This window comes from Haloarchaeobius marinus (assembly GCF_051207415.1).
Taxonomy (GTDB): domain Archaea; phylum Halobacteriota; class Halobacteria; order Halobacteriales; family Natrialbaceae; genus Haloarchaeobius.
The window spans coordinates 112376-337237 of record NZ_JBPKGD010000005.1 but is presented as its reverse complement, the minus strand read 5'-3'; the positions used below and the strand labels follow the sequence as shown (position 1 = coordinate 337237).

At 65.3% G+C, this 224862-nt stretch carries 219 protein-coding genes, 1 tRNA gene, 2 rRNA genes, 1 other RNA gene and 1 pseudogene (2 of these 224 only partly in view); 126 read left to right on the top strand and 98 right to left on the bottom strand.

Annotated features, from left to right (window positions below; genetic code table 11):
• Both ACSC1W_RS18220 and ACSC1W_RS18215 read left to right on the top strand, forming a co-directional pair.
• Nucleotides 1-103, top strand: partial view of a hypothetical protein gene (locus tag ACSC1W_RS18220; protein ID WP_435349073.1) — the end only. The gene continues 269 nt to the left of window position 1, outside the view; 103 of the gene's 372 nt are visible here — the last part of the coding sequence; the start codon falls outside the window, past its left edge; its stop codon occupies nt 101-103.
• A 61-nt stretch (nt 104-164) separates the two neighbouring features.
• The gene (locus ACSC1W_RS18215) at nt 165-416 is read left to right on the top strand and encodes a hypothetical protein (RefSeq protein ID WP_435349072.1); all 252 of its coding nucleotides are present in this window, start codon (nt 165-167) and stop codon (nt 414-416) included.
• Here ACSC1W_RS18215 and ACSC1W_RS18210 read toward each other — a convergent pair.
• Nucleotides 398-1498, bottom strand: coding sequence for a glycosyltransferase (locus ACSC1W_RS18210; RefSeq protein WP_435349071.1), 1101 nt, complete (start codon nt 1496-1498; stop codon nt 398-400). The two genes, ACSC1W_RS18215 and ACSC1W_RS18210, sit on opposite strands and share 19 nt — an antisense overlap.
• A 25-nt stretch (nt 1499-1523) precedes the next feature.
• On the bottom strand, nt 1524-2603 hold the full coding sequence (locus tag ACSC1W_RS18205) for a glycosyltransferase family 4 protein (protein WP_435349070.1): 1080 nt from the start codon (nt 2601-2603) through the stop codon (nt 1524-1526).
• A 94-nt stretch (nt 2604-2697) separates the two neighbouring features.
• On the opposite strand from ACSC1W_RS18205, the gene ACSC1W_RS18200 reads away from it, so the two are divergent.
• From ACSC1W_RS18200 to ACSC1W_RS18190, 3 genes are all read left to right on the top strand, one after another.
• Nucleotides 2698-2973 carry a ribonuclease P protein component 4 gene (locus ACSC1W_RS18200; RefSeq protein WP_435349069.1) on the top strand — a complete coding sequence of 92 codons (276 nt, stop codon included), beginning with the start codon at nt 2698-2700 and terminating at the stop codon, nt 2971-2973.
• Between the two features lie 82 nt (nt 2974-3055).
• The gene (locus ACSC1W_RS18195; protein WP_435349067.1) at nt 3056-3301 is read left to right on the top strand and encodes a YhbY family RNA-binding protein; all 246 of its coding nucleotides are present in this window, start codon (nt 3056-3058) and stop codon (nt 3299-3301) included.
• Nucleotides 3301-4209: a mechanosensitive ion channel family protein gene (locus ACSC1W_RS18190; RefSeq protein WP_435349066.1), complete on the top strand. Its 909-nt coding sequence runs from the start codon at nt 3301-3303 to the stop codon at nt 4207-4209. The genes ACSC1W_RS18195 and ACSC1W_RS18190 overlap by 1 nt, the downstream gene beginning before the upstream one ends.
• 69 nt (nt 4210-4278) lie before the next feature.
• Here the strand turns inward: ACSC1W_RS18190 and ffs are convergent.
• Nucleotides 4279-4589, bottom strand: an RNA gene (ffs, locus tag ACSC1W_RS18185) — signal recognition particle sRNA.
• A gap of 61 nt (nt 4590-4650) precedes the next feature.
• The gene (locus tag ACSC1W_RS18180; protein WP_435349064.1) at nt 4651-5076 is read right to left on the bottom strand and encodes a DUF7548 family protein; all 426 of its coding nucleotides are present in this window, start codon (nt 5074-5076) and stop codon (nt 4651-4653) included.
• Nucleotides 5077-5161: 85 nt separating this feature from the next.
• On the opposite strand from ACSC1W_RS18180, the gene ACSC1W_RS18175 reads away from it, so the two are divergent.
• Entirely contained in the window at nt 5162-5536 is a 375-nt protein-coding gene (locus tag ACSC1W_RS18175) for a DUF5798 family protein (RefSeq protein ID WP_435349062.1), read from the top strand.
• A 73-nt stretch (nt 5537-5609) separates the two neighbouring features.
• A complete protein-coding gene (locus ACSC1W_RS18170) occupies nt 5610-6590 on the top strand; it encodes a PLP-dependent cysteine synthase family protein (RefSeq protein ID WP_435349061.1) in 981 nt (326 codons plus the stop codon).
• A gap of 1 nt (nt 6591) precedes the next feature.
• Here ACSC1W_RS18170 and ACSC1W_RS18165 read toward each other — a convergent pair whose 3' ends face one another.
• The 6 genes from ACSC1W_RS18165 to ACSC1W_RS18140 form a co-directional block, all read right to left on the bottom strand.
• A complete protein-coding gene (locus tag ACSC1W_RS18165; protein ID WP_435349060.1) occupies nt 6592-7002 on the bottom strand; it encodes a CoA-binding protein in 411 nt (136 codons plus the stop codon).
• An 80-nt stretch (nt 7003-7082) separates the two neighbouring features.
• Nucleotides 7083-7715 (bottom strand): RAD55 family ATPase, encoded by a 633-nt coding sequence (locus ACSC1W_RS18160; RefSeq protein WP_435349059.1) that lies wholly within the window; start codon nt 7713-7715, stop codon nt 7083-7085.
• 137 nt (nt 7716-7852) lie between these two features.
• Entirely contained in the window at nt 7853-8713 is an 861-nt protein-coding gene (locus ACSC1W_RS18155) for a geranylgeranylglycerol-phosphate geranylgeranyltransferase (protein WP_435349058.1), read from the bottom strand.
• Nucleotides 8714-8776: 63 nt separating this feature from the next.
• Nucleotides 8777-12322, bottom strand: coding sequence for a vWA domain-containing protein (locus ACSC1W_RS18150; RefSeq protein WP_435349057.1), 3546 nt, complete (start codon nt 12320-12322; stop codon nt 8777-8779).
• 310 nt (nt 12323-12632) lie between these two features.
• The gene (locus tag ACSC1W_RS18145; protein WP_435349056.1) at nt 12633-13628 is read right to left on the bottom strand and encodes a glutathione S-transferase family protein; all 996 of its coding nucleotides are present in this window, start codon (nt 13626-13628) and stop codon (nt 12633-12635) included.
• Nucleotides 13629-13716: 88 nt separating this feature from the next.
• Complete coding sequence (locus ACSC1W_RS18140; protein WP_435349055.1) at nt 13717-14841, bottom strand: hypothetical protein; 1125 nt, start codon at nt 14839-14841, stop codon at nt 13717-13719.
• Nucleotides 14842-15095: 254 nt separating this feature from the next.
• On the opposite strand from ACSC1W_RS18140, the gene ACSC1W_RS18135 reads away from it, so the two are divergent.
• The gene (locus tag ACSC1W_RS18135) at nt 15096-18188 is read left to right on the top strand and encodes a methyl-accepting chemotaxis protein (protein ID WP_435349054.1); all 3093 of its coding nucleotides are present in this window, start codon (nt 15096-15098) and stop codon (nt 18186-18188) included.
• 90 nt (nt 18189-18278) lie between these two features.
• Here ACSC1W_RS18135 and ACSC1W_RS18130 read toward each other — a convergent pair whose 3' ends face one another.
• The 8 genes from ACSC1W_RS18130 to ACSC1W_RS18095 form a co-directional block, all read right to left on the bottom strand.
• Complete coding sequence (locus tag ACSC1W_RS18130; protein ID WP_435349053.1) at nt 18279-19082, bottom strand: CheR family methyltransferase; 804 nt, start codon at nt 19080-19082, stop codon at nt 18279-18281.
• Complete coding sequence (locus tag ACSC1W_RS18125; RefSeq protein WP_435349052.1) at nt 19079-19600, bottom strand: chemotaxis protein CheD; 522 nt, start codon at nt 19598-19600, stop codon at nt 19079-19081. The genes ACSC1W_RS18130 and ACSC1W_RS18125 overlap by 4 nt, the downstream gene beginning before the upstream one ends.
• A complete protein-coding gene (locus ACSC1W_RS18120) occupies nt 19597-20841 on the bottom strand; it encodes a chemotaxis protein CheC (RefSeq protein WP_435349051.1) in 1245 nt (414 codons plus the stop codon). Before ACSC1W_RS18120 ends, ACSC1W_RS18125 begins: the two co-directional genes overlap by 4 nt.
• Nucleotides 20838-21443, bottom strand: a complete 606-nt coding sequence (locus tag ACSC1W_RS18115; protein ID WP_435349050.1) for a chemotaxis protein CheC — start codon at nt 21441-21443, stop codon at nt 20838-20840. The genes ACSC1W_RS18120 and ACSC1W_RS18115 overlap by 4 nt, the downstream gene beginning before the upstream one ends.
• 25 nt (nt 21444-21468) lie before the next feature.
• On the bottom strand, nt 21469-24678 hold the full coding sequence (locus ACSC1W_RS18110; protein WP_435349049.1) for an ATP-binding protein: 3210 nt from the start codon (nt 24676-24678) through the stop codon (nt 21469-21471).
• Entirely contained in the window at nt 24671-25741 is a 1071-nt protein-coding gene (gene cheB / locus ACSC1W_RS18105) for a chemotaxis-specific protein-glutamate methyltransferase CheB (RefSeq protein ID WP_435349048.1), read from the bottom strand. The genes ACSC1W_RS18110 and cheB overlap by 8 nt, the downstream gene beginning before the upstream one ends.
• Nucleotides 25738-26100 (bottom strand): chemotaxis protein CheY, encoded by a 363-nt coding sequence (cheY, locus tag ACSC1W_RS18100; protein WP_435349047.1) that lies wholly within the window; start codon nt 26098-26100, stop codon nt 25738-25740. The genes cheB and cheY overlap by 4 nt, the downstream gene beginning before the upstream one ends.
• 126 nt (nt 26101-26226) lie before the next feature.
• Nucleotides 26227-26805 (bottom strand): chemotaxis protein CheW, encoded by a 579-nt coding sequence (locus tag ACSC1W_RS18095; RefSeq protein ID WP_435349046.1) that lies wholly within the window; start codon nt 26803-26805, stop codon nt 26227-26229.
• A gap of 217 nt (nt 26806-27022) precedes the next feature.
• On the opposite strand from ACSC1W_RS18095, the gene ACSC1W_RS18090 reads away from it, so the two are divergent.
• The 4 genes from ACSC1W_RS18090 (at nt 27023) to queC (ending at nt 29467) form a co-directional block, all read left to right on the top strand.
• The gene (locus ACSC1W_RS18090; RefSeq protein WP_435349045.1) at nt 27023-27385 is read left to right on the top strand and encodes a helix-turn-helix domain-containing protein; all 363 of its coding nucleotides are present in this window, start codon (nt 27023-27025) and stop codon (nt 27383-27385) included.
• A gap of 86 nt (nt 27386-27471) precedes the next feature.
• Nucleotides 27472-27939 carry a 6-pyruvoyl trahydropterin synthase family protein gene (locus ACSC1W_RS18085; protein WP_435349044.1) on the top strand — a complete coding sequence of 156 codons (468 nt, stop codon included), beginning with the start codon at nt 27472-27474 and terminating at the stop codon, nt 27937-27939.
• 1 nt (nt 27940) lies between these two features.
• On the top strand, nt 27941-28714 hold the full coding sequence (locus tag ACSC1W_RS18080; RefSeq protein WP_435349043.1) for a 7-carboxy-7-deazaguanine synthase QueE: 774 nt from the start codon (nt 27941-27943) through the stop codon (nt 28712-28714).
• Between the two features lie 3 nt (nt 28715-28717).
• Nucleotides 28718-29467 carry a 7-cyano-7-deazaguanine synthase QueC gene (gene queC / locus ACSC1W_RS18075; protein ID WP_435349042.1) on the top strand — a complete coding sequence of 250 codons (750 nt, stop codon included), beginning with the start codon at nt 28718-28720 and terminating at the stop codon, nt 29465-29467.
• Here the strand turns inward: queC and ACSC1W_RS18070 are convergent.
• From ACSC1W_RS18070 to ACSC1W_RS18045, 6 genes are all read right to left on the bottom strand, one after another.
• Nucleotides 29443-30369: a DMT family transporter gene (locus tag ACSC1W_RS18070; protein ID WP_435349041.1), complete on the bottom strand. Its 927-nt coding sequence runs from the start codon at nt 30367-30369 to the stop codon at nt 29443-29445. The genes queC and ACSC1W_RS18070 overlap by 25 nt on opposite strands.
• Before the next feature lie 141 nt (nt 30370-30510).
• Complete coding sequence (locus ACSC1W_RS18065; protein ID WP_435349040.1) at nt 30511-31068, bottom strand: FAD-dependent oxidoreductase; 558 nt, start codon at nt 31066-31068, stop codon at nt 30511-30513.
• Between the two features lie 52 nt (nt 31069-31120).
• Nucleotides 31121-31603 (bottom strand): SRPBCC family protein, encoded by a 483-nt coding sequence (locus ACSC1W_RS18060; protein WP_435349039.1) that lies wholly within the window; start codon nt 31601-31603, stop codon nt 31121-31123.
• A gap of 81 nt (nt 31604-31684) precedes the next feature.
• A complete protein-coding gene (gene lrpA1, locus ACSC1W_RS18055; protein WP_435349038.1) occupies nt 31685-32113 on the bottom strand; it encodes an HTH-type transcriptional regulator LrpA1 in 429 nt (142 codons plus the stop codon).
• 118 nt (nt 32114-32231) lie between these two features.
• Entirely contained in the window at nt 32232-33167 is a 936-nt protein-coding gene (locus ACSC1W_RS18050; RefSeq protein ID WP_435349037.1) for a thiamine pyrophosphate-dependent enzyme, read from the bottom strand.
• 3 nt (nt 33168-33170) lie between these two features.
• Nucleotides 33171-35081, bottom strand: a complete 1911-nt coding sequence (locus ACSC1W_RS18045; RefSeq protein ID WP_435349036.1) for a 2-oxoacid:acceptor oxidoreductase subunit alpha — start codon at nt 35079-35081, stop codon at nt 33171-33173.
• Between the two features lie 272 nt (nt 35082-35353).
• Here ACSC1W_RS18045 and ACSC1W_RS18040 point away from each other — a divergent pair, with 272 nt between their 5' ends.
• Nucleotides 35354-35560: a DUF8149 family protein gene (locus ACSC1W_RS18040; protein ID WP_435349035.1), complete on the top strand. Its 207-nt coding sequence runs from the start codon at nt 35354-35356 to the stop codon at nt 35558-35560.
• A 6-nt stretch (nt 35561-35566) separates the two neighbouring features.
• Here the strand turns inward: ACSC1W_RS18040 and aroC are convergent, their stop codons facing one another.
• The 3 genes from aroC to aroA form a co-directional block, all read right to left on the bottom strand.
• A complete protein-coding gene (gene aroC, locus ACSC1W_RS18035; RefSeq protein WP_435349034.1) occupies nt 35567-36712 on the bottom strand; it encodes a chorismate synthase in 1146 nt (381 codons plus the stop codon).
• 207 nt (nt 36713-36919) lie between these two features.
• Nucleotides 36920-38155: an alkaline phosphatase family protein gene (locus ACSC1W_RS18030; protein ID WP_435349033.1), complete on the bottom strand. Its 1236-nt coding sequence runs from the start codon at nt 38153-38155 to the stop codon at nt 36920-36922.
• 30 nt (nt 38156-38185) lie between these two features.
• On the bottom strand, nt 38186-39487 hold the full coding sequence (gene aroA / locus ACSC1W_RS18025; RefSeq protein ID WP_435349032.1) for a 3-phosphoshikimate 1-carboxyvinyltransferase: 1302 nt from the start codon (nt 39485-39487) through the stop codon (nt 38186-38188).
• A gap of 116 nt (nt 39488-39603) precedes the next feature.
• Between aroA and ACSC1W_RS18020 the strand changes: the two genes are divergently transcribed.
• From ACSC1W_RS18020 to ACSC1W_RS17995, 6 genes are all read left to right on the top strand, one after another.
• Entirely contained in the window at nt 39604-40044 is a 441-nt protein-coding gene (locus ACSC1W_RS18020) for a DUF8009 family protein (RefSeq protein ID WP_435349031.1), read from the top strand.
• A gap of 60 nt (nt 40045-40104) precedes the next feature.
• Nucleotides 40105-41286, top strand: coding sequence for a M24 family metallopeptidase (locus ACSC1W_RS18015; RefSeq protein WP_435349030.1), 1182 nt, complete (start codon nt 40105-40107; stop codon nt 41284-41286).
• Nucleotides 41287-41502: 216 nt separating this feature from the next.
• Nucleotides 41503-42258, top strand: a complete 756-nt coding sequence (locus tag ACSC1W_RS18010) for a prephenate dehydrogenase (RefSeq protein WP_435349029.1) — start codon at nt 41503-41505, stop codon at nt 42256-42258.
• 6 nt (nt 42259-42264) lie between these two features.
• A complete protein-coding gene (locus ACSC1W_RS18005; protein ID WP_435349028.1) occupies nt 42265-43746 on the top strand; it encodes a small ribosomal subunit Rsm22 family protein in 1482 nt (493 codons plus the stop codon).
• 80 nt (nt 43747-43826) lie between these two features.
• On the top strand, nt 43827-44630 hold the full coding sequence (gene surE, locus ACSC1W_RS18000; protein ID WP_435349027.1) for a 5'/3'-nucleotidase SurE: 804 nt from the start codon (nt 43827-43829) through the stop codon (nt 44628-44630).
• A 57-nt stretch (nt 44631-44687) separates the two neighbouring features.
• The gene (locus tag ACSC1W_RS17995; RefSeq protein ID WP_435349026.1) at nt 44688-44918 is read left to right on the top strand and encodes an Rdx family protein; all 231 of its coding nucleotides are present in this window, start codon (nt 44688-44690) and stop codon (nt 44916-44918) included.
• A gap of 3 nt (nt 44919-44921) precedes the next feature.
• Here the strand turns inward: ACSC1W_RS17995 and ACSC1W_RS17990 are convergent, their stop codons facing one another.
• The 10 genes from ACSC1W_RS17990 to ACSC1W_RS17945 all read right to left on the bottom strand — a co-directional run bounded on the left by ACSC1W_RS17990 (nt 44922) and on the right by ACSC1W_RS17945 (nt 56490).
• On the bottom strand, nt 44922-45281 hold the full coding sequence (locus ACSC1W_RS17990) for a hypothetical protein (RefSeq protein WP_435349025.1): 360 nt from the start codon (nt 45279-45281) through the stop codon (nt 44922-44924).
• 589 nt (nt 45282-45870) lie between these two features.
• Nucleotides 45871-49146: a PKD domain-containing protein gene (locus ACSC1W_RS17985; RefSeq protein ID WP_435349024.1), complete on the bottom strand. Its 3276-nt coding sequence runs from the start codon at nt 49144-49146 to the stop codon at nt 45871-45873.
• Nucleotides 49147-49357: 211 nt separating this feature from the next.
• The gene (locus tag ACSC1W_RS17980; protein WP_435349023.1) at nt 49358-50119 is read right to left on the bottom strand and encodes a PHP domain-containing protein; all 762 of its coding nucleotides are present in this window, start codon (nt 50117-50119) and stop codon (nt 49358-49360) included.
• 584 nt (nt 50120-50703) lie between these two features.
• Nucleotides 50704-51108, bottom strand: coding sequence for a hypothetical protein (locus tag ACSC1W_RS17975; RefSeq protein WP_435349022.1), 405 nt, complete (start codon nt 51106-51108; stop codon nt 50704-50706).
• 381 nt (nt 51109-51489) lie between these two features.
• Nucleotides 51490-52410, bottom strand: a complete 921-nt coding sequence (locus tag ACSC1W_RS17970; protein WP_435349021.1) for a glycosyltransferase family 2 protein — start codon at nt 52408-52410, stop codon at nt 51490-51492.
• Between the two features lie 128 nt (nt 52411-52538).
• Nucleotides 52539-53522 (bottom strand): alpha/beta fold hydrolase, encoded by a 984-nt coding sequence (locus tag ACSC1W_RS17965; protein WP_435349020.1) that lies wholly within the window; start codon nt 53520-53522, stop codon nt 52539-52541.
• 843 nt (nt 53523-54365) lie between these two features.
• The gene (locus ACSC1W_RS17960; RefSeq protein ID WP_435349019.1) at nt 54366-55379 is read right to left on the bottom strand and encodes a tyrosine-type recombinase/integrase; all 1014 of its coding nucleotides are present in this window, start codon (nt 55377-55379) and stop codon (nt 54366-54368) included.
• A gap of 16 nt (nt 55380-55395) precedes the next feature.
• A complete protein-coding gene (locus ACSC1W_RS17955; protein ID WP_435349018.1) occupies nt 55396-56049 on the bottom strand; it encodes a DUF7389 domain-containing protein in 654 nt (217 codons plus the stop codon).
• Nucleotides 56046-56291 (bottom strand): hypothetical protein, encoded by a 246-nt coding sequence (locus ACSC1W_RS17950; RefSeq protein ID WP_435349017.1) that lies wholly within the window; start codon nt 56289-56291, stop codon nt 56046-56048. Before ACSC1W_RS17950 ends, ACSC1W_RS17955 begins: the two co-directional genes overlap by 4 nt.
• A 1-nt stretch (nt 56292) precedes the next feature.
• Nucleotides 56293-56490 (bottom strand): ribbon-helix-helix domain-containing protein, encoded by a 198-nt coding sequence (locus ACSC1W_RS17945; protein ID WP_435349016.1) that lies wholly within the window; start codon nt 56488-56490, stop codon nt 56293-56295.
• Between the two features lie 245 nt (nt 56491-56735).
• Between ACSC1W_RS17945 and ACSC1W_RS17940 the strand changes: the two genes are divergently transcribed.
• The gene (locus ACSC1W_RS17940) at nt 56736-56903 is read left to right on the top strand and encodes a hypothetical protein (protein WP_435349015.1); all 168 of its coding nucleotides are present in this window, start codon (nt 56736-56738) and stop codon (nt 56901-56903) included.
• Between the two features lie 411 nt (nt 56904-57314).
• Nucleotides 57315-57782 (top strand): hypothetical protein, encoded by a 468-nt coding sequence (locus tag ACSC1W_RS17935; protein ID WP_435349014.1) that lies wholly within the window; start codon nt 57315-57317, stop codon nt 57780-57782.
• Nucleotides 57783-57823: 41 nt separating this feature from the next.
• On the opposite strand, the gene ACSC1W_RS17930 is transcribed toward ACSC1W_RS17935, so the two are convergent.
• Complete coding sequence (locus ACSC1W_RS17930; protein WP_435349013.1) at nt 57824-58414, bottom strand: tyrosine-type recombinase/integrase; 591 nt, start codon at nt 58412-58414, stop codon at nt 57824-57826.
• Between the two features lie 206 nt (nt 58415-58620).
• Between ACSC1W_RS17930 and ACSC1W_RS17925 the strand changes: the two genes are divergently transcribed.
• On the top strand, nt 58621-59448 hold the full coding sequence (locus ACSC1W_RS17925; RefSeq protein WP_435349012.1) for a hypothetical protein: 828 nt from the start codon (nt 58621-58623) through the stop codon (nt 59446-59448).
• Nucleotides 59449-59473: 25 nt separating this feature from the next.
• Here ACSC1W_RS17925 and ACSC1W_RS17920 read toward each other — a convergent pair whose 3' ends face one another.
• Complete coding sequence (locus ACSC1W_RS17920) at nt 59474-60166, bottom strand: hypothetical protein (RefSeq protein ID WP_435349011.1); 693 nt, start codon at nt 60164-60166, stop codon at nt 59474-59476.
• A 608-nt stretch (nt 60167-60774) separates the two neighbouring features.
• Here ACSC1W_RS17920 and ACSC1W_RS17915 point away from each other — a divergent pair.
• The 7 genes from ACSC1W_RS17915 to ACSC1W_RS17885 are packed head-to-tail and all read left to right on the top strand — an operon-like array spanning nt 60775 to nt 64907.
• Nucleotides 60775-61911, top strand: coding sequence for a hypothetical protein (locus ACSC1W_RS17915; RefSeq protein WP_435349010.1), 1137 nt, complete (start codon nt 60775-60777; stop codon nt 61909-61911).
• Nucleotides 61908-62519: a hypothetical protein gene (locus tag ACSC1W_RS17910; protein ID WP_435349009.1), complete on the top strand. Its 612-nt coding sequence runs from the start codon at nt 61908-61910 to the stop codon at nt 62517-62519. The genes ACSC1W_RS17915 and ACSC1W_RS17910 overlap by 4 nt, the downstream gene beginning before the upstream one ends.
• Nucleotides 62512-63018, top strand: a complete 507-nt coding sequence (locus tag ACSC1W_RS17905; protein WP_435349008.1) for a hypothetical protein — start codon at nt 62512-62514, stop codon at nt 63016-63018. Before ACSC1W_RS17910 ends, ACSC1W_RS17905 begins: the two co-directional genes overlap by 8 nt.
• Nucleotides 63015-63611 carry a hypothetical protein gene (locus tag ACSC1W_RS17900; RefSeq protein WP_435349007.1) on the top strand — a complete coding sequence of 199 codons (597 nt, stop codon included), beginning with the start codon at nt 63015-63017 and terminating at the stop codon, nt 63609-63611. Before ACSC1W_RS17905 ends, ACSC1W_RS17900 begins: the two co-directional genes overlap by 4 nt.
• Nucleotides 63601-63966 (top strand): WDGH domain-containing protein, encoded by a 366-nt coding sequence (locus ACSC1W_RS17895; RefSeq protein ID WP_435349006.1) that lies wholly within the window; start codon nt 63601-63603, stop codon nt 63964-63966. Before ACSC1W_RS17900 ends, ACSC1W_RS17895 begins: the two co-directional genes overlap by 11 nt.
• The gene (locus ACSC1W_RS17890) at nt 63963-64739 is read left to right on the top strand and encodes a P-loop NTPase family protein (RefSeq protein WP_435349005.1); all 777 of its coding nucleotides are present in this window, start codon (nt 63963-63965) and stop codon (nt 64737-64739) included. The genes ACSC1W_RS17895 and ACSC1W_RS17890 overlap by 4 nt, the downstream gene beginning before the upstream one ends.
• A gap of 3 nt (nt 64740-64742) precedes the next feature.
• The gene (locus ACSC1W_RS17885; RefSeq protein ID WP_435349004.1) at nt 64743-64907 is read left to right on the top strand and encodes a hypothetical protein; all 165 of its coding nucleotides are present in this window, start codon (nt 64743-64745) and stop codon (nt 64905-64907) included.
• A gap of 114 nt (nt 64908-65021) precedes the next feature.
• On the opposite strand, the gene ACSC1W_RS17880 is transcribed toward ACSC1W_RS17885, so the two are convergent.
• Nucleotides 65022-65408: a nuclear transport factor 2 family protein gene (locus ACSC1W_RS17880; protein ID WP_435349003.1), complete on the bottom strand. Its 387-nt coding sequence runs from the start codon at nt 65406-65408 to the stop codon at nt 65022-65024.
• A gap of 454 nt (nt 65409-65862) precedes the next feature.
• Between ACSC1W_RS17880 and ACSC1W_RS17875 the strand changes: the two genes are divergently transcribed.
• The 14 genes from ACSC1W_RS17875 to ddfA all read left to right on the top strand — a co-directional run bounded on the left by ACSC1W_RS17875 (nt 65863) and on the right by ddfA (nt 72152).
• Entirely contained in the window at nt 65863-66237 is a 375-nt protein-coding gene (locus tag ACSC1W_RS17875; RefSeq protein WP_435349090.1) for a carboxymuconolactone decarboxylase family protein, read from the top strand.
• Nucleotides 66238-66525: 288 nt separating this feature from the next.
• A complete protein-coding gene (locus tag ACSC1W_RS17870; protein ID WP_435349002.1) occupies nt 66526-66819 on the top strand; it encodes a hypothetical protein in 294 nt (97 codons plus the stop codon).
• A gap of 3 nt (nt 66820-66822) precedes the next feature.
• On the top strand, nt 66823-67299 hold the full coding sequence (locus tag ACSC1W_RS17865; protein WP_435349001.1) for a hypothetical protein: 477 nt from the start codon (nt 66823-66825) through the stop codon (nt 67297-67299).
• A 2-nt stretch (nt 67300-67301) separates the two neighbouring features.
• A complete protein-coding gene (locus ACSC1W_RS17860) occupies nt 67302-68036 on the top strand; it encodes a hypothetical protein (protein WP_435349000.1) in 735 nt (244 codons plus the stop codon).
• A gap of 3 nt (nt 68037-68039) precedes the next feature.
• Nucleotides 68040-68240: a hypothetical protein gene (locus ACSC1W_RS17855; protein ID WP_435348999.1), complete on the top strand. Its 201-nt coding sequence runs from the start codon at nt 68040-68042 to the stop codon at nt 68238-68240.
• Nucleotides 68237-69124 (top strand): hypothetical protein, encoded by an 888-nt coding sequence (locus ACSC1W_RS17850; protein ID WP_435348998.1) that lies wholly within the window; start codon nt 68237-68239, stop codon nt 69122-69124. Before ACSC1W_RS17855 ends, ACSC1W_RS17850 begins: the two co-directional genes overlap by 4 nt.
• Nucleotide 69125: 1 nt before the next feature.
• The gene (locus tag ACSC1W_RS17845) at nt 69126-69569 is read left to right on the top strand and encodes a hypothetical protein (RefSeq protein ID WP_435348997.1); all 444 of its coding nucleotides are present in this window, start codon (nt 69126-69128) and stop codon (nt 69567-69569) included.
• Complete coding sequence (locus ACSC1W_RS17840) at nt 69569-70093, top strand: hypothetical protein (protein ID WP_435348996.1); 525 nt, start codon at nt 69569-69571, stop codon at nt 70091-70093. Before ACSC1W_RS17845 ends, ACSC1W_RS17840 begins: the two co-directional genes overlap by 1 nt.
• Nucleotides 70090-70308: a hypothetical protein gene (locus tag ACSC1W_RS17835; RefSeq protein ID WP_435348995.1), complete on the top strand. Its 219-nt coding sequence runs from the start codon at nt 70090-70092 to the stop codon at nt 70306-70308. The genes ACSC1W_RS17840 and ACSC1W_RS17835 overlap by 4 nt, the downstream gene beginning before the upstream one ends.
• Nucleotides 70308-70556 carry a hypothetical protein gene (locus tag ACSC1W_RS17830; RefSeq protein WP_435348994.1) on the top strand — a complete coding sequence of 83 codons (249 nt, stop codon included), beginning with the start codon at nt 70308-70310 and terminating at the stop codon, nt 70554-70556. The genes ACSC1W_RS17835 and ACSC1W_RS17830 overlap by 1 nt, the downstream gene beginning before the upstream one ends.
• Complete coding sequence (locus ACSC1W_RS17825) at nt 70534-70866, top strand: hypothetical protein (RefSeq protein ID WP_435348993.1); 333 nt, start codon at nt 70534-70536, stop codon at nt 70864-70866. The genes ACSC1W_RS17830 and ACSC1W_RS17825 overlap by 23 nt, the downstream gene beginning before the upstream one ends.
• On the top strand, nt 70863-71192 hold the full coding sequence (locus ACSC1W_RS17820; RefSeq protein WP_435348992.1) for a hypothetical protein: 330 nt from the start codon (nt 70863-70865) through the stop codon (nt 71190-71192). Before ACSC1W_RS17825 ends, ACSC1W_RS17820 begins: the two co-directional genes overlap by 4 nt.
• Complete coding sequence (locus ACSC1W_RS17815) at nt 71189-71644, top strand: hypothetical protein (protein ID WP_435348991.1); 456 nt, start codon at nt 71189-71191, stop codon at nt 71642-71644. The genes ACSC1W_RS17820 and ACSC1W_RS17815 overlap by 4 nt, the downstream gene beginning before the upstream one ends.
• A 148-nt stretch (nt 71645-71792) precedes the next feature.
• A complete protein-coding gene (gene ddfA, locus ACSC1W_RS17810; RefSeq protein WP_435348990.1) occupies nt 71793-72152 on the top strand; it encodes a DdfA family disk-determining factor in 360 nt (119 codons plus the stop codon).
• Nucleotides 72153-72833: 681 nt separating this feature from the next.
• On the opposite strand, the gene ACSC1W_RS17805 is transcribed toward ddfA, so the two are convergent.
• The 5 genes from ACSC1W_RS17805 to ACSC1W_RS17785 form a co-directional block, all read right to left on the bottom strand.
• Complete coding sequence (locus ACSC1W_RS17805) at nt 72834-73631, bottom strand: class I SAM-dependent methyltransferase (protein ID WP_435348989.1); 798 nt, start codon at nt 73629-73631, stop codon at nt 72834-72836.
• Nucleotides 73632-73778: 147 nt separating this feature from the next.
• Nucleotides 73779-74462, bottom strand: a complete 684-nt coding sequence (locus ACSC1W_RS17800) for a ribbon-helix-helix protein, CopG family (RefSeq protein ID WP_435348988.1) — start codon at nt 74460-74462, stop codon at nt 73779-73781.
• A gap of 184 nt (nt 74463-74646) precedes the next feature.
• Nucleotides 74647-75114 carry a hypothetical protein gene (locus ACSC1W_RS17795; RefSeq protein WP_435348987.1) on the bottom strand — a complete coding sequence of 156 codons (468 nt, stop codon included), beginning with the start codon at nt 75112-75114 and terminating at the stop codon, nt 74647-74649.
• Nucleotides 75111-75263: a hypothetical protein gene (locus tag ACSC1W_RS17790; protein WP_435348986.1), complete on the bottom strand. Its 153-nt coding sequence runs from the start codon at nt 75261-75263 to the stop codon at nt 75111-75113. Before ACSC1W_RS17790 ends, ACSC1W_RS17795 begins: the two co-directional genes overlap by 4 nt.
• A gap of 253 nt (nt 75264-75516) precedes the next feature.
• Nucleotides 75517-75588 (bottom strand) — tRNA-Ala (locus tag ACSC1W_RS17785).
• Nucleotides 75589-75882: 294 nt separating this feature from the next.
• Between ACSC1W_RS17785 and ACSC1W_RS17780 the strand changes: the two genes are divergently transcribed.
• Genes ACSC1W_RS17780 through ACSC1W_RS17765 form a run of 4 tightly spaced genes read left to right on the top strand, consistent with a single transcriptional unit; the run spans nt 75883 to nt 78467 of the window.
• Entirely contained in the window at nt 75883-76347 is a 465-nt protein-coding gene (locus tag ACSC1W_RS17780; protein WP_435348985.1) for a 30S ribosomal protein S15, read from the top strand.
• Between the two features lie 4 nt (nt 76348-76351).
• A complete protein-coding gene (locus ACSC1W_RS17775) occupies nt 76352-77557 on the top strand; it encodes an exonuclease RecJ (protein ID WP_435348984.1) in 1206 nt (401 codons plus the stop codon).
• Nucleotides 77554-77790: a KEOPS complex subunit Pcc1 gene (locus ACSC1W_RS17770; protein ID WP_435348983.1), complete on the top strand. Its 237-nt coding sequence runs from the start codon at nt 77554-77556 to the stop codon at nt 77788-77790. Before ACSC1W_RS17775 ends, ACSC1W_RS17770 begins: the two co-directional genes overlap by 4 nt.
• Nucleotides 77787-78467 carry a 30S ribosomal protein S3ae gene (locus ACSC1W_RS17765; RefSeq protein ID WP_435348982.1) on the top strand — a complete coding sequence of 227 codons (681 nt, stop codon included), beginning with the start codon at nt 77787-77789 and terminating at the stop codon, nt 78465-78467. The genes ACSC1W_RS17770 and ACSC1W_RS17765 overlap by 4 nt, the downstream gene beginning before the upstream one ends.
• Before the next feature lie 4 nt (nt 78468-78471).
• Here the strand turns inward: ACSC1W_RS17765 and ACSC1W_RS17760 are convergent, their stop codons facing one another.
• Nucleotides 78472-78894: a plastocyanin/azurin family copper-binding protein gene (locus ACSC1W_RS17760; protein ID WP_435348981.1), complete on the bottom strand. Its 423-nt coding sequence runs from the start codon at nt 78892-78894 to the stop codon at nt 78472-78474.
• A gap of 99 nt (nt 78895-78993) precedes the next feature.
• Here ACSC1W_RS17760 and ACSC1W_RS17755 point away from each other — a divergent pair, with 99 nt between their 5' ends.
• The 3 genes from ACSC1W_RS17755 to ACSC1W_RS17745 are packed head-to-tail and all read left to right on the top strand — an operon-like array spanning nt 78994 to nt 82764.
• Nucleotides 78994-79713 (top strand): protein sorting system archaetidylserine synthase, encoded by a 720-nt coding sequence (locus tag ACSC1W_RS17755; RefSeq protein WP_435348980.1) that lies wholly within the window; start codon nt 78994-78996, stop codon nt 79711-79713.
• 54 nt (nt 79714-79767) lie between these two features.
• Nucleotides 79768-81012, top strand: coding sequence for a HEAT repeat domain-containing protein (locus ACSC1W_RS17750; RefSeq protein WP_435348979.1), 1245 nt, complete (start codon nt 79768-79770; stop codon nt 81010-81012).
• A 42-nt stretch (nt 81013-81054) separates the two neighbouring features.
• Nucleotides 81055-82764, top strand: a complete 1710-nt coding sequence (locus tag ACSC1W_RS17745; RefSeq protein WP_435348978.1) for a phospholipase D-like domain-containing protein — start codon at nt 81055-81057, stop codon at nt 82762-82764.
• Nucleotides 82765-82835: 71 nt separating this feature from the next.
• On the opposite strand, the gene han is transcribed toward ACSC1W_RS17745, so the two are convergent.
• Nucleotides 82836-84740 (bottom strand): Hef-associated nuclease, encoded by a 1905-nt coding sequence (han, locus tag ACSC1W_RS17740; RefSeq protein WP_435348977.1) that lies wholly within the window; start codon nt 84738-84740, stop codon nt 82836-82838.
• Between the two features lie 94 nt (nt 84741-84834).
• Here han and ACSC1W_RS17735 point away from each other — a divergent pair, with 94 nt between their 5' ends.
• Together ACSC1W_RS17735 and ACSC1W_RS17730 are read left to right on the top strand one after the other, a co-directional pair.
• A complete protein-coding gene (locus ACSC1W_RS17735; RefSeq protein ID WP_435348976.1) occupies nt 84835-85341 on the top strand; it encodes a JAB/MPN domain protein-containing protein in 507 nt (168 codons plus the stop codon).
• Nucleotides 85334-85774: an FAD synthase family protein gene (locus ACSC1W_RS17730; RefSeq protein WP_435348975.1), complete on the top strand. Its 441-nt coding sequence runs from the start codon at nt 85334-85336 to the stop codon at nt 85772-85774. Before ACSC1W_RS17735 ends, ACSC1W_RS17730 begins: the two co-directional genes overlap by 8 nt.
• Nucleotides 85775-85838: 64 nt before the next feature.
• Here the strand turns inward: ACSC1W_RS17730 and ACSC1W_RS17725 are convergent, their stop codons facing one another.
• A complete protein-coding gene (locus ACSC1W_RS17725) occupies nt 85839-86984 on the bottom strand; it encodes a pyridoxal phosphate-dependent aminotransferase (RefSeq protein ID WP_435348974.1) in 1146 nt (381 codons plus the stop codon).
• Nucleotides 86981-87382: a 6,7-dimethyl-8-ribityllumazine synthase gene (gene ribH / locus ACSC1W_RS17720; RefSeq protein ID WP_435348973.1), complete on the bottom strand. Its 402-nt coding sequence runs from the start codon at nt 87380-87382 to the stop codon at nt 86981-86983. The genes ACSC1W_RS17725 and ribH overlap by 4 nt, the downstream gene beginning before the upstream one ends.
• Before the next feature lie 157 nt (nt 87383-87539).
• Here ribH and ACSC1W_RS17715 point away from each other — a divergent pair, with 157 nt between their 5' ends.
• From ACSC1W_RS17715 to acs (ACSC1W_RS17580), 28 genes are all read left to right on the top strand, one after another.
• On the top strand, nt 87540-89633 hold the full coding sequence (locus tag ACSC1W_RS17715; protein ID WP_435348972.1) for a flippase activity-associated protein Agl23: 2094 nt from the start codon (nt 87540-87542) through the stop codon (nt 89631-89633).
• A 27-nt stretch (nt 89634-89660) separates the two neighbouring features.
• Entirely contained in the window at nt 89661-90815 is a 1155-nt protein-coding gene (locus ACSC1W_RS17710; protein WP_435348971.1) for a 5-(carboxyamino)imidazole ribonucleotide synthase, read from the top strand.
• A gap of 7 nt (nt 90816-90822) precedes the next feature.
• Entirely contained in the window at nt 90823-91464 is a 642-nt protein-coding gene (locus tag ACSC1W_RS17705; RefSeq protein ID WP_435348970.1) for an AIR carboxylase family protein, read from the top strand.
• Between the two features lie 151 nt (nt 91465-91615).
• Entirely contained in the window at nt 91616-92026 is a 411-nt protein-coding gene (locus ACSC1W_RS17700; RefSeq protein WP_435348969.1) for an NADH-quinone oxidoreductase subunit A, read from the top strand.
• Nucleotides 92023-92727: an NADH-quinone oxidoreductase subunit B gene (locus ACSC1W_RS17695; RefSeq protein ID WP_435348968.1), complete on the top strand. Its 705-nt coding sequence runs from the start codon at nt 92023-92025 to the stop codon at nt 92725-92727. Before ACSC1W_RS17700 ends, ACSC1W_RS17695 begins: the two co-directional genes overlap by 4 nt.
• Nucleotides 92724-94391: an NADH-quinone oxidoreductase subunit D gene (locus ACSC1W_RS17690; protein ID WP_435348967.1), complete on the top strand. Its 1668-nt coding sequence runs from the start codon at nt 92724-92726 to the stop codon at nt 94389-94391. The genes ACSC1W_RS17695 and ACSC1W_RS17690 overlap by 4 nt, the downstream gene beginning before the upstream one ends.
• Nucleotides 94391-95455, top strand: a complete 1065-nt coding sequence (locus ACSC1W_RS17685) for a complex I subunit 1/NuoH family protein (protein WP_435348966.1) — start codon at nt 94391-94393, stop codon at nt 95453-95455. Before ACSC1W_RS17690 ends, ACSC1W_RS17685 begins: the two co-directional genes overlap by 1 nt.
• Nucleotides 95452-95913: a NuoI/complex I 23 kDa subunit family protein gene (locus ACSC1W_RS17680; protein ID WP_435348965.1), complete on the top strand. Its 462-nt coding sequence runs from the start codon at nt 95452-95454 to the stop codon at nt 95911-95913. Before ACSC1W_RS17685 ends, ACSC1W_RS17680 begins: the two co-directional genes overlap by 4 nt.
• Nucleotides 95914-95967: 54 nt before the next feature.
• Nucleotides 95968-96237, top strand: coding sequence for an NADH-quinone oxidoreductase subunit J (locus ACSC1W_RS17675; protein ID WP_435348964.1), 270 nt, complete (start codon nt 95968-95970; stop codon nt 96235-96237).
• Entirely contained in the window at nt 96234-96836 is a 603-nt protein-coding gene (locus ACSC1W_RS17670) for a hypothetical protein (RefSeq protein ID WP_435348963.1), read from the top strand. The genes ACSC1W_RS17675 and ACSC1W_RS17670 overlap by 4 nt, the downstream gene beginning before the upstream one ends.
• Complete coding sequence (gene nuoK / locus ACSC1W_RS17665) at nt 96836-97141, top strand: NADH-quinone oxidoreductase subunit NuoK (protein WP_435348962.1); 306 nt, start codon at nt 96836-96838, stop codon at nt 97139-97141. Before ACSC1W_RS17670 ends, nuoK begins: the two co-directional genes overlap by 1 nt.
• A 2-nt stretch (nt 97142-97143) precedes the next feature.
• Nucleotides 97144-99207, top strand: a complete 2064-nt coding sequence (gene nuoL / locus ACSC1W_RS17660) for an NADH-quinone oxidoreductase subunit L (RefSeq protein WP_435348961.1) — start codon at nt 97144-97146, stop codon at nt 99205-99207.
• Nucleotides 99204-100769, top strand: a complete 1566-nt coding sequence (locus ACSC1W_RS17655; protein WP_435348960.1) for a complex I subunit 4 family protein — start codon at nt 99204-99206, stop codon at nt 100767-100769. Before nuoL ends, ACSC1W_RS17655 begins: the two co-directional genes overlap by 4 nt.
• Nucleotides 100769-102448, top strand: coding sequence for an NADH-quinone oxidoreductase subunit N (locus ACSC1W_RS17650; RefSeq protein WP_435348959.1), 1680 nt, complete (start codon nt 100769-100771; stop codon nt 102446-102448). Before ACSC1W_RS17655 ends, ACSC1W_RS17650 begins: the two co-directional genes overlap by 1 nt.
• Before the next feature lie 68 nt (nt 102449-102516).
• Entirely contained in the window at nt 102517-104007 is a 1491-nt protein-coding gene (locus tag ACSC1W_RS17645) for a DHH family phosphoesterase (protein ID WP_435348958.1), read from the top strand.
• Nucleotides 104008-104079: 72 nt separating this feature from the next.
• Nucleotides 104080-104880, top strand: a complete 801-nt coding sequence (locus tag ACSC1W_RS17640) for a CBS pair associated ParBc domain-containing protein (protein WP_435348957.1) — start codon at nt 104080-104082, stop codon at nt 104878-104880.
• An 84-nt stretch (nt 104881-104964) separates the two neighbouring features.
• A complete protein-coding gene (locus ACSC1W_RS17635) occupies nt 104965-105993 on the top strand; it encodes an ABC transporter ATP-binding protein (RefSeq protein ID WP_435348956.1) in 1029 nt (342 codons plus the stop codon).
• Nucleotides 105990-106790 carry an ABC transporter permease gene (locus ACSC1W_RS17630; protein WP_435348955.1) on the top strand — a complete coding sequence of 267 codons (801 nt, stop codon included), beginning with the start codon at nt 105990-105992 and terminating at the stop codon, nt 106788-106790. The genes ACSC1W_RS17635 and ACSC1W_RS17630 overlap by 4 nt, the downstream gene beginning before the upstream one ends.
• Nucleotides 106791-106844: 54 nt before the next feature.
• Complete coding sequence (locus ACSC1W_RS17625) at nt 106845-108545, top strand: acyl-CoA mutase large subunit family protein (protein WP_435348954.1); 1701 nt, start codon at nt 106845-106847, stop codon at nt 108543-108545.
• Between the two features lie 96 nt (nt 108546-108641).
• Nucleotides 108642-110543, top strand: a complete 1902-nt coding sequence (locus tag ACSC1W_RS17620) for an acetate--CoA ligase (RefSeq protein ID WP_435349089.1) — start codon at nt 108642-108644, stop codon at nt 110541-110543.
• Nucleotides 110544-110700: 157 nt separating this feature from the next.
• On the top strand, nt 110701-112815 hold the full coding sequence (locus tag ACSC1W_RS17615) for a bacterio-opsin activator domain-containing protein (protein ID WP_435348953.1): 2115 nt from the start codon (nt 110701-110703) through the stop codon (nt 112813-112815).
• Nucleotides 112816-113017: 202 nt separating this feature from the next.
• A complete protein-coding gene (gene acs, locus ACSC1W_RS17610; protein ID WP_435348952.1) occupies nt 113018-115003 on the top strand; it encodes an acetate--CoA ligase in 1986 nt (661 codons plus the stop codon).
• Nucleotides 115004-115123: 120 nt separating this feature from the next.
• Entirely contained in the window at nt 115124-116485 is a 1362-nt protein-coding gene (locus tag ACSC1W_RS17605) for a substrate-binding protein (protein ID WP_435348951.1), read from the top strand.
• 72 nt (nt 116486-116557) lie between these two features.
• Nucleotides 116558-117502, top strand: a complete 945-nt coding sequence (locus tag ACSC1W_RS17600; protein WP_435348950.1) for a branched-chain amino acid ABC transporter permease — start codon at nt 116558-116560, stop codon at nt 117500-117502.
• The gene (locus ACSC1W_RS17595) at nt 117499-118644 is read left to right on the top strand and encodes a branched-chain amino acid ABC transporter permease (RefSeq protein WP_435348949.1); all 1146 of its coding nucleotides are present in this window, start codon (nt 117499-117501) and stop codon (nt 118642-118644) included. Before ACSC1W_RS17600 ends, ACSC1W_RS17595 begins: the two co-directional genes overlap by 4 nt.
• Nucleotides 118644-119402, top strand: coding sequence for an ABC transporter ATP-binding protein (locus ACSC1W_RS17590; RefSeq protein WP_435348948.1), 759 nt, complete (start codon nt 118644-118646; stop codon nt 119400-119402). Before ACSC1W_RS17595 ends, ACSC1W_RS17590 begins: the two co-directional genes overlap by 1 nt.
• Nucleotides 119399-120139, top strand: coding sequence for an ABC transporter ATP-binding protein (locus ACSC1W_RS17585; protein ID WP_435348947.1), 741 nt, complete (start codon nt 119399-119401; stop codon nt 120137-120139). Before ACSC1W_RS17590 ends, ACSC1W_RS17585 begins: the two co-directional genes overlap by 4 nt.
• A 61-nt stretch (nt 120140-120200) precedes the next feature.
• Nucleotides 120201-122189, top strand: coding sequence for an acetate--CoA ligase (gene acs / locus ACSC1W_RS17580; protein ID WP_435348946.1), 1989 nt, complete (start codon nt 120201-120203; stop codon nt 122187-122189).
• A 16-nt stretch (nt 122190-122205) separates the two neighbouring features.
• Here the strand turns inward: acs (ACSC1W_RS17580) and ACSC1W_RS17575 are convergent, their stop codons facing one another.
• The 5 genes from ACSC1W_RS17575 to ACSC1W_RS17555 all read right to left on the bottom strand — a co-directional run bounded on the left by ACSC1W_RS17575 (nt 122206) and on the right by ACSC1W_RS17555 (nt 126404).
• Nucleotides 122206-122493 carry a DUF7520 family protein gene (locus ACSC1W_RS17575; RefSeq protein ID WP_435348945.1) on the bottom strand — a complete coding sequence of 96 codons (288 nt, stop codon included), beginning with the start codon at nt 122491-122493 and terminating at the stop codon, nt 122206-122208.
• A gap of 184 nt (nt 122494-122677) precedes the next feature.
• Nucleotides 122678-124519: a cbb3-type cytochrome c oxidase subunit I gene (locus ACSC1W_RS17570; protein ID WP_435348944.1), complete on the bottom strand. Its 1842-nt coding sequence runs from the start codon at nt 124517-124519 to the stop codon at nt 122678-122680.
• A gap of 90 nt (nt 124520-124609) precedes the next feature.
• Entirely contained in the window at nt 124610-124957 is a 348-nt protein-coding gene (locus tag ACSC1W_RS17565; RefSeq protein ID WP_435348943.1) for a DUF6684 family protein, read from the bottom strand.
• Between the two features lie 88 nt (nt 124958-125045).
• A complete protein-coding gene (locus tag ACSC1W_RS17560; RefSeq protein ID WP_435348942.1) occupies nt 125046-125462 on the bottom strand; it encodes a DUF7541 family protein in 417 nt (138 codons plus the stop codon).
• A gap of 63 nt (nt 125463-125525) precedes the next feature.
• The gene (locus ACSC1W_RS17555; protein WP_435348941.1) at nt 125526-126404 is read right to left on the bottom strand and encodes a class I SAM-dependent methyltransferase; all 879 of its coding nucleotides are present in this window, start codon (nt 126402-126404) and stop codon (nt 125526-125528) included.
• 195 nt (nt 126405-126599) lie between these two features.
• Between ACSC1W_RS17555 and ACSC1W_RS17550 the strand changes: the two genes are divergently transcribed.
• Nucleotides 126600-127760 carry a methionine adenosyltransferase gene (locus ACSC1W_RS17550; RefSeq protein ID WP_435348940.1) on the top strand — a complete coding sequence of 387 codons (1161 nt, stop codon included), beginning with the start codon at nt 126600-126602 and terminating at the stop codon, nt 127758-127760.
• A 162-nt stretch (nt 127761-127922) separates the two neighbouring features.
• Here the strand turns inward: ACSC1W_RS17550 and ACSC1W_RS17545 are convergent, their stop codons facing one another.
• From ACSC1W_RS17545 to ACSC1W_RS17525, 5 genes are all read right to left on the bottom strand, one after another.
• Entirely contained in the window at nt 127923-128720 is a 798-nt protein-coding gene (locus ACSC1W_RS17545) for a hypothetical protein (protein ID WP_435348939.1), read from the bottom strand.
• A 123-nt stretch (nt 128721-128843) separates the two neighbouring features.
• The gene (locus ACSC1W_RS17540) at nt 128844-130055 is read right to left on the bottom strand and encodes a GNAT family N-acetyltransferase (RefSeq protein ID WP_435348938.1); all 1212 of its coding nucleotides are present in this window, start codon (nt 130053-130055) and stop codon (nt 128844-128846) included.
• A 194-nt stretch (nt 130056-130249) separates the two neighbouring features.
• Entirely contained in the window at nt 130250-130849 is a 600-nt protein-coding gene (locus ACSC1W_RS17535) for a TetR/AcrR family transcriptional regulator (RefSeq protein ID WP_435348937.1), read from the bottom strand.
• 66 nt (nt 130850-130915) lie between these two features.
• Complete coding sequence (locus ACSC1W_RS17530) at nt 130916-131758, bottom strand: beta-keto acid cleavage family enzyme (protein WP_435348936.1); 843 nt, start codon at nt 131756-131758, stop codon at nt 130916-130918.
• Nucleotides 131755-131952 (bottom strand): hypothetical protein, encoded by a 198-nt coding sequence (locus tag ACSC1W_RS17525; RefSeq protein WP_435348935.1) that lies wholly within the window; start codon nt 131950-131952, stop codon nt 131755-131757. The genes ACSC1W_RS17530 and ACSC1W_RS17525 overlap by 4 nt, the downstream gene beginning before the upstream one ends.
• Nucleotides 131953-132245: 293 nt before the next feature.
• On the opposite strand from ACSC1W_RS17525, the gene ACSC1W_RS17520 reads away from it, so the two are divergent.
• The gene (locus ACSC1W_RS17520) at nt 132246-133448 is read left to right on the top strand and encodes an iron-containing alcohol dehydrogenase family protein (protein ID WP_435348934.1); all 1203 of its coding nucleotides are present in this window, start codon (nt 132246-132248) and stop codon (nt 133446-133448) included.
• Nucleotides 133449-133455: 7 nt separating this feature from the next.
• Here ACSC1W_RS17520 and ACSC1W_RS17515 read toward each other — a convergent pair whose 3' ends face one another.
• A complete protein-coding gene (locus tag ACSC1W_RS17515) occupies nt 133456-134271 on the bottom strand; it encodes an alpha/beta hydrolase (protein ID WP_435348933.1) in 816 nt (271 codons plus the stop codon).
• 114 nt (nt 134272-134385) lie between these two features.
• Between ACSC1W_RS17515 and ACSC1W_RS17510 the strand changes: the two genes are divergently transcribed.
• Nucleotides 134386-135777: a phenylacetate--CoA ligase family protein gene (locus ACSC1W_RS17510; protein ID WP_435348932.1), complete on the top strand. Its 1392-nt coding sequence runs from the start codon at nt 134386-134388 to the stop codon at nt 135775-135777.
• A gap of 18 nt (nt 135778-135795) precedes the next feature.
• On the opposite strand, the gene ACSC1W_RS17505 is transcribed toward ACSC1W_RS17510, so the two are convergent.
• On the bottom strand, nt 135796-137130 hold the full coding sequence (locus ACSC1W_RS17505) for a RimK family alpha-L-glutamate ligase (RefSeq protein ID WP_435348931.1): 1335 nt from the start codon (nt 137128-137130) through the stop codon (nt 135796-135798).
• 213 nt (nt 137131-137343) lie between these two features.
• Complete coding sequence (locus tag ACSC1W_RS17500) at nt 137344-137781, bottom strand: universal stress protein (RefSeq protein ID WP_435348930.1); 438 nt, start codon at nt 137779-137781, stop codon at nt 137344-137346.
• A 163-nt stretch (nt 137782-137944) separates the two neighbouring features.
• Here ACSC1W_RS17500 and ACSC1W_RS17495 point away from each other — a divergent pair, with 163 nt between their 5' ends.
• The gene (locus ACSC1W_RS17495) at nt 137945-138205 is read left to right on the top strand and encodes a hypothetical protein (protein ID WP_435348929.1); all 261 of its coding nucleotides are present in this window, start codon (nt 137945-137947) and stop codon (nt 138203-138205) included.
• A gap of 56 nt (nt 138206-138261) precedes the next feature.
• Here ACSC1W_RS17495 and ACSC1W_RS17490 read toward each other — a convergent pair whose 3' ends face one another.
• The 3 genes from ACSC1W_RS17490 to ACSC1W_RS17480 all read right to left on the bottom strand — a co-directional run bounded on the left by ACSC1W_RS17490 (nt 138262) and on the right by ACSC1W_RS17480 (nt 140911).
• On the bottom strand, nt 138262-138708 hold the full coding sequence (locus ACSC1W_RS17490) for a pyridoxamine 5'-phosphate oxidase family protein (protein ID WP_435348928.1): 447 nt from the start codon (nt 138706-138708) through the stop codon (nt 138262-138264).
• A 113-nt stretch (nt 138709-138821) separates the two neighbouring features.
• Nucleotides 138822-139853: a patatin-like phospholipase family protein gene (locus tag ACSC1W_RS17485; protein ID WP_435348927.1), complete on the bottom strand. Its 1032-nt coding sequence runs from the start codon at nt 139851-139853 to the stop codon at nt 138822-138824.
• Between the two features lie 230 nt (nt 139854-140083).
• Nucleotides 140084-140911 (bottom strand): hypothetical protein, encoded by an 828-nt coding sequence (locus tag ACSC1W_RS17480; RefSeq protein ID WP_435348926.1) that lies wholly within the window; start codon nt 140909-140911, stop codon nt 140084-140086.
• A 237-nt stretch (nt 140912-141148) separates the two neighbouring features.
• On the opposite strand from ACSC1W_RS17480, the gene ACSC1W_RS17475 reads away from it, so the two are divergent.
• A complete protein-coding gene (locus ACSC1W_RS17475; protein ID WP_435348925.1) occupies nt 141149-141694 on the top strand; it encodes a YbhB/YbcL family Raf kinase inhibitor-like protein in 546 nt (181 codons plus the stop codon).
• Between the two features lie 24 nt (nt 141695-141718).
• On the opposite strand, the gene ACSC1W_RS17470 is transcribed toward ACSC1W_RS17475, so the two are convergent.
• Entirely contained in the window at nt 141719-142843 is a 1125-nt protein-coding gene (locus ACSC1W_RS17470) for an MBL fold metallo-hydrolase (RefSeq protein ID WP_435348924.1), read from the bottom strand.
• A 199-nt stretch (nt 142844-143042) separates the two neighbouring features.
• On the opposite strand from ACSC1W_RS17470, the gene ACSC1W_RS17465 reads away from it, so the two are divergent.
• The 4 genes from ACSC1W_RS17465 (at nt 143043) to ACSC1W_RS17450 (ending at nt 145417) form a co-directional block, all read left to right on the top strand.
• A complete protein-coding gene (locus ACSC1W_RS17465; protein WP_435348923.1) occupies nt 143043-143255 on the top strand; it encodes a hypothetical protein in 213 nt (70 codons plus the stop codon).
• Entirely contained in the window at nt 143252-143620 is a 369-nt protein-coding gene (locus ACSC1W_RS17460; protein ID WP_435348922.1) for a rhodanese-like domain-containing protein, read from the top strand. Before ACSC1W_RS17465 ends, ACSC1W_RS17460 begins: the two co-directional genes overlap by 4 nt.
• An 83-nt stretch (nt 143621-143703) precedes the next feature.
• The gene (locus tag ACSC1W_RS17455; RefSeq protein ID WP_435348921.1) at nt 143704-144957 is read left to right on the top strand and encodes a sulfite oxidase; all 1254 of its coding nucleotides are present in this window, start codon (nt 143704-143706) and stop codon (nt 144955-144957) included.
• Nucleotides 144958-144997: 40 nt separating this feature from the next.
• Nucleotides 144998-145417 (top strand): universal stress protein, encoded by a 420-nt coding sequence (locus ACSC1W_RS17450; protein WP_435348920.1) that lies wholly within the window; start codon nt 144998-145000, stop codon nt 145415-145417.
• A gap of 32 nt (nt 145418-145449) precedes the next feature.
• Here ACSC1W_RS17450 and ACSC1W_RS17445 read toward each other — a convergent pair whose 3' ends face one another.
• The gene (locus ACSC1W_RS17445; RefSeq protein ID WP_435348919.1) at nt 145450-146355 is read right to left on the bottom strand and encodes a ZIP family metal transporter; all 906 of its coding nucleotides are present in this window, start codon (nt 146353-146355) and stop codon (nt 145450-145452) included.
• A gap of 565 nt (nt 146356-146920) precedes the next feature.
• Here ACSC1W_RS17445 and ACSC1W_RS17440 point away from each other — a divergent pair.
• Complete coding sequence (locus ACSC1W_RS17440; RefSeq protein ID WP_435348918.1) at nt 146921-148774, top strand: 2-oxo acid dehydrogenase subunit E2; 1854 nt, start codon at nt 146921-146923, stop codon at nt 148772-148774.
• Between the two features lie 5 nt (nt 148775-148779).
• Here ACSC1W_RS17440 and ACSC1W_RS17435 read toward each other — a convergent pair whose 3' ends face one another.
• From ACSC1W_RS17435 to ACSC1W_RS17425, 3 genes are read right to left on the bottom strand one after another with little or no spacing between them, the layout of a single operon-like run.
• A complete protein-coding gene (locus tag ACSC1W_RS17435; RefSeq protein ID WP_435348917.1) occupies nt 148780-149781 on the bottom strand; it encodes an NAD(+)/NADH kinase in 1002 nt (333 codons plus the stop codon).
• Nucleotides 149782-149787: 6 nt separating this feature from the next.
• Nucleotides 149788-150798 (bottom strand): alpha-ketoacid dehydrogenase subunit beta, encoded by a 1011-nt coding sequence (locus ACSC1W_RS17430; RefSeq protein WP_435348916.1) that lies wholly within the window; start codon nt 150796-150798, stop codon nt 149788-149790.
• Between the two features lie 5 nt (nt 150799-150803).
• Nucleotides 150804-151841 carry a thiamine pyrophosphate-dependent dehydrogenase E1 component subunit alpha gene (locus ACSC1W_RS17425; RefSeq protein ID WP_435348915.1) on the bottom strand — a complete coding sequence of 346 codons (1038 nt, stop codon included), beginning with the start codon at nt 151839-151841 and terminating at the stop codon, nt 150804-150806.
• Nucleotides 151842-152177: 336 nt separating this feature from the next.
• Here ACSC1W_RS17425 and ACSC1W_RS17420 point away from each other — a divergent pair, with 336 nt between their 5' ends.
• Nucleotides 152178-155195, top strand: coding sequence for an FAD-binding and (Fe-S)-binding domain-containing protein (locus tag ACSC1W_RS17420; RefSeq protein ID WP_435348914.1), 3018 nt, complete (start codon nt 152178-152180; stop codon nt 155193-155195).
• A gap of 1 nt (nt 155196) precedes the next feature.
• Here the strand turns inward: ACSC1W_RS17420 and ACSC1W_RS17415 are convergent, their stop codons facing one another.
• The 4 genes from ACSC1W_RS17415 to ACSC1W_RS17400 form a co-directional block, all read right to left on the bottom strand.
• Nucleotides 155197-155694 carry a hypothetical protein gene (locus ACSC1W_RS17415; RefSeq protein WP_435348913.1) on the bottom strand — a complete coding sequence of 166 codons (498 nt, stop codon included), beginning with the start codon at nt 155692-155694 and terminating at the stop codon, nt 155197-155199.
• On the bottom strand, nt 155691-156029 hold the full coding sequence (locus ACSC1W_RS17410; RefSeq protein ID WP_435348912.1) for a hypothetical protein: 339 nt from the start codon (nt 156027-156029) through the stop codon (nt 155691-155693). The genes ACSC1W_RS17415 and ACSC1W_RS17410 overlap by 4 nt, the downstream gene beginning before the upstream one ends.
• Nucleotide 156030: 1 nt before the next feature.
• The gene (locus ACSC1W_RS17405; protein WP_435349087.1) at nt 156031-157722 is read right to left on the bottom strand and encodes an Nramp family divalent metal transporter; all 1692 of its coding nucleotides are present in this window, start codon (nt 157720-157722) and stop codon (nt 156031-156033) included.
• 117 nt (nt 157723-157839) lie between these two features.
• Entirely contained in the window at nt 157840-158391 is a 552-nt protein-coding gene (locus ACSC1W_RS17400; RefSeq protein ID WP_435348911.1) for an ArsR family transcriptional regulator, read from the bottom strand.
• A 428-nt stretch (nt 158392-158819) separates the two neighbouring features.
• Between ACSC1W_RS17400 and ACSC1W_RS17395 the strand changes: the two genes are divergently transcribed.
• The 6 genes from ACSC1W_RS17395 to ACSC1W_RS17370 all read left to right on the top strand — a co-directional run bounded on the left by ACSC1W_RS17395 (nt 158820) and on the right by ACSC1W_RS17370 (nt 165006).
• Nucleotides 158820-160118 carry an ABC transporter substrate-binding protein gene (locus ACSC1W_RS17395; protein ID WP_435348910.1) on the top strand — a complete coding sequence of 433 codons (1299 nt, stop codon included), beginning with the start codon at nt 158820-158822 and terminating at the stop codon, nt 160116-160118.
• 146 nt (nt 160119-160264) lie between these two features.
• Nucleotides 160265-161236: a branched-chain amino acid ABC transporter permease gene (locus tag ACSC1W_RS17390; protein ID WP_435348909.1), complete on the top strand. Its 972-nt coding sequence runs from the start codon at nt 160265-160267 to the stop codon at nt 161234-161236.
• Nucleotides 161236-162099, top strand: coding sequence for a branched-chain amino acid ABC transporter permease (locus tag ACSC1W_RS17385; protein ID WP_435348908.1), 864 nt, complete (start codon nt 161236-161238; stop codon nt 162097-162099). The genes ACSC1W_RS17390 and ACSC1W_RS17385 overlap by 1 nt, the downstream gene beginning before the upstream one ends.
• A complete protein-coding gene (locus ACSC1W_RS17380) occupies nt 162096-162860 on the top strand; it encodes an ABC transporter ATP-binding protein (RefSeq protein ID WP_435348907.1) in 765 nt (254 codons plus the stop codon). The genes ACSC1W_RS17385 and ACSC1W_RS17380 overlap by 4 nt, the downstream gene beginning before the upstream one ends.
• Nucleotides 162857-163567, top strand: a complete 711-nt coding sequence (locus tag ACSC1W_RS17375; protein WP_435349085.1) for an ABC transporter ATP-binding protein — start codon at nt 162857-162859, stop codon at nt 163565-163567. The genes ACSC1W_RS17380 and ACSC1W_RS17375 overlap by 4 nt, the downstream gene beginning before the upstream one ends.
• 344 nt (nt 163568-163911) lie before the next feature.
• A complete protein-coding gene (locus ACSC1W_RS17370; RefSeq protein WP_435348906.1) occupies nt 163912-165006 on the top strand; it encodes a DegT/DnrJ/EryC1/StrS family aminotransferase in 1095 nt (364 codons plus the stop codon).
• Between the two features lie 231 nt (nt 165007-165237).
• Here the strand turns inward: ACSC1W_RS17370 and ACSC1W_RS17365 are convergent, their stop codons facing one another.
• Nucleotides 165238-165729, bottom strand: a complete 492-nt coding sequence (locus tag ACSC1W_RS17365) for a class I SAM-dependent methyltransferase (RefSeq protein WP_435348905.1) — start codon at nt 165727-165729, stop codon at nt 165238-165240.
• A gap of 90 nt (nt 165730-165819) precedes the next feature.
• Complete coding sequence (locus ACSC1W_RS17360; protein ID WP_435348904.1) at nt 165820-166938, bottom strand: GNAT family N-acetyltransferase; 1119 nt, start codon at nt 166936-166938, stop codon at nt 165820-165822.
• A 303-nt stretch (nt 166939-167241) separates the two neighbouring features.
• On the opposite strand from ACSC1W_RS17360, the gene ACSC1W_RS17355 reads away from it, so the two are divergent.
• Nucleotides 167242-168711, top strand: coding sequence for a flippase (locus tag ACSC1W_RS17355; RefSeq protein ID WP_435348903.1), 1470 nt, complete (start codon nt 167242-167244; stop codon nt 168709-168711).
• Nucleotides 168712-168762: 51 nt separating this feature from the next.
• Here ACSC1W_RS17355 and ACSC1W_RS17350 read toward each other — a convergent pair whose 3' ends face one another.
• Nucleotides 168763-169791, bottom strand: a complete 1029-nt coding sequence (locus ACSC1W_RS17350; protein ID WP_435348902.1) for an LLM class flavin-dependent oxidoreductase — start codon at nt 169789-169791, stop codon at nt 168763-168765.
• Between the two features lie 550 nt (nt 169792-170341).
• Here ACSC1W_RS17350 and ACSC1W_RS17345 point away from each other — a divergent pair.
• A complete protein-coding gene (locus tag ACSC1W_RS17345) occupies nt 170342-171256 on the top strand; it encodes a phosphoenolpyruvate carboxykinase (ATP) (RefSeq protein WP_435348901.1) in 915 nt (304 codons plus the stop codon).
• A 135-nt stretch (nt 171257-171391) separates the two neighbouring features.
• On the opposite strand, the gene ACSC1W_RS17340 is transcribed toward ACSC1W_RS17345, so the two are convergent.
• Nucleotides 171392-171613: a DUF6199 family natural product biosynthesis protein gene (locus ACSC1W_RS17340; protein WP_435348900.1), complete on the bottom strand. Its 222-nt coding sequence runs from the start codon at nt 171611-171613 to the stop codon at nt 171392-171394.
• A 327-nt stretch (nt 171614-171940) separates the two neighbouring features.
• Here ACSC1W_RS17340 and ACSC1W_RS17335 point away from each other — a divergent pair, with 327 nt between their 5' ends.
• Nucleotides 171941-172885 carry a hypothetical protein gene (locus tag ACSC1W_RS17335; RefSeq protein WP_435348899.1) on the top strand — a complete coding sequence of 315 codons (945 nt, stop codon included), beginning with the start codon at nt 171941-171943 and terminating at the stop codon, nt 172883-172885.
• Nucleotides 172886-172891: 6 nt separating this feature from the next.
• Nucleotides 172892-173653 (top strand): hypothetical protein, encoded by a 762-nt coding sequence (locus ACSC1W_RS17330; RefSeq protein WP_435348898.1) that lies wholly within the window; start codon nt 172892-172894, stop codon nt 173651-173653.
• Nucleotides 173654-173691: 38 nt separating this feature from the next.
• Here ACSC1W_RS17330 and ACSC1W_RS20935 read toward each other — a convergent pair.
• Nucleotides 173692-173802 (bottom strand): annotated as a pseudogene (locus ACSC1W_RS20935) (DUF8121 family protein); the annotation flags it as partial.
• 373 nt (nt 173803-174175) lie between these two features.
• Here ACSC1W_RS20935 and ACSC1W_RS17325 point away from each other — a divergent pair.
• Nucleotides 174176-174877, top strand: a complete 702-nt coding sequence (locus tag ACSC1W_RS17325) for an SDR family NAD(P)-dependent oxidoreductase (protein ID WP_435348897.1) — start codon at nt 174176-174178, stop codon at nt 174875-174877.
• Between the two features lie 264 nt (nt 174878-175141).
• Nucleotides 175142-176623: a S8 family peptidase gene (locus ACSC1W_RS17320; protein WP_435348896.1), complete on the top strand. Its 1482-nt coding sequence runs from the start codon at nt 175142-175144 to the stop codon at nt 176621-176623.
• A gap of 58 nt (nt 176624-176681) precedes the next feature.
• Here ACSC1W_RS17320 and ACSC1W_RS17315 read toward each other — a convergent pair whose 3' ends face one another.
• Nucleotides 176682-176804, bottom strand: a complete 123-nt coding sequence (locus tag ACSC1W_RS17315) for a hypothetical protein (RefSeq protein WP_435348895.1) — start codon at nt 176802-176804, stop codon at nt 176682-176684.
• Between the two features lie 82 nt (nt 176805-176886).
• On the opposite strand from ACSC1W_RS17315, the gene ACSC1W_RS17310 reads away from it, so the two are divergent.
• Entirely contained in the window at nt 176887-177954 is a 1068-nt protein-coding gene (locus ACSC1W_RS17310; protein WP_435348894.1) for an alpha/beta fold hydrolase, read from the top strand.
• Between the two features lie 122 nt (nt 177955-178076).
• Here ACSC1W_RS17310 and ACSC1W_RS17305 read toward each other — a convergent pair whose 3' ends face one another.
• From ACSC1W_RS17305 to ACSC1W_RS17285, 5 genes are all read right to left on the bottom strand, one after another.
• Entirely contained in the window at nt 178077-178499 is a 423-nt protein-coding gene (locus ACSC1W_RS17305) for a CBS domain-containing protein (protein ID WP_435348893.1), read from the bottom strand.
• 156 nt (nt 178500-178655) lie between these two features.
• Entirely contained in the window at nt 178656-179291 is a 636-nt protein-coding gene (locus ACSC1W_RS17300; protein WP_435348892.1) for a hypothetical protein, read from the bottom strand.
• A gap of 93 nt (nt 179292-179384) precedes the next feature.
• Nucleotides 179385-182315: ribosomal RNA gene (locus ACSC1W_RS17295) — 23S ribosomal RNA — on the bottom strand.
• 404 nt (nt 182316-182719) lie between these two features.
• A 16S ribosomal RNA gene (locus tag ACSC1W_RS17290) occupies nt 182720-184216 on the bottom strand.
• Together the 16S and 23S rRNA genes form the textbook arrangement of a ribosomal RNA operon.
• 274 nt (nt 184217-184490) lie before the next feature.
• Nucleotides 184491-184874 (bottom strand): VanZ family protein, encoded by a 384-nt coding sequence (locus ACSC1W_RS17285; protein ID WP_435348891.1) that lies wholly within the window; start codon nt 184872-184874, stop codon nt 184491-184493.
• Between the two features lie 94 nt (nt 184875-184968).
• Here ACSC1W_RS17285 and ACSC1W_RS17280 point away from each other — a divergent pair, with 94 nt between their 5' ends.
• Complete coding sequence (locus tag ACSC1W_RS17280; protein ID WP_435349083.1) at nt 184969-185502, top strand: CDP-2,3-bis-(O-geranylgeranyl)-sn-glycerol synthase; 534 nt, start codon at nt 184969-184971, stop codon at nt 185500-185502.
• Between the two features lie 47 nt (nt 185503-185549).
• Here ACSC1W_RS17280 and ACSC1W_RS17275 read toward each other — a convergent pair whose 3' ends face one another.
• Nucleotides 185550-185867 carry an MTH1187 family thiamine-binding protein gene (locus ACSC1W_RS17275; protein ID WP_435348890.1) on the bottom strand — a complete coding sequence of 106 codons (318 nt, stop codon included), beginning with the start codon at nt 185865-185867 and terminating at the stop codon, nt 185550-185552.
• A gap of 487 nt (nt 185868-186354) precedes the next feature.
• On the opposite strand from ACSC1W_RS17275, the gene ACSC1W_RS17270 reads away from it, so the two are divergent.
• Nucleotides 186355-186804, top strand: a complete 450-nt coding sequence (locus tag ACSC1W_RS17270) for an Hsp20/alpha crystallin family protein (protein WP_435348889.1) — start codon at nt 186355-186357, stop codon at nt 186802-186804.
• Nucleotides 186805-186847: 43 nt separating this feature from the next.
• Here the strand turns inward: ACSC1W_RS17270 and ACSC1W_RS17265 are convergent, their stop codons facing one another.
• Together ACSC1W_RS17265 and ACSC1W_RS17260 are read right to left on the bottom strand one after the other, a co-directional pair.
• Complete coding sequence (locus ACSC1W_RS17265) at nt 186848-187132, bottom strand: hypothetical protein (protein WP_435348888.1); 285 nt, start codon at nt 187130-187132, stop codon at nt 186848-186850.
• 65 nt (nt 187133-187197) lie between these two features.
• Nucleotides 187198-187839: a dienelactone hydrolase family protein gene (locus ACSC1W_RS17260; protein ID WP_435348887.1), complete on the bottom strand. Its 642-nt coding sequence runs from the start codon at nt 187837-187839 to the stop codon at nt 187198-187200.
• Nucleotides 187840-187967: 128 nt separating this feature from the next.
• On the opposite strand from ACSC1W_RS17260, the gene ACSC1W_RS17255 reads away from it, so the two are divergent.
• The 4 genes from ACSC1W_RS17255 to ACSC1W_RS17240 all read left to right on the top strand — a co-directional run bounded on the left by ACSC1W_RS17255 (nt 187968) and on the right by ACSC1W_RS17240 (nt 193928).
• Entirely contained in the window at nt 187968-190208 is a 2241-nt protein-coding gene (locus tag ACSC1W_RS17255; protein WP_435348886.1) for a CDC48 family AAA ATPase, read from the top strand.
• 123 nt (nt 190209-190331) lie between these two features.
• Nucleotides 190332-192488, top strand: a complete 2157-nt coding sequence (locus ACSC1W_RS17250) for an adenosylcobalamin-dependent ribonucleoside-diphosphate reductase (protein ID WP_435348885.1) — start codon at nt 190332-190334, stop codon at nt 192486-192488.
• 489 nt (nt 192489-192977) lie between these two features.
• A complete protein-coding gene (locus tag ACSC1W_RS17245; RefSeq protein ID WP_435348884.1) occupies nt 192978-193448 on the top strand; it encodes a cupin domain-containing protein in 471 nt (156 codons plus the stop codon).
• Nucleotides 193449-193472: 24 nt separating this feature from the next.
• Complete coding sequence (locus ACSC1W_RS17240) at nt 193473-193928, top strand: ester cyclase (RefSeq protein ID WP_435348883.1); 456 nt, start codon at nt 193473-193475, stop codon at nt 193926-193928.
• On the opposite strand, the gene ACSC1W_RS17235 is transcribed toward ACSC1W_RS17240, so the two are convergent.
• On the bottom strand, nt 193859-195007 hold the full coding sequence (locus tag ACSC1W_RS17235) for an aminotransferase class I/II-fold pyridoxal phosphate-dependent enzyme (protein ID WP_435348882.1): 1149 nt from the start codon (nt 195005-195007) through the stop codon (nt 193859-193861). The two genes, ACSC1W_RS17240 and ACSC1W_RS17235, sit on opposite strands and share 70 nt — an antisense overlap.
• A 91-nt stretch (nt 195008-195098) precedes the next feature.
• On the opposite strand from ACSC1W_RS17235, the gene ACSC1W_RS17230 reads away from it, so the two are divergent.
• Nucleotides 195099-195731 (top strand): class I SAM-dependent methyltransferase, encoded by a 633-nt coding sequence (locus ACSC1W_RS17230; RefSeq protein ID WP_435348881.1) that lies wholly within the window; start codon nt 195099-195101, stop codon nt 195729-195731.
• A gap of 25 nt (nt 195732-195756) precedes the next feature.
• Here ACSC1W_RS17230 and ACSC1W_RS17225 read toward each other — a convergent pair whose 3' ends face one another.
• The 4 genes from ACSC1W_RS17225 to ACSC1W_RS17210 form a co-directional block, all read right to left on the bottom strand.
• Nucleotides 195757-196968, bottom strand: coding sequence for a ZIP family metal transporter (locus ACSC1W_RS17225; protein ID WP_435348880.1), 1212 nt, complete (start codon nt 196966-196968; stop codon nt 195757-195759).
• Nucleotide 196969: 1 nt separating this feature from the next.
• On the bottom strand, nt 196970-198319 hold the full coding sequence (locus tag ACSC1W_RS17220; protein ID WP_435348879.1) for a multicopper oxidase domain-containing protein: 1350 nt from the start codon (nt 198317-198319) through the stop codon (nt 196970-196972).
• 192 nt (nt 198320-198511) lie between these two features.
• Nucleotides 198512-200281: a DNA polymerase/3'-5' exonuclease PolX gene (locus ACSC1W_RS17215; protein WP_435348878.1), complete on the bottom strand. Its 1770-nt coding sequence runs from the start codon at nt 200279-200281 to the stop codon at nt 198512-198514.
• An 82-nt stretch (nt 200282-200363) separates the two neighbouring features.
• On the bottom strand, nt 200364-200813 hold the full coding sequence (locus ACSC1W_RS17210) for a universal stress protein (protein ID WP_435348877.1): 450 nt from the start codon (nt 200811-200813) through the stop codon (nt 200364-200366).
• A 133-nt stretch (nt 200814-200946) separates the two neighbouring features.
• Here ACSC1W_RS17210 and ACSC1W_RS17205 point away from each other — a divergent pair, with 133 nt between their 5' ends.
• Nucleotides 200947-201912, top strand: coding sequence for an AIR synthase family protein (locus ACSC1W_RS17205; protein WP_435349082.1), 966 nt, complete (start codon nt 200947-200949; stop codon nt 201910-201912).
• 6 nt (nt 201913-201918) lie between these two features.
• On the opposite strand, the gene ACSC1W_RS17200 is transcribed toward ACSC1W_RS17205, so the two are convergent.
• A complete protein-coding gene (locus ACSC1W_RS17200; RefSeq protein WP_435348876.1) occupies nt 201919-202386 on the bottom strand; it encodes a DUF7992 family protein in 468 nt (155 codons plus the stop codon).
• A gap of 140 nt (nt 202387-202526) precedes the next feature.
• On the opposite strand from ACSC1W_RS17200, the gene ACSC1W_RS17195 reads away from it, so the two are divergent.
• From ACSC1W_RS17195 to phaC, 3 genes are all read left to right on the top strand, one after another.
• Nucleotides 202527-203171: a phosphoribosyltransferase gene (locus ACSC1W_RS17195; protein WP_435348875.1), complete on the top strand. Its 645-nt coding sequence runs from the start codon at nt 202527-202529 to the stop codon at nt 203169-203171.
• A gap of 193 nt (nt 203172-203364) precedes the next feature.
• Nucleotides 203365-204582, top strand: a complete 1218-nt coding sequence (locus ACSC1W_RS17190; protein WP_435348874.1) for a CBS domain-containing protein — start codon at nt 203365-203367, stop codon at nt 204580-204582.
• Between the two features lie 154 nt (nt 204583-204736).
• Nucleotides 204737-206404 carry a class III poly(R)-hydroxyalkanoic acid synthase subunit PhaC gene (gene phaC / locus ACSC1W_RS17185; protein WP_435348873.1) on the top strand — a complete coding sequence of 556 codons (1668 nt, stop codon included), beginning with the start codon at nt 204737-204739 and terminating at the stop codon, nt 206402-206404.
• 69 nt (nt 206405-206473) lie between these two features.
• Here phaC and ACSC1W_RS17180 read toward each other — a convergent pair whose 3' ends face one another.
• Nucleotides 206474-207463: an NAD-dependent epimerase/dehydratase family protein gene (locus tag ACSC1W_RS17180; RefSeq protein ID WP_435348872.1), complete on the bottom strand. Its 990-nt coding sequence runs from the start codon at nt 207461-207463 to the stop codon at nt 206474-206476.
• A gap of 178 nt (nt 207464-207641) precedes the next feature.
• Between ACSC1W_RS17180 and ACSC1W_RS17175 the strand changes: the two genes are divergently transcribed.
• On the top strand, nt 207642-208808 hold the full coding sequence (locus tag ACSC1W_RS17175) for a glycoside hydrolase family 26 protein (protein ID WP_435348871.1): 1167 nt from the start codon (nt 207642-207644) through the stop codon (nt 208806-208808).
• 37 nt (nt 208809-208845) lie between these two features.
• Here the strand turns inward: ACSC1W_RS17175 and ACSC1W_RS17170 are convergent, their stop codons facing one another.
• Complete coding sequence (locus ACSC1W_RS17170) at nt 208846-210330, bottom strand: O-antigen ligase family protein (RefSeq protein ID WP_435348870.1); 1485 nt, start codon at nt 210328-210330, stop codon at nt 208846-208848.
• 306 nt (nt 210331-210636) lie between these two features.
• On the opposite strand from ACSC1W_RS17170, the gene ACSC1W_RS17165 reads away from it, so the two are divergent.
• The 4 genes from ACSC1W_RS17165 (at nt 210637) to ACSC1W_RS17150 (ending at nt 216222) form a co-directional block, all read left to right on the top strand.
• Nucleotides 210637-212049, top strand: a complete 1413-nt coding sequence (locus ACSC1W_RS17165) for a sugar transferase (protein WP_435348869.1) — start codon at nt 210637-210639, stop codon at nt 212047-212049.
• Nucleotides 212050-212068: 19 nt separating this feature from the next.
• Nucleotides 212069-213190, top strand: a complete 1122-nt coding sequence (locus ACSC1W_RS17160) for a glycosyltransferase family 4 protein (RefSeq protein WP_435349080.1) — start codon at nt 212069-212071, stop codon at nt 213188-213190.
• Nucleotides 213187-214680, top strand: a complete 1494-nt coding sequence (locus ACSC1W_RS17155; RefSeq protein WP_435348868.1) for a sulfatase-like hydrolase/transferase — start codon at nt 213187-213189, stop codon at nt 214678-214680. The genes ACSC1W_RS17160 and ACSC1W_RS17155 overlap by 4 nt, the downstream gene beginning before the upstream one ends.
• A 99-nt stretch (nt 214681-214779) precedes the next feature.
• Nucleotides 214780-216222: a sulfatase gene (locus tag ACSC1W_RS17150; RefSeq protein ID WP_435348867.1), complete on the top strand. Its 1443-nt coding sequence runs from the start codon at nt 214780-214782 to the stop codon at nt 216220-216222.
• A 76-nt stretch (nt 216223-216298) separates the two neighbouring features.
• On the opposite strand, the gene ACSC1W_RS17145 is transcribed toward ACSC1W_RS17150, so the two are convergent.
• The gene (locus ACSC1W_RS17145; RefSeq protein ID WP_435348866.1) at nt 216299-217603 is read right to left on the bottom strand and encodes an O-antigen ligase family protein; all 1305 of its coding nucleotides are present in this window, start codon (nt 217601-217603) and stop codon (nt 216299-216301) included.
• Between the two features lie 560 nt (nt 217604-218163).
• Here ACSC1W_RS17145 and ACSC1W_RS17140 point away from each other — a divergent pair.
• From ACSC1W_RS17140 to ACSC1W_RS17125, 4 genes are all read left to right on the top strand, one after another.
• The gene (locus ACSC1W_RS17140) at nt 218164-219621 is read left to right on the top strand and encodes a lipopolysaccharide biosynthesis protein (RefSeq protein WP_435348865.1); all 1458 of its coding nucleotides are present in this window, start codon (nt 218164-218166) and stop codon (nt 219619-219621) included.
• A gap of 136 nt (nt 219622-219757) precedes the next feature.
• Nucleotides 219758-220582, top strand: coding sequence for an undecaprenyl-diphosphate phosphatase (locus ACSC1W_RS17135; RefSeq protein ID WP_435348864.1), 825 nt, complete (start codon nt 219758-219760; stop codon nt 220580-220582).
• 53 nt (nt 220583-220635) lie between these two features.
• Nucleotides 220636-221370, top strand: coding sequence for a glycosyltransferase family 2 protein (locus ACSC1W_RS17130; protein ID WP_435348863.1), 735 nt, complete (start codon nt 220636-220638; stop codon nt 221368-221370).
• 73 nt (nt 221371-221443) lie between these two features.
• On the top strand, nt 221444-222448 hold the full coding sequence (locus ACSC1W_RS17125; RefSeq protein ID WP_435348862.1) for a glycosyltransferase family 2 protein: 1005 nt from the start codon (nt 221444-221446) through the stop codon (nt 222446-222448).
• 67 nt (nt 222449-222515) lie between these two features.
• Here ACSC1W_RS17125 and ACSC1W_RS17120 read toward each other — a convergent pair whose 3' ends face one another.
• Complete coding sequence (locus tag ACSC1W_RS17120; RefSeq protein WP_435348861.1) at nt 222516-224009, bottom strand: lipopolysaccharide biosynthesis protein; 1494 nt, start codon at nt 224007-224009, stop codon at nt 222516-222518.
• 326 nt (nt 224010-224335) lie between these two features.
• Between ACSC1W_RS17120 and ACSC1W_RS17115 the strand changes: the two genes are divergently transcribed.
• Both ACSC1W_RS17115 and ACSC1W_RS17110 read left to right on the top strand, forming a co-directional pair.
• Nucleotides 224336-224830, top strand: a complete 495-nt coding sequence (locus ACSC1W_RS17115) for a hypothetical protein (RefSeq protein ID WP_435348860.1) — start codon at nt 224336-224338, stop codon at nt 224828-224830.
• A 3-nt stretch (nt 224831-224833) separates the two neighbouring features.
• Nucleotides 224834-224862, top strand: partial view of a glycosyltransferase family 2 protein gene (locus tag ACSC1W_RS17110; RefSeq protein WP_435348859.1) — the 5' portion only. 1609 nt of this gene lie beyond the right edge of the window; the window shows 29 of its 1638 coding nt (coding positions 1-29); the start codon lies at nt 224834-224836; its stop codon lies off the right edge, out of view.

Here is a 224862-nt window from a genome sequence, read left to right as displayed (position 1 = left end):
CGACAACGAGGAACTCGTCCGCGAGGTCCGCCAGCTGCGCGACGAGATGCGCGACCAGACGCGTGCGCTGAAGCGTATCGCGGACGCCCTGGAAGACGACTGACGGTCCCCGGACGTTCGAACCCGACACTTTTTTGATGGGTGAGTCTACTACCGAGAGACGAATGTCGCTCTCTGCCGTCGCACTGTACGTGCTGGCGAGAGAACTCCCGGAGTCACACACGAAGGCGTTGCTCTCGTTCGTCCCGGTCTTCCTGGCCGGAGTGGTGCTCCGTGTGGTGGCGACCGACCCGGCAGTAGAGACCACCGGCCTCGTCGTCGCGTCGCTGGCCGTCCTCGGCGTGGTGGCTGTCGTCTCCGACGGCCTCAGGAAGCGCTACTCGTTCGACCCGACGAGTTACGATACATCGTCGTAGACCGACTCGAGGCGGTCGATGGCGTGGTCGATGCTGACCCTGTCGCGCCGGTCGAGACAGTTCTCGGAGAGTCGGTCACGTTCCTCGAGTGCGCGCTCTATCGATGCCCGGAACCCGTCCACGTCGCCCCGGTCGAAGTGATATCCCGTGACGCCATCGTCCACGGTCTCGGCGAGGGCACCGGCGTCGACGCCGACGACTGGCGTGCCACAGGCGTTGGCCTCCAGCGCGACGAGTCCCTGCGTCTCGACGGGTGACGGGAAGGCGAACACGTCGAGCGCGGAGTAGAAGGCGGGCAGTTCCTCGCGGTCGAGGAACCCGAGGAAGCGCACGTCGGCGTCCGACGCCCGGGCGTGGTCCGCCAGGTCGTCCCGGGCAGGACCGTCGCCGCCGAAGACGACGGTGACGTCCAGTCCCTCGGCGGCGTCCACGACGTCTCGCAGTCGCTTCTCGTAGCCGTGGCGTCCGGTGTAGCCGACGAGGGTCCCGTGGAGGTCGTGGCGCTCGCGGAACGCCGACGCGTCCACCGGCCTGAACTGCTCGACGTCGATGCCGTTCGAGACGACGCGGACGGGCGTGCTCACGCCGACCTCGTCGACCAGGTGCTGTCTGGTCGGTTCCGACGGCGTGATTACCACGTCGGCCTGGTTGTAGAACCAGCGCTCGTAGTGCTTGCTGAGGCGCTGGATACCGAAGGCGAGTCGCTTCGATGGGGAGACGTACTCCGCGTACTCGGCCGAGGGCGTGTGGTACGAGGCGACCAGCGGCGTGTCCCGTGACCGGGCGAGGCGGAGGCTGGCGAGGCCGAGGCCGAACGCGGTGTGTGCGTGGATGATGTCGGCCGACTGGACCTCGCGGGGAATCTGTGGCGCGCCGATGCGAAAGCCCTCGTAGAACGGGAACGCGACGGACCGGACCGGGTGCTCGCTGGCCTCGGGGGCGTGCTCGTCCGACGCCGGGTACACCACGTCCATCCACCCGCCGTTGCGGTTCCAGCGGTCGCGCCAGGATTTGATGGTGTAGGTTACGCCGTTTACCGTCGGAAGATAGGTGTCGGTAAACGCGGCAACCTGTCGATTCATTATCGGTCGATTGCTCGTTACGGACTTAAAATGAGTGACTTCCGTCGCCGTCGACCAGCGCCCGGTAGGTCGCCGCCAGTTCGGCACCGATGGCGTCGAGACTGTGTTCCTCGGCCGTCTCGCGGGCGTTCTCGCCGAGGCGTTCGCGCAGGTCGGGGTCGGACGCGAGGCGTTCGATGGCGTCCTCGAACTCGTCGAAGGAGTCACAGATGAGGCAGTCGTGGCCGTCTTCGAAGTACTCCCGGAAGACGGGGATGTCACGGAGGACGCAGGCCTTCCCGCAGGCCATGGCCTCCAGCACGACGAGGCCCTGGTTCTCGACCTTCGCAGGGAAGCAGAAGACGTCGCCGGCACCGTAGGCCATCCGCTTGTCGTCGACCCACCCGGTGAAGGTGACGTTCTCCGGCGGGTTCCGGGTCCACCGCCGAACGGTCTTCGAGGCGGTCGGTCCCTCCTCGTACGTCCCGAACCAGGCGAAGTCGTAGTCGGTGGCCTGTGCGAGTTCGCAGAACGTCGTGAGTCCCTTGCGCTCGAACACGTTGCCGACTGCGAACACGACCGTCCCGTCGAGGTCGTACTCTTCGCGAGCGTCGTCGCGGAACCGTTCGAACCCCTCGAGCGGCGTCAGGTCGAGTCCGTTCGAGATGGGCTTGATGGGTGCGTCGACCGGGTACGACTCGAGGACGCCCCTGGTGTACTCCGAGGGACAGAGCACGAGGTCGGCCTGCGAGTAGAAGTGCTTGAGGTAGACGCCGAGGGCGGGCGCGACGGCGTTCGAGAACCGGAAGGAGTCGCGGAAGTCCTCCCTCGTGACGTGGGTGTGGAGCACCAGCGGCACGTCGTTGCGCTTCGCGTGGCGGGCGACGGCGAGCGACACCGGCCCGGCCATGTTCAGGTGCGCGAGGTCGTAGTCGGCGAACAGGCTCGCTCCGGACGTCAGCGAGGCGAACGCGGCGTCGGGAAACGACCCGTCGGTCCACGGCGACGTGAGCACGTCCACGTCGGGGGCAGCCCGGGCCAGTGCCTCGCGTTGCTGGTCGGCCGCCGTCCCCATTCCGCTTCGCTCCAGCTGGGATTCCAGTTCGAGGTGGTTCAGGACTCGCACTGTCCCGTCGGAGACGCGACGACAGAAAATAGGTTTCGACTCTGTGCGGCGACGAACGGTAGCCCTTTGCCGGTCCGCCGGTAACTCCCGCCAGATGAGCGTCGCGGCTGAACGCATCGACCGACTCGACGAACTCGCCCGCGAGGCGGCCAGGGCCGGCGACGACGACCGCGCCCGGCACTACGTCCGGCTCGCGAGACGCATCGCCGAGCGAAACCGGCTCCCGCTCCCCCGTCGGTTCAAGCGGTTCACCTGCGACGCCTGCGACGCCTACCTCGTCCCCGGGAAGAACGCCCGCGTCCGGTTGCAGGACGGCCACGTCGTCGTCACGTGCGACTGCGGCGCGCAGGCACGGTACCCGTACCGGTAACGAGTCTTGGGTGCCGAAGCCCCCGGTTTCGCCGTCGTTTGGAGGAACATTGAAACGACTGCGGTGACAATCGCGGGTACGTATGAACCGAGAGGACCTTCGAAAGCAGGCACACGACCTGGACGTGACCGTATGGGTCGGGAAAGGCGGCGTCGAAGCCGTCGCGTCGGAACTCGCCGACCAGCTGGGGTCGAACGAACTCGTGAAGGTGAAGTTCCTCCGTGCGGCCCGTGGCGGCACCTCGACGGAGGTCCTCGCCGAAGAACTCGCCGACCGCGTCGACGCAGAACTGGTCGAGACGCGGGGGAACACCGCAGTCTATCACTGATGTACGGGCCACTGGTCGTCCTCCAGGGTGAACCATCGGGCATCGAGGAGTGGCTCATCGACCTCGGTATCCCCCCGGACTTTACGGGTCTGGTTTCGCAGGTGGCGAAGTTCGTCGTCGCGCTGCTGGTCGTCTACTTCCTCGGTCGAATCGTCGTCATCCCGCTCGCCGACCGCGTGATGGACCGACGGGGGCTCGACCGCCACGCGAAGCTTCCCATCCGGAAGCTGTTGCACTTCATCGTCTTCTTCGTCGCCGTCGGCGTCGCCTTCGGCTTCGCCGAGTTCGGCAACTTCCTGACGGCGCTCGCGACCATCGGCGCGGCCGCGACGCTCGCCATCGGGTTCGCCATGCAGGACGTAATCGGCAACTTCGTGGCCGGCGTGTTCATCTTCACCGACAGGCCCTTCCGGATCGGCGACTGGATCGAGTGGGACGGTCACGCGGGTATCGTCGAGGACATCAGCCTCCGCGTGACGCGGGTACGTACGTTCGACAACGAACTGCTGACGGTCCCGAACTCCCAGTTGGCCAATAGCGTCATCAAGAACCCGGTCGCCAAGGACACCCTGCGACTGCAGTTCCTCTTCGGCATCGGCTACGACGACGACATCGACGAGGCGACCGACATCATCGTCGAGGAGGCCCAGCGCCACCCGGACGTCCTCGACGACCCGGAACCGACGGTCCGGTTGACCGAACTCGGTGACTCCTCGGTCGGGTTGACCTCGCGCATCTGGATCGCTGACCCGGCGCGCTCTGACTTCGTGAAGACCCGCGCCGAGTACGTCCAGGCGGTCAAGGAACGGTTCGACGAGGCGGGAATCGACATCCCCTATCCGAACCGCACCATCGGAGGTGCACTCGACGTCGGTCAACTCTCGGCGGTCGCCGAGGCCGACGACTGAGTCGCCGACCGGATTCCCTCGCTGCCGACTCGACCGTACCAGCGGCTCTCTGGTTCTGATGCGATATGAATGTGGACCCCGAGATTGCCCGGCGTTCGCGGCCGGGGAATCCCGGTGGCCTCCTCCACCCCGCGACCCATCGAGCGACGGGTGTCCGACGGTGGGCTGCTCACTTCCGTGCCTGACCCGATGCCGTCGATTGACGACAGGCGGCCGCCCCTGCGGGCGACGCCCGTCGACCGCCGTCCCCGACGGACGAGGCTTCTCTGTCGGCTCCCGGGGCCCGGTCGCGTCTGACCGGACGCCCTCGGGCTTCGGTCCCCGCTGAAGACCATACTGCGGGTTGTGAGCAGGGCCTAACTGCCCGACCTAGTCCACTCCTTCGTACCCGCTTGGCTCTTAAGGACTTTTCGACTCGGAAACCGAAAGGCGGCGTCGGTCTCAGGCGCGGAGAACGCCGAGTACGTCCGCGTACCAGACGCTCGCACCCACGAGCACCAGCGCGACGGCGGTCACGACCCAGCGATGATAGGCCAGCCAGGACTCCGTCCCCATGCTCGAGACGACCCCACCGTCGACGGCCGTGGCCCAGAGCAACGTGAGCAACGCGAGGACCGCCCCCAGTACGACTGCGACGCCGGCGGCGAGGTCCGGTTCGGTGCGCCCCGCCCGCCCGGCCGCGAGGACGATCACCGCGACGAGGGCGAACAGGGTCAGGTAGGGCGGCCCAACCAGCCCGAATCCGTAGTACGTCGCGAGCGCCTGTACGGCCGCCGACGACAGCGCGACGTACGGCACGAGCACGGCGGCGACGAACGCGAGCGCGGCGGCGATACCGACTGTGGGCGGCGTTCGGACGTCGACCATACCCCTACTCTTCGACGCTGTCGCTTAAGCCCGACGAAGGGCGCGAGGCGGAACGCACAACACCACGGGGCCCACATGGGCGCACATGGGACTCGGTTCGACAGCGAAGACGATACAGACGCTCGCCGACCGCGCGGAACAGCTGTACGCACAACTGATGGACGTCCGCGAACGACTCTCCAGAATCGAGGACGACATCGAGGCGACGAGCGACCGCGTCATCGACGTGGAACGCGAACTGGAGGAACAGCGGGTCGTCCTCGAAGCGCTCGCCGAGGACGCGGGCCTCGACCCCGACAGGCTCATCGCCGAGAGCACCATCGTCGACGCGGAAGACGCCGCCGACTCGGCCGCCGACGCGGGCGAGACCCACGACGCGAGCGAGACCGACGTCGAGGACGTCGACTCGACGACGGACGCCGACGAAGAGGACGACACTCCGGCGGCGACGAACGAGTGACCGTCCGACCCCCCGGCCGTCTGGCGACGACGAGTGGCAACACCTATCGGGAGGCGGCAACAATTGCCCGGCAATGACGACGCACGAACGGCCGCTGGAGTCGGTCCTCGACACCGTCGGACGGACGCCACTGGTCGAGGTACAGGCGGCTCCCGACGAGGTGCCGGTGTACGCGAAACTGGAGTCGTTCAACCCCGGTGCGAGCGTGAAAGACCGCATCGGGAAGTACATGCTCGAAGTGATGCTCGACCGGGGCGACCTCTCGCCCGGCGGCACCGTCATCGAACCGACGGCGGGTAACACGGGCATCGGGTTCGCGGTCGCCGCCGGGCAACTCGGCGTCGAGGCCGTGTTCGTGGTCCCCGAACGGTTCTCCGTCGAGAAACAGCAGTTGATGCGAGCGCTGGGCGCGGAGGTCATCAACACGCCGACGGAGGACGGGATGGGCGGAGCCATCGAACGGGCGCACGAACTGGCGGACGAACTCGACGACGCCGTCGTCCCACAGCAGTTCTCGAACCCGCTCAACACCGAGGCGCACTACGAGACGACCGCCCCGGAGATATACGACGCCCTCGACGGCCAGGTCGGTGGCGTCGTCGCCGGCTGTGGCACCGCCGGGACGCTCATGGGCATCGCGAAGTACCTCCGCGAGCGCGACCCCGACACCTACGTCGCCGCCGTCGAACCCGAGGGGTCGCTCTACAGCGAGTTCACGGGCGCACACCCGGTCGAGGCCGAGTACAAGATAGAGGGCATCGGCACCCACGACATCGACACCAACGAGTTGTTCGACCCCTCGCTCGTCGACGACGTCGTCCAGGTCGCCGACAGGGCCGCCCACGCCGAGGTGAGCAGGCTCGCGGCCGAGGAGAGCCAACTGGTCGCCTCGTCTGCCGCCGCGGCCAGCATCGCGGCCTGTGGCGTCGCGGAACGGATCGCGACCGGCGAGATAGACGCACCGTACGACTCCGTCGTCACCGTGTTCCCCGACTCCTCCGAGCGCTACCTCTCGAAGGGCATCTATCGCTCGTTCGAGGAGTGGGAGGGCTGAGTCAGCCGAAGAGGCGGGCGTGTTCGACTTTGATGCACTTGTTCTGGACGACCCGTAGCCCCGCGGCCTCGGCTCTCGCCGCCGCCTCGTCGTCGCGGATGCCGAGTTGCGTCCAGACCACCTTCACGTCGTCGCGTTCCATGGCGGCGTCGACGATTCCGTCGACCTCGTCGGAGGGTCTGAACACGTTGACGACGTCGACCTCCACGTCGACGTCCCCGAGCGTGTCGTAGGACGGGGCGCCGAGTACCTCGTCCGCGAACGGGTTGACGGGGACGACCTCGTACCCGTGGTTCTGGAGGTACTTCGGGATCTCGTGGGCCGCCTTCCCGGGCGTGGTCGAGCAACCGACGACTGCGATGGTGTCGAAGTCGAGGATCTCGCGGAGTTCGTCGTCAGTTTCGACTGGCATATCTGGACGCACGGAAGCCAGCGCGAAAAGGCTACCCCGTCGATGTGGCACGCGTACAGTCCCCGATGGACGTGTGGGCGTCACCGGGTCGAGATTCCGGTCGTGTCCAGTTTCGGTCCGTCGCCCTCCGTCTCGGTGACCTCGACGACGGCGTCGAACAACTGTCGCAGCGTGTTCAGCGTCTGTTCGTCGTGTGCCGTCGAGTCGATGACGTAGACGCCGAGGCCGTCTGCCGACTGCACGCGGCCGGTGAACACGTGCAGGAACCGGAACACTGTCTGGAGGTCGGAGTACAGGAGGAGCGTCGACACCGAGTGGAGCAGGACCCGGTTCCTCTCGTGTCCGCGACCCTCGGAGAACTCCTCGAGGAACTCCGAGAGCGTGACGCCGATGTCGGTCACGTCGACCGGCGACGAGGCGTACTTGACGTGAGCGTCGTCAGTGACCTCGCCGACGCCGCGGTTGCTGCTGACGCAGTCGACGACGCCGACGTCGACCGGGTCCACGCCGTCGAGTCGCGTAGAGAACTCGTCGAGCATCTTCTCGGCGCTGTCCTCGGCCGTCACCACTATCGACCCCTCGCCCCGTTCGGCGCCGCTGGCCAGGAAGTCGAGTGCGACCCGTCGGTTCGCCGACAGCGAGCCCCCGGCTATCAGCACGTTCGTCCCGGGGGCGAGTTCCGCGTCCGGAAGCACGTCAGTGAGTTCGTACATCTGGTGGCCTCGTCACCGAAACTCCGAACGGGAATCTGGTACTGTCGCCACTCATTCGCTCGTGTGGTAGAACGATGCGGCAACCCGGGTATATCACTTTTGATTACTGCGACCCCCGCGATTCTTGCGGTTGGCGCTCAGACGCCGAGGACGATGGCAGCACGCCCGACGATGAACGCCGCCGCCGCCAGGAACATCCCGTACTTCAGGGTCGACTGGCTCGCCGTCGCGTCCTCGAACCCCACGTAGGCCGCGTGGAGCATGACCACGTCGGCGGGAACGACGGCGACGAGGTAGACGACGCCGAACGTCCCGACGAAGTAGGGGACCGGGCTGGCGAGGACGGCGAGCACGAGCGCACCCGCGGCGACGGCGAGCGCGCGTCGGTCGCCGATGACCACCGGGAGCGTCCGGAGTCCCTCCTCCCGGTCGCCGTCGACGTCCTCTACGTCCTTGATTATCTCCCTGCTGACGGTCGAGAGCGCCGCGAGCGCGAACAGCGTCACCGACGCCTCGACGTTGCCCACGGCGGCCCCGCCGAACAGGAACGTGCTCCCGCCGAGGTAGGCCACGAGGAGGTTCCCAAACCCCGGCGTCCCCTTGAAGAACTGCGTGTAGACGAGGAGTGCGAGCAGGTTGAACAGGGCGATGCCGAGGGCGAGGGCTGGAAGCACGAGCGCCGTCGCACCCGCGGCGAGGAAGAGGACGATGCTGAACGCGAGCGCACCCCGGGGACTCACCGCCCCTCGTGGAATCGCCCGGTCGGGGTCGTTGATGCGGTCGACGTCGCGGTCGAAGTAGTCGTTGATGGCGTTCCCACCGCCCGCCGCGAACACCGTGGCGGCGACCGCCGCCCCCGCCTGGAGACCGGGGTCGGCGTCGAAGACGGCCACCCCGACGGCGACGAACGCCCCGATGAACGTCAACACGCCAGCGACGAGCGCGTTGACCGGGCGCGTGAGTTCCAGCAGTCCGCTCACGCGGTCGCTGAGAGTCATACTTCCTCCTGCCTCGGGGGCAGGTAAAAAGGAGTTGGTTGCTCGTCGATGTCGTCCGGACGGTCAGACCGAGGGTCGAGCGCGAACCGTTCCCCGAGCCCAGGGTTCCGTCGCGATTGCCTGGCCCCCGGACCCAGAGTCGACCGGCGTGACGAGCGACGCCGACACGACCTGCGGGTCACCGCCGACCGGGACCAGGCGTGCCGACTCGTTGCCCACCTCGACATCGCTCTGGTCGATGTCTATCACGTAGCTGTTGTCCTCTGTTACGTCCGGGTCGTAGGAGCCGTCGCCGACGACCTGACCGCCGCCGTCGCTGTCGTTCACCTCCCACGGCCCACTGTTCCAGGCCTGGAAGTGAACCACGACGTAGTCGGTGTCACCGTTCGAACTGTTCGTCCTGACCACGATGACCGCGTCGTTCTCCCCGAGCGTGAACTCGTCGCCGGCGTCGTCGACGAGTTCTCTCCCGGTGTCGCTTTCGTAGTCCTCGAGGACGCCCAGGAAGGTCTCGTCCTTGAACCAGCCTGCCTCGAACTCGGACGCACCGGGTACGGACTCGCCGTCGACGAATATCTCGTGACTGGACGCGCTGTCGTTGGTCACGTCGTCGAACTCGCCGGCGGTCCCGTTACAGGTCACCGCCTCGTACTCGGTTCCGTCGTTCGTCATCGTCTCGCCGGTCGCCTGGACGCCGTCGCACGCGTACGTCGTCGCCCGGGCCGACAGCAGGGTGCCGACGTACTGGTCGACCTGCTCCTCGTCGACGCCGTTGAGGTCCGCGATGTCGACGACCTGCGACGGACGCGACGTCCGGTCGGGGTCGTTCGCGTTGCCCGACAGCGTCACCGGCACGTCGTTGACGCTGACCTCGACGACCGTGTCCTTGTACTCGACGACGTTGTACTGCTGCTCGGTCACGTTCCCCGCGATCTGGCGGAACGTCTCGTCGAGCTGGTCCGAATCGTCGACCTGCGTGTAGTTGCCGCCGGTGGCGGCTGCGACGTCCTCCAGCAGGCCGACGTCGGTCCCGCCGCCGAGACCGACGGTCTGTATCGTGACGCCGTCGTCGACGTTCCTCGCAGCGTCCACCACCTGGTGGTCGTTCGAGTAACTCGGCTGCCCGTCGGTCAGGAGCACCATCACCTTCTCGTCGTTGTCACCGTCCTGTAACTCCTCTGCACCACTTTGAATCGCCTCTCGAAGCGGCGTCCCGCCGTTCGAGTGCATGTCGAGGCTGCCGTTGGCGGCGTCGAAGCGCTGGCCGTTCTCGATTCCGTGTTCGACCTGCGCGTCGTCGTCGGCGAACTCGACGACACCGACCCGGTCGCCGTTCGAGGCGTTCAGGAAGCCGACGAACTGCTGCATGGCGAGTTCGCGCTGCCCGTCGGGGTCGTTGCCCGGAGAGAATCGGTAAAAGTAGTCCCACTTCCCTCTGTCGAACTCCTCTCCAGCAGTGAACCACTGCTGTTCGCCGGTCTCCTCGTCGTGCATTTCCCAGACTTCGCCGTTCCAGACCTCGTCGCCTCCGATCCATGCGGTTTCCTGGTAGCCCAGGTAGTCGTCGTACGCCATCGACCCGGAGTCGTCGATGACGAACACCACGTCAAGCGGTGCCCGTTCGCCGACCTGCTGAGTTCGGGTCCGAACGTCGGCGACCATCGAACCGACGACCGTCAGGCGGGCGTGGGACTGGTTCACCACGAGCGCGTTCCTGTCCTCGTCCTCGGTGACGGGGAGACAGCCGTTGACGCCGGTCGCATCGCTCTCCGGACAGTCGTCGTACTCCGGGGGCACACCACCGTCGGTGTCGTCCTCCTCTTCGTCCGGAACACCGTCGCCGTCCCGGTCGTACTGGGCGTTCTGGACGCTGGTGTCGAAGTGGAGTTCGGCGAGCGTGTTCCCGACGCCGTTGTTCCCGGCGGTCGTGTCGATCCGGTCGACCGCGAGTGCGCCGAACACCTCAGCGTCCCGTCCGATACCGAACTCGCCGCCGCCGTCGCCCGGGCCGTAGACGACGCCGGTGAACTCGCTGCCGTCGAGGATGGACCCGTCACAGCCGGACTTGCAGTAGAACCAGAAGCCGTTCGACCGGTTCGTGTACTGGCTGCCGTTCCAGACGCCGACGTTCGCGTCGTCGAGGGACAACTGCTGTCCGGACTCGCCACCGACGACGGTCCTGACCTGGCCGTCGCCCTCGACCCTTATCTCGCCACCCTGCTGGACGGCGACGTTGCCTTCGACCGCGAGGACGACGTCCCCGTCCTCCCCACCGCTCGTCTCGAGAACGAGGGTGCTATCCTCGGGGACGTCCAGCGAGTCGAGGTGGTAGACACCGCTTTCCAGGGTCCCCGTCTCGCCGGTCGAGAGGCCGAGTTCGTCGTTCTGAATCAGGTTCGTCCCGTTGTTGTGATTCGCACCCGCGGTGGTATCGAGGATGGCTTCGACCTGGGCGTCGACGGAGGGCAGTGCAGGGATGTAGGTCCCGTCGTCAGTCTCGCCCCGTATCTCCCCGCCTCCGTCCTGGTCCAATCCCGGCCCGGCGGTGTCGTTGAAGTACACGTCGCCGGTCACCAGGTAGTTCCCGTTGAGGTCGACGCCACTCCCCGAGTAGACCGTTCCGTTGACCGTACTCGTCGTGACGTTCACCTCGCCGTTCGTGAAGAGGTCCCCCTCGCCCCAGTTCTCGGGCTGGGTGTCGTACGGGCCCTCGCTTCCGTCGTAGCTGTCGACGAGGCCGTTCTGCTTGAGGTGTACCTCGCCAGAGGACGAACCGGCGTAGAAGCCACCGAGTAGCTGTGCGTTCTGGATGGTGAACTCGTCCGGCGAGAGCCCCTGTCCGAGGGGGACCGTGTACGAGAGCGTGTCGGCCGAGTCGTCGACGCGCTTTGCGATGACGGCCTCTCCGAACTCGTCGTCGAGGTACCGTTCCCACGCCTCGTAGTAGGTGCTGTTCTCGACCGTGATAGTCATCGTCCGGACGCGGTCGATTGTATCGTTCTCCGAGACCGGGAGGCAGAGGTCCCGCTCGAAGGACTCGCCGTCGCCTACGCGCCGGGCGGTCACCTCGTTCGACCCCGAATCGATGGACCCTCGAACGTTGACGACAGGGAAGTCGATGGTCCTGATCGTCCGGTCGTCGATGGTGGTAGTCCGATAGGTGAGGTCGGGCGAGGAGACGACGGTGGTGCCGGACTCGCTCTCTCGCCAGACGCCGCCGGCCTGATAGGCGACCGACTCGCCGTCGTCGTTCCGATAGACGATGGACCCGAGCGGCATCGTCGCCCGACACGCCGAGTGCCCGTTCAGCTCGAACCGTAACCGCCCGTTCTGTTCGATGCTGACGTCGTCCTTCCCGGTCAGGCCGAACGAGGTGACGTCGTCCGTCTCTCGGAGGGACAGGGTCCGAAGCTCGACGCTCGCCTCTTCGAGGGACAACTCTGCGCTGTTCATCTGACTCTGCTGCTGGACCGAATCCGTGACAGCCATGCTCGCCACGAGAATCAGTCCGGCCCCGACGATCACCATCCCGAACAGCAGCACCAGTCCGACGATGGCCGAGGCTCCGCGTTGCTCCGGGTGACCAAACCCGGGGGGTATCGAGAACATGATATCGTACCAGTTGACCGGTCGATACCAGTTACGCACGTCGCATAAATGTACCGGAGGGTGAACTATTAAATTCATAGTCGTTAGCTGGTTGTTTCCAAGCCGTTACTCGGACAATCGCAGGACGTAACGGGGTACCAAGCACCCCGGCCAGTAGGTATAAATGTGGTTCCGGTTCGGCCCGGGCCCGTGATACGTACCCTGCTCGATAGCCCGCCGGTTCCGAACCGCGAGAGTCCGCCCGTCGCTGTCGCCTGCCGGATCGAAGCACGGCCGTCGGCCGACTACGGAACCGTCGGCGGCCGTGGAGTCATCTCCGGGTCAGTTCTGCCGGTGGGCCGCCAGGGAGTTCGTCCCGGTCGTGGGGGGCCTCGAAGTCCGGGGCGGGTCCGGTCGGGACCAGGCGTTTCGGGTTGAGGTCCGTGTGGGTGGTGTAGTAGTGCTCCTTGATGTGGTCCACGTTCACCGTCTCGGCGACGCCGGGTAGCTGGTACAGTTCCCGGGTGTGGCCCCAGAGGTTGGGATAGTCGGTGACCCGCCGGACGTTGCACTTGAAGTGGGTGTGGTACACCTCGTCGAACCGGACGAGCGTCGTGAACAGGCAGACGTCCGCCAGCGTCAGTTCCTCCCCGACGAGGAACCGCTGTTCGGCCAGCACGTCGTCCCAGTGGTCGAGGGCGTCGAAGAGTTCGGCCACGGCCGACTCGTGGGCCGACTGGGCGTCGGCGAACCCGGCCCGATAGACCCCGTCGTTGATCGGGTCGTAGATGGCGTCGATGACCTCGTCTACCTCGTCGCGGCGTCCATCGGGATAGAGATCCACACCGTCGGTGGCGAACTCGCCGAAGGCGTCGGCGAACATCTTGACGATCTCCTCCGACTCGTTGTTCACTATCGTCTCCCGTTCGCGGTCCCAGAGTACCGGGACGGTCACGCGACCGGTGAAGGAGTCGTCCGCCGCCGTGTACACCTCCCGAAGGTAGTCGCTGCCGTTGACCGTGTCGGCCGTGCAGTCGTCCTTCTCCGGCGTGAACTGCCAGCCTTCCTCGTCGCGATAGGGGTCGACAGTGTCCATGCTGATTACGTCTTCGAGGCCGAGCAACCGGCGGACGACGACGGTCCGGTGGGCCCACGGGCAGGCACGGGACTGGTAGAGGTGGTACCGACCGGACTCGGGCCGGAACGTCGCCTCCGGGTCGTCCCGTATCCAGTTCCGGAACGCCGTCTCCTGTCTCTCGAACTCGCCTTCGTCGTTCGTGGCCCGGTACGCGTCCGGACGCCACTCCCCCGCTACGAGCATGTTCATACCCGTCGTTGCGGTGCGAGTGGGATAACCTCGGTGACGACCACCCTCGTCTACCGGTACTGACGACCGCGGGAACGACCGGTCGGGGCTACTCCCGCGCCCAGTCGGCCTGGAACATCACGCGAAGGCCGACCCGTTCCGCGAGCGCCTCGATGCGTTCGCGACGTTCCTCCAGGTCACCGGCGGTCCAGAGGAACGGGCCGCTGTCGAGTCGGACGTACTCGTCCATCGGGTCCCCGTTCGGGTGCTCCGGTTCCCGGTTAATGACCGCGTGGTCGTCGTCCCCTGGCCCGTACGGTAACGACAGGCCAGCGTGGAGGTGGTGCTGGTCGACGAGGTAGTCGACCACCTCCTTCATCGTCCCGGCGACGGACGACCCGCCGACGGCCCCGACCGTCGACGACCCGTCGAACAGTCGGGCCACGTACTCGCCGTCGCCGTCCAGTGCCGGATGGCCCGCCCCGTCCGACTCGATCGGGGTCTCCACCTCCCCGGTCTGCGCCCCATCGCCCGGGCTTGCAGCCGCTGTTTCCGGGTCCGGATCGGAGATTCGTGCAGCCGACTCTGCGGCGTCCTTCGTCGCGAGCGTCTCCGTCAGTTCCCCGACGAACGACGACGTGATGGCGTACAACTCCTCCCGCGGGACTGCCTCGGGTTCGTCGGCGAGCTTCTCCAGTTCGTCGACGATGGCCTGTTCGAGCGATTTGCGGTGCTCGAGGATGCGACGTGCAGCCGCCCGACGGCGGTCGGGCTGACGGACGTACTCGCTCGCCCCGTCGGGCGTGAACCGCTGGAGTGCCGACGCCCGGTCGGGGAGGGAGTCGAGTTCGCAGGTGAACCCGTCCTCGCCATCTGCCCGCCGTGCGACGAACGCGAACGTTCGTCCGTTGGTGAGGATACCCCACTCGACGTCCGCCGCCGCCATGAGCGAGACGAGTTCCTCGCCGGCAGTGGGGTTCAGCGACTCCTCGCACGCGAGTACGTCGACGAATATCGCCGGCTCTGCGTCGACCAGCAGCGCGTAGTCGATGACCGCCTTCTCGTCTGCGACCCGGTAGGCCGCCTCGACGGCCGACGACCGGACGTCCCACCCGAGGCATTCGAGGAACGGTTCGACGAGCCTCAGTTCCGTGTTCCTGCGACCGAGTTCGACAGACTCGGCTATCGTCGCTCGTGCGTCGTCGACGTAGGACTGCAGCTCGTCCGGACCCATCGAGTTCGGGTACGTCGGTCACCCGCTTGTATGTTGTCACGTCGCTCTCGCCTCCAGACAGGTATCGCAACCACTATTTATCGAAGCGACTGACGGCCACTAATTTAAAGATAGAAGAGCTTTCGCGCCGCCTGCACCGACTTTCACGTCTGATAATCTCCGGTAGCGTTTTATTTCCTAGTACCCACGGTTTCGGACATATGCTGGGCCCACTTCGCCGGTTAGTACCAAGATTTATACGAAAAAGTTACGCGTTGAAGTTCGGAATCGCCTTGCTCGTCATGGGTCTGGCAGTCGGGGCGGTCGGGTTCGTCGCGACCAACCAGATCACGGAGGAGGTCGAACACAGCGTCAACGACCGACTGGCCGACCAGGCCGAGCAGGAGGCGCGGAACCTGCGCTCGTGGGACGAACGGAACATGGTGATAACGCAGACGACCGCCATTCAGCTCGAAGAGGTGGTCGGGGACAACGACCGGTCGGCTGTCGAGTCGACCCTGAACGAACGGACGACCACACTCCAGTTCGAACAGGGTGTCCGGGACATGCACTACGTCCGGTTGCAGAACGACGACGTCGGTGCGTCCTCGGCCTCCTCGTTCAACGGGTCCTCGCTCTCCGCCATCGACACCACGTGGGCCGACGCGCTCTCCGAGACGGACAACCTCGACGACGGCTCCTACTTCGGCGTGTACGAGAACCACGAGGGGCGTACCGTCGTCGCGTACGCCTATCCGGTGAAGGGGACGAGTGGGTCCCAGGCCATCGTCACCGCCGTCGCCGTCGAGAACTACGGGAACACGCTCTCGACCCAGGAGGGACAGACGACGATGATTCTCGGCGCGGACGGCCGGGTCGTGTTCACCAACAACTCCACCCTCGTCGGCACCGGCTTCGGGGCCGACTCATTCACCGGTCTCACGAGTAACGGGTCCGGCACCGAGACGGTCGCCCAGCCGCCGACTGCAGTCGAATCCTCCATCGAGTCGAAGTTCAGGGGCGGCGAGTACGCCGTGAGTTACGCCCAGGTTCCCAACCGGGACCTCGTGGTGACCATCAGTTCGCCCAGCCAGCACGTCTACGGCTTCGTTAAGCAGGTCAGCGAGTGGGGCCTGTACGCGACCATCGGCGGGATGGGGATAATCGTCGTGTTCGGGACCGTCATCGGACGGTCCACCGCGTCGTCCATCGACCGGTTGACGACGAAGACCGCGCACATGGAGGAAGGGACGCTCAACGTGGACTTCGAGACGCACCGCATCGACAACATCGGTCGGCTGTACGACGGGTTCGCGTCGATGCGTGACGCCCTCCGGGAACAGATTCAGGAGGCACGCGACGCACGCGAGGAGGCAGAACTCGCCCGGGCCGAGGCCGAGCAGATGAACCGGCACCTAGAACAAAAGGCCGGCGAGTACCGGAACGTGATGCAGCAGGTCTCGGCCGGCGACATGACACAGCGCATGAACGCCGAGTCCGACTCCGAGGCGATGGCCGACATCGCCCGCGAGTTCAACGCGATGATCGGCGAGATCGAGGAGACTACGGCACGCCTCAAGAACTTCGCGAACGAGGTCGCCACCTCCTCGGAGGAGGTCACCGCGTCCAGCGAAGAGGTCCGGTCCGCCTCCGAGCAGGTCACCGAGTCCATCCAGGAGATTTCCGACGGGTCCGAACGCCAGAACGACAGCCTCCAGCGCGTCAGTCAGGAGATGTCCGGCCTGTCGACCACCATCGAGGAGATCGCGTCGTCCTCGAACGAGGTCGCAGACCTCGCCGAACAGACGGCAGAGACGGGACGTGAGGGTCGCGAGGCCGCACAGGACGCGATCGAACGGATGAACGAACTCGAACGCGAGAGCGGGATGGTCACCGACCAGATCAAGGAACTCGACGGCGAGATGGAACAGATCGACGAGCTGATCGACTTCATCTCCGAGGTCGCCGAGCAGACGAACATGCTCGCGCTGAACGCGAACATCGAGGCTGCCCGCTCCGGGTCGTCCGGCGAAGGGTTCTCCGTCGTCGCACAGGAGGTCAAGGAACTCGCGGAAGATACCAAGGAGGCGGCCGAGGACATCGAACGTCGCCTCGAACGCATCCAGCAGACCACCCAGGATACCGTCGCAGGCGTCGAGGAAGCGACCGACCAGATATCCGGGACGACCGATGCCGTCGAGGACACGGTCGACGCACTGGACGAGATTGCCGGCTACGCCCAGGAGACCAACAACGGCGTCCAGGAGATATCGGCGGCGACCGAGCAACAGGCGGCCTCCACCGAGGAGGTCGTCGCCATGGTCGACGACGCGGCGGACATCTCCGAGACGACCACGAGCGAGGCCGAGACGGTCGCCGCCGCCGCCGAGGAACAGACGACCGCACTCACCGAGGTCAGCAAGAGCGCGAGCGACCTCGCGAACCAGGCGTCCCGCCTGAGCGAGGCGCTCGACCGCTTCGACACCGACGTGGACGTCGACGGGGGTCTGGGCGAGGATGCGGACCTCTTCGCCGACGTCGAGACGTCTGGGACGGGGTACGACGACTCGCCCGCAGTCGACGCTGACGAGGCTGCAGAGGCCGTCGAGGAACTCTCCGGCGGCACCTCCTTCGGAATGGGCGGCTCGACCGACGCAGAACCGACGCCCGACGCTGGCGAGGAGGACGGCGGGGTCGGTAGTCTCGGGACGCCGGCGACGTTCGACGACGCGACGCCGACGGCCGACGCCGGTGCGGCGGACGACGACTACGACCCGATGGACGCCGGTGGCTTCGAACTCGTCGACGAGGACGACATCGAGCCAGGCGACGACGGGTCCACGACCGAAGAAGCGGGCTCAGACGGCGAGGACGACAGCATCGGGGCGTTCGACCCCGACATCGAGTTCGAAGAGGCAGACAAGGACCCGTACCCGGAACCGGAGGCGAGTGGTGAAGGCGCCGTCGGGGCCGACGCAGATGCCGACTCCGCCGACGTGGACCTCGGGTCTGACGCCACCGAGGAGTCGGGCGGGGTCGGGACGGACGAGGAGCCGATCGTCGCGGACCCGGTCCCGGAGGAGGCCCTCGAGGGCGGACCGGGCGCCGAGACGAAAGACACCGAGGACATCGACAAGCAACTGGACGAGGCACTCGACTTCGAAGAGGGTGCGTTCGAAGACGAAGCCGACGAGGAACAGGTCGAGACCAAGGACGTGCCCGGCGTCGACGACATCGACTTCGGGAGCGAGACCGACCTCGAAGACGAGGACGTGGCGACGGCCGACGAAGACGCTGGTGAGGCCGGGGAATCGAACGGGGACGACATGTTCTCGTTCGCCGAGTCCAGTCCCGAGGACGACGAGTAACTCCGCTCACCGCTCCCGTCCGTTTTCAGTGGCTTCGACGACCGCGAGCAGCGTCGCTACAGTGCGATGCGAACGGAGAACGGCGACGGCTCAGTCCCGCTGGTAGATGCGGAGTCGGCCGTCGAGAACGTCGAACGTCGTTTTCAACTGGGGCGGGATGGTCTCTGCCTTCCCGATGACCAGGTAGCCGCCCGGTTTGAGCGACTCGGCGATGGTCTCCAGGATGGGTCGCTTGTACTCGTTGTCGATGTAGATGAACAGGTTCCGGCAGACGACGAGGTCGAACCCGTACTTCGGGTCGTCGTTGATCAGGTCGTGAAGCGCGAAGGTGACGTGCTGTTTCACATCGTCGGTCACCTCGAACCGCTGGTCCTGGACGTCGACGTAGGCGTGGTAGTTCGACAGGAACTCGAGTTGCTCCGCGATGTCGACGGTACGGGTACTGTGGTAGACGCCCTCCTGTGCGGTGGTGAGCGACGCTTCGTTGATGTCGGTGCCGTAGATGCGGAACTGCTCTGCATCGACGCGTGGGTCGTCCATGGCCAGCATCGCGAGCGAGTACGGTTCCCGGCCGTCGGCACAGGCCGCCGACCAGACGTGGACGCGGTCCCGTTCGGCCGACAGCGAGCGCAAGACCTCACGGATTCCCTTCCAGACGTCCGGGTTCCGGAAGAACCCGGTCACGTTGATCGAGAGCGCGTCCAGCAGTTTCTCCTCCTCGCTCGGGTCGTCCGAGAGCAACTGCTGGTACGCCCCGTAGTCGCCAGCCCCGGTCCGACGCATCCGAGAAGAGAGCCGCCGCTTCAGGTAGCTGTCGTTGTAGTGACTCGTCGCGAACCCGATCTCGTCTTCGACGTACTGCGCGACGCGGTGAAACTCGGACTCATCGGTCACAGTTCCCTCACTCCCCGGTCGCTGTCGGCGGTCCGAACCGCGAGCGTACCGGTGCTCACGTCGAACTCGACCGTTCGACCCTTGTTGCCGCCGACGTCCTCCGAGAGTATCGGGACGCCGAGTTTCTCGAGTTCGTCCTTCGCGGCGGCGACGTTTCGATTGCCGACGCCGTCGCCGAAGGACTCGAACTCGAACATGTCGCTCCCGCCGGCTATCTTGGCCTCGACGGACGTGTACGACGCGCCCTTCTCTACCATCCGGCGCAGCATCGCCCGAATCGCCGTGTCGGCGTACTTGCCCGGTTGTGTATCGGCCCCGTCGGCCGCGTCGCCGTCGGGCAGCATCACGTGGGCGAGTCCGCCGATCTCCGAGTCCGGGTCGTACAGCGCGATGGCCAGACACGACCCGAGCCCGTACGACTTCAGGGTGTCTTCGGACTCCTTGCCTCGGACCACGAACTCCGAGATGCCGACCTGGACGGGTCTCGGTTCGCCTGGCTCACTTCCGTAGGTCTTCATCTGTTCTTCACTTCGTCGAGGGGGAAATCGGCCGTTGTCTGTGCGTCTGCGACCCTGTCGACTTCGAGGTTGTTCAGGGCGCGTTCGAGGTCTCTCTCGTCGGGAATCGCGTAGATGGAGCAGTCGAACTCACGGTCGTTCGCCTTGATGACCGTGTCGAAGACGAACGCGAAGTCCTGGTTCTCGCCGAGCTGGATGATGACCGGGTCGATGACCGCCGCCCCGAAGTCGTGGATGTACTCCGGGGGAGAGTGGTCGATGGTCGTGTCGAGGACGTTCGCCCAGCCGTCGATGAAGCCCGATGCCATGATGTTCCCGAGCTCCTTGATGGCGCTCGTCCCGAGTTCGCCGAACTCCCCCTCCGGGGGGTCCGGTATCGTCGCCTCGACGACCTCGCGGGCCGACTGCTCGTCGAACAGGAACAGCAGGTAGCCCGACGGCGTCCCGTCGAGTTCGTGGGCGACGCCGACGAGCATCTCGTCGTCGATCTCCTGGGGAATCGCCTCCAGCGTGCCGAACTTCAGGCGACGGATCTTCACGCTCGTGTCGATGCCGGTGAGCGTCGTCACGTTGGACGCGACCTCCTGGGCGCCCTGCTGGGCCATCTCGTCGAACCCCACGAGTTTGTCGTACTCGATGCCACGACTGTCGTCGTCGGCGTGCTTGTCGAGGACGGCCGCCATCGATTCGCGGTCCGGGAACAGGTAGTGCTGGAACCCGATCTCAGTGTCGACCGCCTCGATGCGGCTCTGGAACAGCAACGCGAGGTCGTCGTCGTCCGGTGCCTCGGCGAGGTCGTCGAGGAACGGCTCGGACGTCTCTCCCTCGACGAACTCGGGCGTCGAGACGTCGATCGCGGTCCCGAGGACGTCGGCCCAGCCGTCGATGAACCCGGCGTTCATTATCTGGCCGACCTCGGTCGCCGCCGACCGGCTCATCTCGTCGAACTCGTCGGCGGTCGCCTCCTCGACCAGCGTGCGGACGACCTGGAGGGCCGCCTCGCGTTCGAAGATGATGAGCGAGTGGCCTTCGAGACCGCCCGAGAGTTCGACCCTGACGCCGACCTTCGGCTTGCCGTCCTCGAACTCGGTGGTAATGTCCGAGCCACGCATGAAGTTCAGCTTGGTGACCCCGACACGAGTGTTCACGTCGGTCATGCGCGTCAGACGGCCCGCGGCCAGCCCGGCCCCTTCGCGGGCCATCTCGTAGAAGGTCCCGAGTGCGGTGACGTCGAGTCTCATGTGGGCCTGGCTTCGATGCCGTTGACCATCTCCACGAACTCTTGGAGGTCCGGGAAGGCGTAGATCTCGGCATCGATGTCGTAACTCGGGACGGTCAGGTTGGAGTCGAAAAAGAGCGCGAGGTCCTCGCCGCCGAGGCCCGCGGTCCGTTCGACTATCTCACCCGCCGGTGCGTAGACGAGCTGGGGCGTCGCGATGTCTATCGTTCGGCCGAGGACGTCGGCCCAACCGTCGATGAACCCGGACGCCATCATGTTGCCCAGTTCTTCGACCGCTGACCGGGCCATCTCGCCGGAGACTTCGGACATGTCGTCGACCATCTCCGAGAGCATGAGCGCGGTTATCTTCCTCGCGCTCGACTCGGGGAACAGGACGAGGATGTGACCGTGTGGCGGCTCCATCAGTCGCACCCGGACGCCGACGCGCTTGCCGGTGTCCATCTGGGTCTTGATGTCCTGGATGTCGATGAAGTTCGTCTTCGTCACCTCCATCCTGGCATCCTCGCCTGTCAGTTTGCTCATGTTGTCGGCGACCCCGTTGGTACCGACCTTCGCCATCTCGTTGATGAAACTCAACTTTCGAATGTCAACCATCAGACTCATAGGTTCCTCCAGTAGCTGTGTCCGTTCATAGTGTCTTCACGTCCAGGATGTTCACGATCTCACCTTCCCCCAGCACCGTCGCACCGCTCAGTCCCGGGATACCGCCGAGGACACCCTCGAAGGGCTTGACGACGACTTCCTGTTGCCCACGGACTTCGTCGCAGTGGAGGGCCACAGAGCGCACATCGTCGCGGATTCGGAGCACCATGCCGTCGCCGTTCCGTGGGGTCCCCGGCGTCTCTAACTCCTCGTGCAGGCGGACGAGCGGGAAGGTGTCGTCGCCCTCGTGGACGACGTCCTGCCCCGTCTCGACGCCGACGGCGGCCGCCGGACTGATGTCGCGGATGACCTTCGTCGGCACGCCGAACTCCTCGTCGCCTGACTGTACGAACATGACGTCGGCGATGGCGACGGTGACCGGAAGCCGCATCCGAATCGTCGTCCCCTCGCCGGGTTCGCTCTCGACGGACACGCTGCCGTCGAGTTGGTTCACCGTACTCTTCACCACGTCCATCCCGACGCCCCGACCGCTCACGTCCGTCACTTCAGTGGCCGTAGACAGGCCGGGGTGGAATATCAGGTCGTGCGCCTCGGCGTCCGAAAGCTCCGAGGCCTCAGACTCGTCGAGAACGTCGGCCTCGACAGCGGCCTCGCGGAGCAGTTCGGAGTCGAGACCCCGACCGTCGTCGGCGACCTCGATGACGACCTGGTCGCGTGCGCGCTCGACCGACAGGGTGACGTCCCCGGTCTCCGGCTTGCCCACCTCCTCGCGCTCGGCGGGGGATTCGATGCCGTGGTCGACCGCGTTCCGGACGATGTGGACCAGGGGGTCGCCGATCTCGTTCAGGATGGAGCGGTCGATCTCGACGCCTTCGCCCTCCATCCGGAAGTCGACCTCCTTGTCCTGTTCCCGCGAGATGTCGCGGACGATGCGCGGGAGTTTGTTCGCGACCGTCTCGACCGGCACCAGGCGTACGTCCATGACGGTATCCTGTAGCTCGCCGGTCAGGTCCTCGAGTTCGTCGAGTTCTCTCGTGAGTTCACCGGGGTCTGCCCCTTCGTCGACGCTCCGACGGAGTCGGACGCGACTCGTGACGAGTCCCTCGACGAGGTTGAGCAGGCGGTCGACCTGGTCGATGTCGACCCGGATGGACTGGACCTCGTCGTCGGAGTCCGCGTCGTCCGGGTCGGGTGCGAGCGTCTGGATGTCCACATCGTGGTCGAGTGCAGAGACTTCGGGAACCGGGCCCCCGGTCTCGACGTCTCCGGCGGCGGATTCGTCACCCGGCGAGTCGGGAGCGTCGAAGTCACCGCCGACCTCGGGTTCGTCGAACCCGTCTTCACCGCCACCCGCGACGCCGCCGAAGTCACCGTAGGTCGTGTCGACGGCCGCCCCGTCGCCGCCGGCGCCGGGCCCGAAGTCTCCCGTTTCGACGTCGTCCGTCGACCCGGCATCGACGCCGGGGTCGTCGAGTTCGAACTGGTTGACCTCGACGCGGTCGAGGTCGTCGTCTCCTTCGGACGGCGACGGAGACGGAGAGAGGCCGTCGGACCCGGACTCCTCGTCGGAGGCGTCGAGGTCCAGTTCGTCGCCGTCGTCCGCGACGTCGAAGTCATCGGACACCTCGTCGGACTCGCCGTCGTCCACGTCGCTGGTCGGTTCGTCCGCCACGACTCCCGATCCCTCGGCTTCGGTCTGCTCGGCCGGTTCCGAACTCTCGGCCGACGCGTCGGGGTCGGTCGTCTCTGCGGACGTGTCTTCGGCCGCTTCCGGTTCGTCGACGTCGTCGTTCTCCGGGGCCGCCTCGTCCTCGACGAACTCGGAGGTCACGTCCTCGACGAACTCGGAAGCCTCGGCCTCGATGGGTTCGACCGCCGGTTCGGTCTCGTCGGTCGAATCCGGTTCCGGGTCGTCGGAGTCGGCAGGGGCGTCTTCTCCGAACCCGGCCACATCGTCGTTCCCGACGAGGTCGTCGACCGAGACGTCGTCGGACCCGGCGCCGTCCTGGAAGAAGAAGTCGTCGTCGTTCTCGTCGAAGTCCTCTCCGAGGAGTTCGTCGAACCCTACCTCGTCCTCCGTGGCGTACTCGTCGAACTCGAGTTCGTCGAGTTCGTCCTGCAACTCGTCGAAGCCGACGGGGTCGACCTCCTGTTTGAGTTCGGCGAACGTCGCCGCGGCGTCGTCGACCTGTTCGTCCGGGTCCTCGACCGCCTCGGCGGTCGGCCCCTCGGTGGCGTCGTCGGTCCCACCGTCGTCGAGGCCCTCGCCGGACGCGTCGGCAGTCTCCGGTTCGTCGCCGAAGCCGAGGTCGTCGAACGACCCGGCGTCTCCGAGGTCTTCGAATCCAGAGACGTCGTCTATCTCCTCGACCATCGCGTCCAGGTCGTCGTACTCGTCGAACTCGGAGAGCAGGTCGTCGACCGACATGTCCTGTGCCGCGTCGGAGTCGATGCCCGACCCGGGTTCTTCGTCGAACAGGTCGTCCGACTCTCCGGGTGGTTCGGCACGGACGCGCTCGTACGCACCGGACACGTCTTCGATGCGCGCGTCGGCGACGGCGTCGACCGGGTCGAGGGCCGCCGAGATGGCGGCTTCGCCGACCGCGCTGCCGAACACCGCGTCGAAGGTTCCGTCGTAGTGGCCGTCGGCGATGGTCGCCTCGTTCGGGACGGTCCCGAGGAGGTCGAACGCGTCGGCGAGCGCCTTCACGACCGCCTTCCCGTGTGCGACGTCGCCTCGCTCGTCGACCGCGAGGCGGACGTGGAACACGTTGTGGTCCTCGTCTTCGAGGTCACCTGCCACCCGGAGGGCGTCGGCTATCTCGTCCTCGTCCGGGGCCGTGATGGCGGGGATGCCCGTCAGTTCTTGCTGGACGGTGCGGACCGTCTCGATGGTCTCCGAGGGGTCCGTCTGTATCGCACCGTGCGTGCGGACCTCGTCGACCATCGTCTCCATCTCGTCGACGGCGGCGAATATCTCGTCCATCAACTCGGACGAGACGTCGACGTCGCCGGACCGGACGGCGTCGAGGAGGTCTTCTATCGCGTGTGCGAGGTCCGAAGCGGCCTCGAAACCCATCGCACCGGCGTTCCCCTTGAGGGTGTGCGCCGTCCTGAAGATACGCGCCATCGCCTCGTCGTCGTCCGGTTCACGCTCCAGCCGGAGGAGCGCGTTGTTCAGTTCCGTGATGTTCTCTTCGCTCTCCTGAACGAAGTCCTTCTGGTACTCATCCATACGTCTGACCCTCCTGGGTGAACGCCGAGCAGATACCGGCGGCGATGTCGCCGGCCGGTAGTACGTCGTCGACGCAGCCCGTCTCTATGGCCTGCTTCGGGATGCCGAACACGGGGCTGGTGCCCTCGTCCTGGGCGATTGTCGCACCGCCAGCCTCGTGTATCGCCTCGATGCCGGCCGCGCCGTCTTTGCCCATGCCGGTGAGTGCGACGCCACAGAGCGGGTCACGAACCCGCGCCGCGGCGCTCTCCATGGTGACGTCGATCGCCGGACGAACGCCGTGTCGACGCGGACCTTCCGTCAGTTCGATGCGGATGCGTCCGCCGACGTTCACGGCGACCTCCATGTGGTAGCCGCCCTTCGCGACGACGACGTCGCCGTCGTCGACCGCCTCGCCGTCGCTCGCCTCGCGGACCGTGTAGTTCGTCTTGCGGTCGAGACGGGCGGCGAGGCGGTCGGTGAACGACTCCGGCATGTGCTGGACGACGAGTATCTTCGCGTCGAGAGCGAGCGGGAGTTCGGTGACGATGCGTTCGACGAGTTTCGGGCCGCCCGTCGACGCGCCGATGACGACCGTCGGGTGCTCCACGTACGTCTGTTCCGGGTCGCAGTCGCTGTCGCGGTCGGTGACACCGTCGTCACTCGAAGTCCCATCACGGGGGACGGACGAGATGTCCGCCTGCGAGACGGCGCGAACCTTCGCGACCAGTCGGTCCGAGAGACTCGCTATGTTCGGCGACACCTCGCCGCTCGGCTTGGCGAGGAAGTCGACGGCGCCTCTCGAGAGCGCGTCGAGGGTCGCGTCCGCGCCTGGTTCCGTGTGAGCGCTGAGCATCAGTATCGGCGTTGGATTCGTCGACATTATCTCGCTCACCGCCTCGATACCGTCCATCCCGGGCATCTTCACGTCCATCGTGACGATGTCCGGTGCGTGTTCTTCGACCGCTTCGACCGCCTTCTTCCCGTCGCTCGCGCTGTAGACCTCGTACCCGTCGTCGGCGAGGATGTTGCCGATGACAGTTCGCATGAACTGCGAATCGTCGACAACCAGCACGCTCGTCATGCAGGTACGACGTCTTTGAGCGCTTTGCGGACGCTCGGCTCCTCGAACGGTTTCGTGACGTAGCCGTCGGCGCCGGCCTTGACCGCGAGTTTCATCTTCTCACGCTGTCCGACCGACGTGCACATGATGACCCGCGAATCGGGGTCGAGCTTCTTTATCGCTGCCGTCGCTTTGATTCCGTTACACTTCGGCATCACGATGTCCATCATCACGATGTCCGGGTTCTCCTCTTTGTACAGTTTGACCGCTTCTGCCCCGTTGGACGCCTCTCCTACTATGTCATACTCGTCCTCCAGTATCTGTCGGAGGAGGTTCCGCATAAAATGAGAGTCGTCCACGATGAGCACCCCTGTCGACATTCAGTTAGTACACCAAGCCACGTTAGATGAAGCGTGGACATAAATGCTGTTGCCCGGTTATCAGGAGCGAGAATGAGTGGTAGAGTAGACTTACCAGCCGATAATCGGTCGTTCAGTCGACCCAAATCACGCCGTGGCCTGGCCCGACGCCTCGATGAGCGCTTTGATGTCCAGTAACCCGATACGTTCCGTCACTTCGTCTCCCTCCGTCCGACGGATGACCGCAGTCACCATGGGATGGCCCGCGTCAGTAGCCGATTCGTCGGCGTGTTCGCCGGGGACTATCTGTCGGAGCGGGAACAACTCAACCCCCAGCACGCCGTCGACGCGGATTCCGACGCCCTGCTTGTCGGCCGCCCTGTCGAAGACGACGATACGCTGGTGTTCGACGGGTACCGGGTCGCTCTCGACGGGAAAGTGAAAGCGCGGTTCGATGACCGCGGTTATCTCGCCCCGGAGGTCCATGATGCCGTCGATCGCCGGGGACGTCCGGGGGACGCGGGTCCGTTCGGACAGTTTGACGATGGTCTTGACCGCCTCGACGCTGACGGCGAACGGTCGCTCGCCGATGTAGAACACGACGAACCGACGTACCTCCTCGTCCTCGTACTGCTCGGGTGGGTCGGTAGTCCGTTCGACCGGCTCGTCCGCGTCGGTGGACTCGTCGTCGACGTCCAGTAGTTCGTCGGGCAGGTCCGCAGACATATCTCTATACGGGTATCGCCCCCGGTGGGTAAAAACGTTGACCCCCGAACGCGGCCAGTAACCAGTTGCTATGGCCCCTGCGCTACCACGTCGCTGGCCGACCGCGTCTGAAGGCCGGCGAACTGCTCGCCGGGTAACCTAACGTTACCGTCGATTGTCAGTGAGGCTGGTACTTACCACAAGATTCAATTTTGATAATCGAACTATACTGGATTGGATGTCAACACGACGTTGGGCGGAGCAGGGAACGAGCGCGGAGGCGTCAGACCTCCTCGCGACTCTCGGAAACAAGTACAGCGCGGAGATACTGTGTGCAGCACAGACGCCGGCGTCGGCACAGGAACTGAGCGAAGAGATGGGTATCCCGATAGCGACCTGCTACCGGCGCATCGAGGAACTCGTCGACGTCGGGTTGCTGAAGTGCGAGGGGCGTCAGTTGTCCGGTGAGGGACGCCGGACCAACGTGTACCGACGGACGCTCGACGAACTCGCGGTCGACTTCTCCGACCCGGACCCGCAGTTCTCCTGCAAGGAGCGCTCCGAGGCGAAGAACCGGATACAGGACCAGATGGACGAGTAGCGCGGGCGAGCAGGAACTCTCTGCTGGCGGTCGACGAACGGCGACGTGACCGCCATCTTGAAATACTATCTCGATAATACCTGGGTATGACTTCGGTACGGCTGGAGACGGACGAACCGGGCGGGTCACTCACGAACGAGAGCGAGCGAACGCTCTACGTCGGACGGGACAGACCGATACGCATCAGTGCGGGCCACCGCATCCTCCACCACGACGGCAAGTGTTCTCGTCCACACGGTCACAACTACGAGGTGACCGTCGCCATCACCGGGACGCTCACCGAGGAGGGATGGGTCGTCGACAAAGGCGATATTACCTCAGTCATATCCGAGTGGGACCACCGGTTCCTGCTGGAGTCCGGCGACCCCCTCGTCGAGGCGTTCGAACGGGCCGGCGACGGTGCCAGCGTCGTCGTCCTCGACCACCCGCCGACGGCCGAGGTCATGAGCGTGCTCCTGGAGGCCAAACTGGCCGACCAGTTGCCAGAGACCGTCACCGACGTCTCGGTGCAGGTGGCCGAGACGAGCGAACTCTGCGGCGGCAGCGAGTTCTGAGATGCCCGTCACGAGCGACGTCACGCGACCGGACGCGGGGTCGGCGGAGGACGGCCGACTCCCCATCAACGAACTGTTCTACTCGCTCCAGGGGGAGGGCACCCTCGCGGGCGTCCCGAGTGTCTTCGTCCGGACGAGCGGGTGCAACCTCCGGTGCTGGTTCTGCGACTCCTATCACACCTCCTGGGAACCGACCCACGCCTGGATGAGCGTCGACGCCGTACTCGACGAGGTCACCGCGTACGAGCAGGCAGAGCACGTCGTCGTCACCGGCGGCGAACCACTACTCCACGACGGCGTCGTGGCCCTCCTCGACGCGCTCGACGAACGCGGCTACCACTGCACCGTCGAGACGAACGGGACCATCTACCGCGACGCCCCCATCGACCTCGCCTCCGTCTCGCCGAAACTCCGGAACAGCACGCCGACCCCGGAGCGAGACCCGGCGGGTGACGGGGAGTGGGCCGACCGGCACGAGGCCGACCGGGTCGACCTGTCGGCGCTCGTCGACATCGTCGAGACCTACGAGACCCAGTTGAAGTTCGTCGTCACCGGTCCGGACGACCTGCCCGAGGTGGAGGCCCTGCTCGACCGGGTCAGGGACGCGGCAGCAGTCGCCGTCCCGGACGACGCCGTCCTGTTGATGCCCGAGGGTGCGACCCGCGACCGACTCGCCGAGACGCGCGAGACGGTCGCCGAACTCGCGCTGGCCCACGGCTACCGGTACACGCCGCGGCTCCACGTCGACCTGTGGAACGACGCCCCCGAGACCTGACTCATGCCAGAAGACACGACCACCGAGACCGACGCACAGCACCCGACCGACGGCGAGCGCGCCGTCGTCCTCGCCTCCGGCGGGATGGACTCCGCGACGGCCGCCTACGAGGCCGCCGAGCGGGGCTACGACTGCCACCTGTTGCACACCTCCTACGGACAGAACACCGAGGACCGCGAGTACGAGTGCGCCAGGCGACTGGCCGACGAACTCGACGCTGTCGTCGACTTCCTCCGCGTGGAGACGGGCCATCTGGCGGCCATCGGCGCGTCGTCGCTGACCGACGACGAGATGGACGTGGCCGACGCGGACCCGGAGACCGACGAGATTCCGACCTCCTACGTCCCGTTCCGGAACGCGAACCTGCTGTCGATGGCCGTCTCGTACGCCGAGGCCAACGATTGCGACGCCGTGTTCGTCGGTGCACACAGCGAGGACTTCGCGGGCTATCCGGACTGCCGGCCGGCGTTCTTCGACGCCTTCCAGACCCTCGTCGACGTCGGGACGAAACCGGAGACCGACGTCGACGTCGAGGCCCCGTTCGTCGAGTGGTCGAAGACGGACATCGCCGAACGCGGGGTCGAACTCGGCGTCCCCTACGAGGACACGTGGTCCTGCTACCGCGAGAACGAACCCGCCTGTGGGACCTGTGACTCCTGTGCGTTCCGACTGGAGGCGTTCCAGAACGTCGGCGTCCGCGACCCGATCGAGTACGCCGAGCGCCCGAACTACGCCGCTTCCGACGACGACTGAGCGTGGTCGCCAGCGTCCGACTGACGAGACCAGACCACCACCGCGATGCCAACCAGCGCGACCGCCCCGCCGACCACGGTCGCGACGCCCGGAACCTCGCCGAAGATGGCGAGGGCGAGTATCGCGCTCCCGACCGGTTCGCCGAGCAGCGAGACGCTGACGACCGAGGACTCGACGCGCTCCAGTAACCAGTTGATGACGGTGTGACCGAAGATGCCCGGCCCGACGGCCATCGCGAGGAACAGGGCGTACTCCCGGGGCGGGTACTCGACCAGCGAGTGGCCCTCGACGAGGACGACGCCGAACAGCGTCACGGCACAGGCTCCGTAGACCAGCGTGACGTAGGGGAACAGTCGGACGCGCTGGCGCAACGACCGCCCGGCGAGGACGTACCCGGAGGCCATCGCGGCCGCGAGGACGGCGAGGCCGTTCCCGAGCAACGGGTCCGGCGCGAGGGAACTCTTCGGGGCGCCGAGACCGATGGTCGCGGCACCGACGACGGCCACGAGGATACCCGCGACCATCCGCCCGGTCACCCGTTCGTCCAGGAGCGCCCACGCGCCGAAGGCGACGAACAGCGGTTGGGTCTGGACCAGCGTGGCGCTCGCGGCGATGGTCGTGAACTCGAAACTCACGAACCACAGCGCGAAGTGCGCAGCGAGCGCGATGCCGGCGACGAGCGCGACGGCGAGGTCACGAGCAGTGATGCGGCCGAAGTCGCCCGGGTTCCGACGGAGGGCGACTGGCGTAACCAGCGCGGCCATGAACACCACGCGGTAGAACGCCTTCACTGTGCTCGGCGCACCGGAGAGTTCGATGAGGGGTGCGCTCGTGCTGACGGCCGCGACGGCGACGGCGAGGGCAGCAACCGGCGGGACGTCTCCCGATACGCGGCCTGTCATTGTCGGCGGGAGGAGGCGGTCCCGGTTAGCCGTTGTGGAACCGGACGACGACGCGGTCGTCGTCCGGTGACCCGCGGAACTGCTCGTCGGCGTCTCCGGGTCGGTCGAGAACGGTGGACGGGTCGCGGAGGTCCGTTCGTCCTACTCGGCGTCTGCCGGCGTGTCGAAGTCGTGGAAGTGTTCTCCCTTCTCCTTCGTCAGCACGTTCAGGGCCGCCGCCGCGCCGTCCCCGGCGGAGATAACCGCCTGCCACTCCTCGGCCCGGACCATCGCGCCCGTCGCGTAGCAGTCCGAGACGCTCGTCTCCATCGTCACGTCCACCTCCACGACGTCCTCGTCGGTGAAGTCGCAACCGAGGTCGGCCGCGAGGTCGCGGTCCGCACCGGTGGCGAGGACGACGTAGTCGGCGTCGAAATCGCCCTCCTCGGTGGTGACGGAGAAGCCGTCGCCCGACTCGCTGACGTCGGTCACCGCCGTTCCCTGGTGGCGTTCGACGCCGAACTCGTCGGCCTGGTCGCGTGACTCCTCGAGGAACTCGGTACCGTCGACGGAGTCGATGCCCAGGTAGTTGAACAGGTGGGCCTTGTGAAGCCAGGTCTTGTCCGTGTCGAAAATCGTGGTCTCGAGGCCGTTCTTCGCCGTGAACAGGGCGGCGGACAGTCCGGCGGGTCCGCCACCGACGACAACGACGTGTGCCATGGGGTCGGATACGTCACGATTCCGGATAAAGCTACGCGAGGCGGCGACGTCGTCAGGGTTCGAGGAGTTCCCTGGTCCGGCGGTGACGGTACCGGAACATGGGTTCGAGACCGAACCACGCCAGCGGGCCGACGAGGTCACCGAGGGGACCGAGCGGGAGGCGGTACTCGACCCGGTCGGAGACGAGTGTCCCGTCGTCCCGGGCGTAGAAACTGTGGGTGTGGTCCCAGTGCGGGAACGGTCCGTCACGCATCTCGTCGCGGAACGTCGCCGCACGCTCGTCCTCGGTACGGTCCGTGATGACCGAGGTCCATCGCTGGCGTGGCCCGACGCCGAACGGGCGCATCGACATCGAGATCTGGGTTCCGGCGGCGAGCACCGCCGGGTCCGGTTCGCCGTCGGGGCCACGAACCGCCTCGACGCGGAGGTTGGCGAAGTCCGGAGTCAGCGCCTCCAGCCCCGAGATGTGGGAGTGGAAGTCCCAGACCGTCGACAGGGGTGCGCGGACGAACGTCTCACGCGAGTAGACGGGCATAGGTACGAATTGGTGATACGCGGCCAAAAGGTGTCGGATGGAGGAATCGACGGCCTGTCGCTCCTCGGTCGTCGGCGGGCGTTACTTCAGCCGTTCCTGCAGGAAGGAGGGGTGGGCGGCGGTGACTCCGTCGATGCCGAGGATGTCGTCGTGGATGACGTCGCCGAGTTCGTCGCCGTCGGTGGCGCGGACCTCGGCCATCAGCATGTGGTCCCCGCTGGAGGTGTAGAGCGATTCGATGGCAGAGAGTCCCTTCAGGGCGCGGGTCGCCTCGACGTAGCGCTCGGACGCCACGTCGATGCCGACCAGCGCGATGGACTGGCTGGAGAGTTTCTTCGGGTCCACGTCGGCCGAGTAGCCGACGATGACGCCGTCGTCTTCGAGCTGACTGATGTACTTCCTGACGGTCGGTTTCGAGACGTTCGCCCGTTCCGCTATCTCCGCGTAGGAGGCCTGTGCGTCCTCCTCGAGCACGGAGAGGATGCGGTCAGCCGTCGATTCGGTGCTCATACAGTAGAGTTTGCGTGGGCGGAAAAATAAGTTATGAATCCGAAAACCAACCGGCTGGGGACGAGAACGAGGTCTCCTGGGGTCGGTCGGTGGGCCGACCCGCCCGTCCCTGGGTGATTTACTTGTGCCGTTCGAGCAGGTCGTAGCTACGCTCCCACTCGTAGTCGTCGTCGAAGTAGCGCTCGACGAGCGGTTCCTCCGGCATCTCGCCGATAGCCTTCTTCTCGGCCTGGTACGACGGGCTCTCCTCGTCGACGTAGTACCGGCCGGTGAGGACCTCGCCCTCGTAGAGTTTGTTCTCCGTCTCGAACATCATCCGGGCCGCCTCCTCCCGGTCGGTGACGTCGTGGTCGTAGTCGTCGGACTCCTGTACGTCGATGTACGGGACGTACTGACGGGCGTCCTTGTTCCAGGTCGGACACTGCGTCAGGAAGTCGATGTGGGCGAAGCCGTCGTACTCGATGGCCTCCTTGATTATCTCCTTCGCCTGGTTCGGGTTGACGGCGGCGGTGCGGGCGACGTAGCCGGCACCGGCGTTGAGCGCCATCGACAGCGGCCGGATGGGCGACTTCGCGTTGCCCGAGGGCTGGGTCTTCGACTTGTGACCCTTGGGCGACGTGGGCGAGGTCTGGCCCTTCGTCAGGCCGAAGACCTCGTTGTTGAACACGATGTAGGTCATGTCGTGGTTCTCCCGGGCGGTGTGCATGAAGTGGTTCCCGCCGATGCCGTAGCCGTCGCCGTCGCCGCCGGCGGCGACGACCTCGAGGCCGGGGTTCGCCAGCTTCGCGGCACGGGCCACGGGAAGCGCCCTGCCGTGGATGGTGTGGAAGCCGTAACTGTCCAGGTAGCTGTTCAGTTTGCCCGAACAGCCGATGCCGGTGACGGTCAGCACCTCCTCGGGCGTGCGTCCGACCTCGGGGAGCGCCTGTTTCAGCGCCTTGAGGACCCCGAAGTCACCGCATCCCGGACACCAGGTCGGCTGGGGCTCGTTGCCGGGGGTGAACTCGTCCCGGTCTATCTCGCGTTCTTCTCCGATGGCGTTGAATGCACTCATGGTCTAGTCACCTACTGCGGGTTCGAATCGTACCTGTGCTGTCGGTTCGTGGGCGTCGCCCCCGAGTCGAATCTCGAAGCCCTCGACGATCTCGCCGGGTTCGAACGGGTTCCCGTTGTACTTGAGCATCGAGGTGAGCTTCGAGCCGAACCGGCCCAGTTCCTTCTGGAGCAGGCCGCGGAACTGGCCGGACGAGTTCATCTCGACGACGAGCGCCTCGTCGACGCTCTCGAGGAACTCGGTCAGTTCCGTCTCGGGGAACGGCATCATGTCGGAGACGCCGACACCCTTGACCGGGTGCCCGGCGTCGTTGAGGCGCTCGACGGCCTCCTCGACGGTCCCCTGCTGGGACCCCCACGTGATGATACCGAGGTCGGCGCTCTCGTCGCCGAAGTAGGTCTGCTGGGACTCGTGGTCCTCGTCGAGTTCCTGCCGGATGGATTCTATCTTGCGCTTGCGACGGTCCATCTGCAGGACGCGGTTGTCCGGGTCCTCGGCGATGTGGCCCGAGGGCCAGTGTTCGTTGCCCGAGGCGAGGTAGCGCCCGCCCTTCTGCCCGGGGAGCGAGCGCGGACTGACCCCGTTCTCGGTCTCATCGGGGTCCGTCTGGAACCGCATGAACTTGCCGGTGGCCTCGTGGGCCGCCTCGGCGAGTTCCTCCTCCGTGAGCGTCGACCCGAGCGACGGGTTCGGTTCGCGGTCGAAGAAGCTCTCGTCGACGTTCTTGTTCTCGCCGGAGAGCTTCTGGTCGTAGATGACGATTGTCGGAATCTGGTACTCGTAGGCGATGTGGAACGCCATCCGCGTCTGGTCGTAGGCCTCCTCGATGGTGCCCGGCGCGAAGACGACGCGCTGGGAGTCGCCCTGACTGGTGTACAGGACGTGTTCGAGGTCGGCCTGCTCGGGCTTGGTCGGCATCCCGGTCGACGGACCGGCACGCATCGACTCGACGAGCACCAGGGGCGTCTCTGTCATCTCTGCCAGCCCCAGCGGTTCGGACATCAGCGCGAAGCCACCGCCGGACGACCCGGACATGGCCTTCGCGCCGGCGTGGCTCGCACCGACGGCGAGCGCCGCTGCGGCGATCTCGTCCTCGACCTGCTCGGAGATGCCCCCGAACTTCGGCAGGTTCTGGGACATGATGGTGAACACGTCGGTCCACGGCGTCATCGGGTAGCCGGCGATGAACCGGCAGCCCTCGTCGAGGGCACCGTACGCGATGGCGTTCGACCCCGAGACGAGGACCTGTTCCTCGTCGTGCTCGCCCGTCGGGGCGCGGAGGTCGTGCTCGAACTCGTACTCCTCGTTCGCCATGTCGTAGGCGTCGCGGAGGATGGAGAGGTTGGCTTCGAGCACGTCGCCGGACATCGCGTCCTCCATCAGGTCCTCGATGTGGTCGAGGTCCATCTCCAGGAGTGCGGCAGTGACGCCGACGCCGGCCGTGTTCCGCATCACTTCGCGCCCGTGTTCTTTCGCCATCCCGCGAAGGTCGATGGGGAAGACGTGCCAGTCGTTCTCCTCGGCCCGTTCTTCGAGGTTCAGGTCCGCCACGTCGTCCTCGTCGAGGAGTCCGGAGTCGTAGACGATGATGCCACCCTCGCGCAACTCGTCGAGGTTCTCCGACAGCGGTTTCGTCTCCTCGTTTCCGTAGACGGCTCCCTCCTTCGGGTTCCGGGCGAACGAGTCACCCAGCGCGAGTAGGAAGTTGTACCCGTCACCTCGGGACTGTACCTCGTGCCCTGCTGCCCGAATCTCCACGTACGTGTGGCCACCACGGATCCGCGATGGGTAGTGGCGATGCGTGAAGATGTCGAGGCCCGACCGCATCAGGGCCTTCGCGAAGTTCTGGCTGGTCGAGTCGATCCCGTCCCCGGAACCACCTGCGATCCGCCAGATAAGTTCGTCGTCAGTCATGCTCAGTAATCACGGCCCCCTGTAAGGCCAGTGTATTTGAAGGTTGGACAGAGTTAGACTAAAGCCTTTGCTATACATTAGCACGGATTAATAATGAGGAACCGAGAACTCGTTCTAGATTCTCCGGGAGGGCAGCGGCGTCGGTCTGTGAGCAATCCTCACGAACGTTCCTATTGGACCGCCACTGGGACGTACCTTGCTAACAGGGTCGTCCCGTCGACCCGCGGCCACGACCCGTGGGTACTTCAGCCTGCGTCGAGAACGCCTGCCCCATGCCCAGCGAAGGAACGTCACCGGAGATTCCCGTCGTCTGCCCCGAGTGCGACACCCGGACGTCGGTACCATTCGACGACGTCGAAGCCGCCGTCGCCCGCCACAACGACCAGCTACACGACGGCGAGGCCGTCGCCGAGGTCGACCCGGCCGTCATGGAACGGTTGACGGACATGGTCGCGAAGGACCTCGGGCTGCTGGACTGACGGCCCTCACTCGGGGCGACTCGGGTGGTAGTCGGTATCGTACTCCCCGGGCCGGTCGTCCAGTCGGTCCGGGTTTATTCGGCCGCCGAGCAGCATGAAGTCGAGGAACGTACACGCGACCATCGACTCCACGACGGGCACGCCCCGTGGCGGCAGAACCGGGTCGTGGCGCCCGATGACCTGTGCGGTCTTCTCCTCGCCGGTCTCCCAGTCGACGGTCGTCTGTTCCTTCGGAATCGACGTGGGGGCGTGCAGCGTCAGTTCGCCGAAGACCGGCTGACCGGTCGTGATGCCACCCTGCAGGCCACCGTGGTCGTTGCCGACCGGGACGGGGTCACCGTCGTCGTCGAACTCCCAGTCCTCGTTCCGGTCGTGACCCGCGACCGACCGGGCCTCGCGCCCGAGGCCGAACTCGAAGGCGGTGGCCGCCGGAACGGCCATGAGCGCCTGTCCGAGGCGGGCCGGAACGCTGTCGAACCGGGGCGCGCCGAGGCCGCGGGGCAGTCCCCGGACCTCGAAGTAGATGCTCCCACCGATGGAGTCGCCCGCCTGCTGGTACTCGTCGATGCGCTCGCGCATCCGTGCTGCCGTCTCGGGGTGGGCACACCGTACCTCGTTCTCCTCGGTGTGTTCCAGCAGTTCCTCCCACGTCACCTCCGGGGCTTCGACGTCGCCGATCTGGTTCACGTGGGCCTTTATCTCGACGCCCTCGGTCGCGAGAATCTTCTTCGCGATCGCACCGGCCGCGACCCAGTTCACCGTCTCGCGCGCCGAGGAGCGGCCACCGCCGCCCCAGTTCCGCGTGCCGAACTTCGCGGAGTAGGTGAAGTCGCCGTGACTCGGGCGGGGGGCCGTGACGAACGGTTCGTACTTCTCCGACCGTGCGTCCTTATTCTCGATGACCATCCCAATGGGCGTCCCCGTCGTGTACCCGTCCTGAACGCCGGACTGGATGGAGACGGCGTCGGGTTCTCCCCTGCTCGTGGTTATCATCGACTGGCCGGGTTTGCGCCGGTCCAGTTCGGCCTGTACGTCGTCCTCGGAGAGTTCGAGGCCCGCGGGACACCCGGACACCGTGACGCCCATCCCCGCGCCGTGGCTCTCGCCGTAGGTGGTCACCTGGAAGAGACGACCGAACCGATTGCCGTTCATGCGTCAGTCTCGGTCACCTGGGGATTTATGTGTTCTAGAAGGTGCAGAAGTCACCGTTCAAGTACGATGGCGGGGCCAGGACAGGCGTGTCCTGACCGATGCCGTCCGGCGACCGAGGCGGGTGTGCGACGAACCGCCGGACGACCGTCGCCGCGTCGCCTGTTCGCCCCAGTCCACCTTACGGGGTCACAGTCCCGAGTAGCGACATCATAGCTCCGAGAGGCGGACGGCCGCGACCGCCGTCAACATCTCCTCGGGGTGCAGTCCCCCGTGCATCCCGACGAGTCGGAGCTCCTCCGGTTCGTGCATACCCCACCACGTTCCCAGTTCGCGGTGGGTCAACACGAGGTCGCCGAGTCGCCGCCGGAACGTCTCCGAGGCGTCGACGTCGCCGAACAACTCCAGTTCGAGCGCTTCTGACTGGGTGAACACCCGTGCATCCAGCGTCTCGGACAACCGACGGGCCGTCGACTCGACCGTCCCGTCCTGCAGATGCAGGTGAACGTTACGTGGACTCCCGGCGAAGCGGATCGGGTCGCCGTGGCCGTCCCGTGCGAGTGCGGCGACCAGTTCCTCGTCCGCGTCGAGGTCGACGTTCAGGTCCGGGTCGGTGTCGACGTGGCCGTGGTCCGCAGTGACCAGCAAGAGCGTCTCCTCGGCCGTCGCGTCGTCGAGTCCGTCGACGGCCTCCGCGACCACCTCGAACACCTCGGCGACCGTCTCGCGGTAGGCCCTCGACCGGGTACCAGTGCGGTGGCCCTCGTGGTCGACGTGCGGCAGGTAGCAGAAGCAGTACGACCGGCCGTCGGCCGCCTCGAGTGCATCGCCGACCGTCTCGGGAACCTCGTCGAGTCCGTCGTACCTGTGCAGCGTCGCCCCGTCGTACGTCCTGGGGAACGGGACCACGTGGTGGGACTCGACGCCCTGCTCGGCCAGCGTCGGGTAGATGGATTCGGCGTTCCAGACCTCGTCGCGAACGAAACCGGTCGGTTCCCGCCCGTCCTTCGTCAGGAACGGGAGCACCTCGAACGCCTCGTCGGTCGTCGGTTCGTAGACGTTCCAACCGACGACGCCGTGTTCGGCCGGCAGCGCACCGGTGTGGAACGTCGTGATGGCAGACGCCGTCTCGCTCGGGTAGGTGGAGGTCACCGGCGTCACCAGCGCGGCGTCCGAGAGTCGGGACAGGAACTCGTGGTGCTCGCGCTCGCGCCGCCACTGCGCCCAGCCGAACCCGTCGACCAGCACGACGAGGACCGTCTCGACGCCATCGACGTCGACGCCGTCGAAGACGTCACCGGGTAGCGACCTGCCTGCCTCGGCGCCGAGTAGCGACGCCACAGACCCGGGAACGTTGGCGAAGCAGTACCCATCGTAGTCCGGGAAGAGATAGCCGGCGTCGCCGCACCGTTCGCGGAGCGACGCCGCCAGGTCCGTTCGGAGCATGTCACGACCGAGGGTCGATTCGTAGATAGACTATCCGGTACCGTGTCGGTGGTGCACGGTCCCGCCGAGGTCGTACAGCACGTCGAAGAAGTCCGGAAAGGAGACGTCGACGTGTTCGGCGTGCTCGACGGTCGTCTCGCCCTCGGCGACGAGTCCGACGACCGACAGCGCCATGACGATGCGGTGGTCCTTGCGCCCGTCGACCCGGGTCCCCACGAGGGTCGACTCCCCGCCGTGGACGACGAGTTCGTCCTCTCGTTCGGTGACGCTCGCGCCGAGTCTCGTCAACTCCTCGGCCATCGCGCTCACGCGGTCCGTCTCCTTGTAGCGGACGTGCTCGACGTTCTGGATGTGCGTCTCGCCGTCAGCGACTGCCCCGAGCGACGCGACGGTCGGGAGCAGGTCGGGCGTGTCCGAGACGTCGACCGACGTCCCCGACAGCGACGACCGGGAGACGTCGATGGTGCCCGCCGCTCGGTCCCAGTCGATCGCCGCGCCCATCCGGTCGAGGACGTCGACGATGGCCGTGTCCCCCTGCGCGCTCGGCACCGCCCCGGTGAGGGTCAGTCCGTCGGGGGCGGCGATGGCCCCGGCCGCGAGCAGGTACGACAGCGACGAGAAGTCCCCCGGTACGGCGTACTCGCCGCTGGCGTCGTACCGCTGGCCGCCGTCGACGGCGAACCCGCCGTCCGTCCGTCCCGCCTCAACCCCGAACGCGTCCAGGACGTCGAGCGTTATCTCGACGTAGGGCGCAGACTTGAGTTCGGTCGAGAGGTCGATTCGGATGCCGTCGTCGGTGACGGCTCCCGCCATCAGCAGCGCGGTCACGTACTGGGAGGAGACGTCGCCTGGAATCGAGACCGCACCACCGGCGATGGGGCCGTCGACGACCAGCGGTGCCTGCCCGTTGCGTCGGGTGCTCACCGCGCGCGCGGCGAGGGTCGAGAGTGCGTCGAGGAGCGGTCCCTGCGGCCGTGACCGGAGCGACTCGTCGCCGGTCAGGACCGTCGTCCCGTCGACCAGTCCCGCCGTCGCCGTGGTCAATCGCATCGTCGTTCCGCTGTTGGCACAGTCGAGTACGTCGTCCGGAACGACCGGCCGACCGTCGAACCCGGTGACGTCCAGTTGCGACTCGCCCTCGGCGACGTCGACCGACCCACCGAAGGCTTCGACCGCCCGGGCGGTCGCACGCGTGTCGGCGCTCACCAGTGGGTCCGTGACGACGGCCCCGTCCGCATAGCCGGCGGCGAGGATGGCCCGGTGGGTGTAGCTCTTCGACGGTGGTGCCCGCGCGGTACCGCGGACCGTCGACGGTTCGATGACAACGTCCATGTCAGAGGCGTCTACGGGTCGACGTATGAGGCTACCGACAGCGGTCAGAATTCGTGTCGCCCGTCGACCCGTGGTCGGGCGACGTACTGAAGTCGGTCGCAGACCACGGGTCGGATATGCCCGTCGACCCCGACGACCCGACGGTCGTCCGGTCGCTCGCGATACACGCCGACGACGTGGTCGCTGCCCTCGAAGCCTCGAACCAGGGAATCGAGGTCGTACTCCGGGTTACACCGCCGTTCAACGGACGGATGCGAGCCCGGATTCACCGGGTCCAGTCGGTCGCATCGGACGACGGGGGCATGACCGACCAGCCGGGCGATGCGCCGTCGGTCCACGTTCCTCCGGGGTCGCTCGTCGACGACGGTGTACCCCCGTACCCACACGCCGACGACACGGAACCCGACGACGGCGAGTACGACGTGGAGGCACACCACGACCGACACGTCGCCGCCCTGGAACGCTGGCGGGAGCGAGTCCGCGAGCACATCGTCGACAGCGTCGAACTGCAGACCCCGGACGGCCCCCACCGGGTCGACGTGTCCGTCCTCGGCTGAGGGCCGGGCCGACCGGCAGAACCGGACAGGTTTATAGCGACGGCGTCGGTGTGTCGGCGTATGGAACCCGACTTCTCTGCACTCGACGACTATCTCGACGAAGCGAACCTCGACGGCTACGCCCTAGAGGACGACGCGTCGAGCTCCGACCTCTACTACCTGTCCGGGTTCGGCGCCCCAGACCCGTTCTTCGGCGTCTACACCCCCGAACAGACCGGACTGCTGGTCTCCTCTCTGGAGTACGGTCGGGCCAAGAAGGAGAGTCGGGCCGACGTCGTCAAGCGTCACTCGGACTACGACGCCCGGGAGAAGATGGAGGAGTACGGCGAGGAACTGGCTCACCAGAAGTTGCTCGCCGAGTTCCTGGCCGACCTCGGGGTAGACTCGCTGGCGGTCAACGGTCAGTTCCCCCTCTCGACGGCAGACGGACTCCGAGAGGAGGGACTCGAGGTGACACCCGACCGCGACGGCATCGTCCGGGACATCCGGGCCGTCAAGACAGACGAGGAGGTCGACCACGTCAGGACGGCCCAGCGGGCGAACGAGGCCGCGATGGCCCGCGCTGAGGAACTCGTCGCGGAGGCCACCGTCGACGACGACGGCGTGCTCCGTCGACCGGACGGCGAGGCGCTGACGAGCGAGTTCGTCAAGCAAGAGATCGAGATAACGCTCATTCGGCACGACTGCTCGCTCGACGAGACCATCGTCGCCTGCGGTGCGGACGCCGCCGACCCTCACGACCGGGGGAGCGGGCCGCTTCGAGCGAACGAGTTCGTCATCGTCGACATCTTCCCGCGGGACAAGGCGTCGAAGTACCACTCTGACATGACCCGGACGTTCCTCAAGGGCGACGCCTCGGAGACGCAACTCGAGTGGTACGAGGTGACCGACGAGGCGCGGAGGGCGGCACTCGACGCGGTCGAGCCCGGCGTGACCGGTGCGGACGTCAACCAGGCCGTCGTCGACGTCTATCAGGAAGCGGGCTACCCGACGGTGTTCACGGACCCCGACACCGAGACGGGCTTCATCCACTCGACGGGACACGGCGTCGGACTCGACGTCCACGAGTCGCCGTCGGTGTCGCTCAACGGCGAGGAACTCGAACCCGGACATGTCATCACCATCGAACCGGGCCTGTACGACCCCGACGTCGGTGGTGTCCGAATCGAGGACATCGTCGTCGTCACCGAAGAGGGCTACGAGAACCTCGTCGACTACCCGGTCGAACTGGTCGTCGACTGAGGCTGGCCAGCACCGATAAACAGCTTTAACATGTCGCTTCCGGTATCTCTGCTCAAAGACATGAATCTATCCGGAATGACCCCTGACGGCGCGTTCAACCTGCTGATGATAATCATCGGTTCGCTCATCGTGTTCACCATCGTCCTGTTCTACATCGCCGGCTTCTTCTGAGGCCGACCGAACCCCTTTTCCCGACCGGTTTGCTACCCGGAAGCGATGCGAACGCTCGTCGTCGGCGCCGGTTCGATGGGACGCTGGGTAGCCGAGACCCTCGGCAGCGACGTCGCCCTCGCCGACGCCGACCGGAGCGTGGCCGAATCGGCGGCCGCGGCGGTCGGTGGTCGGGCGGTGGACCTGGACGGCACGGAGTCCTTCGACGTGGTCTGTATCGCGGTACCGATGCCTGCTGCGGCCGAGGCCGTTGCCGACCAGGCCCACCGTGCCGAGCGCGCCATCGTCGACGTGGTCGGCGAGATGGCCGGGCCGATCGCTGCCATGCGCCGTCACGCTCCGGACCTGGAGCGCGTCAGCTTCCACCCCCTGTTCGCGCCGTCGAACGCCCCGGGGACCATCGCGCTCGTCCCGGACGACCCAGGCCCGGCGACGGACGAGTTCAGGGACGCACTCGCGGCCGCCGGGAACGACCTGTTCGAGACCACCCCGTCGGAACACGACCGGGCGATGGAGACGGTGCAGGCGTCGGCCCACGCCGCGGTGCTGGCGTACGGACTCGCCAGCGAATCCGTCGACGAGCGGTTCCACACTCCCGTCTCGGCCGCGCTGGACGGCCTCGTAGAACAGGTTACCGACGGCGACGCACGGGTCTACGCCGACATCCAGTCGCGGTTCGACGGCGCGGACGACCTCGCTGCCGCTGCCCGCCGCGTCGCCGATGCGGACTGTGAGGAGTTCACGGCACTCTACGAGCGAATCAGGGACGGTCACCGCGAGGACCGAACTGACGAGGACTGAACACCGATGATCGACAGAGACGACGTCGTCGCCAACGCGAAGTACCTCAGGAACGTCCGCCCCATCGACCCCGAGGAGATCTGCGACTACGTCTCGGGACACCCGCACCCGGCCGTCGTCCGGCAGGTGCTCAGGGAGGAGGCACTCGGCCTCGGACTGGTCGAGCGAGACGACGGCACGTTCGTTCCCGCCTCCGACGAACCAGTGCGGACCGGCGTGGACGAAGTGCGTGCGTTCCCCGACGAGTACGCCGCCGAACTCGAGGACCTGCTCGTCGAACGCTACGGCTACGACTGGGCGACCGGCGACACCGGCGACGAACTTCGGGAGACCGTCCGGCGCCTCAAGGACGACTACTACCAGCGTCGGCCCGTCGAGTACGACGCGGACGTCGCACTCGGCTACGCCGTCTATCACCTCCCCGACTTCTACGCGGCCGTCCAGTACGTGCTGAACGACCTCGTCGCCAAGCAGCTCCTCCCCCGAACCCTCAGAATCCTCGACGTCGGTGCTGGCGTCGGCGGCCCGGCCCTCGGTGTTCACGACTACCTCCCGGACGACGCGCTGGTGGACTACCACGCCGTCGAACCGAGTGCGGCGACCGAAGTCCTCGACGACCTGCTCGACGTCACCGGCCCGAACTTCCACCACGAGATACACGAGACCACGGCGGAAGCGTTCGACCCCGACGGCGAGTACGACGTCGTCCTCTTCGCGAACGTGCTCAACGAACTCGACGACCCCGAAGCGGTCGTCCGTCGCTACGTGCCGTTCCTGGCCGACGACGGGTCCGTCGTCGCACTCGCACCGGCCGACAGGAACACGAGTATCGGCCTCCGGCGCGTCGAACGGGCCATCGTCGACGACCCTGCCGACCGTTCCACCGGCGACTCGACTCCCCGCCGTCCCACCGTGTACGCACCGACCGTCCGACTCTGGCCGAACGCGGCCCCGACCGACGAGGGCTGGTCGTTCGACGTGCGACCGGACCTCGACGTGCCCCCGTTCCAGCGTCGCCTCGACGACGGTGCCCGACCCGAACCCACCTCGACCGCCGACGGAGCCGACACCGCCGGCGAGTTCGTCAACGTCGACGTGCAATTCTCCTACAGCATCCTCCGCCTCGACGGCGCTCGCATCCTCGACGTGACGCCCAGTCCGTCGACGTACGCCAGGATGGCGGACATGGAACAGCACGTCTCGAACCGCATCGACCTCCTCGCCGTCAAACTCTCCCGGAACCTCGCGTCGACCGACCCCGCGACCGACGCGAACCCGCTGTTCAAGGTGAGCGATGGGTCCGAGACGGCGGACAACTACGCGGTCCTCGTCCAGCAGACGGCCGGGAACCGGAATCTGCTCGAGGCAGACTACGGCGACCTCCTCGCGTTCGACGGCGTACTCGCCCTCTGGAACGACGACGAATCGGCCTACAACCTGGTCGTCGACGAGACGACAGTCGTCGACCGGATTCCCAGGCCCGTCTGACCGGAGGGCGTGGAACCGCCGCTGGGACAGTAGACGACCGCGAACGGTGACCTTTTGGCCGCACACTTCGACCACCCGGCATGGACGACGACGACGACCTCGAGATCCTTGTCACGAACGACGATGGCATCGAGAGCCCCGGTTTTCGAGCGCTCTACGACGCACTCGCCGACGTCGGGCGCGTCACCGCCGTCGCGCCAGCCGTCGACCAGAGTGCCGTCGGCCGGGCGATTTCGAGCACGGTCGACGTCGAAGAACACGAACTCGGCTACGCCATCCGGGGAACACCGGCAGACTGCGTCGTGGCCGGCCTCCGAGCACTCCTCCCGAACCCGGACCTCGTGGTCGCCGGGTGCAACAAAGGTGCGAACCTGGGCCACTACGTCCTCGGTCGGTCCGGAACCGTAAGCGCCGCCGTCGAAGCCGCGTTCTTCGACATCCCGGCCATCGCCGCCTCGCTCTACATCCCGGTCGACCCCGACGATGACCGGGCGTGGACGGACGTCGAGGTCACGTTCGACCAGTACGAGGAAGCGGTACGCGCGACCGCCTACCTGGCCGAACACGCACTCGACGCCGGCGTGTTCGAACAGGCCGACTACCTCAACGTCAACGCACCGGCCCCCGGGACCGGGCCGACGGAACTCGAGATCACCCGCCCCTCGCACATGTACGACATGGACGCCACCGTCGACGACGGTATCGTCTCGCTACACGACCGCGTCTGGGAGCGCATGGCCGCCGGTGACATCCCCGACCCCGAGGGCACGGACCGGCGCGCCGTCGTCGAGGGACGTATCAGCGTCTCGCCGCTCACTGCCCCACACAGTACCGAACATCACGAAGCACTGGACGCACTCGCAGAGGCCTATCCTGACCACTGATTCCTCGTTCTCCGACTGCCCCTACCTTTTCACGGCTGCGAACGTAACGTATCCTCCATGACCGAAGTCGAGATCGAATACTGCGTTCCCTGTGGCTTCCTGAACCGAGCGGAAGACGTCCAGCACGCCCTCCTGTCGAACTTCGGTCAGGAACTCGACGCGGTGACGCTCAAGACCGGTGCCCACGGCGTCTTCACCGTAGCCGTCGACGACGAGACCGTTTTCGACAAAGCGGACGACGAGTTCGACGTCGACGATATCGCTCGCGCTGTCAGAACCCGCCTCTGAGCGTCATCGCCGCCGGGACAGCACAGCGACCACCAGGAGAATCACGACGAGCATCCCCGCAGCGACGACGCCGATGGGTTTCAGCCGTTCGCGCCAGATGGCCTCGTTCTTCCGTTTCACCGACCGGTTCTCGTACTGGTACTCCTCGACGTCCGTATCGGCGTAGTCGATCTGTATCGGTTCGAACTCGCGGTCCCAGACCGCCGTCTCTCCGTCCGTCCGGCCCTCGAACTCGACCTGGTCTTCGATGGTGGAACGATTGTGAATCCACCCGGTGAACAACCTCACCTCCCCTGCGACCGTGAGTTCCGGGTCCTCGTTCAGGGGGACGACGATAGTTCTCCGGTTCTCGTCGAGTGGCACACGTGCGAGGTACGACTCTGAATGCGTCTGGAGCGTCGTGACGCGTACCCTGGTCCCGTACTGGACGTCCCCCTCGTTCCTGACCGTTATCCTGACGGCTGCCGTCTCCTCCCCATCGACTTCCGTGGTCGTTACTTCGACGTTCTCTATCTCGGGGAGTTGGACACCACGTGGATTAGATGAATCGACTGAAAGGTCGAAATAGAACTCGGTCGAATTACCGAAAGTAGATAACTGAACAGAATGTCTTCGGACTTCTGCATCTAGTGAGGTATTCAGATTGTACCGTAACGTTTGCTTTTCATTAGAAGATAGGTTCATCTCTCCGTTTCTGACGAATGAACCATCTATTTTGATATTTAACCAAGAGTTGATTGGATTCGAAGTAGGATTAAATGCCGTTATTGTTAATTGTTTAGAGTCTGGACGAAGGCTTGAACGAAAAATCACGCCATCCGTAGATTTCATCGTCTTATTCTCCATTCCGAGTTCCAAACCTCTTTGCTGGTTATCCTGAGACGACGCAGTTAGGGGAATAGTGGTAACTATCAATAGGAACGCGAAGATAATCACCCATCCAGACAAATCTTTACTCACAAGTTACCTCCTTTCTGCAACCCTCTTCTGTACCAGCAATAATCGACAATATCTGGGACGCACCAAGAGCGCCCTCACGGCGAACCTCCTCCCGGAAGGCACCAACGTCAGTGATGTTGATGTCGCCAGTAACGGGGTCGACCTCTTTCTCTTGTGTCGTTCCGCTCACGATCGCGATCGTTTCGACGACGTTCGAGCGGTCCTCGTACTCCTGCACTGTCTCGGTGGTCGGGCCCGACCTTTCGACGACCCAGTAGGTCTCCTCCTGGACAGAACCGACCCGTACGTCGTCACGCCTGGATAGTTTCTCCGCGGTCGAGTAGTCCTCTACCCTGCGGTACTGCTGCCACACTTCGACCGTTTCGACGGTGGTGCGGGTAGCGAAGTATCGCACCTCTGTCACCCGTTGTTCCCGAGAAATCTCGAACTGGTACTCTCGTGTTTCACGAGCAGGTTGGACGACGACCTCTCGAGTATCACCCGTGTGGGTGTCCGTCGGCGACCGCGGAACCTGCGCCCAGTACGTCGATTCGTCCCAGTGCGTGACTTCTCTCGTCACTGTTACTGGTCGAGTTCTCCTCCCGGTCTCCGTCTCGAACGTTTTCTGGACGGTCTCTGTCACTGTTCTCGTTCGCCGCACTCTCGTCTCGTATTCGTGGAGCGTCCGCGTCTGGGCGGGAATCGTTCGGACTCTCGTCCGGCCGGTGAACTCACCGGGTCCACTCCGACCAGGTTGCCACACGTGGTCGGTTTCGGTCTCGACTCTGGTCCGCGTTTGCCTACCTGCTGGGTGCCACTCCTGATTCGAACGCAGGAACTGCTGGCGTTCGTCTCTCGTACCGAACGCGATGCGAACCGTCTCGGGTTCCTCTCGAATGGTCCGACGCTCCAGCTGGATCGAACTCGTCGTGGTGCGCTCGTCGACTACGTCGAATCCTTCTTTGAGATACGTCTGCAGTTCGCGGCGGTCGGTGACGGTGCGTTCCCGGGTACCGTTCTGTCGCCATATCCGGTACGCGAGACTCTCGATGGAGACGTTGGTTCTCAGCGTCTCGACCGTGGATTCGTTGACCACCTCCACCGTCGGAAGCGTGTAGTTGGTGCGAATCCGCCCCGGGTTTTCCTCGTTGAACAACGCGATTACCGGCTGTTCCGTGTCTTCGTGGAGCGCGGCAGCTTGCACTTCGACTATCGCCCTCCTCTGGAACCGGCGGAAGTTGACCTCGTCCCCGACAGCATTCCTCAGTTCGCGCTCAACCCGTCGTTGGTCCACGATATCGACGTATCGTGAATCGGACTCGTAATCGAAATCCAACTCGTAGTAGTCACTCGTCTTCGTGGTAGCCCATTCGTCGGAGTGAACTTCGAACCGGACCGTATCTGTCGCGTTGAACGGACCCTCGTTCAATTGTTCGACGGAGCGTATCTGAGGGACGAAATATTGCAGGAAGCAACACCGCTGTGCGCTGAAGCCGCCATTCTGGTCATTGACCTCCAAGTCACCGTTCTCACGGGATTGAAATTCTCCAACAGCTGGACTATTATCCGAGGGCTCAGCACCATAGACCCACGAATATTCCAACGGGGTGTGGTCGGGATCGAACGATCGACTTGCATTGACTCGAATCCCCCAATTAAGGGCACGACCCTCAGTGCCATGGGTCTCAGTAGTCAAGACTAATTCTGGGTCACTAGATTCGACTTCAAACGTGGAAATCCCAGAATTTGCCTCGACTTCCTCACTATAAATCGAATATTTGAGAGCGTATCTTCCGGGCGTTTGACCTCCCCAGTAGGAGTGAATTAGGATTGAACTATTATCTCCTTGTACCACTCTCCGCTGACCGTCTACAAGTGAGACCATTTCTTCCATTAGCCCGGGATAATTCACTTCGATATCTTCTGGATCGTTCCCGTTCAACCGGACTTCGACCACGTGGTGTGCGGTGTATCGACTGGGGTCGAGTCGCTCGTGGTACGAATCGACGGGAGCGTTTACGAACCCCGCTCGAACGACTTCGAGGTCGCCGGACGAGACGACGGTACGTCGTAGAACCGCAGTCTGGTTTCGCCCATCGGTCGCGCGGACGACGACGTCGTAACTCTCGTTCGGTGCTACGTCGATCCGGTCGAATTCTGCGTCGACCACTTCTCCGAGCGTGGGTCGGCTTCCTGCACGCTGTGCTTCGCGGTGGAACACCCGCTGACCGCCCACAGTTACCGTGACCTCGACGAGGTTCCCGTAGTCGTCCGCAGCAGTGAACGCCCCGCTGATAGAGGTACTAGCGTCGAGGTCGGAAAGACCCAAGGAGGGTTCCGGGTCGGCCACTACCACCGACCGACCGTTCCGGAATCGGACGACCTCGTCCGAGCCGTCGCTGTACGCTACGACGGCGAAGAACCTGTTGTCCCCGGGTTCCCACTCGACGTCGATGGTGGACCCGTTACCGCGAACGCCACCCCCGTCGAACCAGGTCACTGTCTCCACCGCACTGGCCGGTGGTGCCTCTCCAAGTCGATACGTGGCGGCGAGCGGGCGCGAACCGGTGACGACCTGCGGCCCGTCGACGACGGGGTCGTACTCCTCGGCGAACGAGTCAGCACCACCCGGCCCCGCCGGAACCGTCGCGTTCGTGGGAGTATAGACCGTGATAGGCCGGGAGTCTGCCCCGGTTCGGTTCGCCTCGTCGTAGACACGCGCGGTGATAGTGGCGACACCCGTCGACGGAAACCCGGGTTCGAGGGTAGCCTGGTCCCGGTCGCCCGATATCGGGGCCGTCTCGACGACCGAGCCATCGATGATCCATTCGATTCGGTCGAGGTCAGCAGCACCGGACTCGACGTACGCGACGACGCTCGTCGTGTTACCGACTGGAATCGACGCCGGGACCGAGAGCGAGACGGTCGGTCCGGGACCGGCGACGACGTGGACGTAGAGCGTGTCCGTCGCCGTCGCACCGTCGTCGTCCTCGACCACCAGGCGGACCTCGTAGGTCCCAGTCTCGTTCGGGGTGAACGTCGTGCGTGGGCAGTCGTCGCAGTCTGGGGCCATGGTAGTCCCGGACGGCGTGAGTACTTCCCATGCGTATCGACGGACCGAGCCATCGGGGTCTCGGGACCCCCGTCCGTCGAGGAGAACGGTTCGGCCGAGAGCGACCGTCTGGTCGAGTCCAGCATCGGCGAGCGGTACCTCGTTGGGAGGGGAAACGGCCGGTCCGGCTTGGCCTACCGGAACGGCGCCGGCACCGGGCGTGAGGACCTGGGTCACGAGCAGCAACGTTGCAGCATATATTTTCATTAGTTATTACTAAAATTTAGTTTACGATAGTATATAAATTCTAGCGAATCGAACGCGACAGCCTCTCAGCCCGCGGTTGCCTGACGACGAAACTGAGACAGGGCCGCGACCGAACTCGTCGAACGGAGTCAGCGACTGCGCTTCGGAATCTTCAAAATCGGTCTGCGAGCAGTCGGTCGGACTAGTGGTCTGCGACGAACTCGGCGATGGCCTCCGGCCGCGGTCGAACGTAGGGGAGTCGCGACGTGATCTCGTAGAGGGTCTTACGGCCAGCACCGATGCCGTACTGGACGGTACTCCGGCGGATCGGCGTGCGCATGCCGTGGACCCGGGTCTCGCCTTCCTGCAGGGCCGCGACGACCTGGTCGACGGTGACGTCGGTCACGTCCGGGACAGGCGATTCGAGTTCGACGACGGTGACCGCGCGACCGACGTTCATCAGGTAGTGAGCGTCGCTTCCGCCGACCTCACCGTACCCCCGTGTCTTCGCGAACCGACGTGCGCGCCGGTTCTGGTAGCCAGTGAAGAGCATCGAGTTGTACGTCTCGATGGCGTCGCAGTCCGATACGGTCCGCCTTCGGACGCCGTGACGGGTCCGCTGGAAGGGATGGGGGACGACGGCAGCACCACCGAGTTCCCGGACCTGCTCGACCGTCTCGTCGAACGGCTTCCCCGCGGCCGGGCGTTCGGTCACGCCGATGGCGAGCAGGTGCCCTTCCGCAGTCGACACCTCGACGCCCGGGATGCCGACGAGTCCGTAGTCCGCCGCGAGTCGCGCCGCACGACACGACTCTTCGATACGGTCGTGGTCTGTGACGACCACACCGTCGAGTCCGATGTCTGCGACGTGCTCGAGGACGAGTTCGACCGGTTCGTGGCCGTCGTAGGACGCGTCGCTGTGGACGTGGAGGTCGAGCACGATGCGCTCGGTCGGACCGGTCATGTACGAGTGAGAGTGTTTCAGAACGCTATATCTTACGACTAGTACGTGTCCCAGGAAATCCCATCCTATCGACGCTGTTCGACCTGGCGACCCGATAGAAACGATGGCTTACTACGACCGCAGCGGACTCCCCCACACAGTAGCGACCCCGGGTACCTGATGCTGGTCATCTGTTGAAAGACGGTAGGGACGGGGCGCCTTGCACGGATATCCAGTGAAGTTCGGCTTCCGGTTCATACGAGCCGTCTTCGATGGTGATGGACCGTGTGGCGAACCTACCGTAAACCCGTAGACGAACGGTAACCACATTGTTACGAGGGTGCTACGGTCGAGAAGGACGCCTATACGCTTACCATAACCCGTCCGAAATCGGGACTTTCGAAGCGAGGAGACCGCAGCTGTCCACTGACCGTCACCAGATCCAGAACCCCTCTCGTCCGGGTCCGGACGTACATCGTACCCAGCGTAGATGCCATAGCGTAGACGCCGCCGACCGTTGACTCGAAGTCCCCGATGCCATCAGCGTGTCCGTCGACGTGGTGGACCATATCCCAGGGCGTTCCGAGCCGGGGCGTTTCGGGTCCTCACTCTTCCGTCCGGTCCCCGGCTCGTTCGCTCCAGTCCCGCTGCTGTCGGCGTTCGGTGATGTGTTCTCGGCCTCCCGCCAGCTCCTCCCGGGTCTGCTCCTCGAAGTCGGCCACGTCGGCGAGGAAGTCCCGTTTGAACGATTCGACGACCTCGTAGCTCCACCTGTCCTCGAATACACCGGCCGGGAGCACCTCGTCGCGGAGTCTGTCGGCCGTCTCCTCGTGCCCGGCTTCGCGAAGCATCTCCTCGGCGTCGTGCAGGTGGTCCATCCCGTGGCCGATGGTGTGGTGGAACTCGAGCAGGCTGCCGTATCCCCGATAGAGGTTCTCGATGCCGAGCTGGAGCTCGTGGAGCGCTTCCTCCTCCTCGTCGGTCAGTTCGTCTTCGTGGAAGTCGGCCATACACGTCCTCGTTCGGGTTCTACGGGTAAATGCAGTCGCTTGCTATCCCTCTGTGTCGAGTCGTTCAGTGAGAGGGGAATCCCGATGGACGAGCAGGTCGACGTGTGACTCTCCATTTCGACCGTGTCAGTCGCGCGCTCCTCTGTAACACGTTCCGGTTCGACCATCGAGAGAACCCCCGCGTTCACCCACGAGCGAGGGTACACGGACGTGCCCTCGTTGAGTCGCCATTAGAAATCGTGCCGAGGTACCGGTGATACTGGCAGGACCGTCCTGGCGAATCGCCAGTGGCTCGATTGTCCAAACGAGTACCCTGATCGGGCCTCGAGGCTGTCCCATCGGTGCCAATCCTAAGAATCAGTACGACGTGCCTGGACGGTGTCATCGTCCCTGCGGATGATTCTCACCGTCCGTAGGTGTCTCACCCCTGCCGTTCAATCGTTCGCGTATCCGTCCCCGCACCTGCATTAGCTTGAACCAGTACGCGAGAAGGAACCAACCTGCGAGTGTCGGGAGTCCCCAGTTTCCGGAGACTGTGCGTCGAAAGGTGCCCGGATGAGGGGGGAGGAAGTTTCGAGGATTCAAGAGCGGTCGTGAATCGCGAGTTCCAGATCGGTACAGTTGCTCCTGCCCTCGCCCGATGCGAACTGCTTTCGACCCAAGCTCCGAGAGGGTGGTTCGAGCAGGGTGATACATCGTAATCTCGCTGGCAAATTCTTGGGTGTACCCCGCGTCAGCGACTCGCCGACCGAACTCACCATCACCACCCGAAACGAGTGACGCATCGAACCGTCCGACATCCCTGACGACAGTCCGGCGAACCGAAAGACAACACGTTGGCGCATATCCCTTTTCACGAATATAATATTCGACTGGGAATCCCTTTGCCACGTTATACTGTGCTATCGACGTCTCAGATCCCGCGGGAATATACAGTTCGACGTTGCACCCGACGTAATCTGCGTCCGAGCCGGAGAAGTAGCTTCGAAGGTCCGCAAGCCACGTTGGCTCAACGGTCATATCAGCATCGATAAATGCAAGGATGTCGCCGGAACTCGCCCGTATCCCGGTGTTCCGGGCAGCGTATGACGATTGAATTTCGGTTTCGTGTAGGAGGTCGATCCCAGGGCTCTCACGACTACACGTTCTGATCACCTCTGGAGTCCGGTCTGTGGAGTTGTTATCGACGACGAGGAGTTCATCACCGTCGGTTAACTGGGGGTGAACGGACTCGATTGTCGACGTGACACCGTCTGGATCGTTATAGACGGGGACGATAACGGACACGTGAGTCTCAGTCATTAGTAACTGGTAATGTAAATACGAAAATTTGTAAGTTTGGAATAGCCATAAAGACTGGGACTGAGGAGCGAGTCGAGGGCATCCTTGCCTACCTCGCCAAGTACGAGTACGCGAGTTTCCGGCACGTCCTATTTTTCGCCGTGATGCCCCACTGATTCCAGAAACGCGAGGATGTGGCGGTTGGTCCAGTCCGGCTTCTCCTGGCCGAGCCAGTGACCTGCCTCGACCGTTTCGCTGACCCGGAGATCGCTGCACTGCTCGTCCATATCCAGACCGATCCTCTGGGCATAGATGTTCGTCCAGTCCTCACTGCCCATCAGATACATCGCCGGCACGGTGATCGTGGGGTCCTTGCCTTCGGTGTGCTCCCACGTTCGACGGTAGTTGCGATACCAGTTTATCGCGGGTCCGAAGCCGTTGATCTCGTAGCGAGTGGCGATGTACGTCAGGAAATCCTCCGGCATGAACTCCGGCGCCTCCTCCGGCACAGTCAGAGTGTCGAGGAAGTCGGCGTTCGGGTCATCCGTCCCGAAGGCATCGGACTCGCCGGTCAGCATGGCTCTAAGAGCTCCGTCGATGTCCTCGTTCAGTGCCTCGACGACTTCGTCACGCTGGAAGTCGATGATGTAGAAGTACCGTCCCTCCATCTGCTCTCTCAGCGCGGTCAGGATGTCGGTGTCGCCTCGACCGAACCACGGCACGCTCATGCCACCGACACCCTTCACGCGGTCCGGGTGCAGCCATGCTGTGTGCCACGCGACGATGGCCCCCCAGTCGTGCCCGATGACGACGCCCTCGTCCTGGTCGTAGGCGTCGAAGAGCCCGACCACATCGGCCGCCAACTCCACCGTATCGTATGCCTCGACCGCGCTGGGGGCGTCGCTCTCACCGTGGCCGCGCATCTCCGGGGCGACCGCCGTATAGCCGTGGTCCACGAGATGCTTTATCTGCGGCCCCCAGGTTGCCCAGCACTCCGGAAAGCCGTGGAGCAGAAACACCGGAGGACCGTCGCCAGCCTCCGCGACGTTGAGAGTGATCCCATTCGTGGGAATGCGCCTGAAGCTGACCCCATACTCTTCCAGGCCGTATGGCAGAGCGTGTTCACCAGACATTCCGCACCTCCTTCAAGAGCGAGCGGACGCGGTTGTCGGAGCGACTGGCCTCGTCGAGGTCGTTTCGGGCTTCGAATAACCGACCCTGATGCTCGTGGCTGACCATGGAACGTGTCAGGCGGAGAGGCTTATTGTTAACATCAGCTTATCGTCCCGGCTTCCAGGGGCGATCAGAGACAGTCGGTGGGGCCGTCGGATAGATTGGGACCAGTAGCCCGGTCCGAACGGCGTGGCCGCGAGGATGATTGACGGTATCGGTCTCAGGTGGGCGTACCGGATTTCGCGGCAATATAACGATGCGCTGGCACGAAGAAGGTAAGTTCGGAGTACGAGAACTGAATGCCGCGTGCGGGTCACCGCACTCGGCTGGCTGTCGCTCGTCCATCGACAAACTTACCAAATCATCGATACTTGTATCTGAGAGCTGCTCTGTGTCGATTTCGTCATTGATTCGCGAAGCTGCCAGAACGTCGAACCGTGCTTGAACCTGCTGGAGACGGTTCTCATCTCCACCTCAGTATTACGGGCTTACTGGACCTGTTCAGCACTGGCGTCTGCAAAATCCCCGGGTGAGCAATTCGACCACCTCCAATCCCACGCACGAACGCCAGACCGTGGCGACCCGCGTCTGGAATTATGATAAACTCTCTTCTGTGAGGGAGTAGTCTCACGCCCAGAATCAGCGAATCCTGCTGGTACAGAGTCCGGACCTTTCGGTCTGGAACCCTGGACACAGCGGAGAAATCGAAGTGGACTCGCCGGGGTGCGAACTAACTGCCATCTTGCGAATTTCGGTGTTCGATGCGCTACTCGGTTGCCAGCTGGTGGGGTGGTCGATCATGGTTAGGCGTCCCTCAAGTGTTCGCGCCTGAGTTCCATCTTCTCGCGCTCAGTTCGTCGGTCGTAATGCTGGTCTAGAACATCCGAAGAGACGTTCATCCGGCCGGTAACAATCTCTTCTGGGGTGCCGTCCCTGAGGGTCTTCGTGATGCTCCCTCGTCGAATCCCATGGGGCGACCTTGACGACGGGCACAAGCTTGCCGAGGTACTCTTCATCGCCTCACATTCCGCTGGGTCGCGGTCGTGTGGACACTCGACGCCAACCACGCAGGGGCGCGTCCACTTGTAGACGGTCTGGCGAATCGGCGTCTCCGAGAGCCGGCCTTGCGTGCTGGCGATGAGTGGTCGTCGGCCGTGATCGTCGTACACGTCGTCCCGGTGGTGGTCGATGTAGTCCTGCAGCATCTGGCAGTAGTGCTCGCCGACGGCGATGGACCGCTCGGCAGCGTCGCCGTTCTTGAGAGGCGTACCAGTGTCCGGGCTATGCTGAAGGTCGAGACACATGGCGTCCGGGTCGAAGTCGTCGACGTCGAAGGTTCGTAGGCTCCCGAGTCGAATCCCGGTGTGCCATAGGATTGCAACGATGACGTGGTCTCGACTCGCGTATCGGAACCGATTGAGGTAGTCGAGAATCCGCTCGGCGCGGTCCTCGTCGAGTTTGACGTCTTTCGACTCTTCGCCCGCACTTACTTCGGGGAGTTTCACGCGCTCGCGAAGGCCGGGCTCGACCGCGTTGATGCTCGCGGTGAACTCCAGGAAGACTCGGAGTGTCGCGAGGTTCGATCTGAGTGTGACGGTCGTGATGTCGTCGTCCCGTCGCCAGTTCCGGAACTTGTGGATGGTCCGGCCGGTCAGGTCGTTCAGGTTGTCGATGCCTTTGTCGCTGCAGAAGGCGACAAAGTTGTCGAGCCTGTACTTGTGGTTCTGCAGGCTTTTCTCGGAGAGTTCTGGCTCACGGTGCCGGAGGTACATCTTGACCCCGTCGGTGGGGGATAGTGGTTCGAGGTCGTCCGTCACTCGAATCGCCCCCCGTTCACGCGTCGTCACCCTCGTCCGGCTGATGCGCCCGCCGCATGTTCATCAGGTGCTCGACGTGCCGCGTCAGGTTCTCCACTTCCTCGGTCGTCGGAACCTGCTCCTGCCGGAGTTCCGCCTTCACCTTGTCCTGATCGCGGGTGCCGGTGCCGCGTTTGGACTCGACGGTGAGCCGGAACCCGACGTCGGTGCGTTCGACCTTCTCGGTCGTATCGTACTCGCGGCCACCGTCGGTCATGGCCCGGCGGTCGTCTCGCACACCGTCGCCGAGCGTGGTGAGCGCGTCGTTGATGTACTCCAGGGCGTCGGCGGGCTCGCCCTCGCGCAGTGCGACCGCCGCGTCATCGAGCAGGGACGCCGCCGTGTGCGCTCGCTCCTGTACGATGTCGCTCTCGTCGATGCCACCGTCGGTGGCGATGGCCTGTTCGGCTTCGTCGTCGCGGTCTGTGCTGTTTCGACGGACGTTCTCCAGGGGCGTGACACCCTTCAGGCGGTTGCACGTCGAACAGATGCGCGACTTCTCGCCGGGACGCGTCCGAGTCTTCTTTGAGGCGCCACACTCCGGACACCGAACCTGGAAGAGGTCGGGGGTGTGGTGGTTGACGACCGTGCCGGTCGTGGGGTCGTCGACCGGGTCGGTGTCGCCGGTCATGCCGTCACACCTCCCTCGCACCGGTCGGTCTCGTCGACGTGGTCGGGCAGGTGAAACGGACAGTAGAACGTCCCCGGTATCGAGTCCCGCCCGCACTGCCGGCCGTTGCGGTTGTCCGCCTGACACCGTCGCACGTCGACCTCCGCGAACTCCTCGGCGGTGGTGTGACGCGGGTCGGGTGCGTCACTGTTTTCTCGACGGCTCTCCTCGTCCGACTCGGGGGCCGGGCCTGCACTGGACATGTTAGGCGGCCCCCTTGTCTACTTCCTCAGCCTCGTCACTGAGACGGAGCTGTGGCGTTTCAAACGGTGAGTCGTCGGCCTGCCGGATGAGGTGTCGGATGTACTCCGCACGGCTCATCCCGTGCAATTCGGCCTGTTCATCGGCTTTCTGGACCATCTCGATGGGCATCGCGATGGTCACATTTGCGCTAAGCGCCATTGCGTGAGTCACTGAACAACTGGTGAAACTTAATCTTTACTCAAATTGGTACGCTTCACCAGTGGTGCAAATGGTTCAATTTGTGCGATAAAGTATGCACACCATATTAGTCATTGAATCACTCAATGCCGCATATGGCGCGAGCGAGCTTCCAAATCGACGACGAAAACAACGATTGGGTCGAGAGTCGGCTCGTATACGGTCAGTCCAAGAGCTCTTGGTACCGGTACGCGATGACAACAATCATGCAAATTGAGGAGTGTCTCGATGAGCTATACGAACCCCACGAGTACGAAAAACGGCAAGAGTTCGTCGAAAAAGCAGTTCGTGAAAAAATCGATTCGTTACAGGCCAATGAGACGGACTTAACTCACGAAAATATCGTGGGAGACAACGGCAACGGCGAAGAATAGATGCTAGCGCTCAAATCAGAGCCAATCCACCTTCTCTATACCTTGTTTTTCCGCGTTTAGACTATAGGCACCGAGGTACGACTCCCTAAACGTCTCCCAGTCGTCCCAGCCACCGAACTCCATCACGAGACCAGGCTCGACTTCGGCCTCGACGAGTAGCGTTCCCCAGGTCCGCCGAGGATCGTACGGACCGAGGTAGGACCACCTTCGTCTCCGGTCGCCTCGTGTCGAGGGTCAGCAGCACCTCGAACCTACCGCCGGAGGTTCTAATCGGTCGAACAGTCGTAGTCACTCGCTCCCTCATCGCCATAGCAGATCTGTGTCGTTGTCAACACCCGACTAAGTTATCTCACCCCACAGCCAAGTGTAATTATCCCAAACATTGGTATTGAATAGCATGGAATGAGGGGTATGGCAGGTGACACGCATAAACTTCGGCCTCAAGAAGGGGATATTCTGGAGACAAAACCAATCCGTGTTACAAAGAAGGGGGTTGTTTTAGGGTCTAATCCCACCAACTGGGGTCCTAGTTTTGTCCGAATAGAGGACCAGAATTTAGACCTTCTTCTACCAAAAGAGGTAGTTCTTGATATACATCAAGAGCAGTATCCATTCATCATACATGATGTAGATGACTCTTGCCCGGCCAAAATAGTCAAGAAATCAGCCGGGGGATTAGTAGTGGAACTATCATCAGACCATGGCTCGATAAAAAATCAGTCCGAGTTCCAGTTCGAATCTCCGGGACGTGAGGAACCGATATTATGGGACGGAACGGATCAAAATAGAGATTCTGATAAGGTTCAGCGAAGGCATGATGTGTTCAAAGAGAGTGATTCTCGAGGTTCAAAAAACGACCTGCTAAACGGGAACCTATAATATACAAAACCGATATTTGAGCGGCTATTCTGTACGAAAATTCACAGCCAGTCTACTTTTCCGATTCCATCCTTCTTTGCTTTGAGACTGTACGCACCAAGATACGCTTCCCTGAAGGTCTCCCAATCGTCCCACCCCCCGAATTCCATCACGAGACCAGGCTCAACCTCGGCCTCGACGAGTAGCGTTCCCCAGGTCCGTCGGAGATCGTGCGGTCCGAGGAAGGACCATCCTTTATCTCCGGTAGCCTCGCGTCTCGCGTCAGCCGCAGCTCGTACCCACCGCCGAAGGGTCCGGGTCGGTCGGTCGACCAGTGGTTCGTCACTCGACTCCTCACGCACGTCAGAGTACGCTCGAATCGTGGCCGCGAGCGACTGCGGGACCGGGGACTCCCGATACTTCGAACCTTTCCCGGCCCACACGCGAACGAACGTCTGGTCGATGGGCGTGTCGACGACGTCGTCGGCCGTCACGTCGACGACCTCGTGAGACCGTAGGCCCGACCGGGCCATCAGGCCGAGCGCGATTCGTCTCTCCGTGTCGCCGATCTCGCCGAGCAGCTCCTTCACTTCCTCCGGACGGAGCCACACCTTCTTCCCATCCTCCCGTTCGGGGTAGTCTTCCATTTGCATTGTCCGGTTACCTCACATCTCGGACGAAAACAGCCAGGAACCTAGCTTTTTCCCACCCGGAATGAGTCGATCTCAGGGTAGTTGCGTCCGACTCTCCAGTCTTATCGGACGAGAAGGTTCAGGTCTGTCACAGTGCCGGACATCCCCGGACTAATCACGCAGCAAAATGTTTATTCCAACACAGGCTGTCGTGTGGTTACGTATAGATGATGGGGGAGTTTTTCACAGACCTGAGGCAGATTAGCGTTGAAGTCTCAAAGAAATCCGGTCCTGCCGAACGTATTTTCGCTTTCTGGAGTATTCCGATTACCCTTCTCATATTCGGAATTTTGCCACCTGGACTACATGAACACTTAAGACTGCAATTAGACGATCCTACAGTCCTGTCAATATTCTTCTCGAATTTCATCCATGCTTCAATTAACCATCTTGCAAACAATATTCTAAGCTTTCTGGTGGTTATGCTGGTACTTTTCCCACTTGCTGTCCTTGCAGAGAAGACGGATACATTGTTTGCTGTATCTATAGCTTTCCTCATTCTCGTCCCATTCATTGTCTCCGTCTATACAATCATAGCACTTGCCGGTACTGCTGCCGAGACAGCTGTTGGGTTTTCGGGGGTAGTAGCTGCGTTTGCGGGATCGCTTTCTATTTTCATCGGCTTGTTCGCCAAACGAGCAGTCAGTGATAAAATTCAGTCGTCAACTTTAGCTGCCGGTCTCATGGGGACCGAACTGGCAATAATTTTGCTTCTTGCTGGTCTAAATGGAGTAAGCCTCTGGTTCCTGTTTTTGGTATCAGTGGGCGCTATCATCTTCGTCGGTAGATCAATTTCAACCGAATCTACGGATGTCGAGTTCCATCATTTGGCACTTTTATTCTATTCGGTAATCGTGTTCGCAGGCGTGCCTGTTTTCCTCATTGTGAAGGTAAGCGCTGGCACAAATGTGTATGGGCACCTCGCTGGCCTGATATCAGGCTTTGTGCTTCCAATCTTACCCTTGCAAATAGCAGAGCTTTCTTCGAACCAGTAGCCCCGAATGCGGCATGCCTTCTAATTTACAATGCCAAAACGACGCTCCAAATGAAGTAGCCAGTGACTCCAACGACAACGACTGTGATTATTGGGACGAGAGTTTGTTGGAGACGATCGTCCTCCACAACTCGAGATTCTTTGCCGAAATGACGGTTCCAGATATCGGCGTATACACTGGAAAACCACTGTGAGAGCCAGTAAGTGGTGTTTTCAATACTAAACACATTGATTACAGATGGTGCAAATATAGAGAAAACGACTAATGCAAAAAACGAGGGTGATACACTGGGTAATTCAGAGATAGGTATCACCCCGACAGGAATAGTAAAATAAAAAGCAAAAATACCAACAGCGATGTCGCGAAGAATTGATTCTGATAGCTGTGTGAATATAGCCGAATTGAAGGTTTGTATTATATACCAAAGAAATACCCCAAATATGAAGAGCTGAACCGAGAGTATGGAGAAATCCATTGCCTTCTGTTTTGATTCTTCTACGTCTCGCTCAAGCGGCACTGGTAATTCATCCTCTTCGAAGGGCACAGTTGTGTGAGGTGGTGTGTGAGCCCTCCAGAATCTACGTAATCCACTGCGCGGTTCAAATAGAATGAGTGCAACTACATGAATTGTAAGTGCAACAAGATGACTCAGCGATACTGCTAACAAGAGATAACCTATGCCCACTACCGTGTTCTCTATCAGACCGGACGAGGGCATAGGGACGCTTCCCAGTATTACAATGGCAAATATGCCGACAGCGAATGCGCAATACCCGACCCAAAGCGTGGCAGTAAGACGTCCGAAAATCCAATAGAGATTTTGCCGTTTAAGCCACTCCCATGGCCACACAAGTAACTTAGGAATCATATCTTGGACGGATAATTGGTGGTTCGGTATTTGAAGTTGTTGCTGTCCTGAATGGTTATCAATGTGGTAGAGACGAGTTCAAACAAATACAAATTGGCCAATACGGGAGTCGGTAACCGGATAGGGTCTTGTAGGCCAACCGTTCCAGATTACCAAGAGCCAGCTAGTTGATTTATTCACCGAGTAGTTCAACTATTTGTTATATTTTGTTTGGGCCTAATCATAGCGTATGCCCAACGACCGATCTGACCGGATTGAGATAGAGACAAACAACGCGGAGGACGGGGGATCCTTCGGGTACCTTCTTCCCATGGACGAAAGAGCAGTAAGGACTCACCGATGAGTCGTGACGACTGGCACGGCTGCCCTCGCGATGGGTGCGACGAATCGCGCATCTCGAAGGTTGGCCTGGAGATGCATCTCGCCCGTGACCACGACCCCATCACGGAGATACTGTAATGCCAGAGTTCGAGTTCGGCAGTCGACTGAACGCGAAGGCCTTCCGCAACGACCACGAGGACCATCTCTGCCCCGACGACGACAAGCGCCAGAAGACCGTCACGCTCGTTTCGGACGCCCCCGAACGGGTGCTCACCCAGGCGGCGATCCAGTCGGCGTCAAGTCGGGGCGACCGCGGGAGTCGGGGCGGCCAAATCGAGTTGACCGACCACGAAAAGCGCGAACTCGATTTCACCCGGACGAACGTCCCCCACGCCCGGTCGGTCAAAGGTATCGCGGCCGAGGCGGGCGTCGACGACTGGCTCGCCTTCTACGACCACACCCTGACCGTCGACGAGCATCGCGAGAGGATGGCCGACGCCAAACGCGATGAAGTCGGCGACCGGCTCGACGCCGAAAAGACCGCCGACGAACGACTCGCGGAAGTAGAGGGTGCGCTTCGAAAGCAGTGTGACCACGGTGTCGAAGTCTGCCAGAACGGCGACCCCGAAGCCTGCGAGTTCCTCCAGGAAGAATGCGGGTTCAGCGAGGACGAGGTGGCGATGTTTCTCGACGATCGCCCCGACGCTGGCGAACAGCAACAACTCGTCACCGTCGGTGGTGGCGAGTTCCCCGAACTGGACGTCACCCCGCAAGAAGCCGGCGCCCTACACCGCTCCTGGCAGGGCTACAAGGGCGCGGTTAGCCGACTCGACCGGGAACTCTCGGACGTCCGCGAAGCCGTCGTCCACGCCCGTGGCGCGATGCGGGCCATCAACGCGATTCGAAACCGCCACGGCCAGGACGCGCTCCATCCCGACCGACTGCACGACCTGCTCGAAGCCCTCGACCGGCTCCCCGGCGCGATTCCCGAGGTGCGCACCCTCGAACACTTCACCGAGTCAGGGGTCACCGGGGGCGTCATCGAGCACGACGAGCAGCGCGATCTCTCGGGCGACCGTGCCGACGACCAGACCAGATTCTCCGGGCAGGACCGCCGCGATGTCGACCCGGAAGTCGTCGAACACGTCCAGGAGAACGAAGGAGGGCTCATGGCCGACGAACGCGACGTCGACCAGCGCCCCAACCCCGAGAACAGTGAGCAACAGATACCGGACGAGTTCAAGGTCGCCGAAGGCGGCCAGAACACGCTATGACAGACTACTTCTGCCCTGTCGAGGGCTGCGACTACGGCGAATCGACCGACAAATCACTCGAACAGGTCCGCTCTCACATCAACTCGATGGGCAACACCGACCACGACTGGACCACCCTCAAAGGGGTGGTCACGGCCCAACCAGAGGGGGGTACCGACACCGACCCTGAGCAGACCAACACCAACGACCAACAAGAACCCGCAGACGGCGAAGGGGAACAGACCAACAACACGACCAACAAAAACACCCCCTCCGAAGGGGGTGCAGAGGGGGAGATGGCTTCCGACGAAGAAATCGACCAACAGTGGAACCAACAAAAACAGGCAGACAGCAACGGGGGAGAGACCAACAACACGACCACCAAAGACACCCCTTCGAAGGGGGGGAGTTCGGGTGGTCGCACTGGTGGCGGTGCTGGTATACCAGTCCCCGTCTCGACGACCACCCTCGTCGTTGTCGGTGTCGTGCTCGCCGTCGTGCTCATGGTGATGCTTCGCCGACGGTCGGACGACACGCTGACTGACACCATGGACGAGTCCACCACCGACGAGACCGCCAGTGGTGACCCGGAGGTCACGCTCATCGAAGGGGGTGGGGTCGATGACTGAAGCCGAGACCGAAGACCCGACCGAATCGGCCGGTCCTGACAGTCCCGATCTCGAGGACGACGACTACGTCGACATCCCCGACGACGTCGCCGAACAGGTTGCCGAAGCCGACGCAGAACAGGCTGAACCAGACGAAAACGACGAAACCGAGGCGACCGACGAGACGGTCGAAGATTCAGTCCCGTCGACGTCCGAGACTACCGACCGGACGACGCTGGGCGACGTCTACTGCAACGCCCTCGGGATGGCAACGGTCGCCGCCAAGGACCGCCACGGCAGCGACGTCGACGACCGCCAGGCCGCCATGGACGAGTACGCTGACATGGCCCGGCAACTCGACCTGGACGAGTTCGTCGACGACTGGCTCGCAGAACACGGCCAGTCCAACGAACTCACCCCCGGCCAGGGCATCCTCGTCTTCACCCTCGTCTTCTGTGGGAGCGTGATGGTCGAAGACGCCGACCTGTCGAATGCGGTGATGGAGGGTGTTGGTGCATGATGGCCGCCCTGTCCGATGGGATGAAGCGCCGGATGGCCCGGCAAATGCTCGACTCCCGCATGGGTACCGCCATGCTCGACATCGTCGCCAGAGCCGAACACGAACTCGTCTCATCCGTCATCGACCTGCAAGAAGCTGCCGACCTGGCCGACGACCACCGGATTCAATCCCTCCCGACACCCGAGGACCGCAAGGCCCAGATCCGCCAGGTCGTCGCGGCCAAACTCGACGGCCGATTCCCCCAGTGGTGGGTCGCCAACTGCTCCGGACTCGACAACGCCGACGAAGCCGCCGAGAAGGCCGACATCGACGACTGGCAGGCCCAAAAGGAGCGGTGGGCCGACCTGCTTCGGGAGAACGGTACCGACGGCGACACCGACCAACTCGCCGCGTCCTACGTCCGGTCGCGCTACGGCTGTACGCTCGACGAGTTCGAACAAGTGGTCGTCGAATGGCCCGAGAACGCAGAAGGTGAGAACTCCCGCGAGGCCGAGGCGATGAAGGCCGTCGTCGCCGCCGGTGTCTCCGAAGCCAACCAGGGCATCCAGCGCGTCACCGCGACCCTCCAGGAGGGCGAGCCCGATGAGGATTGAAGACCTCGTCGAAGGCGCCGCCCGTGGACTCGCCGACGCCATCGACGACAGTACCTCACAGAAAGCCTACGAGGACCGCAACCTGCTGGCACTCACGCTGGCGGTCACACGCAAGCGCATCGGCTGTGACGCCGGCTACTACTACCATGACGAAAGCGACTGGCCCGTCGTCTGGACGGTACTCCCGGCCGGCCAGGTCTCCTGGCATGTGCCCCCAGAGTTCGAGCAGCACCTAGCCGAGTCCTGTCTCGACGCAGAGACGCCGGTCGGGGGCTACGACGGCCACGACCGCCGACTGAAAAACGACCGGTTGCTCGCCGAGGCAACCGGCACCACCGACCGACTCCACCGATGAATCTCGCCTTCGCCGCCCAAACGGGCTGGGGCAAAACCTACGTCAGTCACTCCTACATCGAGGAGAACGCCACCGACTACGACGTCACCGTCGTCCTCGACTACAAGGACGAGTATAGCGGGCTCGTCGAGACCGGCCACCTCAAGCGCATGACCGCCCCGTCGGGAGCCGAGCACATCCAACCGGACCAGTGGCAGGATATCGTGACAGGTGTGCCGGGCCTGCAGATCGTCCGGGCGGGGCTGACTGACGAGCAGTGGCAGGAACTCCTGGCAAACCTGATTCGCGCCCTGGAGGCGATGGATCACTCGGTGTTTCTCGTACTCGACGAGGCCCACCGGTTCGCGCCACAGCAGGGGAACTACCCCGACGAGATCGACACACTGGCGACGACCTACCACGGCGACGGGTTCGGTGTCGTCTGGCTGTTCCAGCGATTCGCCAAACTCGACAAGGACGTGCTCTCGTGCTGTACAGCGTCGATGCTCGGGGGCTTCCGCTCAACCCAGGACATCAACCAACTCGACACCGTCGAATACCCGCCCGAGGTGCACCTCAAGGACAAGGACCGACTATCGCACCTGCCCGACGAACTTTGCGTCGACGGCGAGCCGCTTGCACTCCGGCGGTTCACCGACGACGACGGTCATACCGTCGGGTCTGAGTGGATTTACACCGACGGTCAGACCCTCGAACGCCTGGACTCCCGCGACTTCGAGATGGCGAGTACGCACTACGCGAGTGACCGGAAGCGCATCAAACACCCGTTCTAACCCATGAGAAAGGACGTGTCACTCTACAACGACCGGGCAGAACAGTTCCTCCGACTGAAGAGCGAAATCGAAGACCGGCTCGGGCATGAAATTAGTGACGCGGCGGCTCTCGGGTTCATGATGGCCGAAGTGGACGACTCCGTCGAGGGGGCTTTGAAAATCTCGTAGGTGGTCTCAACTCGCTTTCTCAAAATCTGTCAAAAACAGCGTGCTGCATAGAGAGGGTGTAGGCATCGGTCTGGTTCATCCTGAACGTGGATAAGTGAGGAGTGAGCTGGCCGTCTATTGCCACAACGCAGTATCCGTGTGGTTCTCGAACTTCGTAATGTGGCCGTCGTGTATCTCAACGATGTGTACGAAAGGACTCTCTATTTGCTCTTTTGCCTTCGTCGTGGCATGGAACGTGCCCAGGGCAACGACCGTATCACCCCCGTCGATATATCGTTCAGGCTCAACTGTGAACGTCTCGAATTCTTCCATGGACGGCTCGAAGACGTCCTGAAGCACTGATTTGGGGCTATGATAAGTCCCGCCGAACACGAACCCCTCTGGTTCGGTCCACTCGACGTCGTCAGCCATCAACGCCAGGACGGAATCGATGTCACCCTTGTTGTACCCTTCGTACATCCGCTCTACGATTTCTACGGTATTCTGTGTTTCTGTTGCCATGGTTGTACACCACCTGAAAGCAGGCTACGGAGAGGCTTTGTTATGAACCCGGACGTTGTGCAAACGTCGAACCTACGTTCGGTAATGAAGCCATCCGGATGGTGGCGCATGCCATCGGTAAACCCAATAATCGTGGGGGCAACACGCTATGGGTTTCTCGTCGGGTGCAGCGGTGCTGATATTCGACGGACACGAAGCTTTCCATGGCATCACAACGACGAGGGTGTATCCACCAAGGGGTGGTCGCTCGGTTCACGTCATTGGTGGAGACACCCGTTAGTTCGGTATTCTAATCACGCATTTCCGAAGAACGCTGTCGGTACGATTAACGTACGGCCAACCACCCAGTTCATAACTTTGCTACAGCAGCACGTACGTGCATACTCCTCCTGACGCATGGGCCTCAGGAGGTGGAGAAGGTTACCACATGTTTTCGAACGCCACACAACAAGAGATAGAACAGATGCTCGGCCAAGTTCCGAGTTGGATGGACGAACTCGCAGACCCGGCGAGCGACCACAGTTGGGGCATCTTCCGCGACCTCAATCTGGGGGAAGACACCGAACTGTCCCCGCGGGAGAAAGCCCTCATCGGCGTCGGCGTCGCAGCCGCGATCAGCTGTCCGTACTGCACCTACTTCCACAAGGAGGAGGCACGGTTGAGCGGCGTCATGGATGAGGAACTCAAAGAGACCGTTAACCTCGCCGCCGACACGAAATACTTCTCGACGATTATCCACGGGAGCGAGGCCGACCTCGACGACTTCAAAACCGAAACGGACGAAATTGTCGATCACATCAAGAAGCAACAGGCGGCGGCGGACGACTAACGGTAGCGATACGGACCAAGCGGTCCCCCTCCTGAATATTTCATGCCGCATCTACCCTTCGAGACAGTCACATCGATTTCGATACGTCCGAGATTCAGTACGATTGGATCCAGCACGACACCGAGAAAAGTTAGAAATGTTGTTAAATCCGCCGACATTTTATTCGTCCGTTTTGCTCCATTCAGTGCGACACGTAGTACACGTGCGGGCGTTGTACGGCGTGTTCCTGTTGTGCCCTGAACGGCCCCCTCACGGGCTCTTACAAGTGAATACCGGGGATAGCCGTTGATGCAAATGGCAATTGATTTTGGAGGCGCGTTCGACGCGCTCGCAGACGACGACACCTGGAGTGACGCTGCTGAGGTTGCGGCGGGCTACATCGGCCCGATGGCATTCGCGAACGTCGCCGAGGGTGCTACCCGGTTCGACATCCCCAACGAGGCGTATGGACTCGCCGGCATCTACGCCGGTGAGCAGATCGGCCGACGTGCCGTGTCGGTCGGGTCGGGCGTCTACACGCTCGACGCCCTCGCCCAGCGCTTCGGCGTCAAGAGTACGGTCACCCAGTTCGGGGGTGCCTGACCGATGGGGTACTCGCTGTCCCATCTCTCGGACGAGGCGACCCAGGAGACCAACGTCACTGGCACTCGCACGCCCATTCTGACGGTGCAGCCGGAAGACGGGACGATGCTGTCGCTCATCAACCGCGTGGCCAAGGGTGACGAGATCGGCATCCCGCTCATCATGGCGCTCAAAAACGCCGCCGACGGCTACCTCCCGCCGGATACGTCGCTGCTCATCACCGTCAAGCGGCCGACCGACGATTCGCCGATTCCGGTTGCACAGGCGACTGGTGACATCGCGGCCTGGAACTCGCTCAGTACCAAGGAGCAGCGCAACGAGGAGAACATCGACGAGGTCAAGGTCGAACTCCTGGGCGAGAAAATCAACGTCCGACCGGAAGACGTGCTCCGGTTCGAACTGCTGTCGAGTGAGCAGGTCGACTGGGCGAACTCGGAGCTGTACGTCTACCGGAAGGCAGTCGAGACCGGGGGCGTCTGAGTATGCAGCCCGCCCAGGCCGTTCGGGCGATGAAGAACGCCGGCGCGCGTCGGCAGATGCTTCGCCGGAGCGACTGGACGCTCATCGAGGGCCAGGCCAACCAGGAGGCCACCGTCGCCGAGTACCAGGCACAGGTCCCGACCGTCCTCCGGGGCGACTCCATGCGCCTGGCGTTCACCGTCGCCGAGGAGTTCACCAGCGACGGCTCGGGGACCGCCCAGACGTTCAACCTGGCGAACGACGTCGTCGACACGCCGAACACGTCTGCGCTCGAACTCTACAGCGACGGCAACCGCGTGCAGCCGGACTCGGTGGACTACACCGGCGACTCCTTCGACTACACCGACGGCGGAGCCGCCGAAACCCTGCACGCCTTCTACGTCCCCGCGGAACCGGTCAAACTCCGCATCGAACGCGTCGCTCCGACGTCCCAGGGTACCGTCTCTGACGTGGTATTCAACGACATCTCGAAGCCGCTGCACGAGCGCAACCAGAACAAGGAACCGCCGACGCTCGACATCGACCCCGACGATCCTCTCGGTCGTGTCGTACCGAAGGACTGGAAGCTCCGCGTCGTGGCCGACGGCCCGATTGCGTTCTCGTGGGACGACAGCGACGAAGCCACCTCCAACGGCGACACGGCGGTCAACGCGATGCTGTCGGTTCCCGTTGCACGGTCTACCGAACAGATCGACGGGCTCTCCCAGGCCGTCAAGCAGGCCCTGGTGGAGGGCTGAGCCATGAGCGTCCCGCTCATCGAAGGCGAGAGCGGGGCCAGCAACACTTCTTCCGGCACCGCGACCGATAGCGGCCCGTCCCTGTCCGTCCAGACCGGTGGCGGCGTCGAGGTCGTCCTCGACTCGGAAGACCTGCTCGTGCTGCTGGCGCTCGTGCAGACGCTCATGATGGCCTACGTCACGTACCGCGGGGTGCAGCGATGAGCCTCTGGAGTTGGCTGGCTGACTTCCTCGATTTCGAAGACGGCGAGTCGCCGACCCATGGGGCGGTGCGTAACCAGACGTATGTGGTGGCCGCACAGGCCGAGAGTGACGGCGAGGTCGCCGCCAGTGCCTCGAACGTCTCACCGGTCTACGACTACATCGCAGCCCCACAGGGCGGCGCCACGGGCGTCCCCTCCGGGTCGACGGTCGTCGACTTCGCCAACGGCGTCATTCGCACCTCCCAGATGCAAGACCCTGTGGCTGAGTTTCGGTCGCTCGACGACGTCGACGGCGCCGAACGCCTGCGCTCGGCCTCACTGTTCGTCGACGTCCCCGCCCAAATCCGCATCGACAGTGGCGACCCCTTCGAAGTCGAGTCGGGCCTGCACGCCATCGAGGCGTCGAAGTTCACCCGGCTCAGTCTCTCGACGGACGCACCCGCCCGCCTGGCGGTCGTGGCATCGACGCGGGCGCAACCCCTGGCGACGGCCAACGGGGCGTTCCAGCGTCTCGCAGAGTACCCTGTGCCGACCGGCTTCAACTCGTATACGGAACTCAAGTTCACGACGCCGGAGACCGCCGAGCGAGAGGGCAACCCGATGACCCACGCCGAACCCGTGATTCCGCTCGACGGGCGAGAAGCGACCATCACCGTCGAGAACACCTCGGGTAATGGCAACGCCATCGACGCCGAAGTACAGGCCCGGACGGCCACGGGCGAACCGTTCGAGACGTTCGCCGAGGCGACCGACATCGCCGACGGCGACCATCACGTCTTCAACATCCAGCAGACCTACCTGACGGCCCTGCGCGTCCGATTCAAAAACACCGGCACCGACCTGAACGTCGCTGCTGCCGCGCAGTTCCGCGGGGAGGACCGCTAACATGGCAACCACGTTCGACACTGGCGGAGGCGGGGGCGACCTCGACTCCTACGACACCGCAGACGGCGACAAGTACAGCCTCCACGACGCAATCGGCAGCGGGTCGCTCACCACGTCGCTCGACTCGGACACCCTCGACGCCGAGGAAACCATCGACGGGATGGCCGGCACCACGACCTACGGCGAAACCCAGGAAGACGACACCGAGGTCGCGACGACCGACGCCAGTGACAGCGTCGAGTCCCTGGAGGACACCCAGCAGACCATCGAGGACGCCACCGGTGGCGCCGCCTACGGCGACCCCTCTGAGACCGAGACCATCGGCCACGGTGAGGCCGTGACCGACACCACGCCAGAGACGGTCGAACAGGACAGCGACGGCCTGCCGATGGCCGTCGTCGGCATTCTGGTGCTGGTTGCGGTGGTCGCCGGAGGTGGGGCCTGATGTCGCCGAGTCTCTGGGAGTCGGCCACCTCAACCGTCAGCGACAGCTACGACGCCGTCGCTGGCACCGCCGACCACCTGGCCGGCTCGACCGACGAAGCCGTTGCCCGCACCTTCGATGACACCGAGGGTGGCGGTATTCTCGACGGCACGACCGAGACGGCGGGCGACGTCTACGACACCATCGCCGGTACTGCCGACCACCTGGCCGGCTCAACCGACGAGGCGTTTCACCGCCAGTTCGATGACACGCCGGGTGGCGGGCTGTTCGACGAGATCGCTGGTGCCGGCGAGGATGCGGCGAACCGGGCGGGGCCGGCGCTGGTCGACATGGCGGGGGCCCTGGCGTCGTTCCAGACGGACCTGGCCGAAGAAGTCGGGAGCGAAGTATTCGGTGAGTGGTTCCAGTGGTGGATGCCCCTCGCCGGCCTGCTCGTACTCGCCTACCTCTTCAAGGACGAACTCTCGCGGGCCGGGTCGGCCTACGCAACCGGCGGCGCCTCGGAGGTGACCCGCGCTGCATGACCGCACTGTTCGACGCGCTGATGGCCGTCTCGGCGGTCGTGACGGCACTAAGCGCCCTGGGCCTGACGGGGTACGTTCGGGCTGCCCGGAACGACGCAAAGCAGGCCATCAACGTGCTGCTGGGCGCGAGCGAGCAGACCGAGGGCCTGGTGCACGAGGTCGAGCGCAACAGCGAACACCGGCTTCGGTGCGAGTCCAAGGAGGGCCGCGACTGATGGCGGTCGAACTCCCGACCGTCGCTCCCGAAGTCGTGTCGGCGATCGTGCTGGCGTTCATCGCCGGCGCGACGGTCCCGACGTACTACGCCCAGGAACGACTGCGTGGCTTCGGCCGCGTCATGGCGTCCAAACTCCCGTATGAGCCCCCGCCGGGCAAGTCCGAGCAGGAGGCCCTGGAAGAAGCAGCCGCGAAGGAACACATCCATCAGGAGGAACTGGCCGATGGGTCTGAGCGGGCAGACTGACATCGGCGGCGGTGGCGGTGTCGGACTGGCCGAGGAAGCCGGAACCTGGGGCACGTCTTCCACGCTGTCCGAGGCCGGTACGAAGACGGTTTCGTTCGCAAACACGTACACGACCGCCACGCTCGAAACCGGCTGCATCACGCAAGAGACGTTCGAGGAGGACGGGTACGCGGAGATTCACGAGGCAACACTGAAATCCTGGGTGACGGACCCCGAGGGCAACATCTCCGGCGCGAACATCTTCTACTGGAAGTCCAGCAGCGCCTACGGCAACACGTTCCGCTGGCACGTCATGGGGGAACTCGCATGAGCCTGAACGGCACGACTGACATCGGCGCCGGCAGCACCGGCAGTGCGATGGCGTTCGAGTCGGGCACCGTCGGCGGTACGTCGAACGTCGGCCCGTACACTCGAACGGTGACGTTCACGAACACGTACAAGAGGGCGCAACTCGTGCCCATGCTGGCCGACCAAGCGGGCGGTGACACCGATTCATCCAGCACGTTCGCCCGTGCCCGGTGGGATTCCTGGGTGACGGACGGGTCGGGCAACATTACCGGCGCGAACCTCTGGCTGTGGGACGGCGACACGGACAGCCACGACTGCACGTGGACCGTCTACGGGGAACTCGCATGACCGCGGGCCTGGGCCTGCTCAATGGCTTCCCTGTCGAACCCGTGCCCGACGGGGCAGTGTTCGCACCGCACCATCTGTATCTCGGCCTGCTGGCCGCCCTGGTCGTCCTGTGGACGATCTCCGACAACTACCCACACCGAGAACCGACCGTGGCGACAGTGGGCGCACTCGCGGCGCTACTGGGGTTCGCAGCGACCTGGCGATACCATCCGAAGACTGGTGCACTCCTCACGCTTGCAGGGGTGGCCACGGTCGTTCTGGCACCGCTGGTCCGGCGGTCGTACTGGCGCGACGTCCCGAGGTCGGCCCGCGTGCTGACCGTCCTGTTCGGCCTGGTTGCGCTCGATGACGCCGTGAGTCACGCACTGTGGCCGGAAACCCCACTCGACTACCTCCTGTGGGACCACCTGATGGTCCCCGTCGGAGCGTGGCTCGACGCGGTACTCGTCTGAAAAACGCGGTCGCTGACGAATACCTCGTCGACGACGAGTAGAAAGAAGCCAGGTAATCCCCTCTGAATCAGATAGTTTCGCTTAAACTGACGTGAGCCAACTATCCGTATTCGACGTTTTCAGCGTCACAGGGCGAAGGCACGTGTGGATGCCTGGTCCCCCACAAGATGGTACAGGGCTGTACATTAAACCGTTTGAACCGAAGACGTGGTTATACCCGCTTCGAGGCTTAGGAAGGAGTGGTGGAATAATGGGGACACCCAACAAGATGATGCAACGGAATTCACAGACACAACCGTCAGTAGAACTCTGCACACAAATCGTCGAGGCAGTCGCCCAGGTGAAAGACGTTGACCCCCTTTCCCTCGCCCCTCTCCGCGATTCGGTCGACACGGATGCGCTCGACCGTCTTTTCGACAGCCAGAATCAGGGATTGCAGGTTACCTTCGAGTACGAAGGATACACGGTGACTGTCCAAGGCGACCGACAGATAGACCTCGCTGAATAGAGACGCGGGATTTGGCACGGTTGAAACCATCCCCCCGAATCTGGGAGCGGTTCTGTGCTACTTCCGGCGGCTATCTTCTTTCGCGTCCTCCAACAACCACAGCTGGGGCTACCTGTGACGGACACGCCGGCCAGAAGGCGGTAGGGGGTGGATTGCCGTTTCAGGCGAAACGCCACTGAAGCCCAGCGAGGGAATGAGCAAGCTACCTTCAGTGGTCGTGGTGGTGGTCGTGGACTGTGTGTTTCCCTACCGCGTCTATACCCTCAGACAGCACATGCTTTGTTACCGAGTGACTGTGGGCGAGAAGCACCTGTTTACGAGTACGTGCCATCCAATGCAGCCCGGTTATTCGGCGCGAATCGGAACGCTTGTAGCACTCGCGAAGTGTCGTGAGAGTCATGGCGGACGCGTCAATCACGACTCGTCGACTGGCTCTGGAGCGAACACGGAAACGGTAGGAAGAGGGGGCAGGGATACCGACTCGGATCATGCAACCCGGCCGAAGCTACTCAGGTTCGAGCCTCCCCGAGTCGGTTACGCTTGGAACTTCCTACCGCACCGTAGCTATCGAGAGACCACCTCATTGTTATCGACTCACTTCGAACCCACGAATACCCTCTATAATCTCCTGCAACAAGTGTACCTACTGACGAGTACGGCCCCAGTTGTCCCGGTCGCTCGTTAGTCGTTGCTCGGTGCTTCTTCGATGCCTCTGGAGAACCGGTCAATTCCCTCCGGCGGGGTATACCCCGCGTATTCGGGTTTCCGGGCGACGTAGTACGGCCGACGTTCGAGATACTGGAGTGGCGAGTCCCGCTTGCCGACGTACTCGACGTACCGAAAGCCACAGCGTTCGAGTTGCCGGCGCTGGCGGCGCGGATTCGAGATGTACGTTATTGCGTTGTACTCGCGCCCGTCGACTTTGTACTGGTCGAAGAGTCGGCGGAGGTTGCCGTTGTCGGCGTAAAGGTTGCGCAGGTGGCCCCAGTCGTTGAACAGCGCCGGGAGGTTGTACAACCAGTTGCGGGTGCTGAACGCGAAGATGCCACCTGGTTCGAGCACCCGGTTGATCTCCAACAGCGCCTGCAATCGGTCTTCTTCTGGGTAGACGTAATCGAGCCCACAGTACGAAAACAGGACGTACTGGAACGAGGCGTCAGGAAATGGTAGGTCGGTAGCATCGGCGACTCGCAGGTCTATCTCGGGAAACAGTGCCCGGGCGGCACGGATCATTTCGGGGCTGATATCGACGCCGGTGACGTCGAAGCCGCGAGCGTGGAGTTCGGCGGTGGTTCGACCGGCCCCACAGCCGACGTCGAGGACGCGAGCGTTGTCGGCCGTGAAGTACCGGTCGAAAATCTCTCGCTCGGGCTCAAACAGCCCGTTGGTCGCCGCATTCTCCCGGTACGTCTGGATTGCCTCCTCGCTGGAGTATGCGGCGACGTTCTCATCTCTTTCTGAGGTCGGGGGGCTGGCCATGCTCTCTGGAAAGCAGCGGGGCCCTTCGTTACAGCCCCGTTACAGGGTTGACCACCGTTTTTGATTAGGAAAGAAACAGAAGCTGCAAAGAGAGGGAATCATCGGGTACTGGTCGACTGACGGCTAGTCTACCAGCTGGATTCCGGTTCAGGCTTCGACACCGGTCTCGTCAGCGACAGTGCGGCAGTTCGGGCACCGGTCTTCGCCGTCGTCAAGCGGGACGCCACAGGCACACCGGTCGGGCGTGGTGTCGAGTCGTGCACCACACTTCAGACAGTCCGTCTCGTCGGCGTTTGGATGGTGGCCGATGCACTCGCCGCCATCGTCGGGGCGGCCGAGCAGATCGGCGATGTCGCGGCGTTCTCGCCTACGACTCTCGTTGTACGTCCAGTCTTCGGGGTCGACCGGCCGGGGCTTGACCCGGTAGACTGACGGAAGACTCTTCATGTCGCAGTCGGGTGGGTGGCCCATCAGGGAGACAAACCCGCGACGGCGCAGGTCCTGGAGCACCGACCGAATGCCGTCGGTGTTGAACGTGTTGAGGCTCTGGGCCATCAACGACAGGTGGCGCTCGTGCAACCGAAGGTTCTCGTCTGAGGCATCGAGGGCTTCGAGGTAGATGGTCCGGGGCTCGGACCGGCGCGGGACGAAGCCCTCGGGTTCGTCGGTGTTGTCGTCGCGGTGGTCCTGGAGGAACTCGTCGACGAGCGTTCGGAGCAGTTCGCTTCGACTTTCGCCGCGGTCGTCGGCGATCTCGTCGAGGTCGTCCCTGTCGTCGTCGGGCAACCCGAACGAGACGCGCGAACTCGGGTTGTGGTCCATCCGCGCCATCACTCCTCACCTCGCTGACGGGAATCGTATGCACGATATGCGATTTGCATACGCCCTGAATACGCAGACGGCGTTACGATAGACAGTCCGTATGCACACCCCCGTGGGGTGGCGGGCGGAGGACTCACGCGCGGGCGCGCATTTTCCGCGTGCGCGAGGCCCCGCACCGACCGGCGGGGGTGCGTCATCGTCGGTCACCCCCGTCGGTCCGGGCGCGGGTGGCCGACGCGGTCGGGCGGGCGGGGTCGTCGACGCGGAGCCAGACCGGCGGTTCGTGGTAGACGCTGCCCGTATCGAGGTCGGTGACGCCGAGGCGGGCGCGACTCCACTGCCACCAGAGGTAGGCGACGTGGGCGCACCAGTCGTGATACGTCCAGCCGTGACACCCACAGTGCGCCAGCAGATTGCCCTGGTGGATCGTGAAGGTGACGCGGTGGCGGTCGCCGAGGTCGTCGCTGTCTGGGTACCCTATGAGTACGTCGAACTCGGTGGCGTTGACTGGGCCACAGGTGGCGGGTGCGGCCTGTGCGCGGTGCCAGGAACTGCTCATCGCCCACTCCGGGGGAAACCGCAGGGGCGTCAGGTACAACCGATTCTCGACCGCCTGCCGGCTCCGTTCGAGCCTGCCCGGCTGGGGCCGCTCGACGCTCACGCGGTCTCACCTCGGGTGAACGCCGCTTCGTCGTCGCGGTAGCACGGCCAGCACGGCACACCGTCGGGGAGTTCGTCACAGTCGCACTCGTCGTTCTCGTCGACGTCGGCGCCGTCGCTGGCGTCGGTGAAGTCGTCGAGGGTGCTCACGGCCGACACACCCCCTCATCGAGTGCCGGACACTCCTGGTCGATTGTGGTGATCGGGAGGCCGCAGAACTCACAGCAGACGGGGTCCACATGCGACTCCCTATTTCCGCCGCCAGACGGCGTCGGGGTGCGCCTCGAATTCAGTTGCCCCGAACTCCCTGAGACGACCCTCTGAGACGCGATTGTGCCGATATCGGCGAGAAGAACGTCTCTATCGGCTTTCGAATTCACCGACCATGGCGCTAAAATCCAGATGGACTCGCCGGGATTTGAACCCGGGGCCTCTCCCATGCCAAGGGAGTGATCTACCGCTGATCTACGAGCCCGCGATTGCAATACAACGTAGTCCCGGCGGTATTGATAAACCTCTCGAATCTGTCCAGCGAGTGACCACGACGGTATCGTGTCACACGGATACCGACGTCGACGGCGTCGAGCGACCGCGAGTAGCAATCCTTTTACTCGCGACGACGAAACGAACGGCTGGGAACAGCACGGCCGCAAATCTGACTCGTCATCGACTTCGATGGCTTGGGATTGCGGAGGTGCTCCCGGTCGCCAGTGCCGACAGCACCGGCGGCCGGTTTCGTCTCGCGGTCTGTTGTTCCTATCCTCGAAACATGGCTAGAATGCATACTCGCCGCCGCGGGCAGTCCGGTTCGGACAAACCCGTGACGGACGAACCGCCGGAGTGGAGCGACGTCGACGCGGACGACATCGAAGCACGCGTCGTCGAACTGGCAGAACAGGGCTACGAGCCGTCACAGATCGGCATGAAGCTTCGCGACGAGGGCGTGACCGGCACGCCGGTCCCCGACGTGAAGCTGGCGACCGGCAAGAAGGTCACCGAGATCCTCGACGAGCACGACGCCGGCTCGGACCTGCCCGAAGACCTGCGCAACCTGATGGAGCGTGCGATTCGACTCCGCGAACACATGGACGAGAACCCGCAGGACTTCCAGAACAAGCGCGCGCTGCAGAACACCGAGTCGAAGGTCCGTCGTCTGGTCGCCTACTACCGTGGCGACGAACTCGACGCGGACTTCACGTACTCCTACGACGAAGCCGTCGAACTCCTGGACTGACCGAATGTCGCACACGGGTCGCACCGAGAGCGGGGACGCGTCGGCGACGAGTGACATCGCCGCCAGACTGTCGAGTGCCCCGTTCGTCCACGTCGTCGCCCGGGCCGACGGTGACGCACTCGCGGCCGCGGGCCTGGTCGCACGGGCGCTCGGAGATGCCGGGCGACCGTTCCAGGTCAGCGTGGGCCGGACGGTGGCCGAGCGCACTGAGCGCGCGGTCGGCGACGGGTCGGCGGACGGCCGCGACGGCCGGACGCTGGTCGTCGGCGAGTCCGACGCGGACGCGAACGCAGACGCGGACGCGGTCCACCTCGACCCGGCCGACGAACCGGCGAGCGTGGCGGCGTGGCGACTGGCGAGCGAACTCGGCGGCGCGCCGGATTCGGTGCTGGCGCTGGCCGGTGCCGTGGCTGCGGGCGTGACGCCCGGGGCGGGCACGACCGAGCGCCTCGTCGACGCGGCCGAGACGACGGGCCGACTGGTCCGGCGTCCCGGCGTGGCGACGCCGACGTCCGCACCGGGCGACGTCGGGCACTCGACGCTGGTCCACGGGCCGTTCTCGGCCGGCGTGGACGCTGGTTCGAGCGGCTCCGCGTTCGATGAGGCCGGCGTCGAACACGGCGACACCGACCTCGACGATTCCGACCGGCGGCGACTGGCGTCGCTGGTCGCCATCGAGACGGTTGCCGCCGAAGACGCGACCGACCGCACGGCGTCCGTGCTGGAACGGGCACTGCGCCCGTACACGACGCCCGAGTCCGAGTTCGCCACGGTCGGCGGACTCGCGGACGTGCTGTCGTGTACGGCCGCGAGCACGCCTGGGACCGGCGTCGCGCTGGCCCTGGGCCACGACGTGGTGGAGTCGGCGCTGTCGGCCTGGCGGGAGACCGCCGAGGCCGCACATGCCGCGCTCGCGACGGCCACGACGGGTCGGTACGACGGCCTGTTCGTCGCCCGCGTCGACGACGGCGTGCCGGTGACCGTGGTCGCCAGACTGCTCCGGGACTTCCGGTCGGCGGAGCCGGTCGCGCTGGTCGTCGGCGACGACGACGCTGCGGCCGCGGCAGTCGACGACTGCGACCTCGCGGGCGCGATGGCGCGCGCGGTGACCACGACTGGCGGGTCCTACGACGGGACCCCGAGAACCGGGTACGCGACCTACGAGTGCGAGACCAAGGAGTTCATCCAGGCGTTCAGGGAGGCACGATGAGACGAGCGACGATACGGACGGAGCACGACAGGCCGCAACTGGTGGCCGGCGCCATCCGTCCGGACAACACCGACGAGATTCGGACGACGGTCGAGGACGGCTACGTCGTCACGCACATCGAGCGCGAGACGACCGGCGGCCTGCAGTCGACCGTCGACGACTACGTGGTGAACGTCGACGTCGCAGCGAGAGTGGTACAGCACGCAGACCGACACAGCAACCAACAACAATGAGCGAACGATCCGTTTCCCGCAAGAAGCAAGAGAAGCGGTGGTACACCGTGCACGCCCCGGAGCAGTTCGACCGGGCCGAACTCGGCAGTACACCCGCAGACGAACCGGAACAGGTGCTCGACCGCACCATCGAAACCACGCTGGGTGACCTCACCGACAACGCCAGCGAGAACAACACGAAACTGACGTTCAAGATCACGGACGTCGGCTCCGACGCCGCGTACACCGAGTTCGTCCAGCACGAACTCACGCGCGACTACCTCCGGAGCCTGGTCCGCCGCGGCGCGTCGAAGGTCGACGCGTACGTGACGGTGCTGACGACGGACGACTACCGCGTCCAGGTCCAGCCCGTCGCGTTCACGACGAAGAAGGCGGACCACAGCCAGGAGCGCGCCATCCGCAAGACGATGACCGACATCGTCGAGAACGCGGCCGAGGAGCGCACCTTCGCGGAACTCGTCGACTCCGTCGTCGAGGGCCGTCTCTCCTCTGCCATCTACGGCGAGGCGAAGACCATCTACCCGCTCCGCCGCGTCGAGATTCAGAAGGCGACGCTCGAAGCGCACCCCGAAGAGGTCGCAGCGGAGGAGGAGGCCGCAGTCGACGTCGACGAGAGCGACGTCAGCGAGGACGTCTCGGCGGAGGCCGAAGCCGAGGCCGAAGACGACGAAGAGTAACTCGTCACTCCGTAACGACGATTTTTCCGGTCATGCCGCCGCGTTCGTGTGGGATGCAGACGTAGTTGAAGGTCCCGGGGACCTCGAACGTGTGCTCGAAGCTCTCACCGGAGGGAATCGCGCCTCCGCGACTGCCGAACCAGGCGTCGCGGGCGGCCGACTCCGAGTCGAATCCGCCGGAGGCGAAGTACGTCGCCTCGTCGGGAATCGCGTTCTCGTAGGCGGTGACTGTGTGGGCCTTGCTGGAGGTGTTCTTCCAGACGACGGTGTCGCCGACCGAGGCCTCGTGCTCGGCCGGGCGGAACGCGCTCGCGCTCATCTGGACGTCACAACCCGACGTACAGTCGGTCCGGGCGGTCGAGGACACCGCCAGACAACCGGACAGGGCGACCGCACCGGCAGACGCGAGGAACGTACGACGGTCCATACGCGGGCGTTAGGAACTGACGGATTTAGTCGACACGGTTCCGCGTCGCGGCGCGGAGAGACCGAAAGAGCGTAAAACGGTGGCGGCGAACCGGGGGATATGCTGCCACGGTTCGTCGGGCGACTCGGCCTCGCCGACGCGGTGACCACGGCCAACGCGGCACTCGGGTTCGTGGCCGTCGTCGTCGCCTTCAGCGACGTCGAACTCGCCGCGCGACTGGTGTTGCTCGGGGCCATCGCCGACGGACTCGACGGCGTCGTCGCGCGGTACGTCGGCGGCTCGAACGTCGGGCCGTACCTCGATTCGCTGGCCGACGTCGCCACGTTCTGCGTCGCGCCGGCGGTACTCGTGTACGCGGCCGTCGACGCGACGTGGCCCGTCTCGTTCGACCCGTTGACGGCACAGACCGTCGCGACGGCGGTCGTTCCCGCGCTGTTCGTCTCGATGGGCGTCGTCAGGCTCGGGATGTACACCGCCTACGATGCCGGCGACGAGTTCACCGAGGGGGCCCCGACGACCCTCGCGGCGACCATCATCTCGGCGTCGGTCCTCTGTGGCGTCCACGAACCGACGGTCCTGCTCGCCGGGACCGCCGCCTTCGTCTACCTGATGGTGTCGCGCATCCGCTACCCGGACCTGCTCGCGCGGGACGCGCTGTTGATGGGCGTCGTCCACGCCCTGGCCGTCCTCGTCCCGTACCAGTTCGGGCGCACGTTCCCGTGGGCCATCCTGACGCTGGGTATCGCCTACCTCGTCGCAGGGCCGCTGTTCTACTGGCGGGGCGGGTGGGTCCTGACGAAATTGTATGGAAACGCTTAGGGACTCGCTGGACGGAGGTTCCCGCATGAACGTGACGGCTACGGGGGCGAACCCATGAGCGAAGACGAGTCCGACGCCGAGGAGACCGGTGCAGAGGAGACCGAAGCGGTCGACACGACGGTCACCGTCGACTCCCTCGAGGAGCGACTCGACGCCATCGCCGAGGAACTCGATGCCGCCGAGACCGAAGCGGACCTCGACGCGGTCGAAGCGGACCTCGACGCGGTCGAAGCCGACCTCGAGGCCGCGACCTTCCCCGAACCGGAGGACGAGGACGAGGCGGACCCGGCCGAGGAACTCGAATCCCGTCTCTCGGACCTGCGCGACGAACTCGAAGCCCAGCGCGGGCCCTACGCCGAGGACGTCGTCGCGAACGTCGAGGAGGCCAAATCGACCGTCGAGGACACGCGCTGGACCGAACAGGGCGAAGGCGAGGTGCTCGACGCGGTCGAGGCGTTCCTCGCCCACGACCGTCTCGACGTCGATGGCTCGGTCAGCGACGTCGACGACGTCGGCGACCGACTTGACGACGCCGCCGCCAGCGTCGAGGCCATGAATCTCGACCCCGACGAGGACGAGACGGCCATCACCGACCTGCTCGAAGCCAGCGAGGCGCTCCTCCAGGGCATCGAGGACGCCCAGGCCTGGGACGACCTCTCGGTGCGCGAGATGCTCGCGCATCACGGCTTCTACGACGTGGTCGACCACCGGAAGGACTTCCCGCCCGAGTGGAACGCCATCAAGGCCTTCGAGCGCGACATGAACGCCGAGAAGATACTCGTCGGTCTCGAACACTTCGAGTCGGACTTCATGGAGTCCCACTGCCTCGACGCACTCGAGAGGCTGGGGGCCGAGGAGGCACTGGAACCGATGACCCAGCGCGCCCAGCGCCGCGACAAGCCGGCCATCCGCGTGCTCGGCAAGATCGGCTCCGAGGAACCGGTCGACACGCTCGTCGAGTACGTCGACGCCGACTCCGACCCGGCGCTCCAGAAGGTCACCTTCCGGGCGCTCGGCGAGATCGGTAGCGAGGAGGCGACCCAGCCCATCGCCAACAAACTGGCCGCAGAGGACGCGATGACCCGGTCCCGCGCTGCACGTGCCCTGGGACTGCTCGGTGACACCCGCGCCATCGAACCGCTCTCGGACGTGCTCTCCGACGACGAGGACGACACCGTCCGCGCGAGCGCCGCGTGGGCGTTGAACCAGATCGGCACCGACCGAGCGCTGGAAGCCCTCGTCGACTACACCGAGGACAGGTCGTTCCTCGTCCAGGACGAGGCACAGAAAGCGGTCTGAGACGAGCGAGCCTTTTTGTATCAGCGGGCGGCCAACGTCCGCGTGTTCCGAGCCTTCGCGGTCGTCGCCCTCCTGTTCGTGGGAGCGACCGCGTCGGTCGTGGCGGTGACTGCACAGGAGACGTGGACCCCCGAACCGGCGCCCACTGGACCGGAGTTCGCGGCGACGCCCGACGCGGGGGATCCACACGGCGACGCGACCGCTGACGTGCCACGCCTCGACTCCGTCCTCCCCAACCCGGTCGCCGAGGACGACCGTGGCGAACACGTCGTCGCAGTCTTCCCAGACCGGACCGACCTCGGCGGGTGGACCATCGCCGACGACCAGGGCGCGACCGCCCTCCCGAACGTGAGCGTCAAGGGACGCGTCGTCCTCACGGCCACGCCGGAGGCCATCCCGGCGGGCGTCCGCGAGCGCACCGACAGGACCGTCGCGGTCGACGGCTTCCCCGAACTCGCCAACGGCGGCGAGACGGTCGTGCTCGCGCGGGACGGTACCGCCGTCGGCCGACTCGCCTACGAGGACGCGCCGACCGCGGAACGGTGGGTCGGGGCGCGCTGGGTCCCGCGCGGTGCGACCGACTTCGAACCGGTGACGGCCGGGCCCGGTCGGGTCCGCGCGTTCGTCACACCCGACAGCGCCGTCCCGCTCTCGGCCATCGCCGACGCCGAGACGCACGTCTCGCTCGCCGGGTACACGTACACCTCCGGACGCGTGACCGAGGCACTCGTGGCCGCGGCCGACCGCGGGGCGTCCGTACGCGTACTGGTCGACGGCGGTCCGGTCGGCGGCATGACCGAACGAGAGGTGGCCGCACTCGACCGACTGGTCGACGCGGGCGTCTCCGTCCGGGTCGTCGGGGGTGACGCGGCGCGATACGACTTCCACCACGCGAAGTACGTCGTCGCCGACGACCGGGCACTCGTGCTCACCGAGAACTGGAAGCCGTCGGGGTCCGGTGGACACGCCAATCGCGGGTGGGGCGTCGAACTGACCGACGGAAGCGTCGCCGTGGATGCGCTGAACAGGACGTTCCGTGCCGACTGGCGCGCCCACGACGCCATCCCGTGGCCCCGGTACCGTGCCCGGGTCTCGCCGGTCGAGTCGACCCGGGCGGCCGGCGACTACCCGAGTCGGGTCGACCCGGCGACGGTCGACGTCGAGTCCGTTACGGTGCTCGTCGCCCCGGACAACGCCGAGACCGAACTCGTCTCGCTCGTCGCCGGCGCGAACTCGTCGGTCCGAATCGAGCAGATGGACGCCGGCGGCGTCGACGGACCGCTGGTGCGTGCGACGCTCGCCGCGGCCCGGAACGGGACTCGGGTCCGGGTCCTCCTGAGCAGTGCGTGGTACGCCGAGGACGCGAACGGTCGCGTCGTCGACCGACTGAACGCCGTCGCCGACCGCGAGAACCTGGACCTCCGGGCCCGACTGGTCGACCCCGGAGGCAGATTCGAGACACTCCACGCGAAGGGGGTGGTCGTCGACGAACGCCACGTCGTCGTCGGGAGCGTCAACTGGAACCGGAACTCGTTGCGCGACAACCGCGAGGTAGCCGTCGTCGTGACCGGCGACGAGGTCGGGCGGTACTACGCCGCCGCGTTCGACGCCGACTGGCGGGGCAGGGGTAGCAGTCCCGGCGGCGACCGACTACTCGGCGTCGCGGCCGTCGCGGCCGCGGCGCTCGCACTCCTGGTGCTGTCTCGTCGCGTCGAGTTCGGGACGGTCGAACCGGAGGAACCCCTCCGGTAGTGACGGCGATGGGCAGACCGCAGTCGACGGCGAAGAACGAGGGACGTAGAGTCGAGACGGACCGACCGGGTCTATTCCGAGATGGGCGAGGTGCTGCTGAGTTCCTCGTCGATGTCGGCCTCGGCCATCTTCTCGACGAGGGCGTCGATGACCTCCTCGCGGCGACCCTTCACGAACTTGATGGAACCGACGACGAGGTGACCGCCGCCGGAGACGCCGCCACCGACGATCTCGTCGTCGAGTTCGGAGACCATCCGCGGGATGTCGAGTCGGACGCCGTCGGACCGGAGGACGGCGAAGTCGGGGCCGTACCCGATTGTGATGACGGGGTCGCCCGTCTCGGTGACCTTCCGGTCGTGAATCTCACCGGTGGTCTTCCCCGGTGCGGGGTACGTGAACCGGTGGGCGTAGTTCTCGACGTCGATGCGGTAGAGGTGTGCGTCGTTCGGGAGTTCCTCGTGTTCGACGTGGGGCATGGCGGCCGACAGCTGGTCGTCGACGGCCTCCCGAGCGCTCTCGGCGAGGAAGTCGACGAGTTCGCGGTGGCGGGACTCGTCGTCGACGCCGATGTTGAGCACGTCGTCGATGAGGTGGCGACCCGAGTCGTAGCGGAGCCAGTGTGCGCCGTAGTCCAGCGCCTCGCTGATGTCCTGCAGGTCGTCCTCGTCGTAGCCCTCCGCTGCGGCGAGGTCGAGGTAGTCGTCCATCACCTCCGCCTTGGAGCGGTCCGAGAGTCCGGCGACGGCCGGCACGTGCCGGAGGTTGTCGGTGAGGTCCGGGTAGATCATCCGGGCGAGTTCGACGCACATCATGCCCGTCGTGATGCGATAGTCCTCGCCGTAGAGGTACGGGTTGACGTGGGCGTCGAGCAGCGGTTCGACCGCCTCGGGGTCCGGGTGGTGGTGGTCGAGCGCGACGATGGGGATGTCGTAGTGCGCGAGCGTCTCGTAGGCGGGGACGTCCTCCGCGGTCGAACCGTTGTCGAGCATCAGCACGAGTGGGAGCTTCTGGCCGTGCTTCTCGCGGTCCTCGAGCGCGAAGTTCAGGTCGCGCGTGGCGTCCTCCATCTCGTAGAACGGTGCCTTGCTCGGGAGGCGCTTGAACAGGTGCCGGGCGGCGCTCGGGTCCTCGTGGACCTCGGCGATGAACGCCTCGATGGCGCGCTGGACGGGGACCGAGGCGCACATCCCGTCGCCGTCGGCGTGGTGCCGGACGCGGATGGGTCGACCCTCGATGACCGTCTCGCGCAGCAGGCGTGCGACGTCGCGGATGTCGTCGCGAAGCTTCTCGAACGCGGGCCAGTCGACGAGTGGGTCGACGTCGTGCGGTTCGGCGCGCTCCGCGGTCGCGGCGTCGAGTCGTTCGCGCACCTCGGCCGCCGCTTCGCCCTCGAGGAGCGTCAGGGCGCCGACCTCCAGCTGGGTCGCGTCCTCGCGGGTCTCGACGACGCCGGTCACGCGGACCACGTCGTCGACCGTCACGTCGGGGTAGGCACGAACGCCGGCCGCCTCGAACGCGGCGGCGGGGACGACGCCGTGTTCGTCGCGGACCTGGAATATCGTCGGCCCGCCGGTCTGTTTGATCTGGGTGACGGTGCCCTCGACGTGCACCTGGTCACCCAGGTTGGTGTCGAGTGCGGTCGTCGCCGTCGGGCGGTAGTCGTGTGCGACCGGTTCGACGCGGAAGTCGTCGAGGTCGACCGTCGCAAAGGAGATGTCGCCGTCGTCGCGGACGTTGTCCACCTCGACGACGAGTTCGTCGCCGACCGCGTAGGTGCCGCTGAGGTTCGATTCGTGAACGAGACCGGAGACGGAGTCCGAGAGGTCGACGAAGATGCCGTACTCGACGATACCGTTGACCGTGGCGAGATACGCCGCGTCTGTCTCGACGTCGTCGACGGTACAATCGGGCGCGAGGTCGAACACGACCGGCACACCCTCGTCGTCAGCGTCGTCGTCGACGGAGTGGGATGTCATCTTACGAGTTCGTTCGAAACGACCGCGTATAACGCTTGTCAAGACGAGCGAGGCTTTCGGAACGTTTAGCACCGCCGAGGCGCGAGGGAGGCACATGGGACTGCTCGACCGGTTCTTCCAGCGCGAGGGCGTCGTGGGCATCGCCCGCGAGACCCTCGAGTTCGCGCTGGAGTCCGCCGAGGACACGCACCCGAACGAGTACATGGGGATGCTCCGCGGAACGGACGCGAGTCGCCTCGGACTGGACGCTCGGGGGCAGGTCATCACCGACGTCCTCGTCATCCCCGGCACCCGGTCGAACCCGGTGAGTGCGACCGTGGACTCGAACATGATACCGAACGACGTCCGGTCGCTCGGGAGCATCCACTCGCACCCGAACGGCGTCCTCCGACCCAGCGACGAGGACCTGGCGACGTTCACCTCCGGGACGGTCCACATCATCATGGGCGAGCCGTACGGACCCGACGACTGGCGGGCGTTCGACCAGCACGGCGACCGGCGGACCCTCCGGGTGCTGGACGTCGACCTGCCCAGCGCCGACGAGTTCTTCGACTTCACACAGGCAGACATCGACGCGGAACTGCGACGAGATCATGACTGAGACACCGACGACCGTCATCGCACAGGGAACGTTCGACATCCTCCACCCCGGCCACGTCCACTACCTGACCGAGGCCGCCGCGCTGGGCGAGGAACTCCACGTCATCATCGCGAGACGGGAGAATGTCACACACAAGGAGAAGCCGATACTTCCGGACCGACAGCGCCGGGACATGGTCGCCGCCCTCGACGTGGTCGACGAGGCGCACCTCGGCCACACCGAGGACATCTTCGTCCCCATCGAACGCATCCGGCCCGACTACATCGTCCTCGGCCACGACCAGCACCACGACGAGGAGGCCATCGCCGACGCGCTGGCGACCCGGGGAATCGACTGCGAGGTCCGCCGGGTCAGCGGGAGGGACCCGAAGTACGAGGGCGAACTGCTCTCGACGGGGCGCATCGTAGACCGTATCCTCGAACTACGCGGGTGACCGACCGGTCGAGCGTGCGACGGCGGCCGCGGAAACGGATTCTCGACGATAGCTGTGCCGCTTCTCAGAGGTAGCCTTCGTCGGCCAGTCGCTCGACGCCCTCCCGGAGGCGGTCCTCGCTTGCGGCGTAGGAGAGTCGTGCGTACCCGGGCGTGCCGAACGCGCTGCCGGGGACGGTGGCGACGTGGGCGTCCTCGATGGCGCCCTCGCACCAGGCGGTGTCGTCGTCGTCGACGGGCAGCATCAGGTAGAACGCACCCTCGGGCGCGTCGACGTCGACGCCGTGGTCGGCGAACAGGTCGACCAGCAGGTCGCGGCGCTCCTCGAACGCCTCGGTCATCTCGACGACGGCCTCGTCGGTGTGCTGCAGGGCCTCGACGCCGGCGTGCTGGACGAAGTTCACGGCACAGGAGACGGAGTGGCTGTGAAGCTTCCCGGCCTGTTCGACCAGTTCCGACGGCGCGGCGAAGTAGCCGAGTCGCCACCCCGTCATCGAGTAGGCCTTCGAGAAGCCGTTGACCGTGATGGTGCGGTCTTCCATCCCGTCGAGCGTGCCGAGCGAGATGGCCTCCACGCCGTAGGTTATCTCCTTGTATATCTCGTCGGAGATGACGAGGAAGTCGTGTTCGACGGCGAGGTCGCGCACGCCCTCCAGTGCCTCACGGGAGTAGACCGCCCCGTGGGGGTTCCCGGGCGAGTTGACGACGAGCAGTTCCGTCTCGTCGGAGACCGCGTCGGCCAGGTCGTCGAGCGCCGGTTCGAGTTCGAAGTCGTGTCTGGCCGTGTCGACGCGGGTCAGCGACCCGCCGGCGAGTTTCACCATCGCCTCGTAGGAGACCCACGCCGGGTCCAGCAGGGCGACCTCGTCGCCGTCGTCGATGAGCGCCGTGATTATCTCGTACAGCGCCTGCTTCCCGCCGGGGGTGACGATGATCTGGTCGGCCGAGTAGTAGTCCAGTCCGTCGTCGGCCAGTTTCTCCGCGATGGCCGCCTTCAGTTCGGGGATGCCGTTCGACGACGTGTATCCCGTGTGTCCGGCGTCCAGCGCGTCCTTCGCCGCCTGGACGACGTTCTCGGGGGTGGGGAAGTCCGGTTCGCCGACGCTGAGGTCCACCACGTCTACGCCGTCGGCTTCGAGTGCCGACGCCTTGTTCGAGATGGCCAGCGTCGCGGACGGTTCGACTCTCGTGACTCTGTCTGCGAATTTCATAGTTCTTCGACGAGTGAGACTGCTCCCTCGACGGCCTTCGCGGCGTTCCCGACGCGTTCGCGCGCCTCGGCGCCGCTCATGCCGGGACCGGTGACGCCGAGCGTGACCGGCAGGTCGCGCTCCAGGCTCACGTCGGTCAACTTCTGTGCGGCCGCGTGCCCGATGACCTGGTCGTGGTCGGTGTCGCCGGTGACGATGGCACCGACGACCGCGACGGCGTCGACGTCGTCCTGGCGCGCGAGGCGGTCCGCGGCCAGCGGCGAGTCGTACACGCCCGGGACGTGGACCGTCTCGACGACGTCTGCACCGGCGTCGGCCGCCGCTTCTCGGGCGACCGTCTCCATCTCCTCGGTGACCGAGGCGTTGAACTCAGCGACCACCAGTCCGAGCGAGGTCATGCGAGATGGGTCGGAAGCGTCGGTCAAAGGTCTACCGTTATGGACAATGCGGCGTGATAGCAGGTTTCGACGGCCAGTTCGTCACCGGTGTCGTGTCCGACGAGGCGGGGAACCGGAACAGAAAGCGTTTCACCCCGCGGCGGTCAGTTCGACAGCAATGGCAGACGCGGTGTCGGGAGACGGGTCCGACGGCGGGCGGAGAGTCGACGCGAACGCGTCCGACGCCACCGAAGCCGACCACACGGCTCCCGACTCGCGCCTCCTCGGGGCCGTTCTGGCCGCCGCCCTCCTCGCCAGCGCGATGCGGCTCTACGACCTCGGTGCGCGGACGGCCCACTGGGACGAGGCACGACACGGGTACGCGGTCCTCCGATACGCTGCGACGGGGACCTGGGAGTACCGGCCCATCCTCCACGGCCCGTTGCTCGCGCATGCGAACGAACTACTAGTCGGGTTGCTCGGCCCGGGCGACGCCGTCGTTCGACTGGTCCCGGCACTCGTGGGTGGCCTCCTCCCGCTGTCGGCGTGGCTGTTCAGGGAACACCTCCGGCGGAGCGAGGTGGTCGCCCTGGCCGGACTGCTGGCGCTCAACCCCGCGCTCCTGTACTACTCGCGGTTCGCCAGGACCGACGTCCTCGTGGCGACGTTCGCGCTCGTGGCGGTCGGCCTGGCCGTCAGACTCGCCGACACCCGGGACCCGCGGTACCTCTACGCAGCGAGCGTGGCCTTCGCGCTGGCCGTGGCCTCGAAGGAGAACGCGCTGGTCTACGCGGCGTGCTGGGTCGGTTCGGGTGCGTTGCTGGTCGACCACCGACTGTTCCGGAAGCGCTGGTCGCTCGTCGGTTCGGGGGACCGCCGGGTCGCAGTCCCCGACTGGCTCCGGTCGCGCATCGACGGACCGGTCGTCCTGTTCGCCGTCCTGAACCCCGTGGTCCTCTGGCTGGTCGACGGGACGACGCTCCTGGTCGCCATCGTGCTGTTGCTCGTCGCCGTCCGCTGTGCGCTGTGGACGCTGCCCGAGGACGGCGAGGGGGCCGCGGTCGTCATCGGCGTCGGGGCGGCCGCGTTCGCCCTGCTCCTGTTCGTCGGCGAGGCCGTCCTCGCAACGTACGCCGTCGCGTGGGTCGTCGCCGCGGCGTACGTCCTCGGCGTCCTGCTCCGGGGGTCGGCCGCCGGCCGGACGCTCCACCTCTGGCGCGCCCCGGCACTGCTCGCCGGCGTCCTCTTCATGCTCGTCGTCACCGTCGCGTACGTTCCGCGGGGTGCGACGCTCGACGCGCTGTGGACGACCCCGGCGGTCCTGCCCGGTCTCGTCGAAGCGGCGCTGTTCGACAGCTGGGACGCGGCGAGTGACCTCTGGTTCGGTGCGGCCCAGGACCAGGGAATCCTCGACTACGGCCCCTTCTTCCTGCGGGCACTTGTCGCCGGTGCTGCGGTGACGTGCCTGTTCGGCCTCGTCGGCTTCCTCGCGGACCGCTACGGCGACGGCGGGCCGCGTGACGTTGTCGCCTTCAGCGCCTACTGGGGCTTCGCCAGCGTGGCGCTCTATCCCGTCGTCATGTACGGGAAGGGACCGTGGCACGCGGTCCACGTCGCCGTCCCGCTGGCCGTCCCCGCCGCCGTCGGCCTGTCGCTCGCCTGGCGGTGGGGGCGCGAGGCGGTCGCCGACCGGCGGGTCGTCTCGGCGTCGCTCGCCGTCCTCGTCCTGACCGGCGCGACGGGGGCCGCGGCCGGGGCGGCCGTCCAGACGTCCTATCTCGGGCCGACGTCTCCCGACAACGTCCTCGTCCAGACCGGCCAGCCTGGGACCGACCTCCGGCCCGCCGTCGCCCACGCGGAGGCGGCCGCCGCCGGGAACGCCGAGGGGCCGGACGTGGTCTACTACGGCGCGTTCTTCGCGATGGACGACGAATCGGCGGCCGACGCCCTCCCGGTCGAGGACGAGTGGGGCTGGCGGGACGACGAGTGGACGACGGTGGCCGACAACGAGAACTGGTACCACCGCCTGCCGCTCCCCTGGTACTTCGAGCAGGCGGGGATGGAGTCCACGAGCGCCCGGAACGTCTCCGAACTCTCGCACGCACTGGCGTCGAACCCGCCCGTCGTCGTCACGCGCGCCACCCACGCCGACCGCGTCTCGACCTATCTCGGTGGCGGCTACGAGCGATACCGGGTGAACGTCACGGCCGGCGGCACCCCGACGGTGCTGTTCGTGGCCTCGAAGACGGACGACCGCGAAAGCAAGCGTTAAGCGCGCTCATTCTGAACCGGCGACTACATGCCTGCGAGCCTACCCGGCCCGACCGTCGGCGTCGTCGGCGGTGGACAGCTCGGGCGGATGCTCGGCGAAGCGGCGGCACCGCTCGGTATCGACCTCGTCGTCCTCGACCCGACGCCGGAGTGCCCGGCAGCGCCGGTAGCCCGCGACCAGCTCGTCGCCGACTTCGACGACGAGGACGCCATCCGGGCGCTCGCCGAGCGCGCCGACTACCTCACGTTCGAGATCGAACTGGCGGACCAGGACGTGCTCGCCGACATCAGCGAGGACACCGGCGTCCCGTGTCACCCCGACCCGTCGACGCTGGCGCTCATCCACGACAAACTGCACCAGAAGCGTGCACTCGACGACGCCGGCGTGCCCGTCCCGCCGTTCCGGCGCGTCGACGACGTCGACGACCTGCGCGACGCGCTCGACGACCTCGGCACGCCGGCCATGCTCAAGGCCCGGACCGGCGGCTACGACGGTCGCGGGAACGTCCCCGTCGAATCGGTCGATGACGCGGCGGACGCCCTCGACGCGGTCGCCGGCCCCGCGATGGTCGAGGCGTTCGTCGACTACGAGCGCGAGACGTCCGTCGTCGCCGCGAAGGGCGACGGCGAGGTTGCGACGTTCCCCATCGGCGAGAACGTCCACGAGGAGGAGATACTGCGAGAGACCGTCGTGCCAGCCAGGTCTGGCGACGCGGTGGCGTCCCGTGCCGAGGCCGTCGGCCACGAGGTGCTCGACCTGCTGGACGGACGCGGCGTCTACGCCGTCGAACTGTTCGAGACGACCGACGGCGACGTGCTCGTCAACGAGATCGCGCCCCGCCCTCACAACTCGGGTCACTGGACCATCGAGGGGGCGCTCACGTCGCAGTTCGAACAGCACCTCCGCGCCGTCGTCGGGTGGCCCCTCGGGGCGACCGCCCTGCGTGCACCGACCGTCTCGAAGAACGTCCTCGGGACCGGCGACGCCTCGCGGTCTGCTCGCGTCGACGGCGTCGAACGCGTCCTGGAGACGCCCGGTGCGAACCTGCACTGGTACGGGAAGCGCGAGACCCGCCCGCTGCGGAAGATGGGTCACGTGACCTGCGTGGCCACCGACGACGACTCGACCGACGACCTGCTGGCGAGCGCCCGGGCGCTCGTCGACGGACTCGAATTCGCGTGAGACATCCATGACCGACCCACTCGACGACCTCATCGACGACCTGCACGCGGAGGCACAGCGCGACAGACCGGCCGCGGAGACGCCAGACGTCGGCATCGTCATGGGGTCGGACTCGGACCTCGACGTGATGATGGGCTCCGAGTCCGGCCGTCCCGGTGCGTACGACGCGCTCGTGGACGAACTCGGCTTCGCCGAGGTGACGGACTACGACGACCCGCCGGCGGAGCGGTTCACGTTCGAGACGTACGTCGTCTCGGCCCACCGCACGCCCGAACTCATGTACGCCTACGCCGAGACGGCCGAGGACCGCGGCATCGACGTCGTCGTCGCGGGAGCGGGCGGCAAGTCGGCGGACCTCCCCAACATGACCGCCTCCATCGCCTTCCCCGTCCCCGTGGTCGGCGTCCCGGTCCAGGAGAAGAGCGTCGACTCCGTCATCGGCATGCCCCAGGGCGCGCCGCTGACGGCCGTCGACGCCGGGAAGTCGTTCAACGCCGCGCTCTCGGCCGCGATGATTCTCGCACGCGAACACGACGAACTGCGAGAGCGACTCGTCGACTACCACGAGTCCCTCAAGGACGACGTCGCGACGACGTCGCGCCGACTCCACGAACTCGGGACGCCGGGGTTCGTCGACCAGCGCGACTGACCGCCGCCCGGACATCTCTTCTCGGGGACACTATCGGACCAGTCCGGTCGACCGCTTCGAACAGGGGAAACCACCAGCACAGCCTGAAATTGCAACAATCAACCCTTATATGGGTGCGCTTCAAACCCCCGGATGTTACGGAGAATACGGCATGAATCCATGGATAGCCATAGGGGCGCTCGCACTCGTTGGAGTGCTGATTCCACTCGGCATGATGGCAGTGTCGGCACTGCTCCGACCGAGCGTACCCGAAGACAGTAAGCGAACCACGTACGAGAGCGGTGAGGTTCCCACAGGCGGGACCCGAATCCGTTTCAACATCCAGTACTACATGGTCGCGCTCTTGTTCGTCGTCTTCGACATCGAAACCGTCCTCATATTCCCGTGGACGGTCATCTACGGGTCTGCTCTCGAAGGCGGAACGGCGCTCGGCCCGGTTCTGGTTCCGATGCTGGTGTTCATCACTGTTCTCGTGGCGGGGCTCGCGTGGGCCTGGCACAACGGTGCGGTCGACTGGGCCAAGAGCTCACGCTCTGAATCACAGGTACAGGCAAAACGATGAGCAGCGACAACCCTACAGACAGCGGCGGGAGTACAGACGCACTGACAAAGACGCGCGACGCCCGAATGGGTGAGGGCCTCGACGACCGGTTCAACTCGACGCTGCGGGAGGCGTTCGGGTCGTCCCCGTTCATCCTCACCAAGTTCGACAAGTTCATGAACTGGGTCCGGGGGTCGTCGATGTTCATGCTGCAGTTCGGGATCGCGTGCTGCAGCATCGAGATGATACACACGTACGCCATCAAGCACGACCTGGACCGCTTCGGGGCGGGCATCCCGCGTGCGTCGCCGCGACAGGCGGACGTCATCATCGTCCCCGGGACCATCGTCTCGAAGTTCGCGCCGCGCATGAAGCGCGTGTACGACCAGATGCCCGAACCGAAGTTCGTCGTCGGCATGGGCTCGTGTACCATCTCCGGCGGCCCGTTCCAGGAGGGCTACAACGTCATCAAGGGTGCAGAGGAGGTCATCCCCGTGGACATCCACGTCCCCGGTTGCCCACCGCGCCCGGAGGCGCTCATCTACGGCGTCGCCAAGCTTCAGGAGCGCGTCGCGAACGGCGAGTCCTCGCCGGTCGTCGTCAAGCCGTACGAACTGGAGCGCTTCGGCGACATGGAACGCGACGAGGTCATCGACAAACTGGCCGACCAGATAGACGAAGACACCCTCGCGATGCGGTACAACTGGGCTGATTCACCATGAGCCTGGAACGACCGGACAGGGGGACCGAGGTCGCGCCTGCAGTCACCGAGGACCAGGTCCTCGACCTGCTCGGCGACCTCGTCCTCGACACCGAGGAGCACCTGAACGCCGAGACGGCGGTCGTCGTCCGTCCCGACGAGGTGCAGGAGGCGCTGTTCAGGCTCCGGGACGAGGCCGGATTCGACCACCTCTCGTGTCTCACCGCACAGGAGTACGAGGACCGGTACGAGTCCATCTACCACATGAAGAAGTACGACGACCCGACCCAGGAGGTCAGCGTCGTCGTCCCCGCGTCGAAGGACGAACCGGTCAGCCAGACGGTCGAACCGGTGTTCAGGACCGCCGACTGGCACGAGCGCGAGGCGTTCGACCTCGTCGGCATCGAGTACGAGGGCCACCCCGACCCGCGACGCATCCTGCTCCCCGACACGTGGCAGGGGCATCCGCTGGGACTGGGCTACGACCAGGAGAGTCCGCAGGTCGTCACCCTCGGCGAGTGGGACAACCCGCTCCAGAGGGACCACCGGGACCAGGAGGCGGACACGATGTTCCTCAACATCGGCCCGCACCACCCGGCGACGCACGGCGTCCTGCACGTGAAGACGGTCCTCGACGGCGAGACGGTCGCCGACGTCGACCCCGACATCGGCTACCTCCACCGGTGCGAGGAGCAGATGTGCGAGTCCGGCACCTACCGGCACCAGATAATGCCGTACCCGGACCGGTGGGACTACGTCTCCGCCGGCCTCCTCAACGAGTGGGCGTACGCCCGTGCGGCGGAGGACCTCGCCGACATCGAGGTGCCCGAGTACGCACAGGTCATCCGCACGATGGGTGCCGAACTCTGTCGCATCGCGGCGCACATGCTCGCGCTCGGGACGTTCGCACTCGACGTCTACGGGGACTTCACCGCGATCTTCCAGTACGCGTTCCGCGACCGGGAGGTCGTCCAGAACATCCTCGAAGACCTCACCGGGCAGCGGCTGATGTTCAACTACTTCCGACTCGGCGGGGTCGCGTGGGACCTCCCCGAACCGCGTGACGAGTTCTTCGAGAAGTCGCGGGACTTCCTCGAGGACCTGCCCGCGAAGCTGGAGGAGTACCACGACATGGTCACGTCGAACGAGATCTTCCAGCTCCGGTGCGTCGACACGGGCTACCTCGACCCCGACGTCGCGAAGCAGTACGGGGCCACCGGGCCCGTCGCACGTGGGTCGGGCGTCGACTACGACCTCCGGCGGGACGACCCCTACGGCTACTACGAGAACCTCGACTGGAACGTCGTCACCGAGGACGGCTGTGACAACTACTCGCGCGTGCTCGTGCGCCTGCAGGAGGTCGAGGAGTCCGCGAAGATAATCGAACAGTGCGTCGACCTGCTCGAGGAGTGGCCCGAGGACGACCGGACCATCCAGTCCAACGTCCCCCGGACGCTCAAGCCGGACGCCGACACCGAGACGTACCGCGCCGTCGAGGGCGCGAAGGGCGAACTCGGCATCTACATCCGGTCCGACGGCACCGACAAGCCCGGCCGGTTCAAGATCCGGAGTCCCAGCTTCTCGAACCTGCAGACGCTCGGCGAGATGTCGCAGGGCGAGTACATCCCGGACCTCATCGCCTCGCTCGGTAGCCTCGACATCGTGCTCGGGGAGGTGGACCGCTGATGGCGACGGAACAACTCCTCCCGGAGACCATCCGGACCGCCCTCGGACTGCCCGACACCGCACTCGGGCAGTTCGTCGCGGCGTTCCTCGGCGCGTTCCTCATCGGGAACGTGATGCTCGCCTACACCGGCGTCGCCGGCCCGTGGGCGAAACGGAAGATAACCGCCGCCTTCACCGACCGCATCGCGGTCAACCGCGTCGGACCGTTCGGCCTCCTCATCATCGTGGCTGACGCCGTTCGACTGCTCTCGAAGGAACTCATCATCCCCGAGAACGCAGACCGGCCCGCGTTCGACCTCGCACCGGTCGTCGTCGCGGGGTCCGCACTCCTCGGGTTCGCGGTCATCCCGATGGGGGACATCTTCGGCATCAACATCCACCTGGCCGACCCCGAATCGGGGCTGGCCTACGTCTTCGCGGTCGCCTCCATCGCCACCCTCGGACTGACGATGGCGGGTTACGCGTCCGCGAACAAGTACTCGATGCTCGGCGCGCTTCGTGCCATCGCACAGAACATCGCCTACGAGATTCCGCTCGTCCTCACGGGCGCGTCGGTGGTCCTGTTCACGCAGAGCCTCCAGATGGGCGAGATAGTCGCCACCCAGCAGCAGACGCTGTTCACGGTCGGCGGACTCGCGATCCCCTCGTGGTTCGCGTTCGTCAACCCGTTCGCGTTCGCGCTGTTCCTGGTGGCGAACCTCGCGGAGGTCGGCCGTAACCCGTTCGACATCCCCGAGGCACCGACCGAGATCGTCGCAGGGTACCAGACCGAGTACTCCTCGGTCTACTTCGTCCTCATCTACCTGGGCGAGTTCCTGCACATCTTCCTCGGTGGCGCCATCATCGCGACGCTGTTCCTGGGTGGCCCCGCAGGACCCATCCTGCCCGGGTTCATCTGGTTCACGATCAAGATATGGGGCGTGTTCCTGTTCACGCAGTGGGCGCGCTCTGCGGTTCCGCGACTGCGCATCGACCAGCTCATCCAGATCGGCTGGAAGGGCATGCTCGTGCTCTCGTTCGCGAACCTGCTGCTCACCGCACTCCTCGTCGGGGTGATAGCATGATTGGGATACTGAAATCCATGGCGACGACGATGAAGCACGCACTGGACGGCTCGACGTTCACCGTCGAGTACCCGGACACGCCGCCGGAGGTGTCGCCACGGTTCCGTGGCGTCCACAAGTTCAGCCAGGAGCGCTGCATCTGGTGCCGCCAGTGCGAGAACGTCTGTCCGAACGACACGATTCACATCGTGACGGACGCACAGCGAAACGGCGAGGAGTACAACCTCCACATCGGGCAGTGCATCTACTGCCGGCTCTGTGAGGAGGTCTGTCCCGTGGACGCGATCCTGCTCACGCAGAACTTCGAGTTCACCGGCGACACCAAAGACGACCTCGTCTACAACAAGGAACAGCTCAAGAGCGTCCCCTGGTATAAGGATATCGACCCACTCGAGTCCCGCGAACCGGACCGCGGTGCGTGGATTGGCGAGGGCGAGGGCGAGGTCGATTACCAGTAGACGGTGCGACCGTCTCGAAATCTTCAACATACAGCGACAGGAGAACCCAAAACAATGGCACTCGCAGAACTCGTCGCCTTCGCGCTCTTCGCCATCGTCACGGTGGCAAGCAGCGTCGGCGTCGTCCTCGTAGAGGACGTGTGGCACTCCGCACTCCTCCTGGGCGTCGCCCTGCTCAGCGTCGCGGTGCACTACGTGATGCAACAGGCCGAGTTCCTCGCCGCAATGCAGATACTGGTCTACGTCGGCGGGGTACTCATCCTGATCACGTTCGCCGTGATGCTGATTCGCGAAGACGACGGCACGGAGGTGGTACAGGCATGACAACACGTCCGAAACTACGATTCGGCAGGCATCTCCTGCCGGGCATCGTCGCAGTCGCCCTGTTCGTCATCATGGTGGTGACGTTCGTCAACGCCCCGCTGGGAGACCCGGCGGGCTTCAACGAGGCGACGACGATACAGAACGAATCGCTCCAGTCCGGGAACCTCACCGGCACGTACGAGACGAAGACCGTCGGCGGGCAGACCTACGCCCTCGCGGTCGACGCAGGGGGTGCCGAGGCGGCGAACGTCTCGGTTGCGGACAGTCCCGACGCGAACGTCGACTTCGTCGAGGTGGACTCGAACGGCGACGGGCAGGCCGACCAGGTCTTCGCCGTCTCCCGGACCACCATCACGGAGAACCTCGGCTACCTGATGTTCGCGATCGACAGTGAACAGCGCTCGGCGCCCGGCGAGACGTTCCTCGTCGCGTTCGAGATAATCGACCTGGTGCTCGTCGGGGCGATCGTGGGGGCAGTGATGCTCGCTCGCCGCGAAGAAGGCGGCGAGGTCGTCACCGCACTCGGCCTGCGCGACACCGACGACACCGCCGGCGGGGTCGCCGCGGACGGCGGCATCGAGGACGGAGGTGACGACTGATGGCGGTCGACACGATGTACTACCTCCTCCTGTCGGGGGCCGTCTTCTGTGCCGGCCTCTTCGGCATCCTCACGCGCCGGAACGCGCTGATGTTCCTGATGTCGGTCGAACTGATGCTCAACGCGGCCAACATCAACCTGGTCGCGTTCAGCCAGTACTGGGGCAACCTCACCGGCCAGACGTTCGCGCTGTTCACGATGGCGCTGGCCGCCGCAGAGGTCGCCGTCGGTATCGGGATCATCCTCGTACTGTACCGCAACTTCGAAGACGTAGACGTGGCTGACGCCACGACGATGAGGTGGTGACGATGGCAGGAGAACTCGCATTCGAACTCGCGCCGGCTATCGTAGCGCTCCCGTTCGCGTCCTTCCTGGTCGCGCTCGCACTCGGTAACTACATGCCGAAGAAGGGCGCACTCGGCGGAATCCTCGCGACGGGCGCGTCGCTGGTGCTCTCGCTGTTCGCGATGGTGACCGTCTTCGGCGGGTCGGCCTACCAGGCTGACCTCTTCACCTGGTCGGCCGCCGAGGAGGTGCCGCTTCACTTCGGCATCCTCATCGACCCGCTGTCGGCGCTGATGCTCGTCATCGTCTCGCTCATCGCGTTCCTCGTCCACGTGTTCAGCCTCGGCTACATGAACGACGAGGGAGAGACCGGGCTTCCGCGCTACTACTCCGAACTCGGACTGTTCACCTTCTCGATGCTCGCGTTCGTCATGGCGGACAACCTCCTCATGGCGTTCATGTTCTTCGAGCTGGTGGGTCTGTGTTCGTACCTGCTCATCGGCTTCTGGTTCCGCCAGGACGGGCCGCCGTCCGCGGCGAAGAAGGCGTTCCTCGTCACCCGCTTCGGTGACTACTTCTTCCTCATCGGCGTCGTCGGCATCGTCGCGACGTTCGGGACGAGCCGATTCGTCGGCGTCGAGGGCCAGGAGTCGTTCCCCGTCCTCGCCGAGCAGGCGCTGCAGGGCTCGGCGGGCGAACTGAACACGTTCCTCGGGATGGGTCCCGAGGCGTGGTTCCCGGTGCTCGGACTGCTCGTCCTCGGTGGCGTCATCGGCAAGTCCGCGCAGTTCCCGCTGCACACGTGGCTGCCCGACGCAATGGAAGGTCCGACCCCGGTCTCGGCGCTCATCCACGCGGCGACGATGGTGGCGGCCGGCGTCTACCTCGTCGCCCGGATGTACGGCTTCTACGCGCTGCTCCCGACGGTGCTCGCGCTCATCGCGCTCACCGGCGGGTTCACCGCGCTGTTCGCCGCCACGATGGGCGTCGTCAAGCGAGAGATAAAGCAGGTGCTCGCGTACTCGACCATCTCCCAGTACGGCTACATGATGCTGGCGCTGGGCGGTGGCGGCTACGTCGCAGCGACCTTCCACCTGATGACCCACGCCTTCTTCAAGGCGCTGCTGTTCCTCGGTGCGGGGTCGGTCATCATCGCGATGCACCACAACGAGGACATGTGGGACATGGGTGGACTGAAGGACAAGATGCCCGTGACCTACGCCACGTTCCTCGCCGGGTCGCTCGCGCTCGCGGGCATCTTCCCGTTCGCTGGCTTCTGGTCGAAGGACGAGGCGCTGTTCATCACCCTCGAACACGCCGCCAACACGGCCGGTATCCAGGGAACGCTCATGCTCGTCGCGTACGGCATGGGGATGCTCGCGGTGCTGTTCACCGGGTTCTACACCTTCCGGATGGTCTTCCTGACCTTCCACGGTGAACCCCGGACCGACACCGCCCGCGACCCGCACGGCGTCCGGTGGAACGTGAAGGCCCCGCTGGTCGTGCTGGGCGTCCTGGCGACCGTGGCTGGCTTCGTCAACGCGGTCCCGCTGGGAATCGAAGAACTCCACCACTACCTCGATGCCGGTGAGAACGCGGCCGAGCCGTTCCACGCGCTCACCGCCCACCACTACACCGGCGAGGAGGGTCTCATCTTCGCCGACTACGGCGCACAGTTCGGTCACGGCAGTGCGCCCATCCCGGCGATCGTCGCGGCCGGCATCTCGCTGGTCGTCGCACTGCTGGGCGTCGGCGCGGCAGTGGCACTGTACCGGGGCCCGAGTCCGACCGAGCACACTGACAGGCTCGGTCCGGTCAAGACGCTCTGGTACAACAACTACTACCAGGACGAGTACCAGGTGTGGCTCGCGACGGGCCTCACCTATCCGCTTGCGAAGGCCGCCAACAAGTTCGACATGGGCGTCATCGACGGCGTCGTCAACGGCGTCTCCCGGTCGAGCATCACCGGCGGCTCGTACGTCAAGCGCATCCAGACGGGCGTCGTGACGAACTACGCCGCGTTGCTCGCACTCGGCCTCGTCGCGTTGCTGCTCATCGTCGGCTTCACAGGGGGGTGGTTCGCATGATAAACGGAACTATAGAGGCGCTCATCGCAGTCACGCTGGTCGGATCGTTCGTCGTCATGGCCGGCTCCGACCGCTACGCGGCGAAGCTGGCGACGGCGTGGAGCCTGCTCCCCCTCGCCGGCAGCCTCGTCATGTGGGCCTCCTTCGACGGCACGGGGAACGCACTACTCGGCGGTGACGTCGTGTTCATGAGCCGGGAGACCTGGATCGGCGTCGGTCCGCTCCCGGACATCCAGTGGTTCGTCGGCGTCGACGGCATCAGCATGCCGCTCGTCGTCCTGACGAGCGTCCTGACGACGCTCGCACTCGTCAGCGCGTGGACGCCGATCGACGACCGCCAGTCCCAGTTCTACGCACTGGTGCTGTTCCTCGAGGCAGGACTGCTCGGCGTGTTCACCGCGCTCGACTTCTTCGTCTGGTTCGTCTTCTGGGAGGCCGTCCTCGTCCCGATGTACTTCCTCATCGGCATCTGGGGCGGTCCGCGCCGGAAGTACGCGGCCATCAAGATGTTCGTCTACACGAACATCGCCTCGCTGGTGATGTTCCTGGGCTACGCGGCGCTCGTGTTCGGCCTCGGCGACGCGGTGTCGACGTTCTCGATGCCGGAGGTCGCCCAGGCACTCGTCGTCGACGGCGCCACGCCCGACGCGTTCGGGTTCATCGACCCGTCGACGGTGAAGCTGGCGGCGTTCGTCGCGATGTTCGCCGGGTTCGCGGTGAAGGTCCCGGTCGTCCCGTTCCACACCTGGCTGCCGGACGCCCACGTCGAGGCACCGACGCCCGTGTCGGTGCTCCTGGCCGGCGTCCTGCTGAAGATGGGGACCTACGCACTGCTCCGGTTCAACTTCACGATGCTGCCGGACGTCGCCCAGGCGAACATGCCCATCATCGCGGCGTTCGCACTCGTCTCCATCATCTACGGGGCGATGCTCGCGCTCGCACAGAGCGACCTCAAGCGCATCGTCGCGTACTCGTCCGTCTCGTCGATGGGGTACGTCATCCTCGGACTCATCGCCTACACGCTGTACGGCATCGGCGGTGCGACGTTCCAGATGATATCTCACGGCCTCATCTCGGGGCTGATGTTCATGGCGGTCGGCGTCATCTACAACACGACGCACACGCGCATGGTCACGGACATGTCCGGCATGGCCGAGAAGATGCCGTACACCGTCGGCATCTTCCTCGCCGGCGCGTTCGGCTACATGGGCCTGCCGCTGATGTCCGGGTTCGCAGCCGAGTTCTACGTGTTCCTCGGCGCGTTCCAGGCCGGCGCACTGAACGTCCCGAACTACGACATGATGCCGATATTCACCGGAGTCGCGATGTTCGGTATCGTCATCGTCGCGGGCTACCTGCTCTTTGCGATGCAGCGCACGCTGTTCGGGCAGTTCCGCCTGGAGACCGACTACGAGGTCGGGCGGGCACCGCTGCACGACATCGCACCGCTCGCAGTCCTGCTCGTGATGATAATCGCACTCGGCACCCAGCCCGACATCTTCTTCGAGATGATCCGTGACGCCAGTGGGCCGGTCGCCGACCTCGTCGGAGGTGGTGCCTGATGGCGGACACGACGTGGCTGTCGCTGGCACCGACGTTCCTGCTGGGTCTCACGGCCCTGCTCGTGCTCTACGCGGACAGCATCGGTCGCTCCGCACGGGGCGCCATCGCCGGACTGACCCTGCTCGGGTCGCTGGCCGTGGCTCCGGTCGCGATACTCTTCCCCGGCGTGTTCGGACTCGGTCCGCTGGGCTGGTCGTTCGTCAGCTTCACGCTGCTCGCGATGTTCGCCATCGCGCTGGCGGTCGACCCCGACTCGACGAACCGCCGTCTCGTCGCTGGCCTCGCGACCGCCGGTTCGGTCGCGGCGCTCGCGACGGCCGCGGCGTTCCTGTTCACGCAGGGGACCGACCCGGTCAACCCGTTCGGCGACGCACTCGTCGTCGACGGGATGAGCCTGCTGTTCGCCGTCATCGTCGCCAGCGTGACCGCCATGGTCACGCTCGCGAGCTACAACTACCTCGTCGACCACAGCTACCAGGCCGAGTACTACGCCCTGGTCCTGCTGGCGGCGACGGGTATGACGCTGATGGCGTCGGCCAACTCGCTGGCGACGGTGTTCGTCAGCCTCGAACTCGCCTCGCTCCCGTCGTACGCGCTCGTCGCGTTCCTCAAGAAGAACCGCGGGAGCGTCGAGGCGGGACTGAAGTACTTCCTCATCGGCGCGCTGTCGAGTGCGGTGTTCGCCTACGGCATCAGCCTGGTGTACGCCGCGACCGGGTCGCTGCAGTTGACCGCCGTCCAGCAGGGCATCACCGGGGACTTCACGGGACTGCTCGGCATGGGCGTCGTGATGGTCATCGGCGGCATCGCGTTCAAGACCGCCTCCGTCCCGTTCCACTTCTGGGCGCCGGAGGCGTACGAGGGCGCACCCGCACCCATCAGCGCCTTCCTGTCGTCGGCGTCGAAGGCCGCCGGGTTCGTCATCGCGTTCCGCGTGTTCACGGAAGCGTTCCTGCAGGTCTCGGTGGACGCTGGGCAGTTCCTCGTCCTCGGGGCCGACTGGGTGCTCGTCTTCCAGATACTCGCGGTCGTGACGATGACGCTCGGTAACTTCGCCGCGCTCACCCAGGAGAAGGTCAAGCGCATGCTCGCGTACTCGTCCATCGGGCACGCGGGCTACGTCCTGATGGCGCTCGCCGCGCTCTCGGGCGGCGCAGACGTCGGCGCGAAGATAGCGGCTGGACAGTTCGTCCTCGCCGGTGGGATGATGCACCTGTTCGTCTACGGGTTCATGAACACAGGGGCGTTCCTGTTCATCGCGCTGGCGGAGTACTGGGACGTCGGTCGGACGTTCGACGACTACACCGGACTCGGACGCGAGGCGCCCGTCGCCTCCGTCGCGATGACGGTGTTCATGTTCTCGCTCGCCGGCCTGCCACCGTTCGGTGGCTTCCTCAGCAAGTACCTGCTGTTCGGTGCGACCGTCAACAGCGGGTTCATCTGGCTGGCGGCCATCGCGGTCGTCAACAGCACGGTGAGTCTCTACTACTACTCCCGACTGGTCAAGGCGCTGTGGTTCGACGACCGTCCGGAGCACGTCCGGCCGCTGGAGGTCTCCAGCAGGCCGGTCGGTCTCTACGCCGCCGTCGTGTTCGCGGCCGTCATGACGACGGTCACCTACGGCTTCTTCGGCCCGGTCTACGACGCGGCCATCGAGGCGGCTGCGGCCCTGCTGTAGGCCGCACCTGTCTCTCCGCCGTCACGTGGTGTCGGTAGGTTTTACCGTCCGCAGAGGAAACGCCGGATATGGTGTCTCGGCTGGTTCTCGGGTGCGGGACCATCGGCCAGCGCCTGCTGGAGACGGTCGGGAACTCGTCCGGACGCGTCCGCGCCATCTGCACCGACGAGGGGCGCGTCACCGCGCTCAGGGAGGAGGGCATCGACGCCTCGGTCGGCGACCCGGCCGACCCACCGACCCTCGCGTCGCCAGACGACGTCGACGTCGTGGTCGTCGCGAGCGACGACCACGAGCAGAACCGACGTGTAGCGACGGTCGCCCGCGAGCGCTGGCCGGACGCGTTCCTGCTGGTCTACACTGGCCTGGACGCGACGCCGTCGGACCGCGAGGCCATCGCGGCCATCGCGGACCGCGTCGTCGACCCGACCGGGAGCGTCGCGTCCACCGTCCTCGACCACGTCTCGGGTCGTCGGGCCGAGGACTCGCTGGAACTCCGTCGGGTGCTGCAACGCGTGGACGGGAGACTCGCGGTGGTGATGCACGACAATCCCGACCCCGACGCCATCGCGAGCGCCGTGGCGCTCGTCCGTCTGGCCGAGTCGGTCGGGACCGAGGCGCAGGCGTGTTACTACGGGGAGATATCGCACCAGGAGAACCGCGCCATGGTGAACCTGCTCGACCTCGACCTGCGCATCCTCGCCGGAACGGACGACCTCGACGAGTTCGACGGGTTCGCGCTCGTCGACCACGCCCGACCCGGCGTGAACGACCAGTTGCCGGAGGACGTCCACGTCGACGTGGTCATCGACCACCACCCGCCTCGCGGGCCGGTCCGGGGTCGCTATCAGGACCTCCGGTACGACGTCGGGGCGACGAGTACGCTCCTGACGGACCACTTCGAGCGTCTGGGCGTTCCGCTGGACGAACGGACCGCGACGGCGCTCCTCTACGGGATTCAGATCGACACCCAGGAGTTCAGGCGCGAGATCTCCCGACTCGACTTCGAGGCGGCCGCGACGCTGTTGCCGTCCGTCGACGAGGCGGTGCTCGACCGCATCGAGTCGCCGAGCATCAGCGGCGACACGATGGACACCCTCGCAGAGGCCATCGGGAACCGGGACGTACGCGGCTCCGTCCTCGTCAGCGGTGCGGGCACCGTCCGGGACCGCGACGCACTGCCACAGGCCGCCGACAAGTTGCTGACGATGGACGGCATCACGTCGACCCTCGTCTACGGCTTCATGGACGACGTGGTGTACGTCTCGGCACGGGCCCGGGGGACCGACGTCGACCTCGGGGAGACGCTCCGGGCGGCGTTCGCCCAGATCGGAAGCGCCGGTGGCCACGCCGACATGGCTGGCGCCCAGATACCGATGACGCAGGCGTTCGGGGAGTTCGAAGACGACGACGAGCGAGACGATGTGATACACGACATCATCACCGACCGCTTCTTCGACGCCTGGTACGAACGGCCCCGCAAGCGGGCGACGTCGCCCGGTCGGGGACCCACCGAGCAACCCGAGTTCGGCTTCGACGGCGGCACCGACGCCGAGGAGTGAGTCACCACGCGCCTCGCGTTCGAACGGAGGCGAGAACGCACATTTTTCCCCGCGCGACGGGTATCGCAGAACATGGACGAGGAGTCGAGCGACCGCGGCAAACCGCGCGTACGGGACTACATGACCCAGGAGGTCGTGACGGTGTCCCCGGACGAGACGGTCGGCGAGGTCGCGAAACGGATCGCCGAGAGCGACGAGCACAGCGGGTTCCCCGTCTGTGACCGGCGCAAAGTCGAAGGGTTCGTCAGTGCGCGTGACCTGTTGCTCGCGGACGAGGGAGCGCCGATATTCAAGGTGATGACGACGGACCTCATCGTCGCCCACCCCGAGATGAAGGTGACCGACGCCGCCCGCGTCATCCTGCGGTCGGGCATCCAGAAGCTTCCGGTCGTCGACGACGCGGGCAACCTCGTCGGCATCATCTCCAACGCGGACGTCATCCGGAGCCAGATAGAGCGCGCGACGCCGGAGAAGGTGGGCAAACTCCGTCGCACCCTGGAGAACATCCACGGCGTCCAGCTCGACCAGGAGCGCCGGACGGTCCCGCTCGCCGACCTCATCCCGACCCAGAAGAAGGTGTACGCGGACGAACTCGAGGGACGACGCTACGAACTGGAACACGGCCTCGCGGAACCGCTCGTCGTCATCGACAACGGCGGGACCCTGCTGCTCGCCGACGGCCACCACCGGGTGATGGCGGCCGACAGCATCGGCATCGAGGAGATGGACGCCTACGTCATCGTGGTCGAGGAGCCAATCGACCTCGGGATGGCCAAGACCGCCGCGAACGAAGGGCTGGAGTCGCTGGACGACGTCCAGGTGGTCGACTACGCCCGACACCCGCTGGTGGAGACGACGAAGCGACTCCAGTGACGGCCGCCCGGTACAAAGTGTAACTTAAATTACTGAAAGCGGCTTCTGATAACGGTTAACATCGCGGTGGCACAACGCCGGACCATGAGCGCGAACGCGCAACTCGACTCCGAGCGCGAGGAGAGCCCTCCCACCGATGCCACTCCAGGCCCCGCAATCGCCGTCGACGGACTCACGAAGGTCTACGGTGACGGCGACGACGCCGTCAGGGCGGTCGACGACGTCGACCTCGCCATCGAACCGGGGACGGCGGTCGGCGTCCTCGGGCCGAACGGGGCCGGCAAGACGACGACCATCAAGTCGCTCCTCGGACTGGTCGTGCCCGACGCCGGGACGGTCGAGATAGCCGGCGTGGACGCACACGAGAACCCGAGGCAGGTGTACCGCCACGTCGGTGCCATGCTGGAGGGCGTACGGAACGTCTACTGGAAGCTGACGGTCCGCGAGAACCTCGAGTTCTTCGCCGCACTCGGTGGGCAATCGGTCGCCGGGACCCGCGAGCGCCACGACGAGTTGCTCGACGCCTTCGACCTCACGGAGAAGGCCGACGAGTCGGTCAACGACCTCTCCCGGGGACAGAAGCAGAAGGTGTCGCTGGCCTGTACGCTCGCCCGTGGAACCGACGTCGTCTTCCTCGACGAACCGACGCTCGGCCTCGACGTCGAGGCGTCGCTGGAACTCCGGCGGGAACTGCGCAGACTCGCCGAGGAGGAAGCCATCACGGTCGTCCTCTCGAGTCACGACATGGACGTCGTCGAGGACGTCTGCGACCGGGTGGTCATCCTCTCGGAGGGGTCGGTCATCGCCGACGACCCCATCGAGGACCTCGTTCGCGTCTTCGAGACCCAGGCGTACCGGGTGGCCGTCGAGGGCACCGTCACCGACGAGACCCGGCGACTGCTCGACCGGGAGTTCGGCGCCGACGGCTGGACCGAGGCGGGGAGTCGGACCCGGTTCGACGTGACGCTCGCCGACGGCGACGCGCTGTACGACGTCCTCGACGTGCTCCGGGACGCCGGACTGGGACTCGTCGACGTCGACGGACTCGACCCCGACCTCGAGGAGGTCTTCCTCGAGGTGACCGGTCAGGCGACGGGGGAGGAGGACCGATGAGCACACCGGCAGTCGACACGGGTCTGCGCGGGTACCTCGGGTTCTTCCGGGCGTCCGCACGGAAGCGGTTCGTCCTGCTCGTCCGGTACCCCGTGAACACCCTCTCGCAACTCGGAACGGTGTTCCTCGTGTTCCTGGTGCTGTTCTACGGCGGCAACGCCGTCGCGCCGGCAGCGATGTCCGACACAATCGGGGGCATCATCGTCGGCTACCTCCTGTGGAGCATGTCCCTCACGGCGTACTCTGGGCTCTCGTGGAACGTGACGCGAGAGGCCCAGTGGGGCACCCTCGAACAGCTGTTCATGTCCCCGTTCGGGTTCGGACGGGTGATGCTGGCGAAGACCGTCGTGAACCTCCTCGAGGCGTTCCTCTGGGGCGTCGCGACGCTCGGGTTCATGCTCGTCGTCACCGGCCGTACGCTCGCACTCGACCCTCTGACGCTGCTCCCGCTCGGGGCCCTCGCGCTCGCGCCCGCCGTCGGCATCGGGTTCGCCTTCGGCGGACTCGCCATCCGGTTCAAACGCGTCGAGAACGCCTTCCAGCTGGCCCAGTTCGCGTTCGTCGGTCTCATCGCCGCCCCGGTCGACCAGTACCCGTTCCTCCGGTGGCTCCCGCTGGCCCAGGGCAGCCAGTTGCTCCGGACGGCGATGCAGGACGGCGTTCCCCTCTGGCAGCTCCCCGGCGACGAACTCGCGGTGCTCGTCGTCACCGCCATCGGCTACCTCGCACTCGGGTACGCCGCGTTCACCTACTGCCAGCGGTGGGCGCGACGCGAGGGCGTGATGGGACACTACTGACCACCGACGCCGGGTACCGAACCATTATTGCCCGGTCCGGCAAAGATTACTCCCATGTACGACGACGACGACCTCGCGGACCTCCGCGAGTCGCGCGAGGAGTGGGAATCGGAGACGCTCGAACCCGTACTCGACCGGTTCGGCGAGCGCAAGGACCGGTTCGCCACCGTCTCGAACATGGAGGTCGACCGCCTCTACACGCCCGAGGACGTCGCTGACCTCGACTACGAGGCCGACCTCGGCTTCCCCGGGGAGGAACCCTACACCCGTGGACCGTACCCGACGATGTACCGCGGCCGGACCTGGACGATGCGGCAGTTCGCCGGCTTCGGAACCGCAGAGGAGACGAACGAACGGTTCCACTACCTCATCGACGAGGGCCAGACCGGCCTGTCGACCGCGTTCGACATGCCGAGTCTGATGGGCAAGGACTCCGACGACCCGCTGTCGGACGGCGAGGTCGGGAAGGAGGGCGTCGCCGTCGACACGCTGCGCGACATGGAGATACTTTTCGACGGCATCGACCTCGGGGAGGTGTCCACGTCGTTCACCATCAACCCCTCCGCGCCGGTCATCTACGCCATGTACATCGCGCTGGCTGACCAGCAGGGCGTCCCCCGCGAGGAACTCCGGGGGACCCTCCAGAACGACATGCTCAAGGAGTTCATCGCCCAGAAGGAGTGGGTCGTTCCGCCGGAACCCTCCCTCGACGTCGTCACCGACACCGTCGAGTACGCGACGGAGGTGACGCCGAAGTTCCACCCCGTCTCCATCTCCGGCTACCACATCCGCGAGGCCGGGTCGACGGCCGTCCAGGAACTCGCGTTCACGCTGGCCGACGGGTTCGCCTACGTCGAGGACGCGATGGACCGCGGACTCGACGTCGACGAGTTCGCCCCCCGGCTCTCGTTCTTCTTCAACTCGCACAACTCCATCTTCGAGGAGGTGGCGAAGTTCCGCGCCGCCCGTCGCATCTATGCCCGCGTGATGGACGGGTGGTACGACGCCGAGAAGGCGGAATCGAAGCGCCTGAAGTTCCACACCCAGACGGCCGGCCAGTCGCTGACGGCCCAGCAACCGCTCAACAACGTCGTCCGGGTGACCATCCAGGCGCTCGCGGGCGTCATGGGCGGCACGCAGTCCCTGCACACGAACAGCTTCGACGAGGCGCTCGCGCTCCCCTCCGAGCGCGCCGTCCGGGTCGCGCTCCGTACCCAGCAGATAATCGCCGAGGAGTCCGGCGCGGCAGACATCGTCGACCCGATGGGCGGGAGCTACGCCATCGAGGCCCTGACCGACCAGGTCGAAGCGGAGGCGATGGCCTACATCGACGAGATACGGGAGCTGGGCGACGGCTCGGTCCGCGACGGCGTCCTGCAGGGCATCGAGGACGGCTTCTTCCTGCGGGAGATTCAGGAGGCCTCCTACGAGTACCAGGAGCGCGTCGAGGACGGCGAGGAGGTCGTCGTCGGCGTCAACGAGTACACCATCGCCGAGGACACCGAGCCCGAGATACTCCGGGTGGACGAGGCGGCCCAGGAGCGCCAGCTCGACCGCCTCGCTAGAGTGAAGGAGGAACGCGACGACGAGGCGGTCGAGGCGTCGCTCTCTTCCCTCCAGTCCGCCATCGAGTCCGACGAGAACGTGATGCCGTACATCGTCGACGCGGTCAAGGAGTACGCGACGATGGGCGAGATAATGACGGTGTTCGAATCCGAGTACGGCGCGTACTCCGAACAGATCGGATTGGCCTGACCGGCGGGCGAATCGCCCCGACCAAACCTTTTACCACCTCCGTGAGCGTATTGGGGATTCGTACAAGTGGCGAACGAACCGGAGGAACAGCTACCGATATCCAGCCTGCGAAGCACCGAACGGATACCGCCCCCGTCGTGGTTCGTGGACCAGGCGAACGTCGCGGACCGGAGGGTCCGCGAGTCGTTCGCCGAGGACTGGCCCGACTGCTGGCGACGGGCGGCAGACCTCCTCTCCTGGGACGACTCGTACGATAGCGTCCTGGAGCGAGGTGATTCGGGGCTCCGCTGGTTCGACGGCGGCGTACTCAACGCGTCGTACAACTGCGTCGACCGCCACGTGGAGGCGGGTCGCGGCGACGAAGTCGCCATCGAGTGGGTCGGTCGAACCGGCGAGACGAGGCGACTCACCTACGCGACGCTCTCGAAGGAGGTGAACGAGACAGCCGCCGCGTTGCGCGACGTCGGCGTCGAACCGGGCGACGTCGTCACGCTCTACATGCCGGTGATGCCGGCGCTCCCCGTGACCATGCTCGCCTGTGCGCGACTCGGGGCGTTGCACAACGTGGTCTTCTCGGGCTACTCCGCGGCCGAGCTGGCCGAGCGAATCCAGCGGACCGATTCGGCGGTGCTGGTGACGTGCGACAGCTACTACCGCGGCGGAAGCGCGGTGAACCAGAAGAACAAAGCCGACAACGCCCGGTTGCGAGTCGACCACGACGTGACGACGGTGGTCGTGCGGCGCTTCGGCGACACGCACCTGAGCGAGGACCAGCACGACTTCCACGAGTTACTCGAGGCCCGGTCGGGCGAGCGCGTCGACCCAGAGCCCAGAGATAGCATGGACCCGCTGTTCGTCATCTACACCTCGGGCACGACGGGTGAACCGTCCCGCGTGACCCACACGACGGGCGGCTACCTCGCCTACACCGCCTGGACGAGCCACGCCGTCCTCGACATCGAACCCGAGGACACGTACTGGTGTGCGGCCGACATCGCCTGGATCACCGGCCACAGCTACATGGTGTACGGCCCGCTGGCGCTCGGGACGACGACGTTCCTCTACGAGGGGTCGGCGGACCAGCCAGACCACGACCGACTCTGGGAGCAGATGGAGCGACACGAGGTCGACATCTTCTACACGGCTCCGACCGCCGTGCGGTCGTTCATGAAACGCGGTGCGGCGGGACCGTCGGGTCACGACCTCTCGAGTCTGCGCCTGCTCGGCACCGTCGGCGAACCCATCAACCCGAGCGGGTGGCACTGGTACCGGAGCCACGTCGGTGACGGCACCTGCCCGGTCGTCGACACGTGGTGGCAGACCGAGACGGGCGGCATCCTGGTCTCGACGCTCCCGGGGGTGGACGAGATGAAGCCCGGGTCGGCCGGGCCGCCACTGCCGGGCATCGAAGTCAGCGTCGTCGACGACGAGGGCGAGGAGGTGCCACCGAGGGAACCCGGCTCACTCGCCGTGACGCAGCCCTGGCCGGGGATGCCGCTGTCGTTCACGACCGAGGCAGTCGACGACGACTGGCTCTACGTCACCGGGGACCGGGCGATACAGGAGACCGACGGCTACATGACCCTGCTCGGGCGCGCCGACGACACCCTGCCCGTCGACGACGGCTGGGTGGGTGCCGCGTCGGTCGAGGGAGCCATCGTCGAAGTCGACGGCGTGGCGGAGGCGGCGGTGGTCGAGTCCTCCCGGCGGGGCGACGTCGTCGCCTACGTCAGCACGACGCGCGACCAGCCGAACGACCAGCAACTCCGTGGCCGCATCGTGGACCACGTGGTCCAGGCGGTCGGACAGTCCGCGTGCCCCGAGCGGTTCGTCTTCACGACGGAACTCCCGAAGACGCACTCGGGCAAGATAATGCGCCGAGTCCTCGCGGCCATCGTCGACGGCGAGGACTACGGCGACACGAGCGCCCTGCGGAACCCGGAGATAGTCGGCGAGATAGAACTCGTCGTCGGTGCAGAGGCGGCCTCGGACGACTGACGGACCGGTTTCGTCTTCTTGTGACGTGACGAAACGCGTGTGTCGAGCGAGCGACGAATCCCCCGTTCCACGGGGGTCTCGTCGGGACGGTTGCTATTGACCAGCGTGATACACGTTTCCAACGTTTTATTTCGTGGTAGCTCTAACCACCCGAAGAATGTCGAGGGGGGCCACACGGCGAACGACGCCACGGGGGTTGGCACGGGACGATTACGAGGCGATCCTGCGGGCGGCGAGCACGAACCGGGCGCGACTCGTCGTCCGACTGGCGGGCGAGGTCGGGTTGCGCCCGTTCGAGATCGCGACTGTCAGTCCGGGGAACGTCCGCACGGTCGTCGTCGACGGGACCCTGCACTACCTCCTGCGTGTGACGGCAGGGGACGACGACCGGGACGCGTACGTTCCCGCGGAGTTACGCCGCGAACTGGACCGGTACGCCACCGGGAACGACATCGATTCGACCGAACAGCTCTTCGACGTCTCCGTCCGACGACTCCAGATGCTCGTCGCCGACGTCGCGGCGGCGGCCGCGGACGAGACCGGGCGAGAGCACCTTCGGAACGTGTCCAGTAGCGACCTGCGACACTTCTTCGCACGCGACCTGCTCGTAGAGCGTGGCGTCCCCCCGGGCGTGGTGATGGCCGTCGGCGGCTGGACACAGCTCTCGAGCCTCGGCCAGTACGTCGACCAACCGTCCCCGGAGGACGTCGTCAGGGCCTTCGAGACCGACGACGAACCTGCCGCGTCGAGGAGTTCGGTCGACGTCCAGCGGGTGCTGGACGGCGTCGACCGGCCGGTCGTCGTCTTCGACCAGAACGCCACGATAGTCGACGTCAACGACCGATACGAGGCGACGACCAGCCGGTCCGCGTCCGCCGTCGTCGGCGAGGGGTTCGCCGAACTGACCATCAGCGATGCCAGCGTCCAGGCGGCGGTCTGGGAGACGGTCGTCGCCGGGGACGCCTGGGAGGGACCGCTGCAACTGCGCGACGACGACGGCGACCCGGTCGACGGCCACGCGACGGTTACGCCCGTGCCGGCCCCGGACGAAGCGTCGCTGCTGTTCGTCGTGACGTTCGACCGGGAACCGGCGAGCGCGGCGCTCGACGACGGTCGGACCGCACGGTTCGAGCGCGTCCAGCAGGCGATTCGGGAGATCGGCGGCGCACTGGCGGAGGCGACGACGCGCGAGACCGTGCTCTCGGGCGTGTGCGAGACGCTGTCAGCGTCCACCGCCTACGAGTGTGCCTGGGTCAGCGACGCCGGCAACGAGACCGCAGCACCCCACGTCTGGGCGGGGGCGGACGACGGAACGGTCGAACAGCTAGCGTTCGCCGACGACGGCCCCACCCGCGGCCTCGCCGACAGGGTCATCGCGGACCGGTCGGTGGTGTCCGAACCGCTCGACCCGGCGGACCGGCCCCGGACGGAGGGGACGGTCGACCCCCGGTCGGTCGTCGGGACGCCCCTCGTCCACGACGGGAGCGTCTTCGGGGCGCTCTGTCTGGCCACCCAGGCGACGGAGGTGGGGACGCTCGAACGGCGGGCGCTCGCCAACCTGGGGGAACGCGTCGCCGAGGCCATCGCGGCGGCCGAACGCAAACGCCTGCTGCTGGCGGATACGGTGCTCGAACTCGAGTTCCGTTGCACCGACGCCAGTTCGTTCGTCGTCGACCTCTCGCGGAAGCTGGGCTGTACCATCCGCCTGGAGGGCATCGTCCCGGTCGACGCCGACTCCCTGCTCTACTACATCAGCGTCGAGGGCGCGTCCCCGGAGGCCGCCCACGCCCACGCCGACGAGGTGCTGGACGACGCTCGCCTCGTCGCCGACTACGAGAACTCGTCGCTGCTGGAGGTGACGGCCTCGGACGATTCGCTCGTGACCGAACTCGTCGACCACGGCGGTACCGTCGAGACGCTCGTCGCGGAGGACGGGGAAGCACGCCTCGTCTGTGAGTTCGTGCCAGACACCGACGTCAGGGAGATCGTCGCCGCCGTGACCGAGGCGTTCCCGGAGACGGAACTCGTCGTCAAGCGCGAGGTCGCGGACTCCGTGACGAGTCCCGCCGAGTTCCACCGGTCGCTGGCGGAGTCGCTGACCGAGAAGCAACTCGCCGCCCTGCAGGCGGCGTTCCACGCGGGCTACTTCGACTGGCCGCGCGACTCGACGGCCGAGGAACTGGCCGATTCGCTGGGCGTCTCCTCCCCGACCCTGCACAACCACCTCCGCCGGGGGCAGCGGAAACTCCTCACCGCCTTCCTCGACGAGTAGCCCGACTCCACGTCCGTCACCAGTGGCTAGGTACCTAGTGACCTCGGAGTCTCCCGCCCGACGTACGGCCGCCTTCATCTCCTTCGACGCACCGTATCCGGACGCCCGAACGAAAAACCCGCAGCAGGCGGCCGGATTATACTGGTTTATCATAGTTAGAGAGGGTCATTAATAAGCCTGTTATACTCTCTCGTGCTGAAGCATGTCAGGCGAGGATGCAACCGATGGGAATCTCGAAGCACGACTTCGCGAGCAGGCGTACTTTCGACCCCCGTCGAAGTTCGTCGGGCAGGCGAACGCGACAGACCCTGCTATCTACGACGAGGTCGGGGACTTCCCCGAGGGATTCGACAGGTACGCCGAGTTGCTCGACTGGGACGAACAGTGGGACGAGACCTTCGACGGGAGCAATCCACCGTTCTTCGAGTGGTTCGTCGGCGGGCAACTCAACGCGTCGTACAACTGCGTCGACCGCCACCTCGACGAGCGCAAGAACCAGACCGCGCTCCTCTGGGAGGGCGAGGACGGAGAGCAGCGGAACATCACGTACCAGGACCTCTACCGTGAGGTGAACGAGTTCGCGTCGGCGCTACGGAGCGTCGGCGTCGAGGAGGACGACGTCGTCACGGTCCACCTCCCGATGGTACCGGCACTGCCCATCACGATGCTAGCGTGTGCGCGCATCGGTGCGCCACACTCGGTCGTCTTCGCCGGGTTCTCCGCGTCGGCGCTGGCCGAACGGGTCGATTCGGCGGACTCGGACTACGTCGTCACCATCGACGGCTACTACCGTCGCGGCGAGTTCCTCGACCACATCGAGAAGACGGACGAGGCGATGGCCGAACTCGACGACGAACCCGAGGTGCTCGTCTGGAACCGCCACGACGAACCGCGAGCCGACGTGGCGGACTCGTACACGTCCGTCGACGACCTGCTCGCCGACCACCGGCGCGACCGGGTCGAACCCGTCAGCCGGGACGCGGAGGACCCGCTGTTCCTCATGTACACGTCCGGCACGACGGGGAAGCCGAAGGGGTGCCAGCACCGGACGGGCGGCTACCTCGCCTACACCGCCGCCACCTCGAAGTACGTCCTCGACATCGAACCCGAGGACACGTACTGGTGTGCGGCCGACATCGGCTGGATCACCGGCCACAGCTACATCGTCTACGGCCCGCTGGCCCTCGGCACCACCTCGGTGATGTACGAGGGGACGCCGGACCATCCCCACAAGGGTCGCATCTGGGAGATAGCGGAGAAGTACGACGTCGACATCTTCCACACCTCGCCGACCGCGGTCAGGATGTTCATGAAGTGGGGGCCGGAGTACCCCGACGAGTACGACTTCGACTTCCGGCACATGACGACGGTCGGGGAACCCATCCAGCCGGAGGCGTGGCTCTGGTACTACAAGCACATCGGCGACGAGGACGCCGTCATCGTCGACACGTGGTGGCAGACCGAGACGGGCGGCCACCTCATCACGAACCTGCCCGCCATCGAGGACATGAAGCCCGGGAGCGCCGGGAAGGCGTGTCCGGGCATCGAACCAGCCATCGTCGACGACGAGGGCGACCCGGTCGAATCGAAGAGCGGACAGGCGGGCAACCTGATAATCCAGCGACCGTGGCCGAGCATGCTCCAGACGGTGTACGGCAACGACGAACGGTTCATCGACACCTACTGGCGCCAGTTCTCCGACGTCGACAGCGACGACTGGCGCGACTGGAACTACAAGGCCGGCGACGGCGCGGTCCAGAGCAGTGACGGCTACTACCGCATCCTCGGCCGACTCGACGACGTGATGAACGTCGCCGGGCACCGCCTCGGGACGATGGAACTCGAATCGGCCGTCGCCGAGGTCGAGGACGTCGCCGAGGCCGCCGTCGCGGCGCGCCAGCACGACGAGAAGGGGGAGGTCCCGGACGTCTACGTCGTCCTGCGCGACGGCGTGGAGGTGAGCGACGACGCACGCGAGCGCATCGTCTCGGCCGTCGAGGAGGAGATAGGGAAGTTCGCCCGTCCCTCGTCGGTCGTCTTCGTCACCGACCTCCCCAAGACGCGCTCGGGGAAGATAATGCGCCGGTTGCTCGAGGACATCTCGAACGACGAGACCCTGGGCGACACGACGACGCTCCGGGACCCGAGCGTTCCCGAACAGATTCGGGAGCAAGTGCAGTCCGACTGACGGCGAACCGTCCCGGGGCGGTCCATCGCGTAGAGGTATTTATACTCAGGGGTAAATGCATGTAAACGGCGGTTAGGGGCCCCCACAGCCCTCTTTTTGAGTAATTCCGAAACAATTATAATGTATTACTTCGTGTTACCACCTACCGTGGCAAATAATAGTCCACATTCACGGCGCAAAGTGTTACAGGCGACGGCCGCAACCGGGCTCGGGATCGGTCTCGCCGGGTGCACGGACTCGCTCACGAGTGGTGGCAGCAAGGAGGCACTCGGGAACTATCCGATAGAGGGCGACACCGCGATGTACGGGTTCAACGTACCCCTCTCCGGTCCGTACGGGTCGGAGGGGCAGGACGAACTCCGGGCGTACAAGCTCGCCGTCAAGCACCTGAACAACGGTGGCGGCTGGGTCGACAGCCAGTTCGACGACCTCAGCGGTGACGGGGTCGTCGGCAAGAACATCGACTGGGTGGAGGCAGACACGGAGACAGACAAGGACAAGGCACGCGAGAACGCCAGACAGCTCATCGAGCGCGACGACGCGATCATGATCTCTGGCGGCTCGTCGTCGTCGGTCGCGATCAACGTGGAGGACGAGTGTCAGAAACAGAAGGTCGTCTTCATGGCCTGCCTGACGCACTCCAACGACACGACCGGGAAAGACTGCGTCCGGTACGGCTTCCGTGAGGTGTTCAACGCCTACCACTCGGCAGCTGCGCTCGCACCCGTGCTCGCGAACGAGTACGGGAGCGACCTGCAGTTCTACCAGTTGTACGCGGACTACACCTGGGGACAGTCCGTCGAGGAATCGATGCGGCAGTTCATGAGCGAGCAGGCCAACTGGTCGCAGGTCGACTCCGTCGCGACCCCGCTGGGGACGAGCGACTACTCGTCGTTCCTCTCCGAGGCGGCGAGTTCGGGTGCGGACGTCCTCATGCTCGACCACTACGGGCTCGACCTCGCGAACTCCCTCACGCAGGCGATCGACGCGGGGGTGGACGACTCGATGGAGATCGTCGTCCCGCTGTACAACCGTCCGATGGCAGAGGCGGCCGGCGACGCCATCTCGGGCGTGTTCGGTACCGTCGCGTGGGACTCCGCGATCGACAACGAGCCGTCGAACCAGTTCACCGAGGCGTTCATGAACGAGTACGATCGCGTCCCCTCGGGCCCGGCCCAGCTGGCGTACGCACAGACGCTCCAGTACTCCGCAGCGGTCGAACGTGCCGGGTCGTTCTACCCGCCGGACGTCATCAAGGAACTGGAGGGGTACGAGTACGACAACATCGGTATGGGACCGGAGGTAATGCGAGCGTGCGACCACCAGGCCCAGCGCGCGGTGCCGGTGGTTCGTGGTCTCCCGGCCGACCAGATCGAGTCGGGGAACTTCTACGAGATCGTCGAGCTGACGGACGCAGAAGACGTCACCTACAGCTGCGACGAAGGACCGGCCGCCGAGTGTGAGCTCGGCCCGTACGAGTAACGCGGTTTCGAGTCCCCCTACCATATTTCAAATGCAGACAATGACAGTCGAAGGTAAGCGAGGTGGAACCGAATGAGTCTCGTCACGGACAGTGTCTCGATACTACTGAACGGGCTCCAGCAGGGGTCGATCTACGTCTTGTTGGCGGTCGGGCTCTCGATCATACTCGGAACGCTCGAGTTCGTCAACTTCGCCCACGGGGCCCTGTACATCATCGGTGCGTACTTCGGTCTGTACGTGGCCGCCGAGTTGACGCTGACCGAAGGATACCTCGCTGGGATGGGATTCGAGTCCATCGGACTCGGAGCGGGATTCGTCGTCGCGCTGATAGCCGTGACGGTGGTGGTGTTCGTCATCGGCCTCCTGATGGAACGGTTCCTCGCGCGGGCGTTCTACGATAGACCAGATACGGACCAGATACTGGTGACCTTCGGGATGGCTATCGTCGTCCAGGAGGTACTCCGACTGATGTTCGGTTCGAACAGTCAGCCGTTCCCACAACCGATAGAGGGCTCGGTCCCGATTCCGGGCGTCGCCATCTCGTGGTGGCGGATCGCCATCATCGGATTGACGGCCGTGCTCGTCCTGGCGGTGTACTTCGTCATCGAGTACACCGACTTCGGACTGGTCGTCCGTGCCGGAACGGAGGACCCGGAGATGGTCCAACTTCTCGGCATCCGAATCACTCGTCCGTACATCGTGGTCTTCGGAATCGGCGCGGCGCTGGCGGGCATCGCAGGCGTCATCGGCGGGCCGTTGAGTCCGATCAATCCGACCGCAGGTACCGAAATTCTGGTTCCCGCCTTCATCACCGTCGTCATCGGTGGCGTCGGGAGCATCCGGGGGGCCGTCCTCGGCGGCCTGACGCTGGGGATGGTCTCCGCCATCCTCGTCCAGACGTCGATAGGGTCGTACAACCTCTCCATCTGGTCGGACGTCGGTATCTACGTGATCGCTGCCGTGGTGCTCCTGTGGCGACCGCAGGGGATACTCGGTACGGAGGTGTCGAGCACGTGACCGACGGTCGTGCGGACGGCGGTCACGAGTCCGCAAGCACGGTCGGGACCGAGCAGGTCAACGGCTACGATACCCGCTGGGAGCGAATCCGCGAGAGCGAACCGTTCGTCATCGGTGCGACGGCGGTCGCGGTCCTGGTGTTCCCGTGGGTCTTTGCGGGTGCACCGGTCATCAGCGACCTGCTCAAGGGCTACTACGGGCTGACGTCGCTCATCCTCATCTGGGGCATCTTCGTGATGGGCTTCGACCTGCTCCACGGCTACACCGGACTGCTGTCGTTCGGCCACGCCGCCTTCTACGGCATGGGGAGCATGGCGGCCGGCTTGCTCGTGAAGTACGCCGGAATCGGCTCCCCGGTGGTGCTCGTCGTCGTCGGCGTCGCGGCTTCGCTCGTACTCGCGTGGATAATCGGGTTCATCTCGCTCCGGCGCGGTGGCATCTACTTCTCCATCCTCACGCTCGCGTTCGGGCAGATGTTCTTCTACACGATGCGGGGGCCGGCACGCCAAATCACCGGCGGTGAGGACGGCATCTTCTTCGAGATCGGCAACCTGTTCGGAGTGATTCCCCTCGATGCCGGTGTCCCTGTACTCGATGCGCTCGGACTGGTGGGGTCGTGGCTCTACCTGTTCATCGCGATTCTCACGGTCATCTCCGTGGCCATCGCCTACCGCATCCTCCAGTCGCCGTACGGACTCGTCTTCAAGGCGATCCGGGAGAACGAACAGCGAGCCAACTTCGTCGGCCTGAACGTCTGGCGCTACAAGCTGGTCGCGTTCATCATCTCCGGCGGGTTCGCCGGACTCGCGGGGGCGCTGTTCACCATCTACAACGGGTCGGCGTCCGCCGCGACGTTCGAGTGGATAATCAGCGGGGACGTCGTCATCATGAGCGTCCTCGGCGGCGTCGGGACGCTGTTCGGTGCGTTCCTCGGTGCGTTCGTCTACCTCTACATGTCGAACGTACTCATCTCGGTTCCGACCGTCGGAGAGAAGTGGCACCTCTACCTCGGTGCAATGTTCGTTCTCGTCGTCTGGTTGTTCCCGGGCGGCCTCTGGGCCGGACTCCAGCGGCTCCGGACCCTGCAGGAGTACGTGCCCAGCAGCGACACGGACGTCAGCAGTTCTGGAGGTGAGGACTGATGGCGCTACTCGAGACGGAGGACCTCGTCAAGCAGTTCGGTGGCGTCACCGCGACCGACGACGTCTCCATAAACATCGAGGAGGACGAACGGGTCAGCCTCATCGGCCCGAACGGCGCCGGGAAGTCCACGCTCATCAACCTCATCACCAGCCGACTCGACCCCACGGAGGGCGACATCCGGTTCAAGGGCGAGTCCATCGTGGGACTCGAACCCCACGAGGTTGTCCAGCGTGGCATCAGCAAGTCGTTCCAGACCGCCTCCATCTTCCCGGACCTCTCGGTGATGGACAACGCTCGCATCGCCTCCCTCGGTGCCGAACACGGGGAGTTCCGGTTCAACTTCATGACCCGACTCGACTCCTACGACTCGGTCGAGGCGGAGGCCCGCGAGACGCTCGACTCGGTGGGGCTCTGGGAGCAGCGCGACGTGCGGGCCGCCGACCTCCCCTACGGCGACAAGCGTCGACTGGAGATCGGCATCGCCCTCGCCGCCGACCCGGACATGCTCCTGATGGACGAACCGACCGCGGGCATGTCGCCCGAGGAGACCGAATCGACCGTCGACCTCATCGAGGAGGTCAAGGAGGACCGGGGGCTGACGTTCCTGCTGGTCGAACACGACATGGAGATCGTCTTCAGCGTCTCCGACCGCATCATCGTCCTCAATCGAGGACGGGTGATCGCGGAGGGACCGCCGGAGGAGATTCGAGAGAATCCGCGGGTTCAGGAAGCCTACCTCGGGGGTGCGCAGGAATGATACTCGAACTCGACGACGTGAACTCCTACTACGGCGACAGTCACATCCTCCGGGACCTCAGCATGCAGGTCTCGGACGGCGAGATCTGTGCGTTGCTCGGACGGAACGGCGCCGGCAAGACGACCACGCTCCGGTCCATCGCCGGTGCCGTGCCCCCGAACGTCCGGTCGGGGACGGTCACGTTCGACGGCCAGGTCGTCACGGGTGAACGGCCCGAAGACGTCGCTGCGAGGGGCATCTCGCTCGTCCCGGAGGAGCGACGCATCTTCACGGAACTGACCGTCGAGGAGAACCTCAAACTCCCCGAGGTCGCACGGAACGCCTCGAACCGCTGGGGCCGGTCGGTCGCGTCGGAACGGAGAGGGCTCACGCGAGCGGACGTGTTCGAGTACTTCCCCCGACTGGAGGAGCGACAGGAGCAACTCGCCGGGACGCTCTCCGGCGGCGAACAGCAGATGCTCGCCATCGGCCGGGCGCTCAGGCAACCGACCGACCTGCTGTTGCTCGACGAACCGTACGAGGGACTCGCCCCGCAGATAATCGAGGCCGTCGAGGACGCCGTCCGGCGGATTCGCGACGACGGGACGACCATCCTGCTCGTCGAGCAGAACGCCATCGCGGCGATGAACATCTCCGACCGCTGTTACGTCATCGACCAGGGGGAGGTGGTCTTCGAGGGACCCGCCGACGCCCTCAAATCCGACACGGAGACCCGCCAACGCTACCTCGGCGTCTGAACGCGGTCGACAATCGGGGGAACGTTTATCCCCCTATTGGACGTCCTTTTTATACGTACCCATGCCAGAGGATACCGAGGAGGGAGCGGTAGAACTGGAGGCTCGACTGGAGGAACAGGACGCGTTCGAACCCCCGGCAGCGTTCGTCGAGCAGGCGAACGTCTCGGACGAGGGCATCTACGAGGAGTTCGAGGAGAACTGGCCGGAGTGCTGGGAGCAGGCGGCCGACCTCCTCGACTGGGACGACGACTACGACCAGGTCCTCGACGACAGCGACGCACCGTTCTACGAGTGGTTCACGGACGGGTCGCTCAACGCGTCGTACAACTGCATCGACCGTCACGTCGAGAACGGACGCAAGAACCAGGCGGCCATCCGCTGGGAGGGCGAACTCGGCGAGACGCGGACGTACACGTACCTCGACCTCTACAACGAGGTGAACGAGTTCGCGGCCGGCCTCCGCGAGGTGGGCGTCGAGGAGGACGACGTGGTCACGATGTACATGCCGATGGTGCCGGAACTGCCCATCGCCATGCTGGCGTGTGCGCGTATCGGGGCGCCGCACTCGGTGGTGTTCGCCGGGTTCTCGGCGGACGCGCTGGCGACCCGGATGAACGCCGCCGAGTCCGAGTACCTCGTCACCTGTGACGGCTACTACCGCCGCGGCGACCCGCTCAACCACAAAGAGAAGGCCGACCGCGGCCTGGAGTCGGTCGACCACGACGTCGAGACGGTGGTCGTCGACCGCCTCGGCGACGTGCAGGAGCACTCCCTCGGTGAGCACGCCCACGACTACGACGAACTCGTCGAGGACCACGCGGGCGAGACGGTCGCCCCCGTCGAGCGCGACGCCGAGGACATGCTGTTCCTCATGTACACCTCGGGCACGACGGGGCAGCCGAAAGGCGTCAAACACACCACCGGCGGCTACCTCAGCTACGTCAGCTGGACGTCGCAGGCGGTGCTCGACATCAAGCCGGAGGACACGTACTGGTGTGCGGCCGACATCGGCTGGATCACCGGCCACAGCTACATCGTCTACGGCCCACTCGCGCTCGGGACGACGACGCTCATGTACGAGGGGACGCCCGACTACCCCGACCGCGACCGGCTCTGGGACATGGTCGACCGATACGCCGTCGACATCTTCTACACGGCGCCGACTGCCATCCGGGCGTTCATGAAGTGGGGTGCGGACTACCTGGAGGGCCACGACCTCTCGAGTCTGCGCCTGCTCGGGACGGTGGGCGAACCCATCAACCCACGCGCCTGGAAGTGGTACTACAGGCACGTCGGCGGGGAGGAGTGCCCCGTCGTCGACACGTGGTGGCAGACCGAGACGGGCGGCATGATGGTGACCACCCTGCCAGGGGTCGGCAAGATGAAACCCGGGTCGGCCGGGCCGCCCCTGCCGGGGGTCTCGGCCGACGTCGTCGACGTCGCGGGCGACCCCGTCGAGGCCGGACAGGCCGGCTACCTCGTCGTCAACAGGCCCTGGCCGGGGATGCTCCGGACGCTGTACAACAACGACGAGCGGTTCATCGAGGAGTACTGGCGAGAGTACTCCAACCCCGACCGTGACGAGTGGGTGTACTTCCCGGAGGACGGCGCGAAGATAGACTCGGACGGGTACATCACGGTGCTCGGTCGGGTCGACGACGTCATCAACGTCTCCGGGCACCGCCTCGGGACGATGGAGATCGAGTCGGCCATCGTCGGCGTCGAAGGCGTCGCCGAGGCCGCCGTCGTCGGCGGCCACCACGACGTCAAGGGCGAGGCGGTGTACGCCTACGTCATCACCGAGGACGGCTACGACCCGAGCGACGACCTGCGCCACCAGATAGTCGAGGGCGTCGAGGACGCCATCGGCCCCATCGCCCGTCCGGAGGCCGTCGTCTTCACGCCGGAACTGCCGAAGACGCGCTCGGGGAAGATAATGCGCAGACTGCTCGAGGACATCGCGAACGACGAGGAACTCGGCGACACCTCGACGCTCCGGAACCCGGACGTCGTCGACGACATCGCGGCGAAGGTCCGGTCGGGCGACTAGGCCGGTCTCGCCGACCCTACTGCTTCTCGACGGCGTCGTCGTCGTACCGAGACACGAGTGAGACGCCGACCAACAGCACGCCGAGCGTGACGCCCACCATCAGGACGCCGTAGAGGGCGAAGTTGAACGGGGTGACGGCGAACTCGATGCCGGCGAAGGCCGCCTCCTGGATGTCCCGACCGTTCTCCGCCGGGAGGAGGACGCCGATTGCGGCCCCGAATACGCCGGCGAGGGCGACGACTGCGACGTAGACGGTGGTGACGACGCGTCTCCCTCGAAGGCGGTCGGTGACGGGTTGGCTCACGTTCGTGGGTTGGCCCGGGCAACGATTAGCCTTTTGCTCTCCACTCCCAACACCGTGGTGTGACCCAGAAGGAACTCATCGGACTGGTGCTCGGAAGTATCGTCGTCCTGATGTTCGTGACCGGGTTCGTGCTCGTACTGAGCTGAACCGGTCGTCTGCGAACCGGGAGTAGAAGGAGACGCGGTTATTCGTCGCGGCCGCCGTCGGTCACCACTTCTTCGTCGCCACCGTCGGTCAGTGCCGTCTCGAGGCGGTCACCGAACCAGTCCCACTCGCGGGAGTAGAGGCCGTCCTCTTCGAGGTTCCACGGGTCCGGTCCGACGCGTGGCCCCTCCATGTAGGACTGGACCATGTTCGCCAGCCAGATGAGCGTCCCGACGAGCAGGACGAACGCACCGATGGTCGCCAGCACGTGCATGAGCGTTATCATGTCGATGGGACCGACCGTGATGCCGCTGTAGCCCGCGTACCGACGGGGCATCCCGGCGTAGCCCATCAGGATCATCGCGAAGAACGTGAGGTTCGTCCCGATCATCGTCAGCCAGAAGTGCGCCTTGGCCAGCGTGACCTGGTACATCCGGCCGGTGACGAGGGGGAACCAGAAGTAGACGCCGGCGAACACGGCGAACGCGATGGCGCCCATGATGACGTAGTGGAAGTGCCCGACGACGTAGTACGTGTCGTGGAGCAGCAGGTCGACGGGGACGGAGGCGAGGAAGACGCCCGTGACGCCGCCGATGATGAAGTTGCCGACGAACCCGATGCAGAAGAGCATCGGCGTCGTCAGCCGGATCTTCCCGTTCCACATGGTGGTGATCCAGTTGAACGTCTTCACGGCCGACGGGATGGCGATGGCCAGCGAGACGGCCATGAACGACATCCGGATGCGCGGGTCGATGCCGGTGCTGAACATGTGGTGTGCCCAGACGCCGAAGCTGAGCACGCCGATGGCCAGCGTGGAGTAGACGACGAACTTGAAGCCGAACAGCTTCCGTCCGGTGAACCGGGGCAGGACGTAGCTGATGATGCCCATCGGCGGTAGGACGAGGATGTACACCTCGGGGTGACCGAAGAACCAGAACAGGTGCTGGAAGAGGATGGTCCCGCCACCGTCGGTGGTGAAGAACGTCGTCCCGAGGTTCCGGTCGAGCAGGAGCATGATGAGCGCACTGCCCAGGAGCGGGAACGAGAACAGGATGATACCGGACTGCGTGAGGACGGTCCACGAGAAGATGTCGAGTCTGTCCCAGCCGACCGTGGGACCGCGCTCGGTGAAGATGGTCGCGATGAAGTTGATCGCACCCATCGTCGCCGAGACGCCGGTGAGGTGCAGTCCGAGCAGCATCAGGTCGGTCCCGGGGTTGAGCGCAGCGATGCTCGTCGCCGGCGACCCGCTCGCGGTCTGTTCGAGCGCCTGGGGTGGGTACATCGTCCACGAGATCATCGACGGCGCGACGCCCTCGACGAACGGAGCGACGAAGAACCCGGCCCAGATGAGTATCGCACCCGGCGGGAGCAACCAGAACGCGATGGCGTTGACGCGGGGGAACGCCATGTCGTCCGCGCCGATGAGAAGCGGGATGAGGTAGTTCGAGAACGCCGCGATGATGGGCGTCCCGAACAGGAACAGCATCGTGATGCCGTGACTGGTCAACAGCGAGTTGTACAGGGCCTGTCCGCTGCTGACGCCCATCGGGCTGGCGAGAGCCGTCGTGACGTCGACGCTCGGGGTCATCAGTTCCGTCCGCATCACGACGACGGCGAGTCCACCCCACGCGAACGCGAGGACGGCGTAGATGCCGTACATGATGCCGATGTCCTTGTGGTCGACGGTCGTGAACCAACGGATGATGCCACCGGGTTTCTCTGCGTGACCGTATCCGCCCTCACCGCTGACGATGCCCGAACCGCCGCCAGCGAGTGGCGTGTACGAGCGCCAGTCCTCCAGCCGTGTGATGAAGAGGACGACGCCGAAGAGGAACAGCGCCATGAGTGCGGTTAGCAATATCTGTCCGCTAATATCCATGTGCGACTCTGAGGTATGCACCCTAAAGAAAGGTTCGGGTCTGTCGTCGTGTGTCGATTTGGAGATAGAACCCGACGACGAGATGCCCCGTTATTCCGTGCTCGGTTCGCTCGTCTCCTCACCCGACTCGACCGGGGTCGACTCCGCCTCGGCCGCCTCGGTCTCGGCCGCCTCGGCCTCGGCCGCCTCCCTCGCTTCCGCCGCGTTCGCGTCTCCCTCGATGGCCTTCGCGGAGTAGTACGTCAGGATGGTCAATGCGACGATGGGGATCACCATGAGTCCGACCTGGAGCAGGGAGAACAGGCCACCCCAGCCGAACGGACCGTAGATTATCGGGAGAAACAGGAGTAAGAAGAACACCATGATGAACAGCGGTATGATGTTCACCGTCAGGTCGAGGAGCGTGTCCTTGTCGAAGATTTTCCGTTCTTGTTCCATCGTTGCCGGAGGTTTCGGCCGGGGACCCAAATAGGTTGTCGATTTCAGCAGCACAGACGCTCCCGTCGGCGGTGGGTCGAGGCCGTCGTCAGGGACCCGGTTCGTGCCACACTTCGAGGTAGAACCGGCCGTAGATGGCCAGGACGACGCCGAGCAGGCCCGCGACGGCTATCGAGACGCCGCGGTAGGCGATGCCGTTCGGAACCCGCACCAGTTCGCCACCGGAGAGGAGGCTCCCGTCGAACGCGACGAACAGGCCGCCACCGACCAGGACGAGGACGACGCCGAGACCTGCGAGCGTCAGCCACGGTTCGTCGACGTAGCCCGTCTCGGAGACGATGCCGGCGAGGCCGCCCGCGAAGAGCAGGAGGCCGAACACGGATATCGGGAGGATGGCGAACAGTACGCCGACCTCCGAGACCGCGAGGCCGACCGCGATGAGCATCGGCCAGACGCTCGCCGTCGGCGTCGGCGGCGTCTGTGTTGGCTGTGACTCGTCGGACATACGCCACGGTAGGAATCGAAGCTATAAACAGGTCACGAAGGCCGGACGAGAGTATTTCGGTTCTCACGCGTGCCCGCGCGCACCTGCACCAACGTCCGCCCCACGACTGTGGTGGACCACCTCACCGACACGACCGCGACCCGTCGTCCCCGTGCTCGTGGGCTTCCTGCCGACGTAGAGTCCGTAACCCTGGTACTCGAAGAAGTCGAACAGGAACCGCCACGTGGTCCTCCCACCGGGCCAGAACGTTCGAATGCGACGTCTGAAATCCGCATCCGTGACGAAGGAAGTGAGGAACCGCCACCACGCCGTCGCGATGCCGGTGATTCCCTGGCGCCGTAGCTCGTGCCCGTACTGCCGAACCGGACTCAGTTCGTACGTCGCCACCGTAACGTCGTCCAGTCCTGCCGCCTCGAGGAGACCCGTCCAGCCCGTCCGCGTTTCGAACTCCGCACCGAGGGTGCGAGCCATGTAGTCACGCAGTTCTCGCGGAGGGTCGTCCAGCCAGGTCGATTCGTTCAACCCCACGTAGCCACCCGGTTTCGTCACGCGAACGTACTCCCCGACCGCGCCCGCCCTGTCCCTGGCGAACGCGGTGACCGACTCACTGACCACTGCGTCGAACTGGTCGTCCCCCAAGGGGATGCTGTCGACGTCCCCGACGACGAACTCGACCTCGTCGGCCACGCCGGCCCGTTCGGCACGCTTCGAAGCCCAGTCGACCATCCTGTCCGAGATGTCCAGTCCCACCACCCGGCAGCCGTACCGGGCAGCGGCGTAGCACGACGTGATTCCTGTTCCCGACCCGACGTCCAGCACCAGGTCACCCTCGCGGACGTGACACGTATCGAGAAGCTCGGCCGTCGCTTCGAGGCCGCCCATGTGCTCCGTGATGCCGACGTCCGCCTGAAACTCGAAGTATGGTCGTCCGTGGTCTGTCACTTCTGGTAGAACGGTTCGGTCAGCGCTCTCATAACTGTACCGAGCGTTCGGAGCCGGGCGGGTGGCAGCGGCCATCTCTTCCGTCGCCACGACCGCGATTGGAGTGCGAACCTCGACAGTTTCGCGTTCCTCGACGACCGGACGGGTAGCCAGCGACGAACTATTTTCCGCCAGCGACCGTTGCTAGTGTGTACCATGGCGGAACCCTCGGTCTCCATCCGACACCTCGACCAGAACCCGGTCACCGCCCGGTCGACTGAGTTCGTCGAACGGAAGGGGCTCGGACACCCGGACTCCCTCTGTGACGGCATCGCCGAAGCCATCTCGCGACGCCTCTCGCGGCACTACCTCGACGAATTCGGTCACGTCCTGCACCACAACACGGACAAGGTACAACTCGTCGCCGGGACGACGAACCCGGCCTTCGGCGGCGGTGAGATCGTCGACCCGATATACGTCTTGCTCGGCGGTCGGGCGACCAGGTCGGTCGACGGCCGACGGGTCCCGGTCGACGACATCGCGATCGAGGCAGCACGCGACTACGTCGACGCGAACCTCGACGAACTGGACGGCGACGCGGTCGAGTTCGACTCCCGAATCGGCGAGACGTCGTCAGGCCTGAAGTCGCTGTTCGACGTGGAGGGGGCGCCGCTGGCCAACGATACGAGCGTCGGTTCCGGTTACGCACCGCTCTCCGAGACCGACCGCATCGTCAAGGGCATCGAGCCGGTGCTACGCGAGCGAATCCCCGCCGTCGGCGAGGACGTCAAGGTGCTGGGCTGGCGTGCGGGAGACGAACTCGAACTCACCGTCGCCGCCGCCGTCGTCTCTCGACACGTCGCCAGCATCGACGAGTACGTCGACGTGGTGGACCAGGTCGAACGGGTCGCGAGGAGATACGCGAGCGACCGGACGGACAGACGCGTACACGTGGACGTGAACGCTGCCGACGACGTCGACACCGGCGACGTCTATCTCACCGAAACCGGGCTCTCCGCAGAGATGGGAGACGACGGGAACGTCGGGCGCGGGAACCGGGTCAACGGCGTCATCACTCCCCACCGGCCGATGAGCCTCGAAGCGTCGGCCGGGAAGAACCCGGTCACGCACGTCGGCAAACTGTACAACCTCGTCGCCACGAACGCCGCGGAACGCGTTCACCGGGAACTCGGGGCCGAACACACCGAGGTGAAACTCCTCTCCCAGATCGGAACGCCGGTCACGGACCCCCGGGCCGTCGACGTCGATACGACGGTCCGCGACGACGATGCTGTTCGACGAATCGTCACCGATGAACTCGAATCCGTCGACTCGCTCACCCGCGACATCGTCGCCGGTGACGTGTCGATGTTCTAGTCGCGCTCACGCCTCGCCGCTCGTCCGAGTCCCCGTTCGCGGGCACCGTCGGGGCTTGTGGACGTACACGCCGTAGTACGAACCGATGGTCTCCAGGAGGACCGTCCTGCGGACTGGCGGTGGGCTGCTTCCGGTCTCCCTGGGAACCCGACCGGCGGTCGGCTACGCGGGAACGTCGATAGCGGTCTGTCCGAAGCCCCAGTCCAGGACGAACCGGGGCCGTGACGCGTCTGCGTCGAAGCCGAGTGCTGCGTCCCACGAGACGGTCTCCCCGCCGGGCGTCGACAGCGTCTCGTCCCGACCGGCGACGGTGTCGGACTCGATGGCGAACCGGAACGGCTCTCGGCGACCCCCGGTCCGGGTGACGGAGAACGACAGTGGAATCCGCCCGTCTTCCGTGACCTCCTCCACGGCGACGTCCCGGACCTCGAAGGTCGGTGGGTTCGCGATGGCCGCTCTGGCGTCCGCGGGCAGTCTCCAGCGGAGGTCCCGACCATCGTCCTGGGGGACGACGATGGAACCCTCCTGGGGCGAGACGTCGGTCGGGAGTGGGATGACCCGGTACGAGGCGTTCTGGTCGAACCCCATCCGCTGGCCGTCGTACATCGTCCGGCCGGTGTCTATCCCTTCGATGGTGGTCACCTGACCGTACCGTTCGTCGTCGAGGTCCAGTCGGAACTCGGCGTCACCGAGCACACCGGCGAGCACGAGGAACTGCGTCCCTTCGAGGCCGACGATACCGGAGTAGCCGTTGGCGGCGTGGAAGAGGGTGGTCTGGACGCCCACGTCCCGGACCTTCACGACCCGTCCGGAGTCGGCACGGCGCCCGTCGCCGACGGTGAGGGTCGCGTCCCGGTCCGACTGGAGACACCCTGCGAGCCCCAGCACCGAGAGAGAGCCGATACCTGCCGAAGCAATCCGACCGAGGGCCTGCCTGCGAGTGTGCGAGGATTGGTCCATCTCCTCCCAGCGTCACCGGTCGACGGACAAGTATCTTCTCTGTATCTCTCGTTCAGGGGACGGAGACGCCCCGAACCAGAGAGCCGTCGTCCGGACGGCCACGTCGACCGACGGCCGACTCGGTCACTCGCTCACCACCGCGTCCCACCGGGTCGCCTTGTGGTGGTTCCCACACTGGTTGCAGACGATGCGGCCCATCGAGTCCATCGCGTTGTCGAACGTCTCGCAGTTCGAACAGAACCAGCCGTACCGGTCCTCGCGGTCCCTCGTCGCGTAGGCGGCGAAGAACGGCCCCTCGGACCCGAGTTCGCTCTCCTCGAAGTCGACGAACAGGGTCTCGCCGTCCGCCGTCGTCCGCGATTCGACCTGCGGCCTCGGTCGTTCGCCGGCGGGGACGGGCTCAGTGTACACGTTCTCCTCGACCGACGTTCCGCCGACCGGGACGGGACGAGAGGCGGTCCTGGTGAGCCCACACGTCCGGTAGAACGCGTTCCCCCCTTCGTAGTCGGACAGTACCAGTGCCCGCGTCCGTTCCGCGTCGTGGTCCGCCAGGACGGCCCGCGTCCGGTCGAAGAGTTCCGTTCCGATGCCGTTCCGCCGGTGGCCGGGGTCGACGTGGAGCCAGTGTATCTCGCCGGTCATCCCGGCGGGTGCGTCGACGAGATAGCTCTCCGAGAACCCGACGACGGCACCACCCTTCTCGGCGACGAGTACCACGGCCTGCTGGTCCGAGAGCAGTTCCTCGAACGACCCGCTACTGTACCACTCTGCTACCGCGTCGTCGATCTCGGTCTCCGTGAGGAGGTCGCCGTACGATGCGGTCATCGAACGCCGTGCTATCTCCCGGACGTCGTGGCCGTCCGACTCGCTCGCTGGACGGACCGTCAGGTCGGCTCCCTCGCCCGTCTCGGCTTTGACGACGTGGACCGGGACCGGACTCGTGCGGACGACGCGCTCGGTGACGCTCCCGAGCAGGTGTCGATACTCGTCAGACCGGCGTTCGGTGCCCATCACGACGAGGTCGGCACCGACCCGGCGAACGCTATCGACGATACCCTGGTGTGGAGTCGTGTGTGCGACGTGAACCTCGACCGGCAGCGACGACGCTTCGACGCGCTCCCGGGCGGTCTTCAGCACGTCGTCGCCCGCCTCTTCGAGCGCCTCCTCGACGTGCTCGATGGCGTCGATGCCGCCGTACTGTCCGAAGATGTCTTCGTCGACGACGTACACCAGGTGAATCGTCGCGCCGTACTTCTGTGCCAGGTCGATGCCGCGGCGAAGGGCCTCGTTCGAGCCGGCGCTCCCGTCTGTGGGGACGAGAATCCGGTGGTACATACGCACGTGTTCGATGCCCACGCCCAAAATACTGTACCAGCACCTCCCGGACGGTCGGTGCCACATCCGCCCGCTGCACCCGCCTCGTCGGTCTCGCGAGCACGTGATGCACGCCTGACCGTCTCCCCGGCCGGAGCACCCGGAGGGGAGTACCACCCGAGATGCGGCGGTCGCCACGTCGGGACGGACCGACCTCACTGGTCGTCCAGTAGCACGGCGGTCGTGAACTCGTCCGCGGCCCGTCTCCCCGCCGAGAGTGGGTCCGTCTCGCCCTGTACCACGGCGCGGGAGTGTGACCCGTCGACGATGGTCATCAGCACTCTCGACACGTGGTCGGCGTCGACGTCGTCGAACACACCCTCGTCGATACCGCGGTCGATCACTGCTTCGAGCATGTCTCGGATGTACTCGTCGTTCCGGTGGAACCGCTCGCGGAACGCCTCCTCGAACGGTGTCTGACTCCGCATCTCGAGGACGGCGACCAGCAGGTCCTGGTTCTCCCCGGGTTCGACGAGCAGTTCGTCGAGCAGGAGTTCCAGTCGTCGCTCCGGGTCGGCCGTCTCGACGTCCTCGATCGAATCGACGAACTGTCCGAGGAGGTAGTCGAGGAAGGCGACGAGGAGGTCGTCTTTCGTCTCGTAGTAGTAGTGAACCGCTGCCGTCGACTTCCCGTACTCCTCGGCGATTCGCTTGATGGTGAGGTCGGCGTACCCGTAGTTGCGAAGTGCCCGATGAGTGGCCCGCATGATCTCCTCGTTCGGCTCCGCGAACGTACGTTCCGTGGAATCGGCCATTTTATAGAAGGTCTACCGAGGAGCAAATAACAGTTTTGTCCGGTCCGCGTTGGTTCGCAGGGACGTTCACAGTCCGAGCACGTCCCGGGCCTGGGCTGGGGTGGCGACGTCCCGACCGAGTTCGTCGGCGATACTGACGACACGTTCGACGAGCTGGGCGTTGCTCTCCGCGAGTTCGCCCCGGCGGTAGTAGACGTTGTCCTCGAGGCCGACGCGAACGTGCCCGCCGAGGAGGATGCCCATCGTCGCGAATGGCAACTGGTGCTTCCCGAACCCGAGTGTGTTGAAGTGTACGCCCTCGGGGAGATTGTCGACCGCGTTCAGCAGGTTGCGGGGTCGGGGACGGGTGAGCGTCCCCCCACCGAAGATGAGCGTCGCGTACACGGGCGCTGCGAGGTCGCGCCGTTCGAGGAGACCGTGAACCTCGTTCAGATGGCCGTCGTTGAACACCTCCAGTTCCGGTTTGATACCGCGCTCTCGCATCTCCTCGTGGAGCGAATCGACCGTCGCCCGCGTGTTCTCGCTGGTCAGATGGTCGTACCTGTTCAGCGGGCCCATATCGAGGGACGCCATCTCCGGCGGCGGGTCCGTCCGAAGCGGCAGGTGGCGTTCCTCGGCCGGTGCGCCGGTTCCGCCCGTCGAGTGCTGGACGACGACGTCGTCGGCGTACCGTCGTACCGCCTCGTCGATTTCCTCGAAGCGCTCGGTGTCGAACGACCGTTCCCCGTTGGGCCGGCGGGCGTGGAGGTGGACTACTGCGGCACCAGCATCCTCTGCGGCCGCCGCGGCCCGTCCTATCTCCTCGGGCGTCTCGGGCAGGTTCGGGTTCGCCTCCTTGCCGTGAACGCCCCCGGTCAACGCGGCGGTGACGATGACTGGCTCGTCCGCGAGATACGCCTCGTAACTCATCGATCTCTCCCGTCGGCGTTCTCGTGGTCGAGATATATCTCGCAGTGTTCGGCGTGGTCGAGACTGTAGCGGTCGTTGCAGATGTCGGCACGCAACGGCTGGACGAACCGCCCGGCGGCCGTGCAATACGCTCGCGGCACGTCGAACTGCTGGTCGTCCGTCGAACGGCGATACTCCAGGTACGGACAGCCCATACGGTACCGTACACACGAGGGACCGTAATGATTTGCTGGCGTCGGGGACGCGTGGCGTCGCAGGTGCTACTACGTGGCCTCCGTGTCCAAAGAACCCATACGCCGTCCGAACCGTAGTCTCGCTATGGAGTCGACAATCCCTGGCGGTCCACCGGCCGCCGATAACCGGGACCGTGTTGCAGCGCGACGCTGGCCAGTTCGTCCGGGGAGTCCACGGCGTCGTGGTCAGCCGGAACGTCGTATCCAGAATCCCTCACGTCGGGGGACCGAGCCACAGCCCGGGGGTGCGTAGAATGAGCGACCCCGGACAGTTCCGGTTCGAGTACAGTCCGGCCGTCCTCAGGTACGGTACCGGCTGTGTCGGCGACCTCTCGGAGGAACTCGATTCCCATGGGTACGACCGGGCGCTGGTCGTGTGTGGAGCCACGGTCGGAACCACGCCGTCGGTACTCGAACCGGTCACCGACGGGCTCGGCGAGGCGCTGGCCGGCGTGTTCGCCGAGACGACCCCGGAGAAGCGCCTCGAAACCGCCTACGACGGCCTCGAAGCGATGGAGGCCCACGACGCCGACGTTCTCGTCAGCCTCGGTGGCGGGAGCAGTCTCGACCTCGCGAAGGTCGTCAGCGTCCTCGCCGCCGCCGACCGCGACCCCAGGGACGTCGGCCGGGAACTCGCCGAAACCGGAACCATCTCCATTCCGTCCGGTTCGTTGCCGCCCATCGTCGCAGTACCGACGACACTGGCAGGCGCGGACCTGTCCATGGTAGCCGGTGTCACCGCCGACCCCGCGTCCGGGGTCGTCGACGAACCTGCGAGCGGGGGCATCTCAGACCCGCGACTGATGCCGGAAGCCGTCTTCTACGACCCGGGACTGTTCGCCACCACGCCGAAGCGCGTCCTCGCGGCGTCCGCGATGAACGGGTTCGACAAGGGCATCGAGACGGTCTACGCACGGAACGCGACGCCGATAACGGACGCGACGGCCGTCCGAGGCCTCCGGTTGCTCGAAGACGGACTCCGGAAACTCGGCGCCCAGTCCGTCGACGAGCGAGTTCTCCAACCGGTCGTCGAGGGGACACTGCTCGTCCAGTACGGTATCTCGAGACGTGGCGAGACGACGCTGTCTATCATCCACGCGTTCGGACACGGGTTGACCCGCAGCTACGACGTCCAGCAGGGCGCCGCACACGGTGTCATCGCGCCACACGTTCTCAGATACCTCTTCGCGAACGTCCACGGTCGGCGCGAGTTACTCGGGGAGGCGCTGGACGTCGGTGACACCGCCGACACGGCTGCCGCGGTCGTCGAGTCCGTGGTGCAGGTCCGCGACGCACTCGACCTTCCCTCCAGGCTCAGGGACGTCGACGGTCCCGACCCCGCCGCGTTCCCCGACGTGGCGGAAGCGATACGCGAGGACCCGTTCGTGGCGAACGTCCCGCGTGGTCTCGAACCGACGACGGAGGACATCGAGGCCGTGTTGCGAGCGGCGTATTGACCGCCGGTCAGGAGTGAGGTCGAACGGCGGTTCCCTCCAGAAAGTCGGCGGTTCGAGCCATCGCGGTTTCGACGCACCACGTGCTGAAGAGGAACTCGTGTCCACCGGAGTCCGGGAAGAACGTTCGAACGGGAGCGTCGGCAGTCTGGAGCGCGTCTACCATCGACTCCGACGTGGATACCGGGACCACGTCGTCGTCGCGAGCGTGCGCGAGGAACGTCGGTGGCGCGCTGGACCCGACCCGTGTCACCGGTGAAACGGCTGCTGCTCGTCGTGCACGCGCCGTCCCCTCGCCACCTATGACGTCGTGTCCGTCCCCGTCGTGGGGGTCGGCCTCGCCGCTGCCCCGGAGGTCGTACACCCCACTGAAGCCGATGGCTGCCGCCACCTCCGGGGTCGCCTCGACGTCGACAGGGCCCGTCGCGTCGTCGTCGGGCGTTACAGCCGCGAGCAGGGCGAGGTGAGCGCCCGCCGAGTGACCGGCGACCGCGACCCGGTCCGGGTCGACCCCCAGGTCCGACGCGTTGGCACGCGTCCACGCGAGCGCCGTCTTCACGTCGGTGACCATCCCGTCGAGCGTGGTCTCGTCGGCCAGCCGATACGTCGGTTCCAGGCAGACGTACCCGCGGTCGGCGAACGAGAGTGCCCACCGGGCGAATCGTCCCTTTCGTCCCCCGCGCCACTCGCCGCCGTACAGGAACACGATGGCCGGGCGGTCGCCTCCATCGGTGGGCCGATAGACGTCGAGTTCGAGCGAGTTCGAGTCCGTCTCTCGAAACGTGACGTCCCGGGTGACGGACACGGACGGAGAACTAACAGGCATATGCCACGTCTCTGCCAGGGGCTGATAAAACCAGTTCAAGCCCCGGAACGGCGTCACCTCGTCGAAGGACCGCGAGAACCCTCTTTGCAGTGGGAGTGAAAGACTAGCACGACGATGCACGAACCGAGTGCGGTGGAGAACGGTCGGATACGACTCGACGCCTTCGTCGCGAAGCGTGCGACCCGGGCCGACGTCGAGGCCCGACAGCGCCGACGGCTCAAGACGTTGCTGGAGTTCGTGCTGCGCCAGTCCCGGTTCTACAGCCGTCACTACCGGGACGTCGACCGTCCCATCACCGACCTCGGGGCGCTTCCGCCGGTGACCAAGTCGACGCTGATGGAGCACTTCGACGACGTGGTCACCGACACGGCCGTCACGCGACCCCGGGTCGACGCGTTCGTGGCTGACGCGTCGAACGTCGGCCGGCGCTTCCTCGGTCGGTACCCGGTGTGGCTGACGTCCGGGACGACCGGAGAGCCGGGGACCTTCCTCCAGGACGAGCGCACGCTGACCGTCGCCGATGCGGTGTCCGACCGCTGGTCTGTTCCGGCGTTGTTCGCCTCCGGGACCGTGGGTTCGCTCTTCCGAAACGACGTGCGGACGGCGGAACTCGCGGTCAGCGGTGGTCACTACGCGGCCGCGTCCGGCGTCGCCATGTACCGGCGGGAACACCGGTTCCTGCGCGACCGGTTGCGGCTGTTCTCACCGAAGCGACCCCTTCCGGAGCTGGTCGAGAGCCTCGACGAGTTCCAGCCGGCGATCCTCGTCGGCTACGCCAGCGTGCTCGTGGAACTCGCGCGCGAACAGCGCGCCGGTCGACTGAACCTCGACCCGGCGTTCGTCGCGCCGAGTGGCGAGCCGATCTCCGACGCGGAGAAGCAGGAGCTCCGCAGCGCGTTCGACTGCACGGTCCGGGAGATATACGGTGCGACCGAGTTCTACGCCATCGCCGTAGAGTGCGCGCATGGTAACCTCCACGCCAACACCGACTGGGTGGTCCTCGAACCGGTCGACGAGGAGTACCGACCGGTCGACCCCGGCGAGCCCTCGGACACCGTCCTGGTGACGAACCTGGCGAACCGCATCCAGCCTGTCGTCCGTTACGACCTCGGCGACAGCGTCACGATGTACGAGGACCGATGCCCATGCGGGAGCGCGTTCCCGGTCGTCGAAGTCGCGGGTCGACAGGGGGACGTCCTCCACTTCGCGGCCGAGGACGGTACGACCGTCCCGGTCTTCCCACTCGCGATATCGAGCGTGGTCGAGGAGGTTCCGGACGTCCGTCGGACCCAGATACTCCAGACCGCCCCACGGTCGCTCTCCGTTCGGCTGGAGGTGGCCGACGACGCGGCCGAACGGCGCGTGTGGGACCGGGTGGAGCGGGACCTCCGGGACTTTCTGGAACGCCACGGAGTCACAGGGGTCAGCATCGAGAGCGCGTCAGAGCCACCGAACCGGGACGCCGACAGTGGGAAGTTCAGACACGTCTGGTCGGCGGTCGAGTGAGACGAGCGAGCACGGCCGTCACTCCTCGTCCGATATCTCGGCGTGGTCTTCGACCCGCCGGCTGACGTCGACCTGGTAGTTCTTGAGCACGTCCCGGCCGAGCAGGAGACGGTGGTTCATGTGGGAACGGTCTTCGATGTTCGCCGAGACGGTGTGCTGCTGGCCGCCGATGCCGATGACGAGGTCGACGACCGGCCGTCGCCTGGACTGTTTCGCGCTCCCCGAACGTACGTGAGATACGGTGTGAATCGGCCCCGCCCCGATGTCGGCCGCGAGCCTGAGGTCGATACTCGTCCTGGTCGCCCCGGTGTCGGACTTGGCGACGACCGTCCTCGTCCCGCTCGTCCCGCTGACGACGACCTGCTCGGTGAACCCGATGGTGATAGACTCCTCGTCCCGAACGGGGGCGGGGACCGGCTTGCAGGAGGGAACGGAATCGTCGAGCGTCGACGCGAGATTCGTCACGAGGTCGGGGTCGACCGACCCACCCGCGTGTTCGATGGCCTGCCTGGCGATGTAGGGTGCGGGGCTGTGGCCCGTGGCCCGATACAGCCCCTTGAACCCGGCCGTCGGATTCACCTCGAGGACGTACCACGTGTCGTCGCCTTCGATCAGATCGACGCCGGCGTAGTCGAGTCCGATCTTCGAGGCGGCCCGTCTGGCCAGGTCGAACACCGCCTCGGGTGCCGAGTCGGTCGCGTCCTCGACCGAACCCCCACGCGCGACGTTTGTTCGCCAGTCGCTCTCGGCGGCCGACCGATACATCGCCCCGACGACCCTGTCGTCGACGACGTACACCCTGAGGTCCCGGGGGGTCTCGCCCGTTCGTCCGACCAGTTCCTGGAGGAAGGCGCGTCGCTTGCCGACGCGGGCAGTGAGTGGTTCGGTCGTCCCCACCTTCCACGCCCCACCCCCGTGCGTGCCGATGGCGGTCTTGTAGACGGCCTCGGCGTCGAACTCGTCCCGGACGCTGTTGAGCTGGTCGTTGCTGAGCGCGAAGATGGTCTTCGGGACCGGGAGGCCCGCCTCGACCAGCCGTGCTGCCGCGGCGGTCTTGTGTGTGGCACGTGCCGTCGCCTCCGGGTCGTTGAGCATCGGGCGAATCCCATCGAGCGTCTGGGCGAGGCCGAGTTCTTCCGACGGCTGGTCGGTGTTCGAGAGGAGGAGCCGATTGACTATCACGTCCACGTCGGGGGTGAACGTGGCCTGTCCACCCTCGAAGCGGACGACGGTGTTCTCAGACCGCAACCACTCGGGGTCGTGACCCAGGGCTTCAACCGCGTTCAGTATCGCCTTGGTCTCCTTGCTGTTGTGGAGGCTCAGCACGCCGACCCGGACCGTCTCTTCACTCATCGGCGACCCCCCGGAACGGACATATGCTATTTGCCAACATTGAACAACCCCGTCTGTACGGAGAATCGACCGCCACCAGCATAATTCCCCGACCCGCCCTGGGGTCGACTTCGCGCTCCCGAACTCGCTTCGTGGTGGTGCCGACGCGTGCAGCGAGGTCCGACGTCGCAACTGCGCCGGCGGCCGGGTGCTACGCCTGTGGAGACGGACCGCTCAGGAGGTGAACACGGGAACGTCCAGCGCCCCGATGACGCGGTTCGTGATGGAACCGATGAGCGGTTTGTCGGGGTCGGAGCGCCCCCGCTTGCCCATGACGACGAGGTCGATGTCGTTCTCGTCGACGTACTCGATGATGGCTTCGATGGGCGTGTTCGACTTGACCGCCGTGACGCACGGGACCCCCGCCTCGTCGGCGAGTTCCTCGATCTCGCTGACGTACTCGTGGCCCTTCTTCTCCAGGCGTTTCCGTGTCTCCGCGATGTCGCTCGGCACTGCGACGTAGTCGGCGTCACCCATGTCCATCGCGTACAGGACGTGCAGGGTCGCCCCGTTCCGCATCGCGAACTTGATGGCCTGTCTGGCGCCGTTGCGGGCGGCCTTGCTGCCGTCGGTCGGGACGAGGATGTCGTCGAAGTCGGATGGGACGTCCATACGTAACAGACCACCTCTGAGCAGGTAATTCTTGCCCACGCTTCCGGTCCCGTGAGAACGTCCCACCCTCGAGTGACGTCCCGGTCACCGACTGAAAGCGGTGGCAGGGCTGCAAGTCGTTCCGATGGGAACGCCTATCAGACAGGCCCGTGTCGTTCACGGTGTGATCGAGAGACAGGAGCGGAACGTGCGACGGGACGGCGTACTCTTCTTGCTCGGTCTCGCGGGAGTCGTGCTCGTCGAGTTCGTGCCGACGCCCGGGTCAGAAGCCAGCGGCGGCGGCGTGTTCCACGAGTTCGTCTTCGGGTGCTCTGTCGGGTTGCTGCTCTCCGGTATCTTTCGGGCGACCGACAGGCAGGCACTCGTCTCGACGTTCGCACTCGGAGTCGGCTTCAGCCTGGGGGCAGTCGTCCACGTGCTCTGATGCCCTCGAAACACGCTGTCGGTGACGAGCGTCTCGGGGCCAGACCCCGGGGCGGGTCACCCCGTTTCCATGCGGTCGCTGTAGTCCCAGCTGTACATCTGGTTGGGCTGGATGCGGATTCGTATCTCGTCCCGGGCGTCGCCGAGTAACCAGTCGGCGAGCGGGGAGTCCGTCCCACCGAGGTATCGCGTCATGAGGGCCCGCAGCACCTGCTTGTCCGTATCGGGCGCGAGGGTCGCCGTCCCGTTCCCCCGGACCCCGCGGTACGGGGGGTGATTCGTCGACACCTCGAAGGCGACCTCCGAGTCACCCCGGAGGAACCGCACGATGTCTGCGTCCGCCCACGTCGCACACTCGAACGAACCGTCTCGAAAGCGGTACCAGAGGGTGACCAGCCACAGCGACCCGTCTCCCCTCTGGGTGGCGATACGGATCGGTATCGTCGACTCCTGGAGGAACTCGTCGAGTTCGTCGGCCGTCCATGCACCGGAGAGCCTGACCATACCGAAAGTACGCGGGCTTGACTGAAAAGCGATTACTCGGCTCGGACACGTACGTCGGACGGCTCCGAACCGGTGACGGGGCCTTCGACTGACCTCACGGACCTGCCAGTGGGTCAGGCGGCCTCGTCGGCGAGGAAGGCCCTCGCCTCCGTCTCGCCGACCTCTCGCAACCGTGCCACGGTCTGGGCACTCCGGTCGAGTTTGGAGATGGACGCCGCAGCCTCCGCTGGTAACTGGATGATCTTCGTCTCCGGCGGGTCGAACCGGTCGTGTAGCAGCCCTCGGTCCGAGAACTCGTGGAGCGTGTCGACGAACCGGAGCTGGTGGCTCAACGAGAGGTCCCCGACCAGTTGCCTGACCCGCGTTTCGGTGTCCGTGGACGCGGTGGGACCGAACCGTGCACCGTCCGGATTTATCTTGACGACCCACAGTTCGTCCGGGTGGTCGACCGACTCGTCGGCGTCCTCGTCGACGAGGAAGTTCCATATCGGCGGATTCTCGGAGAAGACGCCATCGAGGTAGGGGACGCCGTCAATCGTGACCGGATTGAACAGGGGCGGGATGGCGGCCGACGCGAGCACGGAGTCGACCGTCACGTCCCCGTCCTGGAAGCAGACGTGCTCGCCCCCGTCGACGTCGACGGCACCGACGAGCAGACTGGGGGCGGACGCCCGGGCGTTCGCCAGTCTATCGAACGAGTCGAAGTCGATGTGCGCCGACAGGATGTCGGTCAACCGCCGGCGGGGTGCAGACGAGCCCTTGACCCACGCCTTGCTCATCGCGGTTCCGCCGTCGAAGGCGTCGTTCACGAGGGCGACCGCGTTCATCCACCGGTCCCACAGGCTCTCTGCTGCGATGTCGGTCCAGATGGCGTCGAGAACCGACCCTGGATTGCGCGACTCGTCCATGAGGCCGTACCAGGCGGCGGTCGCACAGACCGCACCACCAGAGGCCCCGCTGAGCCCGGAGACGTGATATCTCGAATCGAGATTGGAGAGGAGGTGTTCGAGGACGCCGGCGGTGAACGCCGTGTGACTGCCACCCCCCTGGCAGGCGATGGCGACCCGCTTCGACCCGTCACCGTCGGGTCGATTCGAAGAGCGCGTGGACGTGAGGCGACGAAGTGACCGAGTGATAGGTGGCACGACGGACGTTCTCATTAGGCGTGCATCCGGTTGAGAGCAGGACGGCTTAAACTTACGTGAAGTCGTGGCGAAACGCCGGTGCCTCCTGGCGGGGTGGGTATCACGTGGGACGGTCACGGTACCGAAGGTTCGGACTTCGATCTCTGAACGAAGCGAGCACGAGAACCAGGCAGACGCGAACCCGTGTGAGAGCGACCCAGGACCCTGAACGGGTACCGACCGACCTTCGCTCACCAGACGGACGACAGCCACAGACCCGCCACCTCGTCCCGGACCGCGTCCGGGAGGTGCTCGGGTCCGAGTTCCTCCGCGCCAGGGTCGGCGTCGGTGTCGAACCCGGGGGATTCCGCGGGCGGACCGCCCCTGTCCGCGGGCGGTCCGTGGGCGTAGACGCTCTCCGGGGAGGAGTACTTCCAGACGTGTAGCATCCACGGCGTCCGGCACCGAAGCCCCGACTCCGTCCCCCAGACCGTCTGGTACTTCCACCAGGCGTACCGTCCCGGCAGGCCGACGTGGGCGTGCCACGGCATACACGCGTCCCCGCCATCCCTGTATATCGTCGGCGGTGGGTCGACGGGGTCGCCTCCGGCAGTGGCGATGAACATCACGCCGATGGGCCGCCACCACGTGTGGTCCACGATGACCGACTCCGGCCGGTCCGGGTCGAGCACCGAGTCGTCGCCGATCCAGTCCGGGTTGACCCAGTGGGACCACGTCCCCTCGCTGAAGAAGTCGAAGTACGGGACGAACCCCGCGTCGATGAGCGACCCGACCGTCGGAAACCTGTCCTCCAGCGACGTCCGGACGCCCGACTGTAACGAATCGGTCTTCGGGTGCCCGTCGGAACACACGGTCCGTATCGAATCGTCGTAGTGGACTATCCCGGGCCTGAAAGTCGCCTCGGGACACCTCGTGCCTGCGTTCGAGTCGGTCCCGGCGGAGACGGCACCGGCGGCACTGGTCGACCCCAGACCGGCGAGACCGACGGTTCCCCCTGTGACCTGCAACAGTCGACGCCGGGTGATATCGCTGTCGTCGGGCGGATTCGTGTTGGACATGATAGTACCTGCCGAGCGAATCGAGGGGATGGGAGCCGTGATAATAAGTATCTATTCCATACGTAGTCGTCCTGAACGCGGCGCTGAGTAAGGGTAGCTTTGTGACCGTCGGCGAAGGGGCGGACCGAGTTTCCGGACCCTCGCCTCCGTCGTACCGTCTGAACCGGGGTGTACTCCTGTTCCGACAGTCACATAAACGAGATAATTATATGTGGCTTGAAATTCCACGTGAAGTATATGATAGGGATGCTGACGGCAGCACTCGACGAGGCGGAACCGCTCACGGTCACCAGTCCGGACTTCGAACACGGGGGGCGACTCCCCGACTGGACGGGCTTCATCAACGAGAACGAGAGCCCCGAACTCCGCATCGGCGGCGTTCCGGACGAGGCCGAGTCCCTGCTCGTCACGATGGTCCACCCGGAGGCAGCGGAGGTCGTCGACCACTCCTGGATTCACTGGATGGCCTGGGGCATCAGCCCGGAGACGGAGGTCATCCCGAGAGACTGGGGCGGCGACGACGCGACCGAGGGGTACAACGACTTCCTTCGACAGGGATGGGGTGGCCCGTCCCCACCGCCCGAACAGACCGAGACCTACCGGTTCAGGGTCTACGCACTCGACGTCGACCTGGACCTCCCACCCGAGACGAGACGTGCCCGGGTGGCCTCTACCATCGGTCTCGAAGGGGAGGTCCTGGCCGCCGGCGAACTGACCGGACAGTACAGCGCAGAGCAGGGGTCCGTATTCAACACCGAGGGGCCGCGCGGACTCCGCCCGTGAACTGAGAGCAGTTCAGAAGAGGGGTTAGTTGGCGGCGCAGTTGTTCGGCCCGAGTTCGAGCGCTTCGACGTCACCGCCGGGCTGTTCTTTCCCCCAGTTTATCTGCTTTATCTCGTTGTAGTTCGCCGGTTCGTCGGAGAGGCTCTCCACGATGGTCTCGACGAACTCGTCTTCGTCGTCGTCCTCGACGTAGCTCAGGAGTTCGTTCGTCGTCTTCGTCTGGAGGTCGCCGAGTCCGGTCGCGAGCGGTCGCACCTCCTCGTCGCTGAAGTGGCCGGGGAGGACGACGGTCTCGTCCGAGAAGTCGGTCAACTCGTCGAGGCTGTCGAACAACTGGTCGGACGCCTCGCGGACGGCGTCCTCCGAACTGTCTTCGAGGTCCGGGCGACCGACGCTCCGGAGGAAGAGCGTGTCCCCGGCGAGGAGGGCGTCCCCGAACCGGAAGGAGACGCTGCCGGGCGTGTGACCGGGCGTGTGAAGCACGTCGAGGTCGCGGTCCCCGACCGTGATGCTGTCGCCGTCCGTGACCTCCGTGACCTCGTCGAGGTCGCCGGCGTCCGCCGGATGGAGGTAGTACGGGACGTCGAGGTCGCCGGCGAGGCGGCGAGCGCCCGAGACGTGGTCTGCGTGTGCGTGAGTGTCGGCGACGCCGACGACCTCGAGGCCGCGGTCGTCCGCTACCTCCAGGTACTGGTCGACGTACTGTGTGGGGTCGACGACGACTGCCTCGGCGCCGTCGTGCACCAGGTAGGAGACACAGCCCGTCCCGGGCCGGACGACCTGGACGACGCCGTCGGCCTCGGGGACGTCGTATTCGCGGTGGACGCGCCCCCAGCCGTTCATGCCGTTCTGGACGGACCCCGCATCGTACCCGTGTTCGCGGAGGAACTCGGCGGCACGCTCGGACGTGACGCCGGCCACGCAGACGACCGCGATCTCCGTATCCTCGGGCAGGTCGTCGAGGTGGCCCTCGAGTCCGGAGTAGTCGTACTGGGTCAGTTCGTCGTAGACGGGGACGTTCGTGCTCCCGGGTATCTGCCACTCCTCGTAGTCGTCCTCGTTTCGGACGTCGAGGACGAAGAGGTCCTCCGAGTCGTCCTCGGCGATTCGCCGTGCTACTTCGGCCGCTCCGACGTCGGTATTGCTCATCACTACCAAGACTACGACCAGCCGTATCCATAAATATGTTGGAGTGAGAGCGCTGGTAGCAGATAATCCGACCTCGTTAACGCAGGTATATCGAGTTGATAGCGGAATATAGCGACAAAGAACCCGACGAGGACCCGAACGGAACGAGACCACGTCGACCGCCAGTTATTTCGCAATCCACCCACAACTCTGCTCGTAAATGGGCCATCACACGTTCGACGCGACGAAGGCCGGGAACCTGGAGGACGCTACGTCGCCCTATCGCCACGGCTCCCGCGAGGAACTCCTCTGGGCGCTCGACGAACGATTCACTGCTGCAGACTCGGTAACCGCGCCCCGGGACGATGGGTTCGAGGTCGAGTTTCGGGCGTCCCGCCAAGAACCCTTCCTGGTTGCCAGTGTCCACGCATGAGCAAGATAGGTCCATCACGGCTGGACGAGCGACGGTCCGCTGGCGACGTCTTCGTCCTCGACATCAGACCCGAGGAAGCGTACGAGCGCGACCACATCGACGGGAGCTACAACGCACCGGTGTACCACGACCTGCAAGGAGGGTCCACCGAGTCCCTGGACTCACACCTCCACGCGCTCCCGAGAGACACGGAGGTCGTGACGGTGTGCAAGGCTGGAATCGTCGCTCAGAACGCGACTGACCACCTCGAGGCAGAAGGCTACGACGCGACGACGCTCGTCGGTGGATACGCGGGGTGGAGACAGTACGAGAAGAACACGATACTGTACCGGGTTGCTGCGTTCCTTCGACGGGTCGTCCAGTGAACACCCTCGAAGCTGGTCTTTCGCCCGCCGACGGCGCCCCCGATTCACAATAGCTATCTGCACGCCCATGCTAGTTGTTAGCTATGGGCATAGAGCAACCGCGAGAGAGTCGTCACCGGGAGATAGACGACATCGTGCGGTCGAAGGCGGGCGGCGTGACGGAGACGCGTGACGACGCCGACAAGTACACCGTCGTCGGCGCTGCTCACCGACGCACGTTCGCGAACTGGTTGACACCCATCGAGGAACACTTCGTCTGCCACCGGAACGATATGCCGGACGCCGACGCCGACGCGTGGACCGTGACCATCACCGGTCCGGTCGAGGAGGGTCTCTCGATGACCGACATCGAGGAGGCGTATCCGACCGTGGCGGTCGCACACACGATGGAGTGTGCGGGCAACGGTCGCGGTCAGCATCGTCCCGAGACGGGGAGCGTTCAATGGGGGTTCGAGGCCGCCGCCACCGCGTTCTGGACCGGAACCCCGGTCAGTTCGATTCTCCGCGACCACGGGATAGAATCTCCCGACGGAAAGTGGCTCACTGCGATCGGCGGGGACCCGTCCGACAACGAGGACGTGTTCGCGCGGTCGATTCCACTGGCGAAGGCGTTCGACGACTGCATCCTGGCCTACGAGATGAACGGCGAACGGCTCCCACGGGAGCACGGCTATCCGGTCCGACTGATCGTCCCCGGCTGGTACGGCGTCAACAACGTCAAGTGGGTCGAGGAACTCCGGGTCATGGACTCGATGGTCGTCGAGGGCTCGCTCGACCGTCCAAGCGTGCACGCGTACTGGCAGCAGGAGACCTATCGCATCCATCCCGGGGGCAGTGAGCCCGAAGCGTTGCCGACCGTCGAGACGGTCGACACGTGGGAACAACTCGAAGGTGGGGTCGAACACCCGTACACGTTCGACGTGAACGTGATGTCGGTCATCGGCACTCCGGACGGGGAGGCACCGGTGACACCACGCGACGACGGGACGGTCGAAGTACGCGGCGTCGCCTGGGCCGGTGACGACGCGGTCGAGCGCGTCGAGGTATCGACCGACGGCGGCGAGACGTGGGACGACGCGGAGCTGTTCGGGCCCGAGTACGCCGGTGCGTGGCGGCTGTTCCGCTACGATTGGAACGCCGAGCCGGGACGTCACGAGTTGCTCTCACGGGCGACGGACGACCTGGGTCGGCGGCAGCCGTCGAGGATCTCCGAACCGGACGCCTGGCGCGACGCGCTCGACGACGACGAGTTCCCCTGGAACGAGGGTGGCTTCGCGGCGAACGCGTACGTACCCAACGCGGTCGGGGTCGAGGTCACCAGCAGCCACGACCGGTAGCACCCCGTCCACCTTTGCATCCACACCACGTAGCTGCCGTATGATCGACCGCGTTCTCGTCCCGATGGACGATGGCGAACTGGCCGAGCGAGCGCTGGAGTACGCGCTCGAGGCCCACCCGGACGCCACGATCACGGTCCTGCACGTCGTGGGCGAACCGTCACCGATGATGGGCGAGGCGGCAGGCCTCGCACTCGAAGAGGACATCGACGCTGCGGCCGAGGAACGTGCCCAAGACGTCTTCGTCCGTGCAAGGGAGATCGCTGCCAGAAACGACCGCGAGGTCGACACCGCCGTCGGGTGGGGCAGCCCGGGGAAGGTTATCGTCGCCAACGCAGGGGACTACGATACGGTCGTCGTCGGCAGCCACAGCAGTTCGCTCGTCGAGCAACTGTTCACCGGCAACGTCGCCGAGACCGTCTTCCGGCGGTCGTCGGTTCCGGTGACGGTCGTCCGATGATACCGGGCGGGTGGGCCGACGCCGAACGGGCGTTACACCAGGATTATCGGCAGCATCGCGGCCGCGCCGACGGCGATACCGCCAGCTAACTCGCGGTATCCCTGGTTCGGGAGGTCCGCACCGGTCTCCAGCGCCTCCGGGACGAACTCGGTGACGACCAGGTACACCATCGCGCCGGCCGCGAACCCGAAGCCGAACGGCAGGAACGCCTCGGCCCACGAGACGAACACGAACGCGACGACCGCGCCGATAGGCTGGGGGAGGCTGGAGAAGACGGCCGCACCGACCATCCGCCAGTTCGACAGCCCCATCGCCCGCATGGGGATGGCGATGGCGGTCCCCTCCGGGACGTTGTGGATGGAGATGGCGACGGTCATGAACACGGCGAGCAGCGGGACCGCGAACCCGAGCGTCGAGGGGGCGCCGTTCAGTCCCAGTTCGGCGAACGAGACGCCGACGGCAACGCCCTCGGGGAAACTGTGAACCGTGAGGATGCCCAGGATGAGGACGAGTCTCTTCAGGTCGCCCTCTGCGAAGGCCCTGGCCTCGAGTGCGACCTCGTCGTGGCCGTGGCCCGCACCGTCGGTCCGCACCTCGTCTGCACCGCCGGGCACGTCGCCGTGTTCGTGGTCCACGTCGCCGCCTCCGAGGTCGACGTCGTCGAGCACCCTGTCGGACACTTCGACCAGAACGACGCCAGCGAGCAGTCCACCGACCATGAGCGTCGGGAAGCCACCCGAGGCGTACGCCAGTCCCTCGGCCACGAGGCCGAACAGCGACACCGTCACCATGATTCCGGACGCGATTCCCCACAGCGCGACGTTCCACCGGTCGCTGAACTCGTCGACGAAGAAGAACGGGAGGGCCCCGATTCCGGTCGCCAACGCGGTGACGAGTCCAGCGACGAACACGAGAGCGACGTTCTCCCAGATGACCATACAGGTGTTCCGCCGCCCGTGCAAAAAAGACTTACTAATCCAGAAAAATGTTTTAGGTTCTCCTAAACAAATTTGCTGAGTAGAACCGGTGCTTTGGGTTTTGCTGAACCAGCGTTACGGCTGGTCGTGGCACATCTCTGCCCGGGTCGCGGTTCTGTTCGCGAGGAAATCCGACGGCTCCGACCCGAGTCGTCCGAAAGTTGGTACGATCGGCCCGATAGTACCGGAGACGATATCCCGACGAACGAACACGAGTGCGCTGCACGCCAGTCGCCACGAAAAGGACTCACTCGGGCCGGGGTCCGCCAGAAACAGGAGGGGCCAGCGACGGCGGGGGTCACGAACCGGACGAAAGCGTGCCGGACGAGGTAGCTGGATTCCCGAGAACGGCGACGTGCGGCGGTCGAATCTACCGGGTCGGCGGTCGCACGTCCACGCGTCCTCGTGCCGACGGTGGTGACCCATCTCGTGCCGTCGTCGGGACCACGTGTTCCCTCCCGCACTGCCTTTCGTCCTGCCAGAGCCGAAGCTACTTACGGCATTGTGTGGTATTAACACGCAAGAAATGGGATACATCGTCCGGATGCCGAAGCTCGGACTGGAGATGAAGCAAGGAACGCTCGTCGAGTGGCTGGTCGGACGAGGGGAGGCGGTCGAGGAAGGCGACCCCATCGCCGAGATCGAATCGGAGAAGACGACCGCCGAGGTGGACGCGCGAGAGAGCGGCGTGCTGCGGGAGGTGTACCTCGAACCGGGCGACACCGTCGAGCCGGGCGACCCGATAGGAATCGTGGCGGCGGAAGACGAGGACATCGCCGACCTCGAAGCGGAGACGGAAGCCGCCCCGGTCGCGGAGTCGACCGGAGGGACGGCCGGAGGCGGTGCAGAGGCCGGAGGCGGAGCAGAAGCCGGAGGCGGTGCAGAGACCGGAGGCACGGCCCCGGGCGAAGAACCCCGCGAAGGCGATGCCTGGGACGTCAAGGCATCTCCGCGGGCCCGGAAGCGTGCCATCGAACTCGACGTCGACCTGTCGGCGGTCGAGGGGACCGGTCACCAGGGAGCGATCACGGAGGAAGACGTCCGGTCGGCAGCGTCGGCAGCGGAGGCCGGCGGCCCGTCGGGGACCGTCAAGGCCTCGCCACGGGCGGAACAGCGGGCGGACGAACTCGGGGTCGACATCGGCACGGTCGACGGGACCGGGCCGGGCGGAGCCATCACCGAGGCCGACGTAGAGGCCGCCGCCGAGGCCGGGGCGTCGGTCCAGCCGTCGGTCCGAGAGGAGCGCGAACTCGGCGGGATGCGACGCACCATCGCCGACAGACTCAGCCAGAGCTACCGCGAGGCGGTCCACGTCACGGAACACCGCGAGGTCGACGTCGAGGAACTGCTGGCGGCCACGGACGCTGCCGAGAGCGAACTCGGCATCGACGTCTCGCTGATGGACGTGTTGCTGCGTGCGCTTTCGGCGACCCTCGACGAGCACCCGGCGTTCAACGCGACGTTCGAGGAGAACACCCACCGTATCTACGACCAGCACAACGTCTGCATCGCCGTCGACGTGGAGGCTGGACTCATCGCGCCCGTGCTCAGGGACGTCGGTTCCTCGTCGCTGGCAGACATCGCCAGCGAGCGCCGCGAGACGACCGAGCGCGCGCTCTCGGGCGAGTACACGATGGACGACCTCCGGGGAGGGACGTTCACCGTGACCAACCTGGGCGTCCTCGGCGTCGAGTCGTTCGACCCCATCATCAACCCGCCACAGGTGGCGATACTGGGCGTCGACACGCTCGTGGAGAAGGCAGTCCGCACCTCCGACGACGAGGTCGCGTTCCGCCGCCACCTCCCACTCGACCTCTCGTTCGACCACCGCGTCGTCGACGGGGCCGACGCGGCCCGGTTCCTGGGGACGCTCGCGGACCACCTGACCGACCCGTGGCCGCTGCTCCCGGAGTCGGTCCGTGCTGCCCGCGGCGACCGGGAGCACACGGGGACGGCGGAGTCCGGGGAAGTCACGCTCCCCCATCGCCACCTCGTCGCGCGGACCAGCGGCGGACTGTCGGGGACGGTCTCGGCCGGGTCGTTCGAGTGGTCCTTCGACGAACCGGAGGCCATCGGCGGGACGGGTCGCGCTCCCTCCCCGGTCGACATGCTCCTGGGCGCGCTCTCGGGCTGTCTCTCCGCCAGCATCGGCTTCCAGGCGCGGAAACGAGACCTCCAGCTCGACAGCGTGTCGGTCGCCGTGGAGGCCACGCCCGACGAGGGACCGCTCGAATCGATCGACGTGCTCGTGACGCTCGAATCGGACGCGGACGACGAGACGCTCGACCGTGTCGTCACGCGTGCGAAGGCCACCTGCTACGTCGAGACCGCGCTCCGGGACGACCTCGAACCGTCCATCCGGTGGGAACGGCCCGGGTAGGGCCGTCACCCGGTCGCGTCGAACCAGCCGCGACCCTGGGCCGCGTCGAACACCGCGTCGAACTGGAGGACGCGGGGGCCATCAGACACCGGTCGGAGCGTGACCTCCGCGTCCCGGACTTCGAGGTGTCGTTCGCCGTCGACGCTGAGGACGCTGTCCCGGACTGCGAACGCCATCCCCTCCTCGTCGTCGAGGCGACACCACTCCTCGACGCCGACGGCGTCGACGCCACCAGGCACGGTCATCGCACGGACGCTTCGGGGCGTCGTGAACGCGGGTCCGAGGCGGATGCCGACGCCGCCCGGTGACCCCGCTTCGTGCTTCGTCAGCGCGCCGGCGACGCCAGAGAGGCCGATCTCCGAGGGATGGGCCCTGGAGACCACGCCACCGACGAAGTCCGACGCGTCGAGGACGGCCCGTGTCCCGACGAACGAGCGGTCCACGACGCCGAGCGTCGCCAGGCCGCGAAGCGTCTTCGTGCCTGCGTCCGACTCGACGGTCGCCACGACCATGCCGTGCGAGACGGCCAGGTCTGCCGTTGGACCGACGCCCCGGGCGACGAGGGCGGCAGCCGCCCCGGCGGCCGTCCCGTCGATGGGCGTCGGGACGACGTTGTTCGTCCCGGTCGAGACCGCGGCCACCGGCACCGCCCCGATTCCCGCGGCGACGTCCCGGTTCGTCCCGTCGCCGCCGAGGACGACGACCACGTCGGCCGTCTCGCGGAACCGCTCGGCGGCGCGGGTGGTGTCGGCACGGTCGCCCGTGACGGGGACGTCGAGGACCCGTGCGTCGAGTTCGTCGGGGGCCGACTCGACCGCGTCTTGCCCGATGCCGGCCTTGTCGGGCATGACCAGTGCCGCCGGCGGGTCGTCCACGATAGTGAGGCCCTCGAGGACGCTCTCCGCGGACCGTCGCTTCGCGTAGTTGTCACTCACGCTCGCACCGCCGGTGAGGCGGCGGATGTCGCGGCCGGCCGCCGGGTTCACGACGAGTCCAACGAGTGCCACGCCGTCTCAGGACAGTCGACGGATGGCGGCCTCGATGTCGGCCTCGCCGGGGAGGACCTCCTCCTCCAGCGGGGGACTGAACGGCACGTGCGTGTCGGGAACGCCGACGCGTTCTATCGGCGCGTCGAGGCTGTAGAAGGCGTTCTCGACCGCCCGGGCGACGACCTCGGCGTGCATGCCGTACGAGAGTGGGCTCTCGTCTGCGACGACGAGACGGCCGGTCTTCTCCAGACTATCGACGATGGTGTCCGTGTCCAGCGGGTACAACGACCGTGGGTCTATCACCTCGACGCTCACGTCTCCCGATAGTTCCTCCGCGCTCGACAGCGCCTCTCCGACGAGTCGCTGGGTCGCCACGACGGTGACGTCCTCCCCCTCGCGTTCGACGTGGGCCGACCCGATCGAAATCGTGAAGTCCTGGTCGACCGGGACCTCGCCCTCCTGCTCGTATATCATCTTGTCCTCGAAGAAGAACACGGGGTCGTTCGACCGGATGGCCGACTTGAGCAGTCCCTTCGCCGCCGCTGGCGTCCCGGGGGCGACCGCCTTGAGGCCCGGGAAGTGGGCGAACCACGTGTGGATGGTGCCCGAGTGCTGGCTCGCGGCGCCCATCCCTCCGCCCTCGGTCGTCCGGACGGTGACGGGCATCTCCGTCTTCCCCCCGAACATGTACCGCATCTTCGCCATCTGGTTGAGTATCTGTTCGGACGCGACGCCGAGGAAGTCGGAGAACATGACCTCGACCACGGGCCTGCTACCGGTCGCCGCAGCGCCGACGCCGGCACCGACGAACCCGGCCTCGCTGATTGGCGTGTCCCGGACGCGCTCGGGGCCGAACTCGTCCATCAGCCCGGACGTCACCTCGAAGACGCCGCCGTAGAGGCCGACGTCCTCGCCCATGAGGAACACGTCGTCGTCTCCCTCCATCTCCTCGCGAAGTGCGGCCCGGATCGCTTCGCGTACGGTCATCGTCTCGGTCGCCTCGGGTTCCGCTTCCGCTCCTGTTTTCGTGCTCATTGGAATCACCGTGGGTCCGTTCCGCCGTCCGTCTGCGGCCGGGCAGCGAACTGTTCTATCTCGGGTGGCGAAACGTCGAACATGTCCTCGTACGCGTCCTCCGGTTCCGGCTGGGGCGCGTCACGGGCGTAGTCGACGGCGTCCGCGATGGTCGCCTCCACCTCCGCGCTGAGGTTGTCGAACTCCTCCTGGGTCAGTTCGCCGCGCTCGATGAGTCGGTCCTTGAACGACTCTATCGGGTCCCGCTTGCGCCACACGTCGATATCCGAGTCGTCCCGGTAGGGCTGTGGGTCTCCCTCGAAGTGTCCCCTGAACCGGTACGTCTCCGCCTCGATGAACGTCGGCCCCTCGCCGGACAGGGCCCGTTCCCGGGCCTCCTCGACCGCTTCACCGACCGCCGTCACGTCCATGCCGTCGACAGTGAACCCCGGGATGCCGTACGCCTCGGCCGTCTCGCTGAGGTTCTCGACGTTGTGCTGCTTGTCGACCGGCGTCCCCTCACCGAACTGGTTGTTCTCGTTCAGGAAGACTGCCGGGAGGTCCCACGTGGCCGCGAGGTTGATCGCCTCGTGTACCTGCCCCTGGGCGACGGCGCCGTCGCCGAAGAAGGCCAGGGCGACGCGGTCCTCGTCGTTCCGGTCCGCCGTGAGCGCCGCACCGGTCGCGATCGGCGGGCCTGCACCGACGATGCCGTTCGCGCCGAGCATCCCGGCGTCGACGTCGGCGATGTGCATCGACCCGCCCTTGCCGTTGCAGTAGCCCTCGCTACTGCCGAGCAGTTCTGCCATCATGTACTTCGGGTCCAGTCCCTTCGCGATGCAGTGACCGTGCCCCCGGTGCGTACTCGTGATGTAGTCGTCGTCGTCCAGCGAGGCACACGCACCGACCGCGACCGCCTCCTCCCCGATGTAGAGGTGGACGAATCCCGGAATCTCGCCGTCCGCGAAGAGGTCGCCGGCCGTGCTGTCGAACTCTCGTATCGTCAGCATGCGGGTCAGGACCTCCCTGCGCCCCTCCTCCGAATCCAAGTTGAATGTTACCATGCACCAAAGAGTTCGAGAGTATCGACCTTAATAATTGGCGTCGTGGGAACTGACGGCCGAGTTCGCGCCGGCCCCCATCAGTGGGTCGACACGTACGCCACGTTCTCGTAGAGCAGCGGTCTCGATGCAGTCGTGTGTACCAGTGGCGAATGTCCAGGAATCGGTCGAACTGGCTTTCAGGCCGACGAGAGCCTCACTGGCGAGCGTTCATCGAAACTGCTCGATACTGTCTCCGGAACAGTTTTCATCCGCTTCCCATTACACAGGAGGTGATGCGTGAGCGTGGGACGCTTCCTGACCGACCGGGAGTCGAACGCGTTGACCCGAGGAGACACAATGGTGACCCAGACTGCCCCAGGCGACGACGACGAATCGGAGTACGACCACCGGAGCCAACACGTCGCTCGACCGGAACTGGTCGACGGCCTCGACGCGAAGATCGATGGCGACGTCCGGTTCGACGACTACTCTCGACACCTCTACGCGACGGACGCGAGCATCTACGAGATGACGCCGATAGGCGTCGTGTTCCCCACGTCGACCGCCGACGTCGCAGCAGTCGTCGAGTACTGTGCCGACCGGGGGATTCCCGTCCTGCCCCGGGGCGGCGGCACGAGCCTGGCCGGCCAGACGGTCAACGAGGCGGTCGTACTGGACTTCACGCACCACATGGACGGCCTGGTCGAAGCGCGCCCGGACGAGGGGCGCGCACGCGCCCAGCCCGGAATCACACTCGGAGACCTGAACGCTGCCCTCGCCGCCGACGGCGTGAAGTTCGCCCCGGACCCCGCGTGGGGCGACAAGAGCACCCTCGGCGGAGCTATCGGGAACAACTCCACGGGTGCGCACTCGCTGGAGTACGGCAAGACCGACGCGTACCTCGAGGAGTGCGAGGTCGTCCTCGCCGACGGGACTGTGACGACGTTCGGCAAACTCTCGCGGGACGAACTGCAGGCGAGAGCCGACGCGGAAGGCGACCTCGAGGCCCGGATCTACGCGGAGGTTGAGCGGATTCTCGCGGAGGAGCGCGACGAAATCGAGGGTCGGTATCCCGACCTCAAGCGCAACGTCTCGGGGTACAATCTCGACTGGGTGGTCGAGCACGAACGCGAGACGGGGACGGTCGATATGGCTCCGCTACTGGCCGGGAGCGAGGGAACGCTGGCCGTCGTCACCGAGGCGGAGGTGTCCCTCGAACCGGTGCCGGAGACGAAATCGATGGCGCTGCTGGCGTACGACGACCTCGTCGAGGCGATGCGCGACGTCTCTGACATCCTCGAACACGACCCCGCCGCCGTCGAAGTGCTCGACGACGTCCTCATCGACCTCGCACGGGACACGGCGGAGTTCACCGACCTGGTCGACCTCCTGCCCGAGGGGACGCGGGCGGTGCTGCTCGTCGAGTTCTACGCCGCCGACGACGCGGCAGGCAAACGGACGGTCGCGGACCTGTTGACCGACAGGACGAACGGGGTCGAGCCTGTCGTGTCGCCGTCGGCCGACGGCATCGACGTCGACGCACCGGCCCGGGCGTTCGACGCGTTCGAAGCCCACGACGAGGGACGGCGGTCGAGGTTCTGGAAGCTCCGGAAGTCCGGACTCCCGATACTGCTCTCGCGGACGACCGACGAGAAACACCTCGCGTTCATCGAGGACACCGCAATCCCGCCCGAACGACTGCCGGAGTACGTCGCCGAGTTCCGGGACCTTCTCGAAGCGCACGACACAGTTGCCTCGTTCTACGCCCATGCGGGGCCGGGCGTATTGCACATCCGCCCGCTCCTGAACTCGAAGACCGTCGAGGGGCGTGAGGAGATGGAAGCGATCGCAGACGAGGTAACCGACCTCGTCGTCGAGTACGACGGCTCCGTGTCGGGGGAGCACGGCGACGGGCGTGCCCGAACCCAGTGGAACCGGAAACTGTACGGCGACGACCTCTGGGAGACGTTCCGTGGGCTCAAGTCGGCCTTCGACCCGGACTGGCTCCTCAACCCGGGGCAGGTGTGTGGCGACGTGAACACCACCGAGTCCCTGCGGTTCGACCCCGACTACGAGTTCGACGCCGGGTTCCAGCCCGCACTCGCCTGGGAGAACGATAACGGGATGCAGGGGATGGTCGAACTCTGTCACGGCTGTGGTGGCTGTCGAGGCCCACAGGAGACCACAGGTAGCGTCATGTGTCCGACATACCGGGCGGCGGACGAGGAGATCACGGCGACGCGAGGCCGGGCGAACCTGCTCCGGCAGGCGATGAGCGGTGACCTGCCGGACGACCCGACAGACGAGGCGTTCGTCGCCGAAGTCGTGGACCTCTGCATCGGCTGCAAGGGGTGCGCGAAGGACTGCCCGAGCGAGGTCGACATGGCGAAGCTCAAGGCCGAGGTCACCCACGCCTACCACCAGGAACACGGCGCGAGCCTGCGAGACAGGCTCTTCGCGAACGTGGACGCGCTGAGTCGCATCGGGAGTGCGCTCGCACCCCTGTCGAACGCCGCCACGCGCATCCCGGGTTCACGGACGCTCATCGAGAAGACGGTCGGCATCGAGAGCGACCGGAGCCTACCGACCTTCGAGCGGGAGTCACTTCGGGACTGGTTCGACGCACGCGGGCCACAGGTCACCGCGGTCGACGCCGACCGCCGAGTGGTCCTGTTCCCCGACACGTACACGAACTACAGCCATCCAGAGATAGGGCAGGCCGCAGTCCGGGTCCTCGAAGCCGCGGGCGTTCACGTCCAGCTCGCGGACCGGACCGACAGCGGTCGTCCAGCCCACTCGAAGGGGTTCCTCGACCGCTCCCGCGAGACTGCTCGGGCGACCGTCGATGCGCTCTCTCCTCGGGTCACGGACGGGTGGGACGTCGTCCTCGTCGAGCCGAGCGACGCTGTGATGCTCCAGTCGGACTACCTGGACCTCCTGGGAACGACGGACGACGACGCCGTGGCTCTCGCCGAGCACACGTACGGCGTCTGCGAGTACCTCGACCGGTTACGGCTGGTCGAGACCGTCGACTGGGATAGCCCCGACGAGCGACTGACCTACCACGGCCACTGCCACCAGAAAGCCACCGGGAAGGACCACCACGCGGTCGGCGTGCTCCGACGAGCCGGGTACGGCGTCGACCCGCTCGACTCGGGGTGTTGCGGGATGGCCGGGAGCTTCGGCTACGAGACCGAGCATTACTCGATGAGCCAGGCGATCGCGAGCATCCTGTACGAGCAGGTCGACGACAGCGACGGCGAGACGGTGGTCGCGCCGGGTGCGTCCTGTCGCACACAGCTCGGGGACCGGGACGGCCGGGGCAGCCAGGAGCCGCACCATCCTGTCGAGAAACTCGACGCGGCACTCCCCTGACTCAGCGGTCGACGACGAACCGTCGGAGGCTCGCTACCGGGTCGAACCCCAGCGTATCCTTCCGTTCGACCGCGAAGCCCCGCCGCCGCCCCAGAGACCCCAGTGCATCGGTCAGCGCAGGGACGTCCACTGGGACGTGGGCCCGATAGGCGTAGGGAGGGCCCTCGACGACGTCGATTCCGAGCTTCGGACGGCCGACCGGGCCACCGTCGTAGACGCGGACGCGTTCGAGGTCGGCGTAGCCGATACTGTGAGTGCGTTCGGCCATCTCGACCAGCCCGGCAGCTCCGTCTTCGGTGTACCTGTCGACCGCCCGTTCGGCGACCTGGTGGGTCTCGCGACGGGCGATCCCGAGTAGCGGCGTGAGGTAGTGATACTCCGGAATCAACAGCTCGTCGTCGGTGAACAACAGGTCCGCCATCCGGAGGGGAAAGGCCCCTGCCATCACGAGGTGAACGTGAACGTGGACGTGGGCAGCGTCTGAGCTCTCGTCGCTCACGGCGGCCCTCCGCGCACTCCACGTTCGACGAGTAGGAGCCCTCCGGCGAGAAATAGTAACCCCGCCAGTGTTCCCGTAAGCGCCAGAAAGAGACCGGCGACGATGCCGACTACTGCTGCGCCGAGGAGGAGCGCGCTCGGTTCCGGACTCGACGCCGCCGCCAGGCGTTCGGCGCCGAAGGTCACCACCATCGCGAAGACCGCGGTGCCGACCACGACCGTCCGGAGCACCGACGGCGTGACGACCGCCCGCACCGCCAAGATAGCCACGAGCGCCCCGGCGTACACCCAGAGTCGATACCCAGTGAGCCGTTCGGCGGTATCGGCCACCGACATCTCAGTCGAAGTACCTCCTGACCCGGTCGACCGAGTCGATGGTTCCACGCTTGTCCCGCTTGGCCCTGACCGAGGCGAACACGGCGATAATCTGAACGAGTGCGAACACGCTGAAGAGACCGTATCCGCCGGCGCCGCTCCCGACGACGGCTGGGGACGTCTCGAAGACGGTCAGGCCAGCATTGGTCGTGAGGACCTTCCCAACGAGCAGGACGCTGAAGTACCCGAAGAAGCCTGTGGCCCACCAGAGGACGACGATTCGCGGCCATCCCGGCTGCGTGTGTTCGGGTAGCTCGCGTGAGTTGACGACCAGGAGCAAGGCCGTGTACGGCCACATCATCACGCCGGACATCGCGGCTGCGACCACCAGCAGTCCGAACGGCTCCTCGATGGGGATGGGGGAGGCGAGGATGACGATTCCCCACGCGACGAACACTGTCAGGAGCGTCCAGAAGATTCGCGGGAGGCTCCAGCCCGCGGCCCGTCCGTACAGCTCGTAGACCACGTCGGCGCTGTTGCGGACGAACGACTCGACGATGGCGTACTCCGTCGTGAGCAACGAGAAGAACAGCGTCGTGAAGATGAGCGCGGCGCCGACGTCGCCGACCCTGGGGGCGATGGTGTTCGCCCACATCGCGACGCCGTCGGTGGCAGCCCCGGAGGCGTACTCCGAAGCGATCGCCATCATCATCGTCGCGACGACGAGCAGTCCGACGACGAACGTGAGCAGGTGTTCGAGCTGTGCGAGCCGCCACCAGCCGCGCCACCGGCGAACGTTCGTCAGCGTCGGGGGGAACGTGAAGCCATTTCGTTGTACCGGCTCCGGTTCGTCGCCGACGACCGGGTTCTTGATGCGGCCCTGGTAGCGACCCATCGCGTACCCCTTCTCGCGCACCCAGAGACTCTGGGAGAGGTTCAGGTAGCCGCCGGCACCTGCGTACGCCAGCCCACCGAGGAAGATGGCGATGTCGCTCCCTGGAGGGAGGGTGCCGACGCTGACGATGCCACCGGGAACGTTGGCCAGTTCGTTCACCGAGCCCAGGGCGACGAACAGTGCCACCGCGACGAGCGCGGCGATCGTGACGAGCAGCATCTGGATCCGTTCGACCACGTTGTACATCAGCGGCGTCAACTGGTAGGTCAGCCAGATGAGGACCATCAGGACGATGCCGAACAGCCGCCAGGCGACCACGTCGACGCCGGCGAACGATAGCCTGAGTTCTTCGAACCCGACACCGATGGCACCGACCTTGGCTGCGCTCGCCGCCCACCCGGGCCAGCCGAGGCTGACGAACCCCAGCACGAGGAACAGAAGCGGCCAGCCGGTGTGGACTCGTTCGAACGCGCGGAAAATAGACTCGCCCGTCGCGAGCGTCCACCGTTGAATCTCCGTGTTGATGAAGAACTGCGTGAGGACGCCGACGAAGAATGCCCAGTAAAGCGACCAGCCGTGCTGGGCGATGAGGACCGGCCAGAACAGCGTCTCACCGCTTCCCAGCGACGCACCCAGCATGATCGCGCTCGGTCCGACGACGTGTGAGAGTTTCGGGACGCGGGGGAGGTCCAGCAGCCGGTAACCGCCACTACGCCCACGGTTCGGGAACTCGTCTGATTCCGGGGCGATGTCGAGATTGTCGTAGGCTGTCGGCATGTAGGAGGTGCCCCGGTACTCGCGACCCTCGGACTCCGACATGTAGATCGACCGATCCACGTCGGACGACTCGTCGTCAGACACGGACTGTCACCCCGTCGAGTCGCGGGTCGATATCTGAGACTGAACCCGTCGGTCGGGGCAACGAAACCAAGACCGTTACCCCCCCAGGAAGTGCCAGATGTGGCCGCGTTCTTCCGGAGGGTTGACCCCGGGTAGTTGTGCGAGCGCAGGCTGGATCGCGTTCCACCATCCCTCCGCAGTCTCGTACTCCGCAGGGTTCTCCGGGAACACGTCCTGTAAAAAGTCCGACTTCTTGGCCTCCGGATGCTCCTGGAGATACTCGTAGGCGGCGAGCAACGCGTCCTGTCGGGCCTGCAGCGTCTTGCCCGTACCGGGGAGTTCGACCTCTCTCACGAGTGGTTCTGGGGTCGTGTCCGCGTCGGCGTGGACGTCGCTCGCCTCCTCGATCGGTTCCCACCAGACGCGACTCCGGGAGCCGACCTTTCGCGTCTCGAGGACGCCCTCCTCGACGAGTTCGTTGAGTTTGTTGTGCGCAGTCCGTCGCGAGCAGTCCACCTCGTCCATGATGTCGCTGGCCGTGAGGGGCCGTGCGAGGTCGTCCCGCTGTCGGAACACGTCGAGGATCGCCTGGAGCGGGACGCGGCCCGTAGTCGCTTCGTCGTCGTTTTGCCCGCGCGGGGGCACCATGGATATTTGGTGTGGTGGGATAGTCATAAGGCTTTCTTCCACCCAGGAGGTACACACGACTGAAGATTAGGTGCATACGTGTATACTCAAGAAGTGTGAATGTGGAATGGGAAGCAGGTGGCTCTACCGCGTTGGCCGATTCGGTTTGCTCGTCCCATTCAGGGCCGTCCGAGGGCCGGTATGGGAGTCTTCCCGTGCGTCGGCCCGTCGAGGATACTGCACTGTGGCCGTCTTCGACGTCGTCTTCGTCGCGTATTGCATTCACTCGTGTGAAACCCCCACGATGTGATATACCAAACGGACGTGGGAGGTAATAAATCCATTGTTCGGGTATAGAACGGTGTCTCGTGGCTGTCTGGATTTATAATATTTCTACCACGACCGATTCAACCCCTAGTTATAAGTGATGCCAGCTTGACCGTGGATTCATGCCACAAGGCGAAGGCGGGCAGCGGCGGTCTGGCATGGGGCGACGAACAGCTATCAAGAGCGGCGGCGTGGCCGCACTGGTCGGACTCACCGGCTGTATCGGCGGCGGCGGGGACAACACCACCAGCGGCGGTGGCGGTGGGACCAACGGTGACTCCGGTGCCATCAAGGTCGGCAATCTCTCACCGTTCAGCGGCGGCCTGGGCTGGATCGGCCCGAACTCCCGACGGGGCGTCGAGACGGCCCTCGAAGGCGACGGCGGCGTGAACACGGACGGCGTGCTCGGTCGCACGATCGAGATTACCGAACAGGACACGGAAACGAAGCCACAGGCAGCTATCAGCGGATTCAACACCCTCGATAGCCAGGGCGTGGTGACGATGGTCGGGCCGTCGAGCACGGTGATGCCGAGTCTCGTCGACCCGGCCAAGAGCTCGAATCTCTCCATCGTCTCGCCGATGACCGGAACGATCCAGCTCGACGATGTCGGGGGGGAGTACATCTGGCGGACGGTACCCTCCGACAGCATCGGTGCCCGCGCACAGGCGAAGTTCACGTACGAGGAGCTGGGCTTCCGGAAGATGGCTCTCGCGTACAAGAACGACAAGGGCTCGCAGAGCTTCTCGAAGGCATCCGGCGAGCACTTCGAGTTCCTCGGCGGCGAGGTCGTCACGGAGGTCGCTCTGGACCCCGGCGCGAGCTCCTACCGGAGCGCGGTTCAGAAGCTCCAGAGCTCCGATGCCGATGTCGTCTCGATGACCGCGGGAACTGAAGTGACCAGTCTCTTCATCAAGAACTACGTCGAAGCCGGCGCGAACGAGGACTTCCAGCTCACCCTCGGGAACGACGTTCTGACACCGGATTTCATCGAGGAGATGGGAGCCGACGTGATGGAAGGGATGGTCGGGCAAGCGCCCGCTCCCGGTCCGGCTTTCGACCAGTTCCGTGAAAAACACACGGCGATGCACGGCAAGGAGCCCGGGACCTTCGCCGCCTCCGCGTACGACGCGATGAACCTCATCGGACTGGCGTTCGTCGCCGAAGGAGAGGCCAGTCGCGCGGCCATCCCGAACCAGCTCGGGAACATCGGCACTGCTCCCGGGAAGAAGGTCGAGACGTTCGCCGAAGGGAAGGCAGCTCTGAACGACGGGAAGGACATCGACTACGTCGGCGCGGCGAACCCGCAGAACTACGACGATACCGGCGACCCGCTCGGGCCGTTCTCGGCGCTTCGCGCCAAGAACGGCGAGTGGGAGGAGGTGCTGACCTACTCATCCGACGAGCTGGCGCAAGAGTGAGAGACCGGGCGACGACGGAACACGGACAGCATCTATCGCCATGACTGTCCACACCTTTCGACGGGTTACACGACTATGGTAAAACACGACATCGGCCGGAGACGCATCGAACGACAGACCGAAACCGTCGCATCAGAGGAGTCACCGTGACGTACACTACGCTCCTCGTCACCGTCGGCATCATCGCGGGACTGTACGCCCTGCTGGCCATCGGCATGAACGTGCACTGGGGCGACACCGGCCTGCTGAACTTCGCACACGCGGGGTTCTTCGCCGTCGGCGCCTACACGTCGACGATTCTGACGACACCGACCGCGGAGGGACTGCTCGCCGAACGCGTCGTTGGGTTCCAGTTCCCGGTAGTCGCTGGCGTGCTGGGAGGAACGATGCTCGCAGCCGTCGTCGGCGTCGTCGTCGCGCTGACCAGCATCCGACTGGAGGGGGACTACCTCGCGATGGTGACCCTGAGCGCCGCGGAGATGATACGGCTCGTGATAACCAACGAATCGTGGCTCACGAGCGGCGCGCAGGGCATCAAGAACATCCCACGACCGTTCGATGGAGCGTTCCCGCTCGACCTGAGTGGGTTCGTCGTCGGCTACGACCTGTTCTACCTGCTCGTCGTCCTCGCGATAGTGGCCGCGAGCTATGCCGTATTCGAACGGCTCTCCTCGAGCCCGTTCGGACGCGTCCTCCACGCTATCCGCGAAGACGAGGACGTGCCACGTGCGCTGGGCAAACGGACGTCCACGTTCAAGCTCAAGTCGTTCGGCCTCGGCGCCGGTGTCGCGGGACTGGCGGGAGCCCTCTGGGCGCACTACTTCTTCGCCATCACGCCGACGATGTTCCTGCCGACGCTGACCTTCAGCATCTGGGCCGCCGTCATCATCGGCGGTGCGGGGAGCTACGCCGGTGCCATCCTCGGCACCATCTTCATCGTCGGCATCCGACAGGCGACGCGGTTCCTGCCCAGCGACCTCCCGTTCAGTTCGGAGCTACCGTTCATCCGGCTCATGATCATCGGCGCAGCACTCATCGTCGTCCTGTACTATCGACCACAGGGACTGCTGGGTGACGAGGAACGCATGAGGGCTGGACAGACCCTGGAGGGCGAGTGATGGCCGGAATCACCCAGTTCATCTGGTTCGGTCTCGTCTCGGGGAGCCTCATCGCGCTGGGCGCGCTCGGGCTCACGCTCATCTTCGGCATCCTCGACTTCATCAACATCGCCTACGGGGAGTACATGGCGCTCGGCGCGTTCATCGCCTACGGCCTGAACACGACCACGGACCTTCCCATCGTCGTCGTGGCCGTCGTCGGCGTCCTCGCGGTCGGCCCGATCGCGGTCGGCCTGGACAAGCTCGTCTTCCAGCACTTCCGGAACCGCTCCTCGATAGTGTTGCTCGTCGTCTCTATCGGACTCGCGTTCATCCTCCGGAACCTCATCCGCGTCGTCTGGGGCAGCGGGAGCAAGCGCTTCGACGTCCCGATACAGACCGCACCCTCCTACTTCGGTGTCCAGATTCTCGCCGACCAGGTCGCGATCGTCCTGCTGAGCCTCGTCGTGCTCGGCCTGACGTTCGTGCTACTCCGGAAGACGGACATCGGAATCGCGATGCGGGCCGCCTCCGCCGACATGGACCTGGCACGCATCCGCGGAATCGACACCGAGAGACTCGTGGTGTACGTCTGGTTCGTCGGCGGCATCATCGCTGGCATCGCCGGCGTGATGCTCGGACTCGACGGGCAACTGCGGCCGACGATGGGCTTTCTCGCACTCATCCCGATATTCGCGGCGGTCATCCTCGGTGGTATCGGCGACCCCGTCGGTGCCGTCGTCGGCGGGTACGCCATCGGGCTCCTGCAGGAGGTCAGTGTCGTCGTCATCCCGACCGAGTACAAGCCGCTCGTCGGACTGGCACTGCTCGTCGTCGGACTCCTCCTCCAGCCGGACGGCGTGTTCGGGGAGGCGACGCGATGACGGGGGACACCATTCTCGCCGTCGAGGACCTCCGCAAGTCCTTCGGCGGACTGGTCGCCGTCGATGGTGCGACCTTCGAGGTCGAGCGAGGCGACGTCGTCGGCCTCATCGGGCCGAACGGGGCCGGGAAGTCGACGACCTTCAACCTCATCACCGGCTACTACGAGGCCGACGCGGGAACGGTCCGGTTCCGAGACGAGGACGTAACCGACCTGCCGCCCGAGGAACGCGCGACGAAAGGGATGGTACGCACCTTCCAGATCACGCGCGAACTCACGGGGATGAAGGTCGACCAGAACATGCGACTCGGTGGTCAGGACCACGACGGCGAACGGGTCGTCCACGCGCTTACTGGCAGCGCCAGCGACCGCGAGGCCGAGATCGGCGTGCGCGCCGAGGAGTTGCTCGAGGAACTCGAACTCTGGGACCTCCGCGACGAGTACGCGGGTAACCTCTCCGGTGGCCAACGAAAGCTCCTCGAACTCGGCCGCGTTCTGATGACCGACCCCGACCTGCTGCTGCTCGACGAACCGATGGCCGGCGTCAACCCCAGCCTGACGGACGACATCATCGAGAAGATTCACGACCTCAGCGACCGGGGAATCACGTTCCTCATCGTCGAACACGACGTCGACATGATCATGAACATCAGCGACAAGGTCATCGGCATGCACCAGGGGCGGGTACTCACCAGCGGCCCCCCTGACGTGGTCCAGAAGGACGACGACCTCCTGGAAGCGTACTTCGGAGGTGAGGTCTGATGCTGCTGGAAGCGGAGGACCTCAAGAGCGGCTACGGCGACGCCATCGTCGTCGACGGAGCGAGCCTGTCGATGGCGGATGGAGAGATGGTGACCATCATCGGGCCGAACGGTGCCGGGAAGTCGACGTTCCTGAAGACCATCGTCGGATTGCTCCGGGTCCGCGAGGGACGCGTCGTCTTCCAGGGTGACGACATCACCGACCTCTCCGCCGAAGAGGCCATCGATCACGGCCTCTGTTTCGTCCCCCAGGTCGACAACGTCTTCCCGAACCTGACAGTCCTGGAGAACCTCCGGTTGGGCGCCTGGTCGCTGGACGACGAGACCGTCTACCAGAAGCGCATCGAAACCGTCTACGACAGATTCCCGGAACTCGAAGCCCGGACGGACGCCCTGGTGGGTAACCTCAGCGGTGGGCAGCAACAGATGGTCGCGATGGGCACCGGTCTCATGCTCGACCCCGAACTGCTCATCCTGGACGAACCCTCGGCCGGACTCGCTCCGGACCTGGTCGACGAGATGTTCGAGAAGGTCACCGAGATAAACGACGAAGGCACCTCCGTCCTGATGGTCGAGCAGAACGCCCGTCGTGCACTCTCCGAATCCGACCGTGGCATCGTTCTCGACATGGGCGAATCCAGGATGGAGGGAACCGGCGAGGAGCTTCTGGAGTCGGAGGACGTGGCCGAACTTTACCTCGGGACCTGACGTTCGAGCACGACACGTCGGCGCTGGGTCGGGTGCTCTCTCGATTTCGTCGGTCACATCGAGATGGCAAGTAACAGTCCGTCCGTGGCGGGTGCTCGTCGATTTCACCGGACTGGTCGAGGGACCGCCGAGCGACGCTCCCCGACCAGGTACCCGGTCGAGGGTCGAGTATCGATTCGTCCGGAGACCCGGCGGAGCGGGCCAGAAAAACGTCCATAACAAAACCGCGTTCGCCGGTCTGGGTACGTGATGCACGGAACTGAACCCGGCGTCCGCGTCGACGCGAGCAGCAGCGATTCCCCGGCGGGTCCCACGACACGCGGCGTATCGACGTGGACGGGCCGATGACGGGGCCGTTCCCGGCCGACCGCCAGGTCGCCTACACGGTGTCGGCGTGTGCCGCCTTCGAGCGCATCGTCCAACTGGAGTCCCTCGCCGGGTCGCGCGTGCTGCTCCCGGCGTACATCTGTCAGGAGGGCTTCCGTCCGATATTCGAACGGTACGACGTCGAACCAGTCTTCGTGGACGTCGACAGGGAGACGCGACACGTCGACGTCGACGCCGCGATGGAACGCCTCGGCGACGTCGACGCCGTGCTGGTCGTCCACGCGTTCGGCCTCCCGATGGCCCTCGATGCGCTGGTCGACCACGCCCGTCGTGAAGACGTCCTCGTCGTCGAAGACTGTGCCCGGGCGCTCGGCGCACGGATAGACGACCAGTTGGTCGGGAGCTTCGGGGACTACGCGATATTCTCGTTCTCGAAGGTCTCGCCCCTGTTCACCGGTGGCTGTCTGGTGTACGGTCCAGGGGCGGAGCCGGTCGAACTCGACGCGCCGACCATCAACGTCGACCTGCTCGTGAAGACGCTCTACTACTGGTCGACGTACGAGGTCCCCTACGAGGACCGACTCGTCTCGCTGTACGACCGGGTGATAGGAGACCGGGGGTACAGCATCGCCGGTGCCGAACAGGACGACACGGAGGAGACGGGGACGTCGGTCCGACGACTCGACCCGGTCAACAGACGGCTGTTCGACCGGTACGTCGGACGCGGGTTCCAGGAACGACTGGCGGAACACCGGGCGCTCGCGGACGACCTCCGCGAGACGCTCCGAGCACACGACGTCGCCGTGCAACCGGACGGCCCCGGGCGCGTACACCACGTGGTCTCTGCGACGGTCCCCGACAGGCGCGACGACCTCGTGGAGTACCTCAAGTCGCGTGGGCACACGGTTCGGGTCATCTGGAAGTACCCGTGGGGAGTGTGCCGAGACGACCAACGTGCCGAACGTCGGTACCCGGAGGCGGCCTACCTGCAAGCCCACCACGTCACGTTCCCCATCGTAGGGCTGTCGCGTGCCGACGTGCGCCAGTTGCGGGCCGACGTCCGTGCGTTCTTCGCGGACGTGGACGAACCTGGACCCCGCCTGGTCACGTAAACGGCGCTACGACCGTGCCTTCCGTGCGACGTAGTAGGGTCTGGGGTCGAGGTGGAGGGGACGGGGACGCGGCTTCGCCTGCAGAACCGGCTCCAGCGTGAAGCCACACCGGCGCAACTGGTGTCGCTGCATCCGTGGCGTGATTCCGTAGACCGTCCCCGTGCCGTTCGGATACTCGATCAGTTTGTACCGGGACGGTATCAGGCCGGCACGGAGGTTCCTGACGAGGAATCAGAGGTGCGAGCGAACGTCCTCGAGTGAGGCCGGGTCGAAGATGTACCGGTGAATCGCGTTGTTCGAATCGAACCCGAAGCGGCCACCGGGTCGAAGGACCCGATAGGCCTCCCGGAGTGCCTCGTAGCGGGACTGCTCGGGGACGACGTCGTCCAGTCCACAGCGCGAGAACAGGACGTAGTCGAAGCACTCGTCCTCGAACGGAAGGTCGGTCGCGTCACCGACCAGGAGTTCGGGCCCGGAGGTGTTCTCACGGGCAGCCGTGATCATCGCCTCGCTCATGTCGACGCCGACGACGTCGAACCCCCGGGCCTCGAGGGGACCCGTCGTCCGCCCGGCACCACAGCCGAGGTCGAGGACCGTCGGTGCCTGGCCGGTGAAGTACGACTCGACCAGTCCCTGTTCGCGTTCGGTGAGGCCGCCCTCGGTCGCCTCGGTGAAGTAGCTGACCACGTCCTCGTCGTGGTAGTACCGGCCGGCGCTGACCATACCTTTCACTCTCGTTGAAGTATTCCCGTTATCGTACGTGAGTATTCGGTCCCTGACTCGAAGGAGACGCACGGGGGACGTCTCTGCTCATCAGCGGGAGAAGACGCCCGAGACCGCACTGGGAGCCTCCAGTCCGATTCCCGCCGTGCCATCCCGAACGCGCTTGTACAACTCGGAGAGCGCGGTCACCGGCGTCGAACTCCGGGTCGCGACGTGGTACGACTGCAGGTCCGGTCCGAACTTCGCCTTGTACCAGCAGAGGCGCGGACTCTCGGCGCCGACGATGTCGTAGCAGCTGTTCCCCCGGTCGATGCCGTCCTGGATGATGCGCCAGTCGATGTACTCGTTGAGGTCGATGGGCGCGTCGGGCTTCGCGCCGCCCTGCCAGGCGTAGACGGTGTCGTGCGATTCCAGCGTGAGGATGCCACCGACGAACTCGCCGTCCAGCCGGCAGACGTACGGTCGCACCGTCCCGTCCGGCAGTCGGTCGTAGAGGTCGACGACGAACTCCGGGGGGACGTGTCGCGACACGCCCATCGAGTCGAGGCGCTCGGCGAGGTGGTCGACGATGCGACGTGCGGCGCCGTCGTCGCCGACGCTGACGTCGACGTCGTGGTCAGCGTCTCGAACGGCACGAATCCTGCGTCGTGCGTCGCCGCTGAACGCGTCGCGGATCTCGTCGACGCCGTCGTCGAGGTCTATCGTGTACGTGTACTTCGTCTCCACGTCGAACTCCTTCCACACGAACGGCCGCGGGTCCTGGTACTGGAACCCGGACCGGACGTTCACGTACTTCGGACCGAACTCGTCCTCGGCCCACTCGAAGCAGGCGTCGACGAAGCGTTTGTTGCGCTTGTCACGCTTCCGTCGCTTGAGGTTGGAGGGGTCGACGAGGGCGGGGCCGAGGTAGTCGACGAAGAGGTTCGGTGGTGGAGAGAACGCGAACGTCAGCGGGCCGCGTCGCTGCTCGAAGATGGGGAACAGCCCGACCGGCTCCTCGCCCTTGTAGCCGACCAGCGGGTGGAGCGTCGTTCCCGAGTGGTCCTCGGCGACCCGAAGCGCCTCGAGCAGGTGGAACGGCGTCGCCTGCGGCGACCGTTCGAGGAGCGCGTTCCACTCGTCGAGGTCGCTTCCGTCGAGACGGACGACGTCTACGGCCATCCGTCCCTCCGCCGTCGGTGCGTTCGTGAACCCCCAGTGGCCGTCCACATCATACTACGGTTGTATCCGGATTCGAATTTTGTTAACACGGCTGTACCGAATCTTGACACCAGTAAGACAATTGTACTGACGACTTGGTAACCGTCTGCATGGGGATACGGTACCGGCGGGGAGGCGGTTGAAACTCTATACCACTCCACAGTCCGTCCATAACAATGGCCCGCTTCCGGGATACATCGACAACCGCCACCGGCGGACCTGACCATGTCTGGCCACCCATCGACGAGTCACCCCGAGCGAACCGACCAGTCTGCCACGTCGAGGGACGTCGTCCGGGAGGACCACGCGTAGATGTCGCTCGTCGAGCGCATCGCGCGCGGCGTCAAAGCCTCGTTCGGCGCGACGATACTCGACATCCTCTCGGGCGGGTTGCTCATCCTCGTGCTGACTCGCGTGCTGCTCACCACCGAGCAGTACGGTCAGTTGAACTTCGTGGTGTCCGCGCTCAGCGTCGTGACGATCCTCGCGACGCTCGGCCTCCCGAAGTCCGCCGCCCGCTACGTCACGGAGTTCGCCGAGACCGACCCCGGGCAGGTGCCACACGTCGTCCGCAAGTCGCTGTCGTTTCTCACCGTCCTCGTCGTCCTGGTCGTCGTCGGCACGCTCGTCCTCGGCCGGCCAGTCGCCCACGCCGTCGACGCGCCGTCGGTCGTCCCGTACCTGCTCGTCGGCACCGTCTACGTGGCCGGACGTGCCTACTGGAAGTACTTCAGCGCGCTCTTCCAGGGGTTCAACCGCGTCACGTACAGCGCGGCCGTCGCCGTCGTCGTCAGCGTGACTCGCCTCCCGCTGGTCGTCGCGTTCGTCCTGCTCGGGTTCGGCGTCGGCGGTGCGCTCGCCGGCTACGGTCTGAGCGCCGCCCTGGCAGCGGCCGTCGGGGCGGTCCTCGCGTACACCCGGTTCTACACCACCTACGACGCTGCGACGACCGCCGATAGCGACCTCTCGCGACGCATCCTCGAGTACAGCGTTCCCCTCACCGCGACCAGGGGTGCGAACGTCCTCGACAAGAAGGTCGACGTCCTGCTCGTCGGCATCCTCGTGAACATGACCGCGGTCGGCTACTACACCATCGCGAAACAGGTCTCGGACTTCGTGTCCGCGCCAGCGTCCTCGTTCGGGTACACGATCTCGCCGGCGCTCGGCGAACAGTCGTCACGTGACAGGGTCGACCGTGCCGCGACCCTCTACGAGCAGTCCCTGACCTACGTCCTGGTCGCCTACGTTCCCGCCGTCGTCGGCCTCGTACTCGTCGCAGAGCCCACGGTCAGGTACGTGTTCGGGACAGACTACCTCGGCGCGGTGCCGGTCCTCCAGGTGTTCAGCGGGTTCATCCTCGTGAACGCGCTCAACAAGGTCACGAGCGACGGCCTCGACTACCTCGGCCGGGCGCGCTCCCGGGCCATCATCAAGTCCGCGATGGCCGTGGGGAACTTCGTCCTCAACCTCGCGTTGATACCCATCTTCGGCGTCGTCGGCGCGGCCGTCGCCACAGTGCTCACCTACACGGTGTACACGCTCTCGAACGTCTACTTCATCCATCAGGAACTCTCGATAGACGTCGGTCGCGTGCTGCGGCGACTCGCCGTCGTCTGCATGGTCACCGTCGGCATGGCCGTCTCCGTGTGGGCGGTCCTCCCGTACGTCTCCGGACTGGCGACGCTGTTCGGCGTCGTGTTCCTCGGTGCCGCCATCTGGGCGGTGCTGTCCGTCGCCGGCGGCATCCTGGACGTCCAGAAGGTCGCGAGACTGCTCACGTAGTACCCCTCGGACGACTTCGAGGGTCCCGAACCGGTCGTGACTACCGACTCGTCACCTGGGCGTGAGTCCGACGCCGTCGGCCAGCAGTTCGTGAGACCGGAGCGCGTCGTCGTGGTCGCCGAGGACGTGCTGTATCATCACCTCGTCGACGTCGAAGCGCCCCGCGAGTTGCTCCAGCAGACCGGCGAGGGTCTCCGGACTGCCTGAGATCGCCCGTGGCCACTCGTCGGAATCGAGCGTGGCAGGCGTCGGCTCGGGGACGGACCCGAGTTCGTCGATAGCCTCCGCCACGGACGGCCTGGTCCCGACGACCCCGCGTTCCATCCGCCTGTACGACGCCTCGGCCACCGCCCGGAGCCGTGCCGCCTGCTCGTCGGTCTCTGCACAGACCGCGTTCACGGCGATCATCCCCTGCGGCTCGTCGACGCCGCCGGCCAGCCGCGACGGCTGGAAGGTCTCGCGGTACTCCTCGAAGGCGTACGCTGCGAACTGCGGCCGGATGAACCCCGCGAAACAGTAGCGCAAGCCGAGTTCGCCCGCGATCGCTGCGCTCGATGGACTCGACCCGAGCACCCACGGAACCGGGGCGTCCGCACCCGAACGTGGAATCTCCAGGTCGCTGTAGGGGTGTCCGTCGGGGTAGTCGTCGTAGAGGTGGTTGACGACGGCCTCGATCTTCTCGGCGTGGTCCTCGTCCGGGTTCTCGACGTGCCGTTCCGTCTCGAGGGCGCGGTCGGCGGCCGGCGACCCGTTCGCCCGACCCAGTCCGGCGTCGATACGTCCCGGCGCGAGCGCGTCCAGCGCGCCGAACTGTTCTGCCACCTTGAACGGACTGTAGTGGTTGAGCAGCACGGCCCCCGACCCGAGCCGTATCGATTCGGTCTCGGCAGCGAGGTGCCCGAGCAGCACCTCGGGGGTCGTCCCCGCGAGGGTGGTCGCCATCCCGTGGTGTTCGGCCACCCAGAACCGCGAGAATCCGATTCGTTCGGCCTGCCGTGCCGTCTCGACGGTGTTCGCGTACGCGTCGGTCGCGGTACCGTCGTGAGGAACCGGAGAGAGGTCGACGACGGAGAGTTCCATGCCTGCGCTCGGAGACCGCGAAGGAAAACAGTTCGGCCAGCCACCGTCACTTGCCTCGTTCGGTACTCTGACGAGGTCGATTGTGTCCAGTACCCTTCCAAGCGAGTCACTCGGCTGACCTTGTCAGCTGTCGCTCCTGGAGTGAGCCCGTAACCAGGCGACGATGCATCACCGATTCCACGATTCGTAAAGTCAATCCCGACCCCAACCAAACGTCTCGGGAATAATTCCTGGACCAGATATGTATCTGACCCTATATTTTATAACACCATGTATCATCTATTAGAGTGAGATGACGCCTGAGCCCGTAGCGATCGGTCCTCTTACGGTATCATTCTCAGATGACTCTCTTTGTCGAAATATCTTACAAACGATGTACGGTGACCTCCCCGCGTCGGCCTCAGAAGTAGACGTTCGAATCCGAGGGCACGACTGGCGGGAAACCGGTGATGTGCCAACCGGAATGACGAGAGCAAGCGAGCACATCTCGATAAGTGATGGGTCCGTATACGTCGATCGAGTTAGGTCGCATCGTTTTCCTATCTCGTGGGTGACTGACCGAATCGGCCAGTGCGGATACGCGATCAAGATCGAGGGATGGGACACGGAGACGCTGTTGATTGACGTGTACTACGATGGCACACTGTACGAAGGTGGACTGGCACCACTCCGGTGGCTCCTCAAGATCCAGAATCGCGCGTTCGCGAATTACGAGGACCGTCTCGGGAAACATTTCGTTTACGACGTTTTCGAACCACTGTGGCAGTGGTGGATGCTCTCGAACGGGGTTTCGTTTCTGCATTCTGCAGCGATATCGGTCGATGGGCAAGGCGTGGTTCTGACGGGCTGGGGTGGCTCTGGAAAAACATCGGCGACGAGTTCACTGATTCGCCAATCTGGTGACGTGAAGTTCCTGAGTGACGATTTGACGTTCGTCACCGACGAAGGCGAATTGTACCCGTACTACAAATCCAGCGTCATCTACGCGCACAACACCGCTGGTGAGGGCGTCCCCGAGGATATAATCCTCGACGGGTTCGGTGACCGATTACAGTGGTACCTGCGAAAGCGCCAGTACGGGGATAAAGGTGTACGACGTCGAATCCCTCCGAAGAAACTGTTCGAGGAAAAGGTCGCATCACAGTCCCCCAAAGACCTGTGGACCGCTGTGTATCTCCTCCGGGAAAACCGCGACCAACTCAGTCACAAGCCGATTTCGGCTGAAGAACTGGCCCGCCGATCGACTGCCGTAATTCTCGATGAACTCGATTGGTTGGTCGAATACAGCGCTGCTGCCTGTTCGGCCGGCTCAACGGCGATCAGCCCACAGGACGTTGTCGAAAATACCGAGGGAGTCTACAACGATTGTTTCAAAGACGTCGAGACGATTCTGGTACAAATTCCAATGCACACGGGGGCAAACGAGCTGGCCGACTACATCGAATCAGAGATATTGGATATATAACAACTAAAACGGTCATCGTACGATTGGGTCTGGACCAAAGCCGACTTAATCTGAGAAATCGACTTGAGCCAGTGATTCGCCTTCCACAGCAAATATAAAAAAAATTTCAGTCCTGCCGGCTGGTTCGAGAGCGAATCAACCGATGACTGCCCCTACCAATCCCAGCACTCCGAAGACCGACATACCGATTCCGACGACGCGGGTGAGTCCGACCTTCCAGTCTGCCGGTTCGACTTCGGACCACGACCGTTTGCTTCCGATCGAATCCATCTGCTCCTCGAACCGCGCCACCTTGTACGGCCAGACCGCACCTGGCAATCCGAATACGACGAGAATGACTGCGATCGGTCCTTCCATGTCCGTTGCCAGTAATTTCGCCAGTATAAGTTTTCTGATTAGAACGGACGGACGACGCTCGAATACCGACGCCGCAACGGAGCCGCAGGCATCGAGATTTCTGACTCAGAACCCGACCGGTCGTGTGAATCCGTTCCTCCCCGACGACCTGCAAGGGCAACCCCTGTCGGGATACCGTCGTCTCTCCGGGTTCGACGGATACGGCCCCTCGTTCGACCTCGTTCGGTCGAACCCACGTGGACCGACTGATGGTTTGTTGTAGTCTATGGATGGTTATTAGAAGATGTCCGATAGTATTATGTAATCCGTGAACTAGTGTAATTTACTGTGGCAGACGACACCCGCCGACCGAACCGACGGACGGTCCTCCGAGCGCTCGCTGCGACCAGCGTCGTCGCCGGGTCACCCATCGCTGCGGCCAGCACCCGCCGCCATCGGAACGCGGCAGACGCACCGCCCCGCGTCCGACTCGGCGACCTGGCCGTCGAAGCAGCACTGTTCCCCGACCGTTCCGTCGCCGCCATCACCACCCTCGGACTGGGCGACGGCTACCAGGTGTACGTCGTACACGACGTCGAGTCGATGGACGACGTCGTCCACGTCGAACGCGACCTCACCCTGCTCAGCGACGCCGAGGTCGGGGTCCACGGCGTCCACTGGACCGGTCGCTCGACGCTACGGCACTCCCAGGACGACGTCACGGTCGAACGTACGCTCTCGTTCGACGGCGCGAACGGCCACCGCACCGTCGACGCCCAGACAGTGACCGCCGTCGACGACGACCCGTTGCCGGTCCGCCGGACCGGCCAGGTCGGCACCTCGGTCGACATCCCGCACCCAATCGACTGCCAGAGCGCTGAGAACGACTGCTGTACGAACCTGCCCTTCGGTCCTGACTGGTGCATACGGGCGACCGCCAGCGAAAGCGGCCACTCCCCGGAGTGCGCCCGGGCGAACCCGCCCGCGATGCCCCACGGGCACTTCGCCATCTTCCCATCGGGGAACTACCGCGGCGGCCTCGACGTCTGGATCGGCCGGAGCGCAAACTGTATCTGGATCGGTGAGGGACACGGGTCCAACTGGTGTACGTCCGTCTGTGGACCCGGGGGCGGGCGGCCGGGTCTCTCGGACCTCCGCGATGCGTTCGAGGAAGCGATCGAACGTGCCGCCGACGCGGCCGGCATCGCCGTGTCGGCCATCGTCGTCACCGCACTCGCGTACTACCTCGCCGCGAGCACGCTCGCGCCACCGACCGGCGTCCCACTCGTCTGACCACCGATGCTCGACCAGGACCGGACGCTCGACCCGACGCACGTGCTCGTCCTCGCGACGAGTGGCGACGCCGAGGTCGAGGCCAGGGTGACGGCAGCGGCGGTCGAAGCCGTGCTCGACCGTGCAGACGCGGTCTCGGCGCACGTCGACACGGCGGTGCTCGAAGCCGACCATCCCGACATCGCACGGCGACTCCGGAACGCGTGCGGGTCCAGCGAGGACGACGAGTTCCGTGCCCCCGTCGACGCCATCCGAGCGCCGCTTTCCGACCTCCTCGCCCAGTCGACGTTCCACCGGTTCGTCACGCTGGAACGCATCGACGCCGTTCGTGACGGCCGGCCGGTCCTGAAGTACGTCCCCGACCATCACGTCTTCGAACTGGACGCCTCGACCGACGAGGGCCTCGTGGACGCCGTGGCGACGGCTGTCGCCGACGAACCCGGTGGACTCCTGCCGGCCACGGTGCTCGCTGACTGGTCCGAGGACGGCACGCACTACGAACTCGAACCGCCGTCGCTGTGCGTCGAGTGGACCACCTGCTTCGACCTGGCGTTCCTCGAACGGGTCGAGTTCGACGAGTCGAACAGCGAGATCCGCCTCATCTGGACGAACGACGGCGTCGTCGTGGCGACGATCCGCGGCCTCCTCGGTCCGGCCCGCCCCGGCCAATTCCGGTTCGACTCCCGGAACCGGTACGAGGCGGTCGCAGGTGCGTTCCGCGAGGTCGCCGACGCACTGGACCTCCACGGCCGAGACGCGAGCAACTGACGTACTCCCTGCCAGTGGGTGCTCCCACCGGTGAACGGTTACCGTTCCGCTCGCTCTGGAAACTCCAGCTGGAGCCGACCGTCGAGCGTGTAGTCACTGCCGAGCCACCCACTGGCCGCGAGTTCGATCTTCCCGTCGATGACCAGCGAGGGCCACGCCGTGTGACGGCAGTGGACGTTAGAATTTGTTGCCCGACACTGTACTCGCTAGACAGACCATCGTCGAGTCCCTCAGAGACACACTCGCTGACGTAGACGGGACGACGACGACGACGATGCGTCTACTGCGCCAGACAAACTGTAGAAGCGTACTGGTGACACTTCGAGTAGCCCGACACTGTCGACGGTCGCATCGGCCTGCCGACGGCCACCGACGACGTCGTCGACCGGACCACCAGTTAGAAACTGAGTAATTATCTCTAACGCCTGTTTCTCTCCCCGACGGATTCGCCCGGGTACAGAGACGGGGTCCAGTACCACCCAGAGGCATACGACTTTGAACGGGGGGACCGAACGGCCACGCATGTCACGAACTGCTGTCGTCGCGGGAGTCGGTCCCGGTCTCGGTGAGTCGCTCGCACGGACCTTCGTCGACGAGGGCTGCGACGTCGGATTGTTCGCCCGGTCCGGGACGTTCGTCGAGGAACTGGCGGCCGACCTCGGTGACCGTGCCATCGCGGTGCCGACCGACGTCACAGACCCGGCGCAGGTCGAGGCCGGATTCGAGGCCGTCCGCGACGCCTTCGGACCGGTGGACGTACTCGTCAACAACGCGAGTGGCGGCGCGTGGAAGGGTCTTCGGGACATCTCGACCGACGAGTTCGACCACGCACTCGACGTCTGCGCCCGCGGGGCGCTCGCGTGCTCGAAGGAAGCCGTCTCGGACATGCTCGACGGCGACGGTGGGACCATCGTATTCACCGGTGCGACCTCGGCGGTCCGGGGTCGGGGCGGTGCGGTCGGGTTCAGTGCCGGGAAGTTCGCTGCCCGGGGGATGGCCGAATCGATGGCGCGAGAACTCGGGCCACGGGGCATCCACGTCGCTCACGTGGTCATCGACGGCCCGATAGGGACCCCCGGTGCCCGCGAGCGCGCACCGGACCGCGACGACGAAGAGTTCCTTGACCCGGACGCGATCGCGGACTCGTACTGGCAACTCGTCGAGCAGGACCGCTCCGCGTGGACGCTCGAACTCGACCTCCGGCCGCACGTCGAGGAGTTCTAGCCTCGCGTCCCTCGAATCGTCGAGGACGTTCGGCGAACCGACCACGACCACGGGCGGTGCCGGCCGAGTCCGTCGGCGGTCGACACTCGGCAGGTCCCGGCGAACAAGGTCCGGAGCGCGTTGCTGAACGAGTCGGCCCGCCAGTGCTGTTCGATTCGTCCGGTATGGAGTTGGTGTAAGGGTCGAACGTATCGTTCCAAGAGCAGGCAAGCGTGTCTACTTACCACTAGATATATGATTCATAATCGGATAGTTTCGAGTGGTATGTCAAATCACTACAGACGTGACTTCCTCGAGACCGTCGCGGCGAGTGCGACCGCATTGAGTGCGATCGGCGTCGCAACCGCTGCAGACGGGCGAGACCAGTACGTCGTCACGGTCAGGGGGAAGGAAACACGAAGCCGACTCGACAGGACGGACGCCGACGTCCTCGCGTCGGTCGCCGACGGCCAGGTCCTCCTCGTCGCGGCAGAGAGTGCCGCGAGCGTTCGCGGCGTCACCGGGGTCGTCGACGTACGGGAGAACCTCGGCTACCGACCGGTCGGCCCGCAAGAACGGTCGACGGCGGAGTCCCTCGACGAGGAGCTCGCTCCCCGGCAGTGGGACAAACAGGCCGACACGACGGGTGCCTTCCAGGCACACGACACGGCGACCGGGGACGGTCGAACCGTCGCCATCATCGACACCGGTATCGACACCGCACATCCGGACCTCCGAAACAGCGTGGAACGGGGGATGCTGTTCCGGGTGGACGGGAACTCGAGTCCGGGCGGTTCACCGACGGTCGCCGGAGACACGACCATCGAGGCCCGACTCCCACCGGCGGGCGAGTCGATCGCCCCGTACATATACCTCGGGTCACCCGATACCCGCACCCAGGCAGCAGCGGACGACGTCGACTCCCACGGCAGCCACTGTGCGGGGATCGCCACGGCGAGACACCACGGGGACGACATCGGCATCGCGGGGATGGCCCCCGACGCGGAGGTCGTCCCGCTTCGCGTCTTCTACTGGAAGGAGTACGAAGGGTATCCCTACGACGTAGACGGCGACGGCGAGGCGGAATCGGTGACCGTCACGACCCTGTGGACGACCGACTTCGACATCCTGTCAGCCATCGACTACGCCGGCGAGATCGGCGCTGACGCCGCGAACATGAGCCTCGGCGGTGGCGTCATCAAGGGTGCGGCCCACCAGGACGGCGAGCACGTCGCCTACCAGCGGGTCGTCCAGTCGGCCGTCCAGCGTGGCACGGTCGTCACCACGAGCGCCGGTAACGCGGACGCCGACCTCCAGCACGAGGGGTACTACACCCTGCCGAACAGCGTGCCCGGTTCCATCAGCGTGTCCGCGACCGCACCGAACAACGAACGCACCTTCTACTCGAACTACGGCACCAGCGACATCGACGTCGGTGCGCCGGGCGGCGGGTACGAGACGCTGGAGAAGACGCTCGCAGAAGACACGGCGTGGCCGTTCCCGCTGAACCTCGTCCTCTCGACGGTCCCGCCGGACCTGAACGACGGGTTGGCCTACGACTGGTACGCAGGCACGTCGATGGCCGCACCCCAGGTCGCGGGCCTCGTCGCGCTCGTCCGCGAGGTGAATCCGGCCCTGAGCGCCGGACAGGTCCAGAACGTCATCGAGACCACTGCCCGGTACAGCGACGGGAGTGGCGACGAGGACGTCGGTGCCGGCATCGTCTACGCCCCCGGCGCGGTGGCCGAGGCCGAGGCACGTCGATGACCGGTCGGTAGACTGACCGGAGTCTCCCGGTCGGATTCCGGGGCGGGTGGGTGCCCACCTACGGTGGGACGTCCCCGTCCATCTCGTGGTACTCCCAGACGTGGTCTTTCAGTTCCTCCTGGGTCGCGAACCGCTCGTCACAGAGGTCGCACTCGAACGGTCGCTCGTCCTGTTCGCTCATGGTCGCCGATTGGTCGCCCTGCGACTTAAGACTGTGTCGACCCCCGTAGACATACAACCGGCCACGGCCAATGGACTGGTGTATGCGTCCCGTCCCGACCCGCGACTGCAACGCTCCGGGGCAGTCGGATGCGAGTCCGACGGCCGAGTCCAGCGGGTCTCGCCCCGGCGCGTCGGACGGACCGACGCCTTCCGAGGTCGTCTACGCCGAGAACAAGGTCGAACTGGTCCACTACGAACCCCGGACGGAGGCGCAACGCGACGTTCCGATACTGTTCGTGTCCGCCATCGTCAACCGACCGTACGTCCTCGACTTCGAACCGGACCGGAGCGTCGTCCGGCAGTTCCTCGACCGGGGGTTCGACGTGTACCTGGTCGACTGGGGGGAACCCTCCACCCTGGATACGCGTCTCGGGCTCGACGACTTCGTGACGCGCTACCTCGCCAACTGCGTCGACGTCGTCTGCGAACGGACGGGGACGACGGCGGTACACCTGCTCGGCTACTGTACCGGGGGGACGCTGGGTGCGATATTCGCGGCGCTGTACCCGTCACGCGTCAGGACGCTCGGGTTGCTGGCCCCCGTCTTGAACTTCGACGCAACGGGCGGCATCTTCCGGCTCTGGGGGAAACGCGAACAGTACGACCACGAGCGTGTGGCCGACGCGTTCGGTAACGCTCCCGGGGAGTTGCTCTCCTTCGAGTTCGCGCTCGTCGACCCGGTCGAATACTACCTCGCACGGTACCTCAGACTCTACGAGCATCTCGACGACGAGGCGTACGTATCGAGGTTCCTGCGGAGACTCCAGTGGGGGTTCGACAGCGTCGACGTCGCCGGGGAACTGTACCGGGAGTTCCTGGTCGACCTCTACCGCGAGAACGAACTGATGGACGGAACGCTGACCGTCGGTGGACGGACCGTCGACCTCGGGAACGTCGACATGCCCGTGTTGCTGATTCTCGCCACGGACGACCAGTTCGTTCCACCCGAGGCGAGTCGCCCGTTCCTCGAGGCGATTCCGAGCCGGGACACCGAACTCGTCGAGTTCCCGACCGACCACGTCGGTCTCTCGACCGGCGCGCGGTCGCACGCAGAGCTGTGGCCACGCGTGTGCGGATGGTTCGCGGACCGGACCGGCGACGGCACCTGACGGTCGGTCGCCGTCGACACACCGGCCGCTATCGAACTGCGCGAGGAGACGACGGCTCCGGGCCAGAGCGAACGTCCAGCCGCGTGGACGCGACGCGACTGCTCGAACCCGGTCGTGGTGGTTCAGTACGCGGGCGACTCCGCCTCGATGACGCCGGAGAGGCCCTTCAGTTCTTCCGTGAAGAGGACGACGAAGTCGTCGAGCGTGACGATACCGGCGATCTTGCCGTCGTCGTCCACGACGGGCATCCGGCGGACCTCCGCGTCCAGCATCGTCTGGGTCACGTCGAAGACGCCGTCGTCCTCGTGGACCGTGGTCGGGTTCTCGGTCATGATCTGTGCGACGGACACCTCTCCCGGGTCCTCTCGCGGTTCGAGTACCTTCAACGTGAGGTCGCGGTCGGTGACGATGCCGACGGGTCTGTCGTCGTCCTCGACGACGACGCTCCCGACGTTCTCCTCTTTCATCACCGTGGCGAGGTTGCCCGCGTTCTGGTCCTGGTGAATCGTGATGACGCCTGTCCGGGCTACGTCAAGGATGGCCATAGCTACGACACCCACGCGTAGATTGGACGAGTACGGTGTTAAACGTAGAGGGTCGGTCCTGCCCGTTGGCAGGAGAGTCCCCGTCCACGCCGGGTCCAGCCACGAACGGCGACGACAGCACCGGCGCCGGCGTCGCACCGACCGTACTGCGAGCGGTCACTCCCCCGACCCGACGACGGTGATGCGACGGCCCATGTCGACCGCGCGTTCGAGTTCCTCGGCGACGGCCGACCCTCGCGAAACCTGTATCTCGCCGCCGCGCCCGACGGTGGCGGTGAACAGGTACTTGTCGGCGACGTGTACCTCGACCGTCTCGCCGGGGTCGGCGGTGACGGGGAGGGCGACGTGGTGACGCGTGAACTCCGGTTCGACCGGCCTCCCCTCGTCCCGGTCGACCTCGGCGTCACCGCCCCCGGTCGATAGCTGTCGCTCCCCGTGCATCCGGACTTCGATGTCGATGCCGAGTCGGTCCTCGATGGCAGCGGTTCGGTCGCCCCCCTTGCCGATGACGTACGAGATGTCGCTCTCGTCGACGTAGGCGACGGCCCGGTCCTCGCCCTTGAGTTCGACGTCGACGCGGCCACGGGCGACCGAACGGACCTCCCGCTCTACCTCCTGCCGTGCGGGTCGAGCGATTCCGGTCTCGCGGTCGTCGTCTCGCCGACGGTGACGGTGACGACCGGTGGGAGATACCGGCGGCGACCGTCGAGGACGTGTTCGGGCGCCTGGAGGCGGCGCAGTACGTGTGGCGATAGGGTGGCCGTCGCACGGACGGCGTCCGCAGAAGGGCACTGCTCGTCGCTGTCGAACCGCAACCGCGGTGACCGTGTGTACGTGCAATCCAGATACCGCCTGGACCCGTCTCGTCTGACGGATCGGTCCGAGTCGCGGTAGCTTCGGTCGATTAGTGCCCGCGGGCTGAACGCCTCGTTGCCTTGGCGCGTACACCCCGGGTCTATCTACCTCGTCTTCTACGAGGGACCTCGGACGACACCTCTGTTTGAGGAGGGGTTCGGGCTTAGATGCTTTCAGCCCTACTCCCGTGGCGCGTAGCTGCCCGGCGCGTGCTCTCTCGAACAACCGGTAGACCAGTGGCGCCCATTCGATGTTCCTCTCGTACTAAACGAACGTTCCCCGTAGGTGTCTCACACCCCCAATAGATAGCAGCCGACCTGTCTCACGACGGTCTAAACCCAGCTCACGACCTCCTTTAATAGGCGAACAACCTCACCCTTGCCCGCTTCTGCACGGGCAGGATGGAGGGAACCGACATCGAGGTAGCAAGCCACGCGGTCGATATGTGCTCTTGCGCGTGACGACTCTGTTATCCCTAAGGTAGCTTTTCCGACAGCAATCTCCCGCATCAAGCAGGATGATTGGTTCGCTAGACCACGCTTTCGCGTCAGCGTCCGGTATTAGTCGGGACACTGTCAGGCTTCCGTTTGTTCTTGCACTCTCCTCCGGGTTTCCGACCCGGATGAGGAAACCTTTGGGCGCGCTCGATACTCTTTCGAGCGCGTACCGCCCCAGTCAAACTGCCCGGCTACCGGTGTCCTCCTCCCGGAGTTAGGGATGCGGTCACCGACGGGTAGTATTTCACTGGCGCCTCGGCGACGCGCTGGCGCGCGCACCTGTGTAACGGCTCCTACCTATCCTGCACATCGGTGACCACACCCCAACGATAACCTGCAGTAAAGCTCTATAGGGTCTTCGCTTCCCCTTGGGGGTCTCCAGACTCCGCACTGGAACGTACGGTTCACCGGGCCCGACGTCGGGACAGTGACGCTCTCGTTGATCCATTCATGCAAGCCGCTACTGAAGCGGCAAGGTACTACGCTACCTTAAGAGGGTCATAGTTACCCCCGCCGTTGACGGGTCCTTCGTCCCATTGTACTGGGTGTTCAGATCCCCGCACTGGGCAGGATTCAGTGACCGTACGAGTCCTTGCGGATTTGCGGTCACCTATGTTGTTACTAGACAGTCGGAGCGCCCGAGTCACTGCGACCTGCCCTTCTGCAGGGCAGGCACCCCTTATTGCGAACGTACGGGGCCAACTTGCCGAATTCCCTGACGTCGGTTGTTCCCGACGGGCCGTGGCTTTCGCTGCCTGGGCACCTGCGTCGGTTCTGGGTACGGACACCGTGCTCGCCTTTTCACGGACTCCAGGTTGGACCGAGTTTCCCTTACGCGCCGTTCACTCGCTTCCTGCCATTACGGCTTCCACGGGCTTCGACGATTCGACCGGGCGATGGCCCGGCTCGGTCTACCCCGAAGTGTCGGCTTTCGCTGCACGGTGGCACGGGAATATTGACCCGTTTCCCGTTCGGCCTGCTCGGATTACGGCAGGTCTTAGGACCGGCTAACCCTCGGCCGATCGGCGTTGCCGAGGAACCCTTGCCCATTAGGCCGTCGGGGTTCTCACCCGACTACCGCTGCTACTGCGGCCAGGATTGTCGTCTCCGAGCGGTCGACACGAGTTCTCACCCGTGCTTCCACCCACACGGAGCGCCGACCTACTGGATCGTGGTTTCATCCACGCCGTCGGGTCTCGGAGGCGGGCTTGAGCCCCGATCATTTTCGCCGCCTCGAACCTCGACCGGTAAGCTGTTACGCTTTTCTTAGAGGGTAGCTGCTTCTAAGCTCACCTCCCGGTTGTCTAGGGCTCGAAACAAGCTTTCGAGTTGCACTTAGCCCGCACTTTGGGACCTTAACCCGACTCTGGGTTGTCTCCCTCACGGTGCACAGGCTTACCCCGCACACCGGTCTCCCCGCGTCGACAGCGTCCGTAGGTTCGGAGTTTGACAGGGGAGTCGACCCCTCTCGGAGTCGAGTTCCCCAATCGGTCGCTCTACCCCACGGACTACCTCGGCGGAGGTCGTGCTGTGACATGTTTCGGTCGGAACCAGCTGTCGCCGGATTCGATGGGCCTTTCACCCCTAGACGCGGGTCACGGGAGGGTATTGAAAGACACCACCCCTAACAGGCCTCCACGTGCCTTTCGGCACGCTTCACCTTGCCCCCGCCTAGATCATCCGGTTCCGGGTCGTGTCCGTTCGACTCCCCGCCCTTGGAGACGGCGGCCCTCGCATCCGAAGATGCTGCGGCCGTGTCGGTTTCCCTGTGCCTCCCCCGATGCTCGGGTTAGACTCGCCGGACAGACACACTCCCTGGCTCGTTTTTCAAAACGCACGACGGAACATCGGCTTCCCACGATTCCTACCGTACCCTCGCGAGTACGTCGTTCCTCGTGGGACCTTGTATGCCCCGTCGCTCCATCGCCACCTGAGTTCAGACCTTTTCAGCTCCCTGTCCGGGGTGCTTTTCAGCGTTCGCTCACGCTACTTGTTCGCTATCGGTCTCGAGGAGTGTTTAGTCTTGGCCGTCGATGCCGGCCACGTTCCCGAGGGATATCCGACCCCCGGTACTCTGGTACTGACGCCCACCGTACTTCCCCGCGGTACGGGGCTATCACCCTGTATCGCGCTCCGTTCCAGGAGACTTCTCGCGGAGTTTCGGGTGTTGCGAGTCAGCCCGAACACCACATCGCCCATAGTGGGCTTCGGTTTGGACTGGGCCGCGTTCACTCACCGTTACTGACGGCATCCCGTTTGGTTTCTCTTCCTGCCGGTACTGAGATGTTTCAATTCCCGGCGTTCCCGATTGCCACGCGAACGCGGCAATCGCAGTGCGGATTCCGATTGGGAGATCCCGAGTTCGTAGCCTTCGTGCGGCTTCCCCGGGCTTATCGCAGCTTGGCACGTCCGTCGTCGGCTCTCGAACCGAGCCATCCACCAGGCGGCATAGTAGCTACGGTACTTGGACCGTTCCCGTCTCTGACGAGACGGGTCCAGTTTGCGTCTGGATTGCACGTACACACGGTCGTCATCGCACGGCCACGGGGGTGGCGCGTGCTCGACCCTTCCCACCCGCGCTCTCGCGGAGTGGTGCATCGGTCTGTATCGGAGTCGGGCGAGCGCTCCCGCCCGACGACGGGACCCACGAGGAGTCGAACCTCGAACGGCCGCCGTCGGCGGCCGCGTCACCGCGAACCGGGTCCCGGCCGTGAGCCCTGAAGTCCTCTGGTGTCCGGCCGACGGTGCCTCGTCGGTGTGCGTACGCGAGAACGCCCGACAGTGCGGGCGTCCACGTCCCGGGGGAACGGAACGTGGCAGTCCACGCACTGCGTGTGCGGGCCGGGCGTAGCGCCCGGTCCCGGTCCGTGGAGGTGATCCAGCCGCAGATTCCCCTACGGCTACCTTGTTACGACTTAAGCATCCTTGCGGAGTCTGGACTCGACCCGGGTATCCGGGCCTCGTCCAGGCCCCACTCGGTTGCTTTGACGGGCGGTGTGTGCAAGGAGCAGGGACGTATTCACCGCGTCCTTCTGAGACGCGATTACTACCGAATCCAGCTTCATGTGGGCGAGTTTCAGCCCACAATCCGAACTTGGACCGGGTTTAAGAGGTTACCTTCGCCTCTCGGCGTCGGAACCCGCTGTCCCGGCCATTGTAGCCCGCGTGTAGCCCAGCTCATTCGGGGCATGCGGACCTACCGTTGCCCGTTCCTTCCTCCGCTTTCGCAGCGGCGGTTCCCGTAATGGCTCCAGCCATCCGATGGATGCTGCTGACAACTACGGGTGCGGGTCTCGCTCGTTGCCTGACTTAACAGGACGCCTCACGGTACGAGCTGACGGCGGCCATGCACCACCTCTCAGTGGCTCTACTAAGCTCATCACACTGAGCTTCACTGCCACTGTCGGAGCTGGTGAGATGTCCGGCGTTGAGTCCAATTAAACCGCAGGCTCCTCCGGTTGTAGTGCTCCCCCGCCAATTCCTTTAAGTTTCAACCTTGCGGCCGTACTTCCCAGGCGGCCAGTTTAACGCCTTCGCTACGGCACAGCACGGACTCGTAGTCCGTGCGACACCTAACTGGCATCGTTTACGGCTACGACTACCCGGGTATCTAATCCGGTTCGAGATCGTAGCTTTCGTCCCTCACCGTCGGATCCGTCCTCCTGAGGCGCCTTCGCCACCGGTGGTCCGTCCAGGATTACGGGATTTCACTCCTACCCCGAACGTACCCCTCAGGTCATCCGGTCCCAAGCCGAACAGTTTCCGCCGAACGCCCAACGGTTGGGCCGCTGGATTTCTCGACGGACTTGCTCGGCAGGCTACGGACGCTTTAGGCCCAATAACCTCGACCATCACTCGAGCCGCGGGTGTTACCGCGGCGGCTGGCACCCGTCTTGCCCAGCTCTTGTTCCTGCACCGCTTTACAGTGCAGAAAAGCGAGGACTTGTAGGTCCTCGCACTCGAATCCCCCTTATCGCGCTGTCGCGCAGTGTAAAGGTTTCGCGCCTGCTGCACCCCGTAGGGCCCGGAATCTTGTCTCAGATTCCGCGTCCGAGTACTTTGCTCTCACATCTCGTACCGATTATCGGCACGGTGGGCCGTTACCCCACCGTCTACCTAATCGGCCGCAGCCACATCCTGTGGCACGCAGTCGGCAGCCGAAGCCGCCGACGTTGCATTTCCGACTCCCTGCACTCCAGCCTGGGAGTCGTATCCGGGATTAGCCTCAGTTTCCCGAGGATATCCCGGTCCAGAGGGTAGTTTGGCCACGTGTTACTGACCTGTTCGCCACGGGTCTGACCCGTGCGACTAGCATGGCTAATTCGGAATTCGATCGCAATGGTCTCCGGCAGGATCAACCGGAATGTGCCCCCGTGTGGGGGCGTGGCGGGTTCTCGGTCACACACCGGTCCGACGGCGTCGCTGCACGTCGACCGGATGTCACCGAACTTCAGGGCTCACATCAGATTCCATCTGTACGGCTGACCGCAGGGGTGGAATCCTCACTCACTCGTACGTACCCCGGTGGATACAATAAATGTATGGTAGCGATTGTCACGGGTTGCGTTGTGTCGCAACCGTCGATGCTATGTTTCATTACCACCTGTTTACGTCCCGGCGGCGGACCGCGGATTCGGTCTCAGTTCCGGTTTCGAGTCCCGCCCGACGGCAGACAGGCGACGCCGACGACGGAGCCGACGAACCCCGAAACGACGTCCGCCCGTTCGTACATCCGCCCCGGAACCCGCGCCTGTAGCACCTCGATGACGAACCCGAAGACCGTCGATAGCAGTACCGCAGACGCGGCAGCAGGGACGCCCGGTTCGTCCTCGTCGAGAGCTGCGGCGATGGCTGCCGCGAGCCAGGCGTGGGCGAGCAGGTGGACGCCCTTGTCCGGCCCGAACGGACCGAACCGGGGGCGGGACCGGGACGGAAGCGGGACTACCGACCCGACGAACAGCAGTGCGCCGACGACGGCGACGTGCAGCCAGCGACCGTCGGCGCGACGGATGCGTTCGAACATGGGCGTCGATACGTGCCAGGTCGGCATTAACGCACCGTCGAAACGGCCACCGACAGTCAAGGGGGAGCCACCCGAAGTCGCAACCGCCGTGGCTATCGACGTCGCGTGGACGGTCGTGACCGCACTCTGGGCCATCCTGCCCGCCTACCTCCCGAACAGCGTCGCGGTCGTCGTCGGCGGTGGCCGGCCGATAGACGGCGGACGGACCTGGCGCGGCGACCGGTTGCTCGGAGACGGGAAGACCTGGCGGGGGTTCGTCGTCGGCTCCCTCGCCGGCGTCGCAGTCGCGTTCGCCATGAACGCCGTCCGGCCAGCGCTCGCGCCCGCGTTGCCGGCGTTCCCCGCCGCCGTCGCCATCGCCCTGCCCGTCGGTGCGATGCTCGGAGACGCCGCCGGGTCGTTCCTGAAGCGTCGCACCGGACGGGAGCGCGGTGCTCCGTTCCCCGTCGTCGACCGGTTCGGGTTCCTCGTGGGCGCCCTCGGCCTGGCGCTCGTCGTGGCTCCGGACTGGACGCTCGGGACGTTCACCGGGCCCGTCCTCGTGGTGGTGCTCGTCGTGACGCCTCTCCTGCATCGAGGGACGAACAGCGCCGCCTATCGCCTCGGGCTGAAAGACGAACCGTGGTGAGTGGACGGGGACGCTGCCCGTCGTCTCACCCGACGTGAGAAGTGCGGCTACGCGTGTTTCTCGCGTTTCGGTGGCCGGCCGAGCGCCGATTCGATGGCCGTGACGCGGTCCTCGATGTGCTGTTCTTTCGTGCGCTGGTCGTCGATCTCGAGCGAGGTCACCACCCGGTCACCGCCGACGGCGCCGTGTGCGGCCTGTACGGCCGCGAATATCTCGTCGACAGAATCGGCTTCGATGATGGTGTCTGTCGCCGTCGTCTCGTAGGAGACGTCGAACTCGTCGAGGGCCTCGACGGCGTTCGCGATGTCCGTCGACAGACTCCCCTCGTGGACCGGGATGACCTCGAGGCGTGCGATGGCAGTCATGGTACAGTCCTCCGGGGACGGTGCTTCGACCGTCCGGCCGGGAACAGCGACTCGACCATCGACGGCGACGATGAAAAAGGTGCTGTCGGTCCATCGGCGGTTGTCCGCTTCGGGTCGCGTCGGCCCCGTTCGCCCGTGGTGTCCCCGTTCGTCGGCATCGCATCTCCGCCGGCGCCGCCCCCACGTGTTAACTTCCTGTTACCGGAGATAGGGCAGGTGATACAGCAATATACCTGTAACGGAAGCTGGTCGAGGCTCACGAGTGACTACCGCCAGAATCAGGTTCCTACCACCACCCGACAGGCACACGGTACCGGAGTAAGACCCAGTTACGACTCGCCCGAACGCGTCGCTTCGGGAGGCGGTCACCGCGACGGCTTCGAGGGAATCGACGCCCCGGTTCGACTGGAGACGCCCCCGTGGAGTGGCGGACCACCACATCGTATTTGACGGTCGCCGTCGTCTGTTCGGATGGAGGTTCCGCCACATGAGTTCACGTAGAAACCCCTTCGAGGAACTCGAACGACTGTTCGACCGCATGGGCCGCCAGTTCGAAGAGGCGTCCCGTTCGTGGGAGACGGACTACCCATTCGACTGGTGGTCGTCGGACTTCGAGTCGATGGCCATCGACCTCGTCGAACACGACGACGAGTTCGTCGTGACCGTCGACCTGCCCGGGTTCGAACGCGACGACGTCGACATCGAGGTGACGAACCACACGCTCCGCATCGAGGCCGAGCGGGAGGAAGCCACCGAGGAAGTGGAGGAGGAACGGTACCTGCGCCACGAGCGCAGCCACGAGGCCACGCACCGGTCGATACGGCTCCCCGACGAGGTCGACGCTGACAACGTCACCGCCACGATGAACAACGGTGTGTTGACGATCGCCCTGCCCCGGGTCGAGTCCGAGGAGTCACGGAAGATAGATATCGAGTAGCACAGCATCGCCGTTCTCCACCGGCGGCGTTCGACCAGACCGGTCAGACGTCGCGTTTCAGGGTCTGGAGGTGCTCCCGTAGTCTGTCGGCCGCGTCCGCGGCCTCGTCGGCCAACTGGTCCGCGTCCTCGTTCACCCGGTCGCGGACGTGCCCCGACGTCTCGCCCTCGTTCGCCGCGATGCGTTTGTGGAGACTCGTCAGTTCGTCCGAGAACCCGTCGAGACGCTCGATGGTCTCCTCGATGTCGTCGAACAGTTCGTCGACTCGGCCCGACCCCACGGTCGAACGGTTCTCCGTGGCGCCGTCGCTCTGGGTACCGTCTCCCATGCCAGCTAGTACGGACGACGGGCAGTTGGTAGTTTCGCCGGGCACGTGGGACGCCGCCGCCAGCGTCAGGCGAGGTGTTCCTCGAACCACTCGGCTGCGAGGTCGGCTACCTCCTCCAGTTCGCCGGGCCCCTCGAACAGGTGACCGGCGCCCTCGACCACCCGCAGGTCCCTGGTGCAGGCGAGTTCGTCGAACCCCTCCTCGTTGAGTTCGAGCACCTGGGTGTCCGCCCCACCGACGATGAACATCGTCGCCGCCGAGACCTGCGGCAACTGCTCGAAGGCGAGGTCGACCCGGCCACCGCGCGAGACGACGGCGTCGACGTCGTCCTCCCGCTGGGCCGCCGCGCGCAACGCGGCCGCGGCCCCGGTACTCGACCCGAAGTACCCGATGTTGCGTTCCTGGGTGTCCTCCCGGTCGCGGAGCCAGTCGGTCGCCGCATGGAGTCTCGTCGTCAGGAGGTCGATGTCGAACCGGGTCTCGTACGTCTCGTCCTCCTCCTCGGTGAGCAGGTCGAACAGGAACGTCCCGAGGTCGTGGTCCCGGAGCACCTCCGCGACGAAGTTGTTCCGCGGGCTCTTCCTGCTGCTCCCGCTTCCGTGTGCGAAGACGACGAGCCCGTTCGTCCCCTCGGGGAGTATCAGTTCGCCCTCGAGCTGGACCCCGTCCACCGGCATCGTCACGAGGTTCTCTGTCTGCTCGGCCATGTTAGCACCCACGACGCGCTGGACCGTTAACGTTCCTCCCCCGTGGCGTCGTCGACGCGACGGACGACCGGCGAGCGCCAACCTATTTCGTGGTACCCGACGAACGTGGAACGAGAGAGAGAGAGACGATGGTACAAGAGCTACGCGTTCAGGGGCTCGCCCCACAGGACGCCGGTCGCGGAATCGCTCGACTCAGCCAGGAGGCGATGGCGGAACTCGGGGTCGAACAGGGAGACGTGATCCGGCTCACGGGCCGTCGACAGACGGTGGCGAAGGTTCGCTCGGGCTACGAGGACGACGCTGCAGACGTCGTGCGCGTCGACGGGAACGTCCGGGCGAACGCGGACGTGGGAATCGACGAGTTCGTCGAGGTCGAGGCCGTCGAGGTCGAACCCGCCGAGTCGATAACCGTCGCCCTGCCCGAGTACGTCATCCTGCGAGGGGCCGAACCGTACCTCGCGAGGTACCTGCTCGACCGGCCGGTGCTCCGCGGTGACTCGGTCCACCTGCGGTTGCTCGGGCAGTCGCTCGTGTTCCTCGTCACGAAGACGGCACCGTCCGGTCCGGTCATCATCACGGAGGAGACGACGCTGTCCATCAGGGACGAACCGATAACCGAGGCGGACCTCAAGGGCGAACGGACCGAACTCCCCGACGTCACCTACGAGGACGTCGGCGGACTCGGGCGGGAACTCGACCAGATTCGGGAGATGATAGAACTCCCGCTCAAGCACCCGGAACTGTTCCGGCGCCTGGGCATCGCACCGCCGAAGGGCGTGCTGCTCCACGGCCCGCCCGGCACCGGGAAGACGCTCATCGCCAAGGCCGTCGCCAACGAGGTCAACGCGAGCTTCTTCCCCGTCTCCGGGCCGGAGATCATGTCGAAGTACTACGGCGAGTCGGAACAGCACCTCCGGGAGATATTCGACGAGGCCAGCCAGAACACCCCGGCCATCGTCTTCATCGACGAGATAGACTCCATCGCACCGAGCAGGGACGAGGTGACCGGCGAAGTGGAGCGACGCGTCGTCGCCCAGTTGCTCTCGCTGATGGACGGCCTCGAAGAGCGGGGCGACGTCGTCGTCATCGCCGCGACGAACCGTCCCGACGCCATCGACACCGCACTCCGGCGTGGCGGACGGTTCGACCGCGAGATAGAGGTCGGCGTCCCCTCGCGCGACGGCCGACTCGAGATACTGCAGATCCACACCAGCGGCATGCCACTCACCGACGACGTGGACCTCGGCGAACTCGCCGACGTGACCTACGGGTTCGTCGGTGCCGACATCCAGTCGCTGGCGAAGGAGGCGGCGATGCACGCGCTTCGTCGGGTCGAGGTCGACCTCGACCTGAACGTCGAGGTGGTCCCGCCCGAGATACTCGAGGAGATACACGTCACGCAGGAGGACTTCGAGGCGGCCCTCCAGCACGTGGAACCGAGCGCGATGCGGGAGGTGTTCGTCGAGATTCCGGCGGTCACGTACGACGACGTCGGCGGACTCGACGCGGTGAAGCGCGAGCTGGTCAGGGCAGTCGAGTGGCCGCTCTCGTACCCCGTCATGTTCGAGCGACTCCACACGCAGGCACCGAAGGGCGTCCTGCTCTACGGCCCGCCCGGGACGGGGAAGACCCTCGTCGCCAGGGCGGTCGCCAACGCGAGTCAGGTCAACTTCATCTCGGTGAAGGGGCCGGAACTCCTCGACAAGTTCGTCGGCGAGTCCGAACGGGCGGTCCGCGAGGTGTTCCAGCGGGCACGGCAGAACGCGCCGACCATCATCTTCTTCGACGAGATCGACGCCCTCGCGCCACAGCGTGGCGGGACCTTCGACTCGCGCGTGACCGAACGGGTCGTCTCCCAGTTGCTCACCGAACTCGACGGCGTCGAGGAACTCCGGAACGTGTTCGTCCTCGGTGCGACGAACCGCCCCGACATCATCGACCGCGCACTCCTGCGCCCCGGGCGACTGGACAAACTCGTCTACGTGCCGTCGCCCGACGAACCGGCGCGTCGCGAGATATTCGAGGTTCACACCCGGGAGATGCCACTCTCGGACGACGTGGACCTCGACCGACTCGCGGCGGAGACGGCGGGATACACCGGCGGGGACATCGAAGCCATCGTCCGCGAGGCGAGCATGAGCGCGATGGACGAGGTCATCGTCTCGGTCGAGGGCCGGGACGTCACGGACGACGAACTCGCCGAGCTGGCCGACGACGTCGTGGTCGCCGAGAAGCACTTCGAGCACGCCCTAGAGAAGGTCACCCCGTCTGTGACCGAGGAGATGCAGGAGTTCTACGAGGGGCTGGTGGACGAGTTCGGCGGCATCACGGTGCCGGAACTGGACGAATCCGGAATCGGATTCCACTGACGGTCTGGACGATCCGGGCCGGCCGCCGACGCCGACACTACTAATCCGCTCGCGCGTCTGGAACAACACGGGAGACGGCACGAGGCACGTCCCCGTACACCCGGAACGAGTGTGACTCTACCGATGACCGACGAGATGGACTTCGTACTACCGGTGAAGCGGGTCCGTGGCGACACGCTAGCCGAGCGCCTGTCGTCGAACGCGTACGAACGCATCCTCCCCGCCCGGTACCTCCGGAAGGACGCGGACGGCGAGGTGGTCGAGACGCCCGAGGGGATGTTCGAGCGCGTGGCGACGGCCGTCGCTGCGGCCGAACGCGAGTCCGGGGGCGACGCGGCGTCGTGGGAGTCCCGCTTCTACGAGTCGATGACCGGTCTGGAGTTCATGCCAAACTCGCCGACGCTGATGAACGCGGGGGCCGGGACCGGGCAACTCGCCGCCTGCTTCGTCATGTCGCCCAGTGATTCGCTGCGGTCAATCTTCGAGACGCTCGGGCAGGCGGCGACGGTCATGCAGAGCGGCGGCGGCGTCGGGTACTCGTTCACGGACCTGCGCCCACGGGGTGACCTCGTCAGGTCGACCGGCGGGGTCGCGAGCGGTCCCGTCTCGTTCATGCGCGTCTACGACACGATGTGCGAGCAGATCCGACAGGGTGGCCGCCGCCGCGGTGCCCAGATGGGGGTGCTCCACGTCGACCACCCCGACGTCGGTCGGTTCTGCACCGCAAAGCGCGACGAGGGCGTCCTCGCGAACTTCAACATCTCCGTGGGCGTGACCGACGAGTTCTACAGCGCGGTTCAGGAGGGCGGGCGGTATCGACTGGTGAACCCGCAGTCGGACGACCAGCACGTCGTGACGGAGGCGACGGCACAGTTCTACAGCACGGCGTACGAGGACGAACTGCCCTCGGCGGTCGAATCGAACTTCTGGCGGGACTACGCGGACGACGTCCCGGGCATCGACCAGTTCCGTGGCGAGACCGACCTCGACGTCGGTGACGACATGACGCTGCCGGCCCGGTTCGTCTGGGCCCTCGTCGTCGACGGGGCGTGGCAGAACGGCGAACCCGGCCTGTTCATGCTCGACGAGACGAACCGCGACCACTCGTTCGACGTCGAACGGCATCCCGACCACCGTATCGAGGCGACCAATCCCTGCGGGGAGCAGGGACTCGAAGAGTACGAGGCCTGCACCCTCGGTCACGTCAACCTCTCGCTGCTGGCCGAGGACGACGTGACCCCGTGGCCCGCGTTCGTGGACGCCCCCGACGTCGACGCGACCGACCTCCCGGCGACCGTCGACGCGTTCCTCGACCAGGCGGTCGACTGGGACCGACTGACCCGCGTCGTCCATACCGGGACGCGCTTCCTCGACGACGTCGTGACGGTCTCTCGCTTCCCGGTCGACGAGATAACCGAGACGGTCACGGACATGCGGAAGGTCGGACTGGGTATCATGGGCCTCGCGGAGTTGCTGATCCAGTTCGGGGTCCGGTACGGGACGCCGGCGTCGGTCGAGATCGCGGACCGACTGATGGCCCACGTGAACCGCGAGTCCACGCTCGCGAGTCACGAACTGGCGACCGAGCGCGGCGTCTTCCCCGCCTGGGACGAGTCCAGGTACGCCGACCCGACCGCGAACGCGGACTGGTTCGAACGGCACACCGGACTGGACGCCTCGGACTGGTCCGACGGGTTCCCGATACGGAACCACAGCACGACCAGCATCGCCCCCTGCGGGACGACGGGGATGATAGCGAACACCTCCGGCGGGTGTGAACCCCTGTTCAACGTCGTCTACTTCAAGAACGTGGGCCGGGACGTCCAGGGGGACGAGGCCCTGGTCGAGTTCGACGACTACTTCCACCGGACGGTGGAAGCGAACGGACTCGAACCGGACGCACTCCGCGAACAGGCGCTCTCGCTCATGCAGACGGGCACCTTCCACGGCCCGGCGGACCTCTCGATTCCCGACGGACTCGCGGAGCTGTTCGTCACTGCTGGCGAGATACCGGCCGAGTCCCACGTCCGCATGCAGGCCGCGTTGCAACGACACGTCGACGGTGCGATATCCAAGACGGTCAACCTCCCGAACGACGCGACGCGTGCGGACGTCGCGGACGCGTTCTCGCTGGCCGTCGAACTCGGATGCAAGGGGGTCACCGTGTATCGGGACCGGTCCCGCCGGGAGCAGGTCATGACGACGCGACCGGCGGAGAGCACCGGGGCCGGCAGTCGTCCACAGGAGGCGCGGTGTTGCCCGGTGTGGATAGAGGACTGACCGTCGCGAACCGGCCGTGAGGTGGAGTAGGGAGGCCATCGTCGTGTCTCCGATGGAATCCTGTCGAGGCAAGAGCCAGTTACCCGGGCATCACCGACCCTCTCACCGACGGAGAACGGGGTCCAAGCGTCCGACGACTCCGTCGTCGCCGAACGGTTCCCCGGTCCCTCGAGGGGTTCCACCGGACCGTGGTCGTGGACGAACTCGTACGGAAGGAGTGACAGTTCCGACGGCACGGTAATCTGACACGGGTTCTCGCGCGGGTATTCCTAACAAAGCCGGTTGGGCTCCTCTACTGTAGCCAGGGGTGGGCTAGCTGAACCTCGTAAGCTGCTGGACTGGCATCGACTGCGTGGACTGGCATCGACTGCGGTGTATCCACATCCACATCCAGTCCGTCTCCACGGAACCGTGGAACGATGTCGAAGCCGAAGCCAGACGGTTCCTCGAGGTCGAGCAGCTCCCCCGACCGAAACTGCAACTACAACGATGAGCAAAGCAATCAGACAGACAGAGCTACAGGCGGTCGACCTCCACGAGTTCGAGGGGGCCGACGTCTGGGTAGAGGGTGACGAACACGCCAGGCTACGGGGGTACTTCCCCCTCTCGCCGGGCACGCCGAACGCGAGTGGCGTCGCAGGCGAGGGCCTGATGGTCGTCAGCATGGAGATAGAACCGGGCAACTACCTGCCGAGTCACCGCGACAGCGACGAGGAACTCCTCGTCGTGACGAACGGGACCGTCGAGGCGACGGTCGGCGATGACACCGTCGAACTGTCGGCGGGGGAGTGCGCCGTCGTCCCCGAGATGGAACCGCACGGCCTGCGGAACGTCGGCGACGAGACCGCACACGTCATCGGGTTCTTCCCGAACGACGAACTGACGGCCACCTTCGAGACGACGCTCATGCCCTTCGGGTCGAACGTCGTGAGCATCGGTGGCGAACAGGAGCAAGCGTGAGCACGCGACAGGACCAGAGCGACAATGTCCACTCCAGAATCGATGGCCCGACACAAGGAGAACTTCCGTCGGCTGATGGCCGAGACCCACGAGGGGAACCTCGACGTCGTCGACGAACTGGTGGCCGAGGACGTCGTGACCCACGGCTTCTTCGGACTCGACGCGACCGACCGCGAGGGGTACAAACGGTTCTTCCGGAACTTCGGGGCCGCCTTCGGCGACCAGGAGTTCGTCATCGAACACCTCGTCGCGGAGGACGACCTGCTCGTGGTGCACTTCACCATCAGTGCCGTCCACCAGGGCGAGATACTGGGCATCGAGCCGACCGGGAGGGAACTCTCCTGGACCGGGACCGCCATCGACCGCTACGACGAGGACGACAGGATAGTCGAGGCGTGGCTCTACCCGGACTACATGGCCATCCTCGACCAGCTCGACCTGCTCCCCGAAGGCGTCGGCGCGTCGAGCACCGCTGCCTGAGCGAGCCACGGCTCGACGGTCGGGGACTGGTCGGCCGGTGCGACCACCGTCCCCGTGGCTACAGTATCTCCGCCAGCGCGTCGACGACCCGTTCGTTGTCCACTGGGCGGGCCGTGGTCACCCGCATGTACCCCGGGCCGAGACGCGCGTCGTCGAGCGGTTTGACGTAGATGTCGTTTTTTCGCAGCTGTGCCGCCACGTGGCTCGCGTCGCGGGGGCTGAAGTCCGCGAGGAAGAAGTACGTCTCCGTCGGGAAGGTCCGAACGCCCAGCGACCGGAGGTCGCCGGCCAACTGCTCGGTCCACGAGCGTAACTTCTCGATGCGGTCCCGAATCCTGGATTCGTTGTGGAGGGTCGCGACTGCCGCCGCCTGGCTCGGTCTCGACAGGGGGTAGGCGTAGGGGGTAGGCGTCGTTGCTCGCGTTCAGGTCCGCGGCGAGCGACCCGGGGAGTACCGCGTAACCGACACGGAACCCGGCCAGGCTGTGGGCCTTCGACAGCGTCCGGGTCACCAGCAGGTTGTCGTACTGGGGCACGAGGTCGACGACCGACTCGTCGACGAACTCGCCGAACGCCTCGTCGACGAGGAACCGCGTCTCCGGGTAGGCCTCGAGCAGGTCGGGAAGCGGGTCCATGTCGAACGACCCCCCGTTCGGGTTGTTCGGGTCGACGAGGACGACGAGCGTCGTCCCCGACGGCACCTCGAGGTCCCCGAGGTCGAACTGGAAGTCGTCTTCGGGCTGGAGTCTCGTCTCGGTGTACTGCTCGGCTATCTCCGGGAACAGGGGATAGGTGGGGGTCAGGAGGTGGACCTGCTGGCCGAACCGGTCGAAGAGTTGCCGCAGTATCAGCTCCGAACCCGCGTCGACGTGGATGTGTCGGATCGGAACGTCGTGCTGGTCGCTCAGTAGCTCCCGTAACGGTTCGGAGTACGGCTCCGTGTAGTGGTTGCTCCGGGGGAGTTCGGCCCGGGCCGCCACGATTGCCTCCTCTATCGGTGGTAACGGGTTCTCACAGAGGAGGAGCCTGATGCCTTCGAACCCGGACCCACCCTTCTCCACCGTCGAGGGCTCGTTCATACGACCGAAGTCGTGTCGTGTGGTAACAAACGTTTCCCCCTGCCGTCGACGACTCCCAACACTGGTATCCCCGCGGTCCGTAGATTCTCGTATGCCGAAGACAGCGCCGTTCGAGTCGTTCACGGACCGGTACGAGCACTGGTTCGAGGAGTTCGACGCCGCCTACCAGTCCGAACTCGAAGCACTCCGTCGCATCGTGCCGACGCCAGGATACGGCGTCGAGATCGGCGTGGGAAGTGCACGGTTCGCCGCACCACTCGGGTTCCAGGTCGGCCTCGACCCGGCAGCCGCGATGCTCGAACGGGCGCAGGACCGGGGCGTCGAGGTGGTCAGGGGCGTCGCCGAACACCTCCCGTTCCAGGACGGACGCTTCGATACGGCCCTCGTCGTCACGACCATCTGTTTCGTCGACGACGTGCCACGGACGCTGACCGAGGCACGGCGAGTCGTCGGACCGTCCGGCCGACTCGTCATCGGCTACATCGACGCGGACAGCCCGGTCGGACGGACCTACCGGGAGCAGAAGGAGGAGAACCCGTTCTACCGGGACGCGGTGTTCGTCTCGACGGACGAACTCGTCGACCAGCTAGAGGCGGCTGGCTTCGGTGACTTCGAGTTCGTCCAGACTATCTACCGGCAACCGGACGAGATAACGGCCCTCGACCGCATCGAGAGCGGGTACGGGGACGGGTCGTTCGTCGGAATCGCGGCGACGGCACGGTGAGGACCGCCGCGTTTCGCGCCCGGGCCTAGATGACCACCAGCAGGTCGGTCGCGTACATCACGACCAGTCCGACCCCGAAGGCGGCGAGGTTCGGCGCGGCGCGAATCGACCCCGACCTGGCGACGATGTCGCCGATGTCGAAGACGACCTGGAGGAGTGCCCCGACCCCGATGGCGAGGAACAGCGCGATAACCGTCGGGGACTGGGTCAGGATGCCGATCCAGCCGCCCAGAATCGCCGGCGCGCCGGCGAGCAGGCCGAGCGCGCCGAAGTGCCAGAGCGGGGGGCGCTCGCCCTCCGCCAGCGGGGCGACGAAGACCGGTCCCTCCGTGACGTTGTGTATCATGAAGCCGACGATGAGGAACGCGCCGAGCGACGCCCGCCCGATGGCGAACGCGCCCCCGATGGCCAGCCCCTCGGCGAAGTTGTGGAGACCGATGCCGAGGGCGGCGGAGTACGCGAGCGCGAGTCGGGACGGTTCCTCGTCGTCGGACTGCCAGTCCATGACGGCCTGGACGAGCAGCAACGCGCCGGCGATGCCGAGGACGACCAGCAGCGGTCCGGCGTAGTAGGACGGGACCTGGTCGGCTACCTCGAACGCCTCGAACCCGGCGTCGAACACGAGGAACGCGAGGATGCCGGCCGAGAACGCCAGCACCGCGTGGAGCCACGTGCGACTCATCGACTGCATGAACGGGAACCAGAACATCCCGAGCGTGACCGGGACGATTCCCACGAGGAAGCCGACGAACGCGAGCGTCAGCAGGACCTCACCGGTGAGTCCCGGCGTCAGCTGGGCGGCGACGACGGTCGTCCCGAAGGTGACGCCGTCGGACGTCAGGAGCGCGACCTCGTAGTCGTAGCCCGGCATCCAGTGGTACGGGACGTCGACGGTCGCGCTCTCACCCGTTTCGAGGTACGCGTCCCGTCCGGGACTGTCGACGTCGAACTGCCAGTTCGCCTCGTCGACGTGGACCTGGCTGATCTCGACGGGCGGCCCGTTGTTGGTGACGTGCAGTCGGATCGTCTCGTCGTCGGGGAGCGTCGTGTAGTCGATGGACACCGCGGGAAGCGCCTCGCCACCGCTCTCCAGACCGGCGAGTGGGGTGGCCAGCAGGAACCCACCGACGAGGAGCCCCAGGATGAGGATGGGCGCGACCGCTGATACCCACCTGGGCAGACCGGACGGTCGATTCAGGTTCCGTGCGACACCGCCGTCGGGCTTCGATTCGGTCATCTCAGTTCACCTCGAAGAAGCTCATCCAGCCGAGTTCGGCGAACTCGGACTGGTGGGCGTGGAACATGTACAGGCCGGGCTTGTGGGACCTGTAGTCGAGTTCGAGCACCCCGCGCTGGGCCTGGCACATCAGCACCGTGTCGATGGTCTTCCGGTTCGGGAACAGCGTCGTGCCCGCGTCGTAGTAGTCGAAGAACTGCGAGTGGGTGTGAAAGGAGTTCACGAAGTCGAACTCTATCATGTTCACCAGGTGGACGCGCTGCAGTTCGTCGCTGTCCACCTTGATGGGCTTCTTCGTCTCCCCGGCCTCCCACTCCCCGGCGTAGGAGTCGGTGCGGGCGGGTGCGTAGCAGAACCCGCGGGTGTTGACGCCGTACACCTCGTTGTCGCCGTCGAAGTTCGTGTCGAACCCGTTCATCACCATGACCATCTCGTCGACGCCGTCGTACCCGTCCGGCGCGTAGTCGGCGTGCGAGACCATGTTCCTGCTTCGCGCTCGCTCGGCGGCCATCTCGCGGACCTCGTCCGTGATGGGACCGTGGTAGTCGATGTACTTCCGGGGGTTCGCACGGACTCGCTCGGGTTTCGGGTCGACGATGATGGTCCCGTACAGGCCACGGTGGACGTGCGCCTTCAGCGGGAGCGTGTGGCAGTGGTAGAGGTGGGTGCCGACGGGCTGTGCCTGCCACTCGTAGGTGAACGACTCTCCCGGTTCGAGCAACCCCGGTCCGTTCTGTGGGGTCCCGTCCATCCGGGGGTCGAGGTTCCGCAGGTGCGGGTGGATGGTGTGGTCCATCCGGTCGGACCCGTTCGTGAAGTTGACCTTGATCAGGTCCCCCTCTTCGACGCGAATCGTCGGCCCCGGGACCTGACCGTTGTAGGTCCACATCGGGAACGTGATGCCGGGGAGTATCTCCTGTTCGACGTCGAGTGCGACGAAGTTGAACTCGCGGACTGTCTGGCCGTTCTCCTCGTAGACCCCGCCGTTCAGGTCGTCCTCGCGTCCGAAGATGGCGTCGCGTCTGTTCGTCGACTCACCCGTGTTGAACTCCCTGAGGTACCCGTGCGGGTCGAACTGTTCCATCGTGTACTCGCCGGGGGCGCCGAAGCCGTTGACCTTCTCGTCGTCCGGTTCCCGTTCGCCGGACTGGGCGGTGCCGAAACCGGCGAGTGCGGACCCGCCTGCGACGGCGAGTCCGCCGAGGACGGCGCGACGGGTCACCCCGTCGTGGTCGGCGACGGCACCCACCAGCCGTTCTTCGAGTCCTCTGGTGAGCGACGCTGCGTCGGCCTCGCCGGCCGTCGCCTCCGGCCCCTTTCGTTCGTCTGCTTGCGTTCGTTCGTCCGTCATCGTCACGTATCTAGCTGGTAGTGCAAACCCGAATTATAAAGTAGTTCCTATCAAAGTTATTGTTTAGACTAATCTAACCTAGCAGGGATTAACAACATCTGCCGAGTCGTTGCTACCCATCGGGTGCGTGTCGGTGCTGACGAACCTGGGAACAGGTTCGGGTCGTCGAATCCGTCCGACGACCCGCGGTGGTCACCCCTCGAAGTACTGGGTGAGCGCGTCGACCGACCGGGTGTTCAGAACGTCGTCGGCCTCGCACCACCCCCGGCGGGCCTGGGAGACGCCGAGGTGCACGAAGTCCAGTTCGCCGGTCGTGTGGGCGTCGGTCGAGACGACGTACTGCACGGAATCGCGGTACTCCTTGACGGCTTGCCAGTCGAGGTCGAGGCGCTCTGGCTGGGCGTTTATCTCGATGGCGACGTGCTCCTCGGCGGCGACCGCCATCACCGAATCGAGGTCCAGGTCCAGTGGTTCGCGCTCGTTGATGAGTCGGTTCGTCGGATGTGCGAACACGTCGACGGGGAACTCGCGGAGCGCGCGGACCACCTGACCAGTCGGGTCCGATGGCCGACTGTGCATGCCTGCGACCACCACGTCACACCGGTCGAACCAGTCCGCGGGAACCTCGAGTCCCTCGTCGGTAATCTCGGCCTCGATACCCTGCAGTACGGTGACTGCAACGTCCTCGTCGTCGTTCACCGCCTCGACGTCGGCGCACTGGCTCTCGAACGACTCGGGGTCGAGTTTGCTGGGGATGGGAGCGTTCGGGCCGTGGTCGGTGACGAGGACGTATTCGAGGCCACGCTCGTCCGCGGCCTCGGCCATCTCGCGGACGCTGTGTGTCCCGTCCGAGTACTCGGTGTGCACCTGCAGGTCGCCACGGACGTCGGCCAGTTCGACCAGCTCGGGGAGTTCCCCTGCCGCCGCGGCGTCGACCTCCCCCGTGTCCTCTCGAAGTTCCGGCGGTATCCACGTGAGGTCGAGCGTCTCGTAGATAGCGTCCTCGGTCTCGCCGGCGAGACGCTCGCCGACCCGCCGTCCAGTCTCGTCGGCCGCCAGTTCGCTCACGTCGAAGAGGCCGTACTCGTTGAGCTTCCAGTCGCGGTCGATGGCGCGGTTCCGGAGGGCGATGTTGTGCGCCTTCGACCCGGTGAAGTAGACGAACGCGGCACCGTACTCCGCCTCGTCGACGATGCGGAGGTCCATCTGCAGTCCGCCGGAGGCGACGACCGAGGACTTCGTCCCGCCACGGGCGAGCACCTCCGTCACGTCGTCGTGGGTACAGAACACCTCCATCGCCTCGTCCGCGTCGGGCGACGTCGCCAGCACGTCGAGGTCGCCGACGGTCGGTTGCCGCCGACGGAACGAACCGACGATGTCGACCCGGTCGAACGCGTCGTCGTCCCGAAGTCGGGACTCGACGTCTCGGGCCACCGGGAAGGCGCGGCCGAGGAGCATCCGCTCCTGGCCCGCCTTCGCCTGCTCGACGTGGTCGAGGATGTTCTGCTGTGACTTCTCTCCGAACCCGTCGAGTTCGGCTATCTCTCCGGCCTCCGCGGCCCGTTCGAGGTCTTCGAGCGTCGCAACGCCGAGGTCGAGGTAGAGTCGCTTTGCGGTCTTGGGGCCGACGCCCTCCACGCTGGTTATCGCCTCGATGTCGATGGGGAGGTCCGCCCTGAGTTCCTCGTAGTACTCCAGTTCGCCCGTCTCGAGGTACTCCGCTATCTTCGCGGCGATGGACTCGCCGACCCCCTCTATCTCCTCGAGGTCGCCCCGTTCGTACACCGTCTCTATCGGGTCGGAGAGGGATTCGACGCTGCGTGCGGCGTCGCGATAGGCGCGAGGCTTGTACTCGACGTCCTGTATCTCGAGGAAGTCCGCGATCTCCCTGAGCAGTTTCGCTATCTCCTGGTTCTTCATCCGGTGGCACTCGGTTGCGTCGCCTGCGTCCTCGGGCAGCACGATGGATGCCCGGCGTCGCTTCTCGGTCGGTGGCCGCCGTCGACGTCACGCGTTCGGACGGACGCGTCGACCAGTCGGCGCATCACCGGACGACGGTGACGGGGACGGTCGCACCCTCGACGAGTCCCTTCGCCACGCTCCCGAGCATCGACTCCGTGCGTGCGGAGCGGCCGCGATGTCCGACGAAGATGGCGTCGAACTCCTCGGCCTCGGCGAACTCGGGGATAGCCGCCACGGGATCGCCGTAGAGCAGTTCCGTCTGGATGTCGCACCCGAGTTCGTCGGCGAGTGCGGCCACGTCTTCGAGGATGTCGAGGCCGCGGTCCTCGGCGTCCTCGACGCTCTGGACGACGAGCCGTCGGTCGGCGTCGGACAGGCTCTCGATGGGTTCGCTGCCGCCGTTCTCGAAGACGTCGGGGTCGACCGCGTGGACCGCGGTGAGCGTCCCGTCCACGGCGACGGCCAGGTCGGCGGCGAATTCGAGTGCCTCTCTGGCCTCGGTCGACCCGTCCATCGCTACGAGGAACTTCATGCCGTCTAGTTGGACTCCTGCGACCAAAAAGACCCACTCCGCGACGGGCGGGACCGGTCGGGTTCGACGGACTGGCGACCCATCGTGCCAGCGGGGAACCATTAAGAATCCACACCCTGAGTGGTCGAACGTGATAGGGAAAGTGCCCCCGGAACTGCTCGAAGAACTCGTCGTCTCCCGGACCGGTGCGTCGGACCCCCGGGTACTCCAGGGTCCAGCCTACGGCGAGGACACGGCGGCGATTCGCCTCGGGGACGACGTCCTCGTGGTCAACTCCGACCCGATATCGCTGGCCGTCGACCGCATCGGGACGCTGGGCGTGAACGTGGCCTGCAACGACGTCGCCGCCTCGGGTGGCGACCCGGAGTGGCTGACGACCGTCCTCTTCCTTCCGGACCCCGACGAGGGGGTCCTCGACGAGGTCACCGCCCAACTGGACGTGGAATCGACCCGGCTCGGCGTCTCCATCGTGGGCGGGCACTCGGAGTACGACGCCTCGCGCTCGACGCCACTGCTGGTGCTGACCTGCTTCGGTCTCGCGGACGAGTACGTCCCGACGTCGGGTGCCCGTCCCGGCGACCGGATACTCGTGACCAAGAGCGCGGGCATCGAGGCGACGGCCATTCTGGCGTCGGACTTCGAGGACCTCGTCGGTGGCGACGTCCGACCCGGCGTGGTCGAGCGCGGCGTGACGTTCTACGACGACGTGAGCGTGCTGCCGGAGGCGGCCATCGTCGCCGACTACGCCCACGCGATGCACGACCCGACGGAGGGCGGCCTCGTCGACGGCCTCCTCGAGATGGCGGTCGCGTCGGGCGTGACCCTGGAGGTAGACCCGTCCGCGATTCCGGTGCGTGACGAGACGAGACAGCTCTGTCGCGCCGCCGGCGTCGACCCGCTTCGGACGTTCGGCTCGGGTGCCCTGCTGGCGGCAGTTCCCGTCGAGGCGACCGACGAGGTCAGCGACCGGTTGCAGGCGGCGGGAATCTCCCACCGCTTCGTCGGGACGGCGACCGAGACGGACCGACCGTCCCTCGTTCTGGGAGAGGAGACCTACACCGAGGCGATACGTGACGACATGTACGCCCTCTGGGAGTAGCGTCGGTCACCCCTCTGGCGGTGACTCCTCGTCGAGGGCTTGCTCGCTCCAGACGGAGGCCGACGTGCCGTCCCCGCCCCAGTCGATGTACGCGTCTTCGAGCATCTCGACGACCGCGTCGCCGAGGTCTGCCAGTTCCACCCGGGCCCTCGACCAGAGGTCCTCCCGCTCGGACCACTCGTCCGGGGCGACCGGGAGTTCGAACCGGAGTCGTTCGTCGACCGGGTCCCAGTAGAAGTCGAGTTCTTCGACGAGGCCGTGCTCGTGGATGGTCCGGTACTCCGCCTCGGTCAGGTCGGTGTACTCGGCCCACTCGCGGAAGGCTTCGCTCCAAACGCCGTCCCGGAGGACGTCCTCCAGTTCGTCTCGACGGAGGTCGCTCTGGTTCCCCAGGGAGTCGATGTTCTCGAACTCGCGGGGCAACCCGCGGTTCGTCAGGTCGGGTGGGTCTGGACTCTCGACGTCGAGCGCCATGAGGCGAGATTCGTGGGCCAGGCGGATAAATCAGGCTCTCGTTCGCCGCCCGGCCCCGGCGGCGTCGACCCGAACCAGACTGTCGAGTGATACGTTCCGGTTACTACATACCGATACGGCCCCAAGTTCATCGGGACACCGTGCCCGACTTTCGTCGATTCAAAGACCGGACGGAGGCCGGAGAACGCCTCGCGGACGAACTCAGCGAGCGCGGGATAGACGCGGACGTCGTACTCGCCATCCCACGCGGCGGCCTGCCGCTGGGGCGCGCCGTCGCGGACGCACTCGACGCTCCCCTCGACGTCGTCGTCGCGAAGAAGATCGGCGCGCCCGGCAACCCCGAGTACGCCATCGGCGCCGTCGCGAGCGACGGGAGCGTCTGGCGCAACGAGGAGGCGTTCCGGGGTGGGTCCAGCGACGAGGAGTACTTCGAACGGACGCGACAGGAGATGGAGGAGGGCGCCCGAACGAAGGCCGAACGGTACCGCGGCGACCGGCCGGAACCTGACCTGGCCGGGGAGACGGTGGTACTCGTGGACGACGGCGTGGCGACGGGGTCGACCATGAAGGCCTGCCTCCAGCAGATTCGCGAGTCGGACGCTGGTCACGTCGTCGTGGCGGTCCCGGTCGGCCCGCCGGACACCATCGAGGAGTTGCGCGAGATGGCCGACGAGGTGGTCTGTCTGGAGACGCCGAGCAGTTTCATGGGCGTCGGACAGTTCTACGAGCGGTTCGACCAGGTGTCGGACGAGGCGGCGATGTCGTACCTGGCGTGGCAGTCGTGACGGGGACCGTCCGGGCGGAGGCCGACACGCGCAGCAGGGACAGGGGAGCGGCCGTATCAGGTTTCCGGTCGCTTTCCAGATGCCGAGAATCACCGGCGGGTTCTTGTCTGCAACGGACCAAGTATCGAGTGTGGTCTGTCGACTCTGGTGGCATAGAATTACGGACGAACGGAACTAGAGATACTTCATAGCCATGGACATCGCCGACATCGTTTCGGAAGATTACGTAGAATTCAGCCCCGACGCGCGAGTCTCGAAGCTCGTCGGGACGTTCGAGGACCCCGCGGTCAAGGGCGTCGTGGTACACGGCGACGAGTTCGAGGGCGTCGTCACCCGGAGACAACTCGCCACCTCGCACCACCCGCCGGACGAGAAGATCGGGTCGCTGGTGTGGCACGTGCCGCGTCTCGCACCCGACGAGGACGTCCGCACGGTGGCGCAGTTGATGATAGACAGCGACTCGCAGGTCCTGCCGGTCTTCGAGGGACAGGAACTCGTCGGCGTCGTCACCGTCGACGACGTTCTCGAAGCCGTCAAGCCGTTCCTCGACGCGGCGACCGTCCGCGAGGCCGCCAGCGACGACCTGGTCACGGTCCACCCCGGGACGTCGTTCGGCGAGGCGCTCAACCGCTTCCGAGAGAACCACATCACGCACCTCCCGGTCGTCGAGGAGGGCTCGGCCGTCGGCATCCTCAGTCTCTACGACGTCGTCGACGTCACGACCCGGTCGGCACAGCAGAGCAAGGGCGGCGAGGCCAGCGGGACGGACCCGTTCGGCGGACAGATGGCGACGAGCGCCGGTCGTGCCCGCGGCGGTGGCTTCGGTGCCCGGGAGGGCGAACTCGCCCGGGTGCTCGACCTGCCGGTCCGCGACGTGATGGTCTCGCCGGTCCGGACCATCGCCCCCACCGAGACGCTGGACGTGGCAGTCGACGAGATGTTCGCGATAGGGGGGTCCTCGCTCGTCGTCACCGAGGACGGCCACCCGTACGGCATCGTCACGAAGACCGACGTCCTCGACTCGCTCACCTGGGAGGCCGGCGGCAACCGGGGCGTCCAGCTGTACGGCGCCGACCTGCTGGACGACGTGTCCTACGACGAGGTGGTCGCGATGGTCGACAAGTTCGACAGCAGGGACGGCGGCATGTCCATCCTCGACGCGAAGGTCCACCTGCACGAACACGACGAGAAGCACCGTGGCACGCCCCTCCTGCTCGCGCGGGTGCGCCTGCACACCGACCGCGGCCTCTACATCGCCTCCGGGGAGGGCTACGGTGCGTCCCACGCCCTCAACGACGCACAGGACATCCTGGAGCGCCAGATTCGCAACGCGAAGACCTACGGACAGAGCAAGAAGCACCGGGACGAGGAGTTCTGGGAGAAGCGCTTCGGGTGGATGCTGGAGGAGTAAGTCGGCCCCTGCAGGTGGAGCGTGACGATTCCGCCGGGGACACTTTTTCTGGTGGACGCCGAACGACCGCCCGTGAAGCCTCGATAGCGGGGGGCAGTACAGGACGACCCGACCTCGACGGAGACCCAGAACGAATGCGACACGAGACACCACCATGACCGCGGAAGACAAGAGACAGTTGCGGACGCCGGTCGAGGCGTTCCTGTGGGCACAGCGAGCGGTGACGGACGCCACGAACGACGCGATTCGGACGGCCGCCGTCGTCGGCGACCGGTTCGAGGACGTCTCGTCCGTCGAGGTCGGACAGACGCCGAGCGAGGTCGTCTACCGGGAGAACAAGCTCGAACTGCTCCGGTACGACCCGCTGACGGAACACCAGCACCCGGTCCCCGTCCTCGTCGTCTACGCGCTCATCAACAGGCCGTACGTCCTCGACCTCCAGCCCGACCGCTCCATCGTCCGTCGGTTGCTGGAAGCCGGGCACGACGTGTACCTCATCGACTGGCACGAACCGTCACGGCTCGACGCCAGCCTCGGACTGGACGATTACGTGAACCGGTACATCGACAACTGCGTCGACGTGGTGCGCGAGCGCTCCGGCCGGGACGCCATCAACGTGCTCGGGTACTGCATGGGTGGCACCCTGTCGGCGATGTACAGCGCCCTGCACCCGGAGAAGGTGAACGCACTGGCACTGATGGCGACCGGCCTGTACTTCGAGGACACCGGTGGTGTCCTGGAACTCTGGGGCGACGAGGCGTACTTCGACCCCCGGACGGTGACCGAGACCTACGGGAACGTGCCCGGCGAGTTCCTCGACGCGGGCTTCGACCTGATGGACCCCGTGGCCAACCACGTCACGAAGTACGTCCAACTCGCCGACCGACTGGAGAACGAGGACTTCGTGGAGAACTTCGCCCGGATGGAGCGATGGCTCTCCGAGAGCGTCGACGTCGCCGGCGCGGTCTACGCCGAGTTCGTCGAGGAGGTGTACCAGCACAACCGCCTGTACGAGAACGAACTGGTCGTCGGCGGGACCCCCGTCGACGTGACGAACGTCGACATGCCGATGCTCCAGATACTCGGCGAGTACGACTCGCTCGTCCCCCCGGCGGCGAGCAAGCCGTTCAACGACGTCGTCGGCAGCGACGACGTGACGACCATCGAGTACCCGAGCGGACACGTCGGACTCGCGATGTCCAGCGGGGCCCACCGCGACGTCTGGCCCGAGGTCGCCGAGTGGTTCCTCGACCAGTCCGACCGGCCCGCACTCGCTGACGTCATCGCGGAGGGCATCGAGCGAAGCCTCGGCGTCGACGTGGAGACCGACGTGACCGTCGGTGACGTCGGCGAACTCGAGATCGGCATCGCAGACGAAGACGGTGAGGTCGCACGGGCGGTCGTCAAACACGACGCCCGCGCCATCCAGACGTTCTTCGAGGACGTCCTCGACGTGACGGTCGACCTCGACGTCGGCCCGGAGGGTATCGCCGTCACCGTCGTGTCGGCCGACGGCGCGACGACGAGTGTGATAGAGAACGTCGGCGAGGCGCTTCGCACGGAGGTCGAGGACGCGGTCAGAGAGCGCGACCACGCCGCGGCCTACGACCTCGAAGACATCGAGGGTATCGGGCCGGCCTACGCCGGTCGACTCCGGGAGGCCGGCATCGAGTCGGTCACGACCCTGGCAGGTGCGGACGAAGCGCTCGTCGCCGAGGCGGCCGACGCGAGCAAGACGCTGGCCCGACGGTGGATCGACCGTGCCCGGGACGTGGTCGACGTGGAGCCCATCGAGGAGGGCGGCGACCGGGATGGGGAGTGACCGGGAGGGGGCCCGGAACGGGCCGACCGGGAGAGGGCCCGGAACGGACCGACCGGGGACGAGTTTCGTTCAGGAGGACAGCACCATCGGCTCGTACCAGTCCCTGTTCTCCTCGTACCAGTCGACGAAGCGGGCGATACCGTCGCGGATGGTGAAGGTCGGCTGGTAGTCGAGTCGCTCCCGTGCCTTGCTCGTGTCGGCGTGCGTGTGGTCGGCGTCGGCGTCGTGACGCGCTGCGTACTGCAGTTCCAGTCCGGGGTCGATCTGGTCGCGGACTATCTCGGCGAGCGTCCGGACGTCTATCAGGTCCGACGACCCGACGTTCACCGCCTCGCCGTCGGCCGCGTCGGTCGTCAGGAGTGCGAGGTTCACGCCGACGACGTCGTCGACGTACGTGAAGTCCCGCGTCTGCGACCCGTCCCCGTATATCACCGGTGGGAGCCCGTTGTAACAGCGGGAGACGAAGTTCGATATCGCCATGTTCGGGCGCATCCGCGGCCCGTACACGGTGAAGTACCGCAGTGCGACCGTCGGCAGCCCGTACACCTCGTTGTACGAACAGAGGTACCGTTCGGCCGATAGCTTCGACGCCCCGTACGGACTCACCGGCGTCGTGGGGTCGGCCTCGCTGAACGGGAGGTACTCCTCCGCCCCGCCGTAGACCGAGGACGAGGACGCCATGACGATGCGTTCGAGGTCCGTGTCGCGGGCAGCCTCCAGCACGGTGAGCGTCCCGTCGACGTTGACGTCGTCGTAGACTCTCGGTTCGTCGACCGACGTCCTGACCCCCGCCCTGCCGGCCTGGTGGTAGACGTACTCCGCCTGCTCGACCAGTTCCGAGACGAGTTCTTCGTCGCGGACGTCGCCGTCGACGAACTCGAAGCTCCCGTCTGTCCTGCTTGCGACAGAGTCGCACACCTCGATGGTGTGCCGTTTGATACCGAGGTCGTAGAACTCGTGCATGTTGTCGAGGACTGTCACGTCGTGTCCTTCACGGAGGAACCGCTCGGAGAGGTGCCCGCCGATGAACCCTGCACCACCGGTGACGAGGATGTGCATGAACCGACGGAAGACAGACTGGATAATTGTAAGCGTCCGTGTACATAAATTCGGAACCCTTAGCCGAAACCTAACGAGACTGTCTCGAACGAAACGAACTCGGTAGCGACGGTATTGCACGTCCTGCAGTGGTCAAAGCCACCGACTAACAATAGACGGTCTGTCGGACGTCTCTGCCATGGACAGGCGAAGATATCTCAAAGTGATGGGAAGTGTCGGCGTCGCCGGAGTCGGCAGCTACGGCGTGTACACGTCTCTGATACGCGACGGAGAGTCCGACGGGTTCACCGACGGGCCGGCAGACAGGGATGGCCCAGGGACACAGACGACGTTCGACGCGGAGCCTAGAGACGGAACGATGCTGTTCGGGTTGACGCCCACCCAGGCGGGGACGGAGCGCCTGGCACTGCTAGAACGCTGGCTGGAGAAACGGCCGCTCGTCGTCGGCAAGTTCGTCGACATCGGTATCTCCGACGACGACATCCGCTGGTACGTCTACAGCCTCCTCGAGACGCTGTGGAACCGCGGACACGTTCCGCACCTGTTCTGGCAGCCGTTCTTCGGCTCTCACGAGGGGACGTCGGCGAACGTCACCCGAGAGGTGGCGAACGGGGAGCACGACGGCCGAATCGAGGCTTGGGCCGACGCGCTCGCGGACTGGGCGCGCAACAGCCAGGTCCCCGACAGGCGACTCTACCTCAACCTCGCGCCGGAGATGAACGGCGACTGGAGCCCGTGGAGCCCTGCGACCGGCGACACGACCGAGGCGGACTTCGTCGACATGTGGCGACACGTCCACGACCTCGTCACCGACGCGGGACTGACCGGGAGCCACGTCCAGTGGATCTGGACCATCGACAACACGACGCGCGACGTGGACGTCGAGGCGTGCTATCCCGGCGACGAGTACGTCGACTGGACGGGCCTCCACGGCTACAACTGGGCGAACTGGGGCGTCTGGAGTCCGCCCGAGGAGGTGTACACCGAGAAACTCGACCTGCTCCGGTCTATCAGCGACAGGCCCATCGCGGTCACCGAGTTCGGGTGTTCCTCCGAGACCGTCGACGGGGACTACGACCCGTCGAAGAAGAGCCAGTGGATCACGGACGTCTTCGAGTACTTCACCGGGGCCGACGTCAAGATGTCGCTGTGGTTCAACTCGACGAAGGAGACGGACTGGGCCGTCTTCGGGTCGGAGTACGGCACCGATTCGGTCTCGCTCGACGGGCAGTCCTACACCGTCTACCCCGCCTATCAGCGTGCGATGAACGAGCCCGGAGTGCTCACGGCGTATCCGGACCACCCGCGTCTCCTGACCGACGAGGAGTTCGCGGGCGACTTCTAGAGCGTCGTCGCCCCCGACCGGTCGACGCCCCTGGAACTCACGACTGGTTCCGGCCGTCCGTCGGGTCCGGTGCGTTCGGCGGCCCGGTACGGTCTCCGAACAGGAGGTATCCCAGCGGGATGGTCGCGAGGACCGCCGGCGTCGTCCACTGGACCAGTGTGTAGGCCTCGAACAACTGGTGGACGCTCCAGCCGACCGTCATCGCGAGCATGGCGACGTTCACGCGCTGGTACCTGCTCGTTCCGTGGACGATGGCCCCGACGACGAGCGCGACGTACGCCACGAACCCGAGCAGCCCCATCCGAACGAGTATCGAGAGATACGAGTTGTGCGGAGAGTTGGTCCCGTCGAACTCGGCGGGGAGGTACGGCTCAATGAACTGGCTCGTGGAGATGTGGCCCTCGCCAAGGAGCGACGGCGACGCGGTGTACGCGTCGATGGTCGCCTGCCAGAGGACGAAGCGTCGACTCGGGTCGATCGGGAGTACGCCGGTGTAGACGGTCCCGACGAGGCCCAGGGTCAGCACTCCGCCGACCAGCGTCACCGTCGGGATGGCACTCCTATCGAAGAACTCGTAGGCGAGGTACAGCCCGAGCGTCACCGTCGCGGCGAGCCAGGAGGCCCGACTGAAAGAGAGCACCAGACCGACGCTCGTGAGACCGAACAGCGAAGCGGCCACTACCGAGAGCGCCCAGCGTCTGTCGGCCACGGCGCGACGGAACTCCACGAACGAGGCCGTGGCCCCGGCGAACGTCACCAGCCCGAGCATGTTGGGATTCGTGAACAGCGACCGGACGACCGGGAGTTCGACCCCCGTGAACGGGAGCGCTTTGGACCCGTACGGCACGACGTCGAAGAACAGGAGGGTGTACCCGCCCCCGACGACCGCCACGAGGCCGAGCGTCGTCGCGAGTGCGGATAGCCCCGCGACCACCCAGAGGTACGCGCGCTCGGAGACGAACCGGGGGACGACGAGCAGGTTACAGGCTGCGACGAAACTGGCCCAGATGGGCCACCGGGACGCCGCCAGGTTCGGGTCGACCCCGAGGGAGTGATAGAAGAACAGTCCGACCAGGACCGAGAAGCAACCGACGAACGCCAGCTGCGTCGTGCTGAACCGCTCGTAGTCCGGATAGACGAGAACTGCAGCGAGAACGAGGACGAAGACGACGGCGTAGTCGAGCGGCCTGAACCAGCCGAGGCCGACACCGGGCGACCGTGACCGGAAGAGTATCTCGAAGAGGACGACGCTGGCGACGAGTCCCAGCACGTAGTTCCGCGAGCGCTCTGCCGTCCGTGTGTCGGAGAAGAAGTGGTGACGACTGACCACCAGCACGGCGAACAGCAGGTACAGCGTCGCGATTCGCCACCCGGCGAAGAAGTCCCACGTTCCGTTGGCCTGCCCGAGGAACGTGACCGCCAGGAGGGTACTCAACGCCACGTAGACGAACGCGCTCACGGCGGATTCGAGCCGGAACGCGTCCGGGAACTCCGTATTCTCCGCTACCTCGTTCGACTGCATCTCTTCGTAGTTCGAGCGCAGGAAGCGGAATAGTAAATCGGCGCATTACGCCGACGGACGGTCACCTTCGATAGCGCGTTCGAGACCGAGGACCGAACCACAGCTGCGTTCGAACACTGTCGGAGACGGAAGCCCATCGTCCGACGGTTAGTTACCAGAAAACAGTGTCTGCATTCCGGTACTCGCCGAACGGATTCACCGTATAACCCACCTAACCCTGTTTTCCAACTGGTTATCTGTAGAATATGGACTTTTGTTTCTTCATTACAATACTGAGTACGGTGGTCTGATGAAGCAGCAGATTCAATGAAGAGACCACATCGCTGGATAACTGCTCTGGCGACAGTCCTCACGGTTCTGGTCGTGGGCTGGACGCGAGAGACGGCACACGTGCTGGTGCCGACGGTCGTCGTCTTCGGGCTCGCACTGCTGCCGACGTACGGGTCATCGCCTGCGAGACCGATAGCACAATTGAAATCTATAACGAAACACGTCATTGCGGGGGTCTCGGCACTGGCAATCGCTGGTTATCTGGGTGCGACGTTCGTCCCCGAACCCGAGGTCCTCCTGTTGTCTGCAGGGTCGCTGGTCCTGGTTCTGGTCGCTGTTTTCAGCGTCTTCAGCCGTCACGAGAGTGAGCCCGTGGTAACCATCGTCGGCGACGACCCGTCGCTGATCGAGGACTCGATCCGTTCGTTACCGGTCCGACCGATCGGGTACCTCTCCCCGGCGCTCGGGACCGAGCTAGCAAGTACCCGGGCAGAACCGAACCAGGCGGGACAGACCGCCCCGGACGTCGACAGACTGGACAGGTCGCGCCCGACGACGGACGGCGGTGAGCTGGTTCGTCCCCAGGACCTGATAGAAGAGACGAGTCGAATCGGCGGCCTCTCGCGTCTCCGCAACGTGTTGCGCGAGTCCAACGTCGACACCGTAGTCCTCGCGTTCCGGGAAGCGGACCGTCAGGAGTGCTTCGGCGTCCTCAAGAACTGCCACGACCTGGGCGTCGAGGTGCTCGCTCACGAATCGCTTCGGAACCGCCTCCTGATAGCAGACGAGGGACCAGGCGACCTCGTGGAGGTCGAACTCGAACCGTGGCCGTGGTACAGCCGGCTCGCCAAACGCGCGTTCGACGTCGCGTTCGCGACCGCCGGGCTGGTTCTCCTGTCGCCAGCGTTCGTCCTCATCGCGATGCTGGTCAAGCTGGACTCTAGCGGACCGGTGTTCTACAGGCAGAGACGGACCTCGGAACTCGGGGGAACGCTCACGGTCCTGAAGTTCCGGACGATGGTACCCGAGAGCGAGGTCCCGACGCCAAGCGACGACGAGGAGAACGAACGTATCACGCGCATCGGACGTATCCTTCGCAAGACACATTTGGACGAGAGTCCCCAACTGCTCTCCGTCCTGTCCGGCGACATGAGCGTCGTCGGCCCACGAGCCGCCTGGGTCAAAGAAGAGTACCTTCTGAACGCCGAGGTCCAGGGCTGGCCGAAGCGCTGGCACGTCAAGCCGGGACTGACGGGATTGGCACAGATACAGGACGCGACGAGCACCGAGGGTCGGAGAAAGCTGGAACTCGACCTCGCGTACGTCCGACGGCAAGCCTTCCTGTACGATTGTCGCATCGTCTTCGCCCAGATCCGGCTGGTAGTCACGGATACGCTCGAACTCCTGCGGCGCCGGACGCCGTTCGAACCGGTGAGAAACGATGGTTGATGGACCGACGTCGGAACGGTTGCGGATACTCCGCGTCGCACAGAAGACGTATCCCGACGTGAAAGGCGGTGCACCGTACCACGTCCACGCGATGAGCCGGGACCAGGCGGCGATGGGTCACGACGTGACGGTGGTGACGGTGCGACAGGACCCGGACCTCCCACACCACGAGGAGCGCGACGGCTACACGGTCGTCCGGTACGACCCGACCCACTCCGTCATCGGGAACGACCTCTCGGCGGGCGTGGCCGAGTACCTGCGTCACGCAGACCAGTTCGACGTGGTCCACGCGCACTCGCACCTCTACTTCTCGACGAACCTCGCGGCCCTGAAGCGCCGACTGGGCGACGTCCCGCTGGCGATAACGAACCACGGGTTGTACTCGCAGACGGCACCCGAGTGGGTCTTCCGGGCGTACCTGAAGACCGTCGGTCGGTGGACGTTCGACCAGGCCGACGTGGTGTTCTGTTACACCGACGTCGACAGGCAGCGCCTGCGCGAGTTCGGCGTCACGTCGAGGATCCGGGTCGTCCCCAACGGCATCGACACCGAACGGTTCGCTCCGGACGGACCGGAGAGCGACCTGGTCGACGCCGACGGGCCGGTGCTGCTGTTCGTCGGCCGTCTGGTCGACGGGAAGCGACCACATGACGCCGTCGAGGCCGCCCTGACGGTCCGAGACGACCACCCCGACGCGACGCTGTACGTCTGCGGCGACGGCCCCCTTCGCGAGGAACTCGAACGCCGTGCCGGGGAAGAACTCGGCGACGGAATCGTGTTCCTCGGGCATCTCCCGTACGACGAGATGCCGATGGTGTACCGCAGTGCGGACGTCCTCGTACTGCCCAGTCGGGCCGAGGGCGTCCCCAGGACCGTCCTCGAAGCGCGCGCGTCGGGAACGACGGTCGTCGCGAGTGACCTCGAACACATCCGTGCGATAGTCGACGGGTGCGGCCAGACCGTCCCCGTCGGTGACGTCTCGGGGTTCGCTGGCGCAATCTCACGGGCGCTCGCGTCGAGGACGGACGGGACACGGAATCGACTCGACGAACGGTACGACTGGGACCAGACCGTCCGGAAGACCACCCGGGGACTCGACGTCCCCGCGACCGAGCACGCCACGAATCCTACGAAGCCATGAGCAGGAAACACGATACCTCGACCACCCGACCGCACATCTTCGTCATCGTCGGGGACTGTCTGCGCGCTGCGACCGCGACGGCGGAGACGATGCCGTTCACGAGACAGTTCGCCGACCTCACCTTCGAGCGATGTTACGCCCCGAGTACGTGGACGCTCCCCTCCCACGCGTCGCTGTACTCCCAACAGACACCGATCGAGCACGGCGTCACCCGCCGTGGGAATTCGCTCTCGAACGGGCAGGCGACGTTACCGAAGGCCGCCCGACGGGCTGGCTACCGGACGTCGCTGTTCAGCGAGAACCCCACCTTCAGCACGCACTACGGCTTCCACAACGGCGTGGCGTTCGTCGACGACTTCGTCGACTCCAAACTGTTCCTCTCGCAGTTCGCCATCGAGCACGCCGTCGACGACGTCACTGTCGGAAACGCGCTCTCGGCGGTGCGGTCGGTACTCCAGTCGACCGCCCCAGTCAAGAACGCCGTCAACAGCGCGTTCGCACCGCTATCGTATGCACTGGCTCGGATGGACACGAGGTACCCACACAACGGTGACCGGGTACTCTCACATCTGGACCGGTACGTGCAGAGGAACAGCGACGGCCCACTGCTGTCGTTCGTGAACCTCCTCGACCCCCACAACCCACACAGCGTCCCCCCGGAACCCGCCGCAAGCGAACTCGGACTGTCCGTGTCTCGCGACGAACGGAAGGCCCTCTCGACGCTCGACGACAACAAACTGTACCTGTTCGAGGCGAACGACGGGCCACCGTCGGACGCCCAGACCCGGTTCGATACGTGGGACGATGTATTCGAGAGGCGAGAGCGAATCTACGAGGCCCAGGTCCGACAGTTCGACCTGCTCGTGCGTCGATGGGTCGAGCGCCTCGCCGACGACGTGCGACGAAACGCGTTGATCGTCGTCACCGGCGACCACGGACAACTGTTCGGTGAAGAAGGCATGGTCGGCCATCACACGTCGCTCCATCCCCACGGGGTCCAGGTACCCCTCTACGTCAAACTCCCGGAAGCGTGGGAGGAGTCTCGAACCGTCTCGAAACCCGTCAACTGGGTTGGCCTCTCGAAGGCGCTCGGGGGAGTCACTGAACGATCGGTCACCTCCGGCACGGAACTGTCCGCGGCGATTCGACGGGAGAGTCTCACTGACGGGGCCGTCGTCATCGCGGCGGACGGGCCGACGTGGAACGTGTCGAGGCTCCGTGAGAAATACGACGACGAGCGCGTCGACGCCCTGGCGGTGCGCAGAATAGGACTCGTCGAAGGTGACCGGCAGGTGGTGTACGAATCGCCCTGGGACGAGTCCGAGATCACGCGGGCCGAATACGAACTCGTCGACGGCGGTCGCGAACTCGTCGCCACCGGCGGGGTGGTCGACGTCGGCGCCGAGCACGAGACGTGGCTGACAGGTGAACACTCCCGTGAAGCCGACGCGGTCGTTTCGGCGAGACTCGAACGACTCGGATATCTATGAACTCGACACGACAAACGTGGGCACCGAACCCAAACGCTGCTCCAACCATCGGCGTCAGCCCCGTACAGACAGCGGCAGACTCGTTCGGAGGTGAGACCGATGTCTCGGCCTAACGTCGTCCTCATCGTGATGGACACTGCTCGCGCTCGGACCGTCCTCGGGCGTCCGGACGTGATGCCGAACCTGCATCGGATAGCCGACGAGGGAGTGACCTTCGAGAACGCGTTCACGACCGGGCCCTGGACGCTCCCGTCCCACGCGTCGATGTTCACCGGTCAGTACACGTCCGACCACGGGACGCACGCTGGGTCCAGACGATTCGACCCCGACGTGCCCACGCTGGCCGAACTGCTCCAGGGTGCTGGCTACCGAACGGTAGGGATATCCAACAACACGTGGGTGAGTCCCGACTTCGGGTTCGATTGCGGGTTCGATACGTTCGACGTCGCGTGGGAACTGGTCGACGGTGGCGTAGACCTGCCGACGATCGCGAAGTCGAACGAGGGGACGACAGCCCAGATAACGGCGGTCTGTCGGAACCTCCTGGACAGCGAAGCGCCGAAGACGATACTGAACGCCGCATTCTCGAAGCTCCTTCGGAGACGCTTCGACGACGGTGCACTGGTGACCAACTGGCGCATCCGGCGTCGGTTGTCGAACGGCCGGGCCCACCGGCCGTTCTTCATGTTCGTCAACTACCTCGAACCGCATCTCGAATACAGTCCACCTGACCGATTCCGCCCCGACTGGCTGGACGCTTCCGACGTCGAGGACGTCAACCAGGACGCCTGGGCGTACATCTGCGGGTCCGAGGAGATGGACGAACGCGACTTCGAGGCTCTCACTTCGCTCTACGAGGGCGAACTGGCCTATCTCGATTATCGAATCGGACAGGTCTACGACTTCCTCGACGAACGGGACCTGCTCGACGAGACGGCGCTCTTCGTCGTGGGGGACCACGGGGAGAACATCGGCGAGCACGGCCTGATGGACCACCAGTACTGCCTGTACGACACGCTGTTGCACGTCCCACTGGTGGCTCGCTATCCGTCGGAGTACGACGGTGGCGAGCACCGTGAGGAACTGTTCGAGGTCCGCGACCTCTACCCGACGATACTCGACCTCGCTGGAGTCGACGTGCCAGCAGACGACGGTGTGTCGACGACCCGTCTCGGGGACGGTGAGGGTCGCGAGTACGTTCTCGGAGAGTACCTCACCCCACAGCCATCGATGGAAGCCCTCGCGGAACGGGTGGACGACGTTCCCGACGAGGTGCGGCGATACGACCGGGGACTCCGAAGTATCCGGACCCGGGAGTGGAAGTACATCCAGGCTACAGATGGGACCGACGAACTATACGACGTTCGTGTGGACCCCCTCGAGACGGACGACGTTGTGAGTGCCAACGACGACGTTCGAGACGACCTGGCTGCGAGGTTGGAGAGCGACCTGGGAGAGTTCGAACAGAGCTCCGACGACCACGGCGGAGAGATAGACGGTGCCACCGAACGACGACTCGAAGACCTGGGATACCTGCAATAATCTACGATATGCCTGTTCAATTGGGCCGGTAGCAGTCTCGGCATCTCGGGACCTCTCCAGACCGACCGGGAGCGGCTTACTCCCGACTCGTGCTTCGCTGCCACGACAGCGGTAGTGATAGGTCGTCTATCGCGGTCGACTTGACGTTCGGGTACGATACTGACGCTGCAGCGACGATTCCGGCGGCTATCCACAGCGACCTGAAGTTGTATATGTCGTGAAACATCGAGTTGACCAGCGTCGCGACGAAGAAACCAGTGAACATGCGCATCGACGGATACGTCTCCGACAGTCGGTGCGATGCTCGAAGCAACGTCAGTACGAACATAGCTGCGAAAGCGACGCCGATCAACCCCGTCTCCGTCAGGATGAGAACCGACGTATTGTGTGGGAGTGGATGGGAAGAGGTGACGACGTACCGGAACTGGCCGATTCCGATTCCGAGTACCGGTGAATCGAGGAACACCTCGAACGACCGGCGCCAGACCTCGGGCCTCGAACCGATGTGCTCACCGGAGAGGGCATCAGCGAACCGCTGAACGATCTTGAAATCGGCAGTCAGGAAGACGAACAGGACTGCGGGAATCGCAACGACTGACCCGAGGGCGACACGGACGTCTGTACGGATGCGATGTGCGACTCGCTTCCAGTCGACGACGACGACCAATCCGACCAGCAGCGCTCCGAATCCCGACCGAGATGCCGTGCTAACGAGACCGAGGAACGCCCCCAGAATCGAGATGGTGAGCGCGACGGTCATGCGAGTATCGTTCGATCGAACCGTCCGGGTCAGGAGAGCCAGCGAGAGGAAGATCGCCAGGAGGAGGTAATCTGCGAACAGGTTCGGATTCTGGAACGGTCCACTCGGACGCCAGACGCCGAGTTCCCTCACGAGGTAGAACGACCAGAACCCGTACGCGCCAGCGAGGACGGCTGTGATGATGGTAACTACTGTGAGGCGACGACTCGTGTCCCGCAGTAGTAGCGAGTAAATAGCTACCATCCACGCGAGCGTCGCGACGAGCTTTACCGTTTCTACCACGGCGGTGGTCGCCACGTAGTAGTCGGGAGTGGCAATCAGCACTCTACCTCCGATCCCAACGGCGGCTAGCGTTACGAACGCGATAGCGGGGACGAACGAAACGTGGACCGTTCTGACTCTGACGACGCCGAGAAGCACCAGCAGGACGGTAACACCGACCAGCGAATCCGCCAGACTGCCGTTCACCGTGGTGACGAAGAGTTCGACCGACGAGTGGAAGGGGAATAACAGCGTTATGGCTCCGAGAAGTAAGACCTCCAGACGTCCCATGCTCGGAACCGCCTCTCGTGTTGACCATATCTGCTTCGCACCTAGACGTATCCGTTCCACTGGAATCATCAACGGTAGCATTCTGGCACACACCAATAGTTATCCAGTTGATACGCCGCCACGTCCGCGGTTTGGACTCTCCTATGCAGGGATTCGAAGTGGCAACCGGCCGCGTTCGTTCGGCAGGTGAGCTAGTGCACGAGCAGGAACCGCTCGACACCACGACCACGGGACGAGGGCGTTCGTACCCACGACGACGCTACGGCTTGCAGATATCCGCCTTGGACTGGGAACTCGTTATATTCTCACTACGTCCGCTACTTCGCGTCTTCTCTCCCGTAGCCCTTTGTTTACTTTCAGGGCCGAGTGCGAACCGACTCGACGGGTAGTTGAACTCGAATCACACGCCCGAGGAAGCGTGCTGGACGAAGGCCCCGAGGAGACGAGTGCCCTCCAAACGGTGGCTGGACCGGATGCTGCCTCCACCGCTGGACAGTGCGTAACCGACACGGACGAAAGAGGGTCGTTCACGGGGACAGTGAACGATTCGGATTCGCGTCGAAACCGTCCCCGCCAGACTCCGAGAAGGCCAGCGATGGAAGGTACTCCCTCAGTCCCACAGCCCATATATGTCACTTAGCAAGAAACTGTCTACGGACGTACTCATAACGACGCTCATAAACCTCTCACAGAAGATCCACGGTCTCGTAATAATACCGGTCATCACCCAGTTCATCGGTGTCGCAGCCTACGGTGCGTTCGTACAGGTGATGACTATCTGTACACTGACTTCGAAGATCTCACTTCTCGGTCTGGAGAAGGGGCAGATCAAGTACGCACAGGAGCGTGCGAACACGGAGCACTCACGACTGTACGTGTCTCTCACGGTAGTCGCTCTCGTGGTCGCCTCGGCCACTGCTACGCTGCTGTTCGCGATGGCATCGGTTCTCTCGACGACGTTTCTCAGTGACCCTGGCTACACGACCGTATTCCAGATAGGGACCCTGATGGTGCCCATCTACGCCCTCCAGGAGATGGGGCGGAACTACTACCGGTCCGAGATGAACGTCAAGCGACACTCCACGCTCAACGGAGTCAAAACCTATCTCAAAGTCGCCGTCGTGGTCCTGAGTGTCCTGGTCCTCGAGGTCGGCCTGCTGGGAGTGATGTCGGCCGTGGTACTGACGGAAGGCCTGTTCGCTATCGTACTGCAGGGGTTCGTCCTGCGGTCGACAGGGATTCACGTCCCGCGTTTCACCGACCTGCAGACGCAGCTTCGGTACTCCGTTCCGATCATGGTCGGGGACATCTCGGGCACGTTCCAGTCCCGTGCAGACAAGCTCATGCTGGGTTACTTCATCGGCGCGAACGTGGTGGGTATCTACTCCGTCGCGTACACGATCGCGCGAGTGCTGCGGACGTACGCGATTCCGCTTCGAGTCACGTTCTTCCCGGAACTCAGCCGACTCTGGGAAGCGGGGAACTCGGAGCAGTGCTACCGGTACCTCTCGAACGGAACCCGGTATATACTCAGCCTCTCGATTCCCTCGATCGTTGGACTGTACCTCGTCGGCGAACAGTTGGTCGACCTGCTGGTCACGACGACCGCGGCGTACCAACCCGTGCTGATACCGGTCATCGCTACCGGAATCATGTTATCCGGGTTGAACACCGTCTATCAGCAGTTGTTCTTCGCGGACGAACGGACGTTCACGATATCTATCCTCAAACTCGGCAGTGCCCTGTTCAACGTCGCACTCAACCTCGTACTCATCCCGACGATGGCCGCGTTCGGGGCGGCGCTCGCGACGCTCGTGACGTACCTCTTCGTCTTCGCCACCCTGTACGCACTGGCGATGCGACGCTACGACGTCGAACTCGAGTCGCGATTCGCCCTGAAGGCAGCAGCATCGGCTGCTGGGATGTTCACGGTCGTCACCGTGTTCGGTTTCGACGACATCCTCGTTCTCTTGCTCCTGTGTCCCCCGATATACTTCGCGTTCCTGATAGCGAGTAAGGCGGTCCGTCCCGACGAGGTCCGATTCCTCCTCGGAACGGTGCTCTCTCCGATTCGAAGCCGTGGATAGGATATCCGGACTCCGCCACTAGCTGTCGCCGCCCTGGTTAGTCGGCACCTGACCGACCCGACCGAGGTTCCAGCTGCACGTCGCTGACCGTTGGGTGCAGTATTACTATCCCCCTGGGATACGACGACCGTACTCGATGGACATCCCGGAACTCGTCGTCGCGACGCTGGCTGGCGTCGTCCAGGGTATCGTCGAGTGGCTCCCAGTGTCGAGCCAGGGCAACCTGTCGATGTTCCTGACGGTCGTTGGGGTTCCGCCGGAGACCGCACTCCAGCTCGCGCTGTTCCTCCAGGTCGGGACAACGGTCTCGTCGGCGGTGTACTACCGCGACGACATCGAGGAGGCCGCCACGAACGTCCCCGAGTGGCGGCCCGGGTCGGCGTTCGAGAACGAGAACGCACTGACGTCGTTCGTCCTGGTCGCCTGCGTCGCGACCGCCGCCGTGGGCATCCCGGTGTACGTGTACGCGGTCGACGTGGCGAGCGAACTCGCGGGCAGCGTCTTCGTCGCGGGCATCGGGGCCCTCCTGATTCTCACGGGGATACTCCAGCTGGCCTCGGCCCGCGTCGACCTGGCGTCGAAGGAGGACCCGACGTTCGCCGACGCGATGCTCGTGGGTGCCGTCCAGGGCCTGGCGATCCTGCCCGGTGTCTCCCGGTCGGGCGTCACCACGAGCGTCCTGCTCTTCCGGAACCACGAGACGCCGTCGGCGTTCAGGCTCTCGTTCCTCCTGTCGATACCCGCCGGCCTCGGCGCCGGCGTCCTCACGGTGCTCTCGGCGGGTGGACTCCCTGGCGTCTCCCCGGCGGCTGCCGGCGTCGCACTGCTGACCAGTGCCGTCGTCGGGTACCTCACCATCGACGCGCTGATGACCGTCGTCGAACGCGTCCCGTTCTGGGCGGTCTGTTTCGGCCTCGGTGGGCTCGCGACGGTCGGTGGACTCGTGGTCGCCGTCCTCTGAATCGGGCCGTAGGAACTCTCTTACTACCTGTTCCGAGACCCTCGTACCGCCCGATGGTAGAGCTGAGCGTCATCATCGCGTCGCTGAAACCTCGTGCGGAGATCGAGGCGCTGGACCACCTCGAACGCGAGGCGTTCACCGACTACGAGGTCATCGTGCGGGACGACGAGACGGTCACGAAGGCCCGGAACGAGGGCGTCGAACGGGCGAACGCCGACAAACTCGTCTTCCTCGACGACGACTCCCGGCCCCAGGAGGGGTATCTCTCGCGCGTCTCCGACATTCTCGACAGGGAGGCGGCCGTCGCGGGTAGGACAATCCATCCGAGGGACGACGTCTTCGCGCTCGTCGCCAGCCACTACGACTTCGGCGACACCGGACGGTACGTCACCCGGTTCTGGGGCTGCAACATGGCGGTCCGGGCTGAGGTGTTCGACGCGGTCGGCGGCTGGGACGAGGCCATCACGTGGGGACACGAGGAGAAGGAACTCGCGACCCGCGTCCTGGAGGAGTACCCCATCTACTACGACCCGGAGCTGGTCGTCCACCACTCCTACGCCGAGTCGTACCGCGACTACTGGCGGAAGCGGTACCGGCTGGAGACCCAGACGCCGTACTACTGGGACAAGCAGGGCGTGGGGGACCGTCGCCAGTGGCTGAGCATCGCCGAGGGACTCCTCGACCCGTCGAACTACGTGGGCCGGTCGCTCCCGCACACGGCCGCCAGGTTCGGTGGGCACGTGGCGATGTCGCTGGGCAGAATCCGTGGGATGCTAGGGAAGTCCTGACCAGTTTTTACGTACCAGCTACGTTGCAGAACGAGACGCATATTTAAAAATCGTCTCACTTGATACTCATACTATGGCCGTTTCAGGTTCGGACCGCCACCCCCTCGTCAGCGTCGTGATACCCACGTACGGACGACCACGGCTGCTGACAAACGCCGTCGAGAGCGTCACCGAGCAGTCCTACGAGAACGTGGAGATGCTCATCGTCGACGACGGGTCCGATGCCCGCGTCGAGGAGGGGCTGGAGGACCTCTCGATTCCCTCGACGATGGACCTGCGGGTGTATCACCACGAGAGGAACCGGGGCGCGAACGTGGCCCGGAACACGGGTATCGAGGCGTCGCGAGGTGAGTTCGTCGCGTTCCTCGACGACGACGACTACTGGCGTCCCGAGAAGCTCGAACGACAGGTACGTGCGTTCCAGGCGGCGGGCGACGACGTCGGCGTGTCGTTCACCGGGCAGGTGTACGTCGACCCCTCGGGGGAGGTGACGAACGTCACTCGGCCGACCGAACACGGGGACTTCACGAAGCAACTCGTCCAGGGGGCCCACTTCGGCACGTTCTCGACCATCATGGTGCGCGCCAGCGTGTTCGACCGGACGGGGTATCTGGACGAGGAGTTCCCCTGCTGGCAGGACCGGGAGTGGTACTTCCGACTCGCCAGCCACTACGACTTCGTCTCGGTCCCGGAACTGCTGACGGTCCGCCAGTTCATCGACGGGCCACAGATATCGGACGACTACGAGGCCAAACGGGACCAGGCGTACCCACTGATGTTACAGAAGCATCGAGAGAGCGCCGCGGCGTGCGGTCCCCGGTACGAGCGACGGTTCCAGGGCGTGCTGGCCCGTGCAGTGGCAGACCACGCCATCTCCGCCGGGCACTACTTCGAGGCCATCCGGTACCTCGTCCGGTCGCTCCAGTACTATCCGACGAGTCCCACGACCTACGCGTTCCTGGCCGTCGCCCTGGGCGGGCGGTACACCCACACCCTGGCCCGGGCCGGCAAGCGGTTCGTCAACCGGTACCAGAACACGACCGTCGTGGGCGACGACGGCCTGCTGTCCTCCCACTGACGGACGACCGGTCCTCCACAGGCGCCCGTCCTGCTCCGGGCGCGGCGACGACGGTTCTCCTTGCTGGTCACGTCAACGCCCGCTGGAGCGTCGCGAGGTCGCTCTCGAGTTCGAGGTCAGTCAGGCGAGACCAGCAGAAGACGAGCGTCCCGTAGACGACGACGCCCGTCGCGACGAGGACGGCCAGTTCGGCGTACTCGCCGAGTCCCGTCCCGACCGTCTGGACCGAGACGACGACCACGCCCATCGCGAGGCTCGCGCTGGCCGGAATCGCCAGCAACCGACCGACGCGGCGAACCGACGTGTCGACGGCCCGGATGGAGACGTAGATGGCGATGGGGTTCTCGACGAGTGCGCTGACGACGATGGCGATGGCAGTGCCGACGATGCCCCAGGCCGCCGTCGCGGGGTACACCGCGGCAGCGAAGACGACGAGACGCAGGCTCTGCAGTGCCGTGTTGTACTGGGGCCGACCGGTCGCCCGGAAGAGCGGGCCGATGCCCGCCGCGATGGACCGGAAGGCTCCCCAGACGGCGAGGACGCGGATGACGTCGACCATCGGGAGCCACTCCGGCCCGAAGAAGGCGTCGACGAAGACCGGTGCCACGGCCGCGATACCGACCGCGACGGGGAACGAGACGAAGGAGACGACCCGCATCGTCCGCAGGAACGCCTCCCGGAGCGCCGCGGTGTCGTCCTGTATCTGGGAGTACGCCGGGAACGCGACGCTCGAGATGACCTGCGTGACCTCCGTCGCCGGCGCGTTCGAGAACTGGAACGCCAGCCGGTACAGCCCCAGACTGGCCGCCCCGACGTACCAGCCGATCATCCCGTCGTCGCCCCAGTTGAGCGCGAGCAGGACCAGCCCCGAGCCGAATATCCACTTCCCGTACCCGAGCAGTCGGCGGGCGGCCGACAGGTCGAACCTGAACCGGGGCCGGTAGGGATGGATGGCGTACGATGACGTCGTCCTGACGGCCGCCCCGGCGAGCGTGCCGGCGACGAGTGCCCAGACGGTCGGCGAGACGAGGGCGACGCCGACGGTCGCCACCGCGTAGGCGACGGTGCCACTGATCTGGTAGCCGAACTGCTTGTGGAAGAGCAACTCCTTCTTGAAGTAGACGACGCCGGGGTTGCGCAGTCCCTTCAGCAGCGGCGTCAGGGCGACGACCCGGACGACGTCGGTGAGTTGCGGCGCGTCGAACAGCGAAGCGACGTACGGGGCCGAGACGAACGCCGCCAGTGCGATGAGCAGTCCGCGAGTGACCGTGAGTACCCACGTCGTGTCGAGGTAGTGGTCGACGTCGTCGTCCTCGTGGTGGACGAGGGCGGCGTTGAGTCCCAGTTTGGTGCTCTGGCGAACGACCGCGAGTACCAGCAGTCCCAGTCCGAGCAGTCCGAACGCCGCCGGCGAGAGGAACCTGGCGAGGACTATCAGCGCGCCGAAGCGGATGAGACGGTCCACGACGTTGAGGAGGACGACCCACACGCCGCCGGTGACGGCACGCTCGGCGACGGAGGACCCCGGAGTCAACGCACGCTGGACCGACCGCAGTATCACGGACGGTTTCGGAACCACGCGTCAGGCCTCCGGCGCTCCCGTCTGTGGCGGTGGCGTCCGGTCCGGGACCTCACACTCGAAGGACCGGCGACGTGCCGACGAGGTTCCACTCACGGTTCCCGTTCCTCGTTCATCCCTCGGTTCCACACCCCAGAGCCGCCTTGTTATACTCCCACTGTTGCCCGTCGGTCGGCGAACGTCTCGGGACCCCGGTTCGCACGGAGAGACGCAAAGTGCTAACCAGTAACAAGCATCTGCTTCGGTATTCGAGGTCTAAAAAATAATAAAATGCATAACTAATTGAGTATCTGGCTGTTGTCTGGGCAATGAGCAGGCCGACCGATAACGAACGACGACTTTCTGGCGACTCGGACCAGAAATCGCTCTCGTCTGCGGACGGGAGCGACACCACGTCGTCTTCCGGAGCCCCCGACGCCGCCCTCCAGTACGCGTCCACCTCCGACGGTCAGTTGCCGGCAGGTGGACGACTCGTCTGGGTCTCGCCCGACGGGTCCCTCCGCGAAGTCGTCCCGTCGGAACTCCTCTCCCCCGAACGGTCCATCGACGCGCCGACGGACCTGTCGTGTTCGGAGTGCGGGTCGCTGCAGTCCATCGAGACGGTGGTCCGCGAACACACCGACTGCGGGTACGTGGGCATCGCCGGGTACCTCCAGGCCGTCGAAGACGGCCGACTGGTCTGTCCCAAGTGCGGGGTCGAGGACGAGACCGGCGACCAGCTGCAGGTCGTCACGACGGTGCACAGTTGCCTCCGCTGCGGGAGCCCGCAGGACCGGGCGCTCGGGAGGGTCGACAGACCGTAGACGATGGACGACGACGAATCCGGACTCCTCTC

Excerpts from the sequence above, each read along its gene's own strand:
- ACSC1W_RS17365 (WP_435348905.1), bottom strand. The coding sequence starts at position 165,729 with ATGGTCAGCGCCGGCCGGTACTACCACGACGAGGACGTGGTCAGCTAC.
- ACSC1W_RS17835 (WP_435348995.1), top strand. The coding sequence starts at position 70,090 with ATGACCGCACTGTTCGACGCGCTGATGGCCGTCTCGGCGGTCGTGACG.
- ACSC1W_RS17860 (WP_435349000.1), top strand. The coding sequence starts at position 67,302 with ATGCAGCCCGCCCAGGCCGTTCGGGCGATGAAGAACGCCGGCGCGCGT.
- ACSC1W_RS17505 (WP_435348931.1), bottom strand. The coding sequence starts at position 137,130 with ATGAGTGAAGAGACGGTCCGGGTCGGCGTGCTGAGCCTCCACAACAGC.
- ACSC1W_RS18045 (WP_435349036.1), bottom strand. The coding sequence starts at position 35,081 with ATGACTGACGACGAACTTATCTGGCGGATCGCAGGTGGTTCCGGGGAC.
- surE (WP_435349027.1), top strand. The coding sequence starts at position 43,827 with ATGGACGACGACGACGACCTCGAGATCCTTGTCACGAACGACGATGGC.
- ACSC1W_RS17560 (WP_435348942.1), bottom strand. The coding sequence starts at position 125,462 with ATGTCCGACGAGTCACAGCCAACACAGACGCCGCCGACGCCGACGGCG.
- ACSC1W_RS17630 (WP_435348955.1), top strand. The coding sequence starts at position 105,990 with ATGAGCACACCGGCAGTCGACACGGGTCTGCGCGGGTACCTCGGGTTC.
- ACSC1W_RS17905 (WP_435349008.1), top strand. The coding sequence starts at position 62,512 with ATGACTGAAGCCGAGACCGAAGACCCGACCGAATCGGCCGGTCCTGAC.
- ACSC1W_RS17640 (WP_435348957.1), top strand. The coding sequence starts at position 104,080 with ATGGACGAGGAGTCGAGCGACCGCGGCAAACCGCGCGTACGGGACTAC.
- ACSC1W_RS17850 (WP_435348998.1), top strand. The coding sequence starts at position 68,237 with ATGAGCCTCTGGAGTTGGCTGGCTGACTTCCTCGATTTCGAAGACGGC.
- ACSC1W_RS17330 (WP_435348898.1), top strand. The coding sequence starts at position 172,892 with ATGCTCGACCAGGACCGGACGCTCGACCCGACGCACGTGCTCGTCCTC.
- ACSC1W_RS17490 (WP_435348928.1), bottom strand. The coding sequence starts at position 138,708 with ATGGTCAGGCTCTCCGGTGCATGGACGGCCGACGAACTCGACGAGTTC.
- ACSC1W_RS17730 (WP_435348975.1), top strand. The coding sequence starts at position 85,334 with ATGACTGAGACACCGACGACCGTCATCGCACAGGGAACGTTCGACATC.
- ACSC1W_RS17650 (WP_435348959.1), top strand. The coding sequence starts at position 100,769 with ATGGCGGACACGACGTGGCTGTCGCTGGCACCGACGTTCCTGCTGGGT.
- ACSC1W_RS17600 (WP_435348950.1), top strand. The coding sequence starts at position 116,558 with ATGAGTCTCGTCACGGACAGTGTCTCGATACTACTGAACGGGCTCCAG.
- ACSC1W_RS17910 (WP_435349009.1), top strand. The coding sequence starts at position 61,908 with ATGACAGACTACTTCTGCCCTGTCGAGGGCTGCGACTACGGCGAATCG.
- ACSC1W_RS18065 (WP_435349040.1), bottom strand. The coding sequence starts at position 31,068 with ATGGCACACGTCGTTGTCGTCGGTGGCGGACCCGCCGGACTGTCCGCC.
- ACSC1W_RS17420 (WP_435348914.1), top strand. The coding sequence starts at position 152,178 with ATGGTGACCCAGACTGCCCCAGGCGACGACGACGAATCGGAGTACGAC.
- cheB (WP_435349048.1), bottom strand. The coding sequence starts at position 25,741 with ATGACGAGCGTGCTGGTTGTCGACGATTCGCAGTTCATGCGAACTGTC.
- ACSC1W_RS17945 (WP_435349016.1), bottom strand. The coding sequence starts at position 56,490 with ATGGCGCTTAGCGCAAATGTGACCATCGCGATGCCCATCGAGATGGTC.
- ACSC1W_RS18080 (WP_435349043.1), top strand. The coding sequence starts at position 27,941 with ATGCCCGTCACGAGCGACGTCACGCGACCGGACGCGGGGTCGGCGGAG.
- aroC (WP_435349034.1), bottom strand. The coding sequence starts at position 36,712 with ATGAACGGCAATCGGTTCGGTCGTCTCTTCCAGGTGACCACCTACGGC.
- ACSC1W_RS17370 (WP_435348906.1), top strand. The coding sequence starts at position 163,912 with ATGACGGGGCCGTTCCCGGCCGACCGCCAGGTCGCCTACACGGTGTCG.
- ACSC1W_RS18160 (WP_435349059.1), bottom strand. The coding sequence starts at position 7,715 with ATGTACGAACTCACTGACGTGCTTCCGGACGCGGAACTCGCCCCCGGG.
- ACSC1W_RS17130 (WP_435348863.1), top strand. The coding sequence starts at position 220,636 with ATGGTAGAGCTGAGCGTCATCATCGCGTCGCTGAAACCTCGTGCGGAG.
- ACSC1W_RS17460 (WP_435348922.1), top strand. The coding sequence starts at position 143,252 with ATGAGCAAGATAGGTCCATCACGGCTGGACGAGCGACGGTCCGCTGGC.
- ACSC1W_RS17520 (WP_435348934.1), top strand. The coding sequence starts at position 132,246 with ATGAGCGACCCCGGACAGTTCCGGTTCGAGTACAGTCCGGCCGTCCTC.
- ACSC1W_RS17385 (WP_435348908.1), top strand. The coding sequence starts at position 161,236 with ATGGCCGGAATCACCCAGTTCATCTGGTTCGGTCTCGTCTCGGGGAGC.
- ACSC1W_RS17255 (WP_435348886.1), top strand. The coding sequence starts at position 187,968 with ATGGTACAAGAGCTACGCGTTCAGGGGCTCGCCCCACAGGACGCCGGT.
- ACSC1W_RS17940 (WP_435349015.1), top strand. The coding sequence starts at position 56,736 with ATGCAAATTGAGGAGTGTCTCGATGAGCTATACGAACCCCACGAGTAC.
- lrpA1 (WP_435349038.1), bottom strand. The coding sequence starts at position 32,113 with ATGAGCACCGAATCGACGGCTGACCGCATCCTCTCCGTGCTCGAGGAG.
- cheY (WP_435349047.1), bottom strand. The coding sequence starts at position 26,100 with ATGTCGACAGGGGTGCTCATCGTGGACGACTCTCATTTTATGCGGAAC.
- ACSC1W_RS17705 (WP_435348970.1), top strand. The coding sequence starts at position 90,823 with ATGACCGACCCACTCGACGACCTCATCGACGACCTGCACGCGGAGGCA.
- ACSC1W_RS18140 (WP_435349055.1), bottom strand. The coding sequence starts at position 14,841 with ATGGGTCCGGACGAGCTGCAGTCCTACGTCGACGACGCACGAGCGACG.
- ACSC1W_RS17305 (WP_435348893.1), bottom strand. The coding sequence starts at position 178,499 with ATGGCCATCCTTGACGTAGCCCGGACAGGCGTCATCACGATTCACCAG.
- ACSC1W_RS17820 (WP_435348992.1), top strand. The coding sequence starts at position 70,863 with ATGAGCCTGAACGGCACGACTGACATCGGCGCCGGCAGCACCGGCAGT.
- ACSC1W_RS17915 (WP_435349010.1), top strand. The coding sequence starts at position 60,775 with ATGCCAGAGTTCGAGTTCGGCAGTCGACTGAACGCGAAGGCCTTCCGC.
- ACSC1W_RS17735 (WP_435348976.1), top strand. The coding sequence starts at position 84,835 with ATGGGACTGCTCGACCGGTTCTTCCAGCGCGAGGGCGTCGTGGGCATC.
- ACSC1W_RS17670 (WP_435348963.1), top strand. The coding sequence starts at position 96,234 with ATGACAACACGTCCGAAACTACGATTCGGCAGGCATCTCCTGCCGGGC.
- ACSC1W_RS17950 (WP_435349017.1), bottom strand. The coding sequence starts at position 56,291 with ATGTCCAGTGCAGGCCCGGCCCCCGAGTCGGACGAGGAGAGCCGTCGA.
- ACSC1W_RS17150 (WP_435348867.1), top strand. The coding sequence starts at position 214,780 with ATGTCTCGGCCTAACGTCGTCCTCATCGTGATGGACACTGCTCGCGCT.
- ACSC1W_RS17465 (WP_435348923.1), top strand. The coding sequence starts at position 143,043 with ATGGGCCATCACACGTTCGACGCGACGAAGGCCGGGAACCTGGAGGAC.
- ACSC1W_RS18090 (WP_435349045.1), top strand. The coding sequence starts at position 27,023 with ATGTCAACACGACGTTGGGCGGAGCAGGGAACGAGCGCGGAGGCGTCA.
- ACSC1W_RS17920 (WP_435349011.1), bottom strand. The coding sequence starts at position 60,166 with ATGCCCTCGTCCGGTCTGATAGAGAACACGGTAGTGGGCATAGGTTAT.
- ACSC1W_RS18030 (WP_435349033.1), bottom strand. The coding sequence starts at position 38,155 with ATGCTCCGAACGGACCTGGCGGCGTCGCTCCGCGAACGGTGCGGCGAC.
- ACSC1W_RS17470 (WP_435348924.1), bottom strand. The coding sequence starts at position 142,843 with ATGAGCAATACCGACGTCGGAGCGGCCGAAGTAGCACGGCGAATCGCC.
- ACSC1W_RS17880 (WP_435349003.1), bottom strand. The coding sequence starts at position 65,408 with ATGGCAACAGAAACACAGAATACCGTAGAAATCGTAGAGCGGATGTAC.
- ACSC1W_RS17840 (WP_435348996.1), top strand. The coding sequence starts at position 69,569 with ATGTCGCCGAGTCTCTGGGAGTCGGCCACCTCAACCGTCAGCGACAGC.
- ACSC1W_RS18070 (WP_435349041.1), bottom strand. The coding sequence starts at position 30,369 with ATGACAGGCCGCGTATCGGGAGACGTCCCGCCGGTTGCTGCCCTCGCC.
- ACSC1W_RS17885 (WP_435349004.1), top strand. The coding sequence starts at position 64,743 with ATGAGAAAGGACGTGTCACTCTACAACGACCGGGCAGAACAGTTCCTC.
- ACSC1W_RS18110 (WP_435349049.1), bottom strand. The coding sequence starts at position 24,678 with ATGGATGAGTACCAGAAGGACTTCGTTCAGGAGAGCGAAGAGAACATC.
- ACSC1W_RS17585 (WP_435348947.1), top strand. The coding sequence starts at position 119,399 with ATGATACTCGAACTCGACGACGTGAACTCCTACTACGGCGACAGTCAC.
- ACSC1W_RS17800 (WP_435348988.1), bottom strand. The coding sequence starts at position 74,462 with ATGGCGCGGATGGACCACAACCCGAGTTCGCGCGTCTCGTTCGGGTTG.
- ACSC1W_RS17605 (WP_435348951.1), top strand. The coding sequence starts at position 115,124 with ATGTATTACTTCGTGTTACCACCTACCGTGGCAAATAATAGTCCACAT.
- ACSC1W_RS18010 (WP_435349029.1), top strand. The coding sequence starts at position 41,503 with ATGCGAACGCTCGTCGTCGGCGCCGGTTCGATGGGACGCTGGGTAGCC.
- han (WP_435348977.1), bottom strand. The coding sequence starts at position 84,740 with ATGACATCCCACTCCGTCGACGACGACGCTGACGACGAGGGTGTGCCG.
- aroA (WP_435349032.1), bottom strand. The coding sequence starts at position 39,487 with ATGGACGTTGTCATCGAACCGTCGACGGTCCGCGGTACCGCGCGGGCA.
- ACSC1W_RS17550 (WP_435348940.1), top strand. The coding sequence starts at position 126,600 with ATGGCGGAACCCTCGGTCTCCATCCGACACCTCGACCAGAACCCGGTC.
- ACSC1W_RS17240 (WP_435348883.1), top strand. The coding sequence starts at position 193,473 with ATGTCCACTCCAGAATCGATGGCCCGACACAAGGAGAACTTCCGTCGG.
- ACSC1W_RS17690 (WP_435348967.1), top strand. The coding sequence starts at position 92,724 with ATGAGCCTGGAACGACCGGACAGGGGGACCGAGGTCGCGCCTGCAGTC.
- ACSC1W_RS18215 (WP_435349072.1), top strand. The coding sequence starts at position 165 with ATGTCGCTCTCTGCCGTCGCACTGTACGTGCTGGCGAGAGAACTCCCG.
- ACSC1W_RS17530 (WP_435348936.1), bottom strand. The coding sequence starts at position 131,758 with ATGAGTTACGAGGCGTATCTCGCGGACGAGCCAGTCATCGTCACCGCC.
- ACSC1W_RS17220 (WP_435348879.1), bottom strand. The coding sequence starts at position 198,319 with ATGACGGACGAACGAACGCAAGCAGACGAACGAAAGGGGCCGGAGGCG.
- ACSC1W_RS17350 (WP_435348902.1), bottom strand. The coding sequence starts at position 169,791 with ATGGAACTCTCCGTCGTCGACCTCTCTCCGGTTCCTCACGACGGTACC.
- nuoK (WP_435348962.1), top strand. The coding sequence starts at position 96,836 with ATGGCGGTCGACACGATGTACTACCTCCTCCTGTCGGGGGCCGTCTTC.
- ACSC1W_RS18150 (WP_435349057.1), bottom strand. The coding sequence starts at position 12,322 with ATGTTCTCGATACCCCCCGGGTTTGGTCACCCGGAGCAACGCGGAGCC.
- ACSC1W_RS17965 (WP_435349020.1), bottom strand. The coding sequence starts at position 53,522 with ATGTCTGGTGAACACGCTCTGCCATACGGCCTGGAAGAGTATGGGGTC.
- ACSC1W_RS17855 (WP_435348999.1), top strand. The coding sequence starts at position 68,040 with ATGAGCGTCCCGCTCATCGAAGGCGAGAGCGGGGCCAGCAACACTTCT.
- ACSC1W_RS17865 (WP_435349001.1), top strand. The coding sequence starts at position 66,823 with ATGGGGTACTCGCTGTCCCATCTCTCGGACGAGGCGACCCAGGAGACC.
- ACSC1W_RS17565 (WP_435348943.1), bottom strand. The coding sequence starts at position 124,957 with ATGGAACAAGAACGGAAAATCTTCGACAAGGACACGCTCCTCGACCTG.
- ACSC1W_RS18190 (WP_435349066.1), top strand. The coding sequence starts at position 3,301 with ATGTACGGGCCACTGGTCGTCCTCCAGGGTGAACCATCGGGCATCGAG.
- ACSC1W_RS17725 (WP_435348974.1), bottom strand. The coding sequence starts at position 86,984 with ATGAAATTCGCAGACAGAGTCACGAGAGTCGAACCGTCCGCGACGCTG.
- ACSC1W_RS17395 (WP_435348910.1), top strand. The coding sequence starts at position 158,820 with ATGCCACAAGGCGAAGGCGGGCAGCGGCGGTCTGGCATGGGGCGACGA.
- ACSC1W_RS17695 (WP_435348968.1), top strand. The coding sequence starts at position 92,023 with ATGAGCAGCGACAACCCTACAGACAGCGGCGGGAGTACAGACGCACTG.
- ACSC1W_RS17355 (WP_435348903.1), top strand. The coding sequence starts at position 167,242 with ATGTCGCTCGTCGAGCGCATCGCGCGCGGCGTCAAAGCCTCGTTCGGC.
- ACSC1W_RS18020 (WP_435349031.1), top strand. The coding sequence starts at position 39,604 with ATGCCCGTCGACCCCGACGACCCGACGGTCGTCCGGTCGCTCGCGATA.
- ACSC1W_RS17410 (WP_435348912.1), bottom strand. The coding sequence starts at position 156,029 with ATGTCGGTGGCCGATACCGCCGAACGGCTCACTGGGTATCGACTCTGG.
- ACSC1W_RS18195 (WP_435349067.1), top strand. The coding sequence starts at position 3,056 with ATGAACCGAGAGGACCTTCGAAAGCAGGCACACGACCTGGACGTGACC.
- ACSC1W_RS17275 (WP_435348890.1), bottom strand. The coding sequence starts at position 185,867 with ATGACTGCCATCGCACGCCTCGAGGTCATCCCGGTCCACGAGGGGAGT.
- ACSC1W_RS17145 (WP_435348866.1), bottom strand. The coding sequence starts at position 217,603 with ATGATTCCAGTGGAACGGATACGTCTAGGTGCGAAGCAGATATGGTCA.
- ACSC1W_RS17700 (WP_435348969.1), top strand. The coding sequence starts at position 91,616 with ATGAATCCATGGATAGCCATAGGGGCGCTCGCACTCGTTGGAGTGCTG.
- ACSC1W_RS18115 (WP_435349050.1), bottom strand. The coding sequence starts at position 21,443 with ATGAGTCTGATGGTTGACATTCGAAAGTTGAGTTTCATCAACGAGATG.
- ACSC1W_RS17115 (WP_435348860.1), top strand. The coding sequence starts at position 224,336 with ATGAGCAGGCCGACCGATAACGAACGACGACTTTCTGGCGACTCGGAC.
- ACSC1W_RS17825 (WP_435348993.1), top strand. The coding sequence starts at position 70,534 with ATGGGTCTGAGCGGGCAGACTGACATCGGCGGCGGTGGCGGTGTCGGA.
- ACSC1W_RS17190 (WP_435348874.1), top strand. The coding sequence starts at position 203,365 with ATGGACATCGCCGACATCGTTTCGGAAGATTACGTAGAATTCAGCCCC.
- ACSC1W_RS17845 (WP_435348997.1), top strand. The coding sequence starts at position 69,126 with ATGGCAACCACGTTCGACACTGGCGGAGGCGGGGGCGACCTCGACTCC.
- ACSC1W_RS17180 (WP_435348872.1), bottom strand. The coding sequence starts at position 207,463 with ATGCACATCCTCGTCACCGGTGGTGCAGGGTTCATCGGCGGGCACCTC.
- queC (WP_435349042.1), top strand. The coding sequence starts at position 28,718 with ATGCCAGAAGACACGACCACCGAGACCGACGCACAGCACCCGACCGAC.
- ACSC1W_RS17815 (WP_435348991.1), top strand. The coding sequence starts at position 71,189 with ATGACCGCGGGCCTGGGCCTGCTCAATGGCTTCCCTGTCGAACCCGTG.
- ACSC1W_RS17895 (WP_435349006.1), top strand. The coding sequence starts at position 63,601 with ATGAGGATTGAAGACCTCGTCGAAGGCGCCGCCCGTGGACTCGCCGAC.
- ACSC1W_RS17475 (WP_435348925.1), top strand. The coding sequence starts at position 141,149 with ATGATAGGGATGCTGACGGCAGCACTCGACGAGGCGGAACCGCTCACG.
- ACSC1W_RS17655 (WP_435348960.1), top strand. The coding sequence starts at position 99,204 with ATGATAAACGGAACTATAGAGGCGCTCATCGCAGTCACGCTGGTCGGA.
- ACSC1W_RS17235 (WP_435348882.1), bottom strand. The coding sequence starts at position 195,007 with ATGAACGAGCCCTCGACGGTGGAGAAGGGTGGGTCCGGGTTCGAAGGC.
- ACSC1W_RS17225 (WP_435348880.1), bottom strand. The coding sequence starts at position 196,968 with ATGACCGAATCGAAGCCCGACGGCGGTGTCGCACGGAACCTGAATCGA.
- ACSC1W_RS17535 (WP_435348937.1), bottom strand. The coding sequence starts at position 130,849 with ATGGCCGATTCCACGGAACGTACGTTCGCGGAGCCGAACGAGGAGATC.
- ACSC1W_RS18120 (WP_435349051.1), bottom strand. The coding sequence starts at position 20,841 with ATGAGACTCGACGTCACCGCACTCGGGACCTTCTACGAGATGGCCCGC.
- ACSC1W_RS18125 (WP_435349052.1), bottom strand. The coding sequence starts at position 19,600 with ATGAAGACCTACGGAAGTGAGCCAGGCGAACCGAGACCCGTCCAGGTC.
- ribH (WP_435348973.1), bottom strand. The coding sequence starts at position 87,382 with ATGACCTCGCTCGGACTGGTGGTCGCTGAGTTCAACGCCTCGGTCACC.
- ACSC1W_RS17245 (WP_435348884.1), top strand. The coding sequence starts at position 192,978 with ATGAGCAAAGCAATCAGACAGACAGAGCTACAGGCGGTCGACCTCCAC.
- ACSC1W_RS17230 (WP_435348881.1), top strand. The coding sequence starts at position 195,099 with ATGCCGAAGACAGCGCCGTTCGAGTCGTTCACGGACCGGTACGAGCAC.
- ACSC1W_RS18175 (WP_435349062.1), top strand. The coding sequence starts at position 5,162 with ATGGGACTCGGTTCGACAGCGAAGACGATACAGACGCTCGCCGACCGC.
- ACSC1W_RS18060 (WP_435349039.1), bottom strand. The coding sequence starts at position 31,603 with ATGCCCGTCTACTCGCGTGAGACGTTCGTCCGCGCACCCCTGTCGACG.
- ACSC1W_RS17450 (WP_435348920.1), top strand. The coding sequence starts at position 144,998 with ATGATCGACCGCGTTCTCGTCCCGATGGACGATGGCGAACTGGCCGAG.
- ACSC1W_RS18170 (WP_435349061.1), top strand. The coding sequence starts at position 5,610 with ATGACGACGCACGAACGGCCGCTGGAGTCGGTCCTCGACACCGTCGGA.
- ACSC1W_RS18165 (WP_435349060.1), bottom strand. The coding sequence starts at position 7,002 with ATGCCAGTCGAAACTGACGACGAACTCCGCGAGATCCTCGACTTCGAC.
- ACSC1W_RS17645 (WP_435348958.1), top strand. The coding sequence starts at position 102,517 with ATGGTGTCTCGGCTGGTTCTCGGGTGCGGGACCATCGGCCAGCGCCTG.
- ACSC1W_RS17755 (WP_435348980.1), top strand. The coding sequence starts at position 78,994 with ATGCTGCCACGGTTCGTCGGGCGACTCGGCCTCGCCGACGCGGTGACC.
- ACSC1W_RS17515 (WP_435348933.1), bottom strand. The coding sequence starts at position 134,271 with ATGCCTGTTAGTTCTCCGTCCGTGTCCGTCACCCGGGACGTCACGTTT.
- ACSC1W_RS18180 (WP_435349064.1), bottom strand. The coding sequence starts at position 5,076 with ATGGTCGACGTCCGAACGCCGCCCACAGTCGGTATCGCCGCCGCGCTC.
- ACSC1W_RS17615 (WP_435348953.1), top strand. The coding sequence starts at position 110,701 with ATGTCGAGGGGGGCCACACGGCGAACGACGCCACGGGGGTTGGCACGG.
- ACSC1W_RS18085 (WP_435349044.1), top strand. The coding sequence starts at position 27,472 with ATGACTTCGGTACGGCTGGAGACGGACGAACCGGGCGGGTCACTCACG.
- ACSC1W_RS17135 (WP_435348864.1), top strand. The coding sequence starts at position 219,758 with ATGGACATCCCGGAACTCGTCGTCGCGACGCTGGCTGGCGTCGTCCAG.
- ACSC1W_RS17200 (WP_435348876.1), bottom strand. The coding sequence starts at position 202,386 with ATGGCGCTCGACGTCGAGAGTCCAGACCCACCCGACCTGACGAACCGC.
- ACSC1W_RS17400 (WP_435348911.1), bottom strand. The coding sequence starts at position 158,391 with ATGGTGCCCCCGCGCGGGCAAAACGACGACGAAGCGACTACGGGCCGC.
- ACSC1W_RS18155 (WP_435349058.1), bottom strand. The coding sequence starts at position 8,713 with ATGACTCTCAGCGACCGCGTGAGCGGACTGCTGGAACTCACGCGCCCG.
- ACSC1W_RS17980 (WP_435349023.1), bottom strand. The coding sequence starts at position 50,119 with ATGACCGGTCCGACCGAGCGCATCGTGCTCGACCTCCACGTCCACAGC.
- ACSC1W_RS17750 (WP_435348979.1), top strand. The coding sequence starts at position 79,768 with ATGAGCGAAGACGAGTCCGACGCCGAGGAGACCGGTGCAGAGGAGACC.
- ACSC1W_RS17760 (WP_435348981.1), bottom strand. The coding sequence starts at position 78,894 with ATGGACCGTCGTACGTTCCTCGCGTCTGCCGGTGCGGTCGCCCTGTCC.
- ACSC1W_RS17510 (WP_435348932.1), top strand. The coding sequence starts at position 134,386 with ATGCACGAACCGAGTGCGGTGGAGAACGGTCGGATACGACTCGACGCC.
- ACSC1W_RS17685 (WP_435348966.1), top strand. The coding sequence starts at position 94,391 with ATGGCGACGGAACAACTCCTCCCGGAGACCATCCGGACCGCCCTCGGA.
- ACSC1W_RS17165 (WP_435348869.1), top strand. The coding sequence starts at position 210,637 with ATGAAGAGACCACATCGCTGGATAACTGCTCTGGCGACAGTCCTCACG.
- ACSC1W_RS17170 (WP_435348870.1), bottom strand. The coding sequence starts at position 210,330 with ATGCAGTCGAACGAGGTAGCGGAGAATACGGAGTTCCCGGACGCGTTC.
- ACSC1W_RS17320 (WP_435348896.1), top strand. The coding sequence starts at position 175,142 with ATGTCAAATCACTACAGACGTGACTTCCTCGAGACCGTCGCGGCGAGT.
- ACSC1W_RS17765 (WP_435348982.1), top strand. The coding sequence starts at position 77,787 with ATGAGCGAACGATCCGTTTCCCGCAAGAAGCAAGAGAAGCGGTGGTAC.
- ACSC1W_RS17125 (WP_435348862.1), top strand. The coding sequence starts at position 221,444 with ATGGCCGTTTCAGGTTCGGACCGCCACCCCCTCGTCAGCGTCGTGATA.
- ACSC1W_RS17635 (WP_435348956.1), top strand. The coding sequence starts at position 104,965 with ATGAGCGCGAACGCGCAACTCGACTCCGAGCGCGAGGAGAGCCCTCCC.
- ACSC1W_RS17285 (WP_435348891.1), bottom strand. The coding sequence starts at position 184,874 with ATGTTCGAACGCATCCGTCGCGCCGACGGTCGCTGGCTGCACGTCGCC.
- ACSC1W_RS17155 (WP_435348868.1), top strand. The coding sequence starts at position 213,187 with ATGAGCAGGAAACACGATACCTCGACCACCCGACCGCACATCTTCGTC.
- ACSC1W_RS17260 (WP_435348887.1), bottom strand. The coding sequence starts at position 187,839 with ATGGCCGAGCAGACAGAGAACCTCGTGACGATGCCGGTGGACGGGGTC.
- nuoL (WP_435348961.1), top strand. The coding sequence starts at position 97,144 with ATGGCAGGAGAACTCGCATTCGAACTCGCGCCGGCTATCGTAGCGCTC.
- ACSC1W_RS18200 (WP_435349069.1), top strand. The coding sequence starts at position 2,698 with ATGAGCGTCGCGGCTGAACGCATCGACCGACTCGACGAACTCGCCCGC.
- ACSC1W_RS17900 (WP_435349007.1), top strand. The coding sequence starts at position 63,015 with ATGATGGCCGCCCTGTCCGATGGGATGAAGCGCCGGATGGCCCGGCAA.
- ACSC1W_RS17440 (WP_435348918.1), top strand. The coding sequence starts at position 146,921 with ATGGGATACATCGTCCGGATGCCGAAGCTCGGACTGGAGATGAAGCAA.
- ACSC1W_RS17455 (WP_435348921.1), top strand. The coding sequence starts at position 143,704 with ATGGGCATAGAGCAACCGCGAGAGAGTCGTCACCGGGAGATAGACGAC.
- ACSC1W_RS17625 (WP_435348954.1), top strand. The coding sequence starts at position 106,845 with ATGTACGACGACGACGACCTCGCGGACCTCCGCGAGTCGCGCGAGGAG.
- ACSC1W_RS17380 (WP_435348907.1), top strand. The coding sequence starts at position 162,096 with ATGACGGGGGACACCATTCTCGCCGTCGAGGACCTCCGCAAGTCCTTC.
- ACSC1W_RS17545 (WP_435348939.1), bottom strand. The coding sequence starts at position 128,720 with ATGGACCAATCCTCGCACACTCGCAGGCAGGCCCTCGGTCGGATTGCT.
- ACSC1W_RS17210 (WP_435348877.1), bottom strand. The coding sequence starts at position 200,813 with ATGAAGTTCCTCGTAGCGATGGACGGGTCGACCGAGGCCAGAGAGGCA.
- ACSC1W_RS18095 (WP_435349046.1), bottom strand. The coding sequence starts at position 26,805 with ATGTCTGCGGACCTGCCCGACGAACTACTGGACGTCGACGACGAGTCC.
- ACSC1W_RS18210 (WP_435349071.1), bottom strand. The coding sequence starts at position 1,498 with ATGAATCGACAGGTTGCCGCGTTTACCGACACCTATCTTCCGACGGTA.
- ACSC1W_RS17680 (WP_435348965.1), top strand. The coding sequence starts at position 95,452 with ATGATTGGGATACTGAAATCCATGGCGACGACGATGAAGCACGCACTG.
- ACSC1W_RS17525 (WP_435348935.1), bottom strand. The coding sequence starts at position 131,952 with ATGGGCTGTCCGTACCTGGAGTATCGCCGTTCGACGGACGACCAGCAG.
- ACSC1W_RS17140 (WP_435348865.1), top strand. The coding sequence starts at position 218,164 with ATGTCACTTAGCAAGAAACTGTCTACGGACGTACTCATAACGACGCTC.
- ACSC1W_RS17405 (WP_435349087.1), bottom strand. The coding sequence starts at position 157,722 with ATGTCGGAGTCCGAGGGTCGCGAGTACCGGGGCACCTCCTACATGCCG.
- ACSC1W_RS17715 (WP_435348972.1), top strand. The coding sequence starts at position 87,540 with ATGGCAGACGCGGTGTCGGGAGACGGGTCCGACGGCGGGCGGAGAGTC.
- ACSC1W_RS18145 (WP_435349056.1), bottom strand. The coding sequence starts at position 13,628 with ATGAACATGCTCGTAGCGGGGGAGTGGCGTCCGGACGCGTACCGGGCC.
- ACSC1W_RS17805 (WP_435348989.1), bottom strand. The coding sequence starts at position 73,631 with ATGGCCAGCCCCCCGACCTCAGAAAGAGATGAGAACGTCGCCGCATAC.
- ACSC1W_RS17425 (WP_435348915.1), bottom strand. The coding sequence starts at position 151,841 with ATGGTAACATTCAACTTGGATTCGGAGGAGGGGCGCAGGGAGGTCCTG.
- ACSC1W_RS17775 (WP_435348984.1), top strand. The coding sequence starts at position 76,352 with ATGTCGCACACGGGTCGCACCGAGAGCGGGGACGCGTCGGCGACGAGT.
- ACSC1W_RS17175 (WP_435348871.1), top strand. The coding sequence starts at position 207,642 with ATGGACAGGCGAAGATATCTCAAAGTGATGGGAAGTGTCGGCGTCGCC.
- ACSC1W_RS17540 (WP_435348938.1), bottom strand. The coding sequence starts at position 130,055 with ATGTACCACCGGATTCTCGTCCCCACAGACGGGAGCGCCGGCTCGAAC.
- ACSC1W_RS17995 (WP_435349026.1), top strand. The coding sequence starts at position 44,688 with ATGACCGAAGTCGAGATCGAATACTGCGTTCCCTGTGGCTTCCTGAAC.
- ACSC1W_RS17430 (WP_435348916.1), bottom strand. The coding sequence starts at position 150,798 with ATGAGCACGAAAACAGGAGCGGAAGCGGAACCCGAGGCGACCGAGACG.
- ACSC1W_RS17870 (WP_435349002.1), top strand. The coding sequence starts at position 66,526 with ATGCAAATGGCAATTGATTTTGGAGGCGCGTTCGACGCGCTCGCAGAC.
- ACSC1W_RS17930 (WP_435349013.1), bottom strand. The coding sequence starts at position 58,414 with ATGCAAATGGAAGACTACCCCGAACGGGAGGATGGGAAGAAGGTGTGG.
- ACSC1W_RS17265 (WP_435348888.1), bottom strand. The coding sequence starts at position 187,132 with ATGGGAGACGGTACCCAGAGCGACGGCGCCACGGAGAACCGTTCGACC.
- ACSC1W_RS18040 (WP_435349035.1), top strand. The coding sequence starts at position 35,354 with ATGCCCAGCGAAGGAACGTCACCGGAGATTCCCGTCGTCTGCCCCGAG.
- ACSC1W_RS17340 (WP_435348900.1), bottom strand. The coding sequence starts at position 171,613 with ATGGAAGGACCGATCGCAGTCATTCTCGTCGTATTCGGATTGCCAGGT.
- ACSC1W_RS17770 (WP_435348983.1), top strand. The coding sequence starts at position 77,554 with ATGAGACGAGCGACGATACGGACGGAGCACGACAGGCCGCAACTGGTG.
- ACSC1W_RS18015 (WP_435349030.1), top strand. The coding sequence starts at position 40,105 with ATGGAACCCGACTTCTCTGCACTCGACGACTATCTCGACGAAGCGAAC.
- ACSC1W_RS17975 (WP_435349022.1), bottom strand. The coding sequence starts at position 51,108 with ATGGCCGACTTCCACGAAGACGAACTGACCGACGAGGAGGAGGAAGCG.
- ACSC1W_RS17955 (WP_435349018.1), bottom strand. The coding sequence starts at position 56,049 with ATGACCGGCGACACCGACCCGGTCGACGACCCCACGACCGGCACGGTC.
- ACSC1W_RS17310 (WP_435348894.1), top strand. The coding sequence starts at position 176,887 with ATGCGTCCCGTCCCGACCCGCGACTGCAACGCTCCGGGGCAGTCGGAT.
- acs (WP_435348946.1), top strand. The coding sequence starts at position 120,201 with ATGCCAGAGGATACCGAGGAGGGAGCGGTAGAACTGGAGGCTCGACTG.
- ACSC1W_RS17480 (WP_435348926.1), bottom strand. The coding sequence starts at position 140,911 with ATGTCCAACACGAATCCGCCCGACGACAGCGATATCACCCGGCGTCGA.
- ACSC1W_RS17675 (WP_435348964.1), top strand. The coding sequence starts at position 95,968 with ATGGCACTCGCAGAACTCGTCGCCTTCGCGCTCTTCGCCATCGTCACG.
- ACSC1W_RS17270 (WP_435348889.1), top strand. The coding sequence starts at position 186,355 with ATGAGTTCACGTAGAAACCCCTTCGAGGAACTCGAACGACTGTTCGAC.
- ACSC1W_RS17780 (WP_435348985.1), top strand. The coding sequence starts at position 75,883 with ATGGCTAGAATGCATACTCGCCGCCGCGGGCAGTCCGGTTCGGACAAA.
- ACSC1W_RS17445 (WP_435348919.1), bottom strand. The coding sequence starts at position 146,355 with ATGGTCATCTGGGAGAACGTCGCTCTCGTGTTCGTCGCTGGACTCGTC.
- acs (WP_435348952.1), top strand. The coding sequence starts at position 113,018 with ATGTCAGGCGAGGATGCAACCGATGGGAATCTCGAAGCACGACTTCGC.
- ACSC1W_RS17500 (WP_435348930.1), bottom strand. The coding sequence starts at position 137,781 with ATGGACGTCCCATCCGACTTCGACGACATCCTCGTCCCGACCGACGGC.
- ddfA (WP_435348990.1), top strand. The coding sequence starts at position 71,793 with ATGCCTGGTCCCCCACAAGATGGTACAGGGCTGTACATTAAACCGTTT.
- ACSC1W_RS17935 (WP_435349014.1), top strand. The coding sequence starts at position 57,315 with ATGGCAGGTGACACGCATAAACTTCGGCCTCAAGAAGGGGATATTCTG.
- ACSC1W_RS17710 (WP_435348971.1), top strand. The coding sequence starts at position 89,661 with ATGCCTGCGAGCCTACCCGGCCCGACCGTCGGCGTCGTCGGCGGTGGA.
- ACSC1W_RS18005 (WP_435349028.1), top strand. The coding sequence starts at position 42,265 with ATGATCGACAGAGACGACGTCGTCGCCAACGCGAAGTACCTCAGGAAC.
- ACSC1W_RS17315 (WP_435348895.1), bottom strand. The coding sequence starts at position 176,804 with ATGAGCGAACAGGACGAGCGACCGTTCGAGTGCGACCTCTGTGACGAG.
- ACSC1W_RS17830 (WP_435348994.1), top strand. The coding sequence starts at position 70,308 with ATGGCGGTCGAACTCCCGACCGTCGCTCCCGAAGTCGTGTCGGCGATC.
- ACSC1W_RS17890 (WP_435349005.1), top strand. The coding sequence starts at position 63,963 with ATGAATCTCGCCTTCGCCGCCCAAACGGGCTGGGGCAAAACCTACGTC.
- ACSC1W_RS17325 (WP_435348897.1), top strand. The coding sequence starts at position 174,176 with ATGTCACGAACTGCTGTCGTCGCGGGAGTCGGTCCCGGTCTCGGTGAG.
- ACSC1W_RS17570 (WP_435348944.1), bottom strand. The coding sequence starts at position 124,519 with ATGGATATTAGCGGACAGATATTGCTAACCGCACTCATGGCGCTGTTC.
- phaC (WP_435348873.1), top strand. The coding sequence starts at position 204,737 with ATGACCGCGGAAGACAAGAGACAGTTGCGGACGCCGGTCGAGGCGTTC.
- ACSC1W_RS17590 (WP_435348948.1), top strand. The coding sequence starts at position 118,644 with ATGGCGCTACTCGAGACGGAGGACCTCGTCAAGCAGTTCGGTGGCGTC.
- ACSC1W_RS17970 (WP_435349021.1), bottom strand. The coding sequence starts at position 52,410 with ATGACTGAGACTCACGTGTCCGTTATCGTCCCCGTCTATAACGATCCA.
- ACSC1W_RS17250 (WP_435348885.1), top strand. The coding sequence starts at position 190,332 with ATGACCGACGAGATGGACTTCGTACTACCGGTGAAGCGGGTCCGTGGC.
- ACSC1W_RS18050 (WP_435349037.1), bottom strand. The coding sequence starts at position 33,167 with ATGAGTGCATTCAACGCCATCGGAGAAGAACGCGAGATAGACCGGGAC.
- ACSC1W_RS17925 (WP_435349012.1), top strand. The coding sequence starts at position 58,621 with ATGATGGGGGAGTTTTTCACAGACCTGAGGCAGATTAGCGTTGAAGTC.